Source organism: Psychrosphaera aquimarina, assembly GCF_032461525.1.
Classification (GTDB): domain Bacteria; phylum Pseudomonadota; class Gammaproteobacteria; order Enterobacterales; family Alteromonadaceae; genus Psychrosphaera; species Psychrosphaera aquimarina.
The window spans coordinates 173,014-403,699 of sequence record NZ_JAWCUA010000007.1 but is presented as its reverse complement, the minus strand read 5'-3'; the positions used below and the strand labels follow the sequence as shown (position 1 = coordinate 403,699).

The 230,686-nt window shown below is 37.4% G+C and carries 188 protein-coding genes, 4 tRNA genes and 8 pseudogenes (1 of these 200 cut by a window edge); 150 read left to right on the top strand and 50 right to left on the bottom strand.

Translation table 11 applies throughout. The features are described from left to right. Window positions 1-78: 78 nt before the first annotated feature. The 3 genes from pnp (at window position 79) to RT723_RS08405 (ending at window position 2,999) form a co-directional block, all read left to right on the top strand. Window positions 79-2,187, top strand: coding sequence for a polyribonucleotide nucleotidyltransferase (pnp, locus tag RT723_RS08415; RefSeq protein WP_315946641.1), 2,109 nt, complete (start codon window positions 79-81; stop codon window positions 2,185-2,187). 177 nt (window positions 2,188-2,364) lie between these two features. After that, window positions 2,365-2,808, top strand: a complete 444-nt coding sequence (locus tag RT723_RS08410) for a hypothetical protein (RefSeq protein ID WP_315946640.1) — start codon at window positions 2,365-2,367, stop codon at window positions 2,806-2,808. After that, a complete protein-coding gene (locus tag RT723_RS08405; RefSeq protein WP_216054209.1) occupies window positions 2,805-2,999 on the top strand; it encodes a helix-turn-helix transcriptional regulator in 195 nt (64 codons plus the stop codon). Before RT723_RS08410 ends, RT723_RS08405 begins: the two co-directional genes overlap by 4 nt. Before the next feature lie 75 nt (window positions 3,000-3,074). Here the strand turns inward: RT723_RS08405 and bfr (RT723_RS08400) are convergent, their stop codons facing one another. From bfr (RT723_RS08400) to RT723_RS08390, 3 genes are all read right to left on the bottom strand, one after another. Next, the gene (bfr, locus tag RT723_RS08400) at window positions 3,075-3,542 is read right to left on the bottom strand and encodes a bacterioferritin (protein WP_216054208.1); all 468 of its coding nucleotides are present in this window, start codon (window positions 3,540-3,542) and stop codon (window positions 3,075-3,077) included. A 22-nt stretch (window positions 3,543-3,564) separates the two neighbouring features. Continuing rightward, window positions 3,565-4,029 carry a bacterioferritin gene (gene bfr, locus RT723_RS08395; RefSeq protein WP_216054207.1) on the bottom strand — a complete coding sequence of 155 codons (465 nt, stop codon included), beginning with the start codon at window positions 4,027-4,029 and terminating at the stop codon, window positions 3,565-3,567. Window positions 4,030-4,189: 160 nt separating this feature from the next. Next, window positions 4,190-4,384, bottom strand: a complete 195-nt coding sequence (locus tag RT723_RS08390; RefSeq protein ID WP_216054206.1) for a (2Fe-2S)-binding protein — start codon at window positions 4,382-4,384, stop codon at window positions 4,190-4,192. A 241-nt stretch (window positions 4,385-4,625) separates the two neighbouring features. On the opposite strand from RT723_RS08390, the gene RT723_RS08385 reads away from it, so the two are divergent. From RT723_RS08385 to RT723_RS08295, 19 genes and pseudogenes are all read left to right on the top strand, one after another. Next, window positions 4,626-5,231 (top strand): peroxiredoxin, encoded by a 606-nt coding sequence (locus RT723_RS08385; RefSeq protein WP_216054205.1) that lies wholly within the window; start codon window positions 4,626-4,628, stop codon window positions 5,229-5,231. 202 nt (window positions 5,232-5,433) lie between these two features. After that, window positions 5,434-6,660: an NADH:flavin oxidoreductase/NADH oxidase family protein gene (locus tag RT723_RS08380; protein ID WP_315946639.1), complete on the top strand. Its 1,227-nt coding sequence runs from the start codon at window positions 5,434-5,436 to the stop codon at window positions 6,658-6,660. 48 nt (window positions 6,661-6,708) lie between these two features. Then, window positions 6,709-7,305: a DNA-3-methyladenine glycosylase I gene (locus RT723_RS08375; protein ID WP_315946638.1), complete on the top strand. Its 597-nt coding sequence runs from the start codon at window positions 6,709-6,711 to the stop codon at window positions 7,303-7,305. A gap of 23 nt (window positions 7,306-7,328) precedes the next feature. Then, window positions 7,329-9,241, top strand: a pseudogene (yoaA, locus tag RT723_RS08370) (DNA repair helicase YoaA). A gap of 1 nt (window position 9,242) precedes the next feature. Further along, on the top strand, window positions 9,243-9,926 hold the full coding sequence (gene tsaB / locus RT723_RS08365; protein WP_315946637.1) for a tRNA (adenosine(37)-N6)-threonylcarbamoyltransferase complex dimerization subunit type 1 TsaB: 684 nt from the start codon (window positions 9,243-9,245) through the stop codon (window positions 9,924-9,926). A gap of 135 nt (window positions 9,927-10,061) precedes the next feature. Further along, a complete protein-coding gene (locus RT723_RS08360; protein WP_216054201.1) occupies window positions 10,062-10,661 on the top strand; it encodes a TetR/AcrR family transcriptional regulator in 600 nt (199 codons plus the stop codon). Window positions 10,662-10,703: 42 nt separating this feature from the next. After that, window positions 10,704-11,288 carry a Slp family lipoprotein gene (locus tag RT723_RS08355; protein WP_315946636.1) on the top strand — a complete coding sequence of 195 codons (585 nt, stop codon included), beginning with the start codon at window positions 10,704-10,706 and terminating at the stop codon, window positions 11,286-11,288. 58 nt (window positions 11,289-11,346) lie between these two features. Then, complete coding sequence (locus RT723_RS08350; RefSeq protein WP_315946635.1) at window positions 11,347-12,168, top strand: class I SAM-dependent methyltransferase; 822 nt, start codon at window positions 11,347-11,349, stop codon at window positions 12,166-12,168. Between the two features lie 3 nt (window positions 12,169-12,171). After that, on the top strand, window positions 12,172-13,026 hold the full coding sequence (locus RT723_RS08345; protein WP_315946634.1) for an alpha/beta hydrolase: 855 nt from the start codon (window positions 12,172-12,174) through the stop codon (window positions 13,024-13,026). 91 nt (window positions 13,027-13,117) lie between these two features. Next, entirely contained in the window at window positions 13,118-14,770 is a 1,653-nt protein-coding gene (gene fadD / locus RT723_RS08340; protein ID WP_315946633.1) for a long-chain-fatty-acid--CoA ligase FadD, read from the top strand. A gap of 75 nt (window positions 14,771-14,845) precedes the next feature. After that, entirely contained in the window at window positions 14,846-15,988 is a 1,143-nt protein-coding gene (gene rnd / locus RT723_RS08335) for a ribonuclease D (protein ID WP_315946632.1), read from the top strand. A 31-nt stretch (window positions 15,989-16,019) separates the two neighbouring features. After that, entirely contained in the window at window positions 16,020-16,301 is a 282-nt protein-coding gene (locus tag RT723_RS08330; RefSeq protein WP_216054195.1) for a YcgL domain-containing protein, read from the top strand. 41 nt (window positions 16,302-16,342) lie between these two features. Continuing rightward, a complete protein-coding gene (locus RT723_RS08325) occupies window positions 16,343-17,365 on the top strand; it encodes a lytic murein transglycosylase (protein WP_216054194.1) in 1,023 nt (340 codons plus the stop codon). 24 nt (window positions 17,366-17,389) lie between these two features. Continuing rightward, on the top strand, window positions 17,390-18,067 hold the full coding sequence (locus RT723_RS08320) for a fumarylacetoacetate hydrolase family protein (protein ID WP_252731637.1): 678 nt from the start codon (window positions 17,390-17,392) through the stop codon (window positions 18,065-18,067). Between the two features lie 33 nt (window positions 18,068-18,100). Beyond that, a complete protein-coding gene (locus tag RT723_RS08315; RefSeq protein WP_216054193.1) occupies window positions 18,101-18,592 on the top strand; it encodes a YcgN family cysteine cluster protein in 492 nt (163 codons plus the stop codon). An 11-nt stretch (window positions 18,593-18,603) separates the two neighbouring features. After that, entirely contained in the window at window positions 18,604-18,978 is a 375-nt protein-coding gene (locus RT723_RS08310) for a Fis family transcriptional regulator (RefSeq protein WP_315946631.1), read from the top strand. A 29-nt stretch (window positions 18,979-19,007) separates the two neighbouring features. Further along, on the top strand, window positions 19,008-19,541 hold the full coding sequence (locus tag RT723_RS08305; protein ID WP_315946630.1) for a DUF3750 domain-containing protein: 534 nt from the start codon (window positions 19,008-19,010) through the stop codon (window positions 19,539-19,541). 175 nt (window positions 19,542-19,716) lie between these two features. Then, window positions 19,717-20,634: a lipoprotein NlpI gene (gene nlpI, locus RT723_RS08300; protein ID WP_216054190.1), complete on the top strand. Its 918-nt coding sequence runs from the start codon at window positions 19,717-19,719 to the stop codon at window positions 20,632-20,634. A gap of 56 nt (window positions 20,635-20,690) precedes the next feature. Further along, entirely contained in the window at window positions 20,691-22,349 is a 1,659-nt protein-coding gene (locus RT723_RS08295) for a tetratricopeptide repeat protein (RefSeq protein ID WP_315947178.1), read from the top strand. Between the two features lie 19 nt (window positions 22,350-22,368). Here the strand turns inward: RT723_RS08295 and RT723_RS08290 are convergent, their stop codons facing one another. From RT723_RS08290 to map, 7 genes are all read right to left on the bottom strand, one after another. After that, entirely contained in the window at window positions 22,369-22,590 is a 222-nt protein-coding gene (locus tag RT723_RS08290; protein WP_216054188.1) for a DUF3820 family protein, read from the bottom strand. 224 nt (window positions 22,591-22,814) lie between these two features. Further along, on the bottom strand, window positions 22,815-23,324 hold the full coding sequence (locus tag RT723_RS08285) for a hypothetical protein (RefSeq protein ID WP_216054187.1): 510 nt from the start codon (window positions 23,322-23,324) through the stop codon (window positions 22,815-22,817). A gap of 188 nt (window positions 23,325-23,512) precedes the next feature. Then, window positions 23,513-24,394, bottom strand: a complete 882-nt coding sequence (locus RT723_RS08280; RefSeq protein ID WP_216054186.1) for a LysR substrate-binding domain-containing protein — start codon at window positions 24,392-24,394, stop codon at window positions 23,513-23,515. A gap of 1,742 nt (window positions 24,395-26,136) precedes the next feature. Next, complete coding sequence (locus tag RT723_RS08275) at window positions 26,137-27,057, bottom strand: sensor domain-containing diguanylate cyclase (protein WP_315946629.1); 921 nt, start codon at window positions 27,055-27,057, stop codon at window positions 26,137-26,139. A 119-nt stretch (window positions 27,058-27,176) separates the two neighbouring features. Then, window positions 27,177-28,022 (bottom strand): 2,3,4,5-tetrahydropyridine-2,6-dicarboxylate N-succinyltransferase, encoded by an 846-nt coding sequence (gene dapD, locus RT723_RS08270; protein ID WP_315946628.1) that lies wholly within the window; start codon window positions 28,020-28,022, stop codon window positions 27,177-27,179. Between the two features lie 20 nt (window positions 28,023-28,042). Then, entirely contained in the window at window positions 28,043-30,658 is a 2,616-nt protein-coding gene (glnD, locus tag RT723_RS08265; protein WP_315946627.1) for a [protein-PII] uridylyltransferase, read from the bottom strand. Window positions 30,659-30,756: 98 nt separating this feature from the next. Continuing rightward, complete coding sequence (map, locus tag RT723_RS08260; RefSeq protein WP_216054182.1) at window positions 30,757-31,548, bottom strand: type I methionyl aminopeptidase; 792 nt, start codon at window positions 31,546-31,548, stop codon at window positions 30,757-30,759. A gap of 326 nt (window positions 31,549-31,874) precedes the next feature. Here map and rpsB point away from each other — a divergent pair, with 326 nt between their 5' ends. The 20 genes and pseudogenes from rpsB to tilS all read left to right on the top strand — a co-directional run bounded on the left by rpsB (window position 31,875) and on the right by tilS (window position 54,457). Next, entirely contained in the window at window positions 31,875-32,597 is a 723-nt protein-coding gene (rpsB, locus tag RT723_RS08255; RefSeq protein WP_216054181.1) for a 30S ribosomal protein S2, read from the top strand. Between the two features lie 125 nt (window positions 32,598-32,722). Then, window positions 32,723-33,574 (top strand): translation elongation factor Ts, encoded by an 852-nt coding sequence (tsf, locus tag RT723_RS08250; RefSeq protein WP_216054180.1) that lies wholly within the window; start codon window positions 32,723-32,725, stop codon window positions 33,572-33,574. A gap of 189 nt (window positions 33,575-33,763) precedes the next feature. After that, complete coding sequence (locus RT723_RS08245; protein WP_315946626.1) at window positions 33,764-34,141, top strand: PA2779 family protein; 378 nt, start codon at window positions 33,764-33,766, stop codon at window positions 34,139-34,141. Next, window positions 34,142-35,119, top strand: a complete 978-nt coding sequence (locus RT723_RS08240; RefSeq protein ID WP_315946625.1) for a PA2778 family cysteine peptidase — start codon at window positions 34,142-34,144, stop codon at window positions 35,117-35,119. It abuts the gene before it with no gap. Between the two features lie 191 nt (window positions 35,120-35,310). Then, window positions 35,311-36,054: a UMP kinase gene (gene pyrH, locus RT723_RS08235; protein WP_216054177.1), complete on the top strand. Its 744-nt coding sequence runs from the start codon at window positions 35,311-35,313 to the stop codon at window positions 36,052-36,054. 11 nt (window positions 36,055-36,065) lie between these two features. Then, a complete protein-coding gene (gene frr, locus RT723_RS08230; RefSeq protein ID WP_216054176.1) occupies window positions 36,066-36,623 on the top strand; it encodes a ribosome recycling factor in 558 nt (185 codons plus the stop codon). Between the two features lie 85 nt (window positions 36,624-36,708). Then, window positions 36,709-37,470 (top strand): polyprenyl diphosphate synthase, encoded by a 762-nt coding sequence (gene uppS / locus RT723_RS08225; protein ID WP_216054175.1) that lies wholly within the window; start codon window positions 36,709-36,711, stop codon window positions 37,468-37,470. A gap of 26 nt (window positions 37,471-37,496) precedes the next feature. Next, window positions 37,497-38,363, top strand: coding sequence for a phosphatidate cytidylyltransferase (locus RT723_RS08220; RefSeq protein WP_315946624.1), 867 nt, complete (start codon window positions 37,497-37,499; stop codon window positions 38,361-38,363). Between the two features lie 13 nt (window positions 38,364-38,376). Then, window positions 38,377-39,563 (top strand): annotated as a pseudogene (gene ispC, locus RT723_RS08215) (1-deoxy-D-xylulose-5-phosphate reductoisomerase). A gap of 1 nt (window position 39,564) precedes the next feature. After that, on the top strand, window positions 39,565-40,908 hold the full coding sequence (rseP, locus tag RT723_RS08210; protein ID WP_315946623.1) for a sigma E protease regulator RseP: 1,344 nt from the start codon (window positions 39,565-39,567) through the stop codon (window positions 40,906-40,908). Window positions 40,909-40,959: 51 nt separating this feature from the next. Next, on the top strand, window positions 40,960-43,428 hold the full coding sequence (gene bamA / locus RT723_RS08205) for an outer membrane protein assembly factor BamA (RefSeq protein ID WP_216054171.1): 2,469 nt from the start codon (window positions 40,960-40,962) through the stop codon (window positions 43,426-43,428). Window positions 43,429-43,460: 32 nt separating this feature from the next. Continuing rightward, a complete protein-coding gene (locus tag RT723_RS08200; protein ID WP_216054170.1) occupies window positions 43,461-43,967 on the top strand; it encodes an OmpH/Skp family outer membrane protein in 507 nt (168 codons plus the stop codon). Window positions 43,968-44,083: 116 nt separating this feature from the next. Next, window positions 44,084-45,121 (top strand): UDP-3-O-(3-hydroxymyristoyl)glucosamine N-acyltransferase, encoded by a 1,038-nt coding sequence (gene lpxD, locus RT723_RS08195; protein WP_315946622.1) that lies wholly within the window; start codon window positions 44,084-44,086, stop codon window positions 45,119-45,121. A gap of 44 nt (window positions 45,122-45,165) precedes the next feature. Next, window positions 45,166-45,630 carry a 3-hydroxyacyl-ACP dehydratase FabZ gene (fabZ, locus tag RT723_RS08190; RefSeq protein WP_216054168.1) on the top strand — a complete coding sequence of 155 codons (465 nt, stop codon included), beginning with the start codon at window positions 45,166-45,168 and terminating at the stop codon, window positions 45,628-45,630. A 143-nt stretch (window positions 45,631-45,773) separates the two neighbouring features. Beyond that, window positions 45,774-46,535: an acyl-ACP--UDP-N-acetylglucosamine O-acyltransferase gene (gene lpxA / locus RT723_RS08185; RefSeq protein WP_216054167.1), complete on the top strand. Its 762-nt coding sequence runs from the start codon at window positions 45,774-45,776 to the stop codon at window positions 46,533-46,535. A gap of 83 nt (window positions 46,536-46,618) precedes the next feature. Beyond that, window positions 46,619-47,800 (top strand): lipid-A-disaccharide synthase, encoded by a 1,182-nt coding sequence (gene lpxB, locus RT723_RS08180; protein WP_315946621.1) that lies wholly within the window; start codon window positions 46,619-46,621, stop codon window positions 47,798-47,800. Continuing rightward, window positions 47,793-48,398, top strand: coding sequence for a ribonuclease HII (gene rnhB, locus RT723_RS08175; RefSeq protein ID WP_315946620.1), 606 nt, complete (start codon window positions 47,793-47,795; stop codon window positions 48,396-48,398). Before lpxB ends, rnhB begins: the two co-directional genes overlap by 8 nt. A 92-nt stretch (window positions 48,399-48,490) precedes the next feature. After that, window positions 48,491-51,988, top strand: coding sequence for a DNA polymerase III subunit alpha (gene dnaE, locus RT723_RS08170; protein WP_315946619.1), 3,498 nt, complete (start codon window positions 48,491-48,493; stop codon window positions 51,986-51,988). A gap of 62 nt (window positions 51,989-52,050) precedes the next feature. After that, window positions 52,051-53,007: an acetyl-CoA carboxylase carboxyl transferase subunit alpha gene (gene accA, locus RT723_RS08165; RefSeq protein WP_216054163.1), complete on the top strand. Its 957-nt coding sequence runs from the start codon at window positions 52,051-52,053 to the stop codon at window positions 53,005-53,007. A 124-nt stretch (window positions 53,008-53,131) separates the two neighbouring features. Then, window positions 53,132-54,457, top strand: coding sequence for a tRNA lysidine(34) synthetase TilS (gene tilS / locus RT723_RS08160; RefSeq protein ID WP_315946618.1), 1,326 nt, complete (start codon window positions 53,132-53,134; stop codon window positions 54,455-54,457). Between the two features lie 216 nt (window positions 54,458-54,673). Here the strand turns inward: tilS and RT723_RS08155 are convergent, their stop codons facing one another. After that, window positions 54,674-55,234, bottom strand: coding sequence for a DUF1415 domain-containing protein (locus tag RT723_RS08155; RefSeq protein WP_315946617.1), 561 nt, complete (start codon window positions 55,232-55,234; stop codon window positions 54,674-54,676). Window positions 55,235-55,277: 43 nt separating this feature from the next. Further along, a complete protein-coding gene (gene mutH, locus RT723_RS08150) occupies window positions 55,278-55,952 on the bottom strand; it encodes a DNA mismatch repair endonuclease MutH (protein WP_315946616.1) in 675 nt (224 codons plus the stop codon). Between the two features lie 144 nt (window positions 55,953-56,096). Between mutH and rppH the strand changes: the two genes are divergently transcribed. The 6 genes from rppH (at window position 56,097) to RT723_RS08120 (ending at window position 62,949) form a co-directional block, all read left to right on the top strand. Beyond that, the gene (gene rppH / locus RT723_RS08145; protein WP_216054159.1) at window positions 56,097-56,690 is read left to right on the top strand and encodes an RNA pyrophosphohydrolase; all 594 of its coding nucleotides are present in this window, start codon (window positions 56,097-56,099) and stop codon (window positions 56,688-56,690) included. Between the two features lie 57 nt (window positions 56,691-56,747). Further along, the gene (gene ptsP, locus RT723_RS08140; RefSeq protein WP_315946615.1) at window positions 56,748-59,030 is read left to right on the top strand and encodes a phosphoenolpyruvate--protein phosphotransferase; all 2,283 of its coding nucleotides are present in this window, start codon (window positions 56,748-56,750) and stop codon (window positions 59,028-59,030) included. 76 nt (window positions 59,031-59,106) lie between these two features. Then, a complete protein-coding gene (locus tag RT723_RS08135) occupies window positions 59,107-59,910 on the top strand; it encodes a sulfite exporter TauE/SafE family protein (RefSeq protein WP_315946614.1) in 804 nt (267 codons plus the stop codon). 76 nt (window positions 59,911-59,986) lie between these two features. Further along, entirely contained in the window at window positions 59,987-60,793 is an 807-nt protein-coding gene (lgt, locus tag RT723_RS08130; protein WP_428983630.1) for a prolipoprotein diacylglyceryl transferase, read from the top strand. Window positions 60,794-61,663: 870 nt separating this feature from the next. Further along, window positions 61,664-62,032 (top strand): GxxExxY protein, encoded by a 369-nt coding sequence (locus RT723_RS08125; protein WP_315946613.1) that lies wholly within the window; start codon window positions 61,664-61,666, stop codon window positions 62,030-62,032. A 65-nt stretch (window positions 62,033-62,097) separates the two neighbouring features. Continuing rightward, window positions 62,098-62,949 carry a thymidylate synthase gene (locus RT723_RS08120; protein ID WP_315946612.1) on the top strand — a complete coding sequence of 284 codons (852 nt, stop codon included), beginning with the start codon at window positions 62,098-62,100 and terminating at the stop codon, window positions 62,947-62,949. Window positions 62,950-63,066: 117 nt separating this feature from the next. Here the strand turns inward: RT723_RS08120 and RT723_RS08115 are convergent, their stop codons facing one another. Both RT723_RS08115 and RT723_RS08110 read right to left on the bottom strand, forming a co-directional pair. Next, a complete protein-coding gene (locus RT723_RS08115; protein WP_315946611.1) occupies window positions 63,067-64,053 on the bottom strand; it encodes a two-component system response regulator in 987 nt (328 codons plus the stop codon). 10 nt (window positions 64,054-64,063) lie between these two features. Continuing rightward, window positions 64,064-67,378: an MHYT domain-containing protein gene (locus RT723_RS08110; protein WP_315946610.1), complete on the bottom strand. Its 3,315-nt coding sequence runs from the start codon at window positions 67,376-67,378 to the stop codon at window positions 64,064-64,066. A gap of 254 nt (window positions 67,379-67,632) precedes the next feature. On the opposite strand from RT723_RS08110, the gene RT723_RS08105 reads away from it, so the two are divergent. The 12 genes from RT723_RS08105 (at window position 67,633) to RT723_RS08050 (ending at window position 79,240) form a co-directional block, all read left to right on the top strand. Further along, window positions 67,633-68,247: a FlgO family outer membrane protein gene (locus tag RT723_RS08105; RefSeq protein WP_315946609.1), complete on the top strand. Its 615-nt coding sequence runs from the start codon at window positions 67,633-67,635 to the stop codon at window positions 68,245-68,247. A gap of 8 nt (window positions 68,248-68,255) precedes the next feature. Continuing rightward, window positions 68,256-68,990: a FlgO family outer membrane protein gene (locus tag RT723_RS08100; RefSeq protein WP_252731636.1), complete on the top strand. Its 735-nt coding sequence runs from the start codon at window positions 68,256-68,258 to the stop codon at window positions 68,988-68,990. A gap of 208 nt (window positions 68,991-69,198) precedes the next feature. Further along, the gene (locus tag RT723_RS08095; RefSeq protein ID WP_315946608.1) at window positions 69,199-69,951 is read left to right on the top strand and encodes a hypothetical protein; all 753 of its coding nucleotides are present in this window, start codon (window positions 69,199-69,201) and stop codon (window positions 69,949-69,951) included. A gap of 14 nt (window positions 69,952-69,965) precedes the next feature. Then, window positions 69,966-70,592, top strand: coding sequence for a hypothetical protein (locus RT723_RS08090; RefSeq protein WP_315946607.1), 627 nt, complete (start codon window positions 69,966-69,968; stop codon window positions 70,590-70,592). 381 nt (window positions 70,593-70,973) lie between these two features. Then, window positions 70,974-71,720: a hypothetical protein gene (locus RT723_RS08085; protein WP_315946606.1), complete on the top strand. Its 747-nt coding sequence runs from the start codon at window positions 70,974-70,976 to the stop codon at window positions 71,718-71,720. Between the two features lie 12 nt (window positions 71,721-71,732). Then, window positions 71,733-72,485 carry a fimbrial biogenesis chaperone gene (locus tag RT723_RS08080; RefSeq protein WP_315946605.1) on the top strand — a complete coding sequence of 251 codons (753 nt, stop codon included), beginning with the start codon at window positions 71,733-71,735 and terminating at the stop codon, window positions 72,483-72,485. A 43-nt stretch (window positions 72,486-72,528) separates the two neighbouring features. Then, window positions 72,529-72,855 (top strand): hypothetical protein, encoded by a 327-nt coding sequence (locus RT723_RS08075; protein ID WP_315946604.1) that lies wholly within the window; start codon window positions 72,529-72,531, stop codon window positions 72,853-72,855. Next, window positions 72,789-75,863, top strand: coding sequence for an SPOR domain-containing protein (locus RT723_RS08070; RefSeq protein ID WP_315946603.1), 3,075 nt, complete (start codon window positions 72,789-72,791; stop codon window positions 75,861-75,863). The genes RT723_RS08075 and RT723_RS08070 overlap by 67 nt, the downstream gene beginning before the upstream one ends. A gap of 1 nt (window position 75,864) precedes the next feature. Continuing rightward, the gene (locus tag RT723_RS08065) at window positions 75,865-76,365 is read left to right on the top strand and encodes a hypothetical protein (RefSeq protein WP_315946602.1); all 501 of its coding nucleotides are present in this window, start codon (window positions 75,865-75,867) and stop codon (window positions 76,363-76,365) included. Between the two features lies 1 nt (window position 76,366). Then, window positions 76,367-76,618, top strand: a complete 252-nt coding sequence (locus tag RT723_RS08060) for a hypothetical protein (RefSeq protein WP_315946601.1) — start codon at window positions 76,367-76,369, stop codon at window positions 76,616-76,618. Window positions 76,619-76,791: 173 nt separating this feature from the next. Then, entirely contained in the window at window positions 76,792-77,496 is a 705-nt protein-coding gene (locus RT723_RS08055) for a hypothetical protein (RefSeq protein WP_315946600.1), read from the top strand. A gap of 49 nt (window positions 77,497-77,545) precedes the next feature. Next, window positions 77,546-79,240 carry a tetratricopeptide repeat-containing sulfotransferase family protein gene (locus tag RT723_RS08050; protein WP_315946599.1) on the top strand — a complete coding sequence of 565 codons (1,695 nt, stop codon included), beginning with the start codon at window positions 77,546-77,548 and terminating at the stop codon, window positions 79,238-79,240. Window positions 79,241-79,274: 34 nt separating this feature from the next. Here RT723_RS08050 and RT723_RS08045 read toward each other — a convergent pair whose 3' ends face one another. After that, window positions 79,275-79,907, bottom strand: a complete 633-nt coding sequence (locus RT723_RS08045; protein WP_315946598.1) for a FlgO family outer membrane protein — start codon at window positions 79,905-79,907, stop codon at window positions 79,275-79,277. Window positions 79,908-80,078: 171 nt separating this feature from the next. On the opposite strand from RT723_RS08045, the gene RT723_RS08040 reads away from it, so the two are divergent. The 3 genes from RT723_RS08040 (at window position 80,079) to RT723_RS08030 (ending at window position 83,037) form a co-directional block, all read left to right on the top strand. Next, a complete protein-coding gene (locus RT723_RS08040; protein WP_428983649.1) occupies window positions 80,079-81,242 on the top strand; it encodes a dipeptidase in 1,164 nt (387 codons plus the stop codon). A 266-nt stretch (window positions 81,243-81,508) separates the two neighbouring features. Next, window positions 81,509-82,543, top strand: coding sequence for a hypothetical protein (locus RT723_RS08035; RefSeq protein WP_315946596.1), 1,035 nt, complete (start codon window positions 81,509-81,511; stop codon window positions 82,541-82,543). A 140-nt stretch (window positions 82,544-82,683) separates the two neighbouring features. Next, entirely contained in the window at window positions 82,684-83,037 is a 354-nt protein-coding gene (locus RT723_RS08030; RefSeq protein WP_216054140.1) for an outer membrane protein assembly factor BamE, read from the top strand. Between the two features lie 99 nt (window positions 83,038-83,136). Here the strand turns inward: RT723_RS08030 and RT723_RS08025 are convergent, their stop codons facing one another. Beyond that, window positions 83,137-83,475 carry an RnfH family protein gene (locus RT723_RS08025; protein WP_315946595.1) on the bottom strand — a complete coding sequence of 113 codons (339 nt, stop codon included), beginning with the start codon at window positions 83,473-83,475 and terminating at the stop codon, window positions 83,137-83,139. Next, window positions 83,468-83,899 (bottom strand): type II toxin-antitoxin system RatA family toxin, encoded by a 432-nt coding sequence (locus RT723_RS08020; protein WP_216054138.1) that lies wholly within the window; start codon window positions 83,897-83,899, stop codon window positions 83,468-83,470. The genes RT723_RS08025 and RT723_RS08020 overlap by 8 nt, the downstream gene beginning before the upstream one ends. 110 nt (window positions 83,900-84,009) lie before the next feature. Here RT723_RS08020 and smpB point away from each other — a divergent pair, with 110 nt between their 5' ends. The 4 genes from smpB to RT723_RS08000 all read left to right on the top strand — a co-directional run bounded on the left by smpB (window position 84,010) and on the right by RT723_RS08000 (window position 85,825). Beyond that, on the top strand, window positions 84,010-84,489 hold the full coding sequence (gene smpB / locus RT723_RS08015; protein WP_216054137.1) for an SsrA-binding protein SmpB: 480 nt from the start codon (window positions 84,010-84,012) through the stop codon (window positions 84,487-84,489). Window positions 84,490-84,568: 79 nt separating this feature from the next. Beyond that, complete coding sequence (locus RT723_RS08010; RefSeq protein ID WP_315946594.1) at window positions 84,569-85,078, top strand: hypothetical protein; 510 nt, start codon at window positions 84,569-84,571, stop codon at window positions 85,076-85,078. Further along, window positions 85,065-85,262, top strand: coding sequence for a hypothetical protein (locus RT723_RS08005; protein WP_315946593.1), 198 nt, complete (start codon window positions 85,065-85,067; stop codon window positions 85,260-85,262). The genes RT723_RS08010 and RT723_RS08005 overlap by 14 nt, the downstream gene beginning before the upstream one ends. Beyond that, complete coding sequence (locus RT723_RS08000) at window positions 85,256-85,825, top strand: NRDE family protein (RefSeq protein WP_315946592.1); 570 nt, start codon at window positions 85,256-85,258, stop codon at window positions 85,823-85,825. Before RT723_RS08005 ends, RT723_RS08000 begins: the two co-directional genes overlap by 7 nt. Window positions 85,826-85,829: 4 nt before the next feature. On the opposite strand, the gene RT723_RS07995 is transcribed toward RT723_RS08000, so the two are convergent. From RT723_RS07995 to tolC, 4 genes are all read right to left on the bottom strand, one after another. Then, a complete protein-coding gene (locus RT723_RS07995) occupies window positions 85,830-87,443 on the bottom strand; it encodes a vWA domain-containing protein (protein ID WP_315946591.1) in 1,614 nt (537 codons plus the stop codon). A gap of 12 nt (window positions 87,444-87,455) precedes the next feature. Then, on the bottom strand, window positions 87,456-88,130 hold the full coding sequence (locus RT723_RS07990) for a TcpQ domain-containing protein (protein ID WP_315946590.1): 675 nt from the start codon (window positions 88,128-88,130) through the stop codon (window positions 87,456-87,458). A 21-nt stretch (window positions 88,131-88,151) separates the two neighbouring features. Further along, complete coding sequence (lpxL, locus tag RT723_RS07985) at window positions 88,152-89,102, bottom strand: LpxL/LpxP family Kdo(2)-lipid IV(A) lauroyl/palmitoleoyl acyltransferase (RefSeq protein ID WP_315946589.1); 951 nt, start codon at window positions 89,100-89,102, stop codon at window positions 88,152-88,154. Between the two features lie 125 nt (window positions 89,103-89,227). Further along, window positions 89,228-90,550 (bottom strand): outer membrane channel protein TolC, encoded by a 1,323-nt coding sequence (tolC, locus tag RT723_RS07980; protein WP_315946588.1) that lies wholly within the window; start codon window positions 90,548-90,550, stop codon window positions 89,228-89,230. Window positions 90,551-90,769: 219 nt separating this feature from the next. Here tolC and nudF point away from each other — a divergent pair, with 219 nt between their 5' ends. The 6 genes from nudF (at window position 90,770) to RT723_RS07950 (ending at window position 98,540) form a co-directional block, all read left to right on the top strand. Continuing rightward, on the top strand, window positions 90,770-91,399 hold the full coding sequence (gene nudF, locus RT723_RS07975; protein WP_315946587.1) for an ADP-ribose diphosphatase: 630 nt from the start codon (window positions 90,770-90,772) through the stop codon (window positions 91,397-91,399). Between the two features lie 25 nt (window positions 91,400-91,424). Beyond that, window positions 91,425-91,883, top strand: coding sequence for a DUF1249 domain-containing protein (locus tag RT723_RS07970; protein ID WP_216054129.1), 459 nt, complete (start codon window positions 91,425-91,427; stop codon window positions 91,881-91,883). Between the two features lie 35 nt (window positions 91,884-91,918). Next, window positions 91,919-92,506, top strand: coding sequence for a YqiA/YcfP family alpha/beta fold hydrolase (locus RT723_RS07965; protein WP_315946586.1), 588 nt, complete (start codon window positions 91,919-91,921; stop codon window positions 92,504-92,506). An 88-nt stretch (window positions 92,507-92,594) separates the two neighbouring features. Beyond that, window positions 92,595-94,484 carry a DNA topoisomerase IV subunit B gene (gene parE / locus RT723_RS07960; RefSeq protein WP_315946585.1) on the top strand — a complete coding sequence of 630 codons (1,890 nt, stop codon included), beginning with the start codon at window positions 92,595-92,597 and terminating at the stop codon, window positions 94,482-94,484. Between the two features lie 222 nt (window positions 94,485-94,706). Next, window positions 94,707-96,827, top strand: a complete 2,121-nt coding sequence (locus RT723_RS07955; RefSeq protein WP_315946584.1) for a hybrid sensor histidine kinase/response regulator — start codon at window positions 94,707-94,709, stop codon at window positions 96,825-96,827. A 156-nt stretch (window positions 96,828-96,983) separates the two neighbouring features. Continuing rightward, window positions 96,984-98,540, top strand: coding sequence for a response regulator (locus RT723_RS07950; protein ID WP_315946583.1), 1,557 nt, complete (start codon window positions 96,984-96,986; stop codon window positions 98,538-98,540). Between the two features lie 37 nt (window positions 98,541-98,577). Here the strand turns inward: RT723_RS07950 and hemW are convergent, their stop codons facing one another. The 3 genes from hemW to RT723_RS07935 form a co-directional block, all read right to left on the bottom strand. After that, on the bottom strand, window positions 98,578-99,726 hold the full coding sequence (gene hemW, locus RT723_RS07945) for a radical SAM family heme chaperone HemW (RefSeq protein WP_315946582.1): 1,149 nt from the start codon (window positions 99,724-99,726) through the stop codon (window positions 98,578-98,580). Window positions 99,727-99,728: 2 nt separating this feature from the next. Continuing rightward, a complete protein-coding gene (gene rdgB, locus RT723_RS07940; RefSeq protein WP_216054124.1) occupies window positions 99,729-100,328 on the bottom strand; it encodes an RdgB/HAM1 family non-canonical purine NTP pyrophosphatase in 600 nt (199 codons plus the stop codon). A gap of 183 nt (window positions 100,329-100,511) precedes the next feature. Next, the gene (locus RT723_RS07935; protein ID WP_216054123.1) at window positions 100,512-101,093 is read right to left on the bottom strand and encodes a Fe-Mn family superoxide dismutase; all 582 of its coding nucleotides are present in this window, start codon (window positions 101,091-101,093) and stop codon (window positions 100,512-100,514) included. Between the two features lie 339 nt (window positions 101,094-101,432). Here RT723_RS07935 and grxD point away from each other — a divergent pair, with 339 nt between their 5' ends. The 9 genes from grxD (at window position 101,433) to RT723_RS07890 (ending at window position 111,384) form a co-directional block, all read left to right on the top strand. After that, a complete protein-coding gene (gene grxD / locus RT723_RS07930; RefSeq protein ID WP_216054122.1) occupies window positions 101,433-101,756 on the top strand; it encodes a Grx4 family monothiol glutaredoxin in 324 nt (107 codons plus the stop codon). Window positions 101,757-101,940: 184 nt separating this feature from the next. Continuing rightward, window positions 101,941-103,584, top strand: coding sequence for an Lcl C-terminal domain-containing protein (locus tag RT723_RS07925; protein WP_315946581.1), 1,644 nt, complete (start codon window positions 101,941-101,943; stop codon window positions 103,582-103,584). Further along, window positions 103,584-104,141 (top strand): Lcl C-terminal domain-containing protein, encoded by a 558-nt coding sequence (locus RT723_RS07920; RefSeq protein WP_315946580.1) that lies wholly within the window; start codon window positions 103,584-103,586, stop codon window positions 104,139-104,141. Before RT723_RS07925 ends, RT723_RS07920 begins: the two co-directional genes overlap by 1 nt. 67 nt (window positions 104,142-104,208) lie before the next feature. Continuing rightward, window positions 104,209-105,012 (top strand): DUF2884 family protein, encoded by an 804-nt coding sequence (locus RT723_RS07915; RefSeq protein WP_216054119.1) that lies wholly within the window; start codon window positions 104,209-104,211, stop codon window positions 105,010-105,012. Between the two features lie 146 nt (window positions 105,013-105,158). After that, window positions 105,159-105,947, top strand: a complete 789-nt coding sequence (locus tag RT723_RS07910) for a phosphatase PAP2 family protein (protein WP_315946579.1) — start codon at window positions 105,159-105,161, stop codon at window positions 105,945-105,947. 36 nt (window positions 105,948-105,983) lie between these two features. Continuing rightward, window positions 105,984-107,894, top strand: coding sequence for a sulfatase-like hydrolase/transferase (locus RT723_RS07905; protein WP_315946578.1), 1,911 nt, complete (start codon window positions 105,984-105,986; stop codon window positions 107,892-107,894). A gap of 180 nt (window positions 107,895-108,074) precedes the next feature. After that, window positions 108,075-109,568, top strand: coding sequence for a peptide MFS transporter (locus tag RT723_RS07900; protein ID WP_315946577.1), 1,494 nt, complete (start codon window positions 108,075-108,077; stop codon window positions 109,566-109,568). Between the two features lie 79 nt (window positions 109,569-109,647). Beyond that, entirely contained in the window at window positions 109,648-111,072 is a 1,425-nt protein-coding gene (locus RT723_RS07895) for a peptide MFS transporter (protein ID WP_315946576.1), read from the top strand. A gap of 15 nt (window positions 111,073-111,087) precedes the next feature. Beyond that, the gene (locus RT723_RS07890) at window positions 111,088-111,384 is read left to right on the top strand and encodes a DUF6170 family protein (RefSeq protein WP_315946575.1); all 297 of its coding nucleotides are present in this window, start codon (window positions 111,088-111,090) and stop codon (window positions 111,382-111,384) included. A gap of 80 nt (window positions 111,385-111,464) precedes the next feature. Here RT723_RS07890 and RT723_RS07885 read toward each other — a convergent pair whose 3' ends face one another. Together RT723_RS07885 and RT723_RS07880 are read right to left on the bottom strand one after the other, a co-directional pair. Then, window positions 111,465-112,031, bottom strand: a complete 567-nt coding sequence (locus tag RT723_RS07885; protein ID WP_216054113.1) for a YceI family protein — start codon at window positions 112,029-112,031, stop codon at window positions 111,465-111,467. A 38-nt stretch (window positions 112,032-112,069) separates the two neighbouring features. Beyond that, a complete protein-coding gene (locus tag RT723_RS07880; protein WP_315946574.1) occupies window positions 112,070-112,612 on the bottom strand; it encodes a cytochrome b in 543 nt (180 codons plus the stop codon). 611 nt (window positions 112,613-113,223) lie between these two features. Between RT723_RS07880 and RT723_RS07875 the strand changes: the two genes are divergently transcribed. The 3 genes from RT723_RS07875 to RT723_RS07865 all read left to right on the top strand — a co-directional run bounded on the left by RT723_RS07875 (window position 113,224) and on the right by RT723_RS07865 (window position 116,282). Further along, on the top strand, window positions 113,224-114,219 hold the full coding sequence (locus tag RT723_RS07875; RefSeq protein ID WP_315946573.1) for a DUF1852 domain-containing protein: 996 nt from the start codon (window positions 113,224-113,226) through the stop codon (window positions 114,217-114,219). Window positions 114,220-114,247: 28 nt separating this feature from the next. Then, a complete protein-coding gene (locus RT723_RS07870) occupies window positions 114,248-115,288 on the top strand; it encodes a methionine synthase (protein ID WP_315946572.1) in 1,041 nt (346 codons plus the stop codon). Window positions 115,289-115,397: 109 nt separating this feature from the next. Next, window positions 115,398-116,282 carry a LysR family transcriptional regulator gene (locus RT723_RS07865; protein ID WP_315946571.1) on the top strand — a complete coding sequence of 295 codons (885 nt, stop codon included), beginning with the start codon at window positions 115,398-115,400 and terminating at the stop codon, window positions 116,280-116,282. Window positions 116,283-116,343: 61 nt separating this feature from the next. On the opposite strand, the pseudogene RT723_RS07860 reads toward RT723_RS07865, so the two are convergent. Then, a pseudogene (locus tag RT723_RS07860) lies at window positions 116,344-116,592 on the bottom strand (endonuclease III); the annotation flags it as partial. Window positions 116,593-116,778: 186 nt separating this feature from the next. On the opposite strand from RT723_RS07860, the gene RT723_RS07855 reads away from it, so the two are divergent. Continuing rightward, a complete protein-coding gene (locus RT723_RS07855; RefSeq protein ID WP_315946570.1) occupies window positions 116,779-118,731 on the top strand; it encodes an acyl-CoA thioester hydrolase/BAAT C-terminal domain-containing protein in 1,953 nt (650 codons plus the stop codon). A gap of 189 nt (window positions 118,732-118,920) precedes the next feature. Here RT723_RS07855 and RT723_RS07850 read toward each other — a convergent pair. The 3 genes and pseudogenes from RT723_RS07850 to RT723_RS07835 form a co-directional block, all read right to left on the bottom strand. Next, window positions 118,921-119,181, bottom strand: a pseudogene (locus tag RT723_RS07850) (endonuclease III); the annotation flags it as partial. A 261-nt stretch (window positions 119,182-119,442) separates the two neighbouring features. After that, window positions 119,443-121,293 (bottom strand): PAS domain-containing protein, encoded by a 1,851-nt coding sequence (locus tag RT723_RS07845; RefSeq protein WP_428983626.1) that lies wholly within the window; start codon window positions 121,291-121,293, stop codon window positions 119,443-119,445. A 205-nt stretch (window positions 121,294-121,498) separates the two neighbouring features. Beyond that, window positions 121,499-121,846: a PAS domain S-box protein gene (locus RT723_RS07835; protein ID WP_315946569.1), complete on the bottom strand. Its 348-nt coding sequence runs from the start codon at window positions 121,844-121,846 to the stop codon at window positions 121,499-121,501. A 338-nt stretch (window positions 121,847-122,184) separates the two neighbouring features. Between RT723_RS07835 and RT723_RS07830 the strand changes: the two genes are divergently transcribed. Further along, window positions 122,185-122,556: a winged helix-turn-helix transcriptional regulator gene (locus RT723_RS07830; protein WP_315946568.1), complete on the top strand. Its 372-nt coding sequence runs from the start codon at window positions 122,185-122,187 to the stop codon at window positions 122,554-122,556. Window positions 122,557-122,618: 62 nt separating this feature from the next. On the opposite strand, the gene nth is transcribed toward RT723_RS07830, so the two are convergent. The 11 genes from nth to RT723_RS07775 form a co-directional block, all read right to left on the bottom strand. Then, window positions 122,619-123,251, bottom strand: a complete 633-nt coding sequence (nth, locus tag RT723_RS07825; RefSeq protein ID WP_315946567.1) for an endonuclease III — start codon at window positions 123,249-123,251, stop codon at window positions 122,619-122,621. 107 nt (window positions 123,252-123,358) lie between these two features. Beyond that, entirely contained in the window at window positions 123,359-124,141 is a 783-nt protein-coding gene (locus RT723_RS07820) for an electron transport complex subunit E (RefSeq protein ID WP_216054099.1), read from the bottom strand. Beyond that, on the bottom strand, window positions 124,134-124,889 hold the full coding sequence (rsxG, locus tag RT723_RS07815; RefSeq protein ID WP_315946566.1) for an electron transport complex subunit RsxG: 756 nt from the start codon (window positions 124,887-124,889) through the stop codon (window positions 124,134-124,136). The genes RT723_RS07820 and rsxG overlap by 8 nt, the downstream gene beginning before the upstream one ends. A 1-nt stretch (window position 124,890) precedes the next feature. Then, window positions 124,891-125,958: an electron transport complex subunit RsxD gene (gene rsxD, locus RT723_RS07810; protein WP_315946565.1), complete on the bottom strand. Its 1,068-nt coding sequence runs from the start codon at window positions 125,956-125,958 to the stop codon at window positions 124,891-124,893. After that, a complete protein-coding gene (gene rsxC, locus RT723_RS07805; protein WP_315946564.1) occupies window positions 125,958-128,114 on the bottom strand; it encodes an electron transport complex subunit RsxC in 2,157 nt (718 codons plus the stop codon). The genes rsxD and rsxC overlap by 1 nt, the downstream gene beginning before the upstream one ends. 14 nt (window positions 128,115-128,128) lie before the next feature. After that, window positions 128,129-128,680, bottom strand: a complete 552-nt coding sequence (gene rsxB, locus RT723_RS07800; protein WP_315946563.1) for an electron transport complex subunit RsxB — start codon at window positions 128,678-128,680, stop codon at window positions 128,129-128,131. Further along, window positions 128,681-129,262, bottom strand: coding sequence for an electron transport complex subunit RsxA (rsxA, locus tag RT723_RS07795; RefSeq protein ID WP_216054095.1), 582 nt, complete (start codon window positions 129,260-129,262; stop codon window positions 128,681-128,683). A gap of 103 nt (window positions 129,263-129,365) precedes the next feature. Further along, window positions 129,366-130,349, bottom strand: a complete 984-nt coding sequence (locus tag RT723_RS07790) for a diguanylate cyclase domain-containing protein (protein ID WP_315946562.1) — start codon at window positions 130,347-130,349, stop codon at window positions 129,366-129,368. A gap of 612 nt (window positions 130,350-130,961) precedes the next feature. Then, window positions 130,962-131,038, bottom strand: a tRNA-Asn gene (locus tag RT723_RS07785). Between the two features lie 25 nt (window positions 131,039-131,063). Then, window positions 131,064-131,140: transfer RNA gene (locus RT723_RS07780), tRNA-Asn, on the bottom strand. A 22-nt stretch (window positions 131,141-131,162) separates the two neighbouring features. Then, window positions 131,163-131,239: transfer RNA gene (locus RT723_RS07775), tRNA-Asn, on the bottom strand. Between the two features lie 658 nt (window positions 131,240-131,897). On the opposite strand from RT723_RS07775, the gene RT723_RS07770 reads away from it, so the two are divergent. Then, complete coding sequence (locus tag RT723_RS07770; RefSeq protein ID WP_315946561.1) at window positions 131,898-133,202, top strand: MATE family efflux transporter; 1,305 nt, start codon at window positions 131,898-131,900, stop codon at window positions 133,200-133,202. Window positions 133,203-133,204: 2 nt separating this feature from the next. Next, window positions 133,205-135,226, top strand: coding sequence for an excinuclease ABC subunit UvrB (gene uvrB, locus RT723_RS07765; protein WP_428983623.1), 2,022 nt, complete (start codon window positions 133,205-133,207; stop codon window positions 135,224-135,226). A gap of 44 nt (window positions 135,227-135,270) precedes the next feature. On the opposite strand, the gene RT723_RS07760 is transcribed toward uvrB, so the two are convergent. Then, window positions 135,271-135,495, bottom strand: coding sequence for a hypothetical protein (locus RT723_RS07760; RefSeq protein WP_315946560.1), 225 nt, complete (start codon window positions 135,493-135,495; stop codon window positions 135,271-135,273). Window positions 135,496-135,866: 371 nt separating this feature from the next. On the opposite strand from RT723_RS07760, the gene RT723_RS07755 reads away from it, so the two are divergent. Next, entirely contained in the window at window positions 135,867-137,423 is a 1,557-nt protein-coding gene (locus RT723_RS07755; RefSeq protein ID WP_315946559.1) for a hypothetical protein, read from the top strand. Between the two features lie 13 nt (window positions 137,424-137,436). After that, window positions 137,437-137,625: a hypothetical protein gene (locus tag RT723_RS07750; protein ID WP_315946558.1), complete on the top strand. Its 189-nt coding sequence runs from the start codon at window positions 137,437-137,439 to the stop codon at window positions 137,623-137,625. Between the two features lie 200 nt (window positions 137,626-137,825). Here RT723_RS07750 and RT723_RS07745 read toward each other — a convergent pair whose 3' ends face one another. Together RT723_RS07745 and metG are read right to left on the bottom strand one after the other, a co-directional pair. Then, window positions 137,826-139,493, bottom strand: coding sequence for an AMP-binding protein (locus RT723_RS07745; protein ID WP_315946557.1), 1,668 nt, complete (start codon window positions 139,491-139,493; stop codon window positions 137,826-137,828). Window positions 139,494-139,704: 211 nt separating this feature from the next. Beyond that, window positions 139,705-141,735 carry a methionine--tRNA ligase gene (metG, locus tag RT723_RS07740; protein WP_216054563.1) on the bottom strand — a complete coding sequence of 677 codons (2,031 nt, stop codon included), beginning with the start codon at window positions 141,733-141,735 and terminating at the stop codon, window positions 139,705-139,707. A gap of 160 nt (window positions 141,736-141,895) precedes the next feature. Between metG and RT723_RS07735 the strand changes: the two genes are divergently transcribed. The 20 genes from RT723_RS07735 (at window position 141,896) to RT723_RS07640 (ending at window position 167,771) form a co-directional block, all read left to right on the top strand. Beyond that, a complete protein-coding gene (locus RT723_RS07735; protein WP_315946556.1) occupies window positions 141,896-143,008 on the top strand; it encodes an Mrp/NBP35 family ATP-binding protein in 1,113 nt (370 codons plus the stop codon). A gap of 39 nt (window positions 143,009-143,047) precedes the next feature. After that, window positions 143,048-143,632: a dCTP deaminase gene (dcd, locus tag RT723_RS07730; protein WP_216054561.1), complete on the top strand. Its 585-nt coding sequence runs from the start codon at window positions 143,048-143,050 to the stop codon at window positions 143,630-143,632. A gap of 158 nt (window positions 143,633-143,790) precedes the next feature. Beyond that, on the top strand, window positions 143,791-146,334 hold the full coding sequence (locus RT723_RS07725) for an EAL domain-containing protein (protein WP_315946555.1): 2,544 nt from the start codon (window positions 143,791-143,793) through the stop codon (window positions 146,332-146,334). Window positions 146,335-146,653: 319 nt separating this feature from the next. Continuing rightward, window positions 146,654-147,526 (top strand): ABC transporter ATP-binding protein, encoded by an 873-nt coding sequence (locus RT723_RS07720; RefSeq protein WP_315946554.1) that lies wholly within the window; start codon window positions 146,654-146,656, stop codon window positions 147,524-147,526. Window positions 147,527-147,543: 17 nt separating this feature from the next. Then, complete coding sequence (locus RT723_RS07715) at window positions 147,544-151,143, top strand: M1 family aminopeptidase (protein ID WP_315946553.1); 3,600 nt, start codon at window positions 147,544-147,546, stop codon at window positions 151,141-151,143. A gap of 249 nt (window positions 151,144-151,392) precedes the next feature. Further along, window positions 151,393-151,469, top strand: a tRNA-Pro gene (locus RT723_RS07710). Window positions 151,470-151,668: 199 nt separating this feature from the next. After that, complete coding sequence (locus RT723_RS07705) at window positions 151,669-152,346, top strand: hypothetical protein (protein ID WP_315946552.1); 678 nt, start codon at window positions 151,669-151,671, stop codon at window positions 152,344-152,346. A gap of 2 nt (window positions 152,347-152,348) precedes the next feature. Beyond that, on the top strand, window positions 152,349-152,543 hold the full coding sequence (locus RT723_RS07700; protein ID WP_315946551.1) for a hypothetical protein: 195 nt from the start codon (window positions 152,349-152,351) through the stop codon (window positions 152,541-152,543). Window positions 152,544-152,722: 179 nt separating this feature from the next. After that, entirely contained in the window at window positions 152,723-155,470 is a 2,748-nt protein-coding gene (locus RT723_RS07695) for a hypothetical protein (protein WP_315946550.1), read from the top strand. A 473-nt stretch (window positions 155,471-155,943) separates the two neighbouring features. Next, entirely contained in the window at window positions 155,944-157,323 is a 1,380-nt protein-coding gene (locus RT723_RS07690; protein ID WP_315946549.1) for a TonB-dependent receptor plug domain-containing protein, read from the top strand. Then, on the top strand, window positions 157,298-158,635 hold the full coding sequence (locus RT723_RS07685; protein WP_315946548.1) for a TonB-dependent receptor domain-containing protein: 1,338 nt from the start codon (window positions 157,298-157,300) through the stop codon (window positions 158,633-158,635). Before RT723_RS07690 ends, RT723_RS07685 begins: the two co-directional genes overlap by 26 nt. A 220-nt stretch (window positions 158,636-158,855) precedes the next feature. Next, window positions 158,856-160,241 (top strand): succinyl-diaminopimelate desuccinylase, encoded by a 1,386-nt coding sequence (gene dapE / locus RT723_RS07680; protein WP_315946547.1) that lies wholly within the window; start codon window positions 158,856-158,858, stop codon window positions 160,239-160,241. A gap of 174 nt (window positions 160,242-160,415) precedes the next feature. Next, complete coding sequence (locus tag RT723_RS07675) at window positions 160,416-162,359, top strand: methyl-accepting chemotaxis protein (RefSeq protein ID WP_315946546.1); 1,944 nt, start codon at window positions 160,416-160,418, stop codon at window positions 162,357-162,359. A 138-nt stretch (window positions 162,360-162,497) separates the two neighbouring features. Beyond that, window positions 162,498-163,292, top strand: coding sequence for a DUF3450 domain-containing protein (locus RT723_RS07670; protein ID WP_216054552.1), 795 nt, complete (start codon window positions 162,498-162,500; stop codon window positions 163,290-163,292). A gap of 35 nt (window positions 163,293-163,327) precedes the next feature. Further along, entirely contained in the window at window positions 163,328-164,758 is a 1,431-nt protein-coding gene (locus RT723_RS07665) for a MotA/TolQ/ExbB proton channel family protein (protein ID WP_315946545.1), read from the top strand. A gap of 10 nt (window positions 164,759-164,768) precedes the next feature. Next, entirely contained in the window at window positions 164,769-165,302 is a 534-nt protein-coding gene (locus RT723_RS07660; protein WP_315946544.1) for a MotA/TolQ/ExbB proton channel family protein, read from the top strand. Window positions 165,303-165,338: 36 nt separating this feature from the next. Beyond that, window positions 165,339-165,752 (top strand): ExbD/TolR family protein, encoded by a 414-nt coding sequence (locus tag RT723_RS07655; protein WP_216054550.1) that lies wholly within the window; start codon window positions 165,339-165,341, stop codon window positions 165,750-165,752. 107 nt (window positions 165,753-165,859) lie between these two features. Then, entirely contained in the window at window positions 165,860-166,405 is a 546-nt protein-coding gene (locus RT723_RS07650; RefSeq protein ID WP_315947172.1) for an energy transducer TonB, read from the top strand. Window positions 166,406-166,458: 53 nt separating this feature from the next. Beyond that, complete coding sequence (locus tag RT723_RS07645; protein WP_315946543.1) at window positions 166,459-166,818, top strand: hypothetical protein; 360 nt, start codon at window positions 166,459-166,461, stop codon at window positions 166,816-166,818. Continuing rightward, window positions 166,764-167,771: a tetratricopeptide repeat protein gene (locus tag RT723_RS07640; protein ID WP_428983648.1), complete on the top strand. Its 1,008-nt coding sequence runs from the start codon at window positions 166,764-166,766 to the stop codon at window positions 167,769-167,771. Before RT723_RS07645 ends, RT723_RS07640 begins: the two co-directional genes overlap by 55 nt. Window positions 167,772-167,839: 68 nt before the next feature. Here the strand turns inward: RT723_RS07640 and RT723_RS07635 are convergent, their stop codons facing one another. Together RT723_RS07635 and RT723_RS07630 are read right to left on the bottom strand one after the other, a co-directional pair. Then, entirely contained in the window at window positions 167,840-170,926 is a 3,087-nt protein-coding gene (locus RT723_RS07635) for an ATP-binding protein (protein ID WP_315946541.1), read from the bottom strand. A 2-nt stretch (window positions 170,927-170,928) separates the two neighbouring features. Further along, complete coding sequence (locus tag RT723_RS07630) at window positions 170,929-173,058, bottom strand: EAL domain-containing protein (protein WP_315946540.1); 2,130 nt, start codon at window positions 173,056-173,058, stop codon at window positions 170,929-170,931. Between the two features lie 154 nt (window positions 173,059-173,212). Between RT723_RS07630 and RT723_RS07625 the strand changes: the two genes are divergently transcribed. From RT723_RS07625 to RT723_RS07615, 3 genes are all read left to right on the top strand, one after another. Further along, window positions 173,213-177,688, top strand: coding sequence for a response regulator (locus tag RT723_RS07625; RefSeq protein ID WP_315946539.1), 4,476 nt, complete (start codon window positions 173,213-173,215; stop codon window positions 177,686-177,688). 1 nt (window position 177,689) lies between these two features. Beyond that, window positions 177,690-178,625: a GGDEF domain-containing response regulator gene (locus tag RT723_RS07620; protein ID WP_315946538.1), complete on the top strand. Its 936-nt coding sequence runs from the start codon at window positions 177,690-177,692 to the stop codon at window positions 178,623-178,625. 129 nt (window positions 178,626-178,754) lie between these two features. Beyond that, window positions 178,755-180,869: a methyl-accepting chemotaxis protein gene (locus RT723_RS07615; protein ID WP_315946537.1), complete on the top strand. Its 2,115-nt coding sequence runs from the start codon at window positions 178,755-178,757 to the stop codon at window positions 180,867-180,869. Between the two features lie 85 nt (window positions 180,870-180,954). Here RT723_RS07615 and RT723_RS07610 read toward each other — a convergent pair whose 3' ends face one another. From RT723_RS07610 to RT723_RS07595, 4 genes are all read right to left on the bottom strand, one after another. Continuing rightward, window positions 180,955-182,187 carry a hypothetical protein gene (locus RT723_RS07610; RefSeq protein ID WP_315946536.1) on the bottom strand — a complete coding sequence of 411 codons (1,233 nt, stop codon included), beginning with the start codon at window positions 182,185-182,187 and terminating at the stop codon, window positions 180,955-180,957. After that, window positions 182,177-184,570 carry a putative bifunctional diguanylate cyclase/phosphodiesterase gene (locus tag RT723_RS07605; RefSeq protein WP_315946535.1) on the bottom strand — a complete coding sequence of 798 codons (2,394 nt, stop codon included), beginning with the start codon at window positions 184,568-184,570 and terminating at the stop codon, window positions 182,177-182,179. The genes RT723_RS07610 and RT723_RS07605 overlap by 11 nt, the downstream gene beginning before the upstream one ends. Continuing rightward, window positions 184,560-185,228, bottom strand: a complete 669-nt coding sequence (locus RT723_RS07600) for a methylamine utilization protein (RefSeq protein ID WP_315946534.1) — start codon at window positions 185,226-185,228, stop codon at window positions 184,560-184,562. Before RT723_RS07600 ends, RT723_RS07605 begins: the two co-directional genes overlap by 11 nt. A gap of 157 nt (window positions 185,229-185,385) precedes the next feature. Beyond that, window positions 185,386-185,916, bottom strand: coding sequence for a hypothetical protein (locus RT723_RS07595; protein WP_315946533.1), 531 nt, complete (start codon window positions 185,914-185,916; stop codon window positions 185,386-185,388). 279 nt (window positions 185,917-186,195) lie between these two features. On the opposite strand from RT723_RS07595, the gene ligA reads away from it, so the two are divergent. The 36 genes and pseudogenes from ligA to RT723_RS07410 form a co-directional block, all read left to right on the top strand. Continuing rightward, window positions 186,196-188,226 carry an NAD-dependent DNA ligase LigA gene (gene ligA, locus RT723_RS07590; RefSeq protein WP_315946532.1) on the top strand — a complete coding sequence of 677 codons (2,031 nt, stop codon included), beginning with the start codon at window positions 186,196-186,198 and terminating at the stop codon, window positions 188,224-188,226. A gap of 2 nt (window positions 188,227-188,228) precedes the next feature. Continuing rightward, complete coding sequence (locus tag RT723_RS07585) at window positions 188,229-188,561, top strand: DUF3392 domain-containing protein (RefSeq protein WP_315946531.1); 333 nt, start codon at window positions 188,229-188,231, stop codon at window positions 188,559-188,561. A 134-nt stretch (window positions 188,562-188,695) separates the two neighbouring features. Continuing rightward, window positions 188,696-190,174, top strand: coding sequence for a sigma-54 dependent transcriptional regulator (locus RT723_RS07580; RefSeq protein ID WP_315946530.1), 1,479 nt, complete (start codon window positions 188,696-188,698; stop codon window positions 190,172-190,174). A 113-nt stretch (window positions 190,175-190,287) separates the two neighbouring features. Next, window positions 190,288-190,461 carry a hypothetical protein gene (locus RT723_RS07575; protein WP_315946529.1) on the top strand — a complete coding sequence of 58 codons (174 nt, stop codon included), beginning with the start codon at window positions 190,288-190,290 and terminating at the stop codon, window positions 190,459-190,461. Window positions 190,462-190,495: 34 nt separating this feature from the next. After that, a complete protein-coding gene (locus RT723_RS07570) occupies window positions 190,496-191,251 on the top strand; it encodes a cellulose synthase operon protein YhjQ/BcsQ (protein ID WP_315946528.1) in 756 nt (251 codons plus the stop codon). 3 nt (window positions 191,252-191,254) lie between these two features. Further along, window positions 191,255-193,894, top strand: coding sequence for a UDP-forming cellulose synthase catalytic subunit (gene bcsA / locus RT723_RS07565; protein WP_315946527.1), 2,640 nt, complete (start codon window positions 191,255-191,257; stop codon window positions 193,892-193,894). 95 nt (window positions 193,895-193,989) lie between these two features. Next, window positions 193,990-196,614, top strand: a complete 2,625-nt coding sequence (bcsB, locus tag RT723_RS07560) for a cellulose biosynthesis cyclic di-GMP-binding regulatory protein BcsB (protein ID WP_315946526.1) — start codon at window positions 193,990-193,992, stop codon at window positions 196,612-196,614. Beyond that, window positions 196,614-197,725 (top strand): annotated as a pseudogene (gene bcsZ / locus RT723_RS07550) (cellulose synthase complex periplasmic endoglucanase BcsZ). Before bcsB ends, bcsZ begins: the two are co-directional and overlap by 1 nt. Then, the gene (locus RT723_RS07545; RefSeq protein WP_315946524.1) at window positions 197,715-201,563 is read left to right on the top strand and encodes a cellulose synthase subunit BcsC-related outer membrane protein; all 3,849 of its coding nucleotides are present in this window, start codon (window positions 197,715-197,717) and stop codon (window positions 201,561-201,563) included. Before bcsZ ends, RT723_RS07545 begins: the two are co-directional and overlap by 11 nt. A gap of 87 nt (window positions 201,564-201,650) precedes the next feature. Further along, entirely contained in the window at window positions 201,651-203,198 is a 1,548-nt protein-coding gene (locus RT723_RS07540; protein WP_315946523.1) for a BcsE family c-di-GMP-binding protein, read from the top strand. 165 nt (window positions 203,199-203,363) lie between these two features. Further along, window positions 203,364-204,968, top strand: coding sequence for a cellulose biosynthesis protein BcsG (bcsG, locus tag RT723_RS07535; RefSeq protein WP_315946522.1), 1,605 nt, complete (start codon window positions 203,364-203,366; stop codon window positions 204,966-204,968). Window positions 204,969-205,232: 264 nt separating this feature from the next. Continuing rightward, window positions 205,233-206,462, top strand: coding sequence for a sensor histidine kinase (locus RT723_RS07530; protein ID WP_252731658.1), 1,230 nt, complete (start codon window positions 205,233-205,235; stop codon window positions 206,460-206,462). Then, window positions 206,459-207,838: a sigma-54-dependent transcriptional regulator gene (locus RT723_RS07525; protein WP_216054533.1), complete on the top strand. Its 1,380-nt coding sequence runs from the start codon at window positions 206,459-206,461 to the stop codon at window positions 207,836-207,838. The genes RT723_RS07530 and RT723_RS07525 overlap by 4 nt, the downstream gene beginning before the upstream one ends. Before the next feature lie 224 nt (window positions 207,839-208,062). Beyond that, a complete protein-coding gene (gene fliE, locus RT723_RS07520) occupies window positions 208,063-208,410 on the top strand; it encodes a flagellar hook-basal body complex protein FliE (protein ID WP_216054532.1) in 348 nt (115 codons plus the stop codon). A 112-nt stretch (window positions 208,411-208,522) separates the two neighbouring features. Then, window positions 208,523-210,171, top strand: a pseudogene (gene fliF, locus RT723_RS07515) (flagellar basal-body MS-ring/collar protein FliF). Beyond that, window positions 210,164-211,207: a flagellar motor switch protein FliG gene (gene fliG / locus RT723_RS07510; RefSeq protein ID WP_315946521.1), complete on the top strand. Its 1,044-nt coding sequence runs from the start codon at window positions 210,164-210,166 to the stop codon at window positions 211,205-211,207. Before fliF ends, fliG begins: the two are co-directional and overlap by 8 nt. A gap of 53 nt (window positions 211,208-211,260) precedes the next feature. Further along, entirely contained in the window at window positions 211,261-212,298 is a 1,038-nt protein-coding gene (locus RT723_RS07505; RefSeq protein ID WP_315946520.1) for a flagellar assembly protein FliH, read from the top strand. A 1-nt stretch (window position 212,299) separates the two neighbouring features. Beyond that, complete coding sequence (gene fliI / locus RT723_RS07500) at window positions 212,300-213,637, top strand: flagellar protein export ATPase FliI (protein WP_371819962.1); 1,338 nt, start codon at window positions 212,300-212,302, stop codon at window positions 213,635-213,637. A gap of 19 nt (window positions 213,638-213,656) precedes the next feature. Then, window positions 213,657-214,124 carry a flagellar export protein FliJ gene (gene fliJ / locus RT723_RS07495; RefSeq protein WP_315946519.1) on the top strand — a complete coding sequence of 156 codons (468 nt, stop codon included), beginning with the start codon at window positions 213,657-213,659 and terminating at the stop codon, window positions 214,122-214,124. A 115-nt stretch (window positions 214,125-214,239) separates the two neighbouring features. After that, window positions 214,240-216,243 (top strand): flagellar hook-length control protein FliK, encoded by a 2,004-nt coding sequence (locus RT723_RS07490; protein WP_315946518.1) that lies wholly within the window; start codon window positions 214,240-214,242, stop codon window positions 216,241-216,243. Window positions 216,244-216,383: 140 nt separating this feature from the next. Then, on the top strand, window positions 216,384-216,911 hold the full coding sequence (fliL, locus tag RT723_RS07485) for a flagellar basal body-associated protein FliL (protein ID WP_315946517.1): 528 nt from the start codon (window positions 216,384-216,386) through the stop codon (window positions 216,909-216,911). 21 nt (window positions 216,912-216,932) lie between these two features. After that, window positions 216,933-218,003: a flagellar motor switch protein FliM gene (gene fliM / locus RT723_RS07480; protein ID WP_315946516.1), complete on the top strand. Its 1,071-nt coding sequence runs from the start codon at window positions 216,933-216,935 to the stop codon at window positions 218,001-218,003. Between the two features lie 13 nt (window positions 218,004-218,016). Continuing rightward, window positions 218,017-218,418 (top strand): flagellar motor switch protein FliN, encoded by a 402-nt coding sequence (gene fliN / locus RT723_RS07475; protein ID WP_216054525.1) that lies wholly within the window; start codon window positions 218,017-218,019, stop codon window positions 218,416-218,418. Beyond that, window positions 218,393-218,902: a flagellar biosynthetic protein FliO gene (fliO, locus tag RT723_RS07470; protein WP_315946515.1), complete on the top strand. Its 510-nt coding sequence runs from the start codon at window positions 218,393-218,395 to the stop codon at window positions 218,900-218,902. The genes fliN and fliO overlap by 26 nt, the downstream gene beginning before the upstream one ends. Continuing rightward, window positions 218,899-219,654: a flagellar type III secretion system pore protein FliP gene (gene fliP, locus RT723_RS07465; protein ID WP_216054575.1), complete on the top strand. Its 756-nt coding sequence runs from the start codon at window positions 218,899-218,901 to the stop codon at window positions 219,652-219,654. The genes fliO and fliP overlap by 4 nt, the downstream gene beginning before the upstream one ends. A gap of 3 nt (window positions 219,655-219,657) precedes the next feature. Further along, complete coding sequence (gene fliQ, locus RT723_RS07460; protein WP_216054523.1) at window positions 219,658-219,927, top strand: flagellar biosynthesis protein FliQ; 270 nt, start codon at window positions 219,658-219,660, stop codon at window positions 219,925-219,927. A gap of 15 nt (window positions 219,928-219,942) precedes the next feature. Continuing rightward, window positions 219,943-220,716: a flagellar biosynthetic protein FliR gene (gene fliR, locus RT723_RS07455; RefSeq protein ID WP_315946514.1), complete on the top strand. Its 774-nt coding sequence runs from the start codon at window positions 219,943-219,945 to the stop codon at window positions 220,714-220,716. 88 nt (window positions 220,717-220,804) lie between these two features. Next, window positions 220,805-221,856 (top strand): annotated as a pseudogene (flhB, locus tag RT723_RS07450) (flagellar biosynthesis protein FlhB). 83 nt (window positions 221,857-221,939) lie between these two features. Further along, on the top strand, window positions 221,940-224,039 hold the full coding sequence (gene flhA / locus RT723_RS07445) for a flagellar biosynthesis protein FlhA (RefSeq protein WP_315947169.1): 2,100 nt from the start codon (window positions 221,940-221,942) through the stop codon (window positions 224,037-224,039). Window positions 224,040-224,065: 26 nt separating this feature from the next. Then, complete coding sequence (gene flhF / locus RT723_RS07440) at window positions 224,066-225,568, top strand: flagellar biosynthesis GTPase FlhF (RefSeq protein ID WP_216054520.1); 1,503 nt, start codon at window positions 224,066-224,068, stop codon at window positions 225,566-225,568. Then, a pseudogene (locus RT723_RS07435) lies at window positions 225,561-226,414 on the top strand (MinD/ParA family protein). Before flhF ends, RT723_RS07435 begins: the two are co-directional and overlap by 8 nt. Window positions 226,415-226,424: 10 nt before the next feature. After that, window positions 226,425-227,147 carry an RNA polymerase sigma factor FliA gene (locus tag RT723_RS07430; protein WP_216054518.1) on the top strand — a complete coding sequence of 241 codons (723 nt, stop codon included), beginning with the start codon at window positions 226,425-226,427 and terminating at the stop codon, window positions 227,145-227,147. 64 nt (window positions 227,148-227,211) lie between these two features. Continuing rightward, on the top strand, window positions 227,212-227,595 hold the full coding sequence (gene cheY, locus RT723_RS07425) for a chemotaxis response regulator CheY (protein WP_216054517.1): 384 nt from the start codon (window positions 227,212-227,214) through the stop codon (window positions 227,593-227,595). 18 nt (window positions 227,596-227,613) lie between these two features. Further along, window positions 227,614-228,375 carry a protein phosphatase CheZ gene (locus tag RT723_RS07420; protein ID WP_216054516.1) on the top strand — a complete coding sequence of 254 codons (762 nt, stop codon included), beginning with the start codon at window positions 227,614-227,616 and terminating at the stop codon, window positions 228,373-228,375. 16 nt (window positions 228,376-228,391) lie between these two features. Continuing rightward, complete coding sequence (locus RT723_RS07415) at window positions 228,392-230,497, top strand: chemotaxis protein CheA (protein ID WP_315946513.1); 2,106 nt, start codon at window positions 228,392-228,394, stop codon at window positions 230,495-230,497. A 20-nt stretch (window positions 230,498-230,517) separates the two neighbouring features. Beyond that, window positions 230,518-230,686: the beginning of a protein-glutamate methylesterase/protein-glutamine glutaminase gene (locus tag RT723_RS07410; RefSeq protein WP_216054514.1), read on the top strand. The gene runs 1,001 nt beyond the window's last position; the window shows 169 of its 1,170 coding nt (coding positions 1-169); its start codon is at window positions 230,518-230,520; its stop codon lies off the right edge, out of view.

The following is a 230,686-nucleotide window of genomic DNA, read 5'->3' as shown; positions in this document are numbered from 1 at the left end:
ATTTCAAAATGAAATATATCTGTCATTAAGACAGCCTATGATAAAGCTGGATCAAAATGAAAATTAAAGGAAAAATACGTGACTCCAATTATTAAAAAATTTCAATATGGTCAACACGAGGTCACTCTTGAAACGGGCGTAATCGCACGTCAAGCAAGTGCTGCTGTTATGGCAAGCATTGGCGACACAACTGTATTTGTTGCAGTTGTTGGTAAAAAAGAAGCTAGTCCTGGGCAAGATTTCTTCCCACTTACAATTAATTATCAAGAAAAAGCATATGCTGGCGGTAAGATCCCTGGTGGATTCTTCAAACGTGAAGGTCGTCCTGCAGAAGAAGAAACGTTAATCGCACGTCTTATTGACCGTCCATTACGTCCTTTATTCCCAGATGCATTCAAAAATGAAGTACAAGTTGTTTGTACTGTAATGTCAGTTAACCCTGAAATCGCTCCTGATATCGTTGCACTAATCGGTGCTTCAGCTGCTATCTCAATTTCTGGTATTCCATTTAACGGTCCAATTGGTGCCGCTCGTGTTGGTTTCTTAGATGGTCAATACATCTTGAATCCTTCTCAAACAGAATTAAAAGCAAGTGACTTAGATTTAGTTGTTGCTGGTACTGAAAACGCAGTATTAATGGTTGAATCAGAAGCTGCAGTGTTATCTGAAGAAACCATGCTTGGTGCGGTTGTTTACGGACACGAGCAAATGCAAGCGGTTGTTACCGCAATTAAAGAATTTACTGCTGAAGTTGCTACGCCTGCATGGGAATGGTCTGCACCAGTTGAGAATACTGAACTTAAAAACAAAGTTAAAGCTCTAGCTGAAGACGGTATTACAGCGGCTTATGCAATTGCTGATAAAATGGAGCGTTACGCTGCTGTTGGTGTTGTTAAAGCTGAAACTATTGCTAAATTAGCTGAAGTAGCTGGTGACGAAGCGTTTAACGAAAAAGAAGTTTCTGAGTTAGTACATGACTTAGAGAAAGACGTTGTACGTTCGCGCATCTTAGCGGGCGAAAAACGTATCGATGGTCGTGAACCTGACATGATCCGTGCTCTTGACGTTAAGACTGGTATTTTACCACGTACTCACGGTTCTTCTTTGTTCACTCGTGGTGAAACTCAAGCAATCGTAACTTATACTTTAGGTACTGAACGTGACTCTCAAATCATTGATTCATTGTTAGGTGAAAAACGTGACCCGTTCATGCTTCACTATAACTTCCCTCCGTATTGTGTTGGTGAGACTGGCTTTATTGGTTCACCTAAACGTCGTGAAATTGGTCACGGTCGTCTAGCAAAACGTGGTGTATTAGCCGTAATGCCTTCACAAGCAGAATTCCCGTACACAGTTCGTCTAGTATCGGAAATCACTGAATCTAATGGCTCATCTTCAATGGCTTCTGTATGTGGTTCTTCATTAGCACTTATGGATGCAGGTGTTCCAATTAAAGCGTCTGTTGCTGGTATCGCGATGGGTCTAGTTAAAGACGACAGTAACTTTGTTGTTCTTTCTGACATCTTAGGTGATGAAGATCACTTAGGTGACATGGACTTTAAAGTTGCGGGTACTACTGAAGGTATCACAGCGTTACAAATGGATATCAAAATTGAAGGTATTACTAAAGAGATCATGGACAAAGCCTTAGTACAAGCTAAAGCTGCTCGTTTACATATCTTAACAGTAATGGATGAAGCAATTGGCGGACACCGTGAAGAAATGTCTGAATTTGCTCCACGTATCTACACAGTTAAAATTCCTCAGAAGAAAATTGCTGACGTTATTGGTAAAGGTGGCGCAACAATCCGTGCTCTTACTGAAGAAACGGGTACAACAATTGAAATTGAAGATGACGGTACCGTTAAAATTGCAGCAACAGACAGTGCAAGTGCAGAAGCTTGTATTGAACGTGTTAAGCAATTAACTACAGACTTAGAAGTTGGTCGTATTTACCAAGGTAAAGTTGCACGTATCGTTGATTTTGGTGCGTTTGTTAACGTTCTTCCTGGTAAAGACGGTTTAGTACATATTTCACAAATCTCTAGCGAGCGTGTTGAAAATGTAACTGACGTATTATCTGAAGGCCAAGAAGTTGCAGTTAAAGTACTAGAAATTGACCGTCAAGGTCGTGTACGTTTAAGTATGAAAGAAGCGGTAGAGCAAGAAGCTCCTGCAGCTGAATAACCTTAAGATGCAATAGGAAAGAGAGCTTAGGCTCTCTTTTTTTATGCCTAAAATTTAACGTTTAGAGCTTATGTATGTAAATCAAAGAGTTCTTTTTGACAAGTGCACTTGACTTTTAGCTGTGTGGAGTTATATTGAGTAAAGTTTGTTTTACTTAATGACAAAGAGGTTGTACTTATGAGCGAGATTAAAAGAGGAAATGTAGATAACAATAGTAATGAGTTAAATTGGCAAGGGAAGACGAAACAGAATATTAACCGAGTGAAAATGTGGACTTTAGCTTGGGTAATATCAATGGCATTGGCTAACTTTGGCCCTAAGTTCTTATGGAACCAACTAGAAAGCCTGACTATTGCTGCCATAACTTTGAATTTTTTGCTTGGTGTCGGAATGATTTACGCAAATAAAATTTATATCCAAAACATGGATGAAATGCAAAAAGAGATACATTTAAACTCAATGGCTTGGACCTTAGGAGTAGGGCTAATCGTTGGGTTAAGTTATTCCAATCTGGATGTAACTAATGTCATCTCAGGCCCTGCACAGATCTCACACTTGATATTAGTGATGGGTGTTACTAACTTAATTGCTATTTTTGTCGGGAGTCGTCGATATAAATGAAAAACAAACTTAAAGTATTACGTGCGGAACGAGATTGGACTCAGGCCGATTTAGCTAATTATTTAGAAGTGTCTAGGCAAACGATTAACGCTATAGAAAAAGGTAAGTTTGACCCTAGTTTGCCATTGGCTTTTAAAGCTGCAAGGCTATTTAAGATGACAATTGAAGAAATTTTTCAAGATGAAGCCTAAATGCCTATGTGTAATAGGCATAAAAAAACGTGAAATAGTGTAAACTTATTTCACGTTTTTTTATTAATTTTTAAACTACATTTGAGACTGTAAGTAGTTCTCTAAACCAATGGTTTTTATCAAACGTAATTGCTGCTCTAACCAAAATGCATGATCGGTTTCGGTATCGTCAATGAGTATTTGCAACATATTCCTAGTCACAAAGTCTTTGTGTACTTCGCATAAAGCCATTGTATCTTTTAGGGCTTGGTCAACGGCAAATTCAACACGCAAATCACTTTCTAACATCTCAGGTACGGTTTTACCAATATGTAACCCATCACGAGTCACCATATCTGGCGTCCCTTCTAAAAATAAAATACGCTCGATTAATTTTGATGCATGGCCTTTTTCATCATCAAATTCGTGATCGATTCGTTCGAATAATTTTGTAAATCCCCAATCTTCGTACATACGTGAATGTATAAAGTATTGATCCATAGCAGCTAACTCATAGGCTAATAAGCCATTAAGTGCATTAATTATGTCTTGGTTACCTTTCATTTTAATCTCCAATAAATTAGGGTTAAAGTTGAGCTTGTAAGTATTTATCAATACCCATACTTTGAATTTGGTAATCTTGGGTTTCTAACCAATCTAAATGTTCTTCTTCATGTTCTAATATTTCAGTAAGAAGCTCACGTGTGACAAAGTCTTTTTCTGATTCACATAACGCAATAGCACTTTTCATTTGTTCGATTTGAGTGAGCTGTACGGCGGTATCACATTGGATCATTTCAACGGTATGTTCACCAATTGATAATGCTCCTAGTCTTTGTAAATTAGGTAAGCCTTCCAAAAATAGAATTCGTTCTATTAGCTTATCGGCTTGTTTCATATCCATGATGGATTTTTTATAACACTTATCATTTAAAGTATTAAATCCCCAATTTTTGTACATACGGGCATGTAAAAAATATTGATTAATTGAGGTTAATTCAGTGGTTAACACTTCGTTTAACATGGTTAGTATTGTGGAGGTACTTTGCATAACTTTGCCTCAGCATTATAAATAATGAGGTAAGTATAATGATTGAATTTAAATACACAAAGAAATATTGAAAAAATCAATGAAAACAACGAGTTAATAATGACAATGATTTGCAGTTAGATTTATATCTAGAAGGGATAGACTTGAATATAAAGTTGGATTAACCAACATCTTTAAATAACGTTTCGTCGATGATTGTGTTATCGATTACCATTTGAGCTACTTTTGTACAGCTACCGCATTCGCTTCCTAAGGCAACATGTTGTTTTAATTCACGAATAGATCCAACGCCGTGCTCTAGCACTAACTTTTGGATATCGGAATCTGTAATGCCTTTACATAGACAAACGAACATATTTATCACCTCACTAAACTGATGCGAGTGATAATAATTCTCATTTGGGTGTTTTGCAAGTTTTTTTGTTTGTTTTTTATCACATTTATTCAATTTATTTCCTTATAGTTGAATTCGATAATACTAATCGAAAATTCATATAGAAATGCCCTTGGTTTAATCAATTTAATCTATATATAATTGAGGTGTAACAAACGAGTGAATGAGCAATTCACGATTGATAAATAATATGGAGAATTTCATGGGCGTTTTAGTTGGCCGTCAGGCACCAGACTTTACTGCAGCAGCTGTTTTAGGTAATGGCGAAATCGTTGATAACTTCAACTTTGCAGAAGCAACAAAAGGTAAAAAAGCAGTAGTATTTTTCTACCCTCTAGATTTCACTTTTGTATGTCCTTCAGAGTTGATCGCATTTGATCACAGATTAGAAGATTTTAAAAAGCGCGGTGTTGAAGTAATTGGTGTTTCAATTGATTCACAATTCAGCCACAACGCATGGCGCAACACAGCTGTAGCTGACGGTGGAATTGGCCAAGTTGGTTATCCACTAGTTGCAGACGTTAAACATGAAATCGTTCAAGCATATGACGCTGAGCATCCAGAAGCTGGTGTTGCTTTCCGTGCATCATTCTTAATCGACGAAGAAGGTGTAGTTCGTCACCAAGTAGTTAATGATTTACCATTAGGTCGTAACATCGATGAAATGTTACGTATGGTTGATGCATTAAACTTCCACAGCGAGCACGGTGAAGTTTGCCCAGCTGGTTGGGAAGAAGGTAAGAAAGGTATGGACGCATCTCCTGCGGGCGTAGCTGCATACTTATCTGAGAATGCTGAAGGTCTTTAATCCTTCGCTCTGTTGAGCATAAATTGAACAGTAATGAAAGCCTTTGGAAACAAAGGCTTTTTTATTTGAGTTCAAAGTTCGCGACCAACATAAATTTACAAAATAAGCATATTCCTACCGATATATATTGGTATAATAACTTCACTCCCTCCTGCATTAAATGAATTCGCTCAGCTGTATAATTTAAGGAAGAACTACTTCAATGACTCTTGTTTTTAACGCATTTACATTTCCTAATTCAACGTCAATTAAAAACCGACTGGTTAAAGCATCGATGGAAGAGAATATGTCCGATGGTGACCTATTACCAAGTCGCGAGTTAATAAATTTGTATGGGCAATGGGCTAAAGGCGGAGCTGGTTTGTTATTAACTGGTAATGTCATGATAGATAAAGAAGCCATGACAGGTCCTGGTGGCGTAGTATTAGATAAAAACAGTGATTTAGAACAATTTAAATTGTGGGCAAAAGCGGCCAAACAGAATCAATGCAAAGTGTGGATGCAAATTAGTCATCCAGGTCGCCAAGTATATAGAAAGATGGGAGGCAAAGTTTTTTCACCATCTGATGTTGCCCTCGATATGGGGAAGTTATCCGACTTATTTGGGCAACCAACGCCGATGACTGACGAGCAAATAGAAGATGTCATTGCTCGTTTTGCTGATACTGCAAAACAAGCCGAACTTGCAGGGTTTGATGGGGTTGAAGTTCATGCAGCACATGGTTATTTAATCGCTCAATTTTTATCACCTTTGGTTAATAAACGTGATGATAAGTGGGGTGGGACACTAGAAAATCGCGCTCGCTTGTTAACAGAAGTTATTAAAGCAATTAAGTCTAACGTATCAGAAACATTCAACATTGCGGTAAAGTTAAACTCAGCAGATTTCCAACGTGGCGGTTTTGATGAGAATGATGCTTTGTCTGTGGTTAAATCACTTGAAGCGTTAAATATTGATATGATTGAGTTATCCGGTGGTAGTTACGAAGCACCTGCAATGCAAGGGGTAACGGCGGATGGGCGCACTTTAAAAAGAGAAGCGTATTTTTTATCATTTGCTGAAACTATTGCAAAGAGTACAACGGTGCCAATTATGACCACCGGCGGCATTTATAAATTTGCCACCGCAAAAACCGTACTAGCGCAAGGCGTAGACCTTGTGGGAATTGCCACTGGACTTGCATTACAGCCTGACTTACCTAACCGCTGGCAGTTAGGTAAGAGTGTAGAGATTGCGATACCAAAAGTAACTTGGAAAAATAAAACCTTGCGTGGATTGGCTATCATGGCCGTTGTTAAACGTAATTTGAGACGTGTGGGAGCTGGAAAAGCGGCGAGTGCAAAATTATCCCCATTATTTACATTAATATTAGATCAAATTAGAACCGCAAAACTGACTAAACGTTACCAAAAGTTAATGAGTCGATAATCGATAATATGGTATAAATAAGCCATTCTTAACAAGTTGTGGGATCTCGTGTCGATTGAAAATAAACCTGATAGCCGTTGTACGTGGTGCGGGCAAGATCCAATATATATTGATTATCATGATAATGTTTGGGGGCGTCCTGAATATGATTCACAACAGTTATTTGAAAAACTATGTTTAGACGGTCAACAAGCAGGTCTTAGTTGGATAACGATCTTGAAAAAACATCAAGGTTATAAAAATGCATTTGCTGATTTTAATCCTGAATTGATTAGTCAGTTTGATGATGAAAAAGTAAATGCGTTAATGCTAGATACTAGTATTATACGTAATCGACTAAAAATTAATTCTATTATTAAGAATGCAAAGGCTTTTGTGCGCTACGAATCAGAGCATGGAGTTGGTAGTTTTAGTGAGTTTTTATGGAGTTTTGTTGGCGGTTCACCAATTATTAATAGCTGGCAAACTAAATCTGAAGTTCCAACGGAAACCGAACAATCAAGGTTAATGTCTAAAACGTTAAAAAAGTTAGGTTTTAATTTTGTAGGACCTACCATCTGTTACGCATTCATGGAGGCCGTGGGAATGGTGAACGACCATTTAATTACCTGCATCTCATACCATGAGTGTAACCAGTCAAATTAAGCAATAAATAAGTGAATATTGAGTTGAGTGATTCCATTTCTAAGTGTTTTTCTGAACATGGTGCGTTAGCACAAGCTATACCTGGTTTTAAAGCTCGGCAGGCGCAACTGGATATGGCAACTGCGGTACAAGGTGCAATTAAAGATAAAGCCCAGTTAGTTGTAGAAGCTGGAACAGGAACCGGTAAAACATTCGCTTATTTAGCACCGGCATTATTAGCAGGTAAAAAAGTAATCGTGTCTACCGGTACCAAAGCACTGCAAGAACAGTTATTTCATCGAGACTTGCCGCTCGTAAAAAAAGCGTTAAGGCCTATGATGAAAACAGCCTTGTTAAAGGGGCGAAGTAATTATCTTTGCATTAATCGTTTAGAGGTTAATGGGCAACATCCTCCTTATGATGACCCCAGTTTTATTAGTGATATATCTAATGTACGTAAATGGTCGTCTGAAACGGATAGTGGAGATATAGGTGAATTAACATCAATAGAAGAAAACAGCCGTGTTTTACCATTTGTCACTAGTACAGTAGATAACTGTTTAAGTAAAGATTGCCCCAATATTGCAGATTGTCATGTTATGAATGCTAGAAAAAAGCATTGGAAGCGGACTTGATAGTCGTAAATCACCACTTGTTTTTTGCTGATCTTGCTTTAAAAGATACAGGTTTTGGCGAATTAATCCCTGATACTGACGTTATCATTTTCGATGAAGCTCATCAGATACCTGACATAGCTTCGGAGTATTTTGGTGAGCATTTTTCTTCTCGTCAGGTGTTCGAACTTTGTAAAGATATTCAAGCGGAATATCAATCTCAATTGCGCGATATGCCACAATTAAATAAAGCGGCAATGACATTGGAAAAAAACATTTTAGATATGCGCTTGGTATTTGCTGAAGATCCTGAACGTGGTAACTGGCGTGATAAATCTAAATCTGACGATATTGTTAATGCTATTCAATATGTTTTAAAAGCCTTTAATTTTCTGTATGACGTTACCAAATTAGCCATTTCTCGGACAGAAACGATAGATAATTGTTTTGAACGTTTGGTGCAATTAAAAGGTAAGTTTGAAAAAGTAAATCAAACGCAAGAAAGTGGCTACAGTTATTGGTTTGATACAACTAAGCGTCATTTCACGTTACATATAACACCGTTATCCATAGCGGATAAGTTTGGTGCAATTGTTGAAGAGTCTAAATCAACTTGGGTATTTACGTCAGCGACGGTATCTGTGGATGATAATTTTGAACATTATACTTCATTGTTAGGCATTCCAGATGCTCGTACCCAAATTTTAGGGAGTCCTTTCGATTATAATAATCAGGCTATGTTTTGCGTACCTCGTTATTTCCCCGAGCCTAATGATAAAGCCGCCGTCAGAGCTTTTTCTGAATTAGCTTTAGAATTGATTGAAGCGAGTAAAGGTCGTGCATTTTTACTCTTTACTAGTCATCGTGTAATGACGCTAGTTGCGAAAATGATTGAAGATGAAATTAAATATCCAGTATTGGTTCAAGGTACAACAAGCAAACGTTTGTTATTGGAACAGTTTACCAAATTAAAAAATGCCGTGTTATTAGGAACTGGATCATTTTGGGAAGGTGTGGATGTACGTGGAGATATGTTGTCATTAGTGATGATAGACAAATTACCTTTTGCTTCTCCAGACGAACCTTTATTACAAGCCAGAATGGAAGACTGCAAGTTAAAAGGGTTAGAGCCATTTCAACATGTGCAAATACCTCAAGCTGTGATCTCATTAAAGCAAGGGGTTGGACGCTTGATCAGAGACGTGACGGATAAAGGCGTTTTAGTCATTTGTGACCCTAGATTAGTGACCCGTCAATATGGAGAAGTGTTTATGCGTAGCTTACCCAATATGAAACGTACTCGTGATTTAGATAAAGTAAAAACATTCTTAAAAGGTTTATAAAATGAAAATATTGGCAGTAGACGCAGCAACAGAGGCATGTTCAGTTGCGTTATATAATGATGGTGAAATAAACTCCGTATTTGAAGTTTGCCCTCAACAGCACTCACAAAAATTATTGCCGTTTATAGATCAAGTATTAGTCGATTCTGGCTTAACCTTGTCACAACTCGATGGAATTGCATACGGTCAAGGACCTGGTAGTTTTACAGGGGTTAGAATTGGCGTTTCAGTCACTCAAGGGTTAGCTTTTGGTGCCGACTTGCCTGTCTCTGGCGTATCTAATTTAGCAATGATGGCTCAACAAGCGATTGAACAACATCAAGCTCAATCTGTGGTTGCAGCAATAGATGCACGTATGTCGGAAATTTATTTGGCTTGTTATCAGAACATGAACGGTCTAGCGCAATTACTTGATAACGAAATAGTCATCAAACCTGAGTTATTGCAAAAAGATGATTTTCAAATACAAAATAGTATGAGTGTGGGAACCGGTTGGGGGACATATAATGAACAACTCTCAACTTGTTTTAATGCTACCTCCAGCATTATTGAACTACCGGATGCAAAATTTATGTTGGCCCTCGCTTTAGATGCTTTTAACAAAGGTGCGGGAGTTGCCGCTGAACTTGCGCAACCTAATTATGTTCGTGATGAAGTAAGTTGGAAGAAATTACCGGGACGTTAATTGAACTTTATAATCATTTAACTGTCGGATATAAATGGTTATCTACAGATAACGTATTGTATAAACTTTAAACCCTTATATAATCAAAACAATTATTGCATACCTTATAATCAGTTTATTTCGAAAGAGACCCTTATGGCGTTACGAGATCCGGACAGAACACGAACCAATATAGTGGAAGTTGCAGCGACAATTTTCCATCAAAAAGGTTTTAAAGGCACTAGTTTGTCCGATATTTTAACTGAAGCGCAAATATCTAAAGGCGCGTTGTACCATCACTTTTCTAATAAACAGGAACTTCTTTACGCTGTCTTTGATGAAGTTTATAAAGTTAACTTCCTCAAACGCTGGAACAATATAACCATCTCAGCTGACCCTATAAATGAAATAGCGAATGTCGTTGAAAGCCTTGCTTTAGAAGGTTCCGACGAAGAGATGTGTTGTGGCTGCCCAGTGCACAATTTAGCTTCAGAACTCGCCTCTGTTGATGAGAGTATACGACATAGAGTTGATTCTCTATTTTGTTCAATTCAAAAAATTATCAGCCAAGGTATTGAAACAGCAAAAAATAATGGTGATGTAGGTGCTCATGTAGATAGCAAACAAATATCGTTGTTTTTTATGTGTACCATGAGTGGTATTCCGCAAATGGTAAAAAGTTGTCAAGACAGAGAAGTATATACTCAGTTGACATCCGCTTTATCAGATTATGTTAAACAATTAAAAAACATATAAGAATATCGATGAATTGTTCAACTCAAGTTTAAAAGGATATATATGAATCGCTTTTTAGTAACATGTTTAGCTTTAGTATTATCAGGTTGCGCTTCTTACCCTGAAAAAGTTGCAGTTGCAGAAGGGACTGAGCTCACAGATTTTATAAATCTAGATAACTCAAACGTAAATTTAATTGGAAAAACGGCTAGATGGAGCGGTGTCATTGCCAAAGTCTCGAATGAGAAGGTGGTGACCAAGTTAGACGTTTTGTATTACCCAGCAAGTAAAAACGGAAGACCACAAACCAAAGATGAACCATTAGGTCGTTTTCGTGTTGTAGTTGAAGGGTTTGTAGATCCGGCTGTGTATAGCCAAGGCAAAGCAATAACCGCTTTAGGTCAACTTAAAGAATCTGAAACTGCTAAAATTGGAGAGTATGAATACTCATATCCTACGATAGTCAGTAAAAATATTCATTTGTGGAAAAAAGTCGAACCAACGGCACAAGTTCAGTTCCATTATGGTTGGCATGGAACTTACCCTCGTTGGCATTGGCGAGGTGGCGCAAGGCATTTATATATAATAGGCGAAGGGAAAACTAAAAAGCCAACGGGACAAGCAAAACCAAATAGATCTAAAAATTAAAGATATTATCTTTGTTAGTTGTATTTAAGTTAACTTTAAAATTAAGTGGAAGATTGAAATGTTTAAATCGATAATTATCGTGGTTATATTAGGGCTAAACGCACTAATAAATTTTGCTTCTGCTAACGACCTTGACGAAATACTAGCATCTACAATACGAAGTGATGAAAATAAAGCGCGTGATAAAGCAAGGCACCCTAAAGAAACCATCGAATTTTTTGGCACAAAACCGACTGACCATGTTTTAGAGATGTGGCCAGGTGAAGGTTGGTATAGTGAAATACTTGCCCCTTACGTCAAAGAAAAAGGGAAATTTAGCGCAGTCACTTTTGCTACAGGTAACCTTAACTCTCAAGATAAAAGAGAAGCATTTTGGAGTAAAAATGCATTAACTTACATTGAAAAAATGTCTGATAAAGATATATACGGTGACGTAAACTTTTTTGAGTTTGAACCTCCTAAGTTAATGGATCTAAAAGGCATCGCTCCTGTCGATGTCGCATATATAGTTCGTACTTTACATATTTGGGATGAATTTGGAGCTTTTGCACAAGGTCTTCAATTAATTCATGATGTGTTAAAGCCGGGTGGTATCTTAGCTATTGTGCAACACAGAGGGAATGCAATATCACAAAATGCATCTTCAGCTGGTGAAGGGTATTTAGATGAGCGTTATGTGATAGAAACAGCTGAACGTAATGGATTTAAGCTTGTTGAGCGTAGTGAAGTGAACCTCAATATGAAAGACACGAAAGACTATCCAAAAGGTGTTTATGCATTGCCTCCAGTGTTAGCGATGGGAAATACCGATAGAGAAAAGTATATAGGTATCGGAGAAAGCGACCGTATGACACTTAAGTTTATTAAAGTGGTTAACTAAGTATTGGTTCCAGAACATTTGATTAACGAAGGCAATATTAAGTTACCAAGTGGCATAATAGCGGCATTAGAAAACACACATCAACCGAACCAAATTCATATTTTGGCTATCCATGGTTGGTTAGATAACGCCGCTAGTTTTATCCCTCTAATGAATGAATTACCAGAATATAACTGGACTGCTATCGATCTGCCGGGTCATGGTAATAGCTACCATCGACCACCACACACCCATTATCATTTTATAGACTGGGTATCGGATTTAATAAATATCATCGACGTTAAATATGGAAATAAGCCAGTTGTTATTGTTGGGCACTCCCTCGGTGGCATGTTGGCAACCGTTTTAGCGGGGGTATATCCTGAATTAGTTAAAAAGTTAGTCGTTATTGATGCAGTGGGGTTAGTTACTCAGAGTGAAGGCGCAACTGAAATTAGAAAAGCATTAGACAGTCGAATAGCGCAATCAAAAAAACAAAAAACCAAACATATATCACTCAACGTTGCTATAAAAGCGAGAGCGAATGCAGGAAAAATTAAAAGTACTTCTGCTGAATTATTGGTAAGACGAAACATAGATGAGACAGAGGGCGGCTTCGAGTGGAAAACCGATAAACGCCTAAGGACCAGCTCCCCAGTTCGTTTAAGTGAGCAACAATCAATTTCAATAATCCAACATATAGCAGCACCAGTGATGTTGTTCGTCGCCAAAGATGGTTACGAAATGGTCAAATCAGGTTATAAAAAGTATAAATCATACTATCCTAATCTAATTAAAAAAGACGTTATTGGTGCACATCATTGCCATATGGATGAACCAATCGGGATAGCTCTTGAAATAAAACGCTTTATTGGTTAATAAAAATACAGAATGAGTGAAAATTATTTGTCTCATCCGATCAGTTGAAGTATGGTTACTGGCTGAAAAATTAATTCGTTAGGAGATTGTTTTGGAAAAAACGTGGTTAAATAATTATCCAAGTGGTGTACCAGCTGATATTGATCCTGAGCATTACAGTTCTTTGTTAGATATTTATGAACAAAGCATTGTTAAATTCTCTGATAAACCTGCTTATATTAATATGGGCAAAAGTATTACTTTTGCCGAATTAGGTGAATATGCTGACCACTTTGCTGCGTATCTTCAAAACACGTTAGGCGTCAAAAAAGGCGATGCTGTCGCGGTTATGATGCCTAATTTATTGCAATATCCTGTTGCTTTATTAGGTATTCATAGAGCCGGTGGTGTGGTTGTAAATGTAAATCCTCTTTACACTCCTAGAGAATTAGAACACCAATTAATTGATAGTAATGCTAAAACCATCGTAATTGTTAGTAACTTTGCCTGCACTTTAGACAAAATTTTAGCTAAAACGCCAGTTGAAAACGTAATCTTAACTAATATGGGTGACATGTTAGGTGCTAAAGGTTTTGTTGTTGATTTTGTTGTTAAATATGTCAAAAAAATGGTTCCAGCATTTTCATTACCAAATGCAATTAGATTTAAAGACGTGCTTAATCAAGGTAAAGACTTAACATTAAAACCAGTTCAACTTACCGGTGATGATCTAGCCTTTTTACAATATACAGGTGGAACAACAGGTGTCTCTAAAGGGGCAATGTTAACGCATCGTAATATGGTCGCTAACTTAGAACAAGTTTCGGCTTTATTGGGTCCTTGTTTAGATGAAGGTAAAGATACCATAGTAACGGCTTTACCTCTCTACCATATCTTTGCATTAACGGCTAACTGTTTGCTGTTTTTAAAGTATGGTGGGACTAACTTACTGATCACTAACCCAAGAGACATGCCGGGCTTTGTTAAAGAATTAAGTAAGTATAAATTTACTGCAATTAGTGGCGTTAATACTTTGTTTAACGGTTTGTTAAATACACCAGGATTTTCAGAATTAGATTTCTCGTCATTAAAATTAAGTATTGGCGGTGGAATGGCAGTTCAACGTGCTGTAGCAGAACGTTGGTTAGAAGCTACTAAATGTGATCTACTTGAAGGTTATGGCTTAACTGAGTGTGCTCCTGTTGTATCCTTTGTTCCTTATACCATTGGTAAATACACTGGAAGCATCGGTGTTCCAGCACCTTCAACCGATATTAGATTAATGTCTGATGAAGGTGAAGATGTCGCTATAGGTGAAGCTGGCGAGTTATGGGTAAAAGGTCCTCAAGTAATGAAAGGCTATTTAGGCAGACCTGAAGACACTGCTCATGTTATGCATGGTGATTGGTTCGCAACAGGTGACATTGCTAAACTCGATGAGCAAGGCCTGTTGTACATTGTAGACCGTAAAAAAGACATGATTTTAGTGTCTGGATTTAATGTATTCCCAAATGAAATTGAAGATATTGCTGTCACCCATGAGGGAATTTTAGAGTGTGCCGCTGTAGGTATACCAAATGAAGCCTCTGGTGAGGTAGTTAAATTATTTGTCGTTAAAAAAGACCAATCACTAACTGAGCAAGATGTAATTGCCCATTGTCGTGAAAGATTAACGGGATATAAAGTACCTAAAGTGATAGAATTCAGAGACGAATTGCCAAAATCTAACGTTGGCAAAATTTTACGCCGATTGTTAAAAGATTGATAACTCGATACTACTTTGAGTTTAATTTTAAAAAGCTGGCTGATGTCAGCTTTTTTGTTTCTAGATGGAAATAGTGTGAACAAGTTGAATAGTGAATATCTGTATATAAAAGACCAAGCTCAGTTAAATACATATTGTCAGTTAGCAAAACAGGCCGATGTACTCGCCTTAGATACCGAATTTGTCCGCACTAGAACTTTCCGTTCACACTTAGGATTAATCCAAGTTTTTGATGGCAGAGAAATAGCCTTAATCGATCCTCTATGCGATTTAGACCTAGAACCTTTTTGGCAGCTGTTATCAGACGAGTCAATTGTTAAAGTATTACATTCGTGTCATGAAGATTTAGAAGTTTTTAAATATTATGCCAAACGATTACCGACTCCTTTGTTTGATTCACAAATTGCAGGGCAATTTCTGTTTCAAGGAAAAGTGCTAGGCTTTGGTGCTATGGTTGCACAAGAATTAGGTGTTGAGTTAGATAAAGGCGAAGCTAGAACCAACTGGTTAAAACGTCCTCTTACTGATAATCAATTACATTATGCAATGAACGATGTGAAGTATTTGCTGCCTCTTTATCATAAGTTAAACGAGCAATTGATTGAGGCTGGTCTTCAACAATACAACTTGGATGAAGCCAATTTAAAAGTTAAACAAAAATGGCAAGATAAAAAAACTGACCAGTTGTTTCTCGATTTTGGTAATGCTTGGCAATTAAGCTCAAGAGAATTAGCGACACTCCAAGAACTTGCTTATTGGCGATTAAGTGTTGCGCAAGAAAAAGATTTAGCACTGGGGTTTGTGGTAAAAGATGCAACGTTATTTAGCGTTGCACAGCGTCGCCCATCAGATATTAATATCTTAAAAAAGATCCCTGACTTGAATCCTCATGAAACGCGTATTCATGGTAAAGCACTCATTTCATGCGTTGATAAAGCGAAGCAAATACCAGAGGGATCTTGGCCTGTAAAAGTGCCACGACTAACTGACTACCCAACGTATAAACAAAGTTTCAAAACACTGAAACAAATGATCACTCAAAGGTCTGTAGAATTAAATGTACCAATGGAGTTACTGGCCACAAAGAAACAGTTAAATCAGTGGATTAAGTGGGTTTGGCAAGTACCTTATGCTGAAGTATCCGACTTTGAATTATCATGGCGTTATGAGTTATTAAAGCCTGTTCTTCTTAAGTGGAATGAACAGCATTCATTATAAATAGTTAATCTAGAGTAGGTGAGGAGGTTAGATGCAACTTTGTACAATTTATAAATGTTCAAAAAAAGCAGATGCATTTTTATATGTTGAAAAAGCAGATGATTTTTCTAAAGTGCCAGAAGCGTTGAGGACATTGATCGGAACGCCTAAATTATTTATGACGTTAGATTTAGATGGTAGAAAAAAATTAGGGCAAGCTGACTTAGCTAAGGTAAAAAGTGAATTAACTGATAATGGTTTTTACCTGCAATTGCCGCCGCCAGAAAAAAATCTATTAGATCAATATAAAGAGTTGAACGGTTATTCAGATTAGTCGTCATAGTGTAATGGTTACAAATTAAATAGAGATGAATTATGAAAATTAAATTTTGGTTAGCTGGTTTGTTTTTTTCTGTATCAGCTACAACGAGCAGTTTTGCTGCAAAAGTAAGTTTTGATCAATATGTGGAAAATTTGAAACAAGAAGCGGTTGCTAAAGGTTTCTCTTCCGACTTTGTTAATGAAACATTAAAAGATTTAAACTACCTTAAACGAGTGGTTAAAGCAGATAAAAACCAACCTGAGTTTGTTGAAACATTAGATACTTATTTACCAAAACGCGTACCTGAATGGAAAGTTACCAAGGCTAGAAACGCATATAAAGAAAACCTTCCTTTATTAACCAAGATAAGTGAACAGTATGGCGTTCAACCCCGTTTTATTGTTTCACTGTGGGCATTAGAAACCAATTTTGGCCGCATCCAAGGGAAAATGCCAATTATAGATTCGTTGGTTACCTTGAGCTATGACGGACGTAGAGAAACATTCTTTAAAAATCAGTTGTGGGCATCGTTAACTATTTTACAACAAGGTCATATTAGTGAAGATAAATTTTTAGGTTCATGGGCTGGAGCTATGGGGCAATGTCAATTTATCCCAACGTCATTTTTAGCCTATGCCGCAGACGGCGATGGCGATGGTAAAAAAGACATCTGGAATAATAAAGCTGATGTTTTTGCTTCAATTGCCAATTATTTGAAATCGGAAGGTTGGTCCGACAATAAAACTTGGGGCCGTCAAGTGAAGCTTCCTAGCGGCTTTGATATGTCATTGATCATGCCAAAAGGCAGTAAAGGTCGTAGGCAATGGTTAGATAACTGGAAAGGTGCGGAAAAATCATTGGTAAATTGGCGTGAATTAGGGGTAACAAGAATGGATGGTAGTGCGTTACCAAGTGTTGATATTGACGCGGTATTGATTACACCAGATGACGCTCAAGGTCGTATATATCTTGCTTATGATAACTATAAATCTTTGATGCATTGGAATCGTTCATATTACTTTGTAACTTCTGTAGGCACGTTAGCTGATAGAATTGGTTACCCTAAAATTTTATAACTCAACTTCTATCGGACGTTTGTTATGGAACAGATTTATCATCATAAAGATATACAAGGAAAGTACCTACCTTTTCCAGCCGGGAAGGTAGTGTGCATCGGGCAAAACTACGCTGATCATATTGCAGAATTAAACAGTGTCACACGTCCAGAGGCCCTTTTTTTCATCAAACCTAATAGCGCCTTGTGTTCAGTTGAACCTAGTTTTGAGATCCCAAAACAAGCTGGTCCTTGCCATAATGAGTTGGAATTAGCTGTGTTAATCTCTAAACCATTAAAAAAAGTGACAGCAAACAAAGTTCAAGATGCTATTTGGGGATACGGGTTAGCTTTAGACTTAACTTTAAGAACCGTTCAATCAAAGTTAAAACAGCAAGGTCGACCTTGGGAGCTAGCGAAAGGTTTTGACGGGGCTTGTCCTATATCACCATTTATTAACAAATCAGAAATAACATCCCCTCAAAATAGTGACTTAGTATTAACGGTAAACCAACAAATCCGTCAAAACGGTAATAGCAAAGATATGATCAGGCCTATAAATGAACTGATTGCACAGATGAGTCAACATTTTACATTAATGCCTGGCGATGTTGTATTAACGGGAACTCCGGCTGGAGTTGGACCGTTAAAAAATAGTGACCAATTAACGTTAACGATATCCTCAGGTGAGAAAACTTGGCAATTTGCTTCAGTTGTACGTTGAATTTAAATTTAACTTTGTATAGAAAGAGAAAAGATGGAACCGTTTTGGAAAACTAAATCATTACAACAAATGACTCGTAGCGAATGGGAGTCATTATGTGACGGGTGTGCCAAATGTTGTTTACATAAATTAATTGACGATGACGAGCAAGACCAAATGGTCGATACCAATGTTATGTCGGATTCAGAACAATTACATTTTACCTCTGTTGCTTGTCAGTTTTTAAATGATAAAAAGTGTGAATGTACTGTGTATCCAGAACGTACCACCTTAGTGCCTAGCTGTGTACAATTAACTCAGGACAATTTAGATCAAGTATTTTATATGCCAAGTAGTTGTAGCTATCGACGATTACAAGAAGGTCGAGGTTTACCGAGTTGGCACCCGTTATTACACAAAGGTAAAAAATCTAAAATGCATCAAGCGGGTATGTCTGTAAGAGGCAAAGTTGTGTTTGATAACTTAGTAGAAGAACAGCAATACGAAGACTTTATCGTTGTTTGGCCTTTACAGGATGTTGATTAGATAAACTTTGTATGCGTAAATCTGATAAAAAAATCGACAATCAAATTAGAGCTATCTTAACTGAATTATGTGAAGTCTATTTCGAAGACGTACCTGGTTTTAAATGGTTAACGCATGTGGTTAATTATGCCTCTTTCCCCAATAGCCTTCGGGTGATCTGTGTGTTCGAAAGTAAACAGCAAGTAGCGCATTTTTTATCATTGGATAATCAAGTTAAAGTAAATCCATTGTCGGCGCTATCCGTTTTAAATAAACAGCTTAATGCGATTGGAATTAACACAAAGAAACTCGACAATCTGATCCAATATGACAGTGAAGATTGCTGTTTACATGATAATCATGGTCATTGGGCAGAGCGTATCAAAGCTCGTTATTCATTCTCCTAATATATCTACTATCTAAAATGGAAGTTGTTATGCCTAAACTTGTGTTCATTACTTTATTACTTAGTTTGTTATCAGCTTGTACAAATACGAATTGGCAAACAGCGAGTAGAGAATCATCTGGGCTTGCCGCCAAGCCCAATATAGAAAAACAAGCGATTATCGAGTTTTATGGGGCGGATGCGTTTAGCTGGCGAGGTTGGTTTGCTATCCATACCTGGGTGGCAGTAAAAGAACAAGATGCTAGCGAATATACCGTATATGAGGTTACCGGTTGGCGAGTGAATAGAGGCTTGCCAGCTTTACGCGAGTATACAACTACAACGCCAGATAGGTATTGGTATGGAGCAAAACCAGAAAAAATATTATCTATTAGCGGAGATAAAGCTGCGAAATTAATTCCTAAAATCAAAGAGGCGGTAAAGCGTTATCCTTGGGCGAATGAATATACCCTTTTCCCTGGACCTAACAGCAATACGTTTCCGACTTGGATTGGTTTACAAATTCCAGAGTTGAATTTAGATGTGCCATTTAGAGCGATTGGCAGTGGATTTGCTTCTAATTAAAACAATAAAGGACGATGAACGATTTCTTAAGTTTCTTGTCTTTCTTTACACTAGTCGTTTAACTAAAAAGTTAACATTTAACCCTAAGTTGTATCATATTGAACCCGATGCGATTTAGTACTTATTACCATAGAAAATTTATGTTATTAATAGGTTTCTATAGGTAGGAGAGAATATGAAACCCATTTTGTTGGCTGTAATTGTCGCAACAAGTTTGTTGGCTGGATGTGCCACTCAACCTAAGGTATTGGATAATAGCCAACCCCATATTGTAAACAATGTTGTTATTACAGAACCGCTTGCTGTTGATTATAAAAGTGAATTGGCAATTGCCAAACTGACACAAATCATCAATCACGTTAAATTAGATCAAGATAAACTAGCACAAATGTTATATGACCGTGGCGTAATATATGACAGTTTAGGGTTACGTTCTTTAGCGCAATTAGATTTTCGTAGAGCATTAGAATTAAAACCAGATCATGCAGATGCGTATAATTTCATCGGCATACACATGACCTTAATTGGCCAGTATAGCCAAGCATTTGAAGCATTCGATTCGGCACTAGAGATAGAACCTGATCATAGTTATGCCCATCTAAATAGAGGGATTGCATTACATTATTATGGTCGAAATGGGTTATCCATAGAAGACTTAGAATTATTTTTTATCAAAGATCAGACTGACCCATACAGAGCAATTTGGTTATATTTAGCTGAATATGAAAGTAATCCAAAAGAAGCTAGATTACGTTTGATGGGTAACTCCAAAATGTTAGATAAATCTAAATGGGCAAATGACATTGTTGCTTTGTACTTAGGAAACCTAAGTGAACAAGACTTTATTAATAATATGGGTGAAAACCTTACAGACGGTAGACAGCTAGTGGATCGTTTATGTGAAGGGTATTTTTATTTAGCTAAGTTGAAGTTAATCAACAATCAAATAGAATCGGCGAAAAACTATTTTAGGCTTGTGTTGTCTACGAATGTTCATGAATTTGTGGAACACAAATACGCTCGATTAGAGTTAAATGAATTATATAAAAAAGATAAACAACAATATTTAGGCTTGTTACCTACTAACCAATAATGGATGGAGTAATCTTTGCTTTCAGGTTATTGGTAAACCTACTATTTTTGCTGTTGGTGCAAGCCGACAGCATTATTTTTTCTACATCATTAATCAATTATCATTTCACTCAGTCACAATCATATATTTATACCGCGGCAAAGTTAGATAATGCCGATGCCAACTACCAACTATTTTTACTCACGCAGGATGAACTGTGGTTGAAAAAAGCCGCCAGTTTAAATCATATTGATGGCCTATATTCATGGTATTCCGTATTAAAAGCACAAAATAACAACAATCAACACGTTTGGTTACAACAAGCAATTAACCTTGGCCATAAACAAGCAACGTTAGAAAAACTCCAACTATTAGTGAACGCTAAACAATGGCAATCGGCATATGATTTTCAACAATTACATTTAAATGTATTAAACCGGTTAGGTGGGTCGTTAACGCAACAATATCAACAAGTACAAAATTTATTATCTATATTTCTTGACCGTTCAGAACAAAACAAATCTCCAGGGAATGTAGCAGTAACATTAAATGAAAACCTGTCAGAAACTATTGTTCATAAGGCAATCCAGGTTATTCCTAAGCTCAAGTGTAAAATAACAATTCAAGCGATAGTGGAATCAACTGCGTTACTGAGTAAAGCCAAACAGTTTGAAGCTGCATTGTCCCGTTCCGCTCTGAGTGATTTGTCGATTTGTTTTTTACCACCACAAGTGACAATAGAACTGCAAATTATTTGTCAGCCTGATATTTATAACCGGATTGAATGTAACTTAAACCAGTTAGCGCAAACATTAACCAATATTATCGATGTTGCACCTGTTAACTATACCCATCTTATGGTGATAGTGGATCAAGGGGATGCCAATACTCGAGGTGGTTTGATGTATTTAGATAAACTCGATAATGACAGTGTATTTATACACGAATTAGCGCATTGGCTTGGGTTGGTTGATGAGTATCAACTAAAAGCAAAACAACAACAGCAATTGTGTTCAGTATCTGAGGCTAAATGGATAAGTCCTAATTTGTTTGTTGCACCAAAAAAGTTGAATGTAAACCAACTAGAAAGCTTGGTGGGTCATAAATTATTCCCCGCAAAAACGTGTGTTGGTTCTGAGTTTAACGCGTATAAAAAGTACGCCACCCCTAGTTTTATGGAGTTTTTAGATTTACCTTTGTCGTCAGAATATGCACAAACCATAAAACAGACACTCGATTACACAAAAACACTGCCTGTAGCGATGAACTTTTGGGTTTATTATTTAAATAATAAAAGCCGTGCAACAGAACAATCACAAATTGAATTATTAGATATTGAGTATGTGAAGTGGCTTGAAGTCGCTGCTGAACAACAATACACACCGGCAATGACCCTGTTAGCACAACGACATATTGAAAATAGCCAAAACACAGATGCTTATAATTTATTGTTAGAATCCGCAGAGCTGGGAAATGTTAATGCTCAATTGTTATTAGGTCACGGTTATCTTGACGGTAGTTGGTTGCCACAGGATATTGTTAAGTCAGCTTATTGGTATCAACAGGCGGCTAAACTAAAAGACCCTTACGGTTTATATTTTTATGCTAAGTGCCACGAAATGGGCTGGGGCTGTGAGTTTTCTCTTGAAAAGGCATTAGATTATTACCAACAATCTAAATCATTGGGTAATAAACTCGCGAGTAAGCGATTAAATGCATTAAATATTCCCCTATAAACAAACACTAGATTTAACATTATCGTTTGTCGTCAATTAATGGCTTTAACATGCCTTCTAAGCCATTTAATTTAATTTCATATAATAACGCCAGTTGTTGGCCTAATTTTCCCTTTGGGAAGCCTTTCTGATGGAACCAAACTAAATAGGGTTCAGGTAATTCTATTAATTTTCTGCCAGCGTACTTACCAAAAGGCATGGTTGTATTGATCGCTTCTTTCATCGATTGCGGGTCAAACATTAAGGTTAATCCAGAGTATTCTTTAATGGTAGATGATCAATAATGCAGAAACAAAAAGCAACGCTTATTTAGAAAATAATGATGTTGTAATTGATTTGTAATTTAAGCAGGAAGGGATAAATAAAAAAAGGTTTTAAGTCATCAACATTAAAACCTTTTAAGTCGTTGCCGGGAGCTAGTAAAAGCCTCCCGTTTCAATGGATTAATCAAAATTACACCCTTAATTATGCCTGTGTTAACTGCATTGTTTTAAATTGAATATTGTCCGCTTGTTGGTGGATCAGTTTTAATAAGTTACCTTCAATTATTGATGTGTTTTTAACTTCAGCCGCTTCCATTAAATCTTGTAATGCGCCATCAAAGTCTTGCATTTTAGTTTTGAATATAGCTCGGTTATTTAAAGCTAACGATACAAAACGTGCCGCAGAACTGTCACTTTCAACAAATGTTTTAGATAAAACGATTGCTTCATCACAAGCTTTATTTGCTAAGTCAAACTGACCCGAGTTTGCATAAGCAACACATAAATTCATTTGCATAGCAACTTGCTCATCTGCCTTTGTGTTTGATGTGCGAGCAACAATTCTATTGATGCCTTTTTCATAATTACCTTTACGGATATCAGATGCACCATCTGAACCTTGTACAACGGCCATTTTAAACGTTGCTGGAGCTTCAGCCATTACGCTTGAAGCAAATAGGGTAGTGAGGGTTAATGTTAATAATTTTTTCATGTCATTCTCCGAGTATTTAGGGCAACGAATGTTTTCGTTATGGTTACTCTAGTGAATCTGAGCAGGGTTGACAAAGGAGATAAATCACTTCAATAAAACAATATAATTCACTTATACAAATAAAAAAGAACTGACCTGCAATCGACTAAAATTACCAAGGTCAGTTCTATTTAAAACACTAACAGAATTTAGTATTTTCCAAATTCAGTCAGTAGCCACTGAACAAAGATATCTAAATCTTCTCTTGAGGCGTGCCAATCATGCTGAATTAAATAATACTTATCTCTGGTTTTTAACTGTTGTTCAAAAAGTGGGTAAATCACACCTTCATCAAACCAATTTTGGCTTAACGGTAAAGGTATTAAAGCGATTCCTATTCCCTGTTGTGCCGCTCTTGCCACGGAAAACATACTGTCTACTTGAACTATACGTTTAGGAGAAAAATCGACGATATCATTTTCTTCTGCCCATTGATGCCATGCCCATGGTCTAGATTGATGAACAATTAATGGCGCTTGACTTAACGCCTCTTTGCCAAATGGTTTCAGCTTTTTAAATAAATCAGGGCTACATGCAGGCATGTAGCTAATTGGAAATAATTCATAGACAATTGCATCTGTTGGCTTACTACTAGCAAGTACAATAGACAGATTCGTATCTTTAGAGCTTTGTGTTCTATTTTTAACGGTTTCTAATTGCAAGTTAATATTTGGATGGTTTTCAGACCACTCATTTAACCTTGGAACAAATACTTCACTTGAGAAAAATTCGGGCAAAGTAATGCTAATTGAAGACATTGAGCTTGAGTTGGTAAACTCAGTTATCGTCGTCTCTAATTGCTCAATGATAGGTGCTACTTTTTTATAAAATAATTTCCCATCTTCCGTTAATTCTATAGCACGAGTTTGTCTTAGAAAGAGTTGTTTATCTATTTGCTGCTCTAATAATCTAATTTGGTGACTAATAGCAGAAGGGGTTAGGTAGAGTTGAGCCGCTGCATGTTTAAAACTTAAACATTTAGCTGCTACACAAAAAGACCTTAAGCCTCGAATTGGCGTTTGAACAGCCATATAACACCTTTGTTATAAATATTGAAAGTACAGCATGAATAAGCAATGCCTGAGCCAGAGTGTAACTAATTGATATTGTTATAAATAATAATTATTAGTTTGTATATTGCACCAGCTTGGTGAGTTGTGATTAAAAAGTAAAAAGAAAATACCAAAATGGGTGCCCTAAAAAAGTACATTTGAACGTTTGCCCTTAAATAGGTTATAGGCATTTAAATCGGTTAAAGCTGTCTAAATCAGTAGAGGGATTAAATACAAATCAACATCCGTAAACGAATTAAATTATTTAATTAAGCGATACTGGCCGGGAAGGTTTCACTGGAAAGCTGTTAATAGATAGATCAGGCAAAAAAAGGGCACACAAATTGTGTGCCCAAAAAGACTACTCATATTTAATCTCCACAAAATAGAGAGTAAATAAAATCAATCAACAGGGTTGATCCGTGCTTGAGGAGCAACGAACTGAGCTTAGAGTAAAACATCTAATAACCGTCAACAAACGATAGAAATTAAACTAACAGTTGAATTAGATTAACTCGTTTTCATTTCAAAATGGATTCTAACGATTACTAAATTACAGGCAAAAAAAGGGCACACAAATTGTGTGCCCAAAAAGACTACTCATATTTAATCTCCACAAAATAGAGAGTAAATAAAATCAATCAACAGGGTTGATCCGTGCTTGAGGAGCAACGAACTGAGCTTAGAGTAAAACATCTAATACCCGTCAACAAACGATAGAAATTAATCTAACAGTTGAATTAGATTAACTCGTTAGCATTTCAAAATGGATTCTAACGATTACTAAATTACAGGCAAAAAAAAGGGCACACAAATTGTGTGCCCAAAAAGACTACTCATATTTAATCTCCACAAAATGGAGAGTAAATAAAATCAATCAACAGGGTTGATCCGTGCTTGAGGAGCAACGAACTGAACTTAGAGTAAAACATCTAATAACCGTCAACAAACGATAGAAATTAATCTAACAGTTGAATTAGATTAACTCGTCTGTACTTCAAAATGGATTCTAACGATTACTAAATTACAGGCAAAAAAAAGGGCACACAAATTGTGTGCCCAAAAAGACTACTCATATTTAATCTCCACAAAATGGAGAGTAAATAAAATCAATCAACAGGGTTGATCCGTGCTTGAGGAGCAACGAACTAAGCTTAGAGTAAAACATCTAATACCCGTCAACAAACGATAGAAATTAATCTAACAGTTGAATTAGATTAACTCGTTAGCATTTCAAAATGAATTCTAACGATTACTAAATTACAGGCAAAAAAAGGGCACACAAATTGTGTGCCCAAAAAGACTACTCATATTTAATATCCACAACAAGACATTAAATAAAATCAATCAACAGGGTGATTCGAGCTTGAGGAGCACCGAACTGGGGTTAGATTATTCGATACTTTATTTGGAAACAAATGATACGAATTCACGTTATAAGTGAACAGATTTCACCTATTCAAATCTGCATTTACATTGGCCCATAATTTAAATTAGTCGGCTGTAAGTAACGAATACTAAATTACAGGCAAAAAAAGGGCACACAAATTGTGTGCCCAAAAAGACTACTAATATTTAATCTCCACGAAATAGAGAGTAAATAAAATCAATCAACAGGGTAGATCCGTGCTTGAGGGCATCGAATTGGAATTAGAGTAAAACATCTAAGGTAGTAGAACAAACGATTGGAATTCACCTAACAGGTGAATAAAATTAATTCATTAACTGCAGATTTTATTACGCCCAGATACTTTAGCGATATATAAGTTTTTGTCAGCAAGCTTCATAATTTGCTCTAGGCCATCAGCATCACTTTCATAGGTGTACATCCCAATAGAGGTTGTGACAGCGACGTTGACACCATCAATAATAAATGGCGAGTCTGAAATTGCTTTTCTGCAACGCTCTGCAATATCTAACGCATTTTCTTTATTGGCGTCTGGCAATAAAACGGCAAACTCTTCACCGCCAATACGAGCAAATATATCGTAACTGCGAAGTTCTTTATTTATTCGGTCGGTAAAACTTTTTAACACATTATCGCCACAGCTATGTCCATAGTTATCATTTACAAGCTTAAAGTGGTCAATATCTAAGATCATGATGGATGCGGATAAGTTTTTACGCTGGCAACGAATTAATTCATTATTGGCAACAAGGTAAAAATGTCTGCGGTTATATATGCCCGTTAAGCTATCGGTTGCAGCTAAAGACGCTAATTGTTTCTGCGTTTTAAGTAATTCAAACTGTTGAATTTTACTGGCTGTAATATTGGTAGCGTATAGAAAAAGGTATTCATCAACCAGTTGTTCAGTGATAAGGAACCAACTTCCGTCTTTGGTATCGATTTCAAATGAACGGTGAGAAGTACTTCTTCTTTTCATATTTGCCGTGTGGAGCCAAGCTTCAATATCGTTAGTTTCAATATTGACACCGGTTTTATTGTAATAGCTGTTGGATATGATTTGCGAAAATGACTTGCCGACAATCATATCAACAGTTTCAAAACCAAATAAGTTGGCAAAAGACAAATTGCAATAAGCTATTTCATCATATTGATCAAATATAGCGATACTATCGTCAGTCTTGTTTAAAGCCTGTAACAATATGTATTGAAGTTCTTGAGATAAAGAGTTAATCATTTATTGATTACGAAAATAAGTAATGTATTAAACCTAGCACAAATTACTATTGTATAAACCTAGAATTGTTTCAATTAAAAAAAAGCGCCGTTAGGCGCTTGATTCAAATTGAGAATAGGTTATTCATCAATACTGCGAAGTAACGCATTAACGCCTACTTTGGCACGCGTTTGTGCGTCAACTTTTTTAACAATGATTGCCGCATATAAAGAATGGCTACCGTCTTTTGAAGGTAATGACCCAGGAACAACTACCGCACCAGCAGGAACACGACCATAAGTTATCTCACCGGTTTCACGGTCAAAAATGCGCGTTGATTGACTGATGTAAACACCCATAGAAAGTACAGCACCTTCTTCAACAATAACACCTTCTACTACTTCAGAACGAGCACCGATGAAACAATTGTCTTCAATGATGGTAGGATTCGCTTGTAATGGCTCTAAAACGCCACCTATGCCAACACCACCAGATAAATGTACATTCTTACCAATTTGTGCACACGAGCCAACAGTCGCCCATGTATCAACCATAGTGCCATCATCAACATATGCACCAATATTGGTATAAGAAGGCATTAAAACAACGTTTTTACCAACATAAGATCCTTTACGTGCTGCAGCAGGAGGAACAACACGCATGCCGCCTTGTTTGAAATCAGCTTCAGTGTATGACGCAAATTTATTATCAACTTTGTCATAAAATCGAGTTTCGCCACCTTCCATTACTTCGTTGTCACGAATTCTGAAAGATAATAAAACCGCTTTTTTAAGCCATTGGTGAACTATCCACTCACCTGATACTTTTTCTGCAACTCGGGCTTTACCGCTGTCTAACAGTTCTAATGCTTTTTCAACCGAAGATTTAACTTCTGCTGTAACAGTCGCTGGGGTAATTGCATCACGGTTTTCAAATGCTTGTTCTATTATCTCTTGCAAAGAGCTTAGGTTTTGTAACTCAGTCATGACTTTCCTAAATTTATTGTTTATTGATCTAATTCTAATTTTAACGCTTTTACTAATGATGCTTTTTGTTCATCATTTAATTTGGTTCTTTCCACGGTAGACACTCTAAAAATGTCTTCTGCTTTTTCGCCTATGGTCGATATTTTGGCAGAATACAACATGATATTATTTTGTTTAAATACTTTTGCGATCTTAGCTAAAACCCCTGGTGTATCCAAAGCAGTTAATTCCATCATGTTACTGTATTTATTAGAGTCTTCTTTAAATCTCACCGTTACTGGAATTTTAAATTGCTTAATTTGCCTTGGTGTTCGTTTAGAGAAAGTAGAACTGCACTCGCCTGTTAAAATAACTTGTTCCACTAAGGTTCTAATATCTTCACGTCGTTCAGCAGTAGATATAAGCGTATTATCTTGTTCTAAGATGATGAAAGTATCGATAACATAGCCGTCTTTGGTATTTAATATATGTGCGTCTACCACATTGGCATTTTTTGTATCAAATGTAGTTACGATATCAGCAAATAATCCAGGCTGATCTTTTGCGTAAACAAATACTTGAGTGCCACCACGAACGGCTTTTTCACTAATTAACACCAAAGGTCGTTTAGAGCGGTTACTATGGCCTAACAGCTTTTCGGTATGCCACTCAATGTGTTTTGGCGCATGACGTGCAAAATATAAAGTACGGATCTGTTTCCAAATTCGTTGGACTTTATCAGCCGGATGGCCATTCTTTTCTAATAATATAAGGGCTTGTTCTTTATTTGCTTTGGCTGTTTCACGCATATCTTTGGCATTCTCTAAACCTTGACGCAGCGCTCTTTGTGTTGCCATGTATAAGTCAGCCATTAACGTACTCTTCCAATCATTCCATAAATTGGTATTAGTGGCTCTTACATCCGCTACGGTTAAGCAGTAAAGTAAATCCAAACGAGTTTCGTCTTTAACCGTTTTTGCAAAGTTAGCTATAACATCAGGATCGTAGATATCACTTTTTTGTGCCGTAACCGACATCAACAAATGACTTTCTACTAACCAACTGATTATTTTAGTATCTGATTTAGGTAACTTATGTAGTTCACCAAAACTAGTTGCATCTATCGCACCTAATTTAGAATGGTCTCCACCTCGACCTTTGCCTATATCGTGGAATATACCAGCAATATAAAGTAATTCTGGTTTATCCATACGTTTCATAATGCCACTGCACAGTGGAAACTCATCTTTATGTTCTTCAATCGTAAAACGATGTAAGTTTTGAATTAAACGGTGCGTATGTTCATCTACCGTGTAAGCGTGGAATAAATCAAACTGCATTTGCCCAACGACATGTCGCCAATTCGGCATGTAATACGCCAATACGCTATGACGTAACATGAGTGTAAATGCACGGCCCATTGCGTTAGGGTGGTGAAAAAATTCTAATAAGGCGTTACGACAGTATGCTAAGTCTTGCAAGTCACCCATTAATCGGCGACGTACACGACGAAGTAAACGGATAGTCGAAGAGTGGAGTTTTTCAATTTCTTCATGTTCAGCAATATGAGTGAACATTTTGATGATATTGGCTCGATTGAAAAACACATCTTCGTGTTTAACTAATAGAGAGCGACCATGTATAGCAAAATCATTATCTATATCTGTTATCTCTCTAGTAATGCCAAGAATGGCCGAGTTAAATAATTGTAATAACATGGTATTTAATTCAACCACACGACGGGCAACGCGGAAGAAACGTTTCATCATGCGTTCAACTGCGGCTTTACCATCGTCACCAAACCCCATCATTTCAGCAACGTCAGGTTGGTAATCAAATAACAAACGGTTTTCACTGCGATTAGCTACCACATGCAGGGCAAAACGCATTTGCCATAAATAATCTTGGCACTCTTCCATCTCTTGATATTCATCTTGCAATAAATACTCATGTTTCACTAAGTCAGCCACACTTTGGGTATCAAAGTGTTTTTTAGCCACCCAAGAGATTGTCTGCAAATCACGTAAACACCCTGGGTTGGCTTTTAAATTAGGTTCAAGGTTGTAAGACGTTGAATGGTAACGGTTATGTCTTTGTGTTTGTTCTTCACGTTTGGCTAGGTAAAAAGCTTGAGAGGTAATAAATTTAGAATTGGTTAGCTCGTCACAAAGGATTTTGAAGATATCATTATTACCCGATAACGGTCGTCGTTCCATTAAGTTAGTGGCAATAGTAATGTCGTCTTTAGCAATATTTAACGTCTCTTTGATGGTGCGAACAGAGTGACCAACATCAAACTTCAAATCCCACAAGGTGGTAATGAAGGTACTTATTTTTTCTGTTGAACTTGAAGAGATTGCTTTTTTGGATAACAACAATAAGTCGACATCGGACTGAGGGTGCAATTCTTTACGACCATAACCACCTACGGCAACTAAACTAAGATTGTTATCTTGGTTTAGTCCCGCATGTTCCCACACATTTTGTAATATAAAGTCAACAAACTCAGCACGAGCGGTTACCAAATAACGAACTGGGATCAGATTAAAATTTTGAATACTCCAATCTGAAAATTGTTTTATACGTTCTTTGTATTCCATTAAATTAAACGGAACGCGTAATGGCGCTAAAAGTGGTGCTGGTATTTCAAAAATCATTTTTTTCTCTTTGTTAAACAATAGATAAGCTTTGATTAATTGATAGTTTCGATTTATGGCTTACATCATATGACTCATATTAACTTTTTTATGTTTTCTTAATGTGATATCACTCTTGGGAAGTTCTCATCATTACGCAAGGTAAGTACTTCTACGCCATTATCAGTGACTAACAAAGTGTGTTCCCATTGGGCAGATAATTTTCTATCTTTGGTTACGGCAGTCCATTGGTCTTTTAACACTTTTAAACGGTAAGTACCTGCATTAATCATAGGTTCTATCGTGAAACACATACCCGCTTGTAATTCAGGGCCAGTGCCAGCTTTACCATAATGAACTATCTGTGGCTCTTCATGAAAACCTTCACCGATACCATGACCACAAAAATCACGAACAACAGAATATGAATTAGCTTCTGCATGTTTTTGAATGATTTCACCTATGTCACCTAAACGGCAACCAGGTTTCACAATTTCAATCGCCTTGTATAAACATTCTTGTGTCACTCTTGCTAAACGCTGAGCTAAGATAGTTGGTTCACCAACAAAAAACATTTTTGAGGTATCACCATGTACACCATTTTTAATAACGGTTACATCGATATTGACACTGTCACCATTTTTTAACGGTTTGTCGTCTGGGATACCATGACAAATAACATGATTTACCGATGTACAAATTGATTTAGGAAAAGGAGGGTGTCCATAATTTAATGGGGCTGGAATACATCCTTGAACATCAACAATATAATTATGACAAATCGTATTTAATTCATCAGTCGTTACGCCCGGTTTTACGTGCTCGCCAATCATTTCTAGCACTTCGGCTGCCAACTTTCCGGCAATGCGCATTTTTTCAATTAGTTCAGGTGTCTTAATAATAGCTGACATAGATTCCTCTCTCTATTAGGACACAACCATTAGGAAATTACCGAAAATGTTAAAAAATGAACGATTTTTTTGGCAATTAGTTGTGTTTGCTAAGCCTCTTATGGTATAAAGCGCGCCTTATTTTTACAAAGGTTTTTTGAGTATTTACTTAAATCATTTTTGAAAAAGTAAAAACGCTAGGCTATTAGCGAACAAATAGCACATTAATTTAAATTAAATAACACACATATATCGACACATTCCCCGGGGTGCTGAAGCGTTGTAAAACGCCAAAGTCGGATTGGAATGGGATATATGGAGGCCTAACCCCATTAGAGGAAAATAAAATGGCAAACGTATCAATGCGTGACATGCTACAAGCTGGCGTACACTTCGGTCACCAAACTCGTTACTGGAACCCTAAAATGAAACCTTTCATTTTTGGCGCTCGTAATAAAGTTCATATCATTAACTTAGAGAAAACAGTTCCAATGTTCAACAATGCGTTGGATTTCATTCAAACTGTTGCAGCTCGTAAAGGTAAGATCTTATTTGTTGGGACTAAGCGTGCAGCAAGCGAAGCTATCAAGGAAGCGGCAATCTCTTGTGATCAATACTACGTTAACCATCGCTGGTTAGGTGGTATGTTGACTAACTGGAAAACAGTTCGTCAATCAATCAAACGTCTTAAAGACTTAGAATCACAGTCTGATGACGGCACGTTTGAAAAGCTTACTAAAAAAGAAGCTTTAATGCGTACTCGTGAAATGGAAAAGCTAGAAAAAAGCTTAGGTGGTATCAAAAACATGGGCGGATTACCTGACGCGATCTTCTTGATCGATGCAGATAACGAGCACATCACTATTGCAGAAGCTAATAACTTGGGTATTCCAGTTATTGCTGTTGTTGATACTAACTCTAACCCAGACAACATTGATTACATTGTTCCTGGTAACGACGACGCGATTCGTGCAATTCAACTATACACTTCAGCAGTTGCTAATACGGTTAAAGAAGGCCGTAATAACAACATCGAAGTTCAAGCTGAAGATTTTGTAGAAGCTGAATAATTGTCCTAAATCATTCGTGATTTAATTAAGACAATAAATGGGGTCATGTATTTGGCCCCTATTTCCAGATTAATAAGTTAGTGCATTTGATAAAAATGCGGTAACAGAAAAGTGAGGATACCCTTATGGCAGTAACAGCTGCATTAGTTAAAGAACTACGTGAACGCACTGGCGCGGGCATGATGGATTGTAAAAAAGCGCTAACTGAAACTGATGGTGACATCGAGCTAGCAATTGAAAATATGCGTAAAAACGGTCAAGCTAAAGCTGCCAAAAAAGCAGGTAACATTGCTGCTGAAGGTACTATCATTATTAAAGAAAATAATGGTGTTGCTGCATTGGTTGAAGTTAACTGCCAAACTGATTTCGTTGCAAAAGACGCAAGCTTCTTAGCATTTGCTAACTCAGTAGCTGACGCTGCAATCGCATCTAAAACGACTATCGAAGCACTTCAAGCTGAATTTGAAGAAGCTCGTGTAACATTAGTTACTAAAATTGGTGAAAACATCAACGTACGTCGTCTTCAATACATTGAAGGTGCTGCAATTGCTTCTTACCGTCACGGTGAGAAAATTGGTGTTGTTGTTGCTGGTGAAGGTGATGCTGAAACACTTAAGCACATTGCAATGCACGTAGCTGCAAGCAAGCCTGAATTTGTTAACCCAAGCGACGTTCCTGCTGAAGTTGTTGAAAAAGAAAAACAAATCCAAATCGAAATCGCGATGAATGAAGGCAAGCCTGCTGAAATCGCTGAGAAAATGGTTATTGGTCGTATGAAGAAGTTCACTGGTGAGGTTTCTCTTACTGGTCAAGCATTCATCATGGAGCCTAAGAAAACGGTTGGCGATATTCTTAAAGAGAAAAGCGCTACAGTAACTTCATTTGTTCGTTTAGAAGTTGGTGAAGGTATCGAGAAGAAATCAGAAGATTTCGCTGCTGAAGTAGAAGCTCAAATCGCTGCTGCTAAAGGTGCATAATTTATTCTTTAATTAGAAAAAATTAGATACTTCAAAAAACCGCAATAGGGCAACCTAATGCGGTTTTTTATTACCTGTATATTAAATAATGCTCAAATCCTTTTACATTACACGTTTGAAATTTTGTAATGACCTCTACAGTTTTTTACTCTATATTAAATAAGCAATAAACTTAAAAGGATGATTTATATGAAATTTAAGAAAATATTACTAACGGCTGTTTTTACTTCAGCTAGCTTTTTAGCTGCAACCTCCCATGCTGGTGTAGTCGGTTCAGATACAGTGTTAACTCAGATCCAAGGTGAATACTCAAAACAACAACTTGTTTCTATGGTTTCAAATGAAGATGTGTTGGCTAAGCTAGAAGCTTTAGGCGTTGATGCACAAACGGCTCAAACTAAAATTAGCCAAATGACGAATTCTGAGCTGTTAGCTTTTAACCAGCAATTAAATGATGCGCCTGCTGGTGGCATAGTTGGAACAGCGATAACTGTTTTTATTGTGTTAGCCGTTCTAGATTTGTTAGGGGTAACGGATTTATTTACCTTTATTGATCCAATTAACTAAATGAATATTTTTTACCGAGCCAGCTTAATTGCTGGCTTATTACTGTTAACCGCATGCACCACTACACCACAAACCACAGCTTTATTACAAAACCCCAACTCAGTTAATAACAATGTACATGTCATTGCTAATGTACCATTTATGCCACAGCAACAATTTTATTGTGGGCCTACCACGATTTCAGAAGTGGCTAATTTTTACAATGTAGATACTTCTCCAGAGACGTTAGCACCCAATTTATTTATTCCGGGAAGAGAAGGCAGTTTACAAATTGAAATGGTGTCAGCGGTAAGACAATTAGGTTTAGTGGCCTATACGAAAAAAGGCACCTTACAGGAAATACTTTCCCTGGTAGAACAAAATGTGCCAATTATCGTTTTACAAAATAACGGCCTATCTTGGTACCCACAATGGCATTATTCTGTCGTTGTTGGTTATGACTTAACCCATCAAAATATTAAGCTTCATACTGGTCTTGATGAATATAAATCGATACCGTTAACCTTATTCGAACGAACTTGGTCCAGGGCCAACTTTTGGTATCTAGCGCCAATGCCTTTAACGCTGCAAGTAGCTGATTTAAACATGATGAACTATTTATCCGCTGCACAGGATTTTATTCAAATTGGCATGGCACAATCTGGCATAACCTCCTTGCATACCGCGACTGAATTATGGCCAGAAAACTGGTTACCATATTTCTTGCTCGGTAATTCGTATATTCATAAAAATCCAAAGTTAGCGTCAGATATATTTCAACAGGGGTTTGACTACGCAAACGAGTCACCTGATTATATAAATAATTATGCGTATTCAGTCGCCATTTCTGGCTGCAAAGCACGTGCATTGGAATTAGTGGAACTTGGACGGCAACGTTATCCTGATCACCTTGAATTAATTAAAACTGAATCTGAAATTAGAGGTTTAGTTAATACTGATAAAAATGCGAGTTGTTCCTCATACGCGCCTGTACAGTAACTTAATGAACATTTAGCGCTTTTCTAGTTAAATTTGAGCAGGCATAGCTTATTAATTCAGCAGATTGTTATGTTTGTAAATTATCTTTGGAAAAATACAAATTTGACTAAATCAGTTTTTGCTAAATCGAGATAAATCGCCTAGAATACGCGGCAATTTGCACCTCAAGAAAATTCACATTCGGGAGCTTTATGAGCACAAAACCAGTTTTTAGACGTATTTTATTAAAACTAAGTGGTGAGGCATTATGTGGAGATGACGGTTTTGGAATAGATCCAAAAGTGTTAGATCGAATGGCTCAAGAGATTAAAGAGTTAGTTGAAAAAGACGTTCAGGTCGGTGTGGTTCTTGGTGGTGGTAATATTTTCAGAGGCGCGCCTTTAGCGGAAGCTGGGATGAACCGAGTTGTTGGCGACCATATGGGGATGTTAGCAACAGTTATGAACGGACTGGCAATGCGTGATGCTTTACACAGAGCACATGTTAATGCTCGCTTAATGTCAGCGATACCGTTAAAAGGGGTTTGTGATGACTACTCTTGGGCTGAAGGTATTAGCCTGTTAAAAAGTGGTCGAGTTGTTATTTTCTCGGCAGGCACAGGTAACCCATTTTTTACAACAGATTCTGCTGCATGTCTTCGTGGAATCGAAATCGAAGCCGATGTTATTTTAAAAGCCACAAAAGTTGATGGCATCTATTCTGAAGACCCAGTTAAAAATCCTAATGCTGAATTGTACCGTCACCTGACTTATGATGAAGTAATCGAAAAAGAATTAAAAGTAATGGACTTAGCCGCATTTACTTTAGCGCGAGATCATAATACGCCAATTTGTGTTTTTAATATGAATAAACCTGGTGCACTTAAACGTGTCATTTTAGGTGAAGATGAAGGCACTATTGTTTCTAGTAAAGAAAAACTAATTAAACTACCTTAAGGAATTTAATCGTGTTAAATGAAATTCAAAAAGACGCAGCCGTAAGAATGGACAAAAGCATTGAGTCTCTTCAATCGCAATTAAATAAAATCCGAACTGGTCGTGCTCATCCAAGCCTATTAGATGGCATTCAAGTTTCTTATTACGGAGCAGACACTCCATTAAATCAAGTTGCAAACGTAACCATTGAAGATTCTCGTACTTTAGCGTTAACTGTTTTTGATAAGTCTTTAGCTCAAGCGGTTGAAAAAGCGATCATGATGTCTGATTTAGGATTAAACCCAATGTCAGCAGGTACGGTTATTCGTATACCACTTCCTATGTTAACTGAAGAACGTCGTCGTGATTTAGTTAAAGTAGTTAAAGGTGAAGTTGAAGCCGGACGTGTTGCGGTACGTAACATTCGTCGTGATGCTAACGGTGACATTAAGTCGTTGTTAAAAGACAAAGAAATTTCAGAAGACGAAGCTCGCCAATCTGAAGACGAAATTCAAAAGCTAACGGATGCTAGAATGAAAGTTATCGATGGCATGTTAGCGGTTAAAGAAAAAGAGTTGATGGAAATCTAATTAGTTAATTCTAGTTAAACATATATGAGTTAAAACGCCGTGACAGTTTACTACGCGGCGTTTTGTTATTTATTGAGAGAGTTAAATGGCAAAAGTTGATGTCGCAGACCAAGTGCTAGAATTCTATTCAGAATCAATACCGCAACATGTTGGTATTATTATGGATGGAAATGGTCGTTGGGCACAGCAAAAAGGAATGCCAAGAGTTTACGGCCATAAAAAGGGCGTAGATGCGGTAAGAGAGGCGGTTAAGTTTTCTCGTAAAGTCGGTATTAAATCGCTAACCTTATTTGCATTTTCTAGTGAGAACTGGAAACGTCCAGAAGAAGAAGTTTCAGGTTTAATGGAATTGTTTATGTTGGTATTAACTCGCGAAGTTAAAACCTTGCATAAAAATAACGTACGGTTAAAAATAGTGGGTGATTTAGATGGCTTTAGTAAATCTATCCAAGATAAAGTAGCATCTGCTCATCAATTAACTCAAGATAACACGGGTTTAATCCTTAATGTGGCAGCCAATTATGGTGGCCGTTGGGATATTGTACAAGCAACAAAAGTACTAGCAGAAAAAGTGAAATCAAATGAACTTAATTCTGCAGACATCACAGAAGACGTATTTGATAGTTTCACTTCGTTTTCAGACCAGCCCCCTTTAGATTTAATGATCAGAACGGGCGGGGAAATGAGAATTAGTAACTTTTTATTATGGCAAGCGGCTTATGCTGAATTGTATTTTACGCCGTTATTTTGGCCTGATTTTAAAGATATTGCGTTTGCACAGGCCATAGAATTTTTTGCAGGAACAGAAAGACGATTTGGTCTGACTGGTGAACAGGTAAAAAGTTAATTTTAATTTATTAGTAGGATTTAAGTTTGCTAAAACAACGAATTACCACAGCCATCGTATTGGGCATTATATTATTGGCAATACTGTTTTTTGTGCCAATCGACATATTTACTTGGTTAGCTTTGGCTATTTTCGGTTATGGCGCCTTTGAGTGGAGCAAATTAGCTGAAATAAAAAGTAAAACCAATCAACTTATATACTCAATTGGGTTAGTTGTTATTGGCAGTTTAATTTACATTTATTACTTAGATTCAACGTTATGGTCCATAACTGGGCAGATCACTGAACAAAATTATAACTTAATGTTTGCCGCTTGTATTTGGTGGGCAGTGAGTTCATTTTTAGTGTTTATTTATCCTAGGGGTAAACGGGTTTGGCAGCACCATTTAGTGGTTAAATCGCTGTTTGGTTATTTAACCTTAATACCAGCTTGGTTAGCATTAGTTACCTTACGTGATTGGCAACATGCTATTAACTTTAATGCGGGCGCTTGGTTAGCATTATTTGTGTTTGGTATTGTTTGGGCGGCAGACGTAGGAGCTTACTTCTCTGGTAAACGATTTGGTTCGCATAAATTAATGCCAAACGTGAGCCCGGGTAAAACCATAGAAGGCTTTATGGGCGGTATTATCGCTGTAGTTATTTTAACCTTAGCCGTGTTATGGAACGAAAGTGTTTCATTTGAAAATTGGCCAGCCATGATAATATGCTGTGCTGTTATCGGCGTTATTTCGGCCTTTGGCGATTTAAGTGAGAGTATGCTCAAACGTGATGCCGGTATTAAAGACAGTGGTAACATCTTCCCTGGTCACGGCGGTTTATTAGATAGAATAGATTCATTAACTGCAGCAATGCCCGTGTTTTTAGTCTTTTTTACCCACTACTACAATTAGTAGTTTTTAGTATATGCAAACTATCACAATATTAGGTGCTACGGGCTCTATTGGTCTATCAACTTTGGATGTGATTAAAAGACATCCAGAGAAATTTGATCTTTATGCTATAACGGGTAATACCAATGTATCTGGCATGGTTAAATTATGCCAACAGTACCAACCCCAAATTGCAGTTATGGCGGATGAGCAAAGTGCTCAAACGCTACAACATGAATTAAAGTCTCTTGGTTCAAATGTTAATGTATTAGCTGGAACCGATGGATTATTGCAAGTTTGTTCAGACCCCAAAGTCACCACGGTAATGGCCGCAATAGTAGGCGCCGCCGGATTACAACCTACCTTAACTGCCGCCAAACATTCAAAACGCATCTTGTTAGCCAATAAAGAAGCTCTAGTCATGAGTGGTGAATTGTTCTTATCTGCGGTGGCTGAAAACAATGCCATTTTGTTACCAGTAGATAGCGAACATAATGCGATTTTTCAGGCAATGCCTTCAAGTGTGCAAAAAGGGGGGCGTTAAAAGAAGCGGGTGTTGAAAAAATATTATTAACGGGATCAGGTGGCCCATTTTTAACTAAATCATTAACTGAATTTGCTGATATTACGCCAGAAATGGCGGTTGCCCATCCCAATTGGAGCATGGGAGCGAAGATCTCTGTAGACTCAGCCACTATGATGAATAAAGGTTTGGAGTTCATTGAAGCAAAACTGCTGTTTAATGCCAGCTTTGAACAAATTGATGTTGTTATTCATCCGCAAAGTATTATTCATTCTATGGTGAGTTATTCTGACGGTTCAGTATTGGCCCAAATGGGACAACCTGACATGCGTATCCCTATTGCTCATACGTTGTCTTTCCCTGACCGAATAGCTTCAGGGGTAAAGCCTCTTGATTTCACTCAACTTGCTGATTTTAGTTTTTGTGCACCGGACTTATCTCGATTTCCTAATTTAGATTTAGCGTTACAAGCGTCTAAATTAGGCCAAGGTGCAACCACTGTTTTAAATGCAAGCAATGAAATAGCGGTTTCTCACTTTTTAAATCGTGAAATACCGTTTAATAAAATAGCGGCATTAAATGAATATTGTTTAGAACAGTTAGGCACGGTTAGCCCAACAACATTAGATGATATTTTAAATTTAGATCAACTAGCTAGAGAAGTCGCTACTGGCTTTATCGCTAATTTTAGAGGTTGAATTGACTGAATTTATTTGGAATCTGTTTAGTTTTATTGTCGCCCTAGGCATTTTGGTGTTTGTGCATGAATACGGACATTATTGGGTTGCTAAAAAAAATGGCGTTAAGGTATTAAAGTTTGCTGTTGGTTTTGGCAAACCCATCTATACCTGGAGAAGTAAATCAGGCACTGATTTTGTTATAGGACTCATTCCTCTTGGTGGTTACGTTCGTATGTTAGACGAACGTATCGATGAGGTGTTACCACAAGATAAATTTTCAGCATTTAATAATAAAAAAGTTTCACAACGTATTGCGGTGATTGCTGCCGGGCCTATGGCCAATTTTGTGTTTGCCATAATTGTATTATTTGCCATGTTTATGATGGGTGGGAAAGCCGTTAAACCAGTCGTTGGGGGAGTTGATCAATCCTCCATCGCTGCAGACTCTGGTATTGTAGCTGGCGATGTTATTTTATCTGTCAACAATCAACCAACACCCAGTTGGGAAAGTGCCAATTACGCGTTGATTGCACAAGTAGGTAAACCTAGTTTCAATTTGTTGGTTGAACGAGGAAATGCTGAAACCAACATAATCGTAAATAGTAACGGTTGGGAAATTGATGATGGTCAGGTATTAAAAGGCTTAGGGATCCAGCCATATCGTCCTAACCCGCTTCTTACCATTGCCTTGATAGTTGATGGTTCTCCTGCTCAAATTGGTGGTTTGTTAGTAAGTGATAAATTATTAACAATCAATGGTATAATTTTAAAAACATGGCAGCAAACGACGGAAATAATTGCCGCTAACGCAGACAAGAAACTCAACGTTGAAGTTGAGAGAAACGGACAAAAAATAACTTTAGCAATAACACCAAAAAATAGACCAACAAAAGACGGCTTTAGCCAAGGCTATTTAGGTGTTGCACCGGATGTAGAGAAATGGCCAAAAGGCTATGTATTTGACGTTCAATATGGTATTTTTCCTGCCTTGCAAAAATCAGTTGAACAGACTTGGTCGTTTATTAGCCTAAGTTTTCAAATGGTTGGTAAATTAATTACTGGAGATATTGGGTTAAACAACTTAAGTGGCCCAATTTCAATCGCTCAAGGAGCAGGCCATAGCGCCGAGAGTGGTTTAGTTAATTTTCTAAAGTTTCTTGCACTTATTAGTATTAATCTAGGAGTAGTCAATCTTTTACCTCTTCCGGTTCTAGATGGTGGCCACTTAATGTATTATTTTATTGAACTAATTCGTGGAAAGCCTGTCTCTGAGAGGGTGCAAGAAATGGGCTTCAGAATCGGAGCATTTATATTAATGATGATAATGGGTATTGCCATTATCAATGATTTTGGTCGGTTATAAACATTGTTAATTTGATCAGTTGTAGTCAGTGGTATTGGAATTTATAAAATAATGAAACACATCGTAGTTAGTATTGTCCTTTTTTCTTTGAGTTGGTTTACTTCGGCAAATAGTCAAAATTTTAAAGTTCAAGATATTCAAATAACTGGTTTGCAGCGTGTTGCCTTAGGTGCAGCATTAACAAACGTCCCTTTCTCTGTTGGTGATCAAGTTTCAGAATTTGTCGTCGCACAGTCAATTAAATCTCTATTTAAGTCTGGCTATTTTGCTGATGTAAAAGCCTATCGTGATGGCGATGTGGTTATTTACTTAGTCACTGAACGTCCAACCATTAGTGAGATTGAGTTTGACGGTAATAGCGATATTAAAGATGAACAACTTCAAACCAGTTTGGACGACAGTAATATTCGAATCGGCGAAGCGCTTGATAAAACCGTTATCACAAATATTGAAACGGGTTTAACCGACTTCTATCACAGTGTTGGTAAATACAATGCGACAGTTGAAGCAAAAATTACCTACCTTCCAAGAAACCGTGTACGTCTTAACTTCAATTTTGAAGAAGGTGATGCGGCTAAAATCAAACAAATTAACATCGTTGGTAATAAAGTATTTACCGACGAAGAGTTACTAGGAAAAATTGAATCTAAATTTAATTTAGATTGGTGGCAGTTCACATCAAATGACCGTTACCAAAAACAAGCCCTACAAGGTGATATTGAAATCATTCGTGATTATTACTTAGCAAAAGGTTATTTGAAGTTTGATATTGAATCGACACAAGTGTCAGTTGATCCTAATAAAGAAGCGGTTTATATCACATTTAACGTTGTAGAAGATGAACCATACACAGTCACAGGTTTTGAATTTATTGGTGACTTGTTAGGACAGGAAGAGTTTTTAACTAAAATAGTTCCAATCAGGGTTAATGAGTTATACAACGGTGAAGTGATCACATATACAGAAGAAATGATCACCCGATATTTAGCTCGATTTGGTTATGCAAACGCAAAAGTAGAAACTATTCCAGACTTAAATGAAGAAACAAACGAGGTTGCGTTAACTATTTCTGTTGACCCAGGCAAACGTGTTTATGTAAACCGTATTACGTTTGAAGGTAACTTTGGCACATCAGATGAAGTATTAAGACGTGAAATGCGCCAGTTTGAAGGTGCAACTTTATCCAATGACTTGTTAGAAGCATCTAAGAGTTACATCCAACGTTTAAAATACATTGAAACTGTAGATTTTAAAGTAAATGACATTCCGGGTGTTGATGATGCCGTTAATGTTGTGTTTACCATTAAAGAACAATCTTCAGGTTCATTCCAAGCGGGCGTTTCTTATGGCGATTATACTGGATTAGCCTTTAATGCGGCGGTACAACAAGATAACTTCTTAGGTACGGGTAACCAAATTGGTATTTCTGTTAATACTTGGAAAGCTCAGCAAACCGTTTCTTTGAACTATACCGATAATTACTTCACTGATGATGGTGTGAGTTTAGGTGGTCAAATATCGTTTAGTAATTACGACGCATCTAAAGTAAACCTTGTATCTTATTCACAGAAGAAAGTGGTAGTGGGTCCAACGTTGAGCTGGCCTATTATGGAAAACAACCGTATTAATGTAGGTTTGTATTATAACAATTTAGAATTGTCACAATTACAGCCTTATGACCAAATCCAAACGTTCTCTAGCTCGTTCATCGATCCGAATAATCCAGATGCTAAATTTAAATTTGAGAATCTAGAGGCAAGCTTAGGTTGGAGTCGTTCAACTCTAAACCGTGGTGTTTTCCCATCAGGTGGTTCTAGCCAATATTTAGGACTAAAAGCTGCAATACCTGGCTCTGATGTTCAATATTTTAAAGCTAACTTTGATTCGAAGTTTTACTTCCCGCTTACACAAAGTCATAAATGGGTATTCTTAACTCGTTTAGAAATGAACTACGGTAATGGTTACGGAACCTTAGATGGGAACGATCAAACTCTGCCTTTCTGGGAGAACATGCAACAACGTTCAACCGATTTACGTGGATTTGAAAGTAATACTATCGGTCCTAAAGGTATCATTAGAACAAAACGCGTAGTTTCTGGTGGGCCAGACGGCTTTGGTGGAACAAGTCAGGTTGTGCTTGGCGACGAGTTTGATACTATATCGACAACGTATCGCGCAACGGGTGGTAATGCATCGTTTTTCGGCGGTTTAGAATTAATTACACCAACACCGTTTTTAAGTGATGAATTTTCTAACTCAGTCAGAACGTCATTCTTCGTCGATGCAGGTAATGTATGGGATACAGAGTTTGATTTGGATAATTATTCTAATTTATCTGCGACTGAACAAAGTAAATTAACTGATTTTTCAGACCCTGGTCGTTATAGATCGTCAGCGGGTATGTCAATACAATGGTTATCGCCAATGGGGCCAATGGTCTTCACATGGTCTAAACCTATAAAAGAATATGATGGCGATGAACACGAATTTTTCAGCTTTAACATTGGAACTACTTTTTAATTAAAGGTTTCACAAAATTTATGGAGTATAAAATGACAACAACAAAAAAAACCTTATTAGGATTAGTAGCAGGCATATTCTTTTCTGCATCAGTATTTGCTGAAACAATGGCCGTGGTTAATATGCAATTAGTGGCAAGTAAAATTCCACAAACTGCTGCAATGCAACAAGCATTAACTCAAGAATTTTCTGCAGCGACAGAAGAAATTCAAAAGTTAGAAAGCGACATTAAATTTAATATGGAAAAATTCCAACGTGAATCAATGACGATGAGCGAGGAGCAAAAAGACGCTTTACGTACTCAAGTTGAAGAATTACAAAAGAAATACCAATCTTTAGCTCAACCATTAGAACAAGACATTCGTCGTCGTCAAACGGAAGAGCGTAATAAGATTTTTGCATTAATCCAACAAGCTATCTCAGCCGTTGCTGCTGAAGAAAAGTTAGACGTTGTATTAAACGCACAAAGCTTAGCGTTTGCTAAGCCAGAATTAGATATCTCAGAAAAAGTAGCTGCGAAAGTTAGCAAATTAAATTAATCTAATTTTATAGCAAATATAAAAGCCCACTATGTACATAGTGGGTTTTTTCATTTATGGCACATAGTTAAACACTCATGAATATAAAACGGGTGTCGCGCTTTCAGGGAGCATTTATGTCATTTCAATTACAACAGTTAGCTAAGTTAATCACAGAACGTTCGGGTTTAGATGTTAAAGTCGTCGGCGACGGTGCTCTTTCAATAGAAAAAATTTCAACCATTGATAAAGCCAATAGTAATCACATCACCTTTCTAGCCAACGCTAAATATAAAAAGCATTTAGTAGATTGCTCTGCCGGTGCAGTCATACTGGCTGAGTCAGAGCTTGATGCTTGGCAAGGCGCCGCATTAGTGATGTCAAACCCCTATGTAGGTTTTGCTTTAGTGGCACAAATTTTAGATGACACCCCACAACAGTCTATGAATATTCATCCTAGTGCGGTAGTTTCTGAATCGGCAAAAATAGCGGAAAATTGCTCAATAGCAGCCAATGCAGTGATAGAAGCTGATGCGATTATTGAACAAGGTGTACAGATCGGAGCAGGTTGTTTTGTTGGGCAAGGTACAATAGTCAAAGAGAACTCTAGAGTTTGGCCAAATACGACGATATATCACGGTGTTGATATTGGTAAAAACTGTATTATTCATGCTAATAGTGTTATTGGCGCTGATGGTTTTGGTTATGCGCCGCAATCTATAGATGGCGACCAACACTGGATCAAAATTCCTCAGTTAGGCGGTGTAACCATTGGTGATAACACCGAAATTGGTTCGTCAACCACGATTGACCGTGGCGCTATTGATAATACAGTCATAGGTCAGGGCGTCATCATAGATAACCAAATCCAAATTGGTCATAACGTTGTTATTGGGGATTATACGGCTATTGCCGCTGGTACTATGATAGCGGGCAGTACAAAAATAGGACGCAATGTAACCATAGGTGGTGTTTGTGCCATCAGTGGGCATTTAACTATTGTTGATAAAACATTTATTACCGGTAGAAGTTTTATCATGAAAGATATCAAAGAAGCGGGTATTTATTCTTCAGGAATGCCGGCGACAACAAATAAAGAGTGGCGTAACAATACGGCTCGATACAGGAAATTAACAGAGTTATTTGACCGAGTTAAGAAATTAGAAAATAAGTAATGTGATCGGAATTAAGTCTGATTCACATATAAAAGGAGATTGCTTTGTCTGAGCAACTAAATTCGTTTGAAGTTGAAAAAATCATGTCTTATTTACCACATAGATACCCTATGTTGTTAATAGACCGAGTATTGGATTACAAAGTTGGAGAGTCGTTACACGCAATTAAAAATGTAACTATTAATGAACCAATATTTACTGGCCATTTCCCAGGTAAACCAGTTTTCCCAGGCGTATTAATATTAGAAGCTATGGCACAAGCAACCGGTCTATTAGGCTTTAAAACTATTGAAGCTGAAAAAGGTCAAGTTGATCCTAATGAATTATATTTGTTTGCTGCTATCGATAATGCGCGCTTTAAACAGCCTGTGATTCCTGGCGATCAAATGCATTTCCACGTTAAATTTATCAAAGAACGCAGAGGCATTTGGAAGTTTAGTGGTGAAGCATTTGTTGATGGTAAGTTAGCCGCTTGCGCCGACATTATGTGTGCCCGTAGAGTATTATAAGAATATATACTAATAAATAAAATTAGCTAAATAGGTAAACTCAGAGTTTACCTATGCTGATTTTACGTTAGAATATAAGCAACTGGAAAATATTAAATTTTATCAGTGGTTTGATGAAAATAACTAACAGTTGAGAGTATAATTTGATCCACGAAACTGCGATTGTATCCCCGAGTGCCAAGCTAGGCAAAAACGTATATGTTGGCCCTTGGTCATTTATTGGTGATGATGTAGAGATAGGTGACGATACTATCATACATTCTCATGTTGTGGTTAAAGGCCCAACTATCATTGGCGCCAATAATATCATCTTTCAATTTTCCTCAGTTGGTGAAGACTGCCAAGATAAAAAATACAATGGTGAACCCACTCGTCTAGAGATTGGTGATAATAATATTATTCGTGAAAACGTCACTATTCACCGCGGCACTATTCAGGACCAAAGTTTAACTAAGATTGGCAGTAATAACCTGTTTATGGCTTATGTACATGTCGCCCATGATTGTGTTGTAGGCAATAATACTATATTTGCTAATAATGCCAGTATTGCAGGTCATGTGCATGTTGGTGATTGGGCTATTTTAGGTGGAATGGTGGGGGTTCATCAGTTCTGTCACATTGGTGCACATAGCTTTTGTGGTTTAAATTCTATGGTGGTAAAAGACGTTCCACCTTATGTATTAGCGTCAGGTCAAAGCGCGAAACCGCATGGCATTAATTCGGAAGGATTAAAACGCAGAGGTTTTTCAGCAGAAGATATTCTGGCTATTAAACGTGCATACAAAGAAGTGTACCGTAAAGGCAATTCAATTGATGAAGCGTTAGCCAATATTCCAGACTCTAGTGATGCAATTTCTGCATTTAAACAGTTTATCATCGACTCGCCACGTGGCATTGTTCGTTAACACTGCTCCTGTAGAATAACCTGTATTCTGACAGGTTATTCCAGTCAGTTAGTTTAGAGAATTAAATACATGTCTGATCTGTTATGAAAGAATTAAAAATAGGCATTATCGCCGGAGAACATTCGGGTGATATTTTAGGCGCTGACTTAATGTCGGCGCTTTCTGATCTTGCCAAGCAACAAAACGAACCAACAAAATTAATATTTAAAGGCGTCGCAGGCCCTAAAATGATGGCACTTGGTTGTGAAACCATGTTTGACATGGAAGAGCTTGCCGTTATGGGCATTGTTGAAATATTAAAACGTTTACCTAGGTTGTTAAAAAAACGTAAGCAGTTAGTACAAGATCTAATCGATTGGCAACCCGATATTGTAATAGGTATCGATGCGCCTGAATTTAATATCGGCTTGGAACTCGCGTTAAAACAACAAGGGATCCCAACGGTTCATTATGTCAGTCCGTCTGTATGGGCATGGCGGCAATCACGCATTCATAAAATTAAACAAGCCTGCGACAAAGTATTAGCTTTATTGCCATTTGAAAAACAGTTCTATGATGATCACAATATGCCTTGTGATTTTGTTGGTCACACCATGGCTGACCAAGTACCGTTAGATGACCAACAAGCAGAGTATCGACAAGGGCTAGGTTTATCACTTACAGATAAAGTACTCGGTGTTTTGCCCGGCAGTCGTGGATCTGAAATTAAACTATTATTACGTCCGTTTTTAGATGCAGCACGTGAGCTTCAACAACAAATTCCCGATCTTAAAATATTAGTACCAGCGGTAAACGAAAACAGAGCCGCGTTGATTGGTAATATCATTGATGAAGAATACTCAGATTTAGGTGTCACTTTATCCATAGCTAATGCAAGAGCGGTAATGGCGGCTTCTGATGCCGTGTTATTAGCATCAGGTACAGCAACCTTGGAAACCATGTTAATGAAAACACCTATGGTTGCAGGTTATAAAGTAGGTTGGTTAAGTTATCAGATATTTAGTCGTATGATAAAAACGCCATATTTCACTTTACCCAACCTATTAGCGCAGAAGATGATAGTGCCTGAGTTAATTCAACAAGACTTAACGACTGACAATATTGTTAAAGCTATCAAACCTATGCTGCTTGAACCGCAGGTTGAGTTAAAACAAACCTTTACTGACATACATAGTTCTATCAAACGAGATGCCAGTAAACGAGCCGCCGATGCTATTTGGAAGCTTATCGACCATAAACAAAAGGACGCTGTAAATCATGGATAAAACCTTTCCAGAATATATATACCCTGACTACAAACTGATTGCGGGTGTTGATGAAGTAGGTCGAGGTCCATTGGTTGGTGCTGTTGTAACTGCTGCTGTGATACTTGATCCAAATAATCCAATTAAAGGATTAACGGACTCAAAAAAACTAACTGAAAAAAAGCGTGAGTTACTCTCCATTGAAATTAAAGAAAAAGCATTAGCATGGTCTATCGCAAGAGCGGACGCTCACGAAGTGGATGAAATTAATATTTTACACGCTACTATGTTAGCTATGACCAGAGCAGTCGCTCATTTGTCTGTTCAGCCAGAGTTTGTGTTAATTGATGGCAACCGCTGCCCAGAACTACCGATGCCTTCAGAAGCGTTAGTGAAAGGTGATTTACGTGTGGCTGAAATCAGTGCCGCATCAATCTTAGCCAAAGTGTTTCGTGATAATGAAATGAAAGAGTTAGATTTAATTTACCCTGAGTTTGGTTTTGCTAAACACAAAGGGTATCCAACAAAATTACATTTCGAAATGCTTGCTAAATACGGCCCAACCCCGCAACATAGACAATCATTTAAACCAGTTAGAAAAGCGCTTGGTTTAGAATAATTATCGTCGCATGTCGGCGTTAGAATTATCTGAATAATAACAATATAAAGTCATTATCTTGTGACTCATAACCGTGATAATTATTAATAAATATGTCAAATACTACAGACCCTAAATTCATACATCTTCGCGTCCATTCTGATTATTCCATGATGGATGGTATGTCTAAGGTCAAAGCGATATTAGGTAAAGCGGCCGATTTAAAAATGCCAGCGTTGGCATTAACTGACCAAATGAACTTGTGTGGTTTGGTGAAGTTTTATCAAGGCGCCCATGGTTTAGGTATTAAACCTATTATTGGTGTAGATGTTTGGGTAAAGCGTCAAGATGATGAGCCACTTTTTAGACTCACGTTATTAGCCAAAAATAATGATGGTTATAAAAATATAACCGACCTTATCTCTAATGCTTATTTAAAAGGCTCAATTCGTGGCAAGGCGGTTATTGAAAAAGAGTGGTTAATCGAACATAAAGAAGGGATCATCATCTTATCCGGCGCAGATCAGGGTGATATTGCTTTTGGTTTAGCCAAAAACAATCCTAAATTACAGCAAGAGATCATTGAACCTTACCAGACCCATTTCCAAGACCATTTTTTTATTGAAATCAACCGTACAGGTCGTCCGGAAGAACGTATTTATAACGACCAAATTTTAGATTTTGCGGAGCAAACCGGTTTCCCAATTGTGGCGACAAATCATGTGGTCTTTATGTCACCTGATGATTTTGATGCACATGAGATCAGAGTTTGTATCCATCAAAAATATACCCTTGAAGATAAAAACCGCCCTAAAAATTATAGTCCTCAGCAGTACCTGAGATCTGAAGACGAAATGTGTGAGTTATTTGCTGATATTCCTTCTGCATTACAAAACACAGTAGAGATAGCTAAACGCTGTAACGTCACAGTGCAATTGGGGACGTATTTCTTACCGGCTTGTCCTACTGACGGCATGAGCGAAGCTGACTTCTTGATAAAAATATCCCGAGAAGGCTTAGAAGAGCGATTACAGTTTTTATTCCCCGATGAAGAAGAAAGAAAAAACAAACGTGGCGAATACGATGAACGTTTAGAAATTGAACTTGGCGTTATTAACCAAATGGGATTCCCTGGTTATTTCTTAATCGTTGCTGAGTTTATTCAATGGAGTAAAGACAACAACATTCCGGTTGGGCCTGGACGTGGTTCAGGTGCGGGCTCATTAGTGGCTTATGTATTAAAAATCACTGACTTAGATCCATTAGAGTTTGCACTATTATTTGAACGTTTCTTGAACCCAGAACGTGTTTCGATGCCGGATTTTGATATCGATTTCTGTATGGAGCGTCGAGAAGAAGTTATCGATCACGTTGCTGAATTATACGGTCGTGATGCCGTATCGCAAATTATTACTTTTGGTACCTTGGCTGCTAAAGCTGTGGTGCTTGGGGTTGGACGTGTATTAGGTCATCCATATGGTTTTGTAGATAGGATCTCAAAGCTGATCCCAACAGTACCAGGCACTGACTTAAAAAAAGCCTTTGAAGTAGAGCCACAGCTCACAGAGTTATATAACAGTGATGATGATGTTAAAGAACTTATCGACATGGCTCGTAAGTTAGAAGGGGTAACATCTAACGCGGGTAAACATGCCGGTGGTGTTGTAATCGCACCTACTAAAATCACTGATTTTGCGCCTTTGTACTGTGATGACGAAGGTAACAATCCGGTTACACAGTTTGATAAAAATGACGTGGAAACTGCTGGGTTAGTTAAATTCGACTTCTTGGGGTTACGTACCTTAACTATCTTGCAGTGGGCCATTGAAATGGCCGATGCAAAACTAGCTAAAGCAGGCAGAAAACCTATTGATATAGCATCAATAGATGTTGCTGATCCCGCTTGTTTTAAAATGTTAAAAAATGCAGAGACAACAGCAGTGTTCCAGCTAGAGTCTTCAGGTATGAAAAACCTAATTAAACGGTTACAGCCAGACAACTTTGAAGAGATCATCGCATTAGTTGCCTTGTTCCGACCTGGGCCGTTAGATTCTGGCATGGTAGATAACTTCATTCTACGTAAGAAAGGTGAAGAAGAAGTTGCTTACCCAGATCATGAATATCAACATGATTGCCTTAAAGAAGTACTAGAACCAACTTACGGCATTATTGTTTATCAAGAACAAGTAATGCAGATAGCACAGGAAATGTCAGGTTACTCCCTTGGTGGCGCAGATATGTTACGTCGTGCTATGGGTAAGAAAAAACCTGAAGAAATGGAAAAGCAACGTGCGACGTTTGCTGAAGGTGCAAAAAACAATAATATCGATCCTGAGCTTGCGACCAAAATATTTGATCTGGTAGAGAAATTTGCTGGATACGGGTTTAATAAGTCTCACTCTGCGGCATATGCCTTGGTGTCTTATCAAACTTTGTGGATGAAAACTCATTTCCCATCTGAGTTTATGGCGGCGGTTATGTCTGCGGATATGGATAATACCGATAAAATCGTGACCTTGGTTGATGAATGTGAACGCATGAAGTTGACGATTGAGCCACCAGACGTAAACTCAGGTTCGTACAAGTTTACGGTCAATGAACAAGAACATATTATTTACGGCATTGGTGCGATTAAAGGTGTAGGTGAAGCACCGGTTGAAGCTATATTAGAAGCTCGTGAGAAAGGTGGTAAGTTTAAGGATTTATTTGATTTTTGTGCTCGTGTCGATGTTAAAAAATTAAATAAACGAGTGATGGAAAAATTGGTGTTAGCCGGTGCCTTAGATCAAATTGGCCCAGCACCACACAAACAAGAACAACGTGCCATCATCATGGCCACACTGGAAGATGCGTTAAAAGCGGCCAATCAAGAAGCCAAAAATGCAGATTTGGGTCAATCGGATTTATTTGGATTGTTAGCGACGGATGATGAAGACGTTCAACAAAAATTTAAGCCCGCCACTTTATGGCCAGATAAAAAATGGTTAGAGGGTGAAAAGGAAACTTTAGGTTTGTTCTTAACAGGGCATCCAATTAATGAATATCGTAAAGAATTACGTCATTATACAAAAATAAAATTATCCGAAGTAACGCCAACTCGCCGAGATCAGTCTATAACTGTGGTTGGACTCGTGGTTGATGTTCGCGTTTTAGTTAATAAAAAGAACAGACAATGGGCATTAGTGAAAATAGATGATAAAAGTGGTCGTCTGGATTTACGCTTTTTCCCTGAACAGTACGATATGTACCAAGAACAGCTGCAAAATGGTAAAATAATCATCGTTTCTGGACAGGTCAGCTTTGATAATTTCAGTGACGGCAATACAATGACCGCTCGCGATGTTATGTCGTTAACACAGGCGAGAGAGAAATACGTTAATTGTATTAACCTGAATGTTAACAGTGTAGAAAAAGGTAATAAAATTCAGCAACAGTTGAAAAAGTTATTATTACCTTATAAAGATGGCACAACGCCAGTACAGATCAGTTATGAAAATGAACTGGCTAGCGCAAAGATTGAACTGGGAACCAGTTGGCGAGTTAACCCTGATGATCAATTATTTATTGATATCAAGGAAGCCTTGGAAATTGATCCTAAATTAGAATTCTAACGAGTTGTTATGTCAGTGATATGACAATTTGTATTAAATATTATCTTTAGACCGGTGGAAGTATGAGTCTTAATTATCTTGAATTTGAACAGCCAATTGCTGAATTAGAAGCAAAAATCAATGAGCTGATGAATGTTAACCGTGGTGGTGAACTTGATTTAGGTTTGGAAGATGAAATTTCAAACTTAAAGAAAAAAAATCACGAACTAACCAAAAAAATCTTTGGTGACTTAGGGGCTTGGCAAGTAGCACAAATTGCTCGTCATCCTTTACGCCCATATACCAAAGATTATATCGAACGTATATTTACTGAGTTTGACGAATTAGCAGGGGATAGAACCTACGCTAATGACTTAGCGATTGTTGGTGGTATTGCTCGTTTGGATGATGAACCTGTAATGATCATTGGCCAACAAAAAGGTCGTGATACAGCAGAAAAAATCAAACGTAACTTTGGTATGCCAAAACCAGAAGGTTATCGTAAAGCCTTACGATTAATGGAAATGGCAGAACGTTTTAATATGCCAATCATTACGTTTATTGATACTCCGGGGGCATACCCAGGTATAGGCGCTGAAGAACGTGGCCAAAGTGAAGCTATCGCTCGTAACTTAAAAGTAATGGCGGGATTGAAAGTACCTGTCGTTTGTACTGTTATTGGTGAAGGTGGTTCTGGTGGTGCATTAGCCATTGGTGTTGGTGACCGTGTAAACATGTTGCAATACAGTACTTACTCAGTAATTTCACCAGAAGGTTGTGCGTCAATCTTATGGAAAAGTGCAGAGAAAGCGCCTGTCGCTGCAGAAGCTATGGGTATCACAGCACAAAAAATTAAAGAATTAGGTTTAGTGGACAACTTAGTTGAAGAACCACTAGGTGGTGCGCACAGAGATATGGAGCTGATGGCTGCTAATCTTAAGCAACGTCTTAAACAAGACTTAGCCGATTTAAAAACAATGTCGAAAGAAGAATTGTTAGATAAACGTTATGAACGTTTAATGGGTTACGGTTATTTATAAACCGGTAAGCTCTTTTTTATAAAGTAGCCTTAAAAACAAATCTTTGCGATAATTGTAAACATTGATTAAAGCCATCATTTAGATGGCTTTTTTTACAACTGTACGTTAACTAGAAATATAAATAATGAATTTAGATTGGACTCATTTACATAACTTTATAAAACAACAAGAACTTGAAAAAAGTAACTTGGTTGTTGGTTTAAGTGGTGGTGTTGACTCTATTACTTTGTTGGATTTGTTTATTCAGTTAAGACAGAACACCTCTATTAACTTCACTGCGGTTCATGTTAATCATGGCTTAAATTCAAATGCCATGCTGTGGCAACAACAAATGCACAAGCTTTGTGAACAACATGACGTGGGGCTTGTCGTCGAGCAAGTGAACATCGAATCAAAATCAAGAACCTCATTAGAATCACAAGCCAGAGATGCTAGGTATCAAGCCATTGCTGAGTGTTCACAACCTAATTCGGTCTTGTTTACTGGGCATCACCAGTCCGATCAAATGGAAACCTTTTTGTTACGTCTAATGCGTGGTTCCGGTTTAGCTGGGTTAACCTCAATGCGTAAAATAAGTCCATATCCGCATCCATTAGGACAAGAAAAACAAGTTAGGTTAGCCAGACCACTGTTAAATGTGAGCAAACAGACTATCTTAGATTATGCTCAGACGAATAAGCTAACTTGGGTCAATGATGACTCAAATGAAGATGATAGATTTGACCGTAACTTCGTTAGGTTATCTGTTTTACCACAGTTATTTAAACGCTGGTCTGTCGCTGGAAAATCAATTAATACGGCCACAGAGTTATTACAACAGGACTTTGATTTACTTAATGAATATGTGGAGCAGGATTACCTAAGGTGTTTGGAAGTAGGTTTTAACCAACACCCTGTTTTGAATATTGATAAGCTTGCCTGTTTATCTGCATCAAAACAAAAAGCCGTGATACGCATGTTTGTTTACCGACAATTAAATCGTTATCCAGCACTGGCGACGTTAAATGAGTTAATGGTGCAGATCCGTCAATTAAATACCGATTCAAATATTAAGTTGAAAGTGGCGGATAATTATTTAAGAACACACAAACATCATTTGTATTTGGTCAGCGACATTATAAAAGAACCAAGAGACTTAAGTACGATTGAATTAATGGTGAGTCCAGGTCAATGGTACGTATTGCCAGAAAATACTCTATATCAAGAGCTCAAAGTGGAAATAGAGTTTGACCAAACACTTGTGATCAAATGGGCACGATTCAGTGAAATGTTTCAACCCAATAGAAACTCAGGGCATAAAAAGTTAAACAAATACTTAAAAGAAGTTGGCTGTCCAACATGGTGGCGAGCTCATGTCCCCCTGATTTATATAAACAATCAATTAATAGCAGTAGCCGGTGTTGGTGTCTCAGCGCAGTTTACGCATTCGATTCATATTGAATTAAGGTAATGGCGCTGTTTCGTTTATGCTACTGCAAACCTACAGGTTTGTTATTTAAGGTGGTTATCATCATCTTTTTACTCGCAGCTCGAATCTCGCAGCTCGTAACTCGTCGCTTTTGTTGTTTCGCCTCTCGGCGAGAGTCCCATGCAATATGAAGAATTAAATTAACCCCGTGTCTACTTTTACGAGGTCACATCAGAGATTTTCCTTACAGCTTAAAACTTATAGCTTACAGCTGCTCTTAAACCCATAAATCTCCCCCATCTCCTTCTCCGTTAAAGACTCTACCGTCTTTATATTATTCACCGGAATTGATTCGGGATCTGGGTATTTTGATAATACTTTTTCCATGCTGTCTTCTCTAATGAGGTGCAGTATTGGGTAAGGGGCTGTGTTAGTTAGGTTCTCAGCGTCGTCCGCTTCTGTGCCGTCAAACTGGTAGTTAGGGTGGAAGCTGGCGAGTTGAAATGTGCCGCGGTAGCCCATTTGATCTATTAACATATCAGCCACGTCTAACATGTGTAAATAATCGGAGAAGTCGGTTAAAAATTGTGGGATGACGATGACTGTGGTGTCTGTTTGTTCTGCAGGTGTATTGGTCAAAAAATCAAGCTCTGTGAGTAATTCGTTTGTTAAGTCATTGTTGTTATCAGCTTGTGAGATGACTAACTTTATTTGATTGTTGGCTCGTGGTTTTTTGGCAAACGGGCACAGATTTAAACCAATAACGGCCTTATCTAACCATTGCCATACTTGAGATTCTATTACTGAGATATCGGTCATGAAAATATGTGCCTTGTTTACGTCAATTTATAATGATTAATCGTTAAAGCTGAAATTGTTTCGTTAAAATTTGTTTGGTAAAACTGGTTCTTAAATAAAAACCTTTAGGCGGTGCTTGGATAGGTTGACCTTGTTGATTAAAGGCTTGAGTACGCACTGAACTGTCAGCGGCTTTGGGTCTTAACTGTAACGCTTCACCGTGTAATGCGGAGATTTTGTCGTGATGCCCAAAAGTAATAAGCTCCATTAACTCTTCCCAGTCATTTTTTAAAAGCGATTCATGTTGAGCATCCATTTGCCATAAAAATGGCGTGGCTATTTGCCTAAGAGGAACTGGAATATCGCGCTCTGCAATAATGGGAACCCATAATACATGACGTAATTTTTTATAAATGGAAGACTCTCGCCAGGTGATAGGTGAAGATTGCGTTAATGGCGCAACGGATACAAAAGTGGTTTCCAGTGGTTTACCGTCGCGGTTAATGGGTAAGGTTTTTAACTCAACCCCCAGTAATTGAAAGTCAGGTTCGGGTAAGTTTCCTGCACTTGCACCTAAATAGGCTTCCAATAATTGTCCTGGCCAACCTTTTTCTACTTGTAAGTTTTCTGGAACCACAACGTTTAACTCTCCTGCTAAGTCGCCCAACGTTAATCCTGCGATTAAGTCAATACGGTGCTGAAGTTCTTCGATGGTTGCCGGAGGTGGAGAAAAGTTCATTAATTAGCCAGTATTCCGATTATTATGCCCGTTAGGATTATCTTATTAACTTTAACGTGATACCAGCTAAATTTTGGTTTGCTCTAGTCGCCGCTTTGTGGAAGAATCAAAGGATATAAAAAAGTATAATAAACAGGTGAAACTGTGATTGATGCCGAAGGGTTTCGTCCCAACGTTGGCATCGTGATTTGCAACCATAAAGGTCAAGTGTTTTGGGCTCGTAGATACGGCCAACATTCTTGGCAATACCCTCAAGGTGGGATTGATGAAGGTGAAACACCTGAACAAACCATGTACCGAGAGTTAGAAGAAGAAGTAGGGTTAAAGCCGGATGATGTTGAGATTCTGGCAGTCAGTAAAAACTGGTTGAGATACAGGTTACCTAAACGACTTATTCGTCGGGAAAGTATGCCGGTATGTATTGGCCAAAAACAGAAATGGTTTTTACTGCGCCTTCGTTGCAAAGAATCCGATGTAGATTTATTAAAAACCTCCCATCCTGAATTTGATGATTGGAGATGGGTAAGTTATTGGTATCCAATTAGAAATGTAGTTTCGTTTAAACGGGATGTATATCGCAGAGCAATGAAAGAATTTGCTAGTATTGTGATGCCTTTTGTTAAATCAAACGCGGGTAAAGGTGATTTTGGTGGTCATAAACCAGTAAGTCACAGGCATAAACGCCGTGGCAATAAATCAACTTATAATAGGAATAATCAAAATAAACAACGTGGATAGTTTTCGACTTGTTTTCACTAACAGCGTAAAAGTCCTTGGGATTGTTGATAACAAATTATGTTAAATGATCTAAGAAGTATTACTCATTCATTTGTACAGGAGCCATCTTTAGAGGTGGCTCTTGCATCTCTAGTAACCGACATTAAGCGTGTGTTAAATTCAGAATGTTGTTCTGTATATTTAGCCGAATCTGAACAAAGCATTTTAAGGTTACAAGCCACCGACGGATTAAACCCGGATGCAATTGGTGTTACCACCATGAGTTTTGACGAGGGATTAACGGGCTGGGTTGCGCAACGTGAAGAGCCTATCAAGATCCACAATGCCAAGCGTCACCCAAGATTTAAAAACTTTCCGGATGTACAAGAAGATAACTTTACCGCTTTTTTAGGTGTGCCAATCATCCATAGACGTCAAGTCTTAGGTGTTATCACAATACAACAATCCCAAGCCCGATTTTTTGATCAAGAAGAAGAAGCTTTTTTAGTGACGCTCAGCGCGCAATTGGCATCGTCAATTGCCAATGTCAGTGTACGCATGAAGTCTTCATCTCCATATATAGAACATGAAAATAACGCGTTAGTATTAAAAGGGGTATCCGGTTCAACAGGGGTTGGCATTGGTTATTCTTATTTAGTACAAACAGAAATTGATTTATCAGACGTTTCTTTACGCAAAGTGCCGAGCGCTGACATTGAGAAAACTCGTTATTTTGAAGCCGTAGAAGCAACCCGAACTGACATTAAACTTATGTCGGAACGCATGTCGACACACTTACCTCCGCAAGCGCTTGCTATTTTTGATATGTATTTGCAATTGTTGGAAGCTGCAAGTTTAGGCAACGAAATAGTAGCTAAAATTAATGAAAGCTGGTGTGCGGTTTCAGCCCTTAAAATAGTGGTTGAACGTTACATTTCTGAATTTGAAAAAATGGAAGACCCTTATATAAGGGAACGTGCCGTTGATGTAAAAGATTTAGGCCGGAGATTACTTAAACATTTAACCAATGCTTCATCGCAACATAAAACGATTCCTAAAGCCGCAATTATCATTGCCGAAGAAGTGACCGCTTCTATGCTGGCTGAAATACCAAGAGATCAGATCAAAGGTATTGTTTCAATCAAAGGGGCTGAGAACTCTCACGCCGCCATTATGGCAAGAGCATTAGGCATTCCAGCCGTGATGGGTTTGCGCGATGTACCTTTATTACAACTTGATGGTGTTGATATTATTGTTGATGGTTACAACGGCCAAGTTTTCATTTCGCCCGTTGAAGCCATAGTAGAAGAATATAAGAATTTAGAGTCGGAAGATTTAGAGTTTGCTAATCAATTAAAAGTTGAAGCCGACGAAGTTGTTCAAACCGCAGACGGCAAGCGTATTTCCTTGTATATAAACTCAGGAATGGGTTTTGACGGTGAATTTGCAGAACAAGAACACATTGAAGGTATTGGATTATATCGTACTGAATATACCTTTATGATGCGCCAGCGTTTTCCATCGGAACAAGAGCAACAATTGGTTTATCAACAAGTGCTTGGTGACTTTTCAGAAAAACCAGTGGTAATGCGCACCTTAGATGTTGGTGGTGATAAACAATTACCTTATTTTCCAATAATCGAAGATAACCCATTTTTGGGGTGGCGTGGAATTCGCCTAACCCTTGATCATCCGGAAATATTTCTAGTACAAATACGGGCAATGATAAAAGCCAATGTATTTACTGACAATTTGCATATCATGTTACCAATGATCTCTGATATTGGTGAAGTTGACGAAGCAAGACGGTTATTTAATCAAGCTTATTTTGAAGTTCAAGATGAGCTGCAAGAAGCTGATGCCGGGGCGATTGTACCTAAACCTAAGTTTGGTGTGATGTTAGAAGTACCTTCTATGCTGTTTCAATTAAAACAGCTGAAAGGCAAAGTTGATTTTTGTTCAATTGGTACCAACGATTTAACACAATATTTATTGGCGGTTGATAGGAATAATGACAAGGTTGCAAACCTTTACGATGCCTACCATCCAACGGTGCTTAATGCGATTAAGATGATAGCTGATGTAACCAATGAAATTGGTATACCTTGCAGTGTATGTGGTGAGTTAGCTGGTGATCCAGGTGGTGCTATGTTACTTGCAGGGATGGGGTTTACTCAACTTAGCATGAATACGAAAAACTTATTAAGAGTGAAATGGGTATTGAAAAAATCAAACTCAGAAGACTTGAAAGAGCTAGCGGATGATATTTTAAATTGCACTCGACCAGATCAAGTGAAGTTCAGAGTGAACCGATACATTCTTAATATTGGTGCTGCAGGTATATTACGAGCAGGTAAATAAAAGAAGTTTTAATCAACCGTCATTATGTTTAACCCTAATTATCGGTTAGTTATATCAATATAGGCAGTACAGTCATTTGTTAGAAATATTATACATCGCCCCTATTTTAGGAATACTGGCAGGATTTTTATCTGGCTTGTTAGGCATAGGAGGAGGGATCGTATTAGTACCTGCCTTGTTATATTTGTTACCGCTACTACCACAAGTCACATCAGATAATATTGCTATTATTGCGGTGGCAACATCCTTATTAACCATAGTGGTGACTGCATTTTCGTCTGCCAGAAGCCATTATAAAAGAGGGAATGTTCATAAAAATATTACCTTACCCATTGCTATCACTGTGGCATTGAGTTCTGTTATAGCACCTTATATTGCAATATGGATGGGCAGTTCATTATTAACCTCTGTGTTTGCCATATTACTGTTTGTATTAGCCATTCAAATTGCCACGGGCAGTAAAACAAATCCTGAAAGCGACAATATCCCGTCTACTAACGTTTTGGCGTTTGGTGGGTTGTTCACTGGCTTTTTAGCTGCAATTGCTGGGTTAGGTGGTGGAGCGATTTTAGTACCGTATTTAACGGTTGTCGGGGTCAATATCCGCAAATCAATTGGCGCTGCTGCAGCATGTGGAATGATTGTAGCCATGTTTGGCTCAATTGGGTATTTCATCAGTGGTTATGGTTGGACAGACAGCAGTGAGTTTGTTGGATATGTTCATTGGCCAACGGCACTGATGATCATGTTATTTTCTTATTTTACAGCGCCTTTAGGTGTTAAAGTCGGGCAAAAGTTAAATCAAGCACAGTTAAAGAAAGTATTTGCTGTGTTTATGATGTTAGTTGCAACTAAATTGTTGTTCGACCAACTAACGTAATCAGTTTGTTCGTAGTTTAAACATAACACCGTCAACAAGTTGATGGTGTAATTTATATAAAGTTGAGGTTATATCCGTGTTATCAGATCCTATAATTTTTCCTGCAATCGACCCAATTATTGTGTCGTTAGGGCCCGTTGCTATTCGTTGGTATGGCTTAATGTATTTAGTGGGATTAGGTTTTGCGTATTGGTTAGCCATGCGAGAAGTGAAAGCCAAACGTTCGCCATTTAACGAACAACAAGTTAGCGACTTAATCTTTTATGGGTTTATGGGGGCGGTACTTGGTGGTCGACTTGGCTACGTGTTCTTTTATCAATTTGATTTATTCCTCAAAGATCCCTTGTATTTATTCCAAATCCAACAAGGTGGTATGTCATTCCACGGTGGTTTATTAGGTGTCATATTTGTTTTAATACTGTTTGCCAGAAAAACCAAACTTACCTTATTTCAAATTGGTGACTTTGTTGCCCCGCTTGTACCAATTGGTTTAGGAGCAGGGCGATTTGGCAATTTCTTAAATGGTGAGTTATGGGGCAGAACCACAGATGTTCCTTGGGGAATTGTATTCCCTGGTGCTGGGCCATTGCCACGTCATCCGTCACAGTTATATGAGTTTGTTTTAGAAGGCATCGTTTTATTTATTATCATCTTTTGGTATACCCGTTCTAAGCGCGCAGTAGGTTCTGCTGGTGGGTTATTCTTATTAGGATACGGCTGTTTCCGCTTTATTGTTGAGTACTTCCGTCAGCCAGATGATCATTTAGGATTATTAACCTTAGGTATGTCGATGGGACAATGGCTGTCATTGCCTATGGTATTTGCTGGAGCAATCATAATGGCGTTAGCGTTTAAATTGGATATAAACAAAAAAGTCAAATAACAAAAGCAGCTGAACCACAAGGACACGAAGAAGAGCAGGTGAATTGATAAGCAGGATACAGTTACTTTTCTGAGTTAAAGTTTGGTGGATCTAAAGCACTTGAACCACAAATAATGCTAAGAAGTTCTTTTGATAAGGGTATAATTTTTTCCTTTTTGTCCTTAGTGATCTTTGTGGTTTGTTAGTTCTTAAAGATTAAAGCACTTGAACCACAAAGGACACGAAGAAGAGTGATTGAAAGTACTGACTTAATCTTCACCCTTTATTTAGTGCGCTGTGTGAAATGAGTGGTTGTTTATCTTTTAAAGAATAAAGCACTTGAACCACAAAGAATGCTAAGAAGTTCTTTTGATAAGGGTATAATTTTTTCCTTTTTGTCCTTAGTGATCTTTGTGGTTTGTTAGCTCTTAAAGATTAAAGCAGCTGAACCATAAAGAGTGCTAAGAAGTTCTTTTGATAAGGATATAATTTTTTCCTTTGTGTCCTTAGTGATCTTTGTGTTTTGTTAGATCTTAAAGATTAAAGCAGTTGAACCACAAAGGACATGAAGAAGTGCTGGTGAATGGATAAGCAGGATACAGTTACTTTTCTGAGTTAGAGTGTGGTGGATCTAAAGCACTTGAACCATAAAGAATGCTAAGAAGTTCTTTTGATAAGGGTATAATTTTTTCCTTTGTGTCCTTAGTGATCTTTGTGGTTGGTTAGCTCTTCAAGATTAAAGCAGTTGAACCATAAAGAATGCTAAGAAGTTCTTTTGATCAGGATATAATTTTCCTTTGTGTTCTTAGTGACCTTAGTGGTTAATGCACCGTTTCTTTATTGGGTACTTGTACTATATTTAGCCAATTGTTTTTGAGATTGGAACATAATATGGATAAGGACTTGGCTGGTGTAGTAATTGGATGTGCTATTGAGGTACATAGACAACTAGGACCTGGGTTGTTGGAATCGGTATATCAGAAGTGTCTAGTTTATGAACTCCGCAACCTAGGCATTCAAGTAGAATATGAAGTTAAGTTACCAGTGCTCTACAAAGGAATAGAATTTGATAATGGGTTTCGAATAGACTTATTAGTATCAAAGCTATTAATAGTTGAACTTAAAACTGTGAAAAAGTTGGAAAACATACATCAAGCCCAACTATTAACTTATATGAAATTAGCAAATATCGGAATTGGGTTATTAATTAACTTTAATGAAGTTTTGCTTAAAAATGGCATCAAGAGAATGGTGCTTTGATTTATTTTTAATATAACCCTTTGTGTCCTTGGTGTCCTTAGTGGTTTGTATATCAGAGAAATTAAATGAAACAATATTTAGAGTTATGCCAACGTATTGTTGACGAAGGCACTTGGATTGAAAACAAACGTACTGGTAAACGTTGTTTAACGGTTATCAATGCAGAATTAAATTATGATGTTGGTGCTAACGAGTTTCCAATGATCACCACGCGTAAGAGCTATTGGAAAGCGGCGATTGCTGAATTACTTGGTTATATTCGTGGATATGATAACGCGGCGGACTTTCGTTCTATAGGTTGTAATACGTGGAATGCCAATGCCAATGAAAATGACGTTTGGCTGAATAACCCACACCGAAAAGGTGAGGATGATATGGGCAGAGTTTATGGCGTCCAAGGCCGTCGTTGGGCTAAACCAGATGGTGGTTTTGTTGATCAACTTAAAAAATTAGTGGTTGATCTTTCTAACGGCATTGATGATCGCGGTGAAATTTTATCGTTTTATAATCCTGGTGAGTTTCATATGGGATGTTTACGTCCTTGTATGCACACACACACATTCTCGTTATTAGGCGACACCTTATATTTAACCAGTTATCAACGCTCTTGCGACGTACCGCTTGGGCTTAACTTTAATCAAGTTCAGGTATTTGTATTATTAGCCTTAGTCGCTCAAATAACGGGGAATAAAGCTGGTAAAGCGTATCACAAGATAGTGAATGCTCACATTTATGAAGATCAACTCGAATTGATGCGTGATGTTCAATTAAAACGTGACCCTTTCCCGTCACCAAAGTTAATTATCAACCCAAAGATAAAATCATTAGAAGATTTAGAAACTTGGGTAACTATGGATGATTTCGAAGTAGAAGGGTATGAGTGTCATCCACCTATTGCGTATCCATTCTCGGTATAACGTTAGGTTCTGTTTATCCCTTTTGACATAAATAAACCAATACATATAAAAAAAGGCAAAAACACAGGCATTGTTACAAGGGCCATGGATTTGCCTTTTTTATTGGAAAAAATTTAGTTATTCATCTTTCCAGCGTTGTTTAATTTCTAGCATTTTATCTAGTTCTTGAACAAACAGACTAACCAGTTCCGGATCAAAGTGTTTTCCACTTTCATTTTGTATTAACTCTACAGCCCTTTCAATTGACCAAGCATCTTTATATGGTCGAACACTCGTTAAGGCATCAAATACATCTGCGATTGCAACGATACGACCTTCAACTGGTATATCTTTACCGGCTAGACCATTTGGGTAGCCTGTACCATCCCATTTTTCATGGTGAGTTAGGGCGACTACTTTGGCTAAACTGATCAAGTCTGAGTCATCGTCCCCTAAGATATGAGCGCCAATAACGGGATGCGTTTTCATCACATCAAACTCTTCGTTAGTTAACTTGCCTGGTTTTAGCATAATGCTATCTGGAATGCCTATTTTTCCTAAATCATGCATAGGTGCCGCATGAAGTAAATCGTCAGCCCGTTGTTCTGAGAATCCAAAAGCAAGCGCCAGAACCTGAGAATAATGGCTCATGCGCATTACGTGCATGCCTGTTTCATTATCTTTGTATTCCGATGCATGCCCTAAGCGCTGTATGACTTGTAGACGAGTTCGTCTTAATTCGTCGGCTTGCACAAGTGATAAATGTGTCGCGACACGAGCTTTAACTACAGGGGCTGATACTGGTTTGGTTATGTAATCGACTGCACCAAGTTCTAATCCTTGAGCTTCATCATCATGATCGTTTAATGCCGTCACAAAAATAACGGGTATTTTAGTGGTGACGGGATCGGCTTTCAGTTGTTTACAGACTTCTAACCCAGTTATATCAGGCATCATAATATCTAATAGTATTAGATTTGGTTTTTTATCGTGTGCTAAACGTAATGCTTCTTGACCGCCTTTAGCAAAAATCAATCGATAATCTTGTTGTAAAATCTGTTTTAAAACGCGTAAGTTAGCCGGTTCATCATCAACAATTAAAATGGTTGCTTGTTTGTTTTCCATTACTTTACCTTCACTTACTTTCTAGGCGTTGTTTAAGCGCTACTATATGCTCCAGAGCATATTCAAATTCAAAATCATTTAATGCGTTATAAATTTTATTTATATCGCTACGGTATTCGGATTCACTGTATGTTAACAGTTCAGCGAGATCAGTTTCTTCAGCTTCATTTTCTTGCGCCTTTGTGTGTAGCTGATTGAGTAAGCTGATTAACGCATCTTGATCAACTTCAGAAAATGTTGCCACATTTTGATAGTTATTTTTCCACGTGTTTACTTTGTCGGTTAACTCGGTAAAAACATCATCAATAGTTTCATATACAGAAATACATTGTTCTGGGTGGCTGCTGACGACAGATTCAAGTTGCGCAAAAAGACGTTGTAATTTTACTATGGCTAAATTACCACTCACACCTTTTAGTGAATGGGCTACGGCCGTTACTTTGTCCCAGCTTTCAGAAACTATTATTTGTTTTAGATCCGTAATTGCAACACTTTGACTATTTATAAAGCTTAATATTTGCTGATAATAAGCATCTAAACTTCCCCACAGTGCTTCACCTTTAGTCTCATCCATTAATAAATCGGCCTTGTTATTATCAACCGTAACAGGAGACAGTTCGACGTCAATGTCTAACACTCGGGCAATTTCATTACTTAATAAAGTGTAATCCACCGGTTTATTTGCAAACCCTTGCATGCCTGATTGTTCAGCCGCTAATTTGTCGTCTAATAATACACTTGCGGTTAACGCGATTATCGGCATTTGAGGGAGTTGATGTTGTTTTTCGTATTCACGTCTTTGTTTAGTAGCATTTAAGCCATCTAAGACTGGCATTTGAATATCCATTAATACTAATTGGATTTCTTTACAATCAGACATACGTACTAATGCTTGTTTTCCGTCTCGGGCGGTCACAACGGTATGGCCATCTCGTTCGAGTAACAAGGTTAATAAGTCTATATTTTGTTGGATATCATCCACTACTAATATTTTTAATGGCGGTAACTGAACCTGAGTGACTTGCTGTTTTTCAACTTTGTGTTTGACTTGTGGTAACGGAAGTTCAAAGTAAAACTTAGTACCAACATTAAGTTCGCTCTGTGCATTTATTTCCCCACCCATTAATTCAACAAGTTGTTTACTAATGGTGGTCCCTAAGCCCGTTCCGCCAAAACGTCGACTCATGGATGCATCGGCTTGGGTAAAGGCTTCAAATACAGATTTAAGCTGTTGCTCGTCCATGCCAATACCAGTGTCTTCTATTTCGAACCTTACATTATTATCACCAACAGGGTATACCGAAACCGTCACTCGGCCTGATTCGGTAAATTTAACTGCATTACCAATTAAATTAGTTAATACTTGTCGTATACGTTCAGGGCTACCTAAATAAAAGCCGTTTAGTTTGCGAGAAATGTCGGCATTTAGCTCTAAACCTTTATTTCTGGCTTGTAACCATAATGTAGAGATGACCGCATCGACTTCTTCTATTAATGAGAATTGTCTTAACTCAAGCTCTAACTTACCTTTGTCGAGTTTTGCACTGTCTAATATATCGTTTAATAAATGTAATAATGATTTAGACGCATTGTTAATAACATTCAAGTGTTTAAGCTGGTCGGGTTTTAGTTCTGTTTCTAATAAAATGTCACTAAAACCAATAATGGCATTCATTGGCGTTCTAATTTCATGGCTCATATTTGCCATAAACGCGGCGCGCGCTTCTGCTGCTTCTTCTGCTATTTCTTTTGCTTCTCTAAGCTGTTGTTCCATATTTTGACGCTCAGTGATATCCATAATGAAACCGTCTAACCAAATCTCTCCGGTTTCATCGTCGGTAATATGATTGCCAAATTCCATCATCCAACGAATATCACCATTTTTAGTGATAATTCGATATTCTAGATTGAACATTTGATCCACTATTTGGTTCGAAGAAATCAAATCGACATCGTCAGGGTGGAATAAATCCGAGAAATTTCGTTTGTTATTAGGCGGTAAAAAATCCTTAGCCGGATAACCTGTAATTTCTTCAACCGCATCACTGATAAACAATAAAGGCCAGCTTTTTTCGTTTAAACAACGGTAGGCAATGCCTGGAATATTACTAATTAACGATCTGAATTTAGCTTCATTTTCGCGAAGGGCTTGTTCCATTTCAATGCGCTGACGTATGTCGGACATAAAGGCAACAAAAAAACTATCTCTTTCAAGATCTACATGGCCAATAGCTAACCTAATATTAATTAAGGTGCCATCTTTATGTTGAGCTTTGACCTCTCGGCTTCCACCTATAACACTTGATTGGCCTGTAGTAATAAACTCTCGTAAATTATTATCGTGCGTGTCGTAAGATTCTGGCGGCATCAATAACTTTACATTTTTGCCAACAATCTCATGAGAATTCCAACCTAGCAAAGTTTCAGTGGCTCGGTTTACATTCTCTATAATCCCTTTGCGGTCAAAACTAATAATGGCATCCACCGCAGTATCCATCATAGAGCGTAATCTATGCTCACTTAAACTGGCATGGCGGGATATATCTCGGTATTTGTAGATCACATTAATACATAAAATAAGTGTGATGATCACGATAGTAGTAATGGAAACCACTAGCGCTAAATAAAAGGACATTTCACTGGTTTGGTCGCCAAGTTCTAATCCAGGTGGTTTAACAAAACGAGCAGCAGCCATGCCAGTGTAATGCATACCCGCAATAGCAAAGCCCATTACGACACTAGCAACTAAATTAGCTTGCCAACCTTTTTGTCCCCAGATTTTTAACAAACCAGTACGGATCCATAATGACAACATAGCAAAGGTAACGGCCACTATTATAGATAAGGTAAAAATAGATAAATCATAACGAAGCAAAGGCGCCATTTGCATTGAAGCCATGCCGGTATAGTGCATAGCACCTATTCCCGAACCAACCAACACGCCTCCCCATATAAGAGGTTTGATACCATTTGTGTGTTTTTGTATATGATTTAATGCAACAAACGATGCGGCTATGCCTGGCAACATTGAGAATAAAGTTAATGAAACGTTATAATCGACCACGGTACATAACTCAAACGCTAACATACCAATAAAATGCATAGACCAAATACCACCACCTAATGCAACACTACCACCCAATAAGGTAATGTTCCTACGTACGATAGAAATGTCTTTGGCTTCTTGAGTCGCCAGTTGCAACCCCATAAACGATGACAAAATGGCGATAAACAAGGACAAAGCAACCATTGCTTTGTTGTGAGTACCATAAATAAGAATGCTGTCTGGGGAGATGGAGAAATAAGCTAAAATCTGATCAAGCATATGAATTGAAGTCTTCGTCTATTTAACAGAATGAAACATAATAACGAAACTTTGCATTATTCACTATCAATGTATGGCTTATTTTTCAGCAATTGCTTAAAAATAAGCTTGAAAGTGTAATTAAATTACTATTGTATAAAATTGCAGTGAATCCTCAGCGCTATTATAAATAGGGCATGTTCCAACCATCGCCAATTTTCTGGCACTCTTATTGCTAATTCAAATCAGATTATTTAATTAATAGATGAGTGATTATGAAATACTTATTCATAATACTAGTTACTATGTTGGCTGGTTGTACAACGATTTCTGATGAAGTAGCGTCGTTTCAAAAGAAACAGATTGAGGTTCTAGAGCGTAAAGGTTATGAACCTGAAACGTTAGAAGGAACGTTACATCAAAGCGTAGAAAGAATGGCGAGACAGCTATTTGATACGTCGATCGGCTTGGATGTTCACAGTCCGGTGGTAGTCGGCACATTTTTGCCAGTGTCTAATTTAGAACACGAGAAAAATTCAAATCTGCAAAGAATAGGCTTACAAATTCAAGAGAGTTTTATCACTTTATCTACTCAAGCGGGCCTTAAAGTAATTGAACATAGAGCGTTACCATCAATCATGATGACACCAAATAGCGACGTCATGTTATCTAGAACGCAAGTAATGCAAGATCAAAAAATCAATGCTGAGTATATGTTAACAGGCACTTATAGCATTCAACAAAACTCACTTATGGTGAATGCACGATTAATCCGAATTGAAGATAAAAGCTTAGTTGCAGCGGCTACTGACTATATAGCTACCAATAGTATGTGGAGTCATTCAAAAGTTCAGCTAAACGATAACCAAATTTACCGTGGGGAATACTAGGGGGTATTATGAAAAAATTAATTATAGGTAGTATTGCACTGTCGTTACTAAATGGCTGTGCGTCATTAGATAAATGGACAGACTTCGAAGATCAACAAGTGGAAGCATCAATTAATAGTGGTGCTAGTCAACCCGAAACAAATAAGATCAGCTTATTAAGATCCGCTGATCCTCTTGAAAATAGCGCTAACTTTCAAAACCAATACCAAGATAAGTGGAGCTCAAGTTCTAACGGACAAATGGGCAGTCACAACGGACAAGCCGCTAATACAAAAAACGTTAACCATTATGTTAGAGGGATCATGCAGGATCTTTTAACTAACCTGCAATACGTTAATGCCTCAACGCCAATGGCCGTGTCTAGTTTTGTCTTTTTAGACAGTAACTACCAAAGTGCTTCTCTATTAGGCAATCAAATATCTGAAGGTTTTATGCATGAGGTTCATAAATTAGGGATCCCCGTTGTTGACTTTAAAGCAACAGATTACATTAGGGTTACGCCTGGTGGTGATTTTGTACTGAGTAAAGATTACATAGATCTTTCCCCAGACATTCCAATTCGTTATGTGTTAACCGGCACTTTGGTGAGACATCAACAAGGTATTATGGTCAACGCTAGAATCGTAGGTATGGAATCAAAAGCCATTGTTGCCAGTGCACAAGGATTTATCCCTAGTGCCATTAGTAATCACATTATGAAAAGCAATAACAACGACGGTATTCCAGTTTATACCGCACAGTAGATAAAAAGGCAGCTGATATTAGCTGTCTTTTTTGTATAAATGATATGGTTATCTTATTGTTATTAAAGATAAAAATTAAATTTCAAAAAAAGGGGAAAAAGATCTAAAGCTTTTATTTAACGAGTCGATACATTAAACATGTTAGAAATATTAATAGTAATTTTTCTTTCAAGGTCATTACTAAAATAAATCATGTAGGAGGGTTGTTATGCAACCAAAATTTAAAATGAAAAAGACGCTAGTAGCAAGTGCCTTAATATTAGGCTTGGGTAATGCCTTTGTTGCTAGTGCGGATACATATACAATTACTGCTCAGGCGGTATCTGATGTTACGATTACACAACATGCATCACTGGGAGATTCTAGCCTATCATTTGGTGATAAAATTAAGTTGAATCCAAACAATAACGATACTTGTATTCTTGTTGCAGCGACAAATGCTTTTGAGACTGATTTACTAGTTAATATCGATGGTAATGATACCAGTGATGCAGCTGACTTAGTAATACCAGCTGGTACACCATTAACTGATGGAGCAGCTGCCGCTCATGTACCTGGTGAAATTGCTGATGACTCAACAGGCTGTCTAGGTGATGCCGCAACGGGTACCACAGTCGGATCACATATGGTCTTAGAAGTTGATGGTGTAGCAGGTGCAACAGTTTCTGTAGATATCCCTGATGTTGTTGGTACTGGTTGGACTTATACAGCTGGAGATCAAACTTGTGTAGTTGATTTTGATGGAACTGCTGCCGTAGACGTATGTAGAGACTTTGATGGTGTTACATCGATTACCGGTGTAGGTTTATCAGTAGGTGCTGGTGATACTGGCGGTTCGGTGCTTGAAGATAATACTGGCCAAACTCACATATTACTTGGTGGAGTCCTAGTATTTGATGGAACTCCAATTACAGCAGGTGCGGTTAGTGATTCTGTTGTTGTAACAGTAACTTACGAATAAGGTAGGAGAATACGATGAAAACTTTAAATATGATTAAGAAAAGTTTGCCATTAGTTTTGGCTGGTTTGTCGGCAAATGCAGCTGCAACAGATTTTACAGCAACTTTAACTTTTGATACGTTAGCTGAAATTACATTGACACCAATTAGGGCTCTAGACTTTGGGCCTGTATTGGCACTAACTCCAGCAGCCTCCTGTGTTATGGACCCAGTAGGTGCTGGTACTGAAACGCTGTCAGCTGGTCAGTTAGGTGTAGGTACACCTACAGGTTACACAGCTTCAGGTGATTTAGGTACTGGTTGTGGTGATCCAGATGCAAATGGTCAGGTAGGCATTATTGGTATTTCTGCTTATGCTGATGCAGGTATCACAGTTGAAGTTATAGCTGGTGCTGCAAACGATATTGCGTTTACCCCCGATGCATACGTTGCGGATTTCACAGCTTCAAATACAGCTACATTTGATCAAATTACTGAAGGACTAGGTAACGGACAACCTGTACAGGCATCACCAGACTTAACTGCGAACTTACCAGCAGGTCAAACACGTATTATCGTTGGTGGTACGATTGTAAACCAAGTAGCCTTAACTGCAGATGGTTCGTACACTGCAGACTATGATGTTAATGTAATCTATCAATAAATATTAATTTATTAAACGGTACCAATTAACAAAAAGTAATTTACAATTACTGAAAACCAGCAATTTAATATTGCTGGTTTTTTTGTATTTATTGAAAGATAAATATCATTAGAATTTCTACTTTACAACCATCTTCTAAATTTATTATTTTTTTAGTACCCAATATCTTACTTTTTCATCTGACAATACAGTAAATGTAAGTATTTTTAGTATTTGAAATTAAGATGTTTCAAAGCTTATTAGTAACCGTTATACCAAACTTCTTTCTTCTACCGTTTAATTGCTACGGCTCCACTTTAAATTTATATTTAGTCTTTTAAAGTTGGTACTTTACTTGCTTTAAACCATTCGATTAGCAACATTTTAATTAACTGAGGGTTTATGAAACTGATACTTTTTTTACTTCTATTTGTTTGGGTATCTAATGCGGGGGCGGCTTCATTGGGAGCTTTTCGAATATACCTTGACGAAGATAACCGCAATAAAAAGTTTCCAATTAGGAACAAGTCCGTAGTTCCCGAAATTTGTGAAATTAAATTTAACAATAGGCTTTATGACGGTATTGGTGGTGTCAAAAAATTAACAGTTGAAGAACAAGCCGAGTTATCGAAAGCTGCTCTAGCTAGAGTAAAATATTCACCGAAGAGCTTCGTTATTGAACCAAATTCAACAAGATATATTTCTTTTTCTTATAGAAGAATTCCTAACGACTCGAGTAATGAGGTTAGGACTTATGCCGTTTTTTCCTGTCGTAAACAAACAAGTGTAGAAGATGGACAGGGACGATTTGCGACATTATTAGATTTAGCTGTACCTTTAGTTATGAGAACTGGTGATACAAAAAAATATACAGTCGATCTTGATCTAGAAATTGTGAAACGTGATCAAGACGAGTTCTCTATTAACCTACTCCATAGCGGTAATCGGTCAGTATACGGTGATGTATATTTAGTTGATAATAATGGAAAGCGTTTAGAAAAGTTGAAAAAGAACACTGTGCTGTATTCGGATATGAAGAAACTAGCAATTTCTATTCAAACGAAATACATTTCAGAGCAAGGTATAGGGATTGAGTTTGTTGAAACTGGATCCTATAAGTATAAAAAAACCTTTAAATTATCTATCTAAGGAAGCGTTCTTATGAATACAAAGCAATATATTATAAAGCTTGGTTTTGGGCTCCTATTTTGTTTTATTAGTGTATCAGTCGAATCTGTTACAGTTACTTCGACACGTTTATTTTTATCTCCAGATGTCCAGAGTACAAGTATGAGTGTTATTAATTCAGATGATGAACCTTTAACTTGTAAAATAGAAGTTAGAAACTTGGATGTGAAGAATGGAAAATTAACTTTAACAGAAGGCGACGGCATTAATAATCCTAGTCCTGTTAATATGGTCAGAATTGCGCCAAGTAGATTTAATCTCGATTTTAGGCAAGTACAAGAATTTAAAGCTATATACAGACGTAAACCAGGTGTTGAAGATGGAGAGTATATCGGAGCGATTGCAGTTATCTGTAAAGGACAAGCTGAAGAAAGTACTAAAAAAGTGGAAATAAAACCAACATTGGTACAAAACATCCCATTAATTGTTAGAACAAAAAAACTTGATTCTCAAGTAACTTTTTCAAATGTGAGAAAAGTAGGTACTAAGGTTTTTGCTGAGATGTTAGTTACCGGAGAACGCTCTGTTAGTGGAGATGTGACAATCGGATATCAGGAATCAGGAGGTATAATAAAAGAATTGAAAAAGGTATCTCACTACCCGGGAGAAAAGCCTAAACAGCTTGAGCTTGAGCTAAAATCTGACACAGATTCACCTTTAAAAATAATGTTTAATGAGCTTAAGGAGTCAGGACAAATAAAGTCTGAGACGCCAGTAGGCGGTTAATCTTATGCACTCAATTATAAAACTTTTAATATTTGGACTCTGTTTGTTTAGCACACAATTAATGGGCGTAACACTTACTAAGTTAGATGTTATTAAATTGGAGCTCGGTGAGTTTTATTTATTTGATGTAAAAGATGAAGGGCTTAATATTGCTCGTGCAATTGACGCTTACGTAATTGATGACAAAACGTATATAGCTATTACACCAATACTTGATAGTTTAAGGGTAAAGTATCGATTTGTGGAAAATAATTTAGAGATTGAAGTCTTTGAACAAAAAAAGAAATTCTTTTTTCTGAGGGGGTGGAAATACAATCTGAAAATACAGAGTTTTGGTTTAATGATGGAGTTTATACTTATGTACCCTTAACTACATTAGAGCAGTCACTTGGAACAAAAGCTATATCGGATACACGTAAACTTACTCTTGAGTTAAGCGGTCATACCGAAGAGTTTCCGTATAAAAAAATAAGATTAAATAAAAAGCAGAGGTCATTTAATAAATATTTGGTGGATAGAAACAATGAGCAAAGCAATTTACAAAACCAAAGGGTAATTACTGTTAAAGATACTTACAGAATGGCATCAGTACCCACTGGAACTGCGGTTATTGACTATACAAATACTGGTCAAACAGAAACACTAAATGGTAGTTTACAGTCGGTATCAGATTTTGCATACCACTCAACATTGGTTACGTTAACGAAAAGAGATGACGAGCTGTTAACGCATACTCGACTTAGTCGTTATCCGTCGGATCAAGGTGAAAAGTTTCTTGGAATCTGGGACCAATATAGCTTTGGTGATATTTATAGCCGAACAGCTTCTCTTTCAAACGAAGAAAGTCGAGGTCTAGGTATATCTTTATCTAGAAATTCATCGAAAAACTACCATGAAAATTTTAAGACGAGTTTTGAGAAAATTGGCCGACCAGGTTGGGAAGCTGATATATTTCATAATGGCGTATTTTTAAAATCAATTATTGTTCCAGACGATGGAGTAATAGATATTAACAATGTTGAACTTTTCTTTGGCAATAATACATTTAAAATTGTAATGTTTGGTCCTTATGGTGAACGTGAAGAGCTAATAGAAAAAATTGATGCAAGGAGAACAGCTTTGGCTGAGGGGGATAAATCTTTTAACCTTAGTCTATTCGAGTACGATAGTTCTCTTCTTAATGTCAATCTAGATGAATTCAACTTAGATGCTATCGCTGGTGATTTCAATTATGGTATTTTGGATAATTGGATGATTGGTGCTAAAGCAAACATTAGCAATATCCATAATGAAGATAATCAGAGAGTAATTTATAGTTTATTAAACCAAGTTTCACTGCCAGGGTGGTTCTTAACTTCTAATCTCAGTATAAATGAAGACATTGTCGAGCAACGTTCTAGCGTGGCAACATCATTTTTACCAAATGATAGCTTTATTTTACAATACAATTCAAAGAATAACGGCGATGAAGTCGCTTCAGAATATAATTTAAACGCAACATATAATTTTAGAATTAATAAAATTACAAATTATTTTAGCTTTAATTATGATGAGTATGACAATGAAGCTTTGAACAGTTTCACACATAGAATCAATTATGCAGGTCAAGGTTTTAATATATCGAACACTCTTGTAAATAAGGTTGATGAAGGAGGAACTGTTAGTCTTGGCAATATAAGTTTCATGTCAAAGTTAGATTCAAATCTACGTTTCAAAATGGATATTCCATATGATGTAAACGCTATTGATGAGTTTAATGGAGATTTAATTTCAGCATCAATAAACTATAACGTAAGAACTGAGTCGACGAACCAAAATATACTTTTATCTGGTCGATCTTTTGGTGAACAAAACATATGGCAGTTTGGTTACAACTTAGCTTGGAAACAACCAACTCACTTCTTTACTTTTGGAACTACCGTTAATTCAAATGAACAATGGAACCTTAGAGCTGGTATCTCATTCAATTTTGGTTATGACTATTACAATGATAGGTTAGCTATCTCTAGAAACTCTATGAGGAGTGAAGGGACACTTGATGTTCATGCATACCTAGACCGAAGACTAAATGGTATTCCGGACGCATTAGATCATAATTTACAAGGTGTTACCTTTTCTGGAGGACCAGGGTGGGAAAATATCACAACTAATAAAAACGGAAGAGCCAGATTGTTTGGGGCAAGAACGGGGGTTACTGCATTAGGCTCTAGTTGGACTTCAGGAACTGATACCTTAAACCAAAAATATTTGGTTTATAGCCATCCAGGATCTCAGCAAGTAATAAACTTACCATTTTATTTAAGTATAGAAATTGAGTTCTTTGTTACATTAATAACTGAAGGTGATAACCAGATACTTTCGGCTGTGCCGATTATAGCTAAAAACTTAACGACTGGAGATGAGTATTTTGTTGATTCAGATATGGATGGTTATGTTCACTTTTCGAACTTATTACCAGGTAATTATCAGGTTTATATAAAAAAGGACTGGTTGTTAGATAAAGGCTATAACACGGAGTTCTATGGATTTACCTTTGAAGCTCCGTTAACTGGCGGATTTATACTTTTACCTAACATTGAATTAACAAGAGAGAAAAGCACGACACTGGTGCAATCTTCATTAATGAATATTAAGTTAGATGATACTAACTATGAGCAAGTAATTAATAGTAATGAAAAATTAATACACCTTCCTCCCAAAGGTGGATTTAACGCCCCGCATTCTTATGATCAAATGGCTGAAGGTGAATTTAGGCGCGTTAGGCAACAAGTTACTCAGGAAAATAGAATAACGCTTCGGAATCGCATTTTAAATGCTCAAAAGCGCCGTGAGTTTTTAAATTATGGTGTGGACAAAGGAGCAATAAATCAAATAGATGGAATGTCACAGTCCAGAAACTTCCTTCTCTCTGTAGGGAATTTTAAAACATTGCTAAGTTTAAAAAGATACATCAAATCCCAAGGTATTGTGAATAACAAGATACATCGTGCTATGAACGCAGAAGGCAATATTGTATATAGGTTCGAGGTAGGCCCTTTTGAATCAGAAATTGAAGCAAATGCGGTTGGTGAGGCTAACTATTCAAGTTTAGGTTATCGTGTAAAAACTCAAGTCGCAGAGGAATACATATTGCAAGGTTGGAAAGTACAGTTTCTTGCTGCGAATGATTTAGAAAATGCAAAACAATTAGCTGAAGGCATAGAAACAGTGGATGAATTATATGTTGCAACTAAAACGGTTGGCCAACAATCGTTGTATTGTGTTGTTAGCCGAACATTTTTTACTAAAGAAGAAGCTAACTTGTTTCTACGGAAGCTTAATGTTGATGGTTTTATAGTAGACACTGACAATTACCTAGAAGTCGTTTGGAGTAAATAATATGCGTATTTTTGACAAGTCGTTTTTTGTTACTAGCTGGTTTCTATTGATTCTTTCACCTTTAACTTATGCAGCAACTATGGTGCAAATTGATGAGATAAATTTTGGTCAATTACTACCTGTAGCAGGTGGTTGTGAAATGGATTGGGATACCGGAAATATAGCAGCAATTGGTGTTGGTAGTTTATGTAATAGTAACCCAGTGGGAACCCCTGGCCATTATAGATTGACAGTTAACCCAAATGAAAATTATCAAATAAGAGTGGACAGAAGAGAAGAAGTGGCAAATGACGGTATAACATACCAGCCTAAGGGACGATTTATATCAGACCTTGAACAGGTAGACCTGATATATAACCAGTTTGTTACTATTAATAGCGGCGCATCCGGGATTATAGACATTTATTTAGGTGGGGTATTATTTGTTGCTGACCGATTAAACGGAAGTCTGTCATATGAATTAAACAATGCCATACTGATATATTATAATAAGGTGACTTAAATTGTATAAGTTAACTATTGTTTTAGTATTCTTCCTTTTGTTATTAGGGTGCCAAACAAAATTAGACAAAGCTGGTTATCGTCATGCTGCAGATCTAACAGCTTGGAGAGAATTAGCCAGATATAGCAATATTGAACTTAGCTATTGGGGTTTAACTATTACCGCTAACATACAAGTTGTGGAAGGGACTGGGGGGAGAACTATGAGCTCAAAAATATTAAATTATCACCAATTAATGGTAATTCAGATTTAGACTTATTATCTTCACAGTTTATGACAAGGTTCACTTGTAATGACGATTGCAAGTCACTTTCAAAATATAATACTAAGGAACAGTTCTTAGGTAGTTTATTATCTAATTTCTTTGAACAGCAAGAAGGTCAGTTTTTTCGTTTTTATGGACGTTTAACTCAGCTCAGTGTTCAAATGAATTTATTAAAATCTGAATCACCTTCAGAAACTAAAAAATATTTAAACTGGATTGTTGAGCAAAATGAATCATTTAATTCATTAGGTGAATTCATAGGGTATTTTGAAGAAATGTTGGAAGCTGACAAATTTATTACCTTTATCGAAAATAGCAATATCTTAGCTAACGGTAATGGCTATGAATTGGACGATTTTTCAATTAGTAATATTGAATTGGAAGATTATCCTAGTGATGGCATTAATCAAGAGACTGCGATGACTGATATAAATGATCTCCCTTATATAGAGGGCTCAAATGGAATACCTCACGGTATTTTAAATACTAATTTTTCAGTAGGAACCCCTTATAAACAAGTAATCCAAACTCTCATTGAAAAAGAAGAAAGTAAACTACCTCATTCTTATCAAAAGCAGCAAACTTGGTTATTTGCTAAAACTCAGAAAATTAAAGAAGGTGATTGGGTTTGTACTTTTTCAGACAATAGTTTTGGAGTCGTGAAAGTTATTTCAACAGATACTGTGTTGCTTAAAATACATGGGCAAGCAAGGCATATTATTGATGGGGTTAAATTATTGCCTTTAGCGGGGCATTTATTTTCAGAGAACAAGGATTTTTATTTTGTTAAAAAACAAATAGAGCAATCATACAGGCTATCTGATGTTGCCCCATGTGGTATTGACTATGTGCAATATAACAAGTAGTTAAAATATATAAGACTTTAGTCTCTTACTAATAGATTGTGAGCCAAAAATGACCTTAGACGCATCGACAAAATTGTTTAACGATAAAAAGTATAACAAGGCATTAAAATTACTTAATAAAGTAAAATTAGTAAATCAAAGTGAAAGATTTAAATTACTTATTTTAAAAGCTTGCTGTTTGAGTAACGTAGGAAAAGAAAAATTGGCCTTACTCTCACTTCAAGATGCAAAAAAATATGCGACAACAGATGAAGATAAATCTCAAGTATTAAGATTAATGTTACAAGAGTATCTATCCCAAAATAACCTCAAACAAGCTAAAAATTTGATTGATGAAACACTGGTAACAAATGACACAATAGTTTCAGTGACAATATTAAAAGCATATTGTGAAATTTGTTGGAAGGTTCAAGATTATGAACAACTAGAAATGATGGCATCTAGACTTTTAACTCAAGACGGTTTTTGTCCGCGATTACAGCAGTTATTGTGTAATTTAGCAGTTAAAACATTTAATAAATCTGAAGCATTAAAGTATGTACAGGAGTACTCATTATACCTAAATACACTTCAAGAAGGTTACATTGTATACATCGTACTTTTATTTATAGAGTTGAATGAAGTAAAAGAAGCAGAAGCTGTAATTCTACAATTATATGAGAAATATGAAGCTCATACTTGGTTTAAAATACTTGTTGCAAGTCTAGCTCTAGCAAATAAAGACTATAATGAGGTTATAAAGCTATTAACTGGACTAAAGCAAGATTCGATACCGAATTGGTTCCAGCCTCAATTACTCCATATAAAATTACTTGCACAGGCTCATGAGAAATTAGGAAACTATGATATTTCGTTTGAACTCTTCAATAAATTAGCCAAGTTCAATTTAGAAAAGCATGACTTTACAGACCGAATTGATCATATTAAACAATATGACTCTATTTATTTAAAAGACTTAAAGAGGACTGAATATACTCAGCAATCAATGGTATTTATGATTGGTTTTCCTAGGTCTGGCTCAACACTTTTAGAAACGATGTTAGATACACATAATAGTATTGTTACTTTGAGTGAACCTTTAACTATAAGTAAAGTAATAGAATCAGCTAAAAATATAACAAATCAAGATTATCCTAAATGCCTAACAAAATTAAATAAAACAGAGTTAATACATCTAAAAAAAGTATACTTTGATGAAGTTGAAAAAATAATAGGGGATACTTATAAAGGCAAAGTATTGATTGATAAAATGCCGTTAAATATAGGACATTTACCATTAATAAATATGCTATTTCCAGAAGCGAAGTTGATTGTAAATATAAGGCACCCTTTAGACGTAGTGATAAGTAATTTCCAACAAGATTACAAGATTAATTATAGTATGTCTTTTCTGTTTTCCATAGAAAGTATAGCAGAGCGTTATGCGCAAATTTTTGAATTTTATGAGCTTAATTGTCGTGAGTTTAAGCTCGACAAAATCGAAATACGTTACGAAGATTTGATTGAAAACTTGGATATGGAATTGACTAAGTTGATGGCGTTTTTATCACTTGAAAAAGATTCTAAATACAAAGATTACCAAAAGCATGCTAAAAATAAGGTGATAAACACGGCTTCAAAAAACCAAGTTTCACAGAGTTTATATCAAACTTCTCGATATAAGTGGGTCAATTATAGAGAACAAATTCAACATATAGTCCCTACATTAGAAAAGTATATTTTTAAATTTAATTACGAGGCTTAGTTCTAAGTCTAGATAAACCTCGTATTTAGTATATTTACTGAATTAAAGTAGGCACTAATTTTGATGCTGATGCAATGACATTGTTTGTTGATAACGATACAATACGAGAATTGATAATTATCCCGCTTTCATTTTCTATTAAAGTCCCTGTTAATACATAACCTATATTAAGATCTGTTTTTAATTCATGTATTCTTCTAGACATTGCTAAGTCACCGTTAGGAGTGACTTGAATAAAACTTGTAACTTTGTAATCACTTACAGGTATTCCAACTCCTTTTAATTCATTAATAAAATACTCACTGACTTGATTCCCTAATAAAGTTGTATTATTGAGTGTAGAGTCAAGTGTTACAAATGAAGTCACTGCGACTGGTAAAGTTAAATTTTGCGACAACTTACTTTTCAACTCCATTGCCATCTGTTCAACATACTCGCTAAGCTGTACGAAGTTAATATTTGATTTAAATAAAGTTGGATCTTGAGCTTTTTCAGGGGAAGATACTGAATTGTTCCCGGACGTATTAAATGTTAGATGTGAAGAAAGTTCCCTGCAGTCCATGACTTCACCTTCATCACTAAAACAAATATTTTCTTCAGGCAGGCCTTTCGACGCGCACCCCAATATTGCTAGCGTTATAATAGATAAAGGTAAAAGTTTATTCATAATAAGTTCCAAATGCTGAAAATTCATCTTAAATAAGCAATATTCTAGCCAAACTAAATATTTTTTAGCGTGTTTATTTTCATATCATAGAAGTGTATTGTCCTACGTGAGAAATATAAATTCAAATAAGGAAGTAAAGTGAAGTCAACTATCTCAATTGTTGCGTTAGCTATTAGCACATTTGTAGCTTTTAACGCTCAAGCTATAGACGTTACCCCTAAAGCCAAAAAATTGGCGCAAGAAACGATTATCTTAGACAGCCATATTGATGTCCCTTACCGAGTACATAAAAAGTGGGTTGATGTTACTAAAGCAACAAAAGGCGGGGATTTTGATCATCCGCGTGCGGTTGCTGGTGGATTAAATGCGCCTTTCATGTCTATTTATATTCCTGCGACCTATGAAGGTGAAGGGAAGGACTTTGGGGTTCAGTTAGCGCATCAGTTAATTGACTCAGTAGAGGCAATTGCCCAACGTGCACCGGACAAGTTTGCCGTTGCATACTCAACTGCAGATGTATACTCACAGTTTGAACAAGGTAAAATCTCATTACCTATGGGTATGGAAAATGGCAGCCCTATCGCCAACAGTTTTGAAAACTTAGCCATGTTCCATGAACGTGGTATTCGTTATGTTACGCTTTCACATTCGTTATCTAACCATATTTCTGACTCTTCATACGACTTACGTCGTCAATGGAAAGGATTAAGTGAGTTTGGAAAAACGTTAATTCCTGAGATGAATCGCATTGGTATGATGATTGATATTTCTCATGTATCTGATGCTGCGTTTTATCAAGCGTTAGAATTGACTCAAACTCCCGTTATTGCGTCTCACTCTTCACTTCGTAAGTTTACGCCGGGGTTTGAGCGTAATATGGATGACGAAATGATCAAAGCACTAGCTAAAAACGGTGGTGTGATTCAAATTAACTTTGGTTCTAGTTTTGTGTCAGCAGCGCCACAAGAGTGGCAAAACAAGTTAAAAGCAAAACTAGAGAAAGAGAACGCAAAATGGGGCGAAGAAAAAGCCGAACGTATAGCTAAGTTATATAAAGAAAATAACCCGTACCCATTTGCTAGCCTAGACACCGTACTTGATCATATTGATCATGTTAAAAACTTAGTGGGTGTTGACTATATCGGAATTGGTTCTGACTACGATGGTGTTGGTGATTCATTGCCGCGCGACTTGAAAGACGTGTCTTACTTCCCGCAGCTAGTTCAAGGTTTAATGAACCGTGGTTATTCAGATGCAGATATTAAGAAAATACTGTCTGGCAACTTTATGCGAGTTTGGAAGCAAGTAGAACAGTTTGCTGCAAAATCTAAATAAACGTTACCATTTAGATTCTTTTATAAACAAGCTCTAATAGGGGGTCACTCCGTCATTAGAGTGTTAAATTTAAGCTACTGGTATCAGTGCAGATATCAGTAGCTTTTTTATATAGGCCTTTTAGTTACAACCCCCATATTTAACTATTTATCTAGGTTTTCCCCTATACATCTCTGTTAACTTTTTATTTACTATGTTGTAGTCTTATTAGACCAGTCGATGAATTTCAAAAATATAATTTCTATACCAGAGTGAGAATGTAATTTATGACTTCAATTCATGATTTAGCTAAATGCATATTGTTAGATGATGTAAACGACGTGTTTTACCGCAGTTTATGTTTTAGTACTTATGCTCGCTCTGAATATGATGACAAAACGGCCACAGAAAAGAAGTTAGACGTCATGTTAGACCAAAGGTTAGCAAGACAGTTAAACTGGAGTTCGTCAATTTGTAGTTTAGATACCGCGACGCATAAGTTTAGTCATTTACTGGAGTCGTTGATCAATAAACAGATATCACAGACTAGCTTAATCTCGATGATTGAAGATAATTATTGGTTAAGATCTGCAATTGAAATAGAACTTGGTAAAGAGGTTTTTGCCGAAGCTATCGCACAACAAAATTTATTAGAGCATTTAAAAACACCGGTTATTAATAAACGTATTGCCCATATAGGTTGGCGATATTTTGCTTCTCAAATGAGTGACCATAATCAATATTTATTACAACAAATCATAGAGTTTTCAGACGCTGTGGCTCAACAAACTATCCAAAACTCTTTTGAAGAGAGTGAACTCGTTGATGAAGATATGGCGTACCACTTAGCTTTTGTGAACTCTTATTCGTTTGTGGTTTTACTAAAATTGTTTGACAAAGCGGTACAGTCCATAAAATACGAAGCATTAAATACCACCGCATTTGAATGTGAACAGCAACGTGAATTAATAAACCAATACTTACCAACTGCGGAAAGTTTATTGAGTTTTATGATCTTTGATGAGTTTCTCAAACCGCACGTATTTGATAATTTAAATCTGGTTCAAGATACATACACCAATTTACTTAATGGCACCGAAATTTTAGATGGTAAATCTAAAATATTTATAAAATCCCGTGGCGAAATAATAGTCGAAAGGTTAAGTAAAACCAGTGTGTTAACGGCTAGGCAGTTGGCTGATTTCTCTTCTCAAGTTGGCATTAAGTTCGAAGTTAAACAGGTGGATTCCGAATTGGGTAAGTCTGCGAAACTATGGGCGAAATTATTAGCGAGTATGCCAACGTTAACTCACGCGAGTTAGAAATGTGTATTGGATTGAGCGTTAAGCTCTAAATGTTGTTAACAAATCTTACCTGCAAATATTTATTCTGTTAGTATTGCGGAACTTTTCGGGTCTGTTGAGTCAAACAGACTAATCAATTTGAGATGTAGCAGTATTTTATGAAACAAATTTTATTTACATTTATCCTTGCCCTTAGTCTTTCTGGCTGTAGCAACTGGGTTTACAAGTACGACATAAGCCAGGGCAATTACTTAAATCAAGACGATGTTAACAAGCTCAGAATTAACATGACCAAGGAACAAGTTCAGTTTGTTTTAGGGACGCCATTAGCGGATAACCCTTTTAAGTCTGATAAGTGGCACTATATTTACACAATCAAATCTGGCAAAACAGATTTAACTAAACGTAAAGAATTAGTAGTGACTTTCAACGGGGATATGTTGGCCTCAATCAGCGGTGACTTTGAACAACCTGAAGACTTTAATAAGTCATTAGACGAAATTTCGAACTAAAAGAAAGATGAGTTCGCATATATAAAAAAATCCTCAATCGATATTGGGGATTTTTTATGCGTAACTAAAAGTGACTGATTGGTGAAAAATAGAATCAAACTATTTTTTTCTAGGATTGGGTCTTCCGCCTGTTACTTTATCAGCTCTACCTTCTTCAATCGCTTTTTCCGCTCGGCGTTTTCTAACTTCTTTTGGATCTGCAATTAAAGGGCGATAAATCTCTATCCGGTCACCGTCTTTCACAATGTCTTGTAACTTACAGGTTTTATTCCAAATACCGACTTTATTTACGGTCAAATCAATATCTGTATATTTATCCTTTATTTTAGAATTAACAATAACTTGCTCTACCGTGTTGCCTTCAGGTACTTCTAGTGACAATAAGGTTTGCTGTTGAGGCAAACCATAGACAAGTTCAACTTTAATATTATTAATCATAGATTTGTTTCGCTCTTTGGGTAAAGGCCGACACCATATTAGCGACTACATTATTAAAAATACCGCCAAATGCCAATTCGATCATTTTTGAAGAAAATTCAAAATCCAGCTCTAATTCTACTTTGCAAGCAAACTGGTCTAACTCTATAAACTTCCATACCCCAGTTAAGTGTTTAAATGGACCATTGATTAACTGCATCGATATTTCTTTGTTTGCGGTTAATTGATTTTTGGTGGTGAACCATTTACTTATCCCAACGGAGCTTATCAACAATGAGCCTTCAACGGTATTGTCACTGGTTTGAATGCGTTTAGCATCCGCGCAATTGGGGATGAATTGTGGGTATAAGTCAATGTCATCAACTAATTTGTACATTTGTTCGCAGCTATACATAACTAATGCACTGCGTGATATGTTTGCCATAAATAAATTGTTTTTAATTTTTTTGTATTCTAACAAAGTAACTAGAGAAATACGTACAAAAAATGGTTTTCAATCGTTATACTGGCACCGAATCTAATTAAGTAAGAATTATGGCAAAGAAAAAACCAAGCACACCATCAAATTCGATAGCGTTAAATAAAAAAGCGCGTCACGATTATATCTTAGAAAAGAAATTTGAAGCCGGCATTGAGTTGCAGGGTTGGGAAATTAAAAGTATCCGTGAAGGTAAAGTAAACATTACTGATACTTATGTATTTTTGAAAAACGAAGAAGTGTTTTTATTAAATGCAGAAATTCAACCTTTAAACCAAGCGTCGTCACATGTTTTATGTGAGCCTACTCGTCAACGTAAGCTGTTGTTAAAGAAAAAAGAGATAGCTGAGTTAATCGGTGCGGTTGAACGTAAAGGTTATACCTTAGTTGCCACAGGCATGTACTGGCAACGTAATTGGGTAAAAGTTGCTTTTCACTTAGCGAAAGGTAAACACGACCACGACAAACGGACTGACATTAAAGATAGAGATTGGTCTCGTCAGAAAGAACGCTTGATGAAACACTCAACGAGATAACAAATTTTTCAATTAGTTTGAAATAAAAGTGTTATAGGTTAGTTCTAATATTGAAGTGGATAATTAAATTAACTGAGATGTGAACATCGATACTTATATACCTGAAATTCATGACAATAATGTATTAATAAATCAACTTGTTGAGTTTGTTAATACATTGTCAGAACAACAATTTAATGACAGTTTAGACATGGGGTGCGGTACGGTCGGTGCTCATGTTCGTCATGTTATTGAGCATTACCAAAGCTTGTTAAATGCCAATGGCACCATTGATTATGACAACCGTCCTCGTAATGCCTTTATAGAAACTGACAAGTCAGAGGCTATCTCTGCGCTAAATACAATTACTCTCAAGTTAAATCAGATCAACACTGACAAACAAGTTAATGTGTTGTGCAGTACCAATTTACTTATTACCGCGACCAACACATTAAGCAGTTTAAGACGTGAGTTAGTCTTTGTTCATAGCCATACAACGCATCATATGGCCATTATTCGCATTTTAGCGTTAACCATGAAACTTCCTATAAGTTTGGATTTTGGCAAGGCGGCATCAACTCAAAAATTTGAACAGCATGTGCAGTTTTAATTGGCAAAAAATAGACGGTAATATCGTCGCGTTTTTCAATCGAGATGAATCGGTAATACGTGAAAAAGCAGAAGAACCTTGTATTTTTAATGACGGAAAAGGCCAGTTTATTATGGCCAAAGATCCACAAGGGCAAGGGAGTTGGATTAGTTGTAATGAATATGGTTTAACCTTTTTTTGTTAAACAATTATCAAGGCAAGTTAAAAGCTAATACCCAAGAGTTACGTTCAAGAGGCTTACTCATTCGTGATTTAGCGAGTTGTTCAACGCAGCTTGAGGCATTAAGCTACATCGAAAAACTTAACTTAAATCAATATCAACCATTCAACTTAGTTATGTTAACCAATCAAACTCAATTAATGTGGTTATACGACGGTTTAATATCAAAGCTTGATGCTCGCCCTGCAGAGCATTCTATTTTTTCATCGGGGCACAAGCATGCAGAAGACATTATTAAACAACGTCACAGCTATATGCAGCAGTTTAATGATTTATCTGAGACTGAGCTAATCGCTATTCATAAAAGCCATGAGCCAATGCTGGGAAGTACAAGTAATGAGAAAAGTGAAGATAAGCAAGAGAAGGATTTGAGTTATGCTTTTTGCATGCACAGAGAAGACGCATGCAGTCAATCTATGACTAAAGTTGTTTTAAGGGAAAAGGATGTTCGGCTTGATTACTGGCAAGGGCAGCCTTGCCAGTCAGAAGAAAAGCCAACAGTGAGTGTTAGCTTATTATTAATTTAATGGATTAACGACACACTGAATTTTTATCAATCCTGTTTAAATCTTTTAGCTGATCTTTTGAATTTACCATGATCAAATATTGAGTAGTGGTGGTGCCACTCTCGGCTTCATTCAAGCTAAGTTTTAACAATGATAACTTGTCGCTTTCTGGGTTTTTATTAATAGTGACACTAGTCAAGTCATTGTTAATATCCACGTCAACATTTTGATTTAAACATACCTTAATGTCCCAATCGTAAATTGGTTGTATGCTTGCATCAATGGATAACCATTTAGTTTGAGCTGTCAACGTTACCTCTTTTGCATATGTGGTTGTTGGTCCATTAATACTGACCACAGGCGTTACTGTAGAGAAGTTGCTAGCATCAAAACCATAAGATTGTTCATCAGCACAATCAAAAGAAGAATCGGTAAGCTGCTCTGAATCTGTTACAGGAGTATCACAACGATAATCATCATCTGCTTTGATGGTTAATTCATGACTGCCTGCACGCTTAGGTGTTGCGTAAGATAAAACATATAACCCATCTTCAAACGTTTTTATCTGTTCAAATCGATAATCAATTGCAGTTTGTGTATCGGCGAAATCTGAAAATGAAGAAATGTTAGTTTCCAGTGTATATGCTGTTAATGCACTGGTATCAATATTGTCATTTAAAGTGACAAAATAAACATCTTTATTATCAACAGCTTCAATTGCATCTTCGTTTGAAACAATACCCGATGAATCTTTTCCGTTGGTAAATACAATTAAGTTGCCATAACTAATCAACTCTAACGAGGTAGTATTCTGCCAGATTTCTGCACCCGCTTTAATTGCGCCATTCAAGTTGGTTGAAGCAACGCCTATTTCAATAGTTGATAATGCATCTAATAACTCATTAACATCCGCGATTTGATTAGCAATCTCAGTCACAGTTTCATCAAAGGTTAAAATAGAAATTAAGTGGTTTGCTGGTATTTTAGATTCTAAAGTAACCGGATCTAAAATACGGTCTTTTATAGCACTAATTATGTTATCTAAATTATCCTGTGAAACTAATGGACTAACATGAATTGCATAAACAGTATGATACTCCGCATCAAACGACTTTGATTGTTCCAGCTCAACCAGAGCTTCTTGAGGCATGACATCGTCATCTTCAAATATAGATAGATATTCAGTCATGTTAGCCTTAGTTAGATTATTTAATGCTAAACCGGTATAACGGTCGATTAAATGAAAGGCAAAGTTAATAACAGAAGGTTGTTCAACGGTAAAGTCGAGTCCCTTCAAATTGTAAGCAGTGAACTCGGTAGCGTCACAACTAATTTCAATGTTGGTTATATCAATCTCAGACGTACCTACGTCGTTTTTTATTTCGCAATTTAAGTTGTTCTCGGTATCGATAATTGAGACTTTATAGTTCTCATTGTTATTAATACGAGTTTCAGCAATAAATTCACCGTTATCACTAAATGTCTCTAACGTCCCATTAATTGATAAATTAATATCACCACTTAGTCCTGAGATAGAACCGCCAACTGCATATGTGCCTGGAAACTCTTCTTTAGGATCGTTTGAGTCACACCCTTGCAATAATGCCGCCGTTAGAATCGTGGCGAGTAATTTGTACATTGTTTATCCTTGTTAATTTAAACCTAATTTCTGACGTAATTTATAATTTTTTTCGTTACGTTTTTCTATCGCTAAACGTCTTGCCGATGTTGTGCGTTCACAAAATTCAGTTACATATTGATCTGGTTTGTCAGTAAGAACAATAGCGCGTTCTTGTGGACAAAAATAGCCTCTAGCTTGACCATCATAATCATTATTGACGGTTTTCGACATTTTTTCGATTAGCTCTCTAAAATCAGCAGTTTCAACGAAGTGATTTTTGATAATGTAGTCATATTTTAGGTCCCAAATAACTTCGACACCTTCTGCATTACCAAATTTGGTGAGGGCTGTTTTTAAAGTATCATTTTCTTTAAAACTGCGACGTTTATCTTCGCCAGTCCAATTCGGTTTTGCCGGTCTAACTTGAGCGCCGCGTATTTGTAGCTTGTCTGATACAGACAGGTCTTCTTCTGGTAATTGAATGGTATATTCATCTAACTGAGTCGCACCAGGCATAAATGACTTTCTAAATGTAGAGTAAAATTTAGCAACACCGTCGGCCATTTTATGTTTACTTCTATTTGGATCTTTGACCGCCTCTGAACCCCAATACAAAAATCCTACAACGATTAATATCAATGTAGTAGGTAAAACAACTTTGATCATAAACCCTGCGCTGCTTTTTTTTGCACTTTTTTTCTTCATTGGTAACTGGCTCGCTTGTAATTAATATAACGGTTTTGCATTGTCATCTGGTCTTGTTTTAAAACGGCGATGAACCCACATATATTGTTCTTTATTTTTTAGAACGGATTGCTCAACCCAATTGTTTACAATAACCGCATTGGTCCTAGAGTTACTATCAGGGTAATTACTAAGTTGTGGTAAAAACTCTAATTCATATCCTTGCGTGCCCGGTAAACGTTGCATATATGTTGGCACAGTAACCGCGTTTTTGTGTGATGCAAAAATCTCAGTGCCGGTTGTGGTCGAGGCATCGTTTACTGCAAAAAATGGCACAAATACGCTGCGTTTTTTACCATAGTCATGATCGGGTAAGTACACACAAGCTTCGCCGTCAGATAAGGCTTTTAATAAACTTTTTACATCACGCTTACTGATCATTAGGTTTTGATTACGACAACGTCCGCAATACTGAACCCATTCGATGACCGGATTGTTATGAGGACGGTAAAAACCAACATAGGGTTTATATTCACTCATCACCCGTCCCATGATCTCAAGAGGTAATATATGGGAAAATAAAACGAGGGCACCTTTACCTGATTTTCTAGGTTGCTCTATGTGCTCTTGACCAATTAACTTAAATTTGGACTTAAAGCGCCAACTAGGCCACCACCAAGCGATACCACTTTCGAACATGGCAATGCCTGTATTTTGAAAGTTTACTTTGACTAATTGTGAGCGTTCTTTTTCATCCATATTTGGAAAGCATAATTGCAGGTTTTTATCTGCGATATAACGTCTACGTTTCAATAAGACGTGTAATAAGTTACCTAACCATTTGCCTAAAACGAGTTGAACTCTAAAAGGTAACCAACTCAGTAAATATAAAAAACCAATACCTGACCAAGTTATCCAGTATTTAGGACTAATAAAACGCCATTGAAATTTGGGATTTTCCTGTAATGGTTTTCGGTTTGAAGAATTGACCAAAATGAATCTCATTGATTAAGGGTTGTCTGCAGTGTTATCTAAATAGTACCGCAAATGCAGAAGAAGGTTAATATTAGACGAAAAAAAACGGAGACATGCTCCGTTTTAATAGTCGGTAAATCAAATTAGCTTGCAGACAAGCCTTTGTTTACAGCTTCAACATCGGTACCCGTTAAAGAACCCGAAGATTGTTTAAGAGTTAACATTGATAAAATGTAATCATAACGAGTGTTTGACAGGTTACGTTTAGCATTAAATAAGTTTCTTGTGCTGTTTAACACGTCAACGATAGTACGAGTACCCACTTCAAAACCAGCTTGCGTAGCTTTTAATGCACTCTCTGCAGAGATAACAGACTGTTCAAGAGCTTTTAATGTAGACACTAAAGCAACCACATCGGCAAATGATGTACGTACTTGACGAACAACAGAGCGGTGTGTGGCTTCCATGTCTTCACTTGCGTATACGAAGTTAGCTTGTGCTTGTCTTACCGCAGCAGACGTGGCGCCACCTGAGTATAATGGAACCGTTAAGTTTAAGCCGATAGAATTACTATTTAGAGCTGGTGAGTCGATATCACCGCCTGAATCACTACTGCTTAAGCTTGCTGTTAGGTTTAACGTAGGGTAATGACCAGATTCTGCACGTTTAATATCGTATTTTGCAGCTTCAACGGTTAATTCTTTTGCTTTAAGTTCTAAATTATTATTTTCTGATTTAGTCACCCAATGCTGAATTTTTAACGGTGCTGGCATGGTTGCTTCGAAACGAGATGTATTTAAACCATCAAATTTAGAATAATATTTACCGGTAATTTCACGTAGTGCTTCTTTTGCTATTTCAATGTCGTTCTTGCTGCGAATTTCTTGAGCAACCGCACTGTCAAAGTTAGCTTGTGCTTCGTGAACATCGGTAATAGCCGTTAGACCAACGTTAAAACGTTGTTTTGTTTGTTCTAACTGACGTTCAATTGCTTTTTTCTCAGACTTAACAAACTCTAGATTATCTTGCGCTTTTAATACATTAAAGTAAGAAACCGATACACGTGTGATTAATGCTTGTTGCGCAAGGTCAAAACCGGCTTGAGCCTGTAATGCACGTTTTTCAGCCGCATCTAATGAATACCATGTATCCATTCTAAAGATCGCTTGAGACAAACTAACACCGTAAGTTAATGTATTGGAATCATAATCAGAAGTAACAGGGGCGTTATAACGTTCACCATTGTTGATGCTATAACCAGCAGTGAAATTAACTGAAGGCATTAAGCTTGAAAACGCGATAGATTCTGATTCTCTCGCTACGTCATATTGTGCTTTTGCTTTTAATGTTTGAGGGTCATTCTTAACTGCGTCTTTGTAAGCTTCTAACAAGTTAGTTGCTTCAACCTGTAAGCTCAATCCTGAAATGAGTAATAACAGAGTTGCCGACAATAAAGATTTTTTCATTTTAATTCCTTAGTTAGAAGCCAAACTTCCAGAGTCTATTTAGATTAAATGTGTAACAATTAAAAGCATTGTAACGTTTCTGGTTGATTTTAGTAACGTTTTGCTAAGATTTTAGTGATGCTAAGTGTAACAGAATATGTAAATAAAAATAATATTAGCTAATGCTAATTTACTGGATTAGCCAACAAAAATTTACTTTACCCTAAAGTGAGGACGAATATGAAGAAAAACAAGTTTACACCTCAGTTTAATCAAAAAAATATTGATATTAAATCAGTCGAAACCGTGTATGACGGATTCTTTAAAATTAACCAGTTTGTTTTTACCCACAATTTATTTGCCGGTGGCCAAAGCGATTTAGTCAAACGTGAAATATTTGAACGAGGTCATGCGGTCGCGGTATTACCTTACGATCCAGTTGAAAATAAAGTTGTTTTAATTGAGCAATTAAGAATTGGTGCATTGGACACAAAAGATTCTCCTTGGTTATTAGAGGTGATTGCAGGAATGATAGATAAGCCAGAAGATAAGCAACAAGTTGCTATTAGAGAAACGGAAGAGGAAGCGGGGTTGACCATTCACAAGTTAATCCCCATGTTAAGTTATCTATCAAGCCCAGGTGGTTCAACAGAACGTTTGTATTTATATTTAGGTATTGTTGATTGTAAAAGTGCCGGTGGTATATTTGGTCTTGAAGATGAGCAAGAAGATATAAAAGTACACGTGTTTGACTATAATGAAGCAATTGATTTATTAAACAACGATGAGTTAGATAATGCAGCTACGCTGATCTGCATGCAATGGCTAGCATTAAATAAATCTAAAATAGATAAACAAATTCACGCGTAAACTTGAAAAGTAATATGAGTCTTTAATGATTAAACCGTTTAAAAAGTACGTTCCCAACTTACAAAAAATGCAAGGCATTTGTACGCGCAATTACGCCTTGTTATTGAGGTTGTTACCGGTTGAGTATGATCAAAATGCGTGTTGGGATATTAAGTGTGACAATCATTTAGAGTTTAGGTTAAAGATCATCGAACGCAGTCGATATACAGAGACCATTAGCTTAGTTCAGTTGGGTGCACATCTGCCTCAATTTATGGTGACTGAGCTAGAGATTAGGGTGTACCACGATGCCCAAATGGCAGAAGTGATTAGTTTTCAGAAACAAAAACGATTAAGACAGAACTACCCATACCCAAACGCAAAGTTACACCAAAAAGATGAAAAGTTTCAGGTGAATAGCTTGTTAAAAGATTGGCTTAACCTAGTGATGAAAAAACAAAATGAATTAAGTAATAATGATGCATTAATATCGCCATCCGTATAACATGTTGTCATTACTTTTGTTAACAACAAGTAGATATGAATTACATACTATATTTGCACGGCTTTCATTCTTCTCCGAACTCTCAAAAAGCCGTTATTTTTAAACAAGCCATTAACCAGAAGTTTGATAATTTAGAAGTCATCGCACCTCAGTTATCTGTATTCCCTTCAGATGCAGTTAAACAAATTGATGACATAATGACGTCTAATCTAGACAAGGTGGTTGGCATTGTTGGCAGTTCGTTGGGCGGGTATTTAGCGACTTATTTACATAATAAATTTAACAAACCAATTGTAGTAATAAATCCAGCAGTTAAACCTTTTGAGTTGCTACACGATTATTTAGGTAAACAAGTCCAACCCATAACCGGTGAAGAGTATGTCTTAACTGAATTTCATATGGTTGAACTTAAGTCCTTATACCAAGTTAATATTGCCAGACCTGAGCACGTTTGGTTATTACAACAAGAAAAGGATGAAGTACTGGATTACCAACAAGCATTAGATCGTTATAAAGATTGTAAGGTTACATTTGAATTAGGTGGATCACATGGATTTGACCAATTTGAACGTTTTCCTATAAAGATAGTTGAGTTTTTATTCAGCCACCATGGTACAAATTAAAGTGAAATTAAATTTTACTTTAAGTTTTACGACAACACCGTTAGTCTCTACATTAAGCATGGAAATTATAATAATAATTAATTAATTTATGACCAATAAAACCTATAACGCAGAGTCAATCGAAGTACTAAACGGATTAGAACCAGTTCGCCGTCGTCCGGGCATGTACACTGACACATCTAGACCAAATCATTTAGCGCAAGAAGTAATAGATAATAGTGTTGATGAAGCTCTGGCAGGGCACGCATCAAATATTTTAGTAATCCTGCATGAAGATAATTCAATTGAAGTGCAAGATGATGGGCGTGGCATGCCAGTGGATATCCATCCTGAAGAAGGGATTCCAGGTGTTGAACTTATCCTAACCAAATTGCACGCTGGTGGTAAGTTTTCAAATGATAATTATGAATTCTCAGGTGGTTTGCACGGCGTAGGTGTTTCTGTTGTTAACGCGTTAACTACGCGTATGGAGATCACCGTTAAACGTGATGGACAACAATATTTAATTGCGTTTGAGAATGGCGATAAAGTTCAAGATTTAGAAGTTATTGGTACGGTTGGTCGTCGTAATACTGGTATAAACATTCGTTTTTGGCCAGATGGTTCATATTTTGATACTGCGAAGTTTTCTAATTCAAAACTGGTTCACAACCTACGAGCAAAAGCTGTTTTATGTCCAGGGTTGAGGATTAAATTTGAAAATAAACAACTTAATGAAAGTCACGAATGGCACTTTGTCGACGGCTTAAAAGATTATTTAGTTGATTCGGTTAAAGATTATGTCAATTTACCTGAGGACCCATTTGTTGGGACGTTTAAAGGTAAATTGGAAGCGGTTGAGTGGGCCGTTACATGGTTGCCAGAAGGTGGCGAGTTAGTCGGTGAAAGTTATGTAAACTTAATACCTACAGCCCAAGGTGGTACTCATGTAAATGGGCTTCGTCAAGGTCTGTTAGAGGCCATGCGTGAGTTTTGTGAATTCAGAAACTTATTACCTCGTGGTATTAAGTTAACGCCAGAAGATATTTGGGAGCGTTGTTCTTATATCTTATCGGTAAAAATGCAAGACCCGCAATTTGCAGGACAAACCAAAGAACGTTTATCGTCACGCCAATGTGCCACTTTTGTATCTGGTGTTGTTAAAGATTCGTTTAGTTTGTGGTTAAACACCCACACAGATATTTCAGAACAATTAGCTGAATTATGTATTTCGAATGCCCAAAGTCGTTTAAAAGCGGCTAAGAAAGTTATTCGCAAAAAGATCACACAAGGACCTGCATTACCAGGTAAATTAACTGATTGCACTAGCCAGGAAAGTGAACGTACCGAATTATTTTTAGTGGAAGGGGACTCAGCGGGCGGTTCAGCAAAACAAGCAAGAGACCGTGAAATCCAAGCTATAATGCCACTTCGTGGTAAAATTCTAAATACGTGGGAAGTAGACTCAGGACAAGTATTAGCATCAGAAGAGGTGCATAATATCTCTATTGCGATAGGCATGGATCCGGACTCAACTGACTTATCACAATTACGTTATGGCAAAGTATGTATCCTAGCCGATGCTGATAGTGATGGCTTACATATCGCAACCTTATTATGTGCACTATTCATTAAACATTATTATGCTTTAGTTGAAGCGGGACATGTCTACGTGGCCATGCCTCCTTTATATAGGATTGATGTGGGTAAAGACGTATATTACGCGCTTGATGAAGCTGAAAAAGATGGTGTATTAGACCGTATTATTGCCGAAAAGAAAAAAGGCAAAGTAAACGTTCAACGATTTAAAGGTTTGGGTGAAATGAACCCGCTCCAATTGCGTGAAACCACTATGGATCCAAATACGCGTCGTTTAGTGCAACTGACTATTGATGAATTCACGCCAACCATGGAAATGATGGATATGTTGTTAGCCAAAAAACGGTCTGGCGACAGAAAAACTTGGCTTGAAAGTAAAGGTAATAAAGCGGACGTGTAACTTTCACAGACGGCAACATATTGTAACTCCATTCTTGAAAAGCGTTAAACAAGGTAGTATTGCGTTTTTGTTTTATAGGTTAGTGACAAGCAAGTCACTAACCGGCCTCGCCTTTGTAAAGTCATGATATAAAATAGATTGTTAAGTATTATTCATAAATTGGCTAAGAGAGTTTCTTAGTGCTAGATTAAATGAATAGCACATCTTTCTAAGAATTTTATAATGGATTTAAAATTTAATCAGAGCTCAATCATGAGTTTGCGCCAACGCTTAATAGACACAATATTAGCCGCAGTAACCTTTCTTGCTATATTCCAAATTGTTGTATTATTAATCCGAGCTGAACATTTTGATGACGATGCTTTGTTTTTTAGGTTGGGAGTTCAAATTATATGGCCTTTAGCTTATGTGTTCAGAAAATACATACATTACTATCTTAAAGCTTGGTTATTATTAGGTGCAGGTTATATAGCTGGGATTACTTCTTTAATAAGTTTTGGACTCGAAGCAAGTGCTTTATTAGTCTTATTTAGTACTATCATTGGCACTGTTTACCTAATAAATATGCGTGCCGCAATTGGCATGTTAATTATCAGTACGATTCCAGTAATTTATTTTAGTTACCTAGCTAGTATCAACCAATTACCTTTCTCTCCTACCATATATGAAATGAATCAGACCTCTATTGGGTGGATTACTAAAATGGTTTTGTTTGTATATGCAATTGTATTAATACTTTACACCACACATCATTTTTTCAAATTACTGATACAAGCCAATGAGAAACTCGAATTACAAAATAAAGAAAAAACAGAAGAAGTCTATGCGTCTAGTACACTTTTATCGGCAGTTATTGATGCCATTCCATTTAGAGTTTTTTGGAAAGATATCAATCTAAATTTTCAGGGAGCCAATAAACTATTTGCTCAAGATGCAGGAAAAACATCTGGCGCAGAATTAATAGGTGAATCAGATTTTGACCAAAATTGGATAGAGTTTGCTGAGGATTTTAGAGCTGATGATAGAGAAGTCATTGATAGCGGAAAACCTAAACTAAATATTGAAGAAATGCAGATATTACCCAACGGTGAAAAGATTTATTTATTAACCAACAAAGTGCCTATTATCCTAGCTGATGGTAAAACGGTTGGTTTATTAGGTGCCTATGATGATATTACGTCTCGTAAATTACTTGAGTTAGATCTGCAAGATGCGAAGGATAAAGCGAATTTAGCAAGTTCAGCTAAATCTGAGTTTTTAGCCAATATGTCACATGAAATTAGAACCCCACTTAATGGCATAAATGGGTTGATAAATCTGTGTTTAGATAGTGAGTTAACTATTTTACAAAAAGAATACCTAGTTAAAGCGAAATACTCGGTGAATAGTTTAAGCACGATAATCAATGACATTTTGGATATATCTAAAATTGAAGCGAATCAATTAGCACTTGAGAAAATACCTTTTTCACCAACGGAAGTATTGAATAGTTTATTGGCTGTGGTTGAGCCATCAGCTAAATATAAAGAAATACAATTGATTATAGAGAATGAAGTTGATGAACATTTAATTGTAACTGGTGATCCTACACGGTCGTTACAGGTTTTTATGAATTTAGTGTCTAATGCAATTAAATTCACATTGATTGGCTCTGTTACAATTAACATGAAATGGCGGAAGGATTCTGAATTACTTGAGTTTAATGTAATAGATACTGGCGTTGGTATATCAGAACAAGCTCAATTAACTTTATTTGACAGCTTTACGCAAGCAGATACATCAGTTACTCGTCGATTTGGTGGTACCGGATTAGGACTGACTATTGTTAAACGTTTGCTTGAGCTGATGAATGGGAGCATTCAAGTGAAAAGTGAGCCAAATCGGGGGAGTCAATTTAGTGTATCTATCCCTGCCTTACCAAGTAAGGATAATACCCTTGAAGAGGAAGAGGTTGATCAGGAAGATTTGTTTGGAATAAGTATATTGTTGGTGGAAGATAATATGATCAATCGCCTGATAGCTGAAAAAGGGTTGATTTCAGATATGGCGAATGTGATGACGGCTAATGATGGTCTAGAAGCGTTAGCGTTACTGGAACATAATGAGTTTGATGTTATTTTAATGGATATACAAATGCCAAACATGGATGGTAAAGAAGCTTTATTACATATAAGAGAAAGCGAAAAATTAAAAAAATTACCAGTTATTGCATTAACAGCAAATGTACTGTCACACGAAGTCGAAGAGTATTATCAATTAGGTTTTAACGCTCATGTGGCAAAACCTTTTGAACAAAAAAAGTTAAGGAAACAAATCCTTTCAGTTTTAGCGTCGCAATCTTAATTATTAATTTGCGAATTAATGACAAATGTCATTTAGTGATCCCAGTAATGTGTTATCGAATCTGCAGAGGATTTGTATAATCGGAGGGTAACTAATTTACATTTCAAATATATGAATCGGCCGTTATTAGCTTATGGCTAGGAGTTTCAATTAAGCATGGATAGTCGTCTTATCGTTCAATCATCAACCGCTCCAACACCTGAGAATGGCATAAAGATTGGTTGTATATGTGATAAAAATAGCTGGGGCACGTTAATAAAGCAGCAATGTTTAAGAGCTGGTTTTGAGGATGTGTCTTTATTATACCAAGGTTTAAATTCACTTGAATCAGGGCAACATTTTGATCTTTTATTTATAGATGAAAGTATTGATGAGCATAGGTCGGGTGGTGAAGTCATCGATATACTGTTTGCATCTAGAAAGATAAAACCAACCACAGCCGTTGTGATGGTAAGTAACAGTGCAGATGGCTTTATCCATAATTATGATTCGCCATTAATGTTGCTGGAATATATTTCAAGCCCTTTTAGTGAAAAAGAACTTGTAGAGATTGTTCAAAGCTTAGCCAAAGCAATAAATTTATTTAAGCCAAGTTTAACCTTTATAAGTAATGGCAAATTATCATTTGCTTATAAGGCGCTAAGTGCCATTGCCAAAGAACATATCACTAAAGATGTGGTACAAAATTACTTTAAATTGACCGTAAACTTAGCATTTGAACTGGGCAACTATGCCCAAGTTGTTGCCATTTGCAATAAGCCCAATTTAAAAGGGCAATCATGGAGCTTATGGCCTAATTTTAAAGCAAACTATGAATTAGGTAATTGGGGGTATTGTAAGCAGACGTTGTTAAGTGACACGTTTATATCTCTTCCATCCGGACCAGTAAAGTTGTTTTGGCAACTTAGGATCTTGTTACAACAGCAGAAATTTGAAGATGCAATTGAATTGATTAATGCATACCCATCAAATGAAATGCCAACCACCATTGTTAGGTTGGTGTTTATGATCTTAATATTTGCTGGAAAATTTAATGACGCCCATGCCTTTATTGAAAGAAAAATTCGATTAGCAAAACCTAATTCAGAGTTATTTGGTCAACTTACCATGTCACTTTGCAATATATATTTATATCAATATCTTTCGAATAATACAGATAACAAATCGATGATGTTAACCAAGCTAATTACACGATTAACGGAATTCAGGCAAAGTATTGTAGCCAAAAAATTTAGCGTTGAAATTCACATTATTGATATTTTGATGTTAATCATCAAATCACAAAACAAGTCAGAACTAAGAGTTAGAATTAAAACTGAAATACAAAAAGTGGCTTTGTTAAATGATTCACCAATAGTGAATTGTCGTATTGCTTATGCATGGTATGCCATTGGTGAACATGAAAAAGCGTTTGAAACATTAGTCGATATAGATTGTGGTTTTAGTTACATGTCTTTGGGCTGTGAACGACTCATTTTAGGCATAGTACAAACTCAAGTATTTAATGGTATTTACCAACCAGAGCAGCGATTCGATATATACCAAAAAATAGGGGACAAACATATTAAGCAGCAAAGGTATAAGTTGGCTTGTAAGTCCTATGTAAGAGCATTAGATATAAAACATGATGAAGCATTAAAAGTTAAATTAGCTAAAGCGATGGCTGACGGGGGAATGCAACAATTTTCAGGTTATAAATTTAACCTAACTTGATTGATTATGTTGGCAATGCACAATTTAATTGTGGACCCTATAAAAACAGATCCACCAAGTCATTGTAAAATTGTAAACCTTTGGCTGTAGGCTGGTATTTATCTTTAGATAATTGCGTTAATAAAGTTAGTTGAATACCTTTATTAATCTGCTCTTTAACCATTTCAAAATCTAACCCAGTGCGTTGTTGAAACTCATGAATACAAAAAGGCTCTTTTAATCTTAATTTATTCATAAAATACTCAAAGGGTCGGTCGTCCAATTCAACATCCCAAACTTTATTCAAATAGGCTTTGGTTAAATCCATATACCCTTTGGGGTGTTTTACTTTTTCAGTTCGAATAATTTTATTATCTGCTGCAAGCGTTATTTTACCGTGAGCACCGCAACCTATGCCTAAGTAGTCACCAAAACGCCAATAATTTAAATTATGTTTACATTGATAATCGGCTTTTGCATAAGCAGAAATTTCGTATTGGATATAACCCGCCGCTTTTAATAATTCATGTCCCTGTTGTTGAATATCCCAAAGGGTTTCATCTTGGGGTAACTGAGGTGGCTGAGAATAGAAAAGAGTATTGGGCTCTATGGTTAGTTGGTACCAAGATAAATGGGTAGGGTTTAATTCAATTGCTTGTTTTAAATCAGAGATAGCGTCTTCTAAGGTTTGATCTGGCAAACCATGCATAAGGTCAATGTTAAAAGTGTTAACGCTAGACGCCGCGTAAGCTGCAGCTGTCTTGGCTTCGTTATCGTTATGTATTCGTCCTAACGCTTTGAGTTTATCTAATTGAAAACTTTGTACACCAATAGAGATACGATTAACGCCTGCATCGGCAAACCCAGAAAACTTATTATATTCTAATGTGCCCGGATTCGCTTCTAACGTGATTTCAATATCGTCTTCAAACTGAATGAGTTGTTCTACTCCAGCTAAAATATTGGCAACTGCCTGTTCTGATAACAAGCTAGGTGTGCCACCGCCAAAAAAGATTGAATGTAATTTACGCCCTTGCACATAAGGCAAGTCTTGTTCTAAGTCATCGAGCAGATTTGCTACGTATTCGGTATCAGGAATCGTGCCTTTTTGCGCATGGCTATTAAAGTCACAATAAGGACATTTTTGAACACACCAAGGTATATGAATATACAAAGATAATGGTGGCAAGATTAATGAACTCGACAAGATTACAGACCTAATTCTTTAAATTGTGACATTAATTGTTTTAATGCTTTGCCACGATGGCTTAATGAATGTTTTTGCTCTGGGTTTAACTGCGCCGCAGCAAGGTTTAATTGCGGTTGAAAAAAGACTGGGTCGTAGCCAAAACCATGTTCACCTTGTCTTTGTGTACTGATAACTCCATCCCAACTGCCTTGGCAGATAATCGGGGTTGGATCATCAGCATGACGCATAAAGACTAATACACAGACAAACCGAGCTTGACGTTTATTCTCTTCTACACCGTCCAGTAGCCTTAGTAACTTATCAATATTGGTGCCGTCAGTAGCTCCTTCACCGGCAAATCGAGAAGAGTAGATACCTGGTGCGCCATTTAAAGCAGCCACTTCTAATCCTGAGTCGTCTGCAATGCAAGGTAAACCTGTTACTTTTGAGGCATGACGCGCTTTGATAATCGCATTTTCAACAAAGGTAGTGCCAGTTTCTGGAACTTCTTCAACATTAAACTCACTCTGTGGGACAACGTTTAAACCTAAAGGCGCTAACATTTCTTTTAGTTCGTTAACTTTACCTTTATTACCTGAAGCGAGAAGTATGTCTTTCATTGTAGAACCATAGTAATTGGAAATTAGGTGGATGATACAAAAGTCAGTCAACAGTTGTAAGTTTTAACTTAAAAGATTTACATAAAAAAAGCTTGAAAGAGCATTACCTCATTTCAAGCTTTTTAGTTTCGAGTTTCGAGTTTCGAGTTTCGAGTTTCGAGTTTCGAGTTTCGAGTTTCGAGTTTATGCGAAGTTAGCGTTTGCAAATTCCCAGTTAACTAAAGACCAGAATCCATTTAGGTATTCAGGACGTACGTTACGGTAATCGATGTAATATGCGTGTTCCCAAAGATCTACAGTGATAAGTGGTGTAACACCTGCTTCTGTAATTGGAGTTGCTGCGTTAGAAGTATTAACGATATCTAGAGAACCATCTGCTAATTTAACTAACCAAGTCCAGCTTGAACCAAAGTTGTTCACTGCTTTGTCATTGAATGCAGCTTGGAATTCAGCAAATGAGCCCCATTTGGCATTGATTGCATCAGCAACAGCGCCAGTTGCTTCGCCGCCACCATTTGGGCTTAAAGAGTTCCAGTAGAATGTGTGATTCCAGATTTGTGCCGCATTGTTAAATACGCCACCTTCAGAAGACTTAACGATCTCTTCTAAAGTTTTACCTTCGAATTCTGTTCCACCAATAAGGCCATTAAGTTTTACAACATAAGTGTTGTGATGTTTACCGTGGTGAAAGTCTAAAGTCTCAGCTGAAATGTGAGGTTCCAAAGCGTCTTTTGCATATGGTAATGCTGGTAATTCAAATGCCATGATGGTTGTCTCCGTTGGCTTTATTAAGTAGAGCTGATAAGATTATAAAACTTGACTATATTACTCAAGTATTAGTTTTACTATCTTGCTCTGATTATTTATAGTTACGCCTTTAATGAGGCTGTTAATTTTTCTTTCAAGTGAAAACTATGAAATATTTAATTAGACCGTTTATTTTTCTTTCAATTGAAAGCATTGAAATAATTAATTAGTGAGCCTATTTATACCAAGTATTATTTAAGAATTTGATATAATCTTTTATCCAATTTTTACGATTCTCCAAGGTTTTGAAGTTAATATTCAAAGCTAGAAATTTATAGCCATACTACCGAGGGTGACATGGAAACCATAGACAAAATTAAACAACAAATCGCTGAAAACTCAATTCTTTTATACATGAAAGGTAGCCCTAAATTACCTTCTTGTGGTTTCTCGTCGCAAGCGTCTCAAGCACTAATGCAATGTGGTCAAGAGTTCGCGTATGTCGATATTTTACAAAACCCAGATATTCGCGCTGAATTACCAGCTTATGCTGAATGGCCTACATTCCCACAATTGTGGGTTGGCGGCGAATTAGTTGGCGGTTGCGATATTATTATGGAAATGTTTCAAAAAGGTGAATTGCAGGCGTTAATTAACGAAGAAGCTGCAAAAGCAGAATAAGCATCATCTTTTAGTTAATAAAACCAGCACCTTGCTGGTTTTTTTATGTGTTGAATTTAACCATTTGCAAATGGCGTAAACTTTGCATTTATCAACAGCAAGTAACAAAACTCTTTAATTCACTCACCTTTCGATTTTGTTTGAGGTTTATGCCAACATTTAATTTTATAGTAAGTATCTGCAAATGAATAAGCTAACTGTTTGTATTTATTTAATTATCTTAACTATGGTCAGCGCTTGTAATGATAATACTGGCGGGTCTAATAGTGCGGCAAATATTGCCAGTGTGAATGCGGGGGCGGATAAAGTTGTATTAGAAGGCTTGCCTATAACACTTGATGCAACTGTATATCCAGAAGGGGGTAACTTAGTTTGGGTACAAACCGCAGGACCATTTAATGAGGGATTCCCAACCGAAGGTGAGTTAACCGTTGATATAGTAGCGCCATCGGTTGCATTAGATACCGAATTAGTTTTTAGAGCTGAATATACTTCCTTAGACGGACAGGTCGTTTATGACGAAGTAAAAGTACAAGTGACCAATGTAGATTACCCGCCTGTTGCCATCATAAAAGTAGATGACACGATTACGCAGCCTTTTAATACTTACGAAGAGATCACCATTTCTGGTAGTGACAGTTACGATTTAGATGGGGAAGTTCGTAAATACCTCTGGACTCAGATTGATAACAATAACCCGTTAACATTTATTAGTGACTCTACTTCAAGTGAATTGATCATTGTTGCGCCATTTGTTGTAAATATTACAAATTACACTTTACAGCTTACGGTAACAGACAACATGGGTATTACTGGCGTTAATACGATTGATATTCAAATAGCCGCTTCAAATAGTGTGATTGCGGCTAATGCAGGCTTGGATCAAACGGTCGATGAATTTACTCGTGTTGATATTGATGCTTCTTCAAGTGTTTCATCCGTATCAGAAGTAAGTTGCCTTTGGCAGCAAGTTTACCCAACCACAACCTCCGTGGTATTTGACGATGCAGAACAATGTATTACCTCGTTTGTCGCACCTGATGTGGATGCTCAAGCCGAATACATTTTTGCCGTAAATGTGACCGACACCGCTGATAATGTAGCGTCCGATCAAATGGTGGTCATTATCAACCCTATTAACTTAGGCACTTTGCATGACACAGGGATTACTAGTTGTTTTAGTGATAGTAAAGAAATTGCATGTAATGACCCAGATTATCCTAATCAAGATGCTGATACTGGCCGAGACGAAATTAGTACATTATTAGATAAAAGTGGGGATGGTCCTCGTTCATTTGATTTTACTAAGTTGGATGAAAATGGGGATGACCTACCTAACGATAGAACTGAGTTTAGTTGTGTAAGGGATAACTTTACTGGCCTTATTTGGGAAGTGAAACAACCTCGTTCAATACCTGAGTTCCAAAATTTAAGAGGTGTCGACAATTATTACAGTATGGATTCTAGCTTAGAAGGTTTAACGTCTTGTCCTTCTGAAAGTAATTGCGGTCAAGCTGAGTTTATCGATAATGTTAATGAAAGCGGTTATTGTGGTGGTGCTAACTGGCGTTTACCTACTTACCTAGAATTATTGAATATCTTGGATTATAAAGACGTAGATAAATCAAATTTATTAGTATCTGAATTTTTCCGCTATACCCCAAACTCTAATAATGGAAACTCTGAACATCAATTTTATTGGGTGTCTGATACGAGTGCCACTGGCGGAGGCGGTTTCTTAAATTGGGTGTTGGATTTATCTACAGGAGATGATTCAACAATATTAATGAATAAAACGGCCTATGTGATCTTAGTGAGAACGCCATAATGAAACCTGTAAATAATAAAGCAAAGGCATTAGCAGCCATTATTTCGTCATTCTTAATGACGTGTTCAACCTTTGCGTTTGCCGCACAAGAGTGCAATGGCACTACAGTAACAACCGACGAAAGTAGTTTTGAAATATCAGAGTCAGAACCTGGATTTGTCATTCATTCCAGCACAGGATTGGCATGGGCTCGGTGTGTTGTGGGTCAGCAGTGGAACGATGACGACGGCACCTGTGATGGCTTAGCCGTCCGATTAACATGGCAAGATGCGCTTAAATTATCAAATACCTATGAGCTAGAACAAAGAACGGACTGGCGTGTACCTAATATAAAAGAGTTGGCATCAATCGTTGAACGAAATTGTGTTACGCCTGCGGTGAATGCCACAATATTTCCAAATACACCTTCTGGAGAGTTTTGGTCATCGTCACCTAAAATGACCGGGGATAGTGGACGTAAAGTCTGGGCTGTTTTATTTTCTACAGGCGGTCTTGATAGTTATAAAACGGACCAAGATTTCTACGTACGTATGGTTAGATACGCTGAACAGCATTGATCAAGGAACACTTTCCCTGCAAACTAAAAGGGAATAATATTCATTCTTTGTTATTGGAATTGCTATCTTGGGTTTTAATCTTTCATCTTTCTATTTAAGTATTTTCATACTAGCCACTTTTTCATTTCCAGCACTTAGTAAGCCTGGAGAATGTCCAATTCAACTGAAGATGGGATTGTTGATCTCACCTGATCATATTCGTGTTTTAGAAAAAGGACGTACTCAATTTCAAATAAATAATGACGAACAGTTGTTTATAAGAGGTGATCAAATATCCCTAACGGCAGAACAAAAGTCATTAGTTAAAGAATTTAGTTTAGGTTTAAGAAAAGAACTTCCTGAGATTGTATCCATAGCGATGGACAGCATGGAATTAGGTTTTAGTGCGTTAAATAAAATAATTAAAGGCTTTGCTGGGACCGACGCAGCACAAGGGATTGAAGAACATATATCGGTATTACAAGGCCGTTTATTAGGCCGTTTTGCGCGCAGCGGTGATAATTTCTATTTGGCCCCTCAAGGTTTAAATGGCCTGACTGATTTTTTTGAAGAAGAATTGTCGAATCAAGTAAAGAGTGTGGTCACCAATTCCCTTCACATCATGTTAGGTGCGATGGATGAAGCCTTTAAACAAAGCGAAAGTGATATTGAAGGTAAACGAGTCGACCTAGGTGAACGAGTTGATATGATCAGCTCAGAAGTAGAACGTTCATTAAAATTTAATGCGGATAGATTAGAAGAGAAAGCGGCTGCATTTTGCCAACGCTTTGAAACCTTAGATGCGATAGAAGCAAGATTACAGAAACAATTACCGCGCCTTAGAGATTATGACATTTTGAGTAATGAAACAAATTTAGACGATGATGATTAATTGAAGGCAATTTAAATCGCTTCAAAAATTATGCTTTTATACACAAGCTAAATATCACTATTTGCTAAAAACTGCGTTTATCTTGTGTTAATCTCCCCCGAAATACACTTTCAACAAAATTAACTTTATTTAGATGATAGGACGTCATGCAAAATTTATATAAATATTTAATTGCTGCAACCATTCTACAATTCACTGCTTTCAAAACTATCGCGCAAGAACGATTTGAATTAAACAGCGACCTTATATGGTCTGAGATCCTTAATGATTACGAAACGTTTTATCAACGAGACCGTTTGTTAAGGGTTGCCGGTGTGTTTTCACTAGGTGCTGTTGTTGCTAATTCACGACTAGATCCAAAAATTCAAACTTGGCATCAAGATAATATTAAATCGAGTTTTTCAGACAATATTTCCAGTGTTGCCAAGTTATTTGGTGAAAAAACATTAATGGTACCAATCTCATTAGCCGCAACTGCAATGCAGTTGTCTTCTACAAAGAATGCTTTTGGTCATTGGGGACAACTAACGTTTAGGTCTTACCTAGTCGGAGCTCCAGCGGTTGGTACGTTACAGTTATTAACTGGTGGATCAAGGCCGCGAGACCATTACCAAGATGCACATTGGCGTCCTTTTAATGATGATAATGGGGTAAGCGGTCATGCATTTATGGGCGCGGTTCCTTTTTTGGTTTTATCTAAGATGGATCACCTAAGTCCAATGCAACAAAATCTAGCTTTATTCGCTTCTGGCCTTTCAGCTTGGTCACGAGTTAACGATGATGCGCATTATTTCTCGCAAGCTTTATTAGGTTGGTTTATGGCTTGGGAAGCGGTAGATGCCGTCAACTCTAATGGCTTAAATGGCAACTGGATGCAAGTAAGTCCATATACTTTTGGCGATGGAATTGGCGTTTCTGTTGCTGTTAATTGGTAACTCAAAATATTTAGTTAGAAAGAATTTAGGTCAAACATGGCAAACGAAATTAACGCAACTATAACCAATGCATTAGGATGGCTTAAAAGGGCATTTTCAGTTCGAGACAATAGCACTAAGCTGTTCCAGTTTGTGCTTTATAGTTTCGTTTTTACCTATCTGTTGTTATTGGCGTTCATATTTAATGCAGACGTTAAATTAACCACGTTAGGGGCCGTGTACGCGCTAACGATTCCTATTTATTATTACTTCATTTTAATGCTGTTGACGTTCGTGTTGATGCCTGTTCTATGGGGGCGGAAACTACTTTGGTTAATCTTAATACCTAAATTTTTGCTCGACATGATGTTGGTGGCTGATTACTTCATTTTTGATATATATCGCTTTCATATCGATATGTTATTCATCAATATGTTGTTGCATGACTTTAAAGGAATAGGCATATCCATTTGGTTAGTTTTATTATCTTTAGTTGTTTATTCCGTAATATTTTTAATTAACTTTGTTATTTATAAAAAAGTTAATAACTTACCTAAGCTAAAACTAAAATGGGTTAATTCAGCTGTTTTTGTCATTTTCTTAATTGGACAAACAATTCATATTGTTGGATATGATTATAAAAATGCCAATATCACTCGATTTACGCCTTATCTTCCATATTATGCGCCATTAACGTCAAACAAATTAATGACCAAGTTAAAAGCGAATTACCCTAATATTTTCCCCGAGCAGACGAATAACCAGAGTGATCAAATCGATTCAATCTTGGCCGGAAAGTCAAAAAGTGGATTGTTACAATATCCAGCTCACCCATTAACGTGTAAAGCAGAAACATCAGAACGGGATAATCACAAGCCTAATATACTAATTTTTGTGATGGAAAGTTGGCGTCAGGATGTGATGGATAACAAAGTTACGCCGAATATCTTTGAATTTTCTCAACAAGCAACCCAATTTGATAATCATTACAGTGGTGGCAGTGTAACGGTAAATGGATTATTCAGCTTATTGTATGGATTACATCCAACATATAGAGACTATATGACGTCATCCCCATATCAACATCAGAGTTTGTTGACTAAAACCCTAGAGCAGCAAGGTTATGATATTGATGTTTATACTTCTTCAAACTTGGATAGGTTTTCACTAAAAGCGATGTTTTTTGGCAAGATAAATGATGAAAATTACGTCAACCCGTTAAAAGACAAAGTATATATTAATGATAAACTAGCTGTGGATGCATTAGTTAAAGACTTACAAACACCATCGGACAAACCTTGGTTTAAATTTGTGTTTTTAAGTGCTAGCCATCATAACTACCAATACCCAGAAGAACACAACTTATTCCAACCGGTAGAAACTAATCCAGAAGCCTTTCTATTTGATAAACATATGGATGGCAAGCCACTATTTAATGATTATAAAAACTCAGTTAACTATGTTGATAGTTTGTTTGGGGAGCTTTGGTCTGTGTTAAATGCCACCGATGTTGCACACAATACGTTAACGATTGTAACGTCAGATCACGGTGAAGAGTTTAACGATGACAATAACGGTTATTGGGGCCACGGCAGTAACTTTGCTAAATACCAAACTGCAGTGCCTCTAATCATAAAACAGCCAAATCAAGATGTAGCCACTTCCGTTAACCAATTAACTGGCCATATTGATGTTGTGCCTACCATATTACAACAGGCAATACATTGCGCTAATCCAAGCAGTGACTATAGCTCGGGCTTTAATTTATTTGAATTACCTGAACAGCGCGCGGGGTTAATTATTAGTAGTTATAAAGATAAAGCGTATTTAATTGATGGGCAGGTTTATGCAACAGGGTTAAATATAGAAAGTTACTCTGTTGAAGATATAAACCAAGAGAATGAAGCCTTTAATTACCAAAAATTAAATCAATTAAAAGAACAAGAATCGACACTATTAAATCATTAATCCATAAGCAATTTGCGCTTAGTGGGTAAAAGCTTACAAATTATAACCAGTTGAACCTACTATTAGACTCACTGCTCTTGCATCATCAGCATGATGACGGTATAAACAGTGGGTTTGATATACACGAAACGACTCATAGAAGACGTTTAAAAATAATAACTATAATCGTAAGGGACACTTATGAATAAACCAGAATATACTGGAACATGGTTTGGACAACCAGGCGGATTGCTAACATTGTTCACAACCGAAATGTGGGAACGAATGAGTTACTACGGTATGCGAATGATGTTAGTACTATTTATGACTGCATCATTACAAGAAGGTGGCCTTGGTATCACGGTTGCCTCTGCTGCTGCAATATATGGCCTATATACTGGTGCTGTATACTTTATGGGATTACCAGGTGGTTGGATTGCTGACCGTTTAATTGGTGGCCAAAGTGCTATTTGGTATGGTGGTATTATTATCATGTGTGGCCATATTATATTGGCGATACCACATGATGCATCTTTCTTTATTGGATTAATCTTTGTTGTACTTGGTACTGGTTTATTAAAACCTAATATGAGTTCTTTAGTTGGCCAATTATATGCTGACAATGATGATCGTCGTGATGCCGGTTTTGCTATTTATTACATGGGTATCAACATAGGTTCACTCATTGGTTACACTGTATGTGGCTACTTGATGGAAAGTGACAGTTATGGTTGGCACTGGGCATTTGGTGCTGCTGCAATAGGTATGGCAATAGGCCTAGTGATCTATAAAAAGACAACACCTCGCTTAAATGGTGTAGGTGCTGAACCGACACACCCTATGTCAAGCAATGGCCAAAAAATCAGTTGGATGGTTATCGTTGCTGGTTTGGTTGCATTAGCCGCTGTGACGGCAATGACCTTTGCCGGTACTATTGTTATTGACCCAGTATCACTAGCTGAGTCTACCGCTGTCGTTTTTACTCTTGTATTTATTGCTTATTTTGGTGGTATTTACTTCTTAGGCAACTTAAATGAAAATGAAAAGAAAGGCATGGGCGCACTACTATTAGTATGTATTGCTTCTATTTGTTTTTTCTCTGGTTTTGAACAAGCTGGTTCTTCGTTAAACTTATTTGCTCGTGATTATACGGATCGAATGATTGGTTCTTTTGAAATCCCGACAGGTTGGTTTCAGTCATTAAATTCAATCTTCATTATTGCATTATCTCCGTTTTTTGCCGCATTATGGGTTAACTTAGCGAAAAAGATGATCAGCCCATCGTACAGTGTTAAAACAGCACTTGGCCTAATTATTATGGCAACTGGCTTTATCGTAATGTTCTTTGCTGCGCAATACGCTGCATCTGGATTGAAAGTAGCGCCTTATTGGTTGGTTGCAACTTACTTCTTACACACTGTCGGTGAGTTATGTTTGAGCCCGGTTGCGTTAAGTGCGGTAAGTAAATTATCACCTAAGCGTTTCTCAGGTCAGTTAATGGGTGTGTTTGTATTAACTTACTCAATGGGAAGTATCATTTCAGGATTATTAGCGGGTAACTTTGACCCTAATAATGTTGAACAAATTCCAGCACTTTATATTCAAATAAGTTTATTCAGTATTGGTATTGGTATAGTGTTAGTTTTATTAAGCTTTAAAACTAAATCATGGGAAAAAGCAGCAGAAGTGAAATAGCCTCCTGTCTGTTCATAAAAAGCCCTTTAATTAGGGCTTTTTTGTATATGTCTAAAATAATAATAAATACGGCTAATTAATGACTCAACAAACTGAAATATTAGGCTATTCCAAAGGACTGTTTTTATTGGCGAATACGGATATGTGGGAACGCTTTAGTTATTATGGAATGCGGGCTTTATTAGTTCTGTATTTAGTCGCAGCCACGTCAAATAATGGGTTGGCTTGGTCAACCGTGGACGCGCTTAGCTTGTATGGCACGTTTACTATGTTAATTTACATCATGCCGTTATTTGGTACTTGGATAGCGGATCATGTATTAGGACAACGAAAAGCCATTATTTATGGCGGTTTTTTATTAACTTTTGGCTACTTTACATTAGCTGTCCCCTCAGAGTTTATTCAAGGTCTTGAACATCAATTTTTATATCTAGGTTTGTTATTAATTCTCCTAGGTAATATGTTATTTAAAGCCAATATGTCTGGCTTAGTATCAGGTTTATTTAAAGAAGATGATGATCGCCGTCATGGTGGTTTCACTATTTTTTACATGGGTATTAATTTCGGTGCTTTTATTTCACCATTAATTATTGGGTCAGTTGGTGAAACGATAAATTGGCATTATGGATTTGCTATCGCTGGTGTTGGCATGTTGATAGGTCTTACTATGCAAATTGTTTATGGCAAATTGTATTTAGGAGAGCTAGGTTTAGCACCAGCTGCAAAAGTTGCGCTAAAGAAACAACAACCCATCCATACCGCACCATTAACTAAAGATGAAAAAGATCGTACTAAAGTGATTATCTTAATGAGTGTCTTCTCAATAATATTTTGGGTGGGTTTTGCGCAAGCTGGTGGGTTATTTACTATTTATGCTTCTGAGTTTACCGATAGACACTTGATTGGATTTGAAGTGCCTGCCACTTGGTTTCAAGCATTAAATGGTTTGTTTATTATTTTACTCGCGCCTGTTATTGCATCTTTTTGGGTGAAGTTAGGTGACAAAGAACCTGAGGCTCCCATTAAGTTTTCTATCGCTATGGTTATGTTATCTATTGGTTTTTTAGTCATGGTTTGGGCTACTTATTCACAAGGTGGTGATGAGTCGGTCAAAGTAAGTATGTTATTTCTCGTTTTTGCTTTCTTATTTCATACCTTAGCCGAGTTATGTTTATCACCTATTGGTTTGTCTATGATTGGTAAACTAGCGCCTGTGAAGTTAACATCATTGTTAATCGCCGTTTGGTTGTTTTGTACTGCATTGGCAAATAAATTGGCTGGGTTTATTGGTTCGTTAGTGGGGGACTCAGAACAACAAGTTGAAAACGCATTCACAATATTTTCATCAATCGCTATTGCCGGGTTAGTGACCGCATTAATTGTATTTTTGCTGTCAAATAAATTAATCAATTGGATGCACGGCGCTCAAGGTAAACATTGCGATGACGAAGAGCAAAAACTAGAAGAAGAAGTCGCCGTGGTTGCGACGCATGAAGGTATGTAACTGTGGGTAATATGAATGTTTTTTGATACGCGTAAGATAACTGAATTTGCTGGGTTAAATTATTCTCAACGTATGTTGGCATTAGAAATAGCGAAAGGTAAGTTAACATTACCTAAAAAAGCGGTATTGCATACCATAAAGTTTTTGCTAATTGCTCCTGTATTTTTTTTGATAGCCAGTGTGCAAAGTTGGTCTGTAATGCCATGGCTAATATTATTATTCCTGCTATATCCAATTGTAACCAAACCACTTACGATATACTTTGTAAGAGAGTATTTAGCTGAGTCTGTTGAGCAGGTTAAACAAGGTTAACGGCTAATTTAAGTAATATATTTAAGCAATAAAAAAGGCACTATCGTTAAATAGTGCCTTTTGCTTATTGAGCTACGGTATTACTGTTTAATACCTTCAATTAATAGCTCCAATTGAATTTTACCAGCCCATGAGGCTTTAAAGTCATAATCAGCAACATCAATGGTCGTTGTTCCAGCAAAACCAGCACGGTATCCACCCCACGGATCTTTACCTTCACCAATTTTAGTTGCGTCAATTGTGATGTTTTTAGTAACGCCATGTAATGTAAAATCACCCTTAACTTCAATTTTTCCTTCGCCTTTATCAGTTACTTTTGTACTAACAAATTTAGCGGTTGGGAACTTATCCGTTGATAGGAAATCATCGCTACGTAAATGTTTATCACGTTCTGCATGGTTACTATCAATGCTAGTTGCGTCGATATTAACGGTGATTTGGGTGGCACCGACATTTTTAGCATCGTAACTGAATTTACCGTCAAAGGTATTAAAACGGCCAGTTAACCAGCTGTAACCCAAATGGCTGGCTTTAAAGTTGATAAACGCATGTGCGCCTTTTGTGTCTAATACATAATCGGCTGCAGTTGCAAATTGGCTTGCGGTTAATGCTAGAAGTCCAACTAACGTTAGTGTCATTTTTTTCATGTAATTTCTCTTTTATTAAAGTTAATAATGAATCGTTATTATTTAAATTTTGTCATACGTTTTAAAGTAGCATCTTTATCTACAAAATGATGTTTTAAAGCTGCTCCAATATGAAGTACAACCATTGCTATAATTGTATATGCTGCAATTTCGTGTATTTCCCCAGCGAGGTCCTCTTGATTTGGAAATAGCTCACCCATGGATGGTATAGTGACGATACTAAACAATTCAATCCCTCTACCATCAGCCGTTGAGATTAAATATCCACTGAACATGATAAGTAATAACAAGCCATAAAGGGCTAAATGAGCAACTTTGGCGAGTTTATGTTCCAATTTGTTATTTCCTAACTCTTTTGGAGACACGTTAATGAGTTTCCAGCATATCCTAAATAAAGTAATAAAGAACAAGGTTAAGCCAAATGCCTTATGATAATAAGGGGCTGTTTTATACCATTCACTGTAGTAGTTTAAATCCACCATCCAAAAACCGACGGCAAATAAACTGAATACCATTATTGCACTTAGCCAATGGACATAAGTACTCACTAAACCAAACTGTGCGTCTGTATTTTTAAGCATAATGAATCGTCTCTGAGTAATCTAATGTTTATATAATACATTCTATTTAACCAAGTTAAATTTATATTTTTCATTAATACCTTTCGAAAAAATAGAATGGTTTTGCGTTGTAAGAGTTTGGAGTGATAACCAAGTATATTATAAGTTTTCGTGTAAGGTATTGTTTTGTATGTTCATTTCCCATCTCCTTTGGTTTTTGTTAATTAATTGGCTTGTTTAGTAAAAACACAACTGATTCATTAGTAAAAAGTTGGAAAGTATTTCTGTATTTGTATATGAAAATAAATATCTAATTTGTCCTTTCCTATTAAAGTCAAACAAACCGTTAATGATCCTAGCTTAGGATTTCACATAGTAGTAATCATTCTATTCCCGTAAATTTATGAATAAAGATGACTTCTTAACGAGAATATTATGAATTTCATTCATGGATTGATGAAGTAATACCATTTTTTTTCATTTACCTAACCAAGTATAAAACATATTCAGCTCTTCACTCGAAGGTCTAGTTAGTAACAAATTAAAAATGATAGTGACGTTTTTAATAATGAAACTTGAGAATCGAGTAGGAAAAATCAGGGTTATTAGAATAAATTGGATATAGGACAATCATGGATACAAGTTTTACATTTGCCATTAAAAACACGCCTCTTGATGAAAATTATCAACCTTCAGACAATACGCGTATCACCACCAATTTCGCAAACTTGGCAAGAGGGGAGAACTGTAAACAGAATTTACGTAACGCCTTAAAGATGATGAACAATAGCTTCAATGCCTTAGCATATTGGGATAATCCTAACAGTGACCGTTACTCCGTTGAACTGGAAATTATCTCTGTTGATGTGGCAATTGATAGTAGCGGCAAAGCATTTCCGTCAATAGAAGTATTAAAAACAAACATAGTTGATCATAAAAATAACGAGCGCATTGAAGGCATTGTTGGCAACAACTTCTCTTCTTATGTACGTGATTATGATTTTAGTGTTTTGCTGTTAGAGCATAATAAAGGCAAAGCTACATTTAGTATCCCTGAGGGATTTGGTGAGTTACACGGGAAACTGTTCCAGGATTTTGTGAGTTCAGATGCCTACAAACAACAGTTTAATAAACCGCCTGTTGTATGTTTAAGTGTGTCGGATAATAAAACCTATCATAGAACTGAAAACAAACACCCAGTGTTAGGTGCTGAGTACAAACCAAATGAATCTTCGTTAACTGAGCAATATTTTAAAAAAATGGGTCTGCAGGTTCGATATTTTATGCCGCCAAATAGTGTTGCGCCTTTGGCATTTTATTTCTTTGGTGATTTGCTAAATGATTACTCTAGCCTTGAATTGATCAGCACTATTAGCACGATGGAAACCTTTCAAAAGATTTATCGACCTGAAATATACAATGCTAATACGGTTGCTGGACAATGTTATCAGCCTAATTTAAACAACTTAGATCATTCATTAACGCATATTACTTATGACCGAGCAGAGCGAAGTAGGTTGGGTATTGAACAAGGAAAGTTTGCACAAGAGCATTTTATAAAACCACTTTATAAAGCAATGCTAAACGTGCACAAAAATAAGTCGCACTTACAGATGAGCCACGCTTAAATATCTTCATGGAGTCTGAATTTAGATTATGAAAACAGTTAAAAAAATATTATTACCTACATCAACGGCAGGAAGCTTGCCAAAACCCTCTTGGCTTGCAACGCGAGAAACTCTTTGGTCTGATTGGAAATTACATGGGCAAGAATTAATAGAAGGCAAACACGACGCGTTACGAGTTGCTCTGCAAGAACAAGTTAGCTCAGGCCTAGATATAGTGAGTGATGGTGAACAAACACGCCAACATTTTGTAACTACCTTTATAGAGCACTTAACGGGGGTCGATTTTGAGAATCGTAAGGTGGTTAAAATACGAGACCGTTACGATGCAAGTGTTCCAACAGTGGTTGGCCCTGTGAGTAGAGAAAAGTCGGTATTTGTTGAAGACGCTAAGTTCTTACGTCAGCAGACTAAACAACCTATTAAATGGGCGCTTCCTGGTCCCATGACCATGATAGATACACTTTATGATGACTACTATAAAAGCCGTGAAACCTTAGCATGGGAATTTGCCAAAATACTAAATCAAGAAGCCAAAGAATTAGAAGCCGCTGGCGTTGATATTATCCAGTTTGACGAACCTGCATTTAATGTGTTTTTTGATGATGTGAATGAGTGGGGCATTGCTTGTTTAGAAAGAGCAATAGAAGGGCTTAAGTGTGAAACCGCCGTTCATATTTGTTATGGCTATGGCATTAAAGCCAATACCGATTGGAAGAAAACCTTGGGTAGTCAATGGCGACAATACGAACAAATATTGCCAAAACTTAAAAACTCAAATATCGATATTATTTCTTTAGAGTGTCACAACTCTCGCGTGCCCGTTGACTTACTGGAGCTTATTAGAGGCAAAAAAGTGATGGTCGGGGTTATTGATGTTGCAACCAATACCATAGAAACGCCAGAGGAAGTGGCTAATACTCTGCGTGAAGCGCTTAAATATGTTGATGCTGACAAACTTTACCCATGCACCAACTGCGGTATGGCACCATTATCTCGTGACGTCGCACGTGGCAAGCTACATGCGTTAAGTGCAGGTGCAGCAATAGTCAGAAAAGAGTTAACCAATTAATCAGTTACTTCCTATTTTATGAAGATGTTTATTCCATGAATTAGGTTGATATAATTTTATTAATCAATGAATATAACTCATGATTAAAGTAAGCAATTGGAGCTAACGTATGTTGGAAAGGATTCACTTAGAAATACTAACGGCAATAAAAACACAGGGAACTTTAACAAAAGCAGCCGATTCGTTACATTTATCGCAATCTGCGTTAAGCCATAGTATTAAAAAACTAGAAGGTCAGCTTGGTACCAGTATTTGGAAAAAAGATGGCCGAAATCTACGTCTAACACCGGCAGGTGAACGTATTCAAACGCTTGCTAATAGAATACTGCCACAGTTTTCCCGTACTGAGCTTTTATTAAAACAAATTGCTAAAGGCGAAATGGGCGCTTTACGAATAGGCATGGAGTGCCACCCATGTTATCAGTGGTTACTTAGAGTGATACAACCATATTTAGAGCAGTGGCCTGATATTGATATGGACGTAAAACAAAAGTTTCAGTTCGGCGCTTTAGGGGCATTGCTGAGTTATGAGATAGATGTGCTGATCACACCCGATCCATTGTTTAAACCTAAAATTGATTACATCCCTGTTTTTGATTATGAGCATAAATTGGTGGTTGCTGCGTCTCACCAATTAGCCCAACAAGACTTTGTATTGCCGGAGCAACTCAGCGAAGAGGTGCTATTTACCTATCCTGTTGAACCACAACGTCTCGATATTTTTAGCCAATTTCTTACTCCAGCAAAGTGCTCAGTAAAAAAACACAAAATTATTGAAACCACAGAGATCATGTTACAAATGGTCGCGGCTGGCAGAGGCATTTGTGCGTTACCCGGTTGGCTGGTGGATGAGTATTCAAAATCAATGGCCATCAAAAGTATTCGCTTTGGCAAAAAGGGTATCAGTAAACAAATCTTTGTTGGTATTAGAAAAGACGAACAGGATATCGAATATTTAAACGATTTTATAACCCAAGCTAAAAATACTAAGTAACCAGGTTTTAATTTAGAATCGTATTTTTAATATAGAATCGTATTTTGAATACAGCAGCAAACTAGTCAGTCTTATCTTTAAACTCACATAAGTCTTCAATAATACAAGCACCACATTTAGGTTTACGGGCAACACAGATATAACGACCGTGGAGGATTAACCAGTGGTGAACGTCGACTTTGAATTCTGCTGGTATTACTTTAAGCAGCTTTTCTTCGACTTCTCTTACGTTTTTACCCGGTGCAAGTTTAGTGCGGTTGGACACTCTGTCTATATGCGTGTCTACCGCTATGGTAGGCCAGCCAAAAGATAATTAGGGTAGAGTCAATTAGACTGTATATTTATTGAAAATATATGTGTAGGTATGGCTGTTTAGAGGGTAAAAATAAAAGTTGGTTTGCTTGATAATCCTTCTTTACGCATGAAATATTCCTTTACAATTGTAGTTTGAATTAGCTCTTTAAGGATTGTTTAATAAAATAAAAAGAGTACTTATATGGATTTTTTCAAAAAAATTTTAATCGTGCTTAGCGTCACGTTTTTTCTCTTGGGATGTAATAAACCTGGCTATCCAGATAACGTAAATGTTGAGCGGATAGATACTTCAAAACTGCAGGGATTATTAATTACGCCTAAACATGGCGTACAAAGAAATAGCTTGCCACGTATAACGGCAATCGTTCTTGGTGGCTCGGAGGGCGGTTATTATACAGCTAGCCAAACGGCAGTTGCGCTAGCACAAAAAGGTATAGCGGTAGTGGTTGTGGGGTACTTCGGTACAAAAAACTTGCCTACTACGCTTAAAGAAATTCCGATTGAATATGTGGATTACGCTTTAGACTACATCGACTCTTCTCCTACACTCTCTCGCAATCACTGTGGGCAAGTACCTATAGTTGGAAGCTCACGAGGAGCGGAACTCGCCTTATTAGTAGGCGCGCATAATGATAATTATTCTCCCGTTATTGCACTATCTCCTAGTTCTCATGTTTGGGGAGCAATGGGAGACATTAATGCAGCAGCATGGACTTTCAATGGCAATCCGCTGTCATTTGTACCAAGACACTCACAACCAGATTATTCCGTCGAAAAGTTTATTGGTCTTGACTACTTTAAACAAGATCTCAATCACCCAGATGCTGCAGATAAACAAATTGATGCAAGCAATATTAAAGGTCAAGTGCTTTTACTTGCAGGCGATGATGATAAGTTATGGCCTTCTGCAACAATGGCAGGAATTTTACAAAAAGACATCGCATCAAAAGGCGTATCGGTGCGTGTAAAGTCTATTGTCTATCCCAATGCTGGTCATATAATAAGTCCTGGCCTTCCGAGTAATTTGACACAGTTTACAAATGATGATGGTCAGACGGTGATTCTCGGTGGCACTCCAGAAGGGAATGCAATGGCGCAAAGCGACGCATTAAAACAAATGGTTAACATAATAAAAGCACCTAATTGCTACACGAGCACAGCCTCATTCAACCATGACAAATTAGATGACTTAAGGGATTTTTTAAAAACGAGTAATACTTCATCATTAGTCTTGATGCGAGGGGGTAAAGTAATTTTTGAATTTGGTGATATCTACCAAAAACATACTATCCATTCCATCCGTAAGCCGATGCTTAACGCACTATATGGTATATACACTGACCAAGGGCTGATTGATTTAAATGCATCGCTCTTTGAACTGAGAATTGATGACATCACACCTTTGACAGAAATCGAAAAGTCAGCAACCGTTCGAGAGTTACTTCAGTCACGTTCTGGGGTTTATTTACCCGCAGCAGCCACTAGCCAAGCGATGCTCGACAAACTTCCAGCGCGAGGAACATTTACCCCTGGTGAAAAATACGCCTATAATAATTGGGATTTTAATGTAGCCGGAGCAATTTTTGAAAAACTTAGTGGACAAAGTATTTACACCGCTTACTACAAAGAAATAGCCAAGCCTTTAGGCATGAAGCAATTTACAGGCAGCAATGTCACGATAACAAGAAATACTGATATCACAGAACTCGAAGTAGATGGCTTTTATCAATTTGAATCAGAAAAATCTAAGTATCCCGCCTATCACTTCCGAATGTCTGCCTATGACATGGCCCTTTTTGGTCAGCTTTATGAAAACTATGGTGTGTGGAACAACAAGCAAATAATTTCGAGAGACTGGATAGAAAGAAGCACAACATCATACTCGGTGACAAATCCTTATATGGATTTCGGTTATGGTATGCTTTGGAACGTCATAATTCCAAAGGCAGATAGGCCCAACAAAGCGTTTTATCACACTGGCGTTGGTGTTCATATGCTAGGGGTTTACCCAAGCTCTGATCTCGTTTTTGTACATCGGGTGCAAACAGAAACAGAATTCGAATTTGATCAACAAAATCTTTATGTGATTATCGGCAAGGTATTCGACGCCTTAGAGGATAGTCAGAAGCTTTAGCATGGTTAAAATAATGATTTTTCAGTTTGCTAATTTATCGGTCTGGGTAAAATGGTATCGGCGGATAACTGCCTTAAGTCATTCACTGTCGATTGAGAAATATTCGAATATCGAATATCGAATACAAGTCTTAAAAACTCAACACAGCCTTTGGCTGTGGTGACAATATAGAAATTAATAGGAAGCAGGCTACTCAGTCTTATCCTTAAACTCACATAAATCTTCAATAATACAGGCTCCGCATTTAGGTTTTCTGGCGGTACAAATATAGCGGCCGTGCAGTATTAGCCAGTGGTGAACATCCACTTTGAATTCAGCAGGCACTACTTTAAGTAGTTTAGTTTCTACTTCTTTTACATTCTTGCCAGGTGCAAGTTTGGTGCGGTTGGATACGCGGTCAATATGCGTGTCTACAGCGATGGTAGGCCAACCGAAAGATAATGAAAGTAGAAATACAGGTAATACTTGTAGGCTGTTTTTAGCCAATTGAGGACATTAACTTTTCATTAAGTAAGTGCAGAACAGTCTAAAACAGACATAATGTAACTTGGTTGTTCAAAAATAGAACCTCACCGATAAGTTAACTCGTAATCAGTGTGATTTCATCAAAAGCTGTATATATGACAGAACCCTGTTCATGTTATAGATGAGTAATGACTTGAAATACGGTAAGGAACTGGTAATGAGATTAATGCAATGTTATACCCATAGCTATGAAGTAAATTGATGCAACAGCCCATAAAGGTTATTTATATCTATTGGTTTACCTATATGAGCCGTAAACCCCTGACTTAAGTAATATTCAATATCTTCCTTCATAACATTGGCTGTTAATGCAATAACAGGAATACGTGAGTCAAACTCATTAATGAGTATTTGAGCCTCAATTCCATCCATTTCAGGCATATGAATATCCATAAAAATCAAATCATATTTTTTCTGTTTTACTGCGTCTACAGCTTGTTGGCCATTTTCCACAAAAGTTAGGTCTGCCGTTGTTGGTTTTAAAAATGACTTAATTAATGCTTGATTAATTCGGTTATCTTCAGCAATTAAGATATTAAATTTTGCGAGTTTTGGGGCTGTAAGAGACTTTTCTTTCGTATGCTTAGTGGTAATTTTTGAGTGCTTTAAAGGTAGGGTTACTTTAATTTCTGTGCCTTTGTTTAATTCACTGGATAATTTAATTTCTCCTCCCATGAGTTTAATTAAACTTATCGTAATCGACATACCTAATCCAGTGCCGCCGTATTTTCTGGTCGTTGATGTATCAGCTTGTGAGAATCGCTCGAAAATACGCTGTTGTGCATCTGAATTCATTCCAATACCTGAGTCAATCACCTCAAATTGAATAGCTTCTTGATTATTATAAATTTGCTCAGTTACTTTTATTTGTACACTACCTTCACTGGTAAATTTAACCGCATTCGATGCTAGGTTTAATAATATTTGCTTAACCCTAACTAGATCACCCAGCCAGCTATCAGCACAAGTGTTATCGGTAGATACAGAGAAATCTATCCCTTTGTTGCTTACTTCTGAATCTAAATCATATTGAACTGAATCCAGAATTTCTTGAAGAGAAAATGGCGCTTCTTCCAGTTCGAGTTTATTTGATTCAATTTTTGAGTAATCTAATATGTCATTGATGATAGTAAGTAAGCTTTGCGCTGAAAATGAAGCATTGTTTAGTGTGTTTTTTAGTTCTAGATCCAAATCAGCGTTCTTTAATAACTGTAATCCGCCTAAAATTGCATTCATCGGTGTTCTAATTTCATGACTCATATTAGCTAAAAATGCACTCTTTGCTTTGGCTGAATTTTCAGCTTCTTTTTTAGCTTGGATCAACGTTGCAAGTGTATTTACCTTTTCAGTAATGTCGTAGTTAACCCCAATAACTGAAATGGGGGCACCTGTATCATCCCTTACCACTTCTGCACTTGCTTTCATGGTTCTTATTTCGCCATCAGGACGAATGATACGAAACTCTGTATCGTAAATGCCGGTACCATTTATCGCGGCTTCTAATTTTACTTTTGCATCCTCAATATCTTCTGGATGTACGCTATTTTCCCATGCTTGATAAGCGCCTAAAAATTTATCTGTTTTTATGCCATACAGTTTATACATCCATTCATCCCAGATAAGTTCATTAGAGTTTAAGTCCAACTCCCAAACCCCAATGCCTGCTGAATCATTGGCTAACTGCATTTTAAAAGCGCTAGCATCTGCTTTTTCTTTCGCTTCTTGTAATTTAACTTCTACTGCTTTTTGTTGAGAAATATCTTGTACGACGGACCAAATATATTCTTGTCCGTTATTATCCGTTATCTTAATGCCCGAAAGAAGAACCGGATAAGTGTGTCCTTTTTTATGAATATATTCTTTCTGGTATGGCCCATAGCTGCCTTTTGTAGCCATTAAGCTAAGCTGTTTATTTTCTTGTTCTTCATATATTTTTGGCGTTAATTGCCAATAATTCATCTGATTGAGTTCTTCAATACTGTAGCCAGTGAATCGACTAAACTCGTCATTAATGTAGTCAAATTCGCCTGTTTCCATTTTATTGATGGAAATTCCTACAGGGGCTAAATTGACGAAATCAGCAAATTTTTCTTTTCCTGCTCTAACAGTTCATTAATTTTTATGTTGTTTTCTTCAAGCTTTTTTTCTTGATTTTTTACATTTGATATATCAGATACGAAAGCGAATAATATCCCTTCTTCATTATGTTCTATAAAGTGACCTTTAATTCGAACCGGAAAGGTTATTCCTTCCTTGTTTTGGTGTTGAGTTTCGAAATCGACATGTTTTTTTCTTTTAGTTCCTTCCAAAAGGTTGGCCAGACTTCTTTAGGAAACAATGGGTCCCATTCCCACACCTTTTTGCCAATAAGCTCTTCTCTCTTATATCCGAGTTTTGCACAAGCGGCACTGTTTACATAAAATATTTCTGAGTCTGATTTCATCCAAAAAACTTCATCAGCAGCCAATTCCGTGGATAATTTCAAAAACGTTAATAGTTCTTGATTATTTAAGTGCATTGGAAAGGCGGCCTCGCCTTTATTTTTATTTATCTCATGAAGAGTAACGTTTAAATCAGAAGAGTCTGTCATGTAAAAACTTTATTTAAAAGGTTGTAAAGTTAATATAATAAACAATCGGGTAAGTTGCCATAAATTGCTCAATGACTAAAGACCTTTTCAAATTCGAATTTAACCTATGAACACTTTAAGTACGCCTAAAAAAATACATTTAGCGTAGCGTTCAGCTTGCCTTCAGAAAAAGGATAATAATGGTGACCATTGACCATTGACCATTAATATATTACACATTTGGGTTTTTCCTAGAATTAAATGTATTATGAACGTTTGATGGTGGTATATTTTAGGTACCTAAAATAAATGATCAATTAGTATACTTTTCGTAACCTAGGTTGAATAAGTGAGTTTTAGTGGAAAGTTCAATAAAAACAGATAGTAAAGGGAGAAAAATAGTTTATGACGCGTGCATGGAACCTTGTGCGATAGAAAAAGGCATGCGGTTAATTGGCGGTAAATGGAAAGCCTCAATCATTTATCACCTCAAAGACAGCCCTGTTCGATTTAATGATTTAACCAGAATGCTTGGTGGAGCGACAAAAAAGATGGTTGATCAACGTCTAAAAGAACTCGAAGAAGAAGGTATGGTCATTAGAAAAGTTATTAACGATAGACCTATTGCCGTTACTTATGAGCTAACGGACTTTGGGAAATCGGCGTTGTCAATTTTGGACACTTTACGAGAGTGGTCTGAAGCACATGGCATAAAGTTGAACTCAAAGTAATTTGCCGAGTTTAATTTTAAAGTATGGGTTAAAGATAGGTTTGTTTAAAGTTCAGAGCCGCTCTATTCGGTTTTATCCTTAAACTCACACAAATCTTCAATGATGCAAGCGCCACACTTCGGTTTTCGGGCAGTACATATGTATCTGCCATGAAGGATTAGCCAATGGTGCACATCGACTTTGAACTCTGCTGGTACAACCTTAAGAAGCTTTTTTTCAACTTCTACTACGTTTTTACCCATGGCGAATTTGGTGCGATTGGATACGCGGTCTATATGGGTGTCGACAGCTATTGTTGGCCAGCCGAATGCAGTATTTAATACAACGTTAGCGGTTTTTCTACCAACACCTGGTAGCGCTTCTAGGGCTGCTCTGTCTTCTGGTACTTCCGAGTTGTGCAGATCAACTAACATTTGGCAGGTTTTAATGGTGTTTTCGGCTTTGGTATTAAATAAGCCGATGGTTTTTATATACTCTTTTAAGCCTTCTACGCCTAAGGCTAAAATTGCCTCAGGTGTATTTGCAACAGGATAAAGTTTAGCCGTTGCTTTGTTGACGCTTACATCTGTAGCTTGTGCCGATAATAAAACAGCGATCAACAATTCAAATGGGCTTGAGAACTCCAACTCGGTTGTTGGGTTTGGATTGTTATCTCTTAATCGAGTTAATATTTCTAAACGTTTTGTTTTATTCATCTTAGACTTTAAATCTCTTACCACTTATTCTGTCGAAACTCGAAACTCGAAACTCGAAACTCGAAACTCGAAACTCGAAACTCGAAACTCGAAACTCGAAACTCAAATTAATTAACCGTTGTTACTCTAGCGCGTTCAACTTTTTTAGCAGCTTTGTTTTTTTGCTCTTCAAGTTCTTTGTTATCTAGATAGTTTTTACCCGCAATTATAAAGCCCATACCTATGAATGCGCCGGGTGGAAGCACAGCTAAAAGAAACTGTTGATCAAAGTGAAAAATTTGAAACTCTAACGTTCTTGCCCATTCACCAAATAATAAATGCGCTCCATCAAATAACGTACCTTGGCCAATAATTTCACGTGCACCGCCGAGTAATAATAGGATCACGGTAAAGCCTAGTCCCATCATCAATCCATCAAATGCGGCATTAAGAGGTGGGTTTCTTGAAGCGTAAGCTTCTGCTCGGCCAATGATGGCGCAGTTAGTAACAATGAGTGGAATGAAAATACCTAATGATAAATACAGTCCATAAGTATAAGCATTCATTAAAAGCTCGACGATGGTAACAAACGAGGCAATGATCATGATAAATACCGGGATGCGTATTTCTTTTGTTACCCAATCTTTAACCAATGAAATCGTCAAGTTAGACACTATTAAAACTAACATAGTGGCAATCCCTAACCCCAATGCATTAATAAAAGTATTAGTGACCGCAAGAAGAGGGCATAAACCTAATAACTGAACCAGTGCAGGATTGTTTTTCCATAGTCCTTCTTTAGCTATACCTGACCAATCAACTAACTTAAAAGCATTAGCTTTTGGCTCTATTAAGTCGTTGTCTATATCTTCATTATCGTTTATTTCACCTGAAGTCGTGGTATTAGTCATTAGACACCTCGTCTTTAGTAGTTAATGTAGCCTTCTGCTCTTCAAGTTGCGATTGGGGATCTGTAGTTATAGGTTGTACCAATGAGTCTGGAGGTAGCAATTCATCAACCACACATTGGTTTTCCATAACAAACAAACGATCAAAGTTTGAGCTAACATATCTGATGGATTGACGAAGTTGATTAACAACGGCCCTTGGTGTGATAGTTGCGCCCGTAAACTGATCAAAGTAACCACCGTCTTTTTTTACAAACCATCGTTTGTCAGTATCAGAATTTACTTTCATATCATTAAATGACAAAACCCAGTTGGACTTTTCCAAGTCAATCTTATCGCCAAGTCCAGGTGTTTCTTTGTGTTGTAATGTTCTAACACCTTGTACTTTACCTGTTTTATCAATCGCGACCATCAGCTTTATTAAACCGTTATAACCTTTCAGTGTTTGAGTTTGAAACACTAAGGCGTATGGCTGCTCTTGTTGGGTTGCACGGTAAATTACATGGCTTTCATCATCGCCAAAAATAGACTTGTCGGTGATGTGCAAACAATTTTCTAATGGATTATTGTCAAAACGTTCAGGTACTAACACTTGGTTGAGTTTATTCAATAAATCTTGTTGTGCTTGTTGTTCAATTAATGGCGCAGTATACACATAAGTGAGCGAGACTAATAAAGTACACACAGCAGCAAAAGCTGAAAGCAATAAGGCATTCTTTTTAGAGGTGAATATTAATAAGTTTTTATTCATTTTACGCCTTACCTTTGTGACCATAAACGGTTGGCTTAGTGTAATAGTCGATTAAAGGTACACCTAAATTTGCTAACAATACGGCAAAAGCGACGCCGTCAGGATAGCCCCCCCATTCTCTGATCATAAAGATCAACGAGCCAACAATAGCGCCAAATATTAAGCGACCTTTAATTGTTGTTGAAGATGAGATTGGGTCCGTGGCGATAAAGAAAGCGGCAAACATAGTTGCACCTGAAAATAATGTCGCCATCGGTGTTAACGTTAAATCAGGTGTAATAGAGTAACTGATTAAGGTTAAGGTAAATAAGCTGGCGATAACAGCAAGCGGTATATGCCAACGGATAACACCCTGTTTAAGTAATAATAAACCTCCCACTAAATAACCTAAATTAACCCATTCCCAACCAGTACCTCCGTACTCACCATAAATTGGGGAGTTAGTAATTTCTGAGGCGGTTAACCCTAAATCTATTTGGGTCTTAAAGTTATCAAGTGGTGTTGCCATTGTTATACCATCAACAGCCATGCGTAATTGTGTCACGCTATAACCATCTTGAGTAAAGTCAGTGAATACCGCAGCGATACTATCCATCAAACTGATGTCATAAGTCATTAACTGTTGAACAGGCATCCAATTGGTCATGGCAACCGGAAATGAAATTAGCAATACGACATAACCTGCCATTGCAGGATTAAAAAGGTTAAAACCAAGTCCACCGTATAACTGCTTTACGATAATAATTGCAAAAGAGACGCCGATGACACTTATCCACCAAGGCGCTAATGGCGGTATAGAAACGGCAATTAACAAACCCGTTAACATAGCTGAACCGTCAGCTAAAGTAGCTCTAACTGGCTTTTCTCTTAAGGTCAAAATGATAGCTTCGGATATTAAGGCCACCAAGATACATAAAAATATTTGAACCATGACGCCCCAACCAAAGAAATAAACTTGGGCGGCTACGCCAGGTAAACAGGCGTAACACACCGCTCTCATCACTTGATTAGTGGTTAATCCCGCTCTACTGTGCGGCGAGCTTACAAAAAGATTTGTCAGTCGTTTCATTATTTTTGCTCACCTTGATCTTTCTGTTTTTTGGCTTTTGCTCTGGCAATTGCAGCGGCCACTTTGTCTTTTTTAATTTGTTCTGGCGTTTTACTATCTGTAGACATCTGTTCACTAACCGGTGGCACAATACTTTCAGAGCTTGTGTTATCTGTCTTAGGCTCAGTTTCATTTGTTTCTTTAAGCTTTTTAGCTTTTGCTCTGGCGATAGCCGCAGCCACTTTATCTTTTTTGACTTGCTCTGCAGAAACGGGGTCAGAGGTTTGCTCTTTTTCTTCAACGTTAGCAACTGCAGGTTCTACAGCCTCTTTAAGCTTTTTAGCTTTTGCTCTGGCGATAGCTGCTGCCACTTTATCTTTTTTAGCTTGTTCAGCGGTTTGTACTTTTTCTTCAACGACCTCAGTACCTTTAGCCTTAATATCTTTTGGCTTAGTGTCATCAGTCCTAGTTTTATCAGGTTTAGTCTCATCAGAGTTTAATGCAGCTTGCTGTTTTTTAGCTTTTGCTCTAGCGATAGCGGCGGCTACTCTATCTTGAGTATCCGTTGTTTTTACTTCTGGAATATTAGCTTCTGAAGTCTTGTTTTCAACCTCAGTCGTTGTTCCAGCTAGTTCATTCTTTTTCGCTTTTGCTCGAGCAAGGGCTGCAGCTATTTTATCTTTGGCGCTGTTGTCTTTTTCTAAAGCTTTTTTACGTTTTTCAGCAGACTCTTTATGGCGTTGCAGGCGAGCTTGTTTGTCTCTTTCTAGCCGTTCTTGACGTGCTTCAAATCGTTCTTTGGCTTTGTCTGATTTAATTTTATCTTCTTTTGCCTGTTTTATTTCAACTTTACTAGTACGGTAATATTGAACTAGTGGTATTTGACTTGGGCACACATAAGAACACACACCACATTCTATGCAGTCCGCTAAGTTATATTCTTCTAATTTATCGTGATCTTTGGCTTTGCTAAACCACAATAGTTGTTGTGGTAATAAGTTAACAGGGCAGGCATCCGCGCATAAACTACAACGAATACAAGCTTGTTCAACACCACGAGAAGGCAATAAATATTCACTTGGTGCTAAGATACAGTTAGTACTCTTTACTACTGGCATCATGATATCCATGATGTTAAAGCCCATCATAGGGCCGCCCATAATAAGACGCTGATCTTGTTCTGGCACTAAACCACAATGAGTTAATAAATCAGAGATTGGCGCTCCTAATTTTACCCATAAATTTTGTGGTCTAGAGATTGATTCACCGGTAATGGTAACCACACGTTCAATTAAGGCTTCACCGTCTATAACCGCTTTTTTTATGGCAAAACAAGTACCAATATTTTGCATTACAATCCCAATATCTGCTGGGATGGATTGGTTTGGCACTTCTAAACCTGTAAGGATTTGTATAAGTTGTTTCTCGCCGCCAGAAGGATATTTAGTCGGCACAACTCTTACTTCAATATGTTTGTGATCAACAATGACTTTTTCGATAGCGCTGATAGCTTCTGGTTTATTATCTTCAATTGCAATCACAACCAACTCAGGCTTAACCATATGCTGAAGAACTTCAATACCTTGAATGATCTCTTGTGCATAATGTCGCATTAATACGTCATCTGCCGTGATATAAGGTTCACATTCCACCGCATTAATGATCAATAATTCAACATTTTTTGTTGGATTGGCTTTTATGTAAGTTGGAAAACCAGCGCCGCCTAGACCGGCGATACCCATTGATTTTAAATGGGCGATTAACTCCGAATTCGGTTTGTTTTGCCAATCAGGGATAGGTTGATTGGCGATGGCAATGTTTTCACCGTCTGACTCTAAAACAACGGTTGTTTCTGGTATTCCTGATGGATGCGCTGACACATGTAAAATGATGTCTTTAATTAAACCAGAGGTTGGAGCATGTACTGGTAAACTTAACCCTTCTTTTGGGTTCGTTAAAGGTTGCCCAGCTAAAACACGATCGCCTACACTAACAATTAAATCACCTTCATTACCAATATGTTGTTTAATTGGTACATAATAAATTGGGGAAAGTGGCGCAATATCAATTGGATTCGTGTTTGATAACGATTTTCGCTCAGGTGGATGAATACCGCCAGGAATATCCCACAGTTTTCCACTTCTCATCTGTTCAATTAAACTTAATTCTGAATGCAAAATAAAACCTGAAATTAATTAACGTTTTTAACTGGGATTGCTAACGTATCCCATTTCCAATTTGTGGCACTTAATGGAACCATATCTATACAATCGACAGGACAAGGTTCGACACATAAGTCGCAGCCAGTACATTCGTCAATAATGACAGTATGCATTACTTTAGATGCGCCCATAATGGCATCGACTGGGCATGCTTGGATACATTTGGTACAACCGATACATTCATCTTCTCTAATAAATGCGACTTTTTTAACATCTTCTTCGCCGTGAGCGGAATCTAATGGTTTAGCATCAACGCCCATTAAGTCGGCTAGTTGTTTAATGGTAGCTTCGCCACCTGGAGGACATTTATTTATATCATCGCCATTGGCGATCGCCTCAGCGTAAGGTTTACAACCTGGATAGCCGCATTGACCACATTGTGTTTGAGGCAGTAAGTTATCAATCTGCTCAACAAGTGGATCGGCTTCGACTTTAAATTTTACAGAAGCAAAACCTAAAACAGCACCAAAGATAATGGTTAAGGCTACGAGTGCGCCAAGGGCAATTAACAAAGTGTACATTTAAAATTTCACCAATCCAGCAAATCCCATAAAGGCCAAAGACATTAATCCAGCCGTGATCATCGCAATTGCAGACCCTTTAAAAGGCAAAGGCACGTCAGCCACTGCAAGACGTTCTCTCATTGATGCAAATAAAACGAGAACTAAAGAAAAGCCAGCTGCGGCACCAAAACCATAAACAATGGACTGTAAGAAGTTGTGTTCGGCATTGACGTTTAACAAAGCTACACCTAACACCGCACAGTTCGTTGTAATTAATGGCAAGAAAATACCAAGCAAACGATATAATTTAGGGCTGGTTTTTTGAACCACTATTTCAGTAAATTGCACTACGACCGCGATTACTAAAATAAAGGAAATGGTACGCAGATACTCGATACCAAGAGGCTGAAGAATGTAAGTATTGAGTAAATAACTAGACATTGAAGCCAAAGTTAAGACAAAAGTAGTCGCCATCGACATCCCTATAGCAGTTTCGATTTTACTCGACACTCCCATAAATGGACATAGGCCTAAGAATTTTACGAGTACAAAGTTATTAACCAGTACCGTACTTACTAATAAAAGAAAATATTCAGTCATTAAATCTAGCTAAATTGATTTTTTTGTATTATCCGGTTTTCCAGCATGATTAACAACATAAGATTTATAAGGTTATTGGATAAAATTTAGTTATGGGTGCTTGTTAATTATTCGCTTGGGTATCGGCAAGTGATAATAAAGTCGTTAGGCTGGTTTTGTTGTCGTAAGGTAAAGCCGCCACGCCAAGTTTAGCCGAGACATCTTGTTCTAAAAATGAATCAGTAAAGTGCTCTGTAATGTGATTAATCAACGTATCGCATTGTTGTTTAGAATAACTCGGTAACATAATGCCAAAGTCGAAGGCATTTAACTTAAATGCTTGTTCAGTAGGGTGCTTGATTAGTTGTGTTGAAATCGCTGACCCAATTAATTGAATATATCTGTCGCCAGCTGGGTAACCTAAATTAAAGTTTAAATACTCTAATTGTGATGCTCTGATTAACACAAAATATCCTGATTGATTTACTTGGGTGTCACTTAACATTTGTTCAAAATATTTTATAAACAATGGACCTGTTGCTAATCCAGTTAGTTTATCTCGAACTTGTTGGTCATCTACATTTTGGTATTTATTTCCACTTTCTTGTCCAGATAGGGAATTATTCATTATTTTATTTGTTTTAAAAATACTATTTAAACCAAGGATCAAACTAGGCGCTAAAAACATAAAAAAGAGCAGTCCAGTGAAAGGTTGTAGAAATTCATCATACGAAGAGTGGAACTCAATATATAACTCACCATTTGATGAGATAAGAGAAGTTGGTTCGGTATAAAGCGAGAAACGTTTGAGAATAGGGGTAATTAAAGGCAACTTACCTTCCGCTTGAATATAACGGTACAGTACATTTCCACTATTGTCCGTAATGGTTAAAAACTCTAACTCAACCGCGGCTCTTAATTGCTTTGAGAGTAATTTCGCATTATCACCCAAATTACTGTAAGTGAATTGCTCAACCAGTTGGATCTGATTCTGTTGTTTGTTATGGATTAAATTTGAAGCGGTGATCAATACCACACCGGATAACATGACACCTAAAATGATACTTAAGAATATAAATGTGAATACACGTTGGCGTTTTGATCTCATATTAAGTAACAAGCACTCTTTAATAGTAGGTGGATAGATAAACGTTTAAGACTTTTAGATATAAAATTATAAGAAGACTATAAAAGCAGATTTGTTTCAGGATTGAAAGTGATCTTTATTAACTTGAAAAATAGTGGGATGTTTTGTACATCGAACATCAAGGTTTGAGATTCGAGCTTTGAGTTTCGAGCTTAGAGCTTAGAGCTTAGAGCTTAGAGCTTAGAGCTTAGAGCTTAGAGCTTAGAGCTTAGAGCTTAGAGCTTAGAGCTTAGAGCTTAGAGCTTAGAGCTTAGAGTTTCGATGGCTCCCCCTCCCGAACACAAAAGTGGACCTGTGCAAGTTAAAGAGTACAGTCCGTCGCTCTAACTAATAGAAATATATAAATTATATAAAATAGGGTAGGTGATGCAGTTATTTACTTTTAGAGTTTATAAATTGATGTTTACAACTTGGCGTTTCGATGGCTCCCCCTCCCGAACACAAAAGTGGACCTGTGCAAGGTAAAGAGTACAGTCCGTCGCTCTAACTAATAGAAATATATAAAATAGGGTAGGTGATGCAGCTATTTACTTTTAGAGTATATAAATTGATGTTTAGAACTTGGAGTTTCGATGGCTCCCCCTCCCCGACTCGAACGGGGGACCTGCGGATTAACAGTCCGTCGCTCTAACCAACTGAGCTAAGGGGGAATTGTATCGAGAATAAAGTAGAAATTGGCTCCCCCTCCCCGACTCGAACGGGGGACCTGCGGATTAACAGTCCGTCGCTCTAACCAACTGAGCTAAGGGGGAACACTATTGTCAAACGTTAAATTGGCTCCCCCTCCCCGACTCGAACGGGGGACCTGCGGATTAACAGTCCGTCGCTCTAACCAACTGAGCTAAGGGGGAACATATCGTCGTCTGACAACGGGGCGCAATCTTAATTATCGAGTAGGCCACTGTCAACCTATTTTATGCCTTAAATTTGACATTTTGGTCTATTTGTACAGTTCCTAAACAATATTAAATAAACTACAAAAATATATTGCAGTTTTGAGATAAATTTAGTTGTAACAAATTGTCCATTTTGGGGCAGTTTTTTGTAATTCACGAGGTTAAAGGTCTGTGGCATTTTATCCACCGAATCTGTGGATAACTCTGTGTGTGAGTTTGTTATATATTGCTACAGGCCAGTAGAATCGCGTGTCAATATGGTAAATGTGAAAATCTCCGATTATTTTATAAATCATTATTTATCAATTGGTTAGGTTGTTTTTGTTGCTCATTTATGAACATTGGTACGAAAAATAATCATAAACATAACTTAAAAAAATCAGCTGTGCACAACAACAGTGTAAATTGATTACTTTTCGTTATATAAGCGCTTAAATATTGATTAATGGAGGAATTATGCGGGTTGTGCAATAAAAGTTAAATTAAATAGAAACTAAAGGTGAACAAATAGCAGAGTTTCATTAGAATAGGCTTTTGTTTCTCAGGTCTATTTCAATTTTATGTCGTCTTCTGAAAATTTACTAACAGCACCAATAGGCCCAGTGTTAAAAAAATGACCAAACAAGTGCTATTTGGCATGTTAATGTTAATGTCATTTAACTTAATAGACACTTATTTTATTGGGCTACTTGGTACTGATCCTCTTGCTGCAATTAGTTTTACATTTCCCGTCACCTTCACCATCATAAGTTTGTCTATTGGATTAGGCATAGGCACCTCTGCTGTGATTGCCAAAGCTCGTGGGGCTAATTTATTAGAGCAAGCCAAAGATGATGGATTAGGGGCTTTGATCCTTTCTTTTATATTAGTTGCTGTTTTAGCTTTCCTCACTTACTTATTCACCAATGAAATATTCACCTTATTAGGGGCAAAGTCAGATTTATTGCCATTAATTCATGAGTATATGGACATTTGGTATATAGGTGCGGTGTTTTTAATGTCGCCTATGGTCGGAAATGCTGTGTTAAGGGCATCAGGGGATGCAAAAACACCCAGTATTATTATGGCAACCAGCGGCTTAATTAATGCGATTTTAGACCCTTTGCTTATTTTCGGTATTGGTCCATTCCCAGAGCTGGGCATTCAAGGCGCCGCTATTGCGAGTGTCATCGCTTGGGCGTTTGGGTTTGTAATCGTAATTTATATATTGGCTGTTAAACGTAAATTAATATGGATACGTTGGATCCCAATTACCCAATTTATTGCGGTAAGCAAACGTATTTTAAAAATTGGCTTACCTGCCGCAGGGGCTAACATGTTAACCCCAATAGCCATGGCGGTATTAACTGCAATTATTGCAGTTCATGGAAATGCAGCAGTTGCAGGGTTTGGTGTAGGTACTCGAATTGAGTCCATTGCCAGTATGGTGGTATTAGCGCTGTCCATGACATTACCGCCTTTTATAAGCCAAAACTTTGGAGCTGGGCAATGGGATAGGGTAGAGCAGGCTTATAAGTCGGTGATTAAATTTGTCTTGCTGTGGCAACTGGGCGTTTACTTATTACTTGCATTAGCCGCTGGGTATATCGCTATGGCATTTGGTAAAGATGATCCTGTTGTAATGGATGTTATTAAGTTATTCATTTGGACTTTACCGTTAAGTTATGGTTTCCAAGGCATTATCATTTTATCTAACTCCTCATTGAATGCGCTTCATCGTCCTATGAGCGCACTGGTTTTGTCAGTGATCCGTTTATTTGTTTTTTACGTACCTTTTGCATATTTAGGATCGGTATATTTTGGCTTAGTTGGACTTTTTGTTGGTGCGTTAATCGGTAATGTATTTACCGCAATCATCGCCTATAAGTGGTTTTTAAAAGCATTACCACAAGCTGCAGTAGTTAAGGCAGAAGGTTAATCATGGATAAAATAGTTAAAGCGTTTGACTTACACAGTAAATTTGAACCAAGTGGTGATCAACCTACAGCGATAAAGCAGTTAGTTGAAGGGTTAGATAATGGTTTGGCTTATCAAACCTTATTAGGGGCTACGGGAACAGGTAAAACCTTTACCATGGCTAATGTGATTAGTTCCGTCGACAGACCAACATTGATCATGGCTCATAATAAAACGTTAGCAGCGCAATTATATGGTGAAATGAAAGAGTTTTTTCCAAATAATGCGGTTGAATATTTTGTTTCATATTATGACTACTATCAGCCAGAAGCTTATGTTGCCTCAACTGATACTTTTATCGAAAAAGACGCTTCGATTAATGAACATATTGAACAAATGCGTTTGTCAGCGACCAAAGCATTAATGGAACGACGTGATGTAATTATTATCGCGTCAGTTTCCGCTATTTACGGTTTAGGCGATCCAGAGTCCTATATGAAGATGTTATTGCACCTTCGAGTTGGTGATATTGTCGATCATAAACAAATCTTATTACGTTTAGCTGAGTTACAGTACACACGCAACGATATTGAATTTCAACGTGGTTGTTATCGTGTCCGTGGTGACGTAATTGATATATTTCCTGCAGACTCAGACAAATACGCTTTTAGAGTAGAATTATTTGATGAAGAGATAGAGAAGTTAACCAGTTTTGACCCTTTAACTGGAGCACTGGAAAGAGAAATTACCAGAGCAACGATATTCCCTAAAACGCACTATGTGACGCCTCGTGAAAAAATTATGGCGGCGATTGATAAAATTAAAGTTGAATTAAAAGAACGCAAAACACAACTGAAAGAAGCCAATAAACTAATTGAAGAACAAAGAATAAGCCAACGTACTCTGTTTGATATGGAAATGATGCGTGAGCTAGGTTATTGCTCGGGCATTGAAAACTACTCTAGGTATTTATCAGAAAGAGATCCTGGCGCACCACCACCAACGTTGATCGATTATTTTCCATCAGACGGCTTACTTATCATTGATGAATCACATGTTACGGTTTCACAAATTGGTGCTATGTATAAAGGTGACCGCTCTCGTAAAGAGAATCTAGTGGAATATGGCTTTCGTTTGCCTTCGGCATTAGATAATAGACCGTTACGTTTTCCTGAATTTGAACAGCTTTCACCGCAGACCATTTATGTGTCCGCAACTCCAGGTAACTATGAAATAGAGAAGTGCGGAGACGATGTAGCTCAACAAGTCATTCGACCAACGGGGTTATTAGATCCTATTATTGAAGTTAGGCCAGTGGCCACACAAGTCGATGATTTGATGTCTGAAATTCATTTACGGGTCGCTGAAAATGAACGTGTATTAGTGACAACATTGACCAAACGAATGGCTGAAGACCTGTCGGATTATTTGGCCGATCATGGGATTAAAGTTCGGTATTTACATTCTGATATAGACACTGTTGAACGAATTGAAATCATCCGTGATTTAAGAGGTGGTAAATTTGATGTGTTGGTAGGTATTAACTTACTACGTGAAGGTTTGGATATGCCAGAAGTCTCTTTGGTCGCAATACTTGATGCTGACAAAGAAGGCTTTTTACGTTCAGAACGTTCGTTAATACAAACGATAGGCCGTGCGGCTCGTAACATTCATGGTCGTGCAATTTTATATGGCGATCGTATAACTAAATCAATGCGTAAAGCCATCGATGTGACAAATGAACGCCGGGAAATTCAACATGCTTATAATGTAAAAAATGGAATTACGCCGCGCGGTGTTGTGAAAAGTATCACAGACATCATGGATGTGGGTGGTGATAATCCTGCATTAAATGCGGCACAAAAAATATTAATCAAAGAAGGTTTAGCAGAATACAAAACTAAGTCGCCAACGGAAATTGCTAAAGAGATTAAAGTACTGGAAGGGCAAATGATGGAACATGCTAAAAACTTAGAGTTTGAAAAAGCGGGAGAACTTAGAGATAAAGTTCAGCAGCTGCATCAACAGATCATTAAAAACTCTTAATTAATATCCATCATTATTTCGAATTTCTAACAGCAATAAACGAACTATTTTTGTAATAGTTCGTTTGTTGTATGGTTGGCGGATAACTCAATTATTAATCCAATCTTACGTGATGAAGGCTTATTCAGTCGACTAATTGCAGAGAAAACACGGTCTTGTTGATCAAATGGCATCGACATGTCGCTCATAAATTCTGAAGCGGCTAGCCCATCATTATTCATTAGATAATTATTAATCACATCTGCTTGGCATCTCATTACATTATTCATCGTTAATCCTACCTTCATATAAACTTTTTAATAACGGAAAATCCTTTTGATTTGTTCACTCATTGACCTTACAAATATTAGTGTTGTAACTTGTACTTGTTAGATTATTTTATTGTGAATAAATAAGCAGTTATTTCTTTTATGAATAGAAAGTGTAATTAAATGCGGGAAGCTATTTACTTACAGTTAGTGGGAGTAACCGCAAATACTTTATTAAAAATTAATTATTCAGAAGGTTTCTCTTTAATATCATTATCAATTTAAGAGATATGATTGAAATTTATTCGTCTTGTTAAATAGTCATAAATTATCTATGTTAACTAACTTAATTTAAGTCAAAGGCAAATGATAAAAAATAGTAAGGATATTTTATGCGTTTAAGTCAGAAGTACCTCATCCCCTTCATCTCAATAACATCACTTTCTGCTTTAGCAGCAGATCCAGTTCCAAACGTATTTACAGCGGGCACACCTGCTAAAGCTGCAGAAGTTAATGCTAATTTTCAACACTTAGTTACCGCCACTACTGTTAATGAAGAAGCATTGGCTGCTCTAGACGCTAAAATTGCTGAGATGGAAGACAGTGAAGTGCCATTATCACCATTATCTCAGTTAAAAGACGGTGAAATCGAATTGGCAGTTGATTGCACGAATAACCCTTCAGATTTACTCGAGAAATATCAAGCGAATGCGTATTTCACTAATGTAAATTTCAGTATTACTGGAGAATGTTACGGTGATATTCGATTTATAAAAGGTAATCCAGATGACGATGAGGATAATGACAGACGGATTCAATTAGCATCTCAATCTGTCCATTTATATGCAGCTGATGCTGAGCAACGTGCTTCAATTATTCCAAATCCTGATACTCAACAAGTTAGGTTAGACAATGGCTTAGGTGGTGGCTTATACATTTCAAATTTAGATATAAAGGCAGGTACGAACGATATTTTTAATGCTATCGGGTTTTACCGTGGTGGTCATGGCAGTGTAAATAATACGGTGATCACTGGTGTGGGATCTAGTGATAACACTTACATCGCGGCCATTGTTGCACAAGAAGGCGCACAAGTTTATATCAATGGAGTGACAGCAAACGAGTTTGATACAGGTGTGTTTGCTAGAAATAATGCAACTATAAGATTTACAGGGGCACCGAGCACATTTAATGTTGGAGGGCCATGGGCACTTGATTTAAATGGTGCAACTACAGTCAACCAACAAGCTGACCTGACGTTAAACTCAACTGACGGCAACGCATTAAAAATTGGAAAAGGAGTAAGTTGGGAAGCATGGGAGTGGCAAGATCATACACCTAAGATCACAACACAAGGTAATGTATCGTTAGAAGGTGGAGGCTTCTTGCAAGCTGGTGATATGGAGATTGCAGGTTATTTTTATATGGATCAAAGTGTTAGCCGTGTATTTGGTGATATGACTTTTAGCGATGTTAGCAGCATGACCGTCACCAACAATTCTAGCGCTACCTTTAATAATTTGGTTACTGAGCATTTACATATAGATCAAGGTGCTCAAGTACTCGTTAAAGGGGGAACAGTAAGTGAAGCTTTTGCAAACTATAATTCAAGCCTTAAAGTAGAGAGTACGACGTTAAATTTAATATCAGGTTATGCGGCAAGTACTGTGTGGATGAGTAGTTCAACGTTAACTTCATCCAGTGAAGATTCTTCGCAAATTAAACACAACTCAACCTTGACCGTGGAAAATTCAACCATTTCTAATACCGTCGAAATACACAGTAGTAAATCGGAAGTTTCCGGTGATACATTTGTAGGTAATACCAGCTCTTTTAATTGTAGTGGCATGTCTAGTCTAGAAATAAGTGTTAATGATGTAAGTAATAACTCGAATTGTGGTACCCCAACAATTTGGCAAGAAATACTAGATGCACATTTAAATCGATAATTAAGGCAGCACTATGAGTATAAAAGATAACGCAAAGTTACTTTCTGTATTGCTTTTGTCATTTGGTTTAATGGCTTGCGGTGGAACAGAAGACGAGGATGGTGGTGAAGACCCAGAACCAACGTGTGAAGAAACTAATACATGTGAAACAGAAAATACCAACTGGGATAATAGTAACTGGGATGAATTAGATTGGCAGTAATGTTCTATCCTATAATCTCAAATTAGTATTTACCAATTACATGTAATCATAATTTGGGCATGTAAATCCGGTAAACTTATTTTACCGGATTTTTCTGAGAATTTTATTCAAAGGTTAAAATTAACAGTGATAAAAAAAGCCGTTCAAATTATTGAACGGCTTGGGTAGATATCAACATTAATAATATTTTTTTAATATGATTAATTTAGCTCTGACTCCCAAAGTACTTGTTGGCCTTTTAATTCTTCAACGCGCTCAGCAAATTGTTTATGCAACACATGACGTTTGATTTTAAGGGTAGGGGTTAACACATCATTTTCAGGTGTCCATGGTTCTGCGACCACCACAACTGCGCCGATTTTTTCATGAGACTCCAACTGATTGTTAACCGCTAACAAGTTTTCTTTTAAAGATGCAGCAACTTGTTCTTTTGGTAACGCTGCGGCACCTTCAGATAGTTGTACTAATGCAACAGGGGCGGCCATACCAGAACCTAATAGACATAACAGTTCAATATGAGGGTCTTGTGCAAATACTTTCTCAATTGGTACAGGAGAAACAAATTTTCCTTTGGCGGTTTTAAAATTGTCTTTAACTCGACCAATAATGGTAATTGCCCCTGAGTCTGGGTCTATTTTTGCTAAATCGCCTGTTTTGAAAAAGCCATCCTCGGTAAAGGCTTCTTTAGTGGCTTCTTCATTTTTATAATAACCATCAAACAAACCGCCACTTTTAAATAACAGTTCGTCTTCTGCTGTGGTTTTAACTTCACAACCTGGTAATACACGTCCAATGGTGCCTATCAGTTTTTCTTCAAACGGGAAACAGCCAATGGCGTAGATACAGTTTTCAGTCATACCCCAAGCTTCACAGATATTTAACCCTATTTTGTTGTACCAATGTAAAATTGAAGGTGAGATTGGTGCAGATCCCGATGCCAGTAATCTGGCATGTTGTAACCCTAACCCCTTTTGAATCTTACGTTTAATCAAACTTGAAACCAGTGGAATAGACAACAATATATTAAGTTTGTTATTGCCAATTTTATCTATGATATTTTTCTGGAATAAACTCCATAAACGCGGCACCGAGAAAAATGCAGTTGGTTTTGCGTATTGTAAATCTTCAACAAAAAACTCAAGAGATTCCGTGAAATACAAGGTTGTATTGGCATGGTAAGCAACACCTTCAACAAAACAGCGTTCCGTAATGTGTGCCAGTGGCAGATAAGACAACATTCTGTCTTTATCGGTCATTTTTAATAAATTGACGATTTCTTGGTTCGCCCAATTAAATGCACGATAACTAATAATGGCCCCTTTCGGGTTACCTGTACTGCCTGAGGTATATATGATTGAAATTGTGTCATCTAATTCAGGGATATACTTTTCAAGTGGAGCGTGGTCTTTGGCTAAGGTTTGCAGTTTATTCCAGTCGTACTGACATGGCATGGTTTCATAACCCATAGACAGACGAATTACCGTGCCTTTTACACCAACATCGGCATCTTGCCATTTATCAAGTTTACCGACGAATACAGCTTTAGATTCTGAATGCTCCAAAACATATTGAATTGTATCAGCATTGGCAGAAGGATAGATTGGTACACTGATCATGCCTGCGCGCATGATGGCTAAATCGGTGATCAACCATTCAGCGCAGTTTTTGGCTAATATCGCAATTTTGTCACCTTTGACAAAGCCCAACTGATGAAGGGATGCGGCAATATTTTCTACTTTATCTTGTACTTCAGCCCAAGTGTGCGTTTGTACAACTCGGTTTACTGGTTGATGCAAAAATACCTTATTTGGTGTTGTTTCTGCCCAGTGTTCTAACCACTGTAATGGTGTGAATTGGCTTTTATCCATTGACGCCGCCTTTTTATAGTTATTATTAAATTTTACCTGTTGATGTAGGTATTTTTGTTTATTGATATCAATCTATTATGTATAAAAAAAACCATTTAGGCCAACATTAAGGTAAGTTATTGATCATTGATAGCATTTAGATACAAAAAAGCAGAGGTATGCCCTCTGCTTTTGCTGTTAAAAAATTAGTGCAATACCGTAATTTTAGTTATTACATTACACGCATACCAGGTTGTGCACCTTCATGCGGTTCTAAAATCCAAAGTTCTTTTCCACCAGGACCCGCTGCTAAGATCATGCCTTCTGACATACCAAAGCGCATTTTTCTAGGTTTTAGGTTCGCAACCACAACCGTTAACTTACCTTCTAATTCTTCTGGTGTATAAGCTGCTTTAATTCCAGAGAATATTTGACGTGTTTCTCCGCCAATATCCAGTTGGAATTTTAATAGTTTCTCTGCGCCTTCAACATGTTCAGCTTTAATGATCTTCGCAATACGCAAATCGACTTTAGCAAAGTCATCAAATTCAATTTCATCTGCGATTGGATCATCAGCCAATGGACCGGTTGCAACAGGTTTAGTGGCCACTAAATTGTCTTTTGAATCATCAACCATCTGAGCGACTTTATCCATATCAACGCGTTGCATTAAGGCTTTGAATTTATTTATTTCGTGACCGGTTAGTGCGGTGTCTATGGTGTTCCATGATAATTCAGCGTTTAAAAATGTCTCAACTTCTTCAGCCATTTTTGGTAACACTGGTTTTAAATAGGTCATCAATATACGGAATAAATTAATACCCATTGAACAAACATCGTGTGTTTGTTGTTGTAAGGTTTCGTCTTTAACCGTTACCCAAGGGGCTTTGTCATCAATGTATTTATTAGCTTTGTCTGCAAGTGCCATAATTTCACGAATGGCTTTCGCGTATTCGCGATTTTCATAACCCGCTGTGATGCTTGTTTTTGCTTGTTGGAATTCAGCTAATAATTCAGGGTTATCAATATTGTCAGATAATTTACTGTCGTAACGTTTCTTAACAAAACCGGCACAACGACTGGCAATGTTTACCACTTTGCCAATCAGATCTGAATTTACCTTTTGACCAAAATCATCAAGATTTAAGTCCAAGTCCGTAATGCCACTGTTTAACTTAGAAGCAAAGTAATAACGTAAATACTCTGGATTTAAATGATCTAAAAAGGTTCTGGCTTTAATAAAGGTGCCACGAGACTTAGACATTTTCTCGCCGTTAACCGTTACAAAACCATGAGCAAAAACGTTAGTTGGTTTTCTGAAATTAGCACCTTCTAACATGGCTGGCCAAAATAGGCTGTGGAAGTAAATAATGTCTTTACCAATAAAGTGATAAAGTTCAGTGTCCGAACCTTCTTGCCAAAACTCGTCAAAGTTAACGCCGTTTTTAGTACATAGGTTTTTGAAGCTAGCCATATAACCAATTGGCGCATCTAACCAAACGTAGAAGTATTTACCAGGAGCATTTGGAATTTCGAAACCAAAATAAGGAGCATCTCGGCTAATGTCCCATTGCTGTAAACCTTGCTCAAACCATTCTTCTAATTTGTTCGCCATCTCTGTTTGGATGCTGCCGCTACGTAACCATTGTTTTAACATAGGTTCAAATTTTGGCAGGTCAAAGAAGTAATGTTCTGAATCTTTCATTACTGGAGTTGCGCCAGAGATGACAGATTTAGGGTTAACTAAATCTGTCGGGGTATAAGTTGCCCCACACTTGTCACAATTATCACCATTTTGATCGTCTGCACCACACTTAGGGCAGGTGCCTTTGACAAAACGGTCAGGTAAAAACATTTGTTTTTCAGGGTCAAACAACTGGCTGATAGAGCGTTTTGCGATATAACCCGCATCGTTTAGTTTGTTGTATATTAACGCCGAGAACTCTTTATTCTCTTCACTATGAGTGCTGTGATAGTTATCAAAATCAATTAAAAAATCATCAAAATCTTGTTTGTGCTCAATGCCGGTTTTAGCCACCATTTCTTCTGGTGTAATGCCTTGTTCTTGGGCTTTAAGCATGATTGGTGTGCCGTGAGCATCATCTGCACATACGTAATAACATTCGTTACCTTGTGCTTTTTGAAAACGCGACCAAATGTCGGTCTGAATATATTCTAGTAAATGACCTAAATGAATTGGTCCGTTGGCGTACGGAAGGGCGCTGGTTACTAAAATTCTACGATTTACTTGGTCTGATGCCATAACTGTGAAAAAACCTTTATAAACAAGTGGTTAAGCTGTAAATTAACAAGCTGGAATTTGGCGATGTGACGAATTTGCCAAAACGCTAGAGTTTAGGCAGCCGATGTTACATAATTTACCGCATATTTGCACCTATCAAGTCGTAAAGATTAAGGCAAAAATGAAATTTCCCAAGTTGTTTTCTAAGTCAAGTGATAAGCCTCCCCGTGTGGGCGATGCAAAGTTAACGAAATCATTAACTATTAATGAACAAAAACAAGCGTTAAGACAGGCATTAAAACAGATCTGTCATGGTTATTTTCCAAATGGTATTTATGGTCAAATTGGAATTGATTTTAACGATGGAGGATTTGCAATTGAATTACCATTTTCATTAGGTAAGTTTGCGCCTGAATTAGTCAAGATATTACAACAACAAACCCAATCATCCTCACCTATAACTTTTATTTATGTGCCAACCAAAAGTAACAAACAAAATATTCCTAATATCAAGTCAATTGTGGCGGTTGCTTCTGGTAAAGGTGGAGTTGGTAAATCCACCGTTACGGCAAATTTGGCGGCCAGTTTAGCTGAGCAAGGTGTGAAGGTTGGAGTGTTGGATGCGGATATTTACGGACCATCGGTACCAATTATGTTTGGTTTAGCTGGTGAGTCGATTACGTCCAAAGATGGTAAGTCTATGGAACCCTTTGAACGTTTTGGTGTTTATTTAAATTCCATCGGTTTTGTCGTACCGGAAGACAAAGCAACGATTTGGCGCGGCCCAATGGCTTCACGTGCGTTGATGCAAGTGATTAATGAAACTAACTGGCCAGAACTTGATATTCTATTAGTGGATATGCCACCGGGGACCGGGGATATTCAATTAACGATGTCAGAAAATATAAAATGTGATGGTGCATTGATTGTCACAACACCACAAAATGTGGCATTGGCCGATGCTGAAAAAGGCATCAATATGTTTGAAAAAGTGAATACGCCAATTTTGGGGTTAGTGGAAAACATGAGTCAATTTATTTGTGACGGCTGTGGCAAACAGCATAATTTATTTGGCCAGGGTGGCGGAGGCCGTTGTGCGGCTAAACACAAGGTGCCTTTATTAGCTCAATTGCCTTTAATCGCTGGGGTCAGAGAGTCTGGCGATGCCGGTGAGCCTTATGCGCTTAATAAACCGCTGGTAAGTGAAAATATTGCAATGGAGTATCACCAATTAGCATTTTCACTTATGATGCAACTATCAAAACAAACTGTATCTGTAATCGCAGTCAGTTAATAATAATTGAATAAAAATTTAACCTAATTAGGACAGACAATGCGTCTTTGTGACACCGATATTATTAAAGCCATCAATGATGAAAGAATCGTTATTTCCCCTCGACCTTCAGATGATGCTATTTCTGGCGTAACCGTTGATTTAACTTTAGGTAATAAGTTTAGAGTGTTTCAAGCTCATGCCGCGCCATATATAGACTTAAGTGGTCCTAAAGCACAAACTGAAATTGCCTTAGAATCTATCATGAGTGATGAAATAGTGATTGCCGATGATAAAGCTTTTTTCTTGCACCCAGGTGAGTTGGCATTGGCAATTACCCATGAGTCCATTACTTTACCAAATGATTTGGTTGGTTGGCTTGACGGGCGTTCTTCACTGGCTCGTTTGGGTTTAATGGTACATGTTACGGCCCATCGAATCGATCCAGGTTGGTCAGGCAACATAGTGTTAGAGTTTTTTAATAGTGGTAAATTACCATTAGCGTTAAAACCACAAATGAAGATTGGTGCGTTGAGTTTTGAAGTTATGTCTGGGCCTGCTGCTAAGCCTTACACTTCAAGGGTGGACGCAAAATATAAAAATCAAGCTGGTGCGGATGGCAGCAGAATAAACCAAGATAGTTAATGTCGTAACAATTAAGGCCTAATGAAAATAATCATAGGCCTTTTCTTTAACCTTTGTTTATTAACATTGCTCTTGTCATAATTGTTATTAATAGTGTTTGTAATTATCTACCCTATTAGCCTAGGGCTTGTTATATAACCAAACGGAGTTGGCCATAAATGCCTATAAACATAAAAAGAACAATCCAATTTTTATTGATAATCGTATCAATAATCGTGACTGTATTTGCGGTTAATATTCATAATGGCCAACAAGCAATAAACAAAAATACGGTTAATTCAACCGATTTAGTCAAAGAAAAATTCAACATTCATTATATTGATGACAGTGATAACCCACTCTCACTGTCACAGATAAATAAACTCCCTTCTGGTATGTATGCTGACGCTTCTAAAAAACTCCACAGCCCAGATTCATTAGTATTCAGTGTTTGGTACCGTGTTAACTTAAAAGGTGGGGTTAATCCTTTATCAAGTGCTTTTAGTGTCACCGTTGATAACCCTACGTTGGATTCAATTACCTTTTATTTATTAGAAAAAGGGGCTGTGGTTCAAACCAAAAGAGTCGGAGACACTACATTTTCTAAAAATAATCTTGATTATGTTGTCCCTCAAATGAATATATATGACGGTTTTCAACGTGACCAAAGTATATATATCCATATTGAAACCAATGGTGCCAGTGCATCCCCCATCATCATAGAGCTGATTGAAGACTCTCAATTACGAAGTAGTGCGCAGTTGATGTTGATTGGTTGTTTTATTGGGGTAGTTTTGATCATGATCATCTATAACTACATCATGTTTAAAGGCATTGGCGATCCTTCGTATTTTAACTACATCGGCTATATCGCGTTTGCAGGTTTCACCATTAGTTTAATTAATGGTTTTTCCTTTTATGTCTTTCCGTTTGAAGTGGCCCGTTGGTTTAATAATCATTTAATGATCACTCATTTTATTGGGTTAATCTTTGCTTTGAAGTTTGCCATCTCGTTTCTTCGTTTTGATAAAATCAAACCTTGGTTTGTTAATATCGGAATGATGGCATCAAAAGTTATTTTAGTGTTTGCCTTTAGTGCATTGTATTTCACCGAAGCGACGTTAACGCCTGTCTATTTTGCCGCCGTGTTGTTTGTATATGTTTATGTAATTAGTTTAATGTCGATGGTGCTCAGCAGCCGACTAATGTGGGTACGTTATTATCTATTGTCTTGGTTACCACTGTTTGTTGGTGTGGGGATTGGAATTGCGGCATTTAACGGCGGTGTTCCATATAATTTTCTGACTCGAAATGCGGCTTTGTTAGGTGTACTCGCTGAAATTTGCATTATGTCGATTGCCCTAATGGATAGATTTCGCGCCAATGAAGTCGACAGAGATTACCGAACCAAACATGATCCAGTCACAGGATTACCAAACAAAGCCGCATTAGAGCCAGTGATTAAGAAACTGGTTAGTGGTAAAAAATCTTTTACGTTAGTCTTAGTTGAAATACCAGAAGCCAATAATCTCATCCCCAGTTTAGGCGTTGAATTATCCAATCAATTTTATATTGAGTTATTTAACAACATTGAAAATTATGCAGACGGGCTAACTTCCATCTATGAATTTGAACAAAACATTGAAAATAAAACTTACCATACCGCTCGGGTTAGTAATTCCTGTTTTGCCCTGATATTTGTCGGAGATCTGTCTGACGAAGCCTTGTCATATAACTTCTTGGCAATACAAGAAGCCGTGTCTACATTAATTACGTTAAACGGTGCTGCTATATCCGTGTCTTGTAATGCCGGTGTCGTTAGTTACCCTAACGATAGTTTAGAGAAAGAAAATCTGATCACGTTAGCCTTTCAAGCCATGTTGGGCCGTAACAAAAATGAGCAATGCTGGGTAAGGTATGAACAGCATAAATCAGAAAACGTGAAGAAACGCTTTGAATTAGCTGGCGAACTGCAAACGGCTATCGATAATGATGATTTAGAATTATTTCATCAACCTCAAATCAATTTAAAAACGGGCGTGGTACAAGGTAGCGAGTTGTTATTAAGATGGAATCATAGTGATTTAGGGTATGTTTCACCTGAGAGAATTATTGATATAGCGGAAGAGACCGGCACCATTCACCATTTAACCGAGTGGGTGATTACTCAAGGTTTATCTCAACATGCTAAGTTATATCGATTAGGCTTTGAACATACGATTTCAATCAACCTTTCCAGTAAAGATTTAACCGACAACGGCTTGATAGCGCATATTTTGACGACAGTAGCAGAGTATGTAATCCCGCCTAAAACAATTGTGTTTGAGTTAACGGAGTCGGCGACCACGAATGATCCTGAGATGGCAAAGTCAGTCATAACTGAGCTGCATCAACAAGGTTATAAAATAGCGATTGATGATTTTGGTACAGGCTATTCAAACTTAGATTATTTAAGCCAATTGCCGTTTGATATGCTCAAAATAGACAGGTCGTTCATGAATCTCGCCATGTCTAAACGTAATAATATGATAACTGAAATGACGATTGCACTGGGACGTCGTTTAGGCGTGTCTGTTGTAGCTGAAGGGGTTGAAACACATGAAGTTGCTGAGATTTTAAATAACTTCTATTGCCCCGTTGCTCAAGGGTATTTATATGCAAAACCGATGGCCTTTATCGACTATATGAGATGGTTACAGAAAAAGCCAAAACAACATGAATGAGAGCCTTATCAATAGATAACTTAGTTGGGTGTTTTCAATAAAACTTGTGAATAGGAATATCCTCCCTTGGTTAACTTGACGATAGATCTTTCTTACTGATCTCTAAAAGTGAAGGCGCCCAGTAGATATTACTCAACTTTTAACTTTTGATTGATGTAGTACCGGCGGAAATTAAATTTGATTGATACTGATTGGGTTAGTAAACCAATCCAAATTAGTACTTTATAAATTATTGAAAATACGGTGAACATTTGTTTATTTTAATTTAGGCTAATTTTGTTCAAAATTGGTTATTCAATTTATCAGGATATTGCTACCCATGTTAACCATACGTAACTTATGTAAGTCATATAGCAGTGAAAATAAAAATGATGTTATGGCCTTGAATAACATTAATTTAACGATTAAAGCGGGGATGTTTGGTTTGTTAGGGCCAAATGGAGCTGGTAAATCCACTTTAATGCGCACTATTGCCACACTGCAATTACCTGACTCTGGTCAGATTGAATTTAATGGGATAGATGTATTAACCGAGCCACAAAAACTACGCCCTGTATTAGGGTATTTACCGCAAGAGTTTGGCGTTTATCCTGGAATGTCAGCATTTGCTTTGTTAGAACACTTTGCCTTGCTAAAAGGGCTAAGCGATAAAAAGCAACGACATAAGCAAATTCAAGAATTATTATATTTAACTAATCTAACGGATGTGCAAAACAAAGCAGTCAGCGGCTTTTCTGGTGGAATGAAACAACGTTTTGGTATCGCCCAAGCGTTATTAGGCGCGCCTAAGTTATTGATTGTTGATGAACCGACAGCTGGTTTAGACCCACAAGAACGTAATCGTTTTCATAATTTATTAAGCGATATTAGTGAAAATACCGTGGTGATTTTATCCACTCATATTGTTGAAGATGTGAGTAACTTATGCCCAAACATGGCCGTGCAAGTAAATGGTGAAATTATCGCCACTGGCGTACCTAGTGAACTAACATCATCACTTAATGGCAAATTGTGGCAAGCAACCATCAACAAAGCACAACTGTCACAATATCAATCATTACATCAAGTGATCAGCCACCGCTTAGTGGCTGGAGAAGTTCAAATACATGTAATAAGTGACACTTGCCCTGCAAGTGAATTCAATGCCGTTGTACCAGACTTAGAAGATTCTATATTTTTCGCTGTTAGTTGAAAAACAAGGAAACGTTCATGTCTAGTTCAGCAGTAAGTTATGCTTTAATTCGCTCAGAAATAAAATTGCAAACCCGTCAAATATTATTTTATTCTCTTAGTGTTTTAGCTGTGTTATTTGGCATGTTTATCGTGCAAAACCTACCAACAGAAAAAGGCGTGTTAGCTTGGGGACCTTATTATTTAACCAAGACAATCATCACAGTCGGATTTATTTTTCCAATCATTCAGGCAGTCTTTGTTGTTAAAGCCACGGTACGAGATCGCCAGTTTCAATTGGAGGAATTAGTATTCACCACTCCAGTGAGTAAACTGCACTATTTATTATCACGTTGGTTTGGCGTATTTATTCCTTCTATTTTGGTTTATTTTGCATTTCTGATAGGACTATCAATTGGATTGGCAATGTTATCATCCGCCAGCCAAGTACCGATTGATATTAGCTTATTACTAAGTGTCTTAACATGGACAAGTCTAGTTTTCATTTTTCCGGCTATTTTGTTATCAAGTGTATTGTTATTTGCATTAGGCTTGTTTAGTCGTTCGTCGTTACAGGTGTATTTGGCAGCTGGCTTGGCGTTTTTTTTATATCAATTATTAAGTGTGATCACAGGTTCGCCTAACATGGCACAACCATTTGTATTAAATGAAACGTTAAAAATAATCTTTGATTTACTCGATCCTATGGCCAGTGCTGAGTTTTATAAACAAGCACTTTACTGGACAGTAGAGCAGCGTAATACCTTGCAAGTTACATTAACGGACTCTTTATTGTTTAATCGACTATTGGTGCTCCTTAGTGCAGTTGCCACCATCTTAATGAGTTATTTTTACTTTGAGCTAAGGTTAAAAGTAAGCAATAAACTCAACTCAGGAAAAGCTAATTTAGATGCACCTGCCAAAATTAAGAGCGAAAATATCACCTTTAACCCTGTAGAAGTAACTGAATATGATGCCTTGGCTGCATTTAAAGCCTTAGTTAAAACTGAATATTTAACTACAGTCTTAACCAAAACCTTTGTTTTTATTGTATTGGCTTGGGGAATTTTACTAGGTTCTGAAGTCATATCTGGTTTGGTTTATTTAGAAAGCTTAGATGTTACCCCGATTCCTACTACTAGTATTGTAATCAATCGCTTTGTGTTTGATATATTGCCAACCTTCTCCGCCTTGTTCTTAGTGATATTTTCTGCAGAAATTGCATGGCGTGATAAAGAAAAAAACATTGCAGATTTAATCGATGTGACTCCAATCGCTAATGTACAACGTTATATGGCCAAATGGTTTGCTTTGGTGTATATACCACTTACCTTTATTACTTTTGCCATTATTATTTCAATGACGTTGCAATGGATTTATGGTGGGAATATCGATTTCGTTTTATATAGCAGTTTGTACGTTTATGTGGGCATTCCTCTGTTGTGTATTGCCACCTTAGTGTTATTTATAAATGCGGTGAGCCCAAATAAATTGGTAGCAATGGTGGTGTCATTATTTTTTATTATTTTATCTCAGTCCAATTTAGGGGGGTATATAGGTTTAGAACACGGGTTGTTTAAGTTTGGTCATTCGCCACAATTGCAACATTCTGAATTAGTCGGTTTTAGTGCTACGTCTGATGCTTTTTGGGGGTACATGGCCCTATGGACCAGTGTATCAGTGGTATTGGCGTTAATCAGTTTTAGGTTAATGCAACGCGGTAAAGATGTTGCTTCATGGTCTCAATTGCTAAAAGGCAACCAAAGTAAGTCCAATCAGTTAGCATTAGCCACGTTTTCTGTCTTATCAATAGTGGCAGGCGGGCATGTCTATTATCAAACCAATATTGTTGGTAATTTTCAATCGGCTAACGATTATTACCAATGGCATGCGGATTACGAGAAAAAGTATCAAAGCTACCGTGAACTTCAGCAGCCAACAGTGGTTGCTGTTAAGACAAATATGGATTTGTACCCCAAGCAACGCCGTTATCAAATCACAGGGCAGTATCAATTACAAAATAAAACTCAACAGCCCATTAAAGACATTTTGATCAGTACTGACACAGATGTAAATTATAAAATCATGTCTTTGGAAAATGCCACGTTAATAGAGCACGATAAACATTTTTCTCAGTATCTCTTTAAACTAAATACCCCAATGCAACCACAACAACAGTTAACTTTATCATTTAGCGCTGAGCGAACGCATAACGGTTACAACGGGTTAATATCGGATAGTGCATTTACGCCTAACTTTATTTATTTTAGAGATATTCGTTATATGCCGTTTTTAGGTTTTTCAGAGCATTATGTTTTGAATTCTATTGTAAAACGAAAAGAGTTTGGCTTGCCGGAATTACCTGTTGCATTAAGTCTTGAGCAAGATATCACTAAACATCGTGGTGACTTTAGCCATCAACTTAAGTGGGCAACAATTGAAACGCGTCTAACTACAGCGGAAAATCATATTGCCGTTGCTCCGGGGGAGTTGATATCCCATTTTAAGGACGATAACCGAAATGTTTACCATTACAAAACAAAACAACCAATAAGAAAAATACAACCAGTATTGTCTGGGGTATTTATGGTGTCTGAGCGCGATGTTGATGGGATAAATGTTGAAGTTTACCATATAGAAAAACACACAAAAATTGCGCAAGAGCATATTGAGGCGATTGCAGACACCTTACGTTATGGCAATCAAAATTTTGGTCGTTATCCATATAAACAACTGCGTTTGTTTGAAGTACCAAATGTATTTAATCAATCTGGTTATGCTATGCCACAAATGATGCTCATTGATGAAAAGTTAGGTTTTGTGGTGGACCGGAGTAATAACCAAGCATTCGATCATTTATATCGACGGACGGCACATGAAACCGCACACCAATGGTGGGGACATGGATTAGACAGTGCAATCACGGAAGGAGGCTCTGTTTTGGTTGAAACGTTAGCGGTATATACCCAAGCGCAATTATTGATCCAAAAGTATGGTGAAGCCTATTTGCACCGTTTTTTACAATACGAAAATAACCGATATTTATATGGAAGGGGGCAAAGTCCCGAAACTGAAAAACCACTATATCGAGCGGATGAAAAACACCTTATCTACTCCAAAGGTACGATTGCGATGAACGCAATACAAAAACAACTTGGCGCGAATAAAGTGAATGAAGCACTCAGGTTAGTGCTTAAAAAACACGGATACCCAAACAAACCAGCCACAACGTTAGATTTTATTCACGCATTAAACACAGTTACAAACTTTGAACATCAAGATTTTATTAAACAATGGCTTCAACAAGTGGTAGTAAACGATTGGACTATAGAAAGCACTCACGTTACAACATTAGTGAACGGACTGTTTTCTGTTGATGTCTGCATATCTAATTACTCTACTACGGACAATAAAAGCCAATTAGTTGAACTAGCTCTGTTTAGTGAACATCCTGCAAATTTATTTGACAAACCAGCAGATAATCGCACTTTATTACATACTAAAGTCAACGTGATACAGCCAAATACATGTTTTAATTTTGAGGTTTTAAAACGACCGGAATTTATTCAACTTGACCCATATTATCAGAGCATAGATCAGCAACGAGAAAATAATATTAAGCGACTCGCCGTTTTATAAGTAATAATTCGGCTCAATGAAGAAAAGAGTATGGATGTGAGTAAAAACAAGCAAACTTTAGTGTTATTTTAATGAATGTCGCGGTGTAGATAAGGTTAATCATATCCTTAAAGATGTAGACTGATTACTATTGAAAGTAATGAATGTTTAAAATATAAGCTATTGATATTCATTGTTTTTGAATACACATAAATTTGAACTTTTTCGCTGGATATTTACAGGGCTGAGTGATACTTTAGCCACCTCGGTCGGTATGTAGCGCAGCTTGGTAGCGCACTGTCATGGGGTGTCAGGGGTCGGAGGTTCAAATCCTCTCATACCGACCAATTAACTCCTTAATCTCATCTATTAAATTATAGATGTGGTTAATATTGAAATGCAGTTTCGGACATTGAACTATCCTTAGATGCTTGAGTTTTTAACGCATTGGTATAGTCTAACTGAGTCTCAGTTAAGTATTGGTTTGTAGGACGTATGTTTAGCCTATAATATGAGTGCTTCAATTACATAATGGATTAGTCACTGGTGTTTAAAAGAACCATATATTTACTTCTAAGTTCGGTTTTAACATTATTTTCTTCATATTCTTATTCCTCTGAAGTTACGCTTGTTCGTGTGCTCGGACAACAGTCAGCTGAAGATGTCACCCAAGATTATTTCTATCAATTATTAGGTAAAGCGCTCAAAGCAGGTAGCACTGATCCTTATTATACAAGACTTGTCGATGCCACTAGCCTAACTCAAGGTCGTTCTATGCAGTTGTTAACCGATGACATAATTGATGTGTATTGGATGGGAACAACAATAGAAAGTGAAAATAAATTTCACGCGGTAAAAATACCCTTAATGAAAGGGCTGTTAGGTTATCGGGTTTCAATTATAAAAAAACAAAACCTAAGTTATTTTTCACAGTTAAGTGAAGCCGAATTGAAACGAAAAGTAGCGTGCCAGGGGGAGCATTGGCCAGATACAAAAATTTTACAGGCAAATGGATATAAAGTCGCAGCGGCAGGTCGATATGACGCAATGTTTGCCATGGTGAATAAAGGTCGTTGTCAGTATTTCCCCAGAGCTATATTTGAGGGCTATGGTGAACTGGCTGTAGCACAAAAAACATTTAATGACTTAGTTATGTTAGATGACGTATTACTTCATTATCCTTACCCAATATATTATTTTGTGAATAAAAAAATATTGCGTTAAGTATGGCTATTGAAATTGGTTTGGAAAAATTAATTGATAGTGGCGAATTTGATTCCTTTATGCAAAACCATAAAGTGACTAAATATGCCTTCCCTCTAGATAAGTGGAAAGGCAAACGTATATTCCAGTTAAATAACCCATTATTATCAAAACAAACCGACCCAACTAATCCACGATATTGGATTACAGCTTTTTAATTAGACTACAAATGCGCTAGCCGCTGTCTTCCTCTACTCTCCATACATAATGTCATCGTTATGTAATAAAACTGTCAACTCACTGTCTTTTTACAGTCACCGTTTTGTCATTTTTAATCCTTAATCTACGTTCCGATAATTTAATTAATCAAAAACTATAAAAGTACTCGGAGTACGTAATGGAACTTAAAGATTTATTCAAACTTTCGGCAGTAACACTAGCGTTAACTATGACAGTGGCTTGTAGTGACGATAAAGACCCAGTAGATGTGGTTGTTGATGAATGTGCAGTAACACCTATCCCTGAAGGATGTGATGGTTACGTTGCACCAAAAACACAAATTGAAATAGACCAAGAAACGTTAGAAGCGGATTACCTGGCTGCAACATCAGTTGAAGCTGATATCGTTATTTTAACGGGTGTAATTACAGAAGATTTAACATTAACGGCTGACAAAGTTTACGCATTACGCGGTCCAGTTGTTATCGGTAACGACAACGCAGATAGTGCCGTTCTAACAGTAGACCCAGGCGTAACTATCTTTGGTGAAACCGGTAATGACTATTTAGTGGTTAGCCGTGGTTCTAAAATTGAAGCGTTAGGTACAGCCGAAGCGCCAATTATCATGACCTCTAAAAATGACGTTATGGGTACCACGGTTGGTGCTGGTCAATGGGGTGGTGTAGTTATCCTAGGTAACGCAAAATCTAATAAATGTCCTACTGACGGAACAAGCTGTGCACTACAAGTTGAAGGTGCATTTGAAGGTGCTGTATTTGGTGGCGACAATGATGAAGATGATTCAGGTACATTAAACTACGTTGTGGTGAAATACGCTGGATTCGAAATCGCACCAGACAATGAGTTAAATGGTATTACATTTGGTGGTGTTGGTTCTGGTACTGACGTTGATTACATACAAGTTCACGCAAACGCCGATGACGGTGTTGAATTTTTTGGCGGAACCGTAAGTGTTAAACATTTAGTATTAACGGGCAACCAAGATGATTCAATTGATTGGGATAACGGTTACCGTGGTTCAATTCAATATGCTTATGTTGAACATGATAAAAATGACGGTGAAGCAAACCGTGGTATAGAAGCTGACAATGACGGTTCTACGCCTAGTAAAACGCCAATGTCAGATGTCATGATCTCTAACCTAACAATTGTAGGTAATAACTATAAGAGCGATGATAAAGACTCTGAAGGTATTTATTTACGTGAAGGTACAAAAGCTAGCATCTACAACTCTGTAATTACGGGCGCTGGTGGTGAATGTTTTGAAGTTGAAGGTAACTCTGTATCACAAGCTCATTTAGAAGATGGCGGCATTGTGATGGAAAGCACAGTTATCGCATGTACTGAACCAACTAAAGATGGAAAATTGGCTGAGAATGATACTCACTCTATAGTTGATTTAGCTGCATTTGTTGCAGAAGATGGCAAAAATAATTCAGTGGTTACCAGTGCATTTTTAGCCAATAACGGTGTACCTTTAGCACACGATGATTCACCAATAACAGGTGATGACAAAATCGCAGTTAAAGATGTGGCTAATATGGGCATGTTGGAAACTACGACTTTTGTTGGAGCCATAGATGAAACTAATGACTGGCGTGAAGGTTGGGCATTTGGTTTCGGTGGTGGTGTATCTTCAGTAGCGGGTTGCCCATCAGGTTCAGCTAAAATTGAATCAGTAGACGGTGTTACAACAACATGTGAATTATCAGGTCGTATTACATCAGACTTAACATTAACCAAAGACAACTTATGGGCACTAAATGGTCCAGTATTTGTTGGTGGTGATAAAGAAAATTCTGCAATCCTAACAATTGACGCCGGTACGACAGTATATGGTTCTAACGGTGGTGATTACTTAGTTGTAAGCCGCGGTTCAAAAATTGAAGCGGTTGGTACTTCTGAAGCACCAATTATGTTTACTTCTAAACAAGACGTACTTGACCAAACTGAAGGTTCAGGTCAATGGGGAGGCATGGTTATTCTGGGTAATGCTCCTTCAAACAAATGTCCTTCAGAAGGTGAATGTTCACTGCAAGTTGAGGGTGTTGTCTCTGGTGGTGTATTTGGCGGAACAAACTGGGAAGATAATTCAGGTACTTTAAACTACGTTGTAGTTAAAAACGCAGGTTATGAAGTAGCACCAGATAATGAACTAAACGGTATTACGTTTGCAGGTGTTGGTTCAGGTACTATGGTTGATTACATCCAAGTTCACGCCAATGCAGATGACGGTGTTGAGTTCTTTGGTGGTTCAGTAAACGTTAAACATGTTGTTCTAACAGCGAACAAAGATGACAGCGTTGATTGGGATAACGGTTACCGCGGTAAAATGCAATATGTGTTAATAAAACATGCATCTGAAGATGGTGAAGCAAACCGTGGTATTGAAGCTGACAACGACAAAGATATGTCTAAAACGCCAGTGTCAAACCCAACTATTGCCAATATCACTATGATAGGTAATGACTACACATCAGCGGATAAAGACTCTGAAGGTTTCTACTTCCGTGAAGGTACTAAAGTGACTATGGTGAATGCATTAATTACTAATGCGGGTGGCGAATGTCTTGAAATTGAAGGCGAAGCGACAAATCCTAATGGTCAAGACTACTTAGCAGATGGTGGTATCAACATCACTAACTCAGTAATCGCTTGTACAGAAAATTTCAAAAACGGTGACAGCGATGTTGATTTATCAGCTTGGTGGTCAGATGCAAGTCGCAACAATTCAGTTGCTGCAAACATGGCTGCAGTTGTTAACGGTATCTTTACTATCGATACAACAACAGCTGCTGACGCTAACGCACTTCACGGTGCATTCTTTGAAACAACAGATTTCATCGGTGCAGTAAAAAATGCGGATAACGACTGGACTAAAGGTTGGGCTGTTGGTCTAGACTAACGCCAAACTTTAAGAGTTAGGTACTAGCGAATAACGCTTACTTAACCACTTAAGTTAATAAAAAAACCAGTTACCTAGTAACTGGTTTTTTTATGCTTAAAACTTATCTAAAGCTATAGAAAAATAAATATATAAATTGAAAAATAATCACTTGTGACATCTGTATGAAATATTAAACACTTATTCTAATCCCGTATTAAAGCTCCTCTGGTTTTAATATAATTTTTCATGTTTTTCCGACGTCCTGTTGTACTCGCCGCAATATATTTTTTGCGGCTTTTTTTTGCCCAAAGTAAATTAAAAATCAATAAGTTAGTAAGCAGGTGAACGTAAGGGGATTAACAATAATGCTAAAAATAGAGATATAATGTTTTGTCATAAAGTTGTAATTATTGGTTAATAAAACTGTCACACACCACCCTTAATATGTCATCAAAATTATTAATACATTACTGATGACTCAGGAGTAACCAATGAGCCAATCGTCACCAATATTTAAACTCTCAACAATGACACTTGCGATTATTTCTACATTAATGCCGGTTTCGTTGTTTGCAGCAGAAGATGATAAAAAAGCAGAAACTGAAGATTATATTGAAGAAGTGGTGGCCACAGGCACTCGCTTAAAAGGTAGCGCAGCCGCGGTTATTGAAGAAAGAAGAAATCAAGCTTTTGTGGCCGACATTATGGGTGCTGAGCAAATCTCACGATCAGGTGATGGTGATGCAGCAGCCGCATTACGTCGTGTGACAGGGTTAACATTGGTAGATGGTAAGTTTATTTACGTACGTGGATTAGGTGAGCGTTATTCATCAACGCAATTAAATGGTGCCGCTGTACCAAGTCCAGATCCAACACGTTCGGTTATACCGCTTGATTTATTTCCTGCTGAGATCATTGAAGGATTAGCCGTTCAAAAATCTTACTCGCCGTCAATGCCTGCCGCGTTTGGTGGTGGTAATGTGGATATTCGATTAAAGAGCATTCCAGATAGTCGAGTGTTTAACTTCAGCGGTAAAATTGGTGGCAATAGTAATAACTTCGATGATGGGTTAACCACAACGGGCAGTGATACGGACTGGATGGGTAAAGACGATGGCACTAGAGATGCACCTGCTTCGATAAGTCAATATTGGTCTCCTTTGGGTGAGGTATCACAATCATTAGATTACATATCGGCAGAAGAGAGCTTGCAAGGTTTGCTTGATTTAAATCGCGACTTAACACCGAAAACTTCCAGTATTAACCCTAATGTTGGTTTTGATATCGCCTATGGTGATGTGTTTGACGCGGGCGACTTAGAGTATGGATTTTTAACAACGTTTGCTTATGATAACTCATGGCAGGTTGCAGAAGAGTATCAATTAGAGCAGTGGAGTTCGGTTGATACGGATGAAGGTAAACAATACACGTTTGTACGTGGATATGACGATGTAACAACAACCAGTCATATGGTTAAAACTTCTTATATGATCAACTTAGGGGCAAATTACAACAAAGCCCATGAGCTAAACCTAAATTACATCGTATTAAATGACACAGAAGATAAAGCCAAAAATAAATTTGGCCGCTCAAGCAATGTCTCACCATCAGAAAATAACGCCATCATAAACAGTAAAGAAGTAACGTATGAAGAGCGGTCTTTAACTGCGTTACAGTTAAGTGGTCAACATACGTTTGCCGCGTTAAATTTGTTAGGTCTAGATTGGATTTACTCTGACTCTGAATCTAACCGTTATGCACCGAGTGGTTTAGAAACTAGCTACGTTGTATCTGATAGAAATGAAGATGGTATTTACGATCCAGAAACTGAATCTTCGGTAAGACTTGGCCGTTACCGCAGCTCGTTTTAACTTCCAAGACTTAGTGGATAACGTAGAGCATTTTTCTTTTAATGCGTCTTTGCCTATTTACTTATCTGGTTTAGAAATGGAGTTTAAAGTTGGCGCGAGCATGGTGGACAAAACCCGTTCAGCAGATAACCGTCGATTTGATTTAGACACTCGAGCATTACCAAGTGGGTTTGATTTAGATGGTAACGATCTTAATCAAGTATTATCTAACGACAAATTAGCGGATGCGAATCTATACCGTTCAGTTTTAAACGACACAACCATTGCGGGAGATTTATATACCGCAGAACAAAGCATAGATGCGTATTATCTTGAAGCTGATTTCTTTATTAATAATAAGTATCGTATTTCGGGCGGGGCGCGTTTCGAAGACTTTAGTCAAACCGCTTTACCTTATAATCCGTTTACCGGTGAAGTTGACTTAACCAACGATCAAGCCAGTGTAGAAGAGCTAACTTTCAGTGAAGACGGTGTGTACCCATCGTTGGCGTTAACGTATTTGTTAAATGATGAAATGCAATTCAGAGCCAGTTTTGGGCAAACCGTTGTACGTCCTGATTTAAGAGAGATCACTTCAGCTACCTATATTGACCCGTTAACTGAATATCCAGTGCAAGGCACACCAGGGTTAAAAACCACAGATATGACCAACTTAGATTTACGTTGGGAGTGGTATATGCCAGCGGGGAATAATATATCGGTCGGGTTGTTTACTAAATCGTTAGATAACCCAATAGAAGCGGTGCAATCACCTGCGCAAGATGGACCACCTCTTATCCGCATTGCCAATGGTGAAGGGGCAACCGTAACCGGGATTGAGTTTGAGTTTTTACAAGACCTTAATATGTTAAAAGGGGCATTAGGTGAATTTGCACAAAACTCATTTATGTCAGGAAACTTAACTTTAAGTGATTCAAAAATCACATTGGATAGACAAAATATTGTTGATCAAACCGGTGTATCTACTTCAATCACTAACCTTGAGCGTCGTTTAACAGGTCATTCAGAATATGTGGTTAATTTACAACTTGGTTATGACTCACCAAATGGTGAACATCTAGCTACCGTGGTTTACAACGTATTTGGTGAGCGAGTGATCATCGCTGGTATTGATGGTTTTGAAGATGCAATGGAACAGCCGTTTCACTCATTGGATGTGAATTACACTTATTTCCCAACGTTCTCTAGCCAGATTAAATTTAAGCTCACAAATATTTTAGACGAGCAAAAGGAGATCACCTTTGACGATGAACTTTTACGTTCAACCACCAAAGGCATTGGCTTTAGCGTTAGCTATAAAATGGAATTTTAAGGCTGAGCTAATACTGAGTTAAGACAAAACTGAGACAAAGATGAAATGACAAGGGATTTGACATCCCTTGTCTATATTTTCGTGAAATTATCACAGTTTAGTCATTATTATTTAACAATTTTGTCACCTTATTAACATATTAGAACTATTAAATACGTCATTGTAAACAGTGATGTAACTAACAAATAAGCGGCAATTTATGCAAGTTGGAAATACAAAGATGAGATCTCAAATTATCCCTTCACCCGTCTCAACAATGGGCTTAAATACATCAATCAATCAAGTTGATATTGATGCGATTAAAGTGCATTTAACTCAACTTTTGCATAGACCGTCGACCACACCTAATGATGCCGGTTGCCAACAATACTTAAAACGTTATTTTAAAAGTTTAGGCATGTCTGTTGATGACTTCGAAGTGGAAGGCGTCAGTAACCTAATAGCTAAAATTGGATCAGGTTCTACTAGGATTGCATTTTGCGGTCACACCGATGTGGTACCTGCCCTTAATGTTGACTTATGGAATACAGAACCTTTTTCATTAGCTATACAAGATGACAAGTTTATAGGTCGTGGTATTGCCGATATGAAAGGGGCTGTAGCCTCAATGTTAACGGCTTTTGAACACGTTTTGTCATCATTAGATTTAGACAAATTTACCTTTTATTTTTTGATCACCAGTGATGAATTAGGTGATGCAGAATACGGCACCAAAGAAATAGTGTCTCGTTTAGCTCAAACTCAAGAGTTACCGCATTATTGCATAGTGGGTGAGCCAACAAGTGTTGAACAATCAGGTGATGTATTAAAAATTGGCCGTAGAGGTTCTATCTCTGCTGAAATCACCATTATTGGTAAACATGGACACGTTGCGTTTCCACAAAACGCTAAAAATGCATCCCATACTGCAGTCGTGATGGGTAAATGGTTAACTCAGCAGTCTTGGGATCAAGGTAGTGATGATTTTCCAGGCAGTCACTTAGAAATTACCGGAATACAAACCTGTGACGCTGGCGATAATGTAATACCAGGAGAGTGTCGTTTAACGTTTAATATCCGTTATAGTCATAAAGAAACGGAAGCCAATATTAAACAACGAATTGTTAATGGATTGGTACAGTTAAAGCAATTAACTAATGATATTTCTATTCGATGGTATCGTGCTTGTGAGCCTTATTATACATCGGGTGAAACCGCTAATAGTATGAACGACTCTGATGTTGTGAGTACTTCCCTTGACGGTTTAGTCGGTCAAAGTATATCAGACGGACAAAATATAAATGGCAGCCATTTGGCCAATAATGAATTTACGGAAGTAGGTGTAGGGGAAGGTAAAAGTCGAACCACAGTTACCTTACCAATAGACATTGATTTAGTGGCGGAAGTTGAACAAGCAATCTTTGATGTCACTAAACGTTTTCCACGTTTGTCTACCGCTGGTGGCACTTCTGGTGGTCGTTTTATCGCTAAAAGCGGTTGTCAGGTGATTGAGCTTGGATTACCAAGTCATAGTGTGCATCAAGTAAATGAATACGTAACAGAAAAAGACTTACTTGATTTAACGCATCAGTATGTTCAAGTGCTACAGCGAATGGCAGGCAAATAGCACGGCGAATGGTAGGCAAATAGCAACAAGCAATAACATGGTACTTCACAAGTCCCCGCGACATAGAAAACCTATGACTGGTAAAAATGTCAGTCATAGGTCTATTGTCATAAATCAGTCACATTTCTTAAATATACTCAACTCAACCTAGAAACAACTTAAGATTAATGGACGATGAGAATTTCAAGTTTAGTTAAAGTTACCTCGATAGGGATTTTAGCTGCAGTCGTATTGATGACACTTTCCACGGTATGGGCTAATATCAAACTAACCGACTCCGATCGAGTTTATGCAAAATACAGAACCATCTATCACGCTATTACGGTTAAACTTTACCGAGATGTACAAAGTTATCTAGTCACAGGGAATGCATTAAAATTAAGTGATGCTGAAACACAAGTAGATAATATTCTTAATGCGTTGGCTGAAGCTAATATAGACAAACAAATTAGCTCAAACCTCAATGATGAACTCAAAAGCCTCAAACTAAAAATGTCGGGTAAATACCGAGCTTTGGGTAAATTAAGTGGTAATGAACAAGCGTTATTAGAAAACGCTGAACGTAACTTATTAGATAGCATTGACAGTTTAGTGAGTTATGCGGAAGAAGGGGCCACTAATAATGAATTTGCCGCTAAACAATATTTAAGTCACGCTTCAAAACTCCTATATCAATTATACGATCTGACCAATACACGTCAGAGCTTTATGCGTGCTCAGTCAGAGTCAACAAAACAAAGCTTGATGAACATATTATCTGACACTAAGGAGCTAGCTGCTAAAATAGAATCTTTGCCGCTACTAGGTGTGTTTGCAGAAACGGATGAAGATGACTTTGGTTTGTTTATGGATGAAGAGGAAGAAAAAACAGATAAAGGCGAAGACTTAATATCTGAACTGCAAAGTTTATTAAACCGTTATCCAAAAGAATTAGCCAACACAACAATCATCATCGAACAACAAACGGCGTCCCTTGCTGAAATAAAACAAGACATTGACCGTTTAGAGTTATTAGCCAATGACGTTGAACAGGCGGTTTTTGAAAGTCGAGATCAAACGTATTCACAGGTGGCGGTGATTATAGCCTCTATGCTGGTATTGTTCTTAATTGGTTCAGCGATGAATTACTTAGTGATGTATAGGTTGGTGTTAACGCCATTACGATATTTACGTGACGCGTTCCATAATTTAGTAACGGCAGGTTCTATTGAACGTATTGATGATAAAGCCAGTACAGAGTTTGGTGAGATCGCTCGATTTTTTAATCAATTATTAGATAACGCTGAACGCGACAATGATAAAAAGTCGCAACAAATGAACATAGTTTCTCAGGCGTTAAACTCGTTAGAAGATGAAACACAACAGATCTCAAATGCGACAGTTAATACCCAGCAACAAGTGCAACAAGCACAAGATGTATTATCTAATTTGTCACAAATAAATCAGCAGCTAAATACTTTAGCGGGTGAAGTACAAGAAAATGCCAATCAAACAGTACAAGCTATGGTTTCTGGGCGTGAAGGTGCAAACCGAATGCAGCAAGCTAATCTGGAAACGGTCAATAAAATTAACTTAAGCAGTGGCACCTTAGAAGAGTTGGTCACGAGCGTAGATAAAGTTCAACAAGTGATGGATGTATTAAAGGCGATTGCCGATCAAACTAACTTGTTAGCATTAAATGCTGCAATTGAATCAGCAAGGGCAGGAGTGCATGGTCGTGGTTTTGCAGTTGTGGCTGACGAAGTACGTAAGCTGGCAATTAAAACTCAAGATTCTTTGTTTGATACTAGTCAAATACTGGAACAATTAAATAATTTCAGCGGATTATTACAATCAAATATCAGTCAGATTTCATCTGCGGCTGAGCAACAAACCGAGCTAGCAACCGCGTTAATTGATACAACTAAATTGGTAGAACAAAAAGCCGTAAAATCATCAGATGTGTCTTTGCAAACCATGCAGTGTGCGAAGGAGCAACAAAGCGATTTTGAGACCTTCGCTAGCCTAATGCAACAAGTTGATATTATGGTGGAAAATGCTCGCCAACAGGCAATTACCGTTCAAGGTTCTGTGGCAGAACAGGGCCAACTAATTTCACAAACCTTTACCATTAAATAACCTAGTTAGACTTATTAATCGGCCATTAATAAGTCTAATTTAAACAAATATTACATTGTCATTAAACTGACATTTAACCGAAACGGTATTGTCACATTCATCCTCTACTATCACCTCATTAACTTATGGGGTGAATACATGAAAACTATATCTAAAAAAGCATTATCAACTGCGGTTGCGACTGTACTTATGGGCGTTAGCGCTTTACCTGTACATTCAGCTGCAATTCAAAAAGTAATTTCAGCAAGTTCAGAAATAACCAATTCAGCGGCCAGTTCGCAACAGAAAATCGATAAAATTGCAGAGCAAGTCCAAGAAAAATTAATGCAATTTAGAGCGATGGAAAAAGAAACGGCAGGTTTAGATATTTATAACGGCCAGATTCAAAAACAAATCAATAGCCAAATTGAAGAGATGGAACAGCTTAATAAAGACATAGATCAAGTGTCGGTGATTGAGCGTCAAATCACGCCGTTAATGTTACGCATGATTGATGGCTTGGAAAGTTTTGTTGCGCTAGATGTGCCATTTTTACCTACAGAACGTCAAGAACGTTTAACGTCACTTAAAACCATGATGGATAAAGCCGACATTGCAGTATCTGAAAAATTCAGACGTGTGATGGAAGCTTACCAAGTTGAAGTTGATTATGGCCGCAGTATCGAAGCTTACTCAGGTTTATTGGAGTTAGATGGCCAAGAACGCGACGTCGACTTTTTACGTATTGGTCGTGTAGCACTTATGTATTTAAGTCGTGACGGTTCATTAATTGGTCGTTGGGATAACGAACAAAAGTCATTTCAAGCACTAAGCCCTGATTATCGTATGCATATTACTAAAGGCTTACGTATGGCGAAAAAACAATTGGCGCCAGACTTATTAACATTACCAATCCCTGCACCAGTTTTGGTTTCTGCTAACACCGGGCTTTAACGGCTAATAAGAATATTGAATTTAAGGTAACAAAGATGAATGCATTAATGAAAAGCCTAGTAACCACATCGGCTTCACTATTATTAGTTTTAACTACTGCAATGCCAAGTTTTGCAGCAGACGAGAAAAAACCACTTGATTTAGACCAATTGTTATCGCAATTACAAAACGGTAAAACGCAGCAAAATCAAGAAAATAAAACTCGTGAGCAAGCGTTTTTACGTCAACGTGCTGAACAAGACAGCATGTTAAAGCAGGCAACCACAACGCGCGATAACGCACTTAAATTGTCTGAAACATTAGAAACTAAATTTGAACAAAACGAATTCCAATTAGCGGATTTATCAGAAGCATTAAATAAAAGAATGGGCTCGTTAAAAGAGTTATTTGGTGTATTACAGCAAGTGTCTGGTGATGCTAAAGGTAAAATGCAAACTTCAAACGTATCGGCTCAGTTTCCTGGTCGTGATGTGTTTTTTGAACAATTAGCGCAAAGCATGGGTGGCAGCTCAAAACTGGCGTCTATTGAGCAAATTGAAACGGTGTGGTTTGAACTGCAACGTGAAATGACTGAACAAGGTAAAGTGGTAAAATTTAATGCGGATGTTGTTGAAGCCAGTGGTAATAAAGTAAACAAAGAAATCGTACGAGTTGGTGCATTTGCGTTGGTATCACAAGGTCAGTATTTAGACCTAAATCCAACGACAGGAACCTTATCTGAATTAGTTCGTCAGCCCGCTTCTCGTTTTAACGACAGTGCGGCAAATTTACAAACAAGTACAGATCAAGTAGTCCCTTTTGCTCTAGACCCAACAGGCGGTTCAATCTTAAGCCTTTTAGTACAAGCGCCAAATATTGAAGAACGTATCGACCAAGGTGGCACAGTTGGTTATATCATCATCGCGGTAGGTTTGATTGCTTTCTTAATTGCATTAGAACGTTTTGTATCACTTGCGCGCATAAACCATAAAGTAAAACGCCAATTAAAAGAAGTTGAACCTAACGAAAACAACCCACTAGGACGAGTATTAAAAGTAAATCAGCAATACCCTGACGTAGCTTATGAAACCCTTGAACTTAAATTAAGTGAATCGATTCTTCGTGAAATGCCAGTCATTACTAAAAACCTAACACTAATCAAGATTGTGTCGGTGATAGCTCCTCTACTGGGTCTTTTAGGTACGGTAACGGGCATGATCAATACGTTCCAAGCAATCACTTTGTTTGGTACAGGTGACCCTAAATTAATGGCTGGAGGTATCTCAACGGCATTAATGACAACGGTGCTAGGTTTAGTAGTCGCGATACCAACAGTTGTACTTTCAAGCATGTTAAACACCCGTAGTAAAAACATCATGCTTATCTTACAAGAGCAAAGTGCAGGCATTATCGCGGAACGTTCTGAGCAACAATTAGAGCGTCGCCAAAACATGAAAGTAGCTAGCAAAAACAACCAAGTAGCTTAAGGGGAATAACATGGTTTTATTCACTGAAACCATAGAGGCCATTCGTGAGTTCATGGACACCGGAGGTGTTGTTCTCACGGCCATTGCCATTATGATTTTCTTGATGTGGCTGCTGATTTTGGAGCGTATTTTATACGCTCTAAACGGCCACAAAGAAGTAAGTGCTGCACTAATAAAAAATTGGCAAGACAGAACAGAAAGAATGTCTTGGAATGCAGAGCAAATACGTCAAGCCTTTGTAGCAAGAGCACAAATGCGCTTAAACAAGAACTTAACCCTAATAACGACGTTAGTGGCACTGTGTCCTTTAATGGGACTGCTAGGAACCGTAACGGGAATGATAGAAGTATTTGATGTTATGGCAATCAGTGGAAGTGGTAATGCGCGTTCAATGGCCAGTGGAGTGTCTAAAGCAACGATACCAACGATGGCCGGCATGGTTGGCGCATTGTCCGGAGTATTTGCTAATTCATGGTTACAACGTAAATCAAAACGTGAAATTGAATTATTAGAAGATAAGTTAGTGTTAGATATTCAGCACTAATTTTACCAGCCTAATCAGAGAATAAGAGAACAGATTATGAGAGCGCCATTAGCAAGTTTATTACAAGAAGAAGAGCAAGAAGAGATCAACTTAACGCCAATGTTAGACGTTGTATTTATCATGCTTATATTTTTTATCGTTACTGCTTCATTTGTGAAAGAAGCGGGTATCGATGTTAATCGTCCAGAAGCTGCAACGGCGGTTAAAAAAGAACGTGCCAGTATCTTAATTGCCATATCGGATAAAGGTGAGATTTGGATCAATAAACGTCGTGTGGATATTCGTGCGGTTCAAGCCAATGTTGAACGTTTAAAAGCAGAGAACCCACAAGGGTCAGTCGTTATTCAAGCGGATAAAAAATCAACCACAGATACCTTGATTAAAGTGATGGATGCGTCGCGTGCGGCAGGGGTATTTGACGTATCAATTGCTGCAGATGATGGTAATTAATAAGGCGAATGATTGTGAATTTAGCTGAACAGAAATATCCCGTTTTTCAAAGATACCTCATCGCTTTAGCACTCGCGGGAACGGTAACTCTTGGTTTGTTATATGGCATGCAAGCGTTAATCAAAACCAGTGGGTCAGCGTTAACTGACCCAGCTAAAGGTAATGTCCTAGATTTTATCCGTTTAAAACAAGATGAAACGGTACAGAAAAAAGAACGTAAACCGAAAAAGCCACCAAAACCACAAGAGCCACCACCGCAAATGACTCAGCCACAATTGGCATCAGAGGCGGTGAGTGCTAACGCGTCAGGTTTTGACTTCAGTGCTAATGTAAATGCCAATACGTCAATTGGCAATGGTTTAGCACTAGATGTCAGTGATGGTGAGTATTTGCCAATAGTAAAAGTTGCACCGGTTTATCCACGTCGTGCGTTACAGCGTGGTATTGAAGGGTATGTGATTGTCGAATTCATGGTTGATAAAACTGGAGCTGTGAAAAATCCAGTGGTTATCGAAGCCAACCCAGAAGGTTTATTTGATAGGGCGGCAATGGATGCAGCACTTAAATTTAAATATAAACCGAGAGTGGTGAACGGTGCCGCTACGGAAGTATCCGGTGTGCAAAACCGTATTACATTTGAAATGGCCAAATAACCACGCTATTTCTTATTAATAAAGTATTAGGTTAAAAGTAGTTAGGATTAATCATGAAAGTATTGTTTATACGTACCACATTAACGTGTGCCATTACGTTAACCTCGAGCTTATTCAGTGTATTGCCTGGTATTGACATGTCTTATGTACAGGCATCTGAAGATACCAGTAAAGTTGAGAAAAAACGTAAACGCACGCCAGCGTTAGGGGCAAGAGTTTACAGCCAACTTGCAAGGGCACAAGAGGTTGCTGATGCCGGTGACATGCAAGCAGGGTTAGATATTTTAGACCAAGTTAAATCTAAGTCTTCTAGTCTTAACAGTTATGAACGAGCTATGTTGCATAACTTTACGGATTTATTTATTACAACGCGGGCAAAACCGAACAAGCGATTGCGGAGTTTGAACAAGTAGTGGCACAAGATCCTATTCCAGAGTCATTGGAAAAGGGCACCTTGTTTTCGTTAGCGCAGTTGTCAATGGCAAATGGGAATTACGGTAAAACCATTTCATTTTTAGACCGATGGGATGAAGTTAATCAAGGATTAGCGCCTATAAATAATAATGTATTAAGAGCACAAGCGTCGTACCAATCAAAAGATTATAAAAATGCTGCTAAATATATTGAAAGTGTTATCAAGCAAGCTTTGGAGCAAGAAACTGAAGCGGAAGAAACTTGGTATATCTTACAACGTGCTGTGTATTTTGAGTTAAAAGATAATAAAAAAGTTACTGCCATTTTAGAGCAAATGGTGCGCTTGTTTAATAAACCGGAATATTGGCTGCAATTGGCAGGTATGTATGGCGAATTAGAGCAAGAAGATAAACAGCTCGCGGTAATGGAAGCGGCTTACCAACAAGGTTATGTGACACAAAAATCAGAGTTGATGACTTTATCGCAAATTTATTATTTTAATGGATTACCTTATAAAGCAGCTAAAGTATTGAGCCAAGGTATAGAGCAAAAAATAATAGAAAAAAATGCCAAGAACTTAAAATTTTTAGCCCAGTCTTGGCAGGGGGCCAAAGAAGCGGACAAAGCAATTGCGGTGCTTAATCAATTGGCCAGTATAACCGATGATGGAAATGCGGACTTAACCATCGCTGAGATTTATTTGCAGCAAGGTAAATCTGACTTGGTAATTAAACATGCAGAACAAGCAATCACGAGAGGCAAACTAACTAATAGTGGTAATGCATATTTGGCATTAGGTATGGCTAACGTGAACCTTAAACAACTTGATTCAGCACTTGAAGCGTTTAAATCGGCGAAAGAAATCCCGAGTTCACAACGTATGGCTACTCAGTGGTTAAAGTTTGTTGAACAAGAACAGCAAAATATTAAACAACTCGCAGCCCATAAATAAACCAGTAATTCAATTTAAAACCTAGAATAATTCTAGGTTTTTTTTTATTGATATCCACAGAGTCTGGATTAACTACTGGTTTTATTTAACCAGGTAGAAACGGTATTTCGAAAGCTAGTTACATCCAAAGGTTTCATAATAAAGTCATTCATACCTGCTTGAATACACGCATCCTTATCTCCAGCCATCGCGCCTGCTGTCATCGCAATGATCATTATGGATGAGTTATCAGAGCCCGCTTGACCTTTTCTTATTAATTCCGTCGCTTGAAATCCGTCTAATACCGGCATTTGGCAATCCATTAAAATAAGGTCGAATTTGTTAACTGAGTTATTTAATAAATCTATCGCTTCTTGACCATTTGCTGCTGTGCTTATTTCAATAGGAAGAGACTCTAACAGTCCTGCTGCGACAATTCGGTTAATCTCATTATCATCAACTATCAGTACCGAGTATTGGTTAGTTACATTTATTTTTTTCTTGTTATTAACGGATGGCGCTTTGTTGATTTCATGGGTAAAAATGGAATCAACAATACTGGCAAACTGATATGGTAGTATTGGGGTTTCTACTAGTTCAAAGTGCACGTCGGTTACCTTTGAATCAAATGGCGATGCCGGGTTTTGTAATATGATTAATTTACAGTTGTTTTCTGACTCACAAAATTGAGAATAATCTTCAATATGGGTATTAAAAACCTCACTATCAACCAGCATTAAATCAGGTGCCGTTGCGTTATGAATATGTTCTTCAGCTTGTCGTTTATTTAATATATACACTTCAGCTTGCCAATTTTTAAGTTGGCTTAAAAGGGCGTCATATGGCGTTGAAATGCTACTTATCAATAAAATTTTCTTACCTAACAACTTTGCACTTGTTAATGGACTTGTTTGTTTTGAAAGTAATTTAGATTTAATTGAAAAGGTAAACGTACTGCCTACGCTTTCTTCACTTTGTACGCTGATAGTGCCGCCGAGCAGCTTAGTTAATTTTTTCGAGATAGATAAACCTAAACCCGTGCCACCATATTGTTTATCTGTACTTGACGTTGCTTGTGTAAATGGTTGAAATAACTTGTTTTGTTGGGCTTTACTCATCCCTATGCCGTTATCTTCAACTTTGATAATGCACTCTACAAGTTCAGGATTTTGATCATTTAACTGGGTATGGGCAGAGACCAGGATTGTACCTTCATCAGAAGTAAACTTAATCGCATTGCCGATTAAATTGATTAATACTTGTTTAATTCTGTAATCGTCACTGACTAAATATTCGTGTTTCACATCCCGCCAATCAAAACGTAAATCAATGTTTTTTTCTTTGCACTTGATGGACATAGTTTCTATTACAGAACTGATTGTTTGGATGATATTAAACTCATTTAACTCAATATCTAATTTACCAGACTCAATTTTAGATAAGTTTAACAAGTCATTAATTAACACGGTTAGATTAGAAATGCTGGTCTTGGCTAGTTTTACATAATTGGTTTGTTTATCCGTTAAAGGATCGTTGTTTATTAATTCTAACATGCCAGATATACCATTTAATGGCGTACGTATCTCATGGCTAATATTGGCAACAAAAGCACTTTTGGATTGGTTGGCATTAACTGCGTCTTTAGTCGCAATTTCTAATTGTTTGGTGCGTTGTTGAACTTCAATTTCTAGTGATTCGTTATGATTAAGGATCTTCAGTTCATTGATTTTAGATTCTGTGATGTCTCTAATTATCGCTGCTAAGGAACTCGCGGATTCGGAGTCATGTGGGAATACTGGTGACAAACTCACCGAATAATATATTGGTTCTGCCTCATCGGACGTATTTATAACCTCATATAAGGCGGGCTGCTTTTTGCTTATTACGTCACTCAATTGTTTTTTTGAAATTAAGTACTTCTTCTCAGTGACACCTATGACTTGGTTAATACCTTTAGTCAGAGCCATGTCAGAATTTAGACCAAACAAGTAAGTGGCTGACTCATTCCAACTGAGCACTTTACCCGTTAAGTCAATATTAATTATTGCATCAGATGAGCCAGAAATGATGGCTTCATAGCGGGATTGATTATCGTATAAGCGTAAGATTTTATTAATATACCTTTGGTAAATTAAGGCAAGTATAAAAAACAAAACAAATAGTGAACTGATGATGATTAAGACAAATTTACGTTGCTCTTGCCAAATTAGGTTTATTTTATTTTCTGCAACAGCCCCCACTATATTTAAGCTTCGAAAGTCGCGAAGAGACAGTCGTAAATTTTTTCCATACATATAATATGCCTTTTGATTGAAAAGCACTTCGTGGGTAGTTTCGTCGTTAGGTAATTTGGTTGTATTGGTTAGTTTTGACCAAGTTGCATCATGGTTATCTAGGTCAAATCCAAAGGTCATGGCTTCGTTTTTGGCGCTAACAAAGTAACCGTCATTATTTAATACGAACAGGTTGAAGTTTGTTTTAGAATATTCATTTTGTAAATGATCTAACAGCGATGTGGCATCTATATTTAAAATTAGAAAGCCAAAAAATTGGTAGTCCTGGTCAAAGATAGGTCTTGCGACTCGGTAAGTAGGCCAAATAGGATCTTCAATGATCCCATATTCACGGTTTAATGTGATATCGGAAATGTATTCTTCGTTGATATGTAATTGTTCAATGGCTTTATAATAATCAGTTTGTTGCTTATTTTGTAACAAACCATCAGATAAAATGACAACTTTATTATTTTGTCTTTCTACGCGCACGAGCTCTCTTCCGGAGTTAAGTTTCGTGATATATCTAATTTGTCGAATTTCTGGATTGTTAGTGATAAAAGCTGAAAGAATAGTTTCTAATCTATTTTTCCATTGTTTGGTCGTGGTGCCGTCAAATGGGTCGATACCCTCATTATTTATTGCTCGGGTAATTCCTCGAACTGGAGGGGTAGAGAATAAAAAATGTAATGTGGATTTATTTTCATTAAAACGTTTGTTTATAAAGTCATGGGTAGACTCTATTTTAATTTGTAGCTCATGAAGTAACTCTGTTTCTATTTTTTCTTTGGCGAAGTGACCATAAATGGCGTAGATAAGTATACAAATTAGAGCAAATCCGCCAATTGTAAGCGGTAATAATTTGTTGTATTTATTTATTGAAACATTGACTGCTTGGGACATAACTAATGCTCACTTTCTTGCTGAACAGAGTTTTTTAAGAATGTTAGAAAATCGTCAGATGATAAAGGTCTACTGTATAAGTAACCTTGACCTTTAGTACATCCTAAATCGGTTAAGGCGATAACCTGTTCTTCCGTTTCTACACCTTCAGCGACAACATCAAGTGTTAATGATTGACCTAGTGAGATGATGGTTTTAACTATTTCATAATCGTGTTTATTATTTAACATATCTTTGACAAACGACATATCCACTTTCATGGTATCGACATCAAATGTTTTTAAATAAGACAGGCTTGAGTATCCAGTGCCAAAGTCATCAATTGAGATGTTAATTCCTAATTTTTTTAAAATAACCAGCTTAGCTTGAGTCTCATTAATGTCACCCATTAACGAAGTTTCAGTAATTTCTAATTCTAAATACTGTGGAGGTAATTGCGATTGATTTAACACATTGGCAATTTCACTCTCAAGTTTAGAGCCAATGAATTGACTGGCTGAAATGTTAACTGAAACACAGGTTGGAGTGCCTGAAATAAGCCACTTTGCGGCTTCGGTACACGCTTTTAATAAAACTTGATTGCCTAAAGCGCCAATTAGATTTGATTCTTCAGCAATTGGAATAAAATCAACAGGGGAAATAAACTTGCCACTTTCATCTACCATCCTCACTAACGCTTCAGCACCAACGATGGCTCTGGTATGTAAATTAAACTTGGGTTGATACACAACAACTAATTCGTCATTAGTAATGGCGTGGCGCAGTTTCAATTCAAGTGCGTGTCGTTGTAATAAACCTTCCTCTAATTCACCAGAGAAAAAACAAAAATGATTACGACCTTCTTTTTTTGCACTATACATTGCAACGTCAGCGTGTCTAATTAACTCTTCTGCATCAACGGCGTCATTAGGAAATACACTGACGCCTACACATACTGATACGTTATATGGGGTGTTTTCTATGGTATACGATTGATGCATAACAGAAACTAATTCGGAAGCTAAGCTCAATGCTGGCTCGACGCTATTAATTTCATCCATTAAAATCACAAATTCATCACTGTTAATGCGAGCTAAAGTATAAGATGAGGGTAATAGAAGTTTAACTCTGTCGGCAATCTGACATATCAGTAGGTCACATAATTGGTGGCCAATGGATTCATTTAAATATTTAAAATTTTCAATTGCTAACAATAATACGGCTACTTTTTCTCTTTTTCTTTTTGCGTTTTGAATGGCTACGGTTAAACGGTCTTGTAACAAAATACTATTAGGAAGATCGGTAAGTTGGTCATAATTTGCCAAATGACTCATTTTTAGTGCCAGTGCAGTCGCTTCACTTACATCATGGAAGACGATAATAGCGCCAATTGTTTCACCCTCTGCATTGTTGATAGGAGCCGCAGAGTCCTCAACCGAGTAAACATTAAGTGTGTGAGAAAGTAACTCACTATTGAGTGCCATTCCAGCAATACGTTTCTCACTTAACGCGATATAAATTGGGTTTAATATCGGTTCTTTTGAATTTGAATTACGAAGTAACATGACTTCTTCAATTTTGTGATGTGAATTTTTCTTAAAGTGCCAACCCGTCATTCGTTCAGCAATTGGATTCATGAAGGTAATATAACCTTTAGTATCTGTGGCAATTACTGCATCACCTATAGATTCTAGAGTAATTCGTAGTCTTTCTTTTTCATAAAATAAGGCTTGTTCAGCATGTTGAAGTATCTTTGATTGTGCGACTAGTTTTAATTGATTTTTCACCCTCAAATGGCAAACTTTAGGGTCAAAAGGTTTGGTAATGAAATCGATCGCGCCTTGAGCCAGAGCTAACTCTTCAGCATCTGGCTGATCAACACCAGTGATAAATATGATTGGGATAGCCTGTGTAACTGGGTTGCTTTTGAGTTCTTTGCAAACTTGCCATCCATCCATTACTGGCATAGCAATATCTAAAATGATGATATCAGGGCTAATTTTATTAGCCATGGCTATTCCTTCAATTCCACTTAACGAAAAATGAATGTCGGCTAAATCGGATAAAGAGTTTTGCAAAAAAAGTACATTTTGTAGGGAGTCATCAATAATTAATATTTTCTGAGTTTCTAGGTATTGTGGCGATATAAACATTGCTACACCTTCCGTGAGTAACTATTAGTTAAGCAAAACATGCGAAAACTATTTTATTAAGTACAATTACTTAAAATTAATCATAGCCTAATTTATTTATTTGACTATGATTAATTTAAATATTTCATTTTTAAAATCAAAGGACTAATTACAAATGAGCCATGGGAAATTAACCGGAGTAACGACGTCTATCAACCCTTTACTTGTTAGATTTTTAGTCGTTTCCATCATTATTTTCTTGAGTGGGTTGTATGTTGCGGTTTGGTCTGAAAAAAACACTGAAAATCAGAATAAATCCAAACTTAATGAGCAAATAAATAAAGAGTTGGTTGCAGTTTCTGCAGATATCTTATCTGAGCTTAGTAAATATGAGCAGGCCTTGCATGGGTTACGAGGCACTATCAAAACGGTCAAGTTAGAAGATTTTACTCATAAGCACCATCAGGAATATTTTCACAGTCGAGATTATAAAAATGCGTTCCCAGGCTCCAGAGGTTTTGGTGTTATTAAAAAGGTAGGACAAGACGAGCTGGTCTCTTTTTTGGAAAATGCAGCAAAAGATAGAGATGGAAAATTTAGATTAAAGCAATTAGATAATCCACAAGACCCTTTATTTATCATTCAATATATAGAGCCGGAGAAAGACAATCTCCAAGCTATAGGTTTGGATATTGGCTCTGAACAAAACAGACGAATGGCCGCGATAAAAGCTGCGGTTTCAAACACAACTCAGTTGACCGGGCCCATAACGTTAGTGCAAGCAGATAATAAAGTTAAACATGGCTTTTTATTATTGTTACCCATCCAAACTGCCCGAGAGTTGAATCTAAACCAAAAAAGTGACTTTAACGCTTGGGTGTATTCTCCTTTATTAATTAATGAAATTTTAGATTCTGTATCTAGCTTAAATACTAACTTTCAAATTAGTATTTCAGACGTCTATTTGAAACAAGAAACCAACTTTTTTAATTCTGAGGTAGATTCAGAAATTAACAAGCGATATGCATTAACAAACAGCTTAGAAGTTTTCGGTAGAAACTGGCTAATCACATTATCCCCAACCATAAATTATATTGATTCTTTAGAACTCACTCCTGCTCATTTGATTCGCAACCAAGTCATATTTGTCTCTCTACTATTGTCGATTTTTATGTTTTTTATTGGCCGCACGTTATCCAAACGGTTTGAGTCAATCACTCGTAAATTAAGTTATGCCGCAGTTGTTGAAAATACCAGTGAATCAATAATTGCAGTTGATAAAGACTTTTTAGTATTACATTGGAATCACGCAGCAGAGGACTTATTTAACAAGTTACAACACCTTGAAAAGACAAGGTCTGTGACCTTATTAGAGTGGTTAAAACCATATATAAAACAAGCAGAATTAGTCAGTTACTTTAAACAAGTGAGTCGCGGAGAATCTATTTTAAACTTACCTTTTGTTGTAAAAAATGCCGAAAGTGAAACAGCAAAACAATTACAAATAAGTTTAATTCCTTTAATGAAAAACAGTTCTTTCTTAGGTGCAACCGTTAGTATCAGTGATATCACCAAACTTATTCAATTACAAAACGACTTAAAAATAAAAAATGAACTGTTAGAACAACAGGTGACGGTTAAATCGGGGGAGGTCATACGCAAAGCTCAGTTTCAAAGTAGTGTATTAAATAGTAGTCATACGGCAATTATCGCTACCAATATGGACGGCGTAATTTCGTTGATAAATCAAAGTGCACAGGATTTGTTAAAACTCAATGAAAACGACACAGTAGACAGCTTAAACATTATTGAATTAATACAGTCTACCTTCTTCGATTCCGATGAACATTCCAATTTTTCTAAGTGGGTTGCAAAGTTATTGGAACATAACGCTTCGACGCTGGTTACATTTTGTAATCATAATATTGATTTAGATGTTCCTATTGAATTAACCACGTCAACTATTTTAGATGAGTTTGGCAAAGCAAGTGGTTATGTATTTTTAGCTGAAGATATTCGCGAAACTCTATCGTTGAAGCGGCACGTCTCTTTGATTAATAGTGCTTTGGATAATTCTCAAGATGTTCTGTTTTGGTTAGATCCGCAAGGACATATTATTCATTTAAATAATTTCGCCAATATTCAATTAGGTTATACAAACCGTTCTGTTCAATATCAATCAATCAATGAAATTATCATTTATAAAGAAGATGAATCATGGGAAGCCCTTAAAAATAATATAGACGATAATAGCAGGATCAGTATAGAACGTTCTTACCAACAAAGTAGCGGTCAAACCATACCTATGCTTATCTCTTGCTGTAAGCTAATGATTGATGATGATGTTTTTTATTATTTTGCGGGTAAGAATATTTCGCTTAGGTTGATTGAAGAAACGAAATTAAAAACGGCCTTATCTAATGTAGATGCAGCGAGTAAGTCAAAATCAACCTTCATCTCAAAAATGAGCCATGAGTTAAGAACCCCACTTAATATTGCCAATGGCATGTTACAAATGTTGGAATTAACCGTATTAAGTGACATACAACGTACTAGTGTTGATGGAGCTAAACAATCCATGAGACATTTAACCTACATCATCGATGACATTATGGATTTGAGTGATGCGGAACGTGGGTTATTAACATTAGAAAATACTGAATTTGTATTTGATGAAGTGTTAGACGATATAGGTTTCCATTTATCAAACTTGATTGGCGATAAACCTTTAGAAGTCCACTTTGACATTGACGCAGATGTGCCTTTAATTTTGCTTGGCGATGAAAAAAAGTTACACCAAGTTATCCTAAATATAGCCACGAACGCGGTTAAATTTAGTCTAGAAGGTGAGGTCATCATTAGGATTAGTGTAGAGCGTTTACAAGATAGTAAGGTAACCTTGTTATTCTCCATTACCGATTCTGGCATAGGGATCGAGCCAGAAAAACTGGAGAAAATTTTTGAATTATTTTCTCAATCCGATGACTCAAGTGCTCGTCACTATGGTGGTTTGGGCGTCGGATTATCAATAGCCCATCAATTTGTAAATTTAATGGGTGGCGAGTTGACCGTCGTCAGTAAAAAAGGCGTTGGCTCCACATTTAGTTTTAACATCGATTTAGTGGAAGTCGACACACCAAATAGTCTAATACCCGTTAGCATTAATAAGTCGCTGAATGTTCTCTTGGTCGACGACAATATTACAGCCTTAAATGTGTTAGGTAACACAATTAAGTTACTCGGGTGGCAAGTGTCTGTCGCTTCGAGTGCGGAAGATGGATTAAGGTTATTCCAGCAAGGGCTAGACAATAATAAAGCGTTTGACCTAGTGTTAGTTGACTGGAAAATGCCTGATGTAGATGGTTGGCAACTAGCTGAAAAAATAAGAGATATCACGCCAGTTGACAATGTTCCATTGCTGATAATGGTGTCTGCATTAAGTCGACAACGGTTAGCGGAAAAAGCGGCGGAATCAAAATCATTGTTAAATGGGTTTATTTCTAAGCCGGTAACCCGAACTATGTTAGTTGAAGCGATTACCGATGCAGTCAGCGCTTCTGAACATAATGCTCAAATTCCAAAAGTAACAAAAAAAGAGAAATCGTTATTAAATAAACAAATTTTAGTGGTTGAAGATAATCCAGCTAATCAATTAATCGCTAGAACCCTATTAGAGAGTCAAGGGGCATTAGTTGTCGTAGCCAGTGGTGGGTTGATCGCTTTAGAAGAATTAAATAACTATACGTTTGATTTCATTCTAATGGATATCCAAATGCCGGATTTGGACGGTTATGAAACCACACGACGTATTAGAGCGCATGAACAGTATTTAACCTTGCCTATTTATGCGATGACTGCGAATGTTTCAGATAAGGATGTTAAGTTATGTTTTGAAGCTGGGATGGATGGACATATAGCTAAACCTTTTCAAATTAATAAAGTGGTTGAAATTATTCTAGAGGCTACGTCTGGTGTTAATACATTAACCAGTGTGGCTATTTCCAATAAAAAAGTACAAGACTGCTTAACGAATGAAGCGATTGAATACTGTGTTAATAAGAACATAGATATTGAAAATTGTTTAGCAAGGTTTAATTATTTAAATGACTTATACAAACGTTCTTTAGTTTTGTTTTTAGATGACCTTAATGTTGAGTTAATCAAGTTAAGTGCATCCGTTAACAAGCGAATAGAGCAGGATGATTTCATACTCTTTCACACGTTGAAAAGTACTTCAGAAAGTTTAGGTTTTAAACAACTTGGTGAATTAACAAAAGAAATAGAACATCAGATTGAACAAAAAGTCTTTGAAAGTGATGAAGAACTATCGAAATCACAATTTGCAAACGTGCATCAGTTGATGAAACAAACGGCCGATGACGTTCAAGGGTTATTACATTTATTGTTGCCGAATAAAGAGTCTGAGAAATCAAATTTGATGGTTAATTTTGAAGACGCTTTTTCGAGTTTGTATGAAGATGTTTTAGGGTTCAATCTTAATGCAATTGATACTTATCATAAAATAGAAGAACCGTTAAAATCCATTTCTAAACCACTTAGTGAAAAGTTAGTTGCATGTTTGAATAAGTTACAATTTAATGAGGCTAAATTGCATTTAGATGCGTTAAAAAAGCTATTAATGGAAGAGTAGTGTGATAAATAAAATTGACGTAAAAACCGAATTAAACTTAGCTAATTCAACTATTTTAGTGGTCGATGACCAACCTATTAACATAAAGATAGTAGATAAGATATTATCGAGTGAGTATAAAATTGTCGCAGCAACAAGTGGTGATCAAGCCATAGAGTTATGTAATAAAAATCCACCTGATTTAATCCTGTTAGATGTTGTTATGCCTTACATGTCAGGGATCGAAACGTGTGTGATTTTAAAACAACGATTATCTACCGCTGAAATCCCAATCATATTCGTCACTTCGTGTGAACAACAAGATGAAGAGGAGGCTTGTTGGGAAAACGGAGGCGTCGATTTTATTAATAAACCTATTAAACCAACCACGTTAAAAAATAGAGTTAAAGCCCACCTTACTCTTAAATATCAAAGGGATATGTTAAGCAGCTTAGTGTTTATTGATTATCTGACTAAAGTCTATAATCGGCGATATTTTGAAGAACATATCACTAAGTTAGAAAACAGCAGTAATCGTGAAAAGCAAGATTCAGCATTACTTCTAGTCGATATTGATAATTTTAAATTGTTTAATGACGTTTATGGCCATATTCGCGGTGATATTTCACTAAAACAAGTGGCGGTTCGCATTCAAGATACACTTATGCGACCTAGTGATTTTGTTGCTCGTTTAGGCGGTGGGATTTTTGCCGTTATCTTACCTAATACTGAACTGATTGGTGCTATTTCTGTAGGTGAAAAGATACGAAGAACGGTTTTGGCGGAGGAAATAGCACACCCTAAATCTAGTGTTAAGTTTTTATCAGTGAGCGTTGGCATCTCCACTGTGTTCACTGCTCAGCAAAACATGGTCACCTTGTTAGATGATGCAGAAAATTACTTAAGACATGCAAAACAAAGCGGACGTAATATCTGTAAACATGGGCAGTTGGTTTAGATATTAAAACAGACATTATCCAAGTTTTAACGAGTGAATAAAACTAACCTACATGTCAGATAAATCGCCCTAAAGTTAACATAACTTATTGCCGATACACACATAATTGAAAGTATGGAATATTATCTAATGTTACTGAATAAACAAGCCTCCATCAAACGCAAAGTTAGTGTTTTATTTGTTTTTATTGTCATGTTATGTGCTTTAGTTTTTGGCGTCTTGTCAGCAATGAGCTTGTCATCATTTTCTGATGAGCAGATCAGTAGCACCAAAGTAGAATTAAAGGCGTCTGTCATTAAATCGATGAAAGATGCCGGTTCCCTTGCAGGTGAGCGAGTCAGTAAGTTATTAACTCAAAGTTTTGCTCCAGCTTTAATCTTTGCTGAAACTCTATCTAACACAGCTCACCCTAATACCCCGCTAAGTCGAGAGCTAGTGAAAGATATGGGTAAATACGCATTAAAGTCCAGTCCAACAATAAGTTCAATTTATGCACAATTTGAAGCAAATGGGTACGACAATTTAGATTCTCAATATATCGGTTCGTTGAATCATTCAAGTCCAGCAGGAACTATTGAAACATACTGGATACGCGAAGATGGTGAAATTGTTTTTTATCCTACTGAAGATGCTAATGAAAAATACCTAGATAACAAAGACGAAAACGGCATACGAGAGGCCGAGTGGTATTTATGCAGTAAAGACTCGTTAAAACCTTGTGCATTAGACCCATATTTATATGAGATTGAACCTGGTAACGAACAATTAATGACAACGTTGGCAGCCCCAGTCATTACTAATGGTACATTTAGAGGGTTGGTTGGCGTTGATATTAATTTGCCTGTTGTTCAAAAATGGATCACAGAACAGGCAAAATCGTTATTTGGCGGTAGCTCTTCGATTACTTTAGTCAGTCAAAGAAACCTGCTGATCGCCTCTAACAAATATGCAGATTCGTTATCCCAAAGTGCTTTAAAAGTTAGCCAAGATCTTAAGAGTATTTTGATTAGCAACAAAGACACAATTGTAAATCAAGACTATTGGCATGTAAAAGTTCCGGTATTAATTCCAGAGGCTAAAGTGGAATGGACTTTAATTGTATCAGTGCCTGAAAGTGTAGCCTTGGCATCAATTAATTACATGACAGATCACGCAGAAAATAGTTTAACCGCCGTCGTTACACGATTAGTTATATCGTCAATCGTATTTTTAATTGGCGCCATGGTATTTTCTATGTGGTTAGCTAAGTCAATTACATCACCAATAGAACTGGTTTCAAGTTCTATTCAAGAATTGGCAGAAAGAGAAGGCGATTTAACTCAAACCGTCACGATTGAAAGTCATAAAGAACTGATTTTATTAGCCAATGGTTTTAACCAATTTATTACAAAGTTAGCTCAAATGATTGGAGCTTCTAAGCAATATTCAAATGAATTAGTGAGTAAGTTTACTCAATTAGAGAAAATTGCAATTAGTGTGAAAAAAGAGACTCATGATCAACAGTACGACTTAGATAATATCGCAACCGCTATGACAGAAATGGCTGCTGCTGCAAGCGAAGTCGCAAAACTTGCAGCTATCACTGCACAAGGTGGCACAACCGCCAATGAGTTATTACATGCCACGCAAGACACCTTACAAGAGAATGTGAGTGAAGTTCAGCAGTTAGAGCAAACGATGGAAGTGACCAGTGAGCAAATATCTCAAGTTGCTTCGCGTAGTTCAGATATTACAAGCATAGTTGAGACCATACGTTCCATTGCTGAACAAACTAATTTATTAGCCCTAAATGCAGCCATTGAAGCAGCTCGTGCGGGTGAACAAGGCCGAGGGTTTGCTGTGGTTGCCGACGAGGTGAGAAGTCTAGCTGCTCGTACTCAAACTTCTACCCAAGATATTAGTGACCTGATTGGTAACTTACAGCTTGATGTAAATAAAGCGGTTGATACTTTAGGTAGCATAAAAGTGACGGTGGCTAATACGGTTGAAAAAACCAGTGTTAGTTTTGAGCGATTGACTGAAACGATGGAAAGTATTAAACAGATCAATGAAAGTTCTGAGCAAGTTGCAACGGCTGCAGAGCAACAAAGTCAAGTAGCTGAAGATATTAACTCCAGGTTAGTGTCGGTCTCTGATAGCAGTAAAGGATTAGCTGTGTTGGGACAAGAGTTACAGGAAAATAGCCGAGAATCAAAAGAACTTGTTGAAAATATTGAAAGTCAATTGAGGCGACTAAAGTGCTAACAGAATATTAGCTTAATAACAAATATAGAGCGTTTAACTATATCAAGGCTTGGCATATCACCAAGTCTTGTTGTTTTTTTAGCGATTAAAATCTGTATTGAATCGTCGCTATGAATTGAGTTTGTTTTTGCTGAGCTTGCCAGTTTCGCCATAAGGTTCGGCTATCGTTGCTGCTATCAACATGAATGTATTCAACTCCGGCTTGCCAGGCACTATTAATGTCGTAACGCCAGGTTAACGTAACGGCACTGCCATCACTATCATTTGGATCTTCTGGGTTGATATCGGTATCGGTTACTGAAAATTTGTCGTAGCGAACTGAATAGCGATGGTCCGAATGGTGGTAACTCAGCAATAAATACCAAGCATTATAGTCAAAGAACACGCCTTTTATTTTATCACCCATTTCGGTATAGCCATCCATCCACTGTGCTAATACACGCCATTGTTTATTGAATTTATGTAACCCAGCAATAGACACAAATTGATTGCGCCAAGCGTATTGCATATCAGGTTCTACCGCCATCGGGTCTGCTAAATTATCATAAAAATAAACTCTTACATCGGTAGAACGCAAATATCGCCAATTAGCACCCAGATAAAAACCAAGTCGATTATCGGTTTCTTTAAACGGTACGACATAAGTAGGATTAGGTGTCGGGTTTGATTGAAATTGAAAGTAGTTGGCAAAATTTACTTGTTCGCCATAAACGGTTTGTCGATTGTGTAAAGCCCAACCGCGCCAAGCTAATAACGACGCTAAACCATCATTTGCTTGAAAAGCAGATAGGGTAAACGAATAACTATGTGGTGAACGATGAACTCTGCCTGGACGAGATACTGTCCATTCCATGCCTATGGTTCTTAATTCCTCGGCCAGCCAAGAATTAATAGCGGAAAAGTTATAGTTGTAAGGGCTAGTCCAACCCGCGTCGGCGTTTTCTAAGGACATTTTAGGGTAGAAAAAACCGGCTTTAAACTGATGTTTTAATCCTTGGCTAAGAGGGCGGTAGGATAAATATGCTTCGCTAATGCCTAAGTTTTGCTCGCCGTCTGCTTGGTAGTGAGCGGTAGCATTAAATGAAATGTTGTATGGTAAGTTTTGTTCTAACTCGATAAACGCTTGGTTAAATACAATGCTGTCTTGCTCATCGTATCGTAGCAGACCAACACCACCTTGCATCCAGCTATTTAACCAACTGGCTTGTTTTTCAGTAGATACCAAACTTACTTCAGCCAGCCCAGTTATTTTGGCTGCCGGTACAGAAGTGGAACAACATAATAATGCAATAACGCTAAGTGTTTTGTTATTCATCATTGTGCTCTAACTCCACTTCAAAAATGCCTTTATTCGCAGTTAACCATTGTTCTAAGTCTGTTGCAGGCAATGGCTTACTAATAAAGTACCCTTGTGCGGTTTCAACTTCAAGCTCGGCTAGTTTTTGCAGGCTTAAGATATTTTCTACTCCTTCAGCCACAATCGACAACCCCAAGTTATGAGCCAAATTGGTAATTGATTTAACAATAATTATATCGTCTGGGCTGTTGGCTAATTCAAGGACAAAAGATTTGTCAATTTTGAGTTCGTTAACTGGAGTGCGTTTAAGCTGTTCCATCGACGAATAACCGGTTCCAAAGTCATCAATGGATAAGTTGATGCCCATATTTTTCAACATTGAAAGCGCGGTTATCGCGTTTTCAGGATCTGACATGATTGAACTTTCAGTTACCTCAAGCGTTAACATTTGAGGTTTAATATCGTATTTAGCTAAAAGCTGAGCTACATACGGTGGCAAATTGAGGTCTATTAAATCTACCGTTGATATATTCACCGCCATTTTTAAATTAAAACCTAAGTTCAGTAACCGTTGCTGTTGTATTAAGGCTGTTTCAATTGCCCACTTTGTTAGATAGCGAATATTACCAGTTTGCTCAGCAAGCGGTATGAAATCGTCTGGGAATATAAACCCATGCTCAGGGTGCTGCCAGCGCACTAAACATTCAACACTTGAAATACGGCCCGTTTTAATGTCGATTTTTGGTTGGTAGAACAAATTTAGTTGCTGATTCTCAATGGCATTTCTAAGCTCTGTCATTAGACTTAGGCGCACTACAGAATACTTATTATCACTTGCTTTATATTCTTCCACACTGTGATGTTGAGTTTTTGCTTCGTAAAGCGCAATGTCGGCGTATTGCATTAATTGTTCGGCAAATTGAGCATGGGTAGGGAAGGTTGAAACGCCAATGCTTATTGATACGTCTAATGAAATATCATCAACAGTAAATGGTAAATTAAACAGGTGGGCGAATTGTTCGGCTACTAACGCAGAATCTGTTGGAGTCGTCACGGGTATAAGCGCAGCGAATTCATCACCGTCTAAATAGGCTAAAAAGACATTAGCCGCCTTATTTTGGTCTAACCGCTGGCTGATCTGGGTTAGCACCTTATCACCAAATTCATGACCTAAGGTATCATTTATATCTTTAAAACGGTCGACATCCATCCACAATACAGCGAATGGCCCCACATTAACCTGTGCAAGTTGTTCTCGTAAATATTTCAAAAAATAAGTGCGATTGGGTAACTGGGTTAATTGGCTATAAAATGCAAGTTGATGGTTTTCTTGTTCACGCTTTTGAATTGCGTCTTGCATACCCGATAGGGCAAAGGATAGGCTTTCCACTTCAGATAATCGAGTGTCATGGTCGATGGTCGGATATTTACCTTGTCTAATTTCATTGGCCACTTGCGCTAGCGCTCGTAATGGTTTGGCAATACTGCGAGAGAATGAGAAGGTTAAAAACGAGACCAGTAACATTACCAAGGTTATGGTTACCGACAATTGTAAAATTAAGTTTTGATAATTTATATGTGCCATGGTTTCAGGCAAAGTAAAAAATACCGTAATGATATTGTTGTCAATGCGACCAAGTTCAGCTTGGTAATAAACCAGTTCTTGTTGGCCAACTAACATAGTTTTCGGTTCGCTCTTGCTTTGACTGCTGCGTAGATCATGGCTTAGATTTGTATTTGTTTGCACTAAATCTTTAAAGCCTGTCGACAACGTATTAAGTTCTATGTCAATTAAACTCGTCGCAACTACTGCCTGTTTGTATTGAATGCTAACGTCAAAATTGGTAATGGTTTTTAGGCTACTGGATACCAACCTAGATAACTTCACCCCAGTTAATAAAAACGCGTCGGGGGTAGGTACATTCTCATTAAACTTAACGTCATGATACACAATCAAATAGAGTTCATTGTCTTGGAACTTAAAGTTGAGCTGTTGATCCGCTGCTGCCGAGTTAATAAAATGGTCAAAGTTGAAATTGTCAGTACCAGTGAGAAGTTGTTTTTGTTTATTAAATACCGCCATAAAATCACTGTTTAGCCGACTTTGATAATTATTAAGTGCAAGTTGTAACGACTCAGGATCTTGTGTTGCGCCAGCAATTAATTGTTTAATAGCAAAGTCTTTACTTGCGGTATTTAAACCGCGACGCAGTGCCAATGCGTCTTTTTCTAGTTTATAAAATAACACCGCTCGTGAGGCTGAAAACTGTCCTTCAAGCTGTTGATTTGAATGGTAATAGGTTTGTTGCAATGTAACCGCTAATACAGCGCTTACTGAAATAATTAACGACAGTAAAAAGACTAAAAAGTTACGATTCTGTAATGAACGAAAGTTAATAGGCATCAAACTCGTCACCTTTTTCATAATCCATTAATTGTTGCAATAGCGGGCTAGTTAAGTTGAGCTTTATATTACTAGTTCCATTTATACTTACCGCTTTTTTTATTTCATTATCTGAGCCCTGGAGTAAAGGACTATGCAATTTTAGGGTGTACTGTCCATCGGGTAAGGTTATTGTTGCGCTGCCGTTCCCCCCGGTTTTGGCAAACCATGGGGTGTCTAATACATACACATAGCCAAGCATCCAGTCGTGAATATTGCAGCCTAATACCACCTCACCTTCTTTTTCGAATGGCAATGGCTGAGGTTTGCGGTCGCGATATAACTTTAATTCAAAAGCCTTAGCTTGTGAAAATGAATAAACATGATGTTGCACCGAATCTGAATTTGGAAAACTGACATTTGCCCCTTTTTGTACAGGTAAAATATGTGGTGAAAACTGGGTGTCTATTTGATCCATTACTTGAGGCGTGGGGTCTAAGGGCATATTAGATTTGTCTGTAGGTTCAAGCGCAATGACGACATTTTTAACAGGCTCTCCTGTTACGTTAGTTACGCTAATCGTAACGTCAGCAGCAAAGATATAAAAATTAAACAATAATCCTAAGGTTAGGCCAATAGTGTTTGTTACAACGACTTTAAGTATCTGCTTGATAAACATATTTAATTACACAATAAGTTGGTTATAAATCAGTGTACGTAGTCAAGGCAATAATCGCAAAGTAAATTCTAAATTGGCGATTAACTAGATGGTTGATGTGGAGTTAAACAAGTAAACGGTTAACAAGTATTTAGGGTGTTAACGTTATATAAATCGGTCAAAGTGCCTTTTTATGTTTGAACTTTTTATTTATGGTTTTTTGTTGAAATGTTAATAATCGCGGGTAATAAAATTTGGTAAAATTTTCAATTTCGCTGCGGTAGCTAATATCTCTTAACCATTCAATATTATATGGGCACGTTTGGATTAATCGAAACAACTGGTTGAGCGCTTTGGTTTCATTAGTATTTGCCCACTTATTGCAAATAACTTCTGCAAACATTGTCGGAGTTACGCAATAGGCGTGGTGTTTATTATCGTTGAGGAATTCTGGTTGAAAGCTCGACACGGCTAAATTAGAACTTGGTCCAAGAAAATGAATCGTTTTATCTAGGTTTGTTAATTTTTTGCCAGAACTTTGTGTGTAACCATTATTTGAAAAGAAGTTGATAAGGTATTTACGTTGGCCAAATGACAATACGTCGTAGTCATTACGAACAAATAGATTATCATCATAAATGGTGACCAACGGATACTCTGCTATGGCAAATAAATTGTTATCGCGCGCGATGGCGTCATGTGGCAGCAATTAGTTAACCTCACGTAATCGTTAATTTGAAGCCGCATTTAATTAATGCGAGTTATTAATTTGTCAATATTGCCTCTTTCAATAATTAATCTATATTCATTGGCTCGCTTTGCTATGAATATTGGTGGTTAGAGGTAAATTATTTAATCAGTATATGTTGTTTTTTTAGATAATAACTAAAGCATTCACTAGTTTTAACATCTTCAGTTTCAATATTTGACTAAGTTTCTTATACTCCCCACATTAAATAGTTTGCATTCTTTATTGGGATCATCATTCATGTCCACAGATTCTATTTCTCTTCGTATTTCTGAGCTTGTTTCATTATTAAATACCTATAATTATCAATATTACGTTTTAGATAACCCAAGCATACCTGATGCAGAGTACGATAGAGTATTTCGTGAATTACAGGCGTTAGAAGCTGAATATCCTCATTTATTAAGTCCACAGTCACCGACTCAAAAGGTAGGAGGAGTAGCGTTAAATAAATTTGATCAAGTAACGCATGAAGTACCAATGCTGTCGTTAGACAATGCGATGACTGAAGATGAGTTTGTCGCATTTCATAAACGAATTAATGACCGTCTAAAAACCAATCAAGATTTTGAATTTTGTTGTGAGCCTAAACTAGATGGTTTAGCGGTGAGTATTTTATATGAGAATGGCAAATTAGTTAGAGCCGCTACTCGTGGTGATGGTGCCGTTGGTGAAAATATAACAGAAAATGTGAAAACCATTAAAAGCATTCCATTATCTTTGATTGGCGATAACTTCCCAGAACGAGTAGAGATCCGAGGTGAAGTATTTATGTTGTTAGATGGTTTTCTCGCCTTTAATCAACAGGCCATAGAAAATGGCACTAAACCTATGGTTAATCCACGTAATGGAGCAGCGGGGAGTTTGCGACAGTTAGACTCAAAAATTAGCGCAGCTAGACCCTTGGCTTTTTATGCCTATGGTTTAGGTGTGGTCTCTGACGAATTTGAGTTAGCCGAAAGCCATTACGATCGATTGCAACAAGTGAAGTCTTTTGGTTTACCAGTTTGTCCTGAAATTACGGTAGCACAAGGCATTGATGATGTACTCGACTTTTATAAAAACGTAAGCGAAAAACGCGCATCGTTAAATTATGAAATTGATGGCACGGTATTAAAAGTAAATGACATAGATTTGCAGGACGAGTTAGGCTTTGTTGCCCGAGCGCCAAGGTGGGCAATAGCGTATAAATTCCCTGCGCAAGAAGAGTTAACTGTGTTAAACGATGTGGAGTTTCAAGTGGGTAGAACCGGCGCAATTACCCCTGTCGCGAAAGTACAACCTGTCTTTGTTGGTGGAGTAACGGTTTCCAATGCAACGTTACACAATGCTGAAGAAATAGAGCGTTTGGGCATTATGATAGGTGACACAGTGATCATTCGTCGTGCAGGTGATGTTATCCCTCAGATAGTATCTGTGGTGTTAGATAAACGCCCTGATGATGCGAAAATCATCGAATTTCCAACTACTTGTCCAGTGTGTGATTCTCAAGTTGAAAAACCAGAAGGTGAAGCTGTTACTCGATGTACAGCCGGTCTGTTCTGTGGCGCACAACGTAAGGAAGCCATCAAACATTTTGCTTCCCGTAAAGCGTTTGATGTTGACGGCTTAGGGGATAAAATCGTTGAACAGCTAGTAGATGAACAATTAATTCAATCTCCTGCTGATCTGTTTGTGTTAACCGAACAACAAATATCTAACTTAGAACGAATGGGGCCTAAGTCAGCACAAAATTTAGTTCAAGCGTTACAAGACTCTAAATCAACAACATTGCCTAAATTCTTATATTCGTTAGGTATTCGTGAAGTTGGTGAATCAACGGCGCTTAATTTAGCAAATCATTATCAAACACTTGAAAACATAAAAAACGCAGATTACGACAGTTTAATCACTGTCTCAGATGTGGGCGGCATAGTGGCAAACCATATATTGGCTTTTTTTAAAGAATCACACAATCTAGACGTTATTGCACAATTAATTGAACACGGAGTTCATTGGCCAATTATTGAGAAAAAACAAGAGTCTGAACTACCGTTGTTGGGATTAACCTATGTGTTAACGGGCTCTTTGAATGAGATGGGACGCACTGAAGCTAAAAATGCTTTAGTATCTTTAGGAGCCAAAGTTGCAGGTAGCGTGTCTGCGAAAACTCACTTTTTAATTGCAGGAGAAAAATCAGGTTCTAAGTTAACCAAAGCTCAGGATTTAGGGGTTCCGGTTTTAACTGAAGACGATATGTTGGCGTTATTTAAACAACACGGAGTTAATTAGTAATGTCTTTCATTTATGATGTATTAACTCAAATTGGCGGGATGCTTAGACCTTATAATAATGATATCGCTCTCGCTTTAGTGGCTTCTTTATTAGTGATCACAGGTGGTGATATCAATCGATATTTAAAAAGACAGATAAGTTCAGCCAACTTTGTAGTGCGTACCACAATCTTTATATTTGTTTGCACCTTTGGTTATGGTGCATTAACAGTATTGTTAACTAACATACTCAAAACCCAGCTTGCAGCACTCTCTTCCATGTATTTAGCGATTACGGTCATCGGCTGCTTTATTGCTTTGGGCGTTTACGCTGAGCGTAAAAGACAGATATAAACGGGTTGAATTAAATTGTCAAAATAAAGGCGAACCGTCAATTTTCAGGCGAATTATGCTTTTTAACACTTGCAACTCAGATCAGTCTGGTTACAATTGATTGATAATAAAAAGTAAATAGCCTGAATTAAATCATGACACAACAAATACCAGCGGTGCACAACATCTTAATATTGGATGAGAATGAACGAAGAGCTAACCTTATGGCTGGTCTTTTAGTATTCATTGGAGAACAATGTGAAGTGGTTACTGAGTCTAATTTTGCCAGTAAATGCATTCCTGAAGACGTCGTGACTTGTTGCATATTAGGTGCATTGTCAAGTGGTGAGCATGAGTCTATTGTTAAGTCACAACCGGCTATACCATTTTTATTATTGGGTGATACTTTAAAATACTTATTTGAGCAAAAAAACGTCTTAGGGATCCTAAGCGAACCTTTCCTATATCCCGTCATTACACAACAAATACGCGATTGCCAAGAATACAAACGGTTAATGCCAAAGGCACCTAACGCAACTCAAGGTAACAAATTTGAAGGTTTAATTGGAAATACGGAACCAATGAACCAAATTCGTTTTTTGATTAATCAAGTCGCCAATAAAGAAGCCAATGTACTGATCCTCGGTGAGTCAGGTACAGGTAAAGAAGTGATTGCGAGGAATGTACATTTATTATCAGGCCGTGTTGGAGGCCCATTTGTGCCAGTTAACTGTGGCGCAATACCGGCAGAGTTATTAGAAAGTGAACTGTTTGGTCATGAAAAAGGGGCATTTACTGGCGCAATATCTTCTCGTAAAGGCCGATTTGAGTTAGCGCAAGGTGGGACGTTATTTTTAGACGAAATTGGTGATATGCCACTGCAAATGCAAGTGAAATTATTACGAGTTTTACAAGAACGAACGTATGAAAGAGTTGGTGGAACCAAAGCCATTAAAGCCGATGTTCGAGTTGTTGCCGCAACGCATAGAAACTTAGAAGACATGATTGAAGAAGGTAAGTTTCGTGAAGACTTATTCTACCGTTTAAATGTATTCCCAATTGAATCACCTTCATTGTGTCAAAGAGCTGACGATTTAGAATTGTTAGTACAAGAGTTTACACATCGTTTTGAACGAGAGCATAAAGCTAAGTTTAATTTGACGGAAAGGGCACTAGAGTCTTTAAAACAGCACCAGTGGCCTGGTAATGTTCGTGAACTTGGAAACTTAGTCGAACGTTTATTAATTATGTTTCCAAACCAAATGGTGGACGTTCATGATCTACCGCAAAAATATCGATATACAGATGACTTGCCTTTTATTCCGGAATACCCAGACGAAATCATGGAACGCCAAGCATTGATTGATATGTTTGCAGACCATGATGATCCAGATGACGATGGTACAGATGATTTTACTATGTCAGGTACCATGGTGGCGGATCCAACGTCAATGATGCTTCCTACAGAAGGGATTGATTTAAAAGAATTTTTGGCTGAGTTAGAAGTGAATTTAATAGAACAAGCTTTGCAAAGTACAGATTATGTGGTGGCCAGAGCAGCGGAGCAATTGAACTTAAGACGCACCACATTAGTTGAGAAAATGCGTAAATATGACCTTAATAAAGATGACTAAAAGTTAAATGGTTGAAATGTAGGGGGAATCCCTATGTCATTGGTATGTAACTTGGATAACAATGGACACTTAGAGATAAAACTTTAAGTATTTCATATAAATGTAAGGTTACTATGCGTATCAATGAGTTAACAGCAAATGAAGTGGTTATGTCGCAAGATATTAAAAACTTACAAGAAAAAAAACGTATTGTTACTAATATTTCATACTCTGAAATTAACCAGAGAAAAAATTGTCAAGATATTAAAGCAAACTGGATGTTACTAACTCAGACAGAGCTGTTATAATTAACCTTTATTCCAAAAAGCATTTAATAACACAATGGCAAAAAAAGATTTTAAGCTGGTCGTTGTGCAAGGTATTAAGGGGGGTGTTGGCTGTACAACAATAACATCTAACTTAGCAGTTGCATTAACAAAAGTTGGTTTAAATGTGTTGGTGTTCGACTTCTGTAAAAATAATGATTTACGATTACACTTTGGGATGGGGTTAGATAGATTTGAAGGCTTTCACAAAAGTTTAATTGAAAATACCCCTTGGCTAAACAGCGCATTTTCCGATAAAAACAAGACCGTATTTTTCCCATTTGGTCAAGTTCCTCATACAGACTTAAACTCGCTTAATTCCTTAGACCCTAACTATTTTAACGATATACTTAATCAAATAGATTTTGAGTCAAAAAACACCATAATTTTAGTTGATTATCCCTCTTATTCATCGGTGTCCGATTGTTATTTCAATTTAGATTTTGATTTGAAACTAACAGTGGGGACATGTGAAGTATCAAGTTACTCAAAGCTTTCAACTAAATTTAGAACAACAACCGATCAAGATCTGTTTGTCATTAATCGATATAATCCAGAAAATAAATTAGAGTCTGACATCAGAACCTTAATTTCAACAGACTTAATTCAATTGAAATTATTAGGAGTCATATTTGAAGATGAATTTATTCATCAAGCATTAGCGCAAAATACCAGCGTGGTAGACTTAAACGAGTTTTATAAGTCATCTAAAGACTTCTATCATTTGGCAATGAGATTAAATGCATCTTTGTTTGATGAAAACGGAGTGTAATGTTTGAGTACGATTCTTCGCTTAACTTGGAATTCCATTTCTAAATACCCGTATGAAAATGCGGTTGAAACGCTTTTACTCATTAAAAGTGAATTAAGAAAAACACAATGTTCCCTTGTTTATAAACCATTCATCATTGCTCTTTGGTTGTTTAATTGGCTTTTTTTGGGAGAGCGCGTTGAAAAGTACAGTTTAAGTATTTTCTTCCAACATATTTGTTCTAAATACCCACATATTAAGTTTAACAAATTTACCATTCCTGATTTATTGAGAATAGCCATTCAGTCTATTTTTTTATTACTGTTTTATACTGATTCACAGCGTAAGAAACGAATCATAATCCAGCAAAATAATGCCAAAATCAGTGCAGCTAAGTCTGTCGTTGCCTTTATCAGAGCTTCATTTATAAACCCTGGTCGACAAATCATTTCTAAGTTAAATGAAAAAAATACTTCTCAAGCTAGAAATGACAGGAAAATTAGATTCTTACGATTCAAATGGTTAAGAGTTACATTAATTTTGCTCATGCTTGGACTAAGTGTTTGGGCGATTGTCGTGCCGTTTGAACCTTTAAATCAGCTTGTTTTTTCATTGGTACTTTGGGTGGTTGCACTTTGGTTAAGGTCTACACCTGGGCGTTTAGCCACCTTGATCATGATGATGTTGTCTATATTAATGTCCAGCCGATATATTTGGTGGCGCATGACAACGTCATTAAATATCGATGATGGCATTGGTTTTGTTTTAGGTTTGGGCTTGTTAGCTGCTGAAATCTACACTTGGTTAGTGCTGGTTATGGGGTATATACAAACTGCATGGCCGTTACAGCGTCGCATAGTGCAATTACCTAAAGATCATGAACAATGGCCATCCGTTGATATTTTTGTACCAACTTATAACGAACCTCTAAAAGTATTAATTCCGACGGTATTTGCAGCACAAAATATTGATTGGCCGAATGACAAATTGAATGTGTTTGTATTAGATGATGGCAAAAGAGAAAACATAAAGACATTTTGTGAGCAAAATAATATTAATTATATGACTCGACCAGATAATTCTTTTGCCAAAGCCGGAAATTTAAATCACGCTTTAACTAAAACCAAGGGGGAGTTTGTTGCCATATTTGACTGTGACCATGTTCCAGTTCGCTCGTTTTTACAAATGACGATGGGCGGTTTTATTAAAAACAAAAATCTGGCTTTAGTACAAACCCCGCATCACTTTTTCTCTCCAGATCCATTTGAACGGAACTTGGATGTATTTAATGAAGAGCCTAATGAAGGTGAGTTATTTTACGGTCAAATTCAAGATGGCAATGATTTATGGAACGCGACATTTTTCTGCGGTTCATGTGCAGTGCTAAGGCGTGAACCGCTAGAAGAAGTCGGCGGTATTGCAACGGAAACCGTCACAGAAGATGCTCATACGGCTTTAAAACTTCATCGTCTTGGTTATGACTCATCTTATGTTAATTTAAAACAGGCTGCCGGATTAGCAACGGAAAGTATATCTGCACATATCGGTCAGCGAATTCGCTGGGCCAGAGGTATGTTACAAATTTTTAGAGTTGACAATCCGTTATTAGGCCGAGGTTTGTCGTTTATGCAGCGCATTTGTTACAGCAATGCGATGTTGCATTTTTTCTATGGTTTGCCTAGGTTAGTGTTCTTAACAGCCCCGTTAACCTTTCTTTTATTGCACACATATATAATCTACGCACCGGTTGAAACTATATTTTTATATGTCGTTCCAGCAATATTTTTAGCTAACCTAACCAATAGCCGACACCAAGGGCAATACCGAAACACATTTTGGGCTGAGTTATATGAGTCCGTGCTTGCTTGGTACATATTCAGGCCAACATTAATTGCATTGATCAATCCTGGAAAAGGTAAATTTAACGTCACCGAAAAAGGTGGGGTAGTTGAAAAAGATTACTTTGACTGGGGGATTGGGGTCCCATATTTAATTCTGATTGCACTAAACATCATAGGTCTTATTTTTGGTGTTTGGCGAATAGGTTTTGGTCCTGAAAGTGAAATAAGTACGATTATCATGAACATGATTTGGACCTTTTATAATTTAATGGTACTTGGCGGTGTAATGGCAATAATTACTGAATCTAAACAGGTTCGTATTGCCCATAGAGTTCAATATAAATTACCTTTTGCTATCTATACCAAAGAGGGATTTGTCTACGAAGCAATCATGAATGACTATTCAGAATCGGGCATTGGTTTAGAGGTTGTTTCGACTGATGATATTAGGTTTAAGTTAGAGGACAAAATTACCGTAGTATTACGTAGAGATGAAATTATCCATTCATTTGAAACCACCGTTAAATTTGTGTCGAATAATAAACTAGGGGTGAAGTTTGATGATGAATCAATGGATAGCTTAAGAAAGTTAATTCAAGTTACCTTTTCCCGTGCTGATGCGTGGGAAGTTCACTCAATGAATCGGGATAAAGAAATAATCAGCAGTCGCTTAGTGAGTATATTTAAAATAGGTATGAAAGGATATTCAAGTTTATTCTTCTATCTACATAGCTACATTAGAGATAATATAAAACCTCTTTATCACATCGGGCACTATCTAATATCCTTCCTGCCAAAATCTCCAAGGATAACCAATAGTTAACACTTGGTTTGTAAGTTGTGAATAGGTAAAATGTTTTAATATATATCACTTCGGTTTAACAATCGTTGTTTTCACAGTGTAAGGCTGATTATTAAATGAGATTTAAATCTTTTATTGTGATGTTTTTTTGTGGCTTAATGTCCGTTAACGCCATCTCGAGCTCTATTTTTGTTTCTACCGACTCGGTTGAGCTTTTTTCAAAAAAGAATGAAAAGAAAATAGGGAACTGGCCGCAAGATATGTTGTTCACCGCAGATGTGGATGAAGACCGGTGGTTAGTTGTAAATGGTTATTTCTCTTCAGTGGAATGGGTTCCAATTTCAACCCCTACTTATATAAAACAGTCTGACAATGTGCAGTTAACCAGTGATGGCAAGGACCTCACTTTAACAGAAGTTACAGGCTTTATTAGAGGCTTAGGTACGGAATTCGATACAACCGAGTCTCAAGATAACTTGAGCTTACAGCAGTGGTTAGATAAAAATTACTTCGCCAATTGGGCAAAAAGTGTGCATAAACGAAAAATGTTATTACCGCACTTAACTGACAATATTAATCAACATAATACACAACTTAAAGAAAAGATTAACTCTACCTTTCGTTTGAGTGATTTAGTTAATCAACAGCCTTTAAAATTAAATGGTAACAAAAGCAGTGTGGACTTTTCTTTTGGTACTCGTTTAGATCGGGTGGTAGAGCAAGCAACATTAAACTTAGAATTTATTTATTCACCAACTATGGTAACTGGTCAATCTCAAGTAAAAATCTATTTAAATGACGAAGTGGCCGGCGTGATCACAGTTGACCCTAAACAAGCTGGAAAAATTGTTCAAAAACAGATTATATTACCGAGTTATCGTTTTCGTGAGTTTAATAACGTTAAATTTGAGCTACTTGGGTATTATGAAACGCTAGATGGTCAGTGTTTTGACCCTGGTCATTTAGGGCTTTGGTTAGAATTATTATCCACCAGTAATATTGTGTTAAATGAACATCAGCTGCCTCTACAAAATGACTTGTCGTTATTGCCGGTTCCTTTTATCGATGCCAGACAAATGTCAAAACAGTTAGCCACTTTTGTCTTTCCTAAATCCACGGACACTGATTTTGTTAGTGCGGCAACAAAAATTGCTGGTTGGTTGGGCGTGCAAGCCGAGTGGCGCGGTAATCAGTTTGATGTTTTATTTGATAAGTTACCAAAATCAAACGCAATTGTGTTTGCTACTAATGACAAAAAACCCTATTTTTTGAAGGATTATCCCGACATCAACCAACCTACGGTTGTTATGGCGAATCACCCGTTATACAAAGATTACAAGCTATTATTAGTATTAGGTAAAGATGTTGAGCAATTAAAAACGGCCGCTGAAGGTGTGGCGATTGGACATAATAATTTATCCGGACAAGCCTCTCATATTAGCAAAATTGATTACTCTAAAAAATTATTGCCTTATCAAGCGCCATTATGGGTCAATAATGAACGCCCAATGAAATTTAGCGAATTTGTGAATGATGAAGATGAATTAAAACGACAAGGGGCTTATTTAGCTCCGATTCGAGTCAATATGCATATTCCAGCTGATTTGTTTATTTGGGAAACTCGTGGCGTACCTGTGGACTTAAATTATCGCTATACACCACCGGCAAAACCAGATATTTCAATGTTAAATGTGAAAATTAATAATTCATTAGTTGAGTCGTTTAAACTAACTGAAGGTGATGGTATTTGGGAAGGTGGATCTCGTATTCGAATGCCATTTGCTAAGGAATTATTTAGCATGAACTCTGAGCTCATGTTGCCAAGTTTTCAGTTGGGTATTCAAAATCTAATGGAATTTGATTTCATTATAAAAGACGATCAACGTGCATGTTTAAATGAGCCGTCACAAAAATTTGTTCAAATAGATTCAAATTCAACTTTAGACTTTAGTGGCTTTGAACATTATGCAGAAATGCCCAATATGGCTTCTTTAGCTTATTCTGGTTTGCCTTTCACGCGAATGGCAGACCTTTCTGAAACCTTGGTTATACTGCCTAAGAAATTTGCAGAAGAAGAATTAGAGCTGACATTAACGATGTTTGCGCGCTTTTCTGCGATAACAGGTTATCCAGCTACAAAAGCACAGATTTCTAAATCAGACCTTAAGGTTGAGTTAAACAACAAAGATGTTATTTATATAAATTCTTTTACCGAAGAATCCAACTCAATAGATGATGGTTTAAATGCGTTAATTAAACGTAATAGTCATAGATTAGCGTTAACTCAAGATTTGTTTAAAGACAGCCATCAACAAGAAAGGCAATTTATAGACACTAAAGAAGATGAAGTGTTTGTGTCTTTTGAAAATGAAAACTGGGGCAATATTGCAATTATGTCAGAGTTTGAGTCACCAGCTACATCAGGTCGTTCAGTATTATCTATCATGGCATCCCGTAAATCTGGTTTAGATTTGGTATCGGAAGTATTTCAAGATCAAGCTAAGTTGTACTTACTAAGAGGCTCTACGGTTATTTTCCATGAAAACAAGATTGTTCATAATACCGTTGGCGAGAAGTATTACACCGGTGAATTGCCAATTTGGGCGTTCATTCGATATCAATTAGCGCAAAGACCTAATTTGATGTTAGCGATTGTATTGTTCTCGGTCTTTTTGGTTGCAATGATAGCGTGGCGTGTTCTTAGATTTGTATCGTATAAACGTGTTCATGGTGATCATTAATGAAACTCAGAGGCTTACTTATGGGATTTACTCTCGTTTTAAGTTTGTCTGTATTCTCAGAAGAGGCTGCTAAAAACTGGCCTCTGTGGCAGTTTTTTCAAACGCAATTTATTACCGAGTCAGGTAGGGTAAATGATCCTTATGGCGGCAAAAACATTACGACCTCCGAAGGGCAGTCATACGCACTTTTTTTGCTCTGGTAAATAACCAGCCTGAATTATTTGACCAGTTAATAAATTGGACGGAACAACATTTATCAAAGGGAAACTTGGCGACCAACTTACCTGCATGGCAGTGGGGTAAGAATAAGCTTGGCCGCGGTAACGTATTAGATCAAAATTCTGCGTCAGACTCAGATTTATGGATATTGTATTGTTTGTATGAAGCAAGCCGTCTTTGGGGTAAACCAGAATATGCACGTTTAGCGGATCAGCTTGCTATAGCGATTTTGCAAAATGAAGTATATTTTGTTGCCGATGTAGGTCATTTTTTATTGCCAGGGGTATCTGGCTTTGTGAATAACAAGCGGAATATTAAACTCAATCCCAGTTATGTGCCAATGCAATTGATGGATTATTTTGCATTTTATTTAGAAGATAAACGTTGGCGCAGTCTTCAACAAACGTCGTTGTTATTAACCATGGAAAGCTCACCCCGTGGTTTTGCCCCTGATTGGATTCATTATGACTTATCAACGAATAACTTTAATCAAGCCTCGAACGGAAGTTATAATGCCATTAGGGTATATTTATGGGCTGGCATGTTGTCTGATGAAAGTGAGCATTGGCCAATGTTCAAGTTTCATTTTGCTAAGTCCGTTGGGTTTGTGAATAAATTACAGGGCGTCCCCGAGTCTATCGATATTAATATGCTTGCGTATAACAATATTGGAAATATAGGGTTTGATATTAGCTTCCTCCCTTTGGTCAGTCGATTAGAATACCCACAATTAACACAAACCATTATGGCTAAAATAGAAAAGGCTAACCTTTTAAATTCGAATAGTTATTATCAAAGTGTTTTAGCCTTATTTGGTTTAGGCTGGGCAGAAAAACGTTTTGCGTTTACTGATACAGGTGCATTGACGGTAAGTTGGAAAAATGAAAATTAATCATATGCATTGGGTATTGAGTGTCGTTTTTTGTCTTTTATTAATGAATACACATCCGGCAAAAAGTAACGAACAAGGCGTAAACGTTTTGTTGGAACAACTGTCATTTCAGATGGGACAACGTAACCTGTTTCAAGCAGAAAAAACCTTAAGTAAAATTAGTAAAGTTGCGCCTAATAACCTTATATATCTTCAAGAAAACATTCGTTTTTTGGCTGAGTCAGCTCGTTTTGAGGAAGCCAGAGTTTCCTTATTAAAAATAAAAACACGGTTATCCATCGATGAATATAATGTTTTGTTGCAACTGCTTAATATTTACCAAAATAACCGTGAAGTATTATCTGAAGCCAGGCTACTTAATACCCGTAAACTCTATAAACAAGCCTTAGATAAATACGATGGATTATTCCAATCTAAAGACCCTCATTATTCTTTAGCGTTAGAGTATTGGGACATCATTACTGAAGTACAGCCAGAGCTGGAACCAACGGTTTTGTATAAGTTGGAAAAACTTAGCAAACAATATCCCGCTAATACTCGAATAAAATTAGCGTATTTTAAATACTCCTTAAGAGCTGGATTAAATAAGTTAGCAATTTATCAAGAGTTGTATTTATTGACGTTCAATACCGTATGGCAATTCGAGGCCAAACGATTATGGCAATATGGGCTGCTGAATACCGAAGTATCAGAAACTAATAAAAAAGGTTTCTTGGATTATTTAGAGCGTTTCCCAAATGACACTTGGATCACTTACCATTATCAAGACGGTTTAGATACAATCAAGCAACATAATATTTTAATGCGTGATCCAGCCTACAGAGCAAAAATAAAACTGCCAATTATGTTGGATAACGATGATCCTTTGCCAGAAATATCTTTGGCGCTAGAAACAGCTAAAACAAAATACGCTAATGACCAAGTTGTGGTCATATCTGAAGGTCGGTTGTTGTTCAGGAAAAAAGATTTTAATGGGGCTATTGCGGCTTTTAATCGTTGTATTGAACTCTTTGAACCTACACCGGCTGTATGTGTTTCATTGATCCGAACAACAGAGTACTGGGCGTTAATTGACCAAGTAGAACGAGACATTGTCGGACAAAACTTTGAAACAGCACAAGATAAAATAAATGAGTTATATAAATTTGAAGACGAAAGTAACTATCATATTTTATTAGACGGTAGATTACATGAAACACTCGGCGATCTTATTATCGCAGAGCAACTATATTTATCGCTTTTAGCATTTGACCCTTTAAGTCGCCAGGTTCTCGTTACCATAATGGAGTTTAAACTAAATCATTATGGCAAATTAAATATGGACACTTGGGTATCGGGTCTTTCACTGCAACAGACCAATGTATTACTGAGTGATTACCATGCCTTATTGATAGCTCGAATAAGAGAAAAGGCCGATGCTCGGTTGTTAGAAGGGAATGAACAAGACGCAGAAGCCTTATTACTTTCTGGTTTACAGATAGTGCAAATGCACCCATGGGTAACGTATGATTTAGCAAGGTTATATATCTCGCAAGGAGACGTAACTAAGGCGTTAAACTTATACCAACCGATATCTGATAAGGTGGAAGTAAAGTACTCACACAGTTTAATTCTTGCTAGTTTAGATATGTACGATCGTGCCATTAACGTCCTCAAAAGTATACCGCCAGAGTCGCGTACAGAGAGTGTGCTCAATGATATTTCTGACTACGAGTTTGCATTAGCAATGATGAAAGTCGATGAAGCTACTCAACATAATCGTTTATCTTTGTTGCTAAGAGCATCTGACGTATACAGTAATAACTTAGTGTATATGTCTAAGATCCAGCAAAAGATGTTTCAATACGGATTCTTAGAACAAACTGTGCTGTTGGCATCGGCATTAGCCGATTCAAATTTAGGTTCTGAAGTGATCAAACGGGTTGATGTATTATTACGACTTGCCCAAGTTCAGTTAATAACTAAACAAACCGACCAAGCTATCGACACCTTAACTCAGGTTTATGCTGAGGATGATCGCTCATTAGTCAATAATTTGGATTTAGCCGATTTATCAATAGACTTGCTTGAACAAGGAGATTTGCCGACTCAGTTAGACGTTAAGCTAACAAGTCTTTTGGACCGTCAAACCTCAGATTACCCTAGTCTTGCAGATGTTTGGGCAGATAACTTACGTGTGGCGGAAGTTAATCAAGAACCAATGAAAATGTGGGAGGCGCTGTCGCATTTAGTAAAGCTGGAACCTTCTCAATCGTATCGATTTTATCAATTATTTTCGCTATATGAAGATCATCAAGATACGTTAGATATATCTGAACAAGTATTTAAGGATGACTATTTAATTCCGTTTATTCAAATGTATCCTTTTAATCCTGTCGGTTATGATTTTGCTTATCGACTTTATTATCGATTGCCAGAACTAAATGAAGACGCCAACAGTTTAATGAAAAAAGGCTACTACACTGCGTTGATGACAGATATTGGTGATCCTAACGAGTTCGACGTTCGAAGTTTTACTACTGGTGATGAATTAATACAACAAACCGCAACTAGTGATTTAAGTCATTTACAAAAACAAAAAATACAAGAATATTATGACTTAATGAATTCCAATGAGAGCATTAGTAAAATAGAAGTCAATCAGGGCTCATGGTTAGTTAACCGTTTTCAAACTGCGGTACGTGAACACAGTGAAAAACAGAATCAACGTTTAGAATTAGGCGTTAAGCAGTATTCAAAGTCAGGAGGTCAAGGGTCATCGGAATATGATTTGTCTGTATTAAGCTTAACGTATGCAGCTCCAATGGATAACGCATGGTTAGGTATGGGCGAATGGTATATTAAGATTGATCCAACCATATTAAATGCTGGTGTTTTAGATGTTAGCGATCCAGCAAACGATACGTTTGGCACCATTGCTTTGTGTGATGACCCTTGTGATAATTTATTGTTAAGACAAGAACGTAGCGGTTTTTCAATTGCGTTAGGATTTGAAAATGAATCCTTTATTGCTGACATTGGAACTAAACCCATTGGTTTTGAACTTGTTGATTGGGTTGGTGGCATTAACTATAACAATAGTATTTGGAATATTGGTTGGTCTATAGGCGCTAGTAAACGTCCGGTTACCAGTTCTTTATTGAGTTATTCCGGAACCGAAGATCCAAATTCTTCCATTATTTGGGGCGGAGTCAGTTTATATAATATGGGCTTATCGTTAAGTTATGATCAAGGCACTGGTTGGGGGATTTGGGCATTAGCGGATGCAGGCGCTATTACGGGTACTGAAATTAAATCAAATCAACGTACCCGTGCCATGGGGGGCGTGTATTTAGATTGGTTTAATCGTGATTGGTTAACGGCTAGCATAGGTTTAAATTTATTTACTTGGCAATACCAAGACGATCTAAGTCAATTTACTTTAGGTCAGGGTGGGTATTATAGCCCGCAAAAATATATGGCGGCCTCAATCCCACTTAATTTTTATGGACGTGTGGGGGACTTTACTTACCAAGTTGATTTATCTATTTCTCGGTCAGAGTCAGGTGATGATGAAACTATGTTTTATCCAAATCACCCTGAATATCAAGCGGCTTTTGACTTAGTAAGTTCGGATAGTTTTAGTGGTGGGGATACTAAAGGGCAAGGTTATTCGGCGAATGCAATGATAGAATATAAGTTAACCAATCACTGGATATTTGGTACAAATTTAACGATTCAAAAGTCAGAGTTTTTCTCACCCAATAGCCTCTACTTTTACCTAAAATATTATTTTGAACCAAATCTTCAACCGGCCAATAGACGGCCAGATCCTGTGTCTATTTATATGGATTATTAAAATGATAAATAATGTGTTGGTAAACACCTTATCTTTGTTAATTGATTTAACACAAAGCACTACTTTAGTTATAGGGTCTGTTTTTACATGTCTGATTTAAATATAACGGGCTTACCACCTTTAATAAATGCGCTGGAAAAAGGCAGAGTATATTGCATTACTGTGCAGTCTAGTAGTTGGTTTGATTTGTTGATGAGCCATATTACGGGCAATAATAATACGTTATTAACGTTTCGTAACGTGGCTGTGGATTACCCTAATGTTGTTGAAAAGTATAACGATAAACAGATAGATATTATTACTGTTGAGCAAAAAAGCTTAGTTAAGTTGTCAAAAAAGATCAGTCGTTTAGTTATTGAGTTTAGCCAGCTTAGAATTAAAAATGGGGCTCTTTATATTGATGCTTCTGATCAATTATTAGGTTCAAATAAAAATAATGAACAGCTTATTACTGAGTTAAAACATTTTGCTAAAAAACAAAATGTATCGATTGTCTTGTTATTTAGTGAAGGCGATAAAGGCTCAAATGTACAAACACTGTTAACTGAACATCGTACTGATTTCTATGGTGTAATGAAGTTTGAGGGTGAAGTTGACCCTAACATGTTACAAATAGACATTTGGTATACAGACACAGGTTGTGTGGTAAATCAAAATTATCGAGTTCAAAATCTGAACGGCAGAGTCGCGTTAACTAAGTCAGATAATATAAACTTTGCGACGGAGCAATTTGAGAAGTCGAATGTCATCGTTGACGAAAATCATACTGAAATTAGTGTGATATTAAACCGCTCATGGGAATTGGCCAAAGATCAAGATGACCTGTTTAGATTGGTAAAAGAGAATCCATCGGCCACGGTAATTATTCATGGCTTAAACTCTATTTCGTTAAAAGATTTAGCAAAGAAAATATATAAATTACGACAGCTTGCTGGTGAGAACTTAAAAGTTATTGTGCTAGAAGTAAATGTACACCTGCGAATGACAGAGCAGAATATATTAAGGTGTTTAGGCGCAAACTTAATTTTGCCTCGTAAAATACAAATTAACACCTTAACAAACATTATTAGCGCCACCGAAAACTTGGTATTTGTTGGTGATTTAACAGCTGACTTTTACGACATCTATGATGAAGAATTAATGCCTTCTCAGATGGGATATTTAGCGCCTAATATCTTTAAAGGAGAGTTAGAGAAATTAAGCCATAGTTCTAAAAAATATGGCATAAGTAGTTCGTTAATTATACTGAAAATTCCTTCAGGCATTGCGGCGATGGATACGATCAAATACGCCAAGTTTCAACGACATGGTGATATATATTGCATTATAGACAACTTTGTATATATCTATTTATTTGGCTGTCGAGATGAAGACATTAACATTACGTTAACCCATATATTAGGCGCGGAACCATTGTTGATTTTCAGTTCTGGTAAACGTTATGTAACACAAGACGCCGTCGCATTACAAATTATGAAATTGCACGAATACATTGAAAATAACCCAGTGGTTGATTTTCATAGTAGAATAGTTGAGTTCACGGAACATAAAGAAAAGATGGAAAATATGCGTTCTGATAAAATGGATTACTTTGAAATAAACGTCGCTGTTCCGGCCAACTTAAAGTTGAAATAACATGAGTTTTGAAAATTTCATTACATTAACCTTTAGTATTTTAATGTGCGGTATATTGGTTGGTTTGGTAATTAAAAGGTTATGGGGAAAGCTCAAACGAAGTCGTATCTATTATATTTTAACACCCAAATTACTAAAACCTTATGCTGGAGATAAATAATTAACATGGTCCCACCAGAGTCTGAACAAAAAACGCCTTCAATTATCTTATTTTCTGAGCTAGGTGTATGGAATTTATACTTTTTATTAAAGTTGTATTTATTTGCCACGCATTCCATTAATTTTCATTTTTTGGAAAATATCGCATTTTTATTATTTATCATCGCACCGTTTCAGACGCACTTTTTATATAAACTGCGTCAAGTGGTTGTTATCCCAATGGGAATATCGCTTTTATATTATGATTCTTGGTTACCGAGCTTTGATAAATTAATCATACAAATTAAAAATTTGGCTAGTTTTGATATAAGCTATTTGTTTGAGTTATCTACTCGTTTTTTCAACTTTGAATTAGTGTCTGCTTTTTTTGTTGTGGTTGTTTGTTATTACTATTTTAAAAATTGGATCAAGTTCACCAGTATCACTATAGGTTTATTTTCATACTTCTTGTTTATGCAGTACTACCAACCAGAAGCGGATACAAAGACACAAATCGTTCGTGCGCAAAATACGTTTAATAACACAAATACACAGTCGTCAAATAGCCCTGACGAACATTTACAGCAGTTTTTTAGCTACGAAGCTAAGCGTAAAATTGGTTACGACAATGTCACTATGAATCAACCGTTTGAATTGCTGTTTTTAAATGTATGTTCTTTGTCTTGGGATGACTTAAAACATACTGGATTAGATACGCATATATTATTTGATAAGTTCGATATTATGTTTCAGCAGTTTAATACTGCGACCTCTTATAGTGGTCCAGCTGCGATACGCCTACTTAGGGCGAGTTGTGGCCAACGAACGCATTCACAGTTATATTCGCCAGCAGACAATCAATGTTACCTATTTAATAATTTAGCTAAACTAGGTTTTGGTCAAAACTTACTTATGAATCATGATGGTAAGTTTGATAATTTTGAACAGTATATTAGAAAAGAAGGGGGCTGGAATGTCCCAAATCAACTAGATCCGCAATCTCCTTTGATTCAGAAGTCGTTTGACGGTTCTCCAATCTATTCTGACCGTTCTTTATTCGACCAATGGTTAGCAAAAACAGACAGTAAACCAAGCGCAACATTATATAACACGGTTAGTTTGCACGATGGTAATAAAATACTGGGCAATCAATCTAGGTTAAACAGTTTAGAAAATTTCCATCCAAGACTGTTAACCTTGTTAAATGACATTAATTATTTATTTGAAAAAATTGAACAGTCTGGTCGAAAAGTGATGGTTGTTTTGGTTCCTGAACATGGCGCGGGTATTAAAGGCGATAATTTACAATTGGCTGGAATGCGTGAATTTCCAAGTTATAATATCACTCATGTTCCTGTGGGCGTTAAGCTGTTCGGAATGCCTAAAGGTAAAGAACAAACGTTGAATGTTAGTTCCCCTACGAGTTATTTAGCTATTTCAAAACTTGTCCAACAAGTTGTTGAAAAAGATATGTTTGGCGAGCCTACATCAACTCTATCTGCCATTATTAATAGTTTGCCAACAACAGAGCCGGTTTCTGAAAATGATAGCGCTACGGTAATAAGACACAATGGTACGTATCAAATGAAGATAGGTGAGGAAGATTGGATCCAATACGGTAATGACAACTAGGATTAAGTCTTAAATACTCGATAAATAGGGTGAACAAAAACGAGCTAATTAGCTCGTTTTTTTGTGCCTGAACCAATGCACATTATGGTGGTTAAAGGCGCAATGTTCGGGCTTGTTTTATGGTTTATAAACTAAGGTTGTCAATTTTTTGTTATTGGTTTGTTTTATTAAAATAAGCTCTTAACCGACTGATTTTATTGAAAATAAAAGTTGGCATAAAGATTGTTTTAATCAGTCTGTATTAGACCGGAAAGAGACAGTATTATGTCAGCAAGTATTACCGCAGTTATATCAGATAAATCGTTAGTCGATTCACCTTTAAAATTGGCTTCGTTTACTCCGATGATGGAATTAGGTTTTAACCATGATAGTGAAAGCTCCTTTGGCGCTTCGCATCAGGTATTCCGTCAATCCAAAACTAAGGACGGTAAATCCAACGAGATAAACTTATTACGTAAACGTAATGAGGAACTCAGTCATTTGGTCGACGTATTACCAAATGGGGTTGTAGTGCTCGACAATAAAGGCCAAGTCTCCCAAGCGAATAAAGTCGCAATAGAATTATTAGGTGTGCCACTGGAAGGTGAGAAGTGGCGCACAATTATCACTCGTTCATTTAAACCAAGAAGCGATGATGGGCACGAAGTGTCGTTATATGACGGACGTCGAGTTAAGTTAGATATAATGCCACTTCAGTCTGGTCAACTGATTGTTATGACAGATTTAACGGAAACCAGAAAATTACAAGATAGAATTAGTCATTTACAGCGTGTATCGGCATTGGGACGTATGGTGGCGAGTTTAGCTCATCAGATTAGGACGCCTCTGTCAGCGGCTATGTTATATGCAGCTAATTTATCAAATTCAAGATTACCAACCGATAAACGCAAAACCTTTGTCGGTAAATTGACATCGCGTTTGGTCGACTTAGAAAAGCAAGTAAATGACATGTTGATGTTCGCCAAAAGTGGCGAGAATCAAGTATTAGAACAAGTGTCTATGCAACAGCTTTTAGCGGATGTTTATCAAAGTTCAGAAGCGTTAGTCGCTCAAAATGGTGACTTTAGTGTCGAATTACCAGAACCAGATATTTGCATTTTAGCTAACAAAACCAGCCTTGCCAGTGCCATTACAAACTTAGTACATAATGCTGTGCAAGTAATTGGTAAAGGCGTTGATATACATTTATCAGCAAGGCGTATTAATCAAATACCTAATCAAGTTTGTATTTCCGTTGAAGATAATGGCCCTGGTATTAAACCAGAACAAATGGAAAAAATATTCGAACCATTTTTTACCACTCGCTCACAAGGAACTGGACTTGGGTTGTCTGTTGTTAAAACAGTCGCACAAGCACACCAAGGACGCGTCGAAGTGATTAATAAAAAAGAGGGCGGTGCAATATTTAATTTGTATCTACCAATCAAACTAACTAGCCAAACAGAAGACAACAATAGTGCGTTAGAGAATGAAGCACAGGAGAACGTAGCATGAGTCAATCACAAATATTAGTAGTTGAGGACGATTCAGGTCTTAGAGAAGCTCTTGTCGATACTTTATCTATTGCAGGTTATTCAGTAGTTGAAGCTGATTCAGCTGAATCTGCGTTAGTGTTATTAAAACAAAAAGTTATTGATATTATTATTTCAGATGTCCAAATGGGCGGATTGAGTGGACTGGATTTATTAAAGTCGGTTCGTAAGTTGTATCCCAATACTCCATTTTTATTAATGACGGCATATGCCACAATCGATCACGCTGTGGAAGCAATGAAATATGGTGCGATTGATTATATGGCCAAACCTTTTGCGCCAGAAGTGTTGTTAAATATGGTGGGGCGTTATGCGCCAGTTAAACAAGTCGAGCGACATACTCCGATAGTTGCTGATCAAAAAAGTAAAGAATTATTAAAATTAGCGGCCAAAGTCGCTTTATCAGACGCAAGTGTGATGATCACCGGACCAAGTGGTGCGGGTAAAGAGGTAATGGCACGTTATATACACGACCAATCCAATCGTTCTGATCATGATTTCATCGCGATTAACTGTGCCGCTATTCCAGACAACATGTTGGAAGCAACCTTATTTGGTTATGAAAAAGGGGCGTTCACTGGCGCAATACAAGCATGCCCAGGTAAGTTTGAACAAGCCCAACACGGCACCATATTGTTAGATGAAATAACCGAAATGGATATGAATCTACAAGCCAAGTTATTACGGGTATTACAAGAACGTGAAGTGGAACGTTTAGGCAGTCGTAAAACCATTAAACTTGATGTTCGTGTCTTAGCGACATCTAACCGTGATTTAATGTCTGCGGTACGTGAAGGTAAGTTCAGAGAAGATTTATATTATCGTCTTAATGTATTCCCAATACGTTGGTTGCCATTAGCACAACGAAAAGATGACATTACACCAATCGCATTTTATTTATTAAGCCGCCATTGTGTTGAGATGGGACGAGAGATCCCTGATTTTTCAGCCGCAGCAAAAGCGAAACTATTGAATCACTCATGGCCTGGTAACGTACGAGAACTAGACAATGTGATCCAACGTGCCTTGATATTGTGTGTTGACGATAAAATTGAAGTGGAACATATCTTATTAGAAGAGTTTGCTATCGATAATATTGCTGCAGGTATTAAAGCAGATTTATTAACAGAAGCGGCACCACAGATAGCGCCAGAATTAGAAGAGTCACCTGATTTTAAGATGGAAATACGAGATCAAGAGAATCGACTTATATTAGATGCGTTATTAGCGTGCCGAGGTAAACGCAAAGATGTAGCGGAAAAACTAGGAATTAGTCCAAGAACGTTACGTTATAAATTAGCTAAGATGCGTGAGCTAGGTATAGAAGTTCCGGCTTAATTCAGAACGTTTTAGTCCAAATCGGCTAACGCCCTATGCGATTTTATCATTACATAGGGCTTTGCTGTTTCTGCTCCATTTGTTCAAGTCAAATTTTTGTCATTCCCCAAACACGTCAAAATTCTTAATAAAACCCTTTAAAAACAACGGGTTAAAAACTGGCATTATATCTGCAAAATCCAGTTTAGTTTAAGGCGAATCGTGTCTTTAAGAGGATTTTATTTATGAACATTCAAGCTAATAATTTATATTCAGAACTGCAAGCAATGGCGAATCAAGTTTCTGGTTCTGCTCCTGCTATACGTCCTAACATGGAAGTGAATCCTCAACAGGTTAACAACACATCCTCTTCAAATTTTGGCCAGTTATTAGAACAAGCCATAAACAACGTTAACGATATCCAAGCTAAGTCGGGTGAATTAAAAACCGCGTTAGAAATGGGCGATCGTTCAGTTACCCTAGCGGAAACGGTTATAGCATCAAATAAAGCCGGCATTGCTTTTGAAGCGACGGTTCAGGTTAGAAATAAATTAGTAGAAGCTTACAAACAAATAATGAGCATGCCAGTTTAATTGGTCATCGAATTAACAGTTTCAAATAAAGGTATCTAAAGTGGCTGACGAATCAACACAAATCACATCTCCAAATGACAACGACTTATCGTCGGATGTTGTTTCACTTTCCATGGATAACATGGACATGGTGGAAGAACAAAAGTCTGGGTTTATGAATGCAATTTCTAGCGCAGAAGTTATGCGTCAGGGCGCACTAGTCATTGCCCTTACTATTTGTTTAGCCATTGCTATTTTTATTATCATCTGGTCTCGTGAACCGGATATGCGCCCATTGGGTAAGTTTGAAACTGAACAGCTAATCGAAACCCTTGATTATTTAGACGGACAAAAAATTGAGTATGTTTTAGATCAAAATGTGATCATGGTTGATGGTGATGATTATCAAAACATCAAATTGTCGTTAGCTCGTGGCGGATTAACTAATAACCCTACTGAAGGTTCTGACATCTTAATGCAAGATTCCGGTTTTGGCGTAAGTCAACGTATGGAAACCGAACGTTTAAAACATGGCCGTGAACAACAATTAGCAAGAACCATTGAAGAATTAAATTCAGTCGCCCGTGCCAGAGTTTTATTGGCGATACCAAAAGAAAACATCTTTGCAAGACATTCTAAAAAACCATCAGCGACGGTAGTGATCACGCAAAAACAGGTCGTATGTTAGCGGAAGAAGAAATCGATTCTATTGTGGACATCGTGGCTTCTGCCGTTCAAGGTTTAGATCCAGCCAAAGTTACCGTGACCGACCAAAATGGCCGTTTGTTAAACTCTGGTTCTCAAAACTCATTATCTGCATTATCAAGAAAACAGTTTGATATTGAACGTAAACGTGAAGAAGAATACAAAAACAAATTAGACTCAATCTTGTCACCGGTTGTCGGTTTAGAAAATTACACGGCACAAGTGGACGTAACAATGGACTTCACGCAAGTTCAAGAAACGCAAAAAACCTATAACCCTGATCTACCAGCAATTCGTAGTGAATTATTAATTGAAGACAATACAACGGGGAACGGTGCGTTAGGAATTCCTGGGGCATTATCCAATCAACCACCATTAGAGTCTGACATTCCAGAAAATGCATCTAATGGTATGACGAGAAGCAGCAGTGGTCGTAGCCATAAAGAACAAACTCGTAACTATGAGTTAGATCAAACGATAAGCCATAAACAAAGTCAGACCGGAGTTGTACGTCGAGTCAGTGTTTCTGTTGCAGTCGACTATTTAACGACAACAGCAGAAGATGGAACAATTCAACGAGTGCCTCGTTCACAGCAAGCTTTAGTTAATATCCGTCGATTATTACAAGGTGGTATTGGCTTTGATATGAACCGCGGTGACATCTTGGAAGTCGTTACCATTCCATTTAATAAACCGGTTGATGTTGCTGATATCGAAATACCGTTATATGAACAAGAGTGGTTCCAACCGTTATTCAAACTATTAGTGGGCATGATTGTTATCATGACATTGATATTAGGACTTGTTCGTCCAATGTTAAGAAAACTAATTTACCCAGACGACTCAGATCAGTATGAAGAAGATTCGTTAGGTGGTGTAGACTTAGGTGATGCAACGTTAGACATGTTAACAACAGAATTTGATGAGGCTGATATCGGTTTCGCGGCAGACGGTTCGTTACAGTTACCAGATTTACATGGTGATGAAGACCTATTGAAAGCAGTACGAGCGTTAGTTGCAAATGAACCAGAGTTATCGTCTCAAGTAGTGAAAGGGTGGTTATTAGAAGATGAGTGATGCAGCAGCAATAGAAGAGCAAAAACCTAAGTTTGACGTAGACAAACTAGAAGGTGTTGAAAAAGCGGCGATATTACTATTAAGTTTATCGGAAGAAGATGCAGCTCAAATACTAAAACACCTTGAACCTAAACAAGTTCAGAAAGTAGGTATCGCGATGGCACAAGTTGATGACTTGAGCCAAGATAAGATATCTGCGGTTCATCGTACCTTTATCGAACAAATTCAAGATTACAGTACGATTGGTTTCCAATCTGAAGACTTTATCAAGAAAGCATTGACCGCAGCGTTAGGTGAAGAAAAAGCAGCAACATTATTAGATCAAATTATTTTAGGTGGCGGAGCTAAAGGCTTAGACTCATTAAAATGGATGGACTCTAAACAAGTTGCGAATATTATTCGAAATGAGCATCCACAGATACAAACCATTGTACTCGCTTATTTAGAACCGGATCAGTCGGCCGAAATTTTGGGGCAGTTCTCGGATAAAGTTCGAATAGACTTAACCATGCGCATCGCGAACTTAGAGGAAGTTCAGCCTGCTGCATTACAAGAATTGAACGAAATTATGGAGAAACAGTTTGCGGGTCAAGCTGGTGCTCAAGCAGCCAAAATGGGCGGCATGAAAGCCGCTGCAGAAATTATGAACTTCTTAGATACCAATATTGAAGGTCAGTTGATGGATGCGATGCGTGAACATGACGAAGAAATGGCACAACAAATCCAAGACTTAATGTTTGTATTTGATAACTTAATTGATGTAGAAGACCGCGGAATTCAAGCGATTTTACGTGAAGTACAGCAAGATTCATTAATGCGTGCGATTAAAGGTGCAGATGAAGCCCTTAAAGATAAAATCCTCAAGAATATGTCTAAACGTGCTGCCGATATGTTGGTTGATGATTTAGAAGCAATGCCGCCAATTCGAGTATCTGAAGTTGAAACCGCACAGAAAGAAATTTTGGCAATAGCGCGTAGATTAGCTGACGCAGGTGAAATTATGTTAGGCGGCGGCGGCGGTGACGACTTCTTATAATGAAGTCGTGATAACCCAATAAACCTCAATGGTTACCAACAAGAGATAACATAGTGATAGATAAATTAGGTAAAAAACCCCTAACACCAAACAGAGAATTACTTGATTTGCTGCAAGATTGGGTTGCACCAGATGTAACACAAAGTAAAAAATCTGAGTTTGTTGGTAAAACCAACTTTATGGGTACACCTTTAGAAGAGTTATACAGCAAAGCTTTATTACAAGAAGCGGTTGAAGAAGAAGAAGTTAAACCGTTAACGGCTGAAGAAATTGAGCAAATTCGTCAGGATGCTTACAACGAAGGTTTTGAACTTGGTAAAGAAGAAGGTTATCAAGTTGGTGAAGCTCAAGGGTTACAAGAAGGTCATGAACTAGGCGTTAAAAATGGTCATGAGCAAGGTTATTTGGCCGGTCTAGAGCAAGGCCAATTTGAAATAAATGAAAAAATTGCTCGATTAAAAGACTTAACTCATCAGCTTTATCATCCAATTGAAAAAGTAGATAAAACCGCGGAACAACAACTATTAAACTTAGCGGTTATGTTGGCTGAATCTGTGATACGTCAAGAAATCAAAACTAATAAAGACGTATTGTTGACGGTTCTGCATGAAGCAACATCATCGTTACCTTTTAATACCGACTTTGCCGAAATACATATACATCCAGACGATCTCAAATTGTTAACTGAAACGTATTCAGAAGAAGCGATTATTGAACAAAAATGGATCATTAAAGAAGAGCCAGGATATCAACAAGGCGATATCATCGTGATGACGCCAGACTCGTTAATCGACCGTAGTGTTAAACAACGCATAAAACAAAGTATTGGCCACTTTATTGAAAAAGCAGAATTAAACAAAGAGTTGAACGACTATTCACAACAAACAACCCGCCATATACCAAAAGAAGATTTGGAGAGTAATGCGGTCTCAGAAAGTCAACATCAGCCTGTTGATACCTCAAATATAGATGAACAGGTTCCCGCACACACAACTGAAAAAATTGAAGAAATGAACGCCGCTCAAACTGAAGAGCCAAGTTTAGAGCCAAATAATGGCTCAACGCTTAAGCCTGAAGGTAACGAAGGTTAAAATGATCAATATGATGACGTTAAGCCAAAAATTAAAAAAATATGAAGGCTGGATTGATGATGCCAAGCCGGAAGTATCAGGACGTTTAACCAAAGTTACAGGTTTAACTCTTGAAGCTGTTGGCTGTACGGCACCCTTAGGTGGCCATTGTCGAATTCAAACATTAAATGGTGAAGTTGACGCCGAAGTTGTTGGGTTTGAAAACGAAAAATTGTTTCTTATGCCAACGGATCAGATTGGCGGCATTATGCCTGGTGGCCGCGTCACCGTTTCTCATTCTAGTCATACTTTACCGTTATCTCTTAAGTTGTTAGGCCGGGTGATTGATCCTATGGGAGTCCCGTTAGACGGATTAGGTGCAATTGAAGCTGAGCCTAACGCGCAACAAACAAGTAAACCGTTAAACCCGTTGGCCAGACGTCCTGTAAAAACAGCTATAGATGTGGGTGTTAAAGCAATAAACGGCATTATTAGTGTTGGCCAAGGTCAAAGAATGGGGTTGTTTGCCGGTTCTGGTGTTGGTAAGTCCGTATTACTTGGCATGATGACCCGAGGTACGTCAGCGGACGTTATCGTGGTAGGACTGATTGGTGAACGTGGCCGAGAAGTAAAAGAATTTATTGATGATATTTTAGGTGAACAAGGCAGAGAAAAAGCTGTCGTAGTAGCTGCTCCAGCTGATATGTCACCCATTCGCAGGTTAAAAGGTTGTGAAACCGCCACACAAATAGCCGAGTACTTTAGAGATAAAGGGCTTAATGTCCTATTACTAATTGACTCCATTACACGTTATGCACAAGCACAGCGTGAGATTGCATTAGCGATTGGTGAGCCGCCAGCAACTAAAGGGTATCCGGCGTCGGTATTTGCTAAGTTACCTGCATTAGTAGAACGAGCTGGTAATGGAGGAGAAAATCAAGGTTCGATAACTGCGTTTTATACCGTGTTGTCTGAAGGTGATGATATGCAGGATCCTATTGCTGATGCATCAAGGGCTATTTTAGATGGACATATTGTATTGTCACGTGAGCTCGCTGACTCTGGTCATTATCCTGCCATTGATGTGGCTAAATCCATCAGCCGAGTTATGCCACAAGTGGTTAGCCATGAACATATGCAAATGGCACTTATTTTTAAGAAGTTATTATCTGCTTACGAACAAAATAAAGATTTAATATCAATTGGCGCGTACGCCCCAGGCAGTAACCCTGTGGTTGATAAAGCGATTCAAATGAAACCGGTTATTGATGCGTATTTACAACAAACGATGAAAGAAATTACCCCTTTTGATATGTCGCTTATGCAATTGCAGCAGTTGACTAGACAATTACAACAGTAAGTTTTAAGGGAGAACGGTCATGGCTAAAGTAAATAAACAGTTGGAACTGTTGTTAAGAATTGAGTCGGAAAAAGAACAACAATTTGCCACTGAGTTACAATCGGCTCAATCATTTTTACAAGCCGGTCAAACTAAATTAAAACAAGTACAAAGTTATAAGTTAGAGTACTTAAAGCGTATGCAAGCTATGGGTGACCAAGGTGTGTTAGGCGGCAATTATCAGCATTTTCAACGATTCATCGTACAATTGGAAGCCGGTATAAAAAAACAAATTGAAGTCACTGAAACCTCTAAACAAGTGTTACAACAGCGTAAAAGTGTCTGGTTAGAGCAAAGTAAAAAAGTGAAAGCAGTACAAACCTTAATAGATAAAAAACGTATTCAAATTCAGATGGTTATGGATAAAGAAGAACAATCCATATCAGATGAATTTGCCTCGCAAAAATTCATTCGAAATAAGATCGCAGCCGCTAATCAAGTTAGCTAATCCAATGTTGGAACAAAATTTGAATAACTATGCCATGTCATTGGTTAATACTAACCATTAAATCGTTATTCGAAACGTTCAAATACTAGGTTCGTCATTCGACGAAGGAGATACAATGCTACCAAATAAAATACTATCAAATCATAATGTTAGTGAACAAAAGCGTGGAGCTGTAGCAAATCAATCCAATCAAAATAGCTCAGATCGTAAATTCGAAGACGCCATGTATGAAAGTCGTCAACATCAGTTGAATACAGAACAACGACAAGAAGCGGCAAAAAATGATCATGTACGCCAACAGCAACGGCAGCAACAAGAGCAAACGCAAGCTAGAGTTGAAAACGAGCGTAATGCACAACAAGCAAAACAATCAAATAACGCAAAAACTGAAGAGGCTAATAATCAATCTAACAAACGGATGAACCCGCGCTCTGAGACGCAACATTCGCAAGATCGAAATCAAGGAGCTGACAAAGTTGAAGTGACAAAAGATGCCACTAACGATGTGGATGATTCAAAGCCAACAGACAAAAGTGAAACTGAAATAGCAGCAGACGCTAATGTCGCAGCACAAGGTGCGGTTCACACTAATAAGGTTGATGAGTCCAATATTGATCCTCAATCGAAGAATGCAACAACAGACGATAATACAAAATTTGACATGGACTTGAGTAACGAAGTCGATAGTGCATCTTGGTTAGATACCTTCATGAAAATTGTGGCTGATAATGAGAAGAAATCTGATCAGTCTTCAAGTTCACAAACGACAGATAATGAGAAGAAATCTGATCAGTCTTCAAGTTCACAAACGACAGATAATGATAAATACAGTAAATCAGTCGCGGCATCAGACGGTCAAACCCGAGAGTTACCGAGTGATGAATTAATCGATATGTTATTAGAGTCTGAACAATCAGCGGTTAAAAAACTATTTTCAGATTTTGCGAGTTTAACATCACAGCAGCAAGATGACAGTGAGATTCAGTTCTCTCAATTAACCAGTTTACTTGCGGATAAGGTTGCACAAGGAGGCGTGAGTAATGGCGCTGAAAATGTAACTGATGAAGGTGAAACTAAAAGCGCTGATCAAGATCAAATCATTTCAGATTTGTTAGCTCAAACACAAAAATATGTATCTCAAAATACTGATTCGAATCTTGATGGGAAAGATTCGTCATTAAACGCAGAAGCTCAAAGTGAAAAAAAGCTAAATCAAGATAATGCACAGGTCATTGCTAATTCGGCATTGCAGCAACAAATTCAACAAGCACAAAATGCAGATAATACTAAACAACCCAGTTTAGTTGAACAAACAACAAAACAGAGCAATGTATTAAGTTTTGTAAATCCTGCGTTGATGCAAATAAATAAACAACAAAATGCAACTGAAATTGAAAATGGTAAATTTTCGGCGCAATTCAGTGATGAATTAGACGAATTGATGAATACCGAAGTCAAGGTTTCTAATAAAAATGAAATGAGCACAGATGCTGAATTAAAATCCATCTTAGATATCCGTACGGCCAGTTTATTTGCTAATCAAATAGACAGTGGCAGCAAAGGAACCGATTCTTTTACTAAACCTGAATTGGTAGATGTTAATGGCGTTCAGTTAGATAAAACGCTTCAACTACCAAAGTTAGAACAACTTTCTCAAGCTAAGAACGAAACCTTGTTACGTGAAAATATTTTATTTAATAAACAAGAATTAGCGAATCATATGCAGCAACAAGTTGGTTTAATGCTGTCTAAGAATATGAAGTCCATTGATATCCGTTTAGATCCACCTGAATTAGGTGCGATGCAAATAAAATTAACGATGAATAATGATCAGGCGGCTGTCAGCTTTGTCGTATCTAATCAACAAGCCAAAGACGCACTAGATGCTAGTTTACCAAGGCTTCGAGAATTGCTTGAGCAGCAAGGCATGGATTTGGCTGAAAGTGACGTTCAGCATGGCAGTGCTCAAGGTGAGTCAACTACAGGGGATGACAATAATGGCGCAAACTCTGGAAACGGCATGTCTAATGACGATGCTCAGGATGATGCAAACTTACATGCCCAAGAACAACTAAATCGGGCAATAAAGTCACCTTGGAATGTTGATTATTACGCTTAAGGTGACAAGCATTGTCGTATAGTTGTGCGATTTAATAAATATAACCTAGAAATGACAGTTTATTAGGCTTAATTATTGCTTATTGTTGTAATGGCAAATACCATTGGATGATATGTAAATTAGGTAATATGGAGAGTTAGATGGCTGAAGAAAATGAAAATAATTTGACACTGGAAGAAGAAGCAAACAGTGGTAAGAAAAAGATGATGGTTATCATTATTGCCGCAGTAGTGGTCATATTATTAGCCGTTGTTGGATTTTTCATGTTTTCAGGTGGTGATGAAAGCCCAGAACAAGCTCCAGCTGCAGCAGCTGAAAGTTCACCAGTAGTTGAAGGTGCTGCACTTGGCAATGCGATGTACGTCACTATGCCTAGACCATTTACGTTTAATGTTCCTGGCACTACACGTGATCGACTAGTACAAATTAAAGTACAGTTAATGGTACGTGGTGATAATAATCATGAACTGGCAAAGCGCCATATCCCGTTAATTGAAGGGACGTTGTTAAAAGCATTTAGTACAGCAAATGCTGACGATTTAGCCACAACAGCAGGTAAAGATGCGATAAAAGCTAAAGCGGTTAAAGATGTGCAAAAAGCGGTATTTGACGTAGCTGGCTCGAAAATTGTAGAGGAAGTATTGTTTACTGGTTTTGTAATGCAGTAACAATATAACTAAGAGAGTAATATGACTGATCTTCTGTCTCAAGACGAAATTGATGCGCTACTTCATGGTGTAGATGATGTAGAAGAGGAAGAAATTGATGAATCTGACGGTGGCGGTAAATCCGGCACATTAGATTACGATTTCTCTTCACAAGATCGTATCGTTCGTGGACGCATGCCTACACTTGAACTTGTAAACGAGCGTTTTGCTCGTCATATGAGGATCAGTTTATTTAATATGATGCGTCGTACAGCCGAGGTTTCAATTAACGGCGTACAAATGATCAAATTTGGTGAATATATTCACACCTTATTTGTTCCAACTAGTTTAAACATGGTTCGATTCCGTCCGTTAAAAGGGACAGGCTTGATTACGATGGAAGCTAGGTTAGTGTTTATCTTAGTGGATAACTTTTTTGGTGGTGACGGACGTTATCACGCAAAAATTGAAGGACGCGAATTTACACCAACGGAAAGACGTATCATTCAAATGCTATTGAAACTAATATTTGAAGATTACAAAGAGGCATGGTCGCCAGTAATGGACGTATCTTTTGAATATTTAGATTCAGAAGTAAACCCAGCAATGGCTAACATCGTATCGCCTACAGAAGTTATCGTTATTAGTTCATTCCATATTGAGCTAGATGGTGGTGGCGGTGATTTCCACGTTGCCTTGCCATATTCAATGTTAGAACCGATTCGTGAGTTGCTGGATGCGGGTGTACAAAGCGATAAAGAAGACACCGATTATCGCTGGAGTAAAGCACTGCGTGATGAAATTATGGATGTTTATGTTGATTTAAGTACCCAGTTATTAGAAATGGAGATACCGTTAAGTCAAATTTTAGAGCTAAAAGACGGCGATATCATTCCAATCGAAATGCCAGAACATATTACAGTTTATGTAGAAGATTTACCGACATATCGAGCTAAATTAGGCCGTTGTCGAGATAATGTAGCAATACAGATATCAGAAAAAATTAAACGTCCAGAATCAGCCAAGTCAGAAATGAATGTACTGACTAAAGGTGGTCGAAGACTGGATGATGACTCAGAACTTCTCGCGTTAGAAGACGATTTAGTATTATAAGGGGTAAATGGCCATGAGTGATGAACAAGATACTATGGACGAATGGGCCGCAGCATTAGCAGAAGCTGAAGGTGTTGAAGATACCGATGACGGTGCGGTTCCGGCTGAGTTTGATGAATTAAAAGATACAAGCGGTGGACTAAATGAAGATGAGTCTAGAAAACTAGAAACGATTTTAGATATCCCTGTTAATATTTCGATGGAAGTGGGTCGTAGTAAAATTAGTATTCGTAATTTACTTCAACTAAATCAAGGTTCTGTAGTAGAGTTAGATCGAGTTGCAGGTGAACCTCTTGATGTATTGGTTAATGGCACATTGATTGCGCACGGTGAAGTGGTTGTGGTTAATGATAAATTTGGTATTCGACTAACGGATGTAATAAGTCAAATTGAACGTATTAAAAAATTACGCTAGTAACTTTAAACGTTATTTATTGTTAGCATCATTAAGCTTAATCGCTAATGATGCTTTTTGCTTTTCAGAAAACCCCACAAAAGTGATTGATACAGGCTCAGGATTAAGACCTGAAACCGGCAGCGTGCTGTCGATGATAATGGCACTGTTGTTTGTACTTTTTGTTATTTTTGTTATTTCATGGCTAGCCAAAAAGTTTAATTTAACACCTGCCTCGTCAGAGCATTTCAAATTGATCAACAGCATGTCCTTGGGCGGGCGAGAGCGGATAGTCGTAATCGAAATTCAAGGTGAACAACATGCGATTGGTGTCACCAATCAAAGTGTTAACCACTTGTTTAAGTTAGCTGAAAATATAGAAAAACCCACTCAACAGTTGACAGATAACCATTTGATTAACAAGATAAACAAAATGTTTGGTTATCAAGCTCCGGAACAAAAGCTTAATAATCCACTTAGCTCTAAAGTGAAGGACCCAAAATAGTGAAATTTATCCTTATTGGCATAATGTTGCTTTTATCTATTTTTACGCCAGATGTTATGGCGGAAAGTGGCACTATTTCAGCATTAACAGTAACGGACAATCCAGACGGCTCAAAGGAATACAGCATTACATTACAAGTGTTAGCTATGATGACCGCCTTGAGCTTTATACCAGCGATTGTCATGTTAATGACGTCTTTTACCCGAATTATTGTTGTGTTAGCGATATTACGACAAGCGTTAGGGTTACAACAAACACCTAATAGCCAAATTTTAATTGGTATTTCATTGTTTTTAACTTTTTTTATCATGGCACCGGTATTTGATGAGATCCATCAAACTGCAGTAGAGCCTTATTTAAATGAAGAAATAACCTCAATTCAAGCTTACGATATTGGTAAAATTCCAATGCGTGAGTTTATGTTAGCGCAAACTCGTATCAGCGATTTACAAACCTTTGCCGAGATAGCGGGTTATACGGAGCTCAATGCTCCAGAAGACTTACCTATGTCAGTGATCATACCTTCTTTTGTTACCTCTGAATTAAAAACAGCATTCCAAATTGGTTTTATGTTTTTTATTCCTTTTTTGATCATAGATTTAGTTGTGGCTTCAGTTCTGATGGCGATGGGCATGATGATGTTGTCACCAATGATAGTGTCATTACCATTCAAACTGATGATGTTTGTTTTAGTTGACGGTTGGTCTTTGGTAATGAGTACTTTAGCTAAAAGTTTTGGGTTAGGGACTTAAACTATGAGTCCAGAGATCTTCGTTGATATCTTGCGTGATGCATTATGGCTGATCATTATACTGGTTGCGGCTATTGTTGTGCCCAGTCTGATTGTTGGTTTAGTTGTTGCGGTATTCCAAGCAGCTACGTCTATCAATGAACAAACGTTAAGTTTTCTACCGCGCCTTATTGTGACATTATTGGCAGTAATATTTGCAGGACACTGGATCACCGGGGTAATAATGGATTTTACTATCGAGTTGATCCAACGAATCCCTTCCGTGATTGGTTAATAAAGGCCACTGCTGATGGATGTCTTGCTGCAACAATTGATGCAATTTCAAGCCGACCTACTCCTACCTCTGACACGTATTTCAGCCATGATGATGGTTATGGTTGGTGTTGGTGTTAAAACCATACCAGGACCGATTAAAACCGCGTATGCCGTTGCCATTACTATTATGGTGATGCCAATGTTACCGCCATCCCCGTTTAGTAATTTATTTTCATTTGAAATGGTTATCCGTGTTGCCCAACAGATTATTATTGGCAGTGCCGTTGGATTCATTTCCGTTATGTTTTTGCAAATATTTGTCATCGCTGGTCAAGCCATAGCCATGCAATCGGGTTTGGGTTTTGCCTCTATGGTTGACCCTGCTAATGGCATGAGTGTACCTGCGGTTGGTCAATTTTTCTTAATATTATCAACCTTGTTGTTTTGGACTATTGATGGTCATATCGCCATGATTCAATTAATAGTGCACAGTTTTCAAATTTTACCAATTGGCGAAGAGTGGCTAGCTACCGGAAGCTTTTATGATTTAGCGGTATTTGGTGGCTGGATGTTTGCTGCTGCGTTAATTTTGTCTATCGCGCCTCTTGTTGCTATGTTGGTGATTAACCTGAGTTTTGGCATCATGACGCGTGCGGCTCCACAGTTAAATATATTTTCTATTGGTTTTCCATTTACTATGATGTCTGGATTAATTGTTATGTGGATCACGTTGGAAAGTTTTGTCTTTCATTTTGAGAATAACTGGCAAATGTCACTCGAAATGATGTGTAAAATAATCGGTTGTTAACGGAGCAATAAATGGCAGATGATAGCGACGCAGAAAAAACCGAAGACCCCACTGCCAAGCGTCAAGAAGACGCCCGAAAAAAGGTCAAATCGCCCGTTCTAAAGAACTAGGAACAACCGGAGTCTTAGTCGCTGCGGCAGCCTCTCTGCTTATGTTTGGTGAAGGTTTAGCTATCGCACTAATGAATGTTATGAAGTCTCAGTTCACACTAGACCGAGATGATATGTATGACTCAACAAAAACGTTCAAAGCCATGGGCGAAATAATCTCCGAAATTTCTATGCCAATGTTTGCAATTTTTGCGTTCATATTATTGGCTGCATTTGTGGCCAATAGTTTATTGGGGGGATTAACTTTAGTTGGCAAGCCATGGCGCCAAAATTAAATAAAATGTCACCATCCAAGGGCTTTAAAAGGATGTTTGGTTCACAAGCATTAGTCGAATTAATTAAATCCATCTTAAAAGTGGCGGTGGTAGCTTTTGTTGGCATTATGTTAATCAAGATTTATATCCACGATATTCTGTACTTAAGTATTCAAGACTTACCGGGCAACACACATGAAGCTACATTATTATTAGCTTGGATTTTCATGGGATTATGTTGCTCTACTTTAGTCATTGCTATGGTTGATGTGCCATTTCAAATTTGGAATCACAACAAACAGTTAAAAATGAGTAAACAAGAAGTAAAAGATGAATATAAAAGTACCGAAGGTAACCCAGAAATAAAAGGCAGAATAAGACAAGCACAGCGTGAAATTTCACAACGTCGTATGATGAAAGAAGTACCCAATGCTGACGTGGTTGTAACCAACCCGACTCATTATTCTGTTGCTATCAAATACGATGTGAATAAGTCTATGGCGCCTTATGTGGTTGCAAAGGGTGCGGATTTAATGGCAATGCAAATAAGAAAAATAGCCAAAGAAAAAGAGGTGCCAATAGTTATTACACCTCTATTAACTCGTTCGATTTACTACACTACAGACTTAAATCAAGAGATCCCAGAACAACTGTTTGTAGCAGTGGCGCAAGTGTTAGCCTACGTTTATCAACTCGACTTATACAACAAAGGTAAAGGCAGTAAACCAAAAGACTTGTCTCGTAATTTACCAATACCTACAGAACTTAGACACTAATTTCACCAGTCAATTCCTTGACCAATAATATGGCCTGATCTTTGCTCCATAGCCTATTAGAAGGTAGTTATACGGTAGTTGAAATGGTACTCACAGCAAAATTAAATCAAGTTTTTCATAAAGATAACATGAAGTATATCAGTGGTTTAGGTGCACCAATTTTCATATTGGCGGCCTTGGCGATGGTTATTTTACCTTTACCCGCAATCATGCTCGATATTCTGTTTTCATTCAATATAGCCCTAGCGCTCGTTATTCTTTTGGTTACGGTTTACACTTTAAAACCTCTCGATTTTGGCGCATTTCCCTCTGTCCTATTAATAGCAACTGTATTGCGGCTGGCGCTTAACGTTGCCAGTACCCGAGTGGTTCTATTAGAAGGGCACAATGGTGGTGATGCTGCAGGACAAGTTATCGAAGCATTTGGTTCTGTGGTAATCGGTGGCAACTATGCCGTTGGTTTAGTGGTGTTTGCAATTTTAGTTATTATCAATTTTATGGTTGTTACTAAAGGGGCGGGACGTATCTCAGAAGTTACGGCTCGTTTTACCTTAGATGCGATGCCTGGTAAACAAATGGCGATAGATGCTGATTTGAATGCTGGTTTCTTAACACCAGAACAAGCAAAAGCTCGTCGTGAAGAAATAGGCAAAGAAGCTGATTTTTACGGTTCAATGGACGGTGCTTCCAAATTTGTAAAAGGTGACGCTGTCGCCGGTATTATTATCTTATTCATAAATATCATTGGTGGTTTATTCATTGGCATGATCCAACATGACTTGTTGTTTGGCGAAGCCGTAGAAATTTATACCATTTTAACCATTGGTGATGGCTTAGTTGCTCAAATCCCTGGTCTTTTATTATCAATTGGTACGGCCATTGTTGTAACAAGACAAAATACCGATGAAGAAATGGGCACTCAGTTTCATACTCAGTTAGGTGTTGAAAAAGTACTATATGTTGCTGGTGGCATTTTAACCATGATGGGTTTAGTACCAGGCATGCCGCATACAACGTTTTTGATTTTTGGCGGTTTACTGTTAGGTGGTGGATATTTGACAGCTAAGGCGACGGCGGACTTAGCACTTAAGAAAATAAAAGACCAAGAAGAAGATGCGGTTGATCCTAACGAAGCGACAGAGAATAAAGATGTAAGTTGGGATGATGTTTCACATGTAGATACGATTGGTCTTGAAGTGGGTTACCGGTTGATTCCACTTGTCGATAAAAGCCAAGGTGGTGAACTGTTATCTCGTGTTAAAGGCGTTAGACGTAAATTAAGCCAAGAGTTTGGTTTCTTAATCCCAGCTGTTCATATCAGAGACAACTTAGATTTGGACCCAAACACCTACCGTATTACGTTAATGGGCGTCACCATTGGTGAAGCTGAAATTAGACATGACCGAGATCTGGCGATTAACCCTGGTCAAGTATTTGGCAAAGTTGAAGGTATTGAAACTATCGATCCTGCATTTGGTTTAGAAGCCGTGTGGATTGACTCTAGTAATCGTGAGAAAGCACAATCTTTAGGTTACACAGTCGTTGACGCAGCAACGGTTGTAGCAACGCATATTAGTCAATTGTTAACCAACAATGCTTCACAATTAATTGGTCACGAAGAAACTCAAAACCTATTAGAGATGATCAGCAAAAATTACCCTAAATTGGTAGATGGCTTAGTACCAGAGATGCTGTCTTTGTCTGTGGTGACTAAAGTATTACAGAATCTATTAAATGAGGGCGTTCCAGTTCGTGACATGCGCTCAATATTACAAACCTTAGTAGAGTATGCACCTAAGAGCCAAGACTCTGATGTATTAACTGCAGCGTGTAGAATATCGTTACGTCGTTTTATTGTCCAAGATGCGACCGGTTCATCCACTGAAATTCCAGTAATTACATTAGTACCTGAGTTGGAACAGATGTTGCAACAGTCTATGCAGTCAGCTGGAAATGATGGTGCGGGCATTGAACCTGGGTTAGCAGAACGATTACAAACTTCGTTATCTGAAGCCCATAGAACTCAAGAGTTATCAGGCGAACCATCAATTTTACTAACGTCTGGGATGTTACGAAGCGTGTTATCTAGATTCATTAAACACAGCATCCCTGGCATGGTTATCTTGTCTTATCAAGAAATTCCAGAAGAGAAACAAATTAAAATAGTCAGTTCAGTTGGGTAATGCCATATTCTTGACGGAGATCGAAAGTGAAAATTAAACGTTATTATGCAAAAGATATGAGAACCGCTCTAAACCAAGTAAAGGAAGAGTTAGGTCCTGACGCTGTCATTATGTCGAATAAAAAGACGGCATCAGGCATAGAGATTGTGGCTGCCGTTGATAACGAATCAGTAGTCGAGAGTGCACAAGAAATCGCACAATCCATTACTCAAAAGCCAATGCAAGCTATGTCAGCATACAGTGGTATCGTTGAAGAATCTGAAGGCGAAAAAAGAATAGCTTCTTCGCTGGCTGAGTTGTTAAACAGACAAAGCCCAGCGCAAGATAAAAAAGTCTCAGCGCCTAATACGCCGTCTATAAAATCTACAGAATTAAGTAACCGTCAAAAATCCGAACGCGCAACACAAGTATTATCTCAACAAGCTGAATCTGAGTTTGAACAATGGTTGTCAAAGGCGAGAACCACAGTTGAAGAGACAAATAATCAGCAGTATTCAACAAAAGAAACTACCATTAACAACTCTGATCTGGATGATGAACATCAAGCAAGCGGTTTACATCAAGAGATGGTGGGTAATGTAGTTGATGCCGACTTTAACAGCGAGTTAGCATGCTTAAAGTCAGAAATGAGTTCAATAAAAGAATTATTGGAGCATCAAGTTTCAGAGTTAATGTGGCAAGATGTTGAAAGAAAATCACCGTTAAAAGCCATGTTAATCTCAAAATTAAAAGATATGGGGTTATCTAAAAAAGTTTCAGAACACTTAACTCATTTCTTATCAGATGATCTAGTTCAAGAAAATGCTTGGCAACATATGTTAACTTTGTTGACTGAGCAGTTAGATACGACAACCAATGAGATCATTACTCGTGGTGGTGTGTATTCACTTGTTGGCCCAACTGGAGTTGGCAAAACAACGACAATTGCTAAATTAGCTGCAAGGTATGCACAAATTCATGGTGCAGATAAAGTTGGCCTGATTACAACAGACAGCTTTAGAATTGGTGCGTTAGAGCAATTAGCAACGTATGCAAAAATATTAGGTTGCCCTTTAAAACAAGCAAAAAACACGGAAGAATTATCTGATGCTATCTATCAGTTACGCAACAAAAAATTAATATTGATTGATACCGCAGGTATGAGTCAAAGAGATTTGAAATTAACACAAAAGCTAAATCATTTATTAACCAAATCTAGAGTTAATATTAAGAATTATTTAGTTTTATCAGCAACGTCACAAATGAGCGTATTACAAGAAAGTGTTCAACATTTTAAAACAATACCACTTTCTGGCTGTATTTTTACTAAGATAGATGAGTCACTTAGTTTAGGTGAATTAATGAGTGTTGCGATACATAATCGGTTACCAATTGGTTATTTAACCAACGGTCAGAGAGTGCCAGAAGATATAAGAGTTGCAAATAGTGAAAAAATTGTGCACAAAGCTAATCAATTGTTTGAGTTAAAACAAAAAGTTAGAAAGAAACATAATAAGGTAGTGCCAAGAGCTGTTGGCATGTATGATTGATAAAACCTGTTCTGATCAGGCTAGTGGCTTGAGATATATGTCTTTGATGAAAAAAACAAAAGTAATAGCAGTAACTGGTGGTAAAGGTGGTGTTGGTAAAACGAGTGTTTCACTAAATACGGCCATTGCAATCGCCCAAACTGGTAAAAGTGTATTAGTACTAGATGCCGATTTAGGTCTTGCCAACTGTGATGTCATGTTGGGATTAAGAGTAGAAAAAACTTATCTCATGTGCTCTCGGGTGAAGCCGAACTAGACGATATTTTGGTTGAAGGTCCTCATGGGGTGAAAATTGTACCTGCCACTTCAGGTTCAATTGATATGGTTGAATTATCACCATCTCAACATGCCGGCTTGATACGCGCATTTAGTGAAATGAAAACGCCAGTCGATGTATTTATAGTAGATACGGCTGCGGGTATTTCAGATATGGTACTCTCATTCTCTCGTGCCTCACAAGAAGTATTAGTGGTCGTAACAGATGAACCAACGTCGATTACCGATGCATACGCACTAATGAAAATTCTTAATAGAGATCATGGCGTTGCCAAATTTAAAGTCATTGCCAACATGGTAAGGACCTTAAAAGAAGGGCAAAACCTATTTAAAAAGTTAACCTTAGTCACAGATAGGTTTTTAGATGTTAATTTAGAGTTAACCGCTATTATCCCATTTGATGAAAATTTAAGAAAAGCAGTACGTCGTCAAAGAGCCATCGTTGATGCTTTCCCTCGCTCTCCGTCTGCCATAGCATTTAAAACTTTAGCGACAAAAATAGATCATTGGCCTGTGCCTACCCACGCATCAGGTAACTTAGAGTTCTTTTTAGAACAATTGGTCAATTGAGAGGTACGTTTTGAACAATAAAGTTGCTGCCTACGAGGCTCAAGAAGTAGATATTTCTCAATTATTAGAGAAACATTCTGTTCTAGTAAAAAGAATCGCTCATCATTTAGCCGCAAGGTTACCAGACAGTGTTTTGGTTGATGATTTGATTCAAGCTGGAATGATAGGTTTGTTAGAAGCAGCAAAAAACTTTGATGGTTCAAAAGGTGCAAGTTTTGAAACGTACGCTGGCATTAGAATTCGTGGTTCTATGTTAGATGAAATACGTAAAGGTGATTGGACTCCAAGATCAGTTCACCGAAATGCAAGAATGATTGCAGATAGAATTTCCACATTAGAAGCTGACTTAGGCCGAGATGTAAAAGATACTGAAGTCGCTGAATCTCTTGATATATCACTCGCTCAATACCACATCATGCTTAAAGAAGCGAACGCCGGAAAAATCATCGGTATCGATGATATGGGCGTCAGTGAAGATGTGATATCAGTTAAAGAAGACTACGAAGCAGACGATACATATGTAGGCGTTGAAAGTAGTTCTTTTAAAAAATCAATTTCTTCGGCAATTAAAAACTTGCCTGAAAGAGAAGCATTGATATTATCTTTGTATTACGATGACGAATTAAATTTACGAGAAATTGGGGATGTTTTGAACGTAAGTGAATCACGCGTTAGTCAAATTCACAGTCAAGCTATGATAAGATTGCGTTCAAGATTAAAAGAATGGTTATAAAACTTGTAACTTCCTAATTTTAATTAATAATTAAGACAACTAATTTACCTCACTGGAGGATGCTTTGGATAAGAACATGAAAATTCTAGTTGTTGATGACTTTTCAACAATGAGAAGAATCATCAAGAACTTACTTCGTGACCTTGGTTTTACCAATGTACAGGAAGCTGATGATGGCAGTACCGCATTACCGATGTTACAAAATGGTGATTTTGATTTTGTAGTAACAGATTGGAATATGCCTGGTATGCAAGGAATCGATCTTCTTCGTGAGATACGTAAAGATGATAGCTTAAAACATATGCCAGTTATGATGGTAACCGCAGAAGCGAAAAAGGAACAAATCGTAGCAGCAGCGCAAGCTGGTGTTAATGGTTATATTGTTAAACCTTTTACAGCAGCTACCCTCAAAGGTAAGTTAGAAAAGATTTTCGAACGTCTAGAATAATCTTATTAGGAGTTAAATATGTCGTTAGAGACAACTCCGCAGATCAGTCTAGAAGAGGCTAAAGCGCTCGTTGTTGCGCTTGAATCTGGTGATGACCAATCTGCCAACGAAATACTCATGTCTGCAACTAGCCCTGAGAATAAAGAATTATTTGCTGAAGTTGGAAAATTGACTCGACAGCTTCATGATTCATTATCTAATTTTCAACTTGATCCTAAAATTGCCAATCTGGCTACGGATGATATTCCAGACGCAAAAGAAAGACTGAGTTATGTCATGAATTTGACAGAACAGGCAGCCAACAAGACTATGGATGCAGTGGACTCAAGTTTGCCACTGGCTGATAAAATAAATACTAGTCTGACGGAATTAAAACCTGAATGGGATAAACTCATGCAGCGGCAAATTCAGTTAGGCGAATTTAAATCTCTTTGTTATAGCATTAATGAATTCATGGAAGGGGCTGTAGTCGATGCAGCTCAGATCCACACTCATATGACTGAAATTATGATGGCCCAGGATTTTCAAGATTTAACTGGCCAAGTAATCAAACGAGTTATCGAATTAGTTAAGGATGTGGAAGATAGTTTAATTCACCTACTTACCGTATTCGGCGAACCAAATGCTAATACATCGAATGATACAAATAATGCTAATGAGAAAGAGCTTTCTGCCGATAACAATGGTGTAGAAGGTCCTATCATCGATGCTGAAAATCGTGAAGATGCGGTGTCAAATCAAGATGAAGTGGACGACTTGTTGTCAAGTTTAGGCTTTTAGATTAGGGAGCGGCCGCATGGCTTTGGATGTGGATCAAGAGATATTACAAGATTTCTTAATTGAAGCAGCAGAAATATTAGAATTATTATCTGAAGAATTAGTAGAACTGGAAAACGATCCAGAAAATGCTGGTTTATTGAATTCAATTTTCCGAGGCTTTCACACTGTCAAAGGTGGAGCGGGCTTTTTAGCTTTAACAAATTTAGTTGACGCGTGTCACGGTGCTGAGAATGTGTTTGATATTCTCAGAACGGGAAAGCGCAAAGTAACAGCCGAGTTAATGGATGTTATTCTGCAAGCGCTTGATACCGTAAATGAAATGTTTGCTCAAGTACAAGCTGGTGAAGATCCTTCACCTGCTGACCCTGAATTATTACATGCTCTTCATCGTTATTGTTCACCAGAATCTGAAGATGAATCTACTGCGGTAGAATCAACTGAAGCTACTGCTGTTTCAGATGATAGTAGCGATATTAATGAAATCTCAGAAGATGAATTTGAAGCTTTATTAGATGAACTTCATGGCAAACCATCTACCCCAGAAAAAACAGAAGATGTTGCTCCTCAAACTACGCCAGATTTTGGCTCTGGCGATGATATTTCCGATGATGATTTTGAAGCTTTATTAGATGAACTTCATGGTAAAGGATCATTCAAAGTTGACGCGAAATCTGAGTCTAAAGAACCAGATCCTATCGCACCACCTAATTTTGGTGGTGATGAAATAAGTGACGACGAATTTGAATCGTTATTAGATGAACTTCATGGTAAAGGTGCTTCGCCAACTAAAGGTAATAAACCTTCACCAACACCAAAAGAACCTGAACAGGCCGCTCCAGCACCTACACCACCTAAAAAGCCGGTGCCAGCTCCAGCAGCTAAACCTTCAGCACCAGCACCTATTGCTGCTGTTAAAGCTCCTGTGAAAGAAAAAGCAGCACCTCAAGCTGAAACAACAGTCCGGGTTGATACTAAACGTTTAGATGAAATCATGAATATGGTGGGTGAGTTAGTACTTGTCCGAAATCGTTTAGTGAGTCTAGGTGTTAGTTTTGGCTCAGATGAAGCAATGACGAAAGCAATATCAAATTTAGATGTTGTCACCGGTGACTTGCAAGGTGCGGTAATGAAAACCCGCATGCAGCCTATCAAAAAGGTGTTTGGACGTTTCCCTAGAGTTGTAAGGGATTTGTCTCGAAGCTTAAACAAAGAAATCACGTTAGAGTTAGTTGGTGAAGAAACTGATTTAGATAAAAACTTGGTTGAAGCGCTCGCGGATCCATTGGTCCATTTAGTGAGAAACTCAGTTGACCATGGTATTGAAATGCCAGATGACCGTGAAGGTGCAGGTAAACCGAGAATGGGTACTGTACGTCTTTCTGCGTCACAAGAAGGCGATCACATTCTTTTAACTATCGAAGATGATGGTAAAGGGATGGACCCAGAAAAGCTGAAACAAATTGCTATAGATAAAGGGGTGTTAGATGCTGATTCAGCGGCCCGTTTGTCAGATACTGAAGCGTATAACTTAATTTTTGCTCCAGGATTTTCAACCAAAACTGAAATTTCAGAGATTTCAGGTCGTGGTGTTGGAATGGATGTGGTGAAAACAAAGATCACACAGTTAAATGGCTCAGTAGAGATTCAATCAGAATTAGGTAAAGGCACAATACTACAAATTAAAGTGCCATTAACATTAGCAATCTTGCCAACATTGATGGTAGTGGTGGGTGACCTTATTTTTGCCTTACCTTTATCAACAGTTAATGAGATCATACATTTAGACTTAACTAAAACGAATATAGTCGATGGTCAGAAAACGGTAACGGTAAGAGAACGTGCTATCCCATTATTTTATCTTGAAGACTGGTTAGTGAAAAATCCAAAATCGAGTGCGGATAGAAAAGAAGGTCATGTTGTTGTTGTGCAAATTGGTACTCAACAAGTTGGTTTTGTTGTGGACTCATTGATTGGTCAAGAAGAAGTGGTTATTAAACCATTAGATGCTATGTTGCAAGGAACGCCGGGTATGGCGGGAGCAACCATTACATCTGATGGTGGGATTGCGTTGATTTTTGATGTACCAAATTTATTTAAACATTACGCCCGTCGTTTAAATTAAAGGCTTAAATATAATATCAAATGGCTATAAAAGTATTGGTGGTAGATGACTCAGCATTTTTTAGACGCAGAGTCGCTGAGATATTAAACGCACATCCTGATTTACAGGTTGTAGGTGATGCTGTTAACGGAAAAGACGCGGTTGATAAAACTAAATCCTTACGGCCTGATGTTGTTACCATGGATATTG

Bases quoted from the DNA above. Each gene is read 5' to 3' on its own strand.
- RT723_RS08325 (WP_216054194.1), top strand. From the start codon at position 16,343: ATGAAAATTAAATTTTGGTTAGCTGGTTTGTTTTTTTCTGTATCAGCT.
- fliM (WP_315946516.1), top strand. From the start codon at position 216,933: ATGACTGATCTTCTGTCTCAAGACGAAATTGATGCGCTACTTCATGGT.
- ligA (WP_315946532.1), top strand. From the start codon at position 186,196: ATGTCCACAGATTCTATTTCTCTTCGTATTTCTGAGCTTGTTTCATTA.
- RT723_RS07600 (WP_315946534.1), bottom strand. From the start codon at position 185,228: ATGTTTATCAAGCAGATACTTAAAGTCGTTGTAACAAACACTATTGGC.
- RT723_RS08360 (WP_216054201.1), top strand. From the start codon at position 10,062: ATGGCGTTACGAGATCCGGACAGAACACGAACCAATATAGTGGAAGTT.
- RT723_RS08095 (WP_315946608.1), top strand. From the start codon at position 69,199: ATGCAACCAAAATTTAAAATGAAAAAGACGCTAGTAGCAAGTGCCTTA.
- RT723_RS07735 (WP_315946556.1), top strand. From the start codon at position 141,896: ATGAAATTTCCCAAGTTGTTTTCTAAGTCAAGTGATAAGCCTCCCCGT.
- RT723_RS08050 (WP_315946599.1), top strand. From the start codon at position 77,546: ATGACCTTAGACGCATCGACAAAATTGTTTAACGATAAAAAGTATAAC.
- RT723_RS08025 (WP_315946595.1), bottom strand. From the start codon at position 83,475: ATGATTAATAATATTAAAGTTGAACTTGTCTATGGTTTGCCTCAACAG.
- RT723_RS08315 (WP_216054193.1), top strand. From the start codon at position 18,101: ATGGAACCGTTTTGGAAAACTAAATCATTACAACAAATGACTCGTAGC.
- RT723_RS07650 (WP_315947172.1), top strand. From the start codon at position 165,860: ATGCAAGCGTTAATCAAAACCAGTGGGTCAGCGTTAACTGACCCAGCT.
- RT723_RS07530 (WP_252731658.1), top strand. From the start codon at position 205,233: ATGTCAGCAAGTATTACCGCAGTTATATCAGATAAATCGTTAGTCGAT.
- RT723_RS08380 (WP_315946639.1), top strand. From the start codon at position 5,434: ATGACTCTTGTTTTTAACGCATTTACATTTCCTAATTCAACGTCAATT.
- RT723_RS08320 (WP_252731637.1), top strand. From the start codon at position 17,390: ATGGAACAGATTTATCATCATAAAGATATACAAGGAAAGTACCTACCT.
- RT723_RS08045 (WP_315946598.1), bottom strand. From the start codon at position 79,907: ATGAATAAACTTTTACCTTTATCTATTATAACGCTAGCAATATTGGGG.
- fliQ (WP_216054523.1), top strand. From the start codon at position 219,658: ATGAGTCCAGAGATCTTCGTTGATATCTTGCGTGATGCATTATGGCTG.
- uppS (WP_216054175.1), top strand. From the start codon at position 36,709: ATGGCAAAAGTTGATGTCGCAGACCAAGTGCTAGAATTCTATTCAGAA.
- RT723_RS07545 (WP_315946524.1), top strand. From the start codon at position 197,715: ATGAAAATTAATCATATGCATTGGGTATTGAGTGTCGTTTTTTGTCTT.
- glnD (WP_315946627.1), bottom strand. From the start codon at position 30,658: ATGATTTTTGAAATACCAGCACCACTTTTAGCGCCATTACGCGTTCCG.
- RT723_RS07675 (WP_315946546.1), top strand. From the start codon at position 160,416: ATGAGAATTTCAAGTTTAGTTAAAGTTACCTCGATAGGGATTTTAGCT.
- RT723_RS08290 (WP_216054188.1), bottom strand. From the start codon at position 22,590: ATGTTTGACCCGCAATCGATGAAAGAAGCGATCAATACAACCATGCCT.
- rnhB (WP_315946620.1), top strand. From the start codon at position 47,793: ATGGATAAAACCTTTCCAGAATATATATACCCTGACTACAAACTGATT.
- dapD (WP_315946628.1), bottom strand. From the start codon at position 28,022: ATGACTGAGTTACAAAACCTAAGCTCTTTGCAAGAGATAATAGAACAA.
- fliE (WP_216054532.1), top strand. From the start codon at position 208,063: ATGAACATTCAAGCTAATAATTTATATTCAGAACTGCAAGCAATGGCG.
- RT723_RS08105 (WP_315946609.1), top strand. From the start codon at position 67,633: ATGAAATACTTATTCATAATACTAGTTACTATGTTGGCTGGTTGTACA.
- RT723_RS07655 (WP_216054550.1), top strand. From the start codon at position 165,339: ATGAGAGCGCCATTAGCAAGTTTATTACAAGAAGAAGAGCAAGAAGAG.
- RT723_RS07645 (WP_315946543.1), top strand. From the start codon at position 166,459: ATGAAAGTATTGTTTATACGTACCACATTAACGTGTGCCATTACGTTA.
- fliG (WP_315946521.1), top strand. From the start codon at position 210,164: ATGAGTGATGCAGCAGCAATAGAAGAGCAAAAACCTAAGTTTGACGTA.
- pyrH (WP_216054177.1), top strand. From the start codon at position 35,311: ATGAGCACAAAACCAGTTTTTAGACGTATTTTATTAAAACTAAGTGGT.
- uvrB (WP_428983623.1), top strand. From the start codon at position 133,205: ATGGATAAAATAGTTAAAGCGTTTGACTTACACAGTAAATTTGAACCA.
- RT723_RS07970 (WP_216054129.1), top strand. From the start codon at position 91,425: ATGATTAAACCGTTTAAAAAGTACGTTCCCAACTTACAAAAAATGCAA.
- fliJ (WP_315946519.1), top strand. From the start codon at position 213,657: ATGGCTAAAGTAAATAAACAGTTGGAACTGTTGTTAAGAATTGAGTCG.
- rsxG (WP_315946566.1), bottom strand. From the start codon at position 124,889: ATGAATAAAAACTTATTAATATTCACCTCTAAAAAGAATGCCTTATTG.
- RT723_RS08410 (WP_315946640.1), top strand. From the start codon at position 2,365: ATGAGCGAGATTAAAAGAGGAAATGTAGATAACAATAGTAATGAGTTA.
- RT723_RS07900 (WP_315946577.1), top strand. From the start codon at position 108,075: ATGAATAAACCAGAATATACTGGAACATGGTTTGGACAACCAGGCGGA.
- bfr (WP_216054208.1), bottom strand. From the start codon at position 3,542: ATGAAAGGTAACCAAGACATAATTAATGCACTTAATGGCTTATTAGCC.
- smpB (WP_216054137.1), top strand. From the start codon at position 84,010: ATGGCAAAGAAAAAACCAAGCACACCATCAAATTCGATAGCGTTAAAT.
- fliR (WP_315946514.1), top strand. From the start codon at position 219,943: ATGGATGTCTTGCTGCAACAATTGATGCAATTTCAAGCCGACCTACTC.
- map (WP_216054182.1), bottom strand. From the start codon at position 31,548: ATGTCAGCTATTATTAAGACACCTGAACTAATTGAAAAAATGCGCATT.
- RT723_RS07525 (WP_216054533.1), top strand. From the start codon at position 206,459: ATGAGTCAATCACAAATATTAGTAGTTGAGGACGATTCAGGTCTTAGA.
- RT723_RS08005 (WP_315946593.1), top strand. From the start codon at position 85,065: ATGTGCAGTTTTAATTGGCAAAAAATAGACGGTAATATCGTCGCGTTT.
- RT723_RS08085 (WP_315946606.1), top strand. From the start codon at position 70,974: ATGAAACTGATACTTTTTTTACTTCTATTTGTTTGGGTATCTAATGCG.
- RT723_RS08405 (WP_216054209.1), top strand. From the start codon at position 2,805: ATGAAAAACAAACTTAAAGTATTACGTGCGGAACGAGATTGGACTCAG.
- RT723_RS08020 (WP_216054138.1), bottom strand. From the start codon at position 83,899: ATGGCAAACATATCACGCAGTGCATTAGTTATGTATAGCTGCGAACAA.
- RT723_RS07875 (WP_315946573.1), top strand. From the start codon at position 113,224: ATGGATACAAGTTTTACATTTGCCATTAAAAACACGCCTCTTGATGAA.
- parE (WP_315946585.1), top strand. From the start codon at position 92,595: ATGACCAATAAAACCTATAACGCAGAGTCAATCGAAGTACTAAACGGA.
- grxD (WP_216054122.1), top strand. From the start codon at position 101,433: ATGGAAACCATAGACAAAATTAAACAACAAATCGCTGAAAACTCAATT.
- RT723_RS07935 (WP_216054123.1), bottom strand. From the start codon at position 101,093: ATGGCATTTGAATTACCAGCATTACCATATGCAAAAGACGCTTTGGAA.
- RT723_RS08155 (WP_315946617.1), bottom strand. From the start codon at position 55,234: ATGACCGATATCTCAGTAATAGAATCTCAAGTATGGCAATGGTTAGAT.
- RT723_RS07885 (WP_216054113.1), bottom strand. From the start codon at position 112,031: ATGAAAAAAATGACACTAACGTTAGTTGGACTTCTAGCATTAACCGCA.
- lpxD (WP_315946622.1), top strand. From the start codon at position 44,084: ATGTCATTTCAATTACAACAGTTAGCTAAGTTAATCACAGAACGTTCG.
- ptsP (WP_315946615.1), top strand. From the start codon at position 56,748: ATGTTAAATGATCTAAGAAGTATTACTCATTCATTTGTACAGGAGCCA.
- RT723_RS07790 (WP_315946562.1), bottom strand. From the start codon at position 130,349: ATGAGATCAAAACGCCAACGTGTATTCACATTTATATTCTTAAGTATC.
- RT723_RS07855 (WP_315946570.1), top strand. From the start codon at position 116,779: ATGGATTTTTTCAAAAAAATTTTAATCGTGCTTAGCGTCACGTTTTTT.
- RT723_RS08090 (WP_315946607.1), top strand. From the start codon at position 69,966: ATGAAAACTTTAAATATGATTAAGAAAAGTTTGCCATTAGTTTTGGCT.
- RT723_RS07910 (WP_315946579.1), top strand. From the start codon at position 105,159: ATGCAAAATTTATATAAATATTTAATTGCTGCAACCATTCTACAATTC.
- RT723_RS08390 (WP_216054206.1), bottom strand. From the start codon at position 4,384: ATGTTCGTTTGTCTATGTAAAGGCATTACAGATTCCGATATCCAAAAG.
- RT723_RS07820 (WP_216054099.1), bottom strand. From the start codon at position 124,141: ATGACTAATACCACGACTTCAGGTGAAATAAACGATAATGAAGATATA.
- RT723_RS07575 (WP_315946529.1), top strand. From the start codon at position 190,288: ATGCGTATCAATGAGTTAACAGCAAATGAAGTGGTTATGTCGCAAGAT.
- RT723_RS07635 (WP_315946541.1), bottom strand. From the start codon at position 170,926: ATGTCCCAAGCAGTCAATGTTTCAATAAATAAATACAACAAATTATTA.
- RT723_RS07755 (WP_315946559.1), top strand. From the start codon at position 135,867: ATGCGTTTAAGTCAGAAGTACCTCATCCCCTTCATCTCAATAACATCA.
- bamA (WP_216054171.1), top strand. From the start codon at position 40,960: ATGAAACACATCGTAGTTAGTATTGTCCTTTTTTCTTTGAGTTGGTTT.
- RT723_RS08355 (WP_315946636.1), top strand. From the start codon at position 10,704: ATGAATCGCTTTTTAGTAACATGTTTAGCTTTAGTATTATCAGGTTGC.
- RT723_RS08080 (WP_315946605.1), top strand. From the start codon at position 71,733: ATGAATACAAAGCAATATATTATAAAGCTTGGTTTTGGGCTCCTATTT.
- RT723_RS08330 (WP_216054195.1), top strand. From the start codon at position 16,020: ATGCAACTTTGTACAATTTATAAATGTTCAAAAAAAGCAGATGCATTT.
- RT723_RS07835 (WP_315946569.1), bottom strand. From the start codon at position 121,846: ATGACAGACTCTTCTGATTTAAACGTTACTCTTCATGAGATAAATAAA.
- RT723_RS07725 (WP_315946555.1), top strand. From the start codon at position 143,791: ATGCCTATAAACATAAAAAGAACAATCCAATTTTTATTGATAATCGTA.
- fliN (WP_216054525.1), top strand. From the start codon at position 218,017: ATGAGTGATGAACAAGATACTATGGACGAATGGGCCGCAGCATTAGCA.
- RT723_RS07845 (WP_428983626.1), bottom strand. From the start codon at position 121,293: ATGGAAACAGGCGAATTTGACTACATTAATGACGAGTTTAGTCGATTC.
- nudF (WP_315946587.1), top strand. From the start codon at position 90,770: ATGAAGAAAAACAAGTTTACACCTCAGTTTAATCAAAAAAATATTGAT.
- RT723_RS07585 (WP_315946531.1), top strand. From the start codon at position 188,229: ATGTCTTTCATTTATGATGTATTAACTCAAATTGGCGGGATGCTTAGA.
- RT723_RS07995 (WP_315946591.1), bottom strand. From the start codon at position 87,443: ATGTACAAATTACTCGCCACGATTCTAACGGCGGCATTATTGCAAGGG.
- RT723_RS07880 (WP_315946574.1), bottom strand. From the start codon at position 112,612: ATGCTTAAAAATACAGACGCACAGTTTGGTTTAGTGAGTACTTATGTC.
- RT723_RS07950 (WP_315946583.1), top strand. From the start codon at position 96,984: ATGGATAGTCGTCTTATCGTTCAATCATCAACCGCTCCAACACCTGAG.
- RT723_RS07625 (WP_315946539.1), top strand. From the start codon at position 173,213: ATGAGCCATGGGAAATTAACCGGAGTAACGACGTCTATCAACCCTTTA.
- accA (WP_216054163.1), top strand. From the start codon at position 52,051: ATGAGTCTTAATTATCTTGAATTTGAACAGCCAATTGCTGAATTAGAA.
- RT723_RS07750 (WP_315946558.1), top strand. From the start codon at position 137,437: ATGAGTATAAAAGATAACGCAAAGTTACTTTCTGTATTGCTTTTGTCA.
- RT723_RS07920 (WP_315946580.1), top strand. From the start codon at position 103,584: ATGAAACCTGTAAATAATAAAGCAAAGGCATTAGCAGCCATTATTTCG.
- RT723_RS07660 (WP_315946544.1), top strand. From the start codon at position 164,769: ATGGTTTTATTCACTGAAACCATAGAGGCCATTCGTGAGTTCATGGAC.
- mutH (WP_315946616.1), bottom strand. From the start codon at position 55,952: ATGAACTTTTCTCCACCTCCGGCAACCATCGAAGAACTTCAGCACCGT.
- tolC (WP_315946588.1), bottom strand. From the start codon at position 90,550: ATGAAAAAATCTTTATTGTCGGCAACTCTGTTATTACTCATTTCAGGA.
- bcsG (WP_315946522.1), top strand. From the start codon at position 203,364: ATGGTCCCACCAGAGTCTGAACAAAAAACGCCTTCAATTATCTTATTT.
- RT723_RS08240 (WP_315946625.1), top strand. From the start codon at position 34,142: ATGAATATTTTTTACCGAGCCAGCTTAATTGCTGGCTTATTACTGTTA.
- lpxB (WP_315946621.1), top strand. From the start codon at position 46,619: ATGAAAGAATTAAAAATAGGCATTATCGCCGGAGAACATTCGGGTGAT.
- RT723_RS07720 (WP_315946554.1), top strand. From the start codon at position 146,654: ATGTTAACCATACGTAACTTATGTAAGTCATATAGCAGTGAAAATAAA.
- rdgB (WP_216054124.1), bottom strand. From the start codon at position 100,328: ATGAAAGACATACTTCTCGCTTCAGGTAATAAAGGTAAAGTTAACGAA.
- RT723_RS07965 (WP_315946586.1), top strand. From the start codon at position 91,919: ATGAATTACATACTATATTTGCACGGCTTTCATTCTTCTCCGAACTCT.
- RT723_RS07745 (WP_315946557.1), bottom strand. From the start codon at position 139,493: ATGGATAAAAGCCAATTCACACCATTACAGTGGTTAGAACACTGGGCA.
- RT723_RS07420 (WP_216054516.1), top strand. From the start codon at position 227,614: ATGTCGTTAGAGACAACTCCGCAGATCAGTCTAGAAGAGGCTAAAGCG.
- RT723_RS08065 (WP_315946602.1), top strand. From the start codon at position 75,865: ATGCGTATTTTTGACAAGTCGTTTTTTGTTACTAGCTGGTTTCTATTG.
- fliL (WP_315946517.1), top strand. From the start codon at position 216,384: ATGGCTGAAGAAAATGAAAATAATTTGACACTGGAAGAAGAAGCAAAC.
- bcsB (WP_315946526.1), top strand. From the start codon at position 193,990: ATGAGATTTAAATCTTTTATTGTGATGTTTTTTTGTGGCTTAATGTCC.
- RT723_RS07870 (WP_315946572.1), top strand. From the start codon at position 114,248: ATGAAAACAGTTAAAAAAATATTATTACCTACATCAACGGCAGGAAGC.
- RT723_RS07895 (WP_315946576.1), top strand. From the start codon at position 109,648: ATGACTCAACAAACTGAAATATTAGGCTATTCCAAAGGACTGTTTTTA.
- RT723_RS08110 (WP_315946610.1), bottom strand. From the start codon at position 67,378: ATGCTTGATCAGATTTTAGCTTATTTCTCCATCTCCCCAGACAGCATT.
- RT723_RS07695 (WP_315946550.1), top strand. From the start codon at position 152,723: ATGGAACTTAAAGATTTATTCAAACTTTCGGCAGTAACACTAGCGTTA.
- RT723_RS08280 (WP_216054186.1), bottom strand. From the start codon at position 24,394: ATGGCTGTTCAAACGCCAATTCGAGGCTTAAGGTCTTTTTGTGTAGCA.
- RT723_RS08100 (WP_252731636.1), top strand. From the start codon at position 68,256: ATGAAAAAATTAATTATAGGTAGTATTGCACTGTCGTTACTAAATGGC.
- dapE (WP_315946547.1), top strand. From the start codon at position 158,856: ATGAGATCTCAAATTATCCCTTCACCCGTCTCAACAATGGGCTTAAAT.
- RT723_RS07570 (WP_315946528.1), top strand. From the start codon at position 190,496: ATGGCAAAAAAAGATTTTAAGCTGGTCGTTGTGCAAGGTATTAAGGGG.
- RT723_RS07630 (WP_315946540.1), bottom strand. From the start codon at position 173,058: ATGTTTATATCGCCACAATACCTAGAAACTCAGAAAATATTAATTATT.
- RT723_RS07615 (WP_315946537.1), top strand. From the start codon at position 178,755: ATGTTACTGAATAAACAAGCCTCCATCAAACGCAAAGTTAGTGTTTTA.
- RT723_RS08125 (WP_315946613.1), top strand. From the start codon at position 61,664: ATGGATAAGGACTTGGCTGGTGTAGTAATTGGATGTGCTATTGAGGTA.
- RT723_RS08030 (WP_216054140.1), top strand. From the start codon at position 82,684: ATGAAACAAATTTTATTTACATTTATCCTTGCCCTTAGTCTTTCTGGC.
- RT723_RS08350 (WP_315946635.1), top strand. From the start codon at position 11,347: ATGTTTAAATCGATAATTATCGTGGTTATATTAGGGCTAAACGCACTA.
- fliI (WP_371819962.1), top strand. From the start codon at position 212,300: ATGATCAATATGATGACGTTAAGCCAAAAATTAAAAAAATATGAAGGC.
- RT723_RS08035 (WP_315946596.1), top strand. From the start codon at position 81,509: ATGACTTCAATTCATGATTTAGCTAAATGCATATTGTTAGATGATGTA.
- bfr (WP_216054207.1), bottom strand. From the start codon at position 4,029: ATGCAAAGTACCTCCACAATACTAACCATGTTAAACGAAGTGTTAACC.
- RT723_RS07670 (WP_216054552.1), top strand. From the start codon at position 162,498: ATGAAAACTATATCTAAAAAAGCATTATCAACTGCGGTTGCGACTGTA.
- RT723_RS08385 (WP_216054205.1), top strand. From the start codon at position 4,626: ATGGGCGTTTTAGTTGGCCGTCAGGCACCAGACTTTACTGCAGCAGCT.
- RT723_RS07605 (WP_315946535.1), bottom strand. From the start codon at position 184,570: ATGCCTATTAACTTTCGTTCATTACAGAATCGTAACTTTTTAGTCTTT.
- RT723_RS07990 (WP_315946590.1), bottom strand. From the start codon at position 88,130: ATGAAGAAAAAAAGTGCAAAAAAAAGCAGCGCAGGGTTTATGATCAAA.
- tilS (WP_315946618.1), top strand. From the start codon at position 53,132: ATGAATTTAGATTGGACTCATTTACATAACTTTATAAAACAACAAGAA.
- RT723_RS07415 (WP_315946513.1), top strand. From the start codon at position 228,392: ATGGCTTTGGATGTGGATCAAGAGATATTACAAGATTTCTTAATTGAA.
- RT723_RS07925 (WP_315946581.1), top strand. From the start codon at position 101,941: ATGAATAAGCTAACTGTTTGTATTTATTTAATTATCTTAACTATGGTC.
- RT723_RS07580 (WP_315946530.1), top strand. From the start codon at position 188,696: ATGACACAACAAATACCAGCGGTGCACAACATCTTAATATTGGATGAG.
- rsxD (WP_315946565.1), bottom strand. From the start codon at position 125,958: ATGAAACGACTGACAAATCTTTTTGTAAGCTCGCCGCACAGTAGAGCG.
- RT723_RS07690 (WP_315946549.1), top strand. From the start codon at position 155,944: ATGAGCCAATCGTCACCAATATTTAAACTCTCAACAATGACACTTGCG.
- RT723_RS07665 (WP_315946545.1), top strand. From the start codon at position 163,328: ATGAATGCATTAATGAAAAGCCTAGTAACCACATCGGCTTCACTATTA.
- RT723_RS08055 (WP_315946600.1), top strand. From the start codon at position 76,792: ATGAATTTATTAAAATCTGAATCACCTTCAGAAACTAAAAAATATTTA.
- metG (WP_216054563.1), bottom strand. From the start codon at position 141,735: ATGGCATCAGACCAAGTAAATCGTAGAATTTTAGTAACCAGCGCCCTT.
- RT723_RS07760 (WP_315946560.1), bottom strand. From the start codon at position 135,495: ATGAATAATGTAATGAGATGCCAAGCAGATGTGATTAATAATTATCTA.
- RT723_RS07610 (WP_315946536.1), bottom strand. From the start codon at position 182,187: ATGATGAATAACAAAACACTTAGCGTTATTGCATTATTATGTTGTTCC.
- RT723_RS08115 (WP_315946611.1), bottom strand. From the start codon at position 64,053: ATGGAAAACAAACAAGCAACCATTTTAATTGTTGATGATGAACCGGCT.
- rsxB (WP_315946563.1), bottom strand. From the start codon at position 128,680: ATGTACACTTTGTTAATTGCCCTTGGCGCACTCGTAGCCTTAACCATT.
- RT723_RS07540 (WP_315946523.1), top strand. From the start codon at position 201,651: ATGTCTGATTTAAATATAACGGGCTTACCACCTTTAATAAATGCGCTG.
- tsf (WP_216054180.1), top strand. From the start codon at position 32,723: ATGGCAGTAACAGCTGCATTAGTTAAAGAACTACGTGAACGCACTGGC.
- dcd (WP_216054561.1), top strand. From the start codon at position 143,048: ATGCGTCTTTGTGACACCGATATTATTAAAGCCATCAATGATGAAAGA.
- RT723_RS08285 (WP_216054187.1), bottom strand. From the start codon at position 23,324: ATGAAAAAATTATTAACATTAACCCTCACTACCCTATTTGCTTCAAGC.
- RT723_RS08275 (WP_315946629.1), bottom strand. From the start codon at position 27,057: ATGATTAACTCTTTATCTCAAGAACTTCAATACATATTGTTACAGGCT.
- RT723_RS08305 (WP_315946630.1), top strand. From the start codon at position 19,008: ATGCCTAAACTTGTGTTCATTACTTTATTACTTAGTTTGTTATCAGCT.
- tsaB (WP_315946637.1), top strand. From the start codon at position 9,243: ATGAAAATATTGGCAGTAGACGCAGCAACAGAGGCATGTTCAGTTGCG.
- dnaE (WP_315946619.1), top strand. From the start codon at position 48,491: ATGTCAAATACTACAGACCCTAAATTCATACATCTTCGCGTCCATTCT.
- flhA (WP_315947169.1), top strand. From the start codon at position 221,940: ATGGTACTCACAGCAAAATTAAATCAAGTTTTTCATAAAGATAACATG.
- nlpI (WP_216054190.1), top strand. From the start codon at position 19,717: ATGAAACCCATTTTGTTGGCTGTAATTGTCGCAACAAGTTTGTTGGCT.
- RT723_RS08310 (WP_315946631.1), top strand. From the start codon at position 18,604: ATGCGTAAATCTGATAAAAAAATCGACAATCAAATTAGAGCTATCTTA.
- rsxA (WP_216054095.1), bottom strand. From the start codon at position 129,262: ATGACTGAATATTTTCTTTTATTAGTAAGTACGGTACTGGTTAATAAC.
- RT723_RS07955 (WP_315946584.1), top strand. From the start codon at position 94,707: ATGGATTTAAAATTTAATCAGAGCTCAATCATGAGTTTGCGCCAACGC.
- RT723_RS08200 (WP_216054170.1), top strand. From the start codon at position 43,461: ATGACAACAACAAAAAAAACCTTATTAGGATTAGTAGCAGGCATATTC.
- RT723_RS08245 (WP_315946626.1), top strand. From the start codon at position 33,764: ATGAAATTTAAGAAAATATTACTAACGGCTGTTTTTACTTCAGCTAGC.
- RT723_RS07715 (WP_315946553.1), top strand. From the start codon at position 147,544: ATGTCTAGTTCAGCAGTAAGTTATGCTTTAATTCGCTCAGAAATAAAA.
- nth (WP_315946567.1), bottom strand. From the start codon at position 123,251: ATGAATAAAACAAAACGTTTAGAAATATTAACTCGATTAAGAGATAAC.
- RT723_RS07905 (WP_315946578.1), top strand. From the start codon at position 105,984: ATGGCAAACGAAATTAACGCAACTATAACCAATGCATTAGGATGGCTT.
- RT723_RS07865 (WP_315946571.1), top strand. From the start codon at position 115,398: ATGTTGGAAAGGATTCACTTAGAAATACTAACGGCAATAAAAACACAG.
- RT723_RS07490 (WP_315946518.1), top strand. From the start codon at position 214,240: ATGCTACCAAATAAAATACTATCAAATCATAATGTTAGTGAACAAAAG.
- RT723_RS07890 (WP_315946575.1), top strand. From the start codon at position 111,088: ATGTTTTTTGATACGCGTAAGATAACTGAATTTGCTGGGTTAAATTAT.
- RT723_RS08120 (WP_315946612.1), top strand. From the start codon at position 62,098: ATGAAACAATATTTAGAGTTATGCCAACGTATTGTTGACGAAGGCACT.
- rpsB (WP_216054181.1), top strand. From the start codon at position 31,875: ATGGCAAACGTATCAATGCGTGACATGCTACAAGCTGGCGTACACTTC.
- RT723_RS07700 (WP_315946551.1), top strand. From the start codon at position 152,349: ATGGCTATTGAAATTGGTTTGGAAAAATTAATTGATAGTGGCGAATTT.
- RT723_RS07770 (WP_315946561.1), top strand. From the start codon at position 131,898: ATGACCAAACAAGTGCTATTTGGCATGTTAATGTTAATGTCATTTAAC.